Annotated in this window: 198 protein-coding genes, 2 tRNA genes and 4 pseudogenes (2 of these 204 running past the window's edge); 70 read left to right on the top strand and 134 right to left on the bottom strand. The window is 59.8% G+C overall.

Translation table 11 applies throughout. The annotated features are described in order from the left end of the window. The 8 genes from AC6IZO_RS16660 to AC6IZO_RS16625 form a co-directional block, all read right to left on the bottom strand. On the bottom strand, positions 1 to 3,129 hold the 5' portion of the coding sequence (locus tag AC6IZO_RS16660) for a DNA polymerase III subunit alpha (RefSeq protein ID WP_497806658.1). The gene continues 75 nt to the left of window position 1, outside the view; the window shows 3,129 of its 3,204 coding nt (coding positions 1-3,129); the start codon lies at positions 3,127 to 3,129; its stop codon lies beyond the left edge, outside the window. An 8-nt stretch (positions 3,130 to 3,137) separates the two neighbouring features. Then, on the bottom strand, positions 3,138 to 4,739 hold the full coding sequence (locus AC6IZO_RS16655) for a DNA polymerase Y family protein (RefSeq protein ID WP_497806656.1): 1,602 nt from the start codon (positions 4,737 to 4,739) through the stop codon (positions 3,138 to 3,140). A 3-nt stretch (positions 4,740 to 4,742) separates the two neighbouring features. Beyond that, the gene (locus AC6IZO_RS16650) at positions 4,743 to 5,786 is read right to left on the bottom strand and encodes an ImuA'/RecA-like NTPase (protein ID WP_497806654.1); all 1,044 of its coding nucleotides are present in this window, start codon (positions 5,784 to 5,786) and stop codon (positions 4,743 to 4,745) included. A 327-nt stretch (positions 5,787 to 6,113) separates the two neighbouring features. Continuing rightward, on the bottom strand, positions 6,114 to 7,094 hold the full coding sequence (locus AC6IZO_RS16645) for a hypothetical protein (RefSeq protein ID WP_497806652.1): 981 nt from the start codon (positions 7,092 to 7,094) through the stop codon (positions 6,114 to 6,116). Position 7,095: 1 nt separating this feature from the next. Beyond that, positions 7,096 to 8,196: a hypothetical protein gene (locus AC6IZO_RS16640; RefSeq protein ID WP_497806650.1), complete on the bottom strand. Its 1,101-nt coding sequence runs from the start codon at positions 8,194 to 8,196 to the stop codon at positions 7,096 to 7,098. A gap of 78 nt (positions 8,197 to 8,274) precedes the next feature. After that, positions 8,275 to 10,554, bottom strand: a complete 2,280-nt coding sequence (locus tag AC6IZO_RS16635) for an nSTAND3 domain-containing NTPase (protein ID WP_497806648.1) — start codon at positions 10,552 to 10,554, stop codon at positions 8,275 to 8,277. A 490-nt stretch (positions 10,555 to 11,044) separates the two neighbouring features. After that, positions 11,045 to 11,500 carry a hypothetical protein gene (locus AC6IZO_RS16630; RefSeq protein WP_497806645.1) on the bottom strand — a complete coding sequence of 152 codons (456 nt, stop codon included), beginning with the start codon at positions 11,498 to 11,500 and terminating at the stop codon, positions 11,045 to 11,047. After that, the gene (locus tag AC6IZO_RS16625) at positions 11,466 to 12,014 is read right to left on the bottom strand and encodes a nucleotidyltransferase domain-containing protein (RefSeq protein ID WP_497806643.1); all 549 of its coding nucleotides are present in this window, start codon (positions 12,012 to 12,014) and stop codon (positions 11,466 to 11,468) included. The genes AC6IZO_RS16630 and AC6IZO_RS16625 overlap by 35 nt, the downstream gene beginning before the upstream one ends. A gap of 186 nt (positions 12,015 to 12,200) precedes the next feature. Between AC6IZO_RS16625 and AC6IZO_RS16620 the strand changes: the two genes are divergently transcribed. The 16 genes from AC6IZO_RS16620 to AC6IZO_RS16545 all read left to right on the top strand — a co-directional run bounded on the left by AC6IZO_RS16620 (position 12,201) and on the right by AC6IZO_RS16545 (position 26,580). Continuing rightward, a complete protein-coding gene (locus AC6IZO_RS16620; protein ID WP_497806641.1) occupies positions 12,201 to 12,626 on the top strand; it encodes a TrbC/VirB2 family protein in 426 nt (141 codons plus the stop codon). 36 nt (positions 12,627 to 12,662) lie between these two features. Continuing rightward, positions 12,663 to 12,971 (top strand): VirB3 family type IV secretion system protein, encoded by a 309-nt coding sequence (locus AC6IZO_RS16615; protein ID WP_497806639.1) that lies wholly within the window; start codon positions 12,663 to 12,665, stop codon positions 12,969 to 12,971. Beyond that, positions 12,958 to 15,426, top strand: coding sequence for a VirB4 family type IV secretion system protein (locus AC6IZO_RS16610; RefSeq protein ID WP_497806637.1), 2,469 nt, complete (start codon positions 12,958 to 12,960; stop codon positions 15,424 to 15,426). Before AC6IZO_RS16615 ends, AC6IZO_RS16610 begins: the two co-directional genes overlap by 14 nt. After that, the gene (locus AC6IZO_RS16605) at positions 15,423 to 16,175 is read left to right on the top strand and encodes a TrbG/VirB9 family P-type conjugative transfer protein (protein ID WP_497806635.1); all 753 of its coding nucleotides are present in this window, start codon (positions 15,423 to 15,425) and stop codon (positions 16,173 to 16,175) included. The genes AC6IZO_RS16610 and AC6IZO_RS16605 overlap by 4 nt, the downstream gene beginning before the upstream one ends. Before the next feature lie 2 nt (positions 16,176 to 16,177). Next, entirely contained in the window at positions 16,178 to 17,383 is a 1,206-nt protein-coding gene (locus AC6IZO_RS16600; RefSeq protein ID WP_497806633.1) for a TraB/TrbI/VirB10 family type IV secretion system protein, read from the top strand. A 184-nt stretch (positions 17,384 to 17,567) separates the two neighbouring features. Next, entirely contained in the window at positions 17,568 to 18,401 is an 834-nt protein-coding gene (locus tag AC6IZO_RS16595) for a hypothetical protein (protein WP_497806631.1), read from the top strand. A 4-nt stretch (positions 18,402 to 18,405) separates the two neighbouring features. Then, positions 18,406 to 19,227, top strand: coding sequence for a type IV secretion system protein (locus AC6IZO_RS16590; protein WP_497806629.1), 822 nt, complete (start codon positions 18,406 to 18,408; stop codon positions 19,225 to 19,227). A 6-nt stretch (positions 19,228 to 19,233) separates the two neighbouring features. Next, positions 19,234 to 19,911 (top strand): VirB8/TrbF family protein, encoded by a 678-nt coding sequence (locus AC6IZO_RS16585; RefSeq protein ID WP_497806627.1) that lies wholly within the window; start codon positions 19,234 to 19,236, stop codon positions 19,909 to 19,911. A 300-nt stretch (positions 19,912 to 20,211) separates the two neighbouring features. Beyond that, the gene (locus AC6IZO_RS16580; RefSeq protein WP_497806625.1) at positions 20,212 to 20,571 is read left to right on the top strand and encodes a single-stranded DNA-binding protein; all 360 of its coding nucleotides are present in this window, start codon (positions 20,212 to 20,214) and stop codon (positions 20,569 to 20,571) included. 87 nt (positions 20,572 to 20,658) lie between these two features. Next, positions 20,659 to 20,955, top strand: coding sequence for a hypothetical protein (locus AC6IZO_RS16575; protein ID WP_497806623.1), 297 nt, complete (start codon positions 20,659 to 20,661; stop codon positions 20,953 to 20,955). A gap of 67 nt (positions 20,956 to 21,022) precedes the next feature. After that, entirely contained in the window at positions 21,023 to 21,226 is a 204-nt protein-coding gene (locus AC6IZO_RS16570; RefSeq protein ID WP_497806621.1) for a hypothetical protein, read from the top strand. Then, positions 21,226 to 22,248: a hypothetical protein gene (locus AC6IZO_RS16565; RefSeq protein ID WP_497806619.1), complete on the top strand. Its 1,023-nt coding sequence runs from the start codon at positions 21,226 to 21,228 to the stop codon at positions 22,246 to 22,248. Before AC6IZO_RS16570 ends, AC6IZO_RS16565 begins: the two co-directional genes overlap by 1 nt. 2 nt (positions 22,249 to 22,250) lie before the next feature. Then, a complete protein-coding gene (locus tag AC6IZO_RS16560; RefSeq protein ID WP_497806617.1) occupies positions 22,251 to 23,174 on the top strand; it encodes a hypothetical protein in 924 nt (307 codons plus the stop codon). Between the two features lie 143 nt (positions 23,175 to 23,317). Continuing rightward, a complete protein-coding gene (locus AC6IZO_RS16555) occupies positions 23,318 to 23,632 on the top strand; it encodes a hypothetical protein (RefSeq protein WP_497806615.1) in 315 nt (104 codons plus the stop codon). 12 nt (positions 23,633 to 23,644) lie between these two features. Next, positions 23,645 to 25,681 (top strand): type IV secretory system conjugative DNA transfer family protein, encoded by a 2,037-nt coding sequence (locus AC6IZO_RS16550; RefSeq protein ID WP_497806613.1) that lies wholly within the window; start codon positions 23,645 to 23,647, stop codon positions 25,679 to 25,681. Next, positions 25,678 to 26,580: a TadA family conjugal transfer-associated ATPase gene (locus AC6IZO_RS16545; RefSeq protein WP_497806611.1), complete on the top strand. Its 903-nt coding sequence runs from the start codon at positions 25,678 to 25,680 to the stop codon at positions 26,578 to 26,580. The genes AC6IZO_RS16550 and AC6IZO_RS16545 overlap by 4 nt, the downstream gene beginning before the upstream one ends. Before the next feature lie 6 nt (positions 26,581 to 26,586). On the opposite strand, the gene AC6IZO_RS16540 is transcribed toward AC6IZO_RS16545, so the two are convergent. Beyond that, positions 26,587 to 26,832: a hypothetical protein gene (locus AC6IZO_RS16540; protein ID WP_497806609.1), complete on the bottom strand. Its 246-nt coding sequence runs from the start codon at positions 26,830 to 26,832 to the stop codon at positions 26,587 to 26,589. Between the two features lie 55 nt (positions 26,833 to 26,887). On the opposite strand from AC6IZO_RS16540, the gene AC6IZO_RS16535 reads away from it, so the two are divergent. Beyond that, positions 26,888 to 27,160, top strand: coding sequence for a helix-turn-helix domain-containing protein (locus AC6IZO_RS16535; protein WP_497806607.1), 273 nt, complete (start codon positions 26,888 to 26,890; stop codon positions 27,158 to 27,160). A 6-nt stretch (positions 27,161 to 27,166) separates the two neighbouring features. Here the strand turns inward: AC6IZO_RS16535 and AC6IZO_RS16530 are convergent, their stop codons facing one another. The 5 genes from AC6IZO_RS16530 to AC6IZO_RS16510 form a co-directional block, all read right to left on the bottom strand. Further along, on the bottom strand, positions 27,167 to 28,072 hold the full coding sequence (locus tag AC6IZO_RS16530; RefSeq protein ID WP_497806605.1) for a LysR family transcriptional regulator: 906 nt from the start codon (positions 28,070 to 28,072) through the stop codon (positions 27,167 to 27,169). 366 nt (positions 28,073 to 28,438) lie between these two features. After that, on the bottom strand, positions 28,439 to 29,017 hold the full coding sequence (locus AC6IZO_RS16525) for an adenylyltransferase/cytidyltransferase family protein (RefSeq protein WP_497806603.1): 579 nt from the start codon (positions 29,015 to 29,017) through the stop codon (positions 28,439 to 28,441). A gap of 23 nt (positions 29,018 to 29,040) precedes the next feature. Further along, complete coding sequence (locus AC6IZO_RS16520; protein ID WP_497806601.1) at positions 29,041 to 29,637, bottom strand: hypothetical protein; 597 nt, start codon at positions 29,635 to 29,637, stop codon at positions 29,041 to 29,043. 36 nt (positions 29,638 to 29,673) lie between these two features. Then, a complete protein-coding gene (locus AC6IZO_RS16515) occupies positions 29,674 to 29,931 on the bottom strand; it encodes a Sec-independent protein translocase subunit TatA/TatB (protein WP_497806599.1) in 258 nt (85 codons plus the stop codon). A gap of 215 nt (positions 29,932 to 30,146) precedes the next feature. Next, positions 30,147 to 31,121, bottom strand: a complete 975-nt coding sequence (locus AC6IZO_RS16510) for a SphA family protein (protein ID WP_497806597.1) — start codon at positions 31,119 to 31,121, stop codon at positions 30,147 to 30,149. A gap of 348 nt (positions 31,122 to 31,469) precedes the next feature. Between AC6IZO_RS16510 and AC6IZO_RS16505 the strand changes: the two genes are divergently transcribed. The 8 genes and pseudogenes from AC6IZO_RS16505 to AC6IZO_RS16470 all read left to right on the top strand — a co-directional run. Beyond that, positions 31,470 to 33,137, top strand: coding sequence for a sigma 54-interacting transcriptional regulator (locus tag AC6IZO_RS16505; RefSeq protein ID WP_497806595.1), 1,668 nt, complete (start codon positions 31,470 to 31,472; stop codon positions 33,135 to 33,137). A 413-nt stretch (positions 33,138 to 33,550) separates the two neighbouring features. Then, positions 33,551 to 35,311 (top strand): FAD-dependent oxidoreductase, encoded by a 1,761-nt coding sequence (locus AC6IZO_RS16500; protein WP_497806593.1) that lies wholly within the window; start codon positions 33,551 to 33,553, stop codon positions 35,309 to 35,311. A gap of 95 nt (positions 35,312 to 35,406) precedes the next feature. Beyond that, positions 35,407 to 35,967 (top strand): cytochrome c3 family protein, encoded by a 561-nt coding sequence (locus AC6IZO_RS16495; RefSeq protein ID WP_497806591.1) that lies wholly within the window; start codon positions 35,407 to 35,409, stop codon positions 35,965 to 35,967. A 299-nt stretch (positions 35,968 to 36,266) separates the two neighbouring features. Beyond that, positions 36,267 to 37,943, top strand: a complete 1,677-nt coding sequence (locus tag AC6IZO_RS16490) for a sigma 54-interacting transcriptional regulator (protein WP_497806589.1) — start codon at positions 36,267 to 36,269, stop codon at positions 37,941 to 37,943. A gap of 242 nt (positions 37,944 to 38,185) precedes the next feature. Then, positions 38,186 to 39,169, top strand: coding sequence for a SphA family protein (locus tag AC6IZO_RS16485; protein WP_497806587.1), 984 nt, complete (start codon positions 38,186 to 38,188; stop codon positions 39,167 to 39,169). A 57-nt stretch (positions 39,170 to 39,226) separates the two neighbouring features. Continuing rightward, entirely contained in the window at positions 39,227 to 40,843 is a 1,617-nt protein-coding gene (locus tag AC6IZO_RS16480; protein ID WP_497806585.1) for an FAD-dependent oxidoreductase, read from the top strand. A 128-nt stretch (positions 40,844 to 40,971) separates the two neighbouring features. Further along, the gene (locus AC6IZO_RS16475) at positions 40,972 to 41,352 is read left to right on the top strand and encodes a cytochrome c3 family protein (protein WP_497806583.1); all 381 of its coding nucleotides are present in this window, start codon (positions 40,972 to 40,974) and stop codon (positions 41,350 to 41,352) included. 568 nt (positions 41,353 to 41,920) lie between these two features. Beyond that, positions 41,921 to 42,346, top strand: a pseudogene (locus tag AC6IZO_RS16470) (transposase); the annotation flags it as partial. 89 nt (positions 42,347 to 42,435) lie between these two features. On the opposite strand, the gene AC6IZO_RS16465 reads toward AC6IZO_RS16470, so the two are convergent. From AC6IZO_RS16465 to AC6IZO_RS16420, 10 genes are all read right to left on the bottom strand, one after another. Then, complete coding sequence (locus tag AC6IZO_RS16465) at positions 42,436 to 44,577, bottom strand: sigma 54-interacting transcriptional regulator (protein WP_497806581.1); 2,142 nt, start codon at positions 44,575 to 44,577, stop codon at positions 42,436 to 42,438. 590 nt (positions 44,578 to 45,167) lie between these two features. Beyond that, a complete protein-coding gene (locus AC6IZO_RS16460) occupies positions 45,168 to 45,848 on the bottom strand; it encodes a TorD/DmsD family molecular chaperone (protein ID WP_497806579.1) in 681 nt (226 codons plus the stop codon). A gap of 71 nt (positions 45,849 to 45,919) precedes the next feature. Continuing rightward, complete coding sequence (locus AC6IZO_RS16455) at positions 45,920 to 46,330, bottom strand: DmsC/YnfH family molybdoenzyme membrane anchor subunit (protein WP_497806577.1); 411 nt, start codon at positions 46,328 to 46,330, stop codon at positions 45,920 to 45,922. A 17-nt stretch (positions 46,331 to 46,347) separates the two neighbouring features. Continuing rightward, positions 46,348 to 46,950, bottom strand: a complete 603-nt coding sequence (locus tag AC6IZO_RS16450) for a 4Fe-4S dicluster domain-containing protein (RefSeq protein WP_497806575.1) — start codon at positions 46,948 to 46,950, stop codon at positions 46,348 to 46,350. A 2-nt stretch (positions 46,951 to 46,952) separates the two neighbouring features. Beyond that, entirely contained in the window at positions 46,953 to 49,733 is a 2,781-nt protein-coding gene (locus AC6IZO_RS16445) for a molybdopterin-dependent oxidoreductase (protein ID WP_497806573.1), read from the bottom strand. A gap of 56 nt (positions 49,734 to 49,789) precedes the next feature. After that, the gene (locus AC6IZO_RS16440; RefSeq protein WP_497806571.1) at positions 49,790 to 50,344 is read right to left on the bottom strand and encodes a hypothetical protein; all 555 of its coding nucleotides are present in this window, start codon (positions 50,342 to 50,344) and stop codon (positions 49,790 to 49,792) included. Positions 50,345 to 50,824: 480 nt separating this feature from the next. Beyond that, positions 50,825 to 51,394 (bottom strand): cytochrome c3 family protein, encoded by a 570-nt coding sequence (locus AC6IZO_RS16435; RefSeq protein WP_497806569.1) that lies wholly within the window; start codon positions 51,392 to 51,394, stop codon positions 50,825 to 50,827. Between the two features lie 85 nt (positions 51,395 to 51,479). Next, positions 51,480 to 53,318 carry an FAD-dependent oxidoreductase gene (locus AC6IZO_RS16430; RefSeq protein WP_497806567.1) on the bottom strand — a complete coding sequence of 613 codons (1,839 nt, stop codon included), beginning with the start codon at positions 53,316 to 53,318 and terminating at the stop codon, positions 51,480 to 51,482. Positions 53,319 to 53,602: 284 nt separating this feature from the next. Next, on the bottom strand, positions 53,603 to 54,577 hold the full coding sequence (locus AC6IZO_RS16425; RefSeq protein WP_497806565.1) for a sigma-54 interaction domain-containing protein: 975 nt from the start codon (positions 54,575 to 54,577) through the stop codon (positions 53,603 to 53,605). 11 nt (positions 54,578 to 54,588) lie between these two features. Next, positions 54,589 to 55,278 (bottom strand): XylR N-terminal domain-containing protein, encoded by a 690-nt coding sequence (locus tag AC6IZO_RS16420; protein ID WP_497806563.1) that lies wholly within the window; start codon positions 55,276 to 55,278, stop codon positions 54,589 to 54,591. A 621-nt stretch (positions 55,279 to 55,899) separates the two neighbouring features. On the opposite strand from AC6IZO_RS16420, the gene AC6IZO_RS16415 reads away from it, so the two are divergent. Next, positions 55,900 to 56,844 (top strand): SphA family protein, encoded by a 945-nt coding sequence (locus tag AC6IZO_RS16415; protein WP_497809988.1) that lies wholly within the window; start codon positions 55,900 to 55,902, stop codon positions 56,842 to 56,844. A 140-nt stretch (positions 56,845 to 56,984) separates the two neighbouring features. Then, entirely contained in the window at positions 56,985 to 57,176 is a 192-nt protein-coding gene (locus AC6IZO_RS16410) for a Sec-independent protein translocase subunit TatA/TatB (RefSeq protein ID WP_497806561.1), read from the top strand. A gap of 70 nt (positions 57,177 to 57,246) precedes the next feature. Here AC6IZO_RS16410 and AC6IZO_RS16405 read toward each other — a convergent pair. The 4 genes and pseudogenes from AC6IZO_RS16405 to AC6IZO_RS16390 form a co-directional block, all read right to left on the bottom strand. After that, positions 57,247 to 58,026, bottom strand: a pseudogene (locus tag AC6IZO_RS16405) (integrase core domain-containing protein). A 375-nt stretch (positions 58,027 to 58,401) separates the two neighbouring features. Beyond that, positions 58,402 to 58,764: a cytochrome c3 family protein gene (locus tag AC6IZO_RS16400; protein ID WP_497806559.1), complete on the bottom strand. Its 363-nt coding sequence runs from the start codon at positions 58,762 to 58,764 to the stop codon at positions 58,402 to 58,404. Between the two features lie 197 nt (positions 58,765 to 58,961). Next, the gene (locus AC6IZO_RS16395) at positions 58,962 to 60,488 is read right to left on the bottom strand and encodes an FAD-dependent oxidoreductase (protein ID WP_497806557.1); all 1,527 of its coding nucleotides are present in this window, start codon (positions 60,486 to 60,488) and stop codon (positions 58,962 to 58,964) included. 313 nt (positions 60,489 to 60,801) lie between these two features. Further along, complete coding sequence (locus AC6IZO_RS16390) at positions 60,802 to 61,620, bottom strand: transporter (RefSeq protein WP_497806555.1); 819 nt, start codon at positions 61,618 to 61,620, stop codon at positions 60,802 to 60,804. A gap of 627 nt (positions 61,621 to 62,247) precedes the next feature. Here AC6IZO_RS16390 and AC6IZO_RS16385 point away from each other — a divergent pair. Further along, positions 62,248 to 63,138: a LysR family transcriptional regulator gene (locus AC6IZO_RS16385; protein WP_497806553.1), complete on the top strand. Its 891-nt coding sequence runs from the start codon at positions 62,248 to 62,250 to the stop codon at positions 63,136 to 63,138. Between the two features lie 111 nt (positions 63,139 to 63,249). On the opposite strand, the gene AC6IZO_RS16380 is transcribed toward AC6IZO_RS16385, so the two are convergent. The 3 genes from AC6IZO_RS16380 to AC6IZO_RS16370 form a co-directional block, all read right to left on the bottom strand. After that, positions 63,250 to 64,104, bottom strand: a complete 855-nt coding sequence (locus tag AC6IZO_RS16380; protein ID WP_497806551.1) for an SDR family oxidoreductase — start codon at positions 64,102 to 64,104, stop codon at positions 63,250 to 63,252. A 238-nt stretch (positions 64,105 to 64,342) separates the two neighbouring features. Then, positions 64,343 to 66,016 (bottom strand): FAD-dependent oxidoreductase, encoded by a 1,674-nt coding sequence (locus AC6IZO_RS16375; protein WP_497806549.1) that lies wholly within the window; start codon positions 66,014 to 66,016, stop codon positions 64,343 to 64,345. Between the two features lie 229 nt (positions 66,017 to 66,245). Continuing rightward, a complete protein-coding gene (locus AC6IZO_RS16370; protein ID WP_497806547.1) occupies positions 66,246 to 67,583 on the bottom strand; it encodes a protoporphyrinogen/coproporphyrinogen oxidase in 1,338 nt (445 codons plus the stop codon). A 1,518-nt stretch (positions 67,584 to 69,101) separates the two neighbouring features. Between AC6IZO_RS16370 and AC6IZO_RS16365 the strand changes: the two genes are divergently transcribed. Continuing rightward, on the top strand, positions 69,102 to 70,007 hold the full coding sequence (locus AC6IZO_RS16365) for a tyrosine-type recombinase/integrase (RefSeq protein WP_497806545.1): 906 nt from the start codon (positions 69,102 to 69,104) through the stop codon (positions 70,005 to 70,007). Between the two features lie 351 nt (positions 70,008 to 70,358). Here AC6IZO_RS16365 and AC6IZO_RS16360 read toward each other — a convergent pair whose 3' ends face one another. Continuing rightward, positions 70,359 to 71,435, bottom strand: a complete 1,077-nt coding sequence (locus AC6IZO_RS16360) for a hypothetical protein (RefSeq protein WP_497806543.1) — start codon at positions 71,433 to 71,435, stop codon at positions 70,359 to 70,361. Between the two features lie 476 nt (positions 71,436 to 71,911). Between AC6IZO_RS16360 and AC6IZO_RS16355 the strand changes: the two are divergent. Together AC6IZO_RS16355 and AC6IZO_RS16350 are read left to right on the top strand one after the other, a co-directional pair. Next, a pseudogene (locus tag AC6IZO_RS16355) lies at positions 71,912 to 72,376 on the top strand (integrase core domain-containing protein); the annotation flags it as partial. Positions 72,377 to 72,414: 38 nt separating this feature from the next. Further along, positions 72,415 to 73,531: pseudogene (locus AC6IZO_RS16350) on the top strand (IS3 family transposase). 186 nt (positions 73,532 to 73,717) lie between these two features. On the opposite strand, the gene AC6IZO_RS16345 reads toward AC6IZO_RS16350, so the two are convergent. Genes AC6IZO_RS16345 through AC6IZO_RS16335 form a run of 3 tightly spaced genes read right to left on the bottom strand, consistent with a single transcriptional unit; the run spans position 73,718 to position 80,017 of the window. Continuing rightward, complete coding sequence (locus AC6IZO_RS16345) at positions 73,718 to 74,314, bottom strand: hypothetical protein (RefSeq protein ID WP_497806541.1); 597 nt, start codon at positions 74,312 to 74,314, stop codon at positions 73,718 to 73,720. 4 nt (positions 74,315 to 74,318) lie between these two features. Further along, positions 74,319 to 79,220: an RHS repeat domain-containing protein gene (locus AC6IZO_RS16340; RefSeq protein ID WP_497806539.1), complete on the bottom strand. Its 4,902-nt coding sequence runs from the start codon at positions 79,218 to 79,220 to the stop codon at positions 74,319 to 74,321. Beyond that, a complete protein-coding gene (locus AC6IZO_RS16335; protein ID WP_497806537.1) occupies positions 79,217 to 80,017 on the bottom strand; it encodes a hypothetical protein in 801 nt (266 codons plus the stop codon). The genes AC6IZO_RS16340 and AC6IZO_RS16335 overlap by 4 nt, the downstream gene beginning before the upstream one ends. A gap of 351 nt (positions 80,018 to 80,368) precedes the next feature. Here AC6IZO_RS16335 and AC6IZO_RS16330 point away from each other — a divergent pair, with 351 nt between their 5' ends. Next, a complete protein-coding gene (locus tag AC6IZO_RS16330) occupies positions 80,369 to 80,893 on the top strand; it encodes a hypothetical protein (protein WP_497806535.1) in 525 nt (174 codons plus the stop codon). Between the two features lie 67 nt (positions 80,894 to 80,960). Here the strand turns inward: AC6IZO_RS16330 and AC6IZO_RS16325 are convergent, their stop codons facing one another. From AC6IZO_RS16325 to AC6IZO_RS16280, 10 genes are all read right to left on the bottom strand, one after another. Beyond that, positions 80,961 to 81,626: a hypothetical protein gene (locus tag AC6IZO_RS16325; protein WP_497806533.1), complete on the bottom strand. Its 666-nt coding sequence runs from the start codon at positions 81,624 to 81,626 to the stop codon at positions 80,961 to 80,963. Positions 81,627 to 81,727: 101 nt separating this feature from the next. Then, positions 81,728 to 82,936, bottom strand: a complete 1,209-nt coding sequence (locus AC6IZO_RS16320) for a hypothetical protein (RefSeq protein ID WP_497806531.1) — start codon at positions 82,934 to 82,936, stop codon at positions 81,728 to 81,730. Beyond that, complete coding sequence (locus AC6IZO_RS16315) at positions 82,933 to 83,226, bottom strand: hypothetical protein (protein WP_497806529.1); 294 nt, start codon at positions 83,224 to 83,226, stop codon at positions 82,933 to 82,935. Before AC6IZO_RS16315 ends, AC6IZO_RS16320 begins: the two co-directional genes overlap by 4 nt. 160 nt (positions 83,227 to 83,386) lie before the next feature. Then, the gene (locus AC6IZO_RS16310; RefSeq protein WP_497806527.1) at positions 83,387 to 83,605 is read right to left on the bottom strand and encodes a hypothetical protein; all 219 of its coding nucleotides are present in this window, start codon (positions 83,603 to 83,605) and stop codon (positions 83,387 to 83,389) included. After that, positions 83,602 to 83,778, bottom strand: a complete 177-nt coding sequence (locus AC6IZO_RS16305; protein WP_497806525.1) for a hypothetical protein — start codon at positions 83,776 to 83,778, stop codon at positions 83,602 to 83,604. Before AC6IZO_RS16305 ends, AC6IZO_RS16310 begins: the two co-directional genes overlap by 4 nt. Continuing rightward, on the bottom strand, positions 83,750 to 84,922 hold the full coding sequence (locus tag AC6IZO_RS16300) for a tyrosine-type recombinase/integrase (RefSeq protein ID WP_497806523.1): 1,173 nt from the start codon (positions 84,920 to 84,922) through the stop codon (positions 83,750 to 83,752). The genes AC6IZO_RS16305 and AC6IZO_RS16300 overlap by 29 nt, the downstream gene beginning before the upstream one ends. Before the next feature lie 373 nt (positions 84,923 to 85,295). After that, entirely contained in the window at positions 85,296 to 85,706 is a 411-nt protein-coding gene (locus AC6IZO_RS16295; protein ID WP_497806521.1) for a hypothetical protein, read from the bottom strand. After that, complete coding sequence (locus AC6IZO_RS16290; protein WP_497809986.1) at positions 85,703 to 86,464, bottom strand: replication-relaxation family protein; 762 nt, start codon at positions 86,462 to 86,464, stop codon at positions 85,703 to 85,705. Before AC6IZO_RS16290 ends, AC6IZO_RS16295 begins: the two co-directional genes overlap by 4 nt. Before the next feature lie 13 nt (positions 86,465 to 86,477). Beyond that, a complete protein-coding gene (locus tag AC6IZO_RS16285) occupies positions 86,478 to 87,851 on the bottom strand; it encodes a type IV secretory system conjugative DNA transfer family protein (protein WP_497806519.1) in 1,374 nt (457 codons plus the stop codon). A 173-nt stretch (positions 87,852 to 88,024) separates the two neighbouring features. Next, entirely contained in the window at positions 88,025 to 88,780 is a 756-nt protein-coding gene (locus AC6IZO_RS16280) for a DNA adenine methylase (protein ID WP_497806517.1), read from the bottom strand. A 303-nt stretch (positions 88,781 to 89,083) separates the two neighbouring features. Here AC6IZO_RS16280 and AC6IZO_RS16275 point away from each other — a divergent pair, with 303 nt between their 5' ends. Then, positions 89,084 to 89,350: a hypothetical protein gene (locus tag AC6IZO_RS16275; protein WP_497806515.1), complete on the top strand. Its 267-nt coding sequence runs from the start codon at positions 89,084 to 89,086 to the stop codon at positions 89,348 to 89,350. Between the two features lie 62 nt (positions 89,351 to 89,412). Here the strand turns inward: AC6IZO_RS16275 and AC6IZO_RS16270 are convergent, their stop codons facing one another. After that, positions 89,413 to 90,951 carry a recombinase family protein gene (locus AC6IZO_RS16270; protein ID WP_497806513.1) on the bottom strand — a complete coding sequence of 513 codons (1,539 nt, stop codon included), beginning with the start codon at positions 90,949 to 90,951 and terminating at the stop codon, positions 89,413 to 89,415. Between the two features lie 788 nt (positions 90,952 to 91,739). On the opposite strand from AC6IZO_RS16270, the gene AC6IZO_RS16265 reads away from it, so the two are divergent. Next, a complete protein-coding gene (locus AC6IZO_RS16265) occupies positions 91,740 to 92,273 on the top strand; it encodes a hypothetical protein (protein ID WP_497806511.1) in 534 nt (177 codons plus the stop codon). Positions 92,274 to 92,880: 607 nt separating this feature from the next. On the opposite strand, the gene AC6IZO_RS16260 is transcribed toward AC6IZO_RS16265, so the two are convergent. Then, entirely contained in the window at positions 92,881 to 94,038 is a 1,158-nt protein-coding gene (locus tag AC6IZO_RS16260) for a hypothetical protein (RefSeq protein WP_497806509.1), read from the bottom strand. A 541-nt stretch (positions 94,039 to 94,579) separates the two neighbouring features. On the opposite strand from AC6IZO_RS16260, the gene AC6IZO_RS16255 reads away from it, so the two are divergent. The 3 genes from AC6IZO_RS16255 (at position 94,580) to AC6IZO_RS16245 (ending at position 97,964) form a co-directional block, all read left to right on the top strand. After that, positions 94,580 to 95,131 carry a hypothetical protein gene (locus AC6IZO_RS16255; protein WP_497806507.1) on the top strand — a complete coding sequence of 184 codons (552 nt, stop codon included), beginning with the start codon at positions 94,580 to 94,582 and terminating at the stop codon, positions 95,129 to 95,131. A gap of 476 nt (positions 95,132 to 95,607) precedes the next feature. Next, entirely contained in the window at positions 95,608 to 97,071 is a 1,464-nt protein-coding gene (locus AC6IZO_RS16250; protein WP_497806505.1) for a hypothetical protein, read from the top strand. Beyond that, positions 97,071 to 97,964 carry a DNA adenine methylase gene (locus AC6IZO_RS16245; protein ID WP_497806502.1) on the top strand — a complete coding sequence of 298 codons (894 nt, stop codon included), beginning with the start codon at positions 97,071 to 97,073 and terminating at the stop codon, positions 97,962 to 97,964. Before AC6IZO_RS16250 ends, AC6IZO_RS16245 begins: the two co-directional genes overlap by 1 nt. A 491-nt stretch (positions 97,965 to 98,455) precedes the next feature. Here AC6IZO_RS16245 and AC6IZO_RS16240 read toward each other — a convergent pair. The 6 genes from AC6IZO_RS16240 to AC6IZO_RS16215 form a co-directional block, all read right to left on the bottom strand. After that, a tRNA-Pro gene (locus AC6IZO_RS16240) sits at positions 98,456 to 98,532 on the bottom strand. A gap of 617 nt (positions 98,533 to 99,149) precedes the next feature. After that, positions 99,150 to 101,276: a VWA domain-containing protein gene (locus AC6IZO_RS16235; RefSeq protein ID WP_497806500.1), complete on the bottom strand. Its 2,127-nt coding sequence runs from the start codon at positions 101,274 to 101,276 to the stop codon at positions 99,150 to 99,152. Between the two features lie 125 nt (positions 101,277 to 101,401). Further along, entirely contained in the window at positions 101,402 to 104,830 is a 3,429-nt protein-coding gene (locus tag AC6IZO_RS16230; protein ID WP_497806498.1) for an outer membrane beta-barrel protein, read from the bottom strand. Between the two features lie 17 nt (positions 104,831 to 104,847). After that, the gene (locus AC6IZO_RS16225) at positions 104,848 to 105,630 is read right to left on the bottom strand and encodes a DUF5666 domain-containing protein (protein WP_497806496.1); all 783 of its coding nucleotides are present in this window, start codon (positions 105,628 to 105,630) and stop codon (positions 104,848 to 104,850) included. Between the two features lie 332 nt (positions 105,631 to 105,962). Continuing rightward, on the bottom strand, positions 105,963 to 108,446 hold the full coding sequence (locus AC6IZO_RS16220) for a carboxypeptidase regulatory-like domain-containing protein (RefSeq protein ID WP_497806494.1): 2,484 nt from the start codon (positions 108,444 to 108,446) through the stop codon (positions 105,963 to 105,965). A 129-nt stretch (positions 108,447 to 108,575) separates the two neighbouring features. Further along, entirely contained in the window at positions 108,576 to 108,878 is a 303-nt protein-coding gene (locus AC6IZO_RS16215) for a hypothetical protein (protein WP_497806493.1), read from the bottom strand. A 166-nt stretch (positions 108,879 to 109,044) separates the two neighbouring features. Here AC6IZO_RS16215 and AC6IZO_RS16210 point away from each other — a divergent pair, with 166 nt between their 5' ends. From AC6IZO_RS16210 to sixA, 3 genes are all read left to right on the top strand, one after another. Next, a complete protein-coding gene (locus AC6IZO_RS16210) occupies positions 109,045 to 109,617 on the top strand; it encodes a class I SAM-dependent methyltransferase (protein ID WP_497806491.1) in 573 nt (190 codons plus the stop codon). A 175-nt stretch (positions 109,618 to 109,792) separates the two neighbouring features. Then, positions 109,793 to 111,949: a polyphosphate kinase 1 gene (ppk1, locus tag AC6IZO_RS16205; protein ID WP_497806489.1), complete on the top strand. Its 2,157-nt coding sequence runs from the start codon at positions 109,793 to 109,795 to the stop codon at positions 111,947 to 111,949. 15 nt (positions 111,950 to 111,964) lie between these two features. Next, positions 111,965 to 112,561 (top strand): phosphohistidine phosphatase SixA, encoded by a 597-nt coding sequence (sixA, locus tag AC6IZO_RS16200; protein WP_497806487.1) that lies wholly within the window; start codon positions 111,965 to 111,967, stop codon positions 112,559 to 112,561. 8 nt (positions 112,562 to 112,569) lie between these two features. On the opposite strand, the gene AC6IZO_RS16195 is transcribed toward sixA, so the two are convergent. From AC6IZO_RS16195 to buk, 12 genes are all read right to left on the bottom strand, one after another. After that, positions 112,570 to 113,934: a glycoside hydrolase family 1 protein gene (locus AC6IZO_RS16195; protein ID WP_497806485.1), complete on the bottom strand. Its 1,365-nt coding sequence runs from the start codon at positions 113,932 to 113,934 to the stop codon at positions 112,570 to 112,572. A gap of 117 nt (positions 113,935 to 114,051) precedes the next feature. Beyond that, on the bottom strand, positions 114,052 to 114,696 hold the full coding sequence (locus AC6IZO_RS16190; RefSeq protein ID WP_497806484.1) for a BON domain-containing protein: 645 nt from the start codon (positions 114,694 to 114,696) through the stop codon (positions 114,052 to 114,054). A 93-nt stretch (positions 114,697 to 114,789) separates the two neighbouring features. After that, on the bottom strand, positions 114,790 to 115,380 hold the full coding sequence (locus tag AC6IZO_RS16185; protein ID WP_497806482.1) for an anthranilate synthase component II: 591 nt from the start codon (positions 115,378 to 115,380) through the stop codon (positions 114,790 to 114,792). Continuing rightward, positions 115,361 to 116,887 carry an anthranilate synthase component I family protein gene (locus tag AC6IZO_RS16180; protein WP_497806480.1) on the bottom strand — a complete coding sequence of 509 codons (1,527 nt, stop codon included), beginning with the start codon at positions 116,885 to 116,887 and terminating at the stop codon, positions 115,361 to 115,363. Before AC6IZO_RS16180 ends, AC6IZO_RS16185 begins: the two co-directional genes overlap by 20 nt. After that, positions 116,884 to 117,933, bottom strand: a complete 1,050-nt coding sequence (aroF, locus tag AC6IZO_RS16175) for a 3-deoxy-7-phosphoheptulonate synthase (protein WP_497806478.1) — start codon at positions 117,931 to 117,933, stop codon at positions 116,884 to 116,886. Before aroF ends, AC6IZO_RS16180 begins: the two co-directional genes overlap by 4 nt. Positions 117,934 to 117,936: 3 nt before the next feature. After that, complete coding sequence (trpA, locus tag AC6IZO_RS16170) at positions 117,937 to 118,737, bottom strand: tryptophan synthase subunit alpha (protein ID WP_497806476.1); 801 nt, start codon at positions 118,735 to 118,737, stop codon at positions 117,937 to 117,939. Continuing rightward, positions 118,734 to 119,939: a tryptophan synthase subunit beta gene (trpB, locus tag AC6IZO_RS16165; RefSeq protein ID WP_497806474.1), complete on the bottom strand. Its 1,206-nt coding sequence runs from the start codon at positions 119,937 to 119,939 to the stop codon at positions 118,734 to 118,736. The genes trpA and trpB overlap by 4 nt, the downstream gene beginning before the upstream one ends. Beyond that, positions 119,936 to 120,580, bottom strand: a complete 645-nt coding sequence (locus AC6IZO_RS16160; RefSeq protein WP_497806472.1) for a phosphoribosylanthranilate isomerase — start codon at positions 120,578 to 120,580, stop codon at positions 119,936 to 119,938. The genes trpB and AC6IZO_RS16160 overlap by 4 nt, the downstream gene beginning before the upstream one ends. After that, complete coding sequence (trpC, locus tag AC6IZO_RS16155; protein WP_497806470.1) at positions 120,577 to 121,386, bottom strand: indole-3-glycerol phosphate synthase TrpC; 810 nt, start codon at positions 121,384 to 121,386, stop codon at positions 120,577 to 120,579. Before trpC ends, AC6IZO_RS16160 begins: the two co-directional genes overlap by 4 nt. Then, on the bottom strand, positions 121,383 to 122,462 hold the full coding sequence (gene trpD, locus AC6IZO_RS16150) for an anthranilate phosphoribosyltransferase (RefSeq protein WP_497806468.1): 1,080 nt from the start codon (positions 122,460 to 122,462) through the stop codon (positions 121,383 to 121,385). The genes trpC and trpD overlap by 4 nt, the downstream gene beginning before the upstream one ends. A gap of 218 nt (positions 122,463 to 122,680) precedes the next feature. Beyond that, the gene (locus AC6IZO_RS16145; protein WP_497806466.1) at positions 122,681 to 123,055 is read right to left on the bottom strand and encodes a c-type cytochrome; all 375 of its coding nucleotides are present in this window, start codon (positions 123,053 to 123,055) and stop codon (positions 122,681 to 122,683) included. Between the two features lie 99 nt (positions 123,056 to 123,154). After that, on the bottom strand, positions 123,155 to 124,249 hold the full coding sequence (gene buk / locus AC6IZO_RS16140; RefSeq protein ID WP_497806464.1) for a butyrate kinase: 1,095 nt from the start codon (positions 124,247 to 124,249) through the stop codon (positions 123,155 to 123,157). A gap of 402 nt (positions 124,250 to 124,651) precedes the next feature. Between buk and AC6IZO_RS16135 the strand changes: the two genes are divergently transcribed. Continuing rightward, positions 124,652 to 125,116 (top strand): MerR family transcriptional regulator, encoded by a 465-nt coding sequence (locus AC6IZO_RS16135; protein ID WP_497806462.1) that lies wholly within the window; start codon positions 124,652 to 124,654, stop codon positions 125,114 to 125,116. A 270-nt stretch (positions 125,117 to 125,386) separates the two neighbouring features. Here AC6IZO_RS16135 and phoU read toward each other — a convergent pair whose 3' ends face one another. From phoU to AC6IZO_RS16070, 13 genes are all read right to left on the bottom strand, one after another. Continuing rightward, positions 125,387 to 126,076 (bottom strand): phosphate signaling complex protein PhoU, encoded by a 690-nt coding sequence (gene phoU, locus AC6IZO_RS16130; protein WP_497806460.1) that lies wholly within the window; start codon positions 126,074 to 126,076, stop codon positions 125,387 to 125,389. Further along, positions 126,076 to 126,837 carry a phosphate ABC transporter ATP-binding protein PstB gene (gene pstB, locus AC6IZO_RS16125; protein WP_497806458.1) on the bottom strand — a complete coding sequence of 254 codons (762 nt, stop codon included), beginning with the start codon at positions 126,835 to 126,837 and terminating at the stop codon, positions 126,076 to 126,078. Before pstB ends, phoU begins: the two co-directional genes overlap by 1 nt. Positions 126,838 to 126,870: 33 nt before the next feature. Further along, positions 126,871 to 127,770 carry a phosphate ABC transporter permease PstA gene (gene pstA / locus AC6IZO_RS16120; protein ID WP_497806456.1) on the bottom strand — a complete coding sequence of 300 codons (900 nt, stop codon included), beginning with the start codon at positions 127,768 to 127,770 and terminating at the stop codon, positions 126,871 to 126,873. After that, the gene (pstC, locus tag AC6IZO_RS16115) at positions 127,763 to 128,788 is read right to left on the bottom strand and encodes a phosphate ABC transporter permease subunit PstC (RefSeq protein WP_497806454.1); all 1,026 of its coding nucleotides are present in this window, start codon (positions 128,786 to 128,788) and stop codon (positions 127,763 to 127,765) included. Before pstC ends, pstA begins: the two co-directional genes overlap by 8 nt. A 313-nt stretch (positions 128,789 to 129,101) precedes the next feature. After that, on the bottom strand, positions 129,102 to 130,781 hold the full coding sequence (locus AC6IZO_RS16110) for a putative porin (RefSeq protein ID WP_497806452.1): 1,680 nt from the start codon (positions 130,779 to 130,781) through the stop codon (positions 129,102 to 129,104). Between the two features lie 184 nt (positions 130,782 to 130,965). Beyond that, a complete protein-coding gene (gene pstS / locus AC6IZO_RS16105; RefSeq protein ID WP_497806450.1) occupies positions 130,966 to 131,967 on the bottom strand; it encodes a phosphate ABC transporter substrate-binding protein PstS in 1,002 nt (333 codons plus the stop codon). Positions 131,968 to 132,234: 267 nt separating this feature from the next. Continuing rightward, complete coding sequence (locus AC6IZO_RS16100) at positions 132,235 to 132,558, bottom strand: hypothetical protein (RefSeq protein ID WP_497806448.1); 324 nt, start codon at positions 132,556 to 132,558, stop codon at positions 132,235 to 132,237. A gap of 97 nt (positions 132,559 to 132,655) precedes the next feature. Then, positions 132,656 to 133,111, bottom strand: coding sequence for a CBS domain-containing protein (locus AC6IZO_RS16095; RefSeq protein WP_497806446.1), 456 nt, complete (start codon positions 133,109 to 133,111; stop codon positions 132,656 to 132,658). Between the two features lie 157 nt (positions 133,112 to 133,268). Next, a complete protein-coding gene (locus tag AC6IZO_RS16090) occupies positions 133,269 to 135,437 on the bottom strand; it encodes a tetratricopeptide repeat protein (protein WP_497806444.1) in 2,169 nt (722 codons plus the stop codon). A 134-nt stretch (positions 135,438 to 135,571) separates the two neighbouring features. Beyond that, entirely contained in the window at positions 135,572 to 136,840 is a 1,269-nt protein-coding gene (locus AC6IZO_RS16085; protein ID WP_497806442.1) for a UDP-glucose dehydrogenase family protein, read from the bottom strand. 287 nt (positions 136,841 to 137,127) lie between these two features. After that, the gene (locus AC6IZO_RS16080; protein WP_497806440.1) at positions 137,128 to 137,979 is read right to left on the bottom strand and encodes a DUF5694 domain-containing protein; all 852 of its coding nucleotides are present in this window, start codon (positions 137,977 to 137,979) and stop codon (positions 137,128 to 137,130) included. Positions 137,980 to 138,071: 92 nt separating this feature from the next. Then, positions 138,072 to 138,617 carry a 2'-5' RNA ligase family protein gene (locus AC6IZO_RS16075; protein ID WP_497806438.1) on the bottom strand — a complete coding sequence of 182 codons (546 nt, stop codon included), beginning with the start codon at positions 138,615 to 138,617 and terminating at the stop codon, positions 138,072 to 138,074. 163 nt (positions 138,618 to 138,780) lie between these two features. After that, entirely contained in the window at positions 138,781 to 139,911 is a 1,131-nt protein-coding gene (locus AC6IZO_RS16070) for a S53 family peptidase (protein ID WP_497806436.1), read from the bottom strand. 334 nt (positions 139,912 to 140,245) lie between these two features. Between AC6IZO_RS16070 and AC6IZO_RS16065 the strand changes: the two genes are divergently transcribed. Both AC6IZO_RS16065 and AC6IZO_RS16060 read left to right on the top strand, forming a co-directional pair. Next, complete coding sequence (locus AC6IZO_RS16065; RefSeq protein ID WP_497806434.1) at positions 140,246 to 142,183, top strand: CocE/NonD family hydrolase; 1,938 nt, start codon at positions 140,246 to 140,248, stop codon at positions 142,181 to 142,183. 108 nt (positions 142,184 to 142,291) lie between these two features. Next, entirely contained in the window at positions 142,292 to 142,978 is a 687-nt protein-coding gene (locus AC6IZO_RS16060; RefSeq protein WP_497806432.1) for a CatA-like O-acetyltransferase, read from the top strand. A 62-nt stretch (positions 142,979 to 143,040) separates the two neighbouring features. Here the strand turns inward: AC6IZO_RS16060 and AC6IZO_RS16055 are convergent, their stop codons facing one another. Continuing rightward, complete coding sequence (locus tag AC6IZO_RS16055) at positions 143,041 to 143,400, bottom strand: cupin domain-containing protein (RefSeq protein ID WP_497806430.1); 360 nt, start codon at positions 143,398 to 143,400, stop codon at positions 143,041 to 143,043. Positions 143,401 to 143,571: 171 nt separating this feature from the next. On the opposite strand from AC6IZO_RS16055, the gene AC6IZO_RS16050 reads away from it, so the two are divergent. From AC6IZO_RS16050 to metK, 3 genes are all read left to right on the top strand, one after another. Further along, a complete protein-coding gene (locus AC6IZO_RS16050; RefSeq protein ID WP_497806428.1) occupies positions 143,572 to 143,892 on the top strand; it encodes a hypothetical protein in 321 nt (106 codons plus the stop codon). Positions 143,893 to 143,914: 22 nt separating this feature from the next. Continuing rightward, complete coding sequence (locus AC6IZO_RS16045) at positions 143,915 to 144,967, top strand: alpha/beta fold hydrolase (RefSeq protein ID WP_497806426.1); 1,053 nt, start codon at positions 143,915 to 143,917, stop codon at positions 144,965 to 144,967. Between the two features lie 280 nt (positions 144,968 to 145,247). Then, a complete protein-coding gene (gene metK / locus AC6IZO_RS16040; RefSeq protein WP_497806424.1) occupies positions 145,248 to 146,402 on the top strand; it encodes a methionine adenosyltransferase in 1,155 nt (384 codons plus the stop codon). Positions 146,403 to 146,482: 80 nt separating this feature from the next. Here metK and AC6IZO_RS16035 read toward each other — a convergent pair whose 3' ends face one another. The 5 genes from AC6IZO_RS16035 to AC6IZO_RS16015 all read right to left on the bottom strand — a co-directional run bounded on the left by AC6IZO_RS16035 (position 146,483) and on the right by AC6IZO_RS16015 (position 156,366). Next, a complete protein-coding gene (locus AC6IZO_RS16035; protein ID WP_497806422.1) occupies positions 146,483 to 147,061 on the bottom strand; it encodes a TrmH family RNA methyltransferase in 579 nt (192 codons plus the stop codon). Positions 147,062 to 147,189: 128 nt separating this feature from the next. After that, entirely contained in the window at positions 147,190 to 148,689 is a 1,500-nt protein-coding gene (locus tag AC6IZO_RS16030; RefSeq protein ID WP_497806420.1) for an efflux transporter outer membrane subunit, read from the bottom strand. After that, positions 148,686 to 151,790, bottom strand: a complete 3,105-nt coding sequence (locus AC6IZO_RS16025) for an efflux RND transporter permease subunit (protein WP_497806418.1) — start codon at positions 151,788 to 151,790, stop codon at positions 148,686 to 148,688. Before AC6IZO_RS16025 ends, AC6IZO_RS16030 begins: the two co-directional genes overlap by 4 nt. Beyond that, a complete protein-coding gene (locus tag AC6IZO_RS16020; RefSeq protein ID WP_497806416.1) occupies positions 151,787 to 155,167 on the bottom strand; it encodes an efflux RND transporter permease subunit in 3,381 nt (1,126 codons plus the stop codon). The genes AC6IZO_RS16025 and AC6IZO_RS16020 overlap by 4 nt, the downstream gene beginning before the upstream one ends. Continuing rightward, the gene (locus AC6IZO_RS16015) at positions 155,164 to 156,366 is read right to left on the bottom strand and encodes an efflux RND transporter periplasmic adaptor subunit (protein ID WP_497806414.1); all 1,203 of its coding nucleotides are present in this window, start codon (positions 156,364 to 156,366) and stop codon (positions 155,164 to 155,166) included. Before AC6IZO_RS16015 ends, AC6IZO_RS16020 begins: the two co-directional genes overlap by 4 nt. A 1,957-nt stretch (positions 156,367 to 158,323) precedes the next feature. Here AC6IZO_RS16015 and AC6IZO_RS16010 point away from each other — a divergent pair. From AC6IZO_RS16010 to AC6IZO_RS15960, 11 genes are all read left to right on the top strand, one after another. Further along, a complete protein-coding gene (locus AC6IZO_RS16010) occupies positions 158,324 to 159,250 on the top strand; it encodes a SphA family protein (protein WP_497806412.1) in 927 nt (308 codons plus the stop codon). A gap of 68 nt (positions 159,251 to 159,318) precedes the next feature. Beyond that, positions 159,319 to 160,407 (top strand): 4Fe-4S binding protein, encoded by a 1,089-nt coding sequence (locus tag AC6IZO_RS16005; RefSeq protein WP_497806410.1) that lies wholly within the window; start codon positions 159,319 to 159,321, stop codon positions 160,405 to 160,407. Positions 160,408 to 160,645: 238 nt separating this feature from the next. Continuing rightward, positions 160,646 to 161,227, top strand: coding sequence for a hypothetical protein (locus AC6IZO_RS16000; protein WP_497806408.1), 582 nt, complete (start codon positions 160,646 to 160,648; stop codon positions 161,225 to 161,227). A 194-nt stretch (positions 161,228 to 161,421) separates the two neighbouring features. Then, positions 161,422 to 163,248, top strand: a complete 1,827-nt coding sequence (locus AC6IZO_RS15995) for an FAD-dependent oxidoreductase (protein WP_497806406.1) — start codon at positions 161,422 to 161,424, stop codon at positions 163,246 to 163,248. Continuing rightward, positions 163,241 to 163,720 (top strand): cytochrome c3 family protein, encoded by a 480-nt coding sequence (locus AC6IZO_RS15990; RefSeq protein ID WP_497806404.1) that lies wholly within the window; start codon positions 163,241 to 163,243, stop codon positions 163,718 to 163,720. Before AC6IZO_RS15995 ends, AC6IZO_RS15990 begins: the two co-directional genes overlap by 8 nt. Before the next feature lie 344 nt (positions 163,721 to 164,064). Further along, a complete protein-coding gene (locus AC6IZO_RS15985; RefSeq protein WP_497806402.1) occupies positions 164,065 to 164,430 on the top strand; it encodes a hypothetical protein in 366 nt (121 codons plus the stop codon). A gap of 69 nt (positions 164,431 to 164,499) precedes the next feature. Beyond that, a complete protein-coding gene (locus tag AC6IZO_RS15980; RefSeq protein ID WP_497806400.1) occupies positions 164,500 to 165,579 on the top strand; it encodes a 4Fe-4S dicluster domain-containing protein in 1,080 nt (359 codons plus the stop codon). Between the two features lie 63 nt (positions 165,580 to 165,642). Continuing rightward, complete coding sequence (gene hypA, locus AC6IZO_RS15975; RefSeq protein WP_497809984.1) at positions 165,643 to 166,017, top strand: hydrogenase maturation nickel metallochaperone HypA; 375 nt, start codon at positions 165,643 to 165,645, stop codon at positions 166,015 to 166,017. Next, the gene (hypB, locus tag AC6IZO_RS15970) at positions 166,014 to 166,709 is read left to right on the top strand and encodes a hydrogenase nickel incorporation protein HypB (RefSeq protein ID WP_497806398.1); all 696 of its coding nucleotides are present in this window, start codon (positions 166,014 to 166,016) and stop codon (positions 166,707 to 166,709) included. Before hypA ends, hypB begins: the two co-directional genes overlap by 4 nt. Before the next feature lie 222 nt (positions 166,710 to 166,931). Beyond that, a complete protein-coding gene (locus tag AC6IZO_RS15965; protein ID WP_497806396.1) occupies positions 166,932 to 168,113 on the top strand; it encodes a hypothetical protein in 1,182 nt (393 codons plus the stop codon). A 14-nt stretch (positions 168,114 to 168,127) separates the two neighbouring features. Then, entirely contained in the window at positions 168,128 to 168,904 is a 777-nt protein-coding gene (locus tag AC6IZO_RS15960) for a hypothetical protein (protein WP_497806395.1), read from the top strand. A gap of 80 nt (positions 168,905 to 168,984) precedes the next feature. Here AC6IZO_RS15960 and AC6IZO_RS15955 read toward each other — a convergent pair whose 3' ends face one another. The 11 genes from AC6IZO_RS15955 to dps form a co-directional block, all read right to left on the bottom strand. Then, complete coding sequence (locus AC6IZO_RS15955; RefSeq protein WP_497806393.1) at positions 168,985 to 169,824, bottom strand: DUF362 domain-containing protein; 840 nt, start codon at positions 169,822 to 169,824, stop codon at positions 168,985 to 168,987. Between the two features lie 113 nt (positions 169,825 to 169,937). Beyond that, positions 169,938 to 170,357: a cytochrome c3 family protein gene (locus tag AC6IZO_RS15950; RefSeq protein WP_497806391.1), complete on the bottom strand. Its 420-nt coding sequence runs from the start codon at positions 170,355 to 170,357 to the stop codon at positions 169,938 to 169,940. 28 nt (positions 170,358 to 170,385) lie between these two features. Next, positions 170,386 to 172,200 carry an FAD-dependent oxidoreductase gene (locus AC6IZO_RS15945; RefSeq protein WP_497806389.1) on the bottom strand — a complete coding sequence of 605 codons (1,815 nt, stop codon included), beginning with the start codon at positions 172,198 to 172,200 and terminating at the stop codon, positions 170,386 to 170,388. 42 nt (positions 172,201 to 172,242) lie between these two features. After that, a complete protein-coding gene (locus tag AC6IZO_RS15940) occupies positions 172,243 to 172,821 on the bottom strand; it encodes a hypothetical protein (RefSeq protein WP_497806387.1) in 579 nt (192 codons plus the stop codon). A 159-nt stretch (positions 172,822 to 172,980) separates the two neighbouring features. Next, entirely contained in the window at positions 172,981 to 175,686 is a 2,706-nt protein-coding gene (locus AC6IZO_RS15935) for a winged helix-turn-helix domain-containing protein (RefSeq protein ID WP_497806385.1), read from the bottom strand. A gap of 403 nt (positions 175,687 to 176,089) precedes the next feature. Continuing rightward, positions 176,090 to 176,166 (bottom strand) — tRNA-Pro (locus tag AC6IZO_RS15930). A gap of 271 nt (positions 176,167 to 176,437) precedes the next feature. After that, positions 176,438 to 177,250: a c(7)-type cytochrome triheme domain-containing protein gene (locus AC6IZO_RS15925; RefSeq protein ID WP_497806383.1), complete on the bottom strand. Its 813-nt coding sequence runs from the start codon at positions 177,248 to 177,250 to the stop codon at positions 176,438 to 176,440. 4 nt (positions 177,251 to 177,254) lie between these two features. Beyond that, positions 177,255 to 177,584, bottom strand: coding sequence for a hypothetical protein (locus AC6IZO_RS15920; protein WP_497806381.1), 330 nt, complete (start codon positions 177,582 to 177,584; stop codon positions 177,255 to 177,257). A gap of 12 nt (positions 177,585 to 177,596) precedes the next feature. Beyond that, complete coding sequence (locus AC6IZO_RS15915; RefSeq protein ID WP_497806379.1) at positions 177,597 to 178,334, bottom strand: c(7)-type cytochrome triheme domain-containing protein; 738 nt, start codon at positions 178,332 to 178,334, stop codon at positions 177,597 to 177,599. Between the two features lie 300 nt (positions 178,335 to 178,634). Further along, a complete protein-coding gene (locus AC6IZO_RS15910) occupies positions 178,635 to 180,128 on the bottom strand; it encodes a hypothetical protein (RefSeq protein WP_497806377.1) in 1,494 nt (497 codons plus the stop codon). 224 nt (positions 180,129 to 180,352) lie between these two features. Then, positions 180,353 to 180,853, bottom strand: a complete 501-nt coding sequence (gene dps / locus AC6IZO_RS15905) for a DNA starvation/stationary phase protection protein Dps (RefSeq protein ID WP_497806375.1) — start codon at positions 180,851 to 180,853, stop codon at positions 180,353 to 180,355. 229 nt (positions 180,854 to 181,082) lie between these two features. On the opposite strand from dps, the gene AC6IZO_RS15900 reads away from it, so the two are divergent. Then, complete coding sequence (locus tag AC6IZO_RS15900) at positions 181,083 to 182,072, top strand: histone deacetylase family protein (RefSeq protein ID WP_497806373.1); 990 nt, start codon at positions 181,083 to 181,085, stop codon at positions 182,070 to 182,072. A 283-nt stretch (positions 182,073 to 182,355) separates the two neighbouring features. Then, positions 182,356 to 183,732, top strand: a complete 1,377-nt coding sequence (gene ffh, locus AC6IZO_RS15895; protein WP_497806371.1) for a signal recognition particle protein — start codon at positions 182,356 to 182,358, stop codon at positions 183,730 to 183,732. A gap of 79 nt (positions 183,733 to 183,811) precedes the next feature. On the opposite strand, the gene AC6IZO_RS15890 is transcribed toward ffh, so the two are convergent. From AC6IZO_RS15890 to AC6IZO_RS15880, 3 genes are all read right to left on the bottom strand, one after another. Then, complete coding sequence (locus tag AC6IZO_RS15890) at positions 183,812 to 185,581, bottom strand: VWA domain-containing protein (protein WP_497806369.1); 1,770 nt, start codon at positions 185,579 to 185,581, stop codon at positions 183,812 to 183,814. Between the two features lie 301 nt (positions 185,582 to 185,882). Continuing rightward, complete coding sequence (locus AC6IZO_RS15885) at positions 185,883 to 186,917, bottom strand: site-2 protease family protein (RefSeq protein ID WP_497806367.1); 1,035 nt, start codon at positions 186,915 to 186,917, stop codon at positions 185,883 to 185,885. Between the two features lie 143 nt (positions 186,918 to 187,060). Then, on the bottom strand, positions 187,061 to 187,330 hold the full coding sequence (locus AC6IZO_RS15880) for an HU family DNA-binding protein (RefSeq protein WP_497806364.1): 270 nt from the start codon (positions 187,328 to 187,330) through the stop codon (positions 187,061 to 187,063). Positions 187,331 to 187,626: 296 nt separating this feature from the next. On the opposite strand from AC6IZO_RS15880, the gene AC6IZO_RS15875 reads away from it, so the two are divergent. The 4 genes from AC6IZO_RS15875 (at position 187,627) to AC6IZO_RS15860 (ending at position 191,591) form a co-directional block, all read left to right on the top strand. Beyond that, on the top strand, positions 187,627 to 189,114 hold the full coding sequence (locus AC6IZO_RS15875) for an ATP-binding protein (protein ID WP_497806362.1): 1,488 nt from the start codon (positions 187,627 to 187,629) through the stop codon (positions 189,112 to 189,114). After that, entirely contained in the window at positions 189,111 to 189,662 is a 552-nt protein-coding gene (gene dcd, locus AC6IZO_RS15870; protein ID WP_497806360.1) for a dCTP deaminase, read from the top strand. The genes AC6IZO_RS15875 and dcd overlap by 4 nt, the downstream gene beginning before the upstream one ends. 13 nt (positions 189,663 to 189,675) lie before the next feature. Beyond that, a complete protein-coding gene (locus AC6IZO_RS15865; protein ID WP_497806358.1) occupies positions 189,676 to 190,479 on the top strand; it encodes a class I SAM-dependent methyltransferase in 804 nt (267 codons plus the stop codon). A 98-nt stretch (positions 190,480 to 190,577) separates the two neighbouring features. Further along, on the top strand, positions 190,578 to 191,591 hold the full coding sequence (locus tag AC6IZO_RS15860) for an L-threonylcarbamoyladenylate synthase (protein WP_497806356.1): 1,014 nt from the start codon (positions 190,578 to 190,580) through the stop codon (positions 191,589 to 191,591). Between the two features lie 102 nt (positions 191,592 to 191,693). On the opposite strand, the gene AC6IZO_RS15855 is transcribed toward AC6IZO_RS15860, so the two are convergent. The 3 genes from AC6IZO_RS15855 to tmk form a co-directional block, all read right to left on the bottom strand. Further along, positions 191,694 to 192,104: an Hfq-like protein gene (locus tag AC6IZO_RS15855; RefSeq protein WP_497806354.1), complete on the bottom strand. Its 411-nt coding sequence runs from the start codon at positions 192,102 to 192,104 to the stop codon at positions 191,694 to 191,696. Positions 192,105 to 192,360: 256 nt separating this feature from the next. After that, a complete protein-coding gene (locus tag AC6IZO_RS15850; RefSeq protein ID WP_497806352.1) occupies positions 192,361 to 193,452 on the bottom strand; it encodes a DNA polymerase III subunit in 1,092 nt (363 codons plus the stop codon). A 2-nt stretch (positions 193,453 to 193,454) separates the two neighbouring features. After that, the gene (tmk, locus tag AC6IZO_RS15845; RefSeq protein ID WP_497806350.1) at positions 193,455 to 194,126 is read right to left on the bottom strand and encodes a dTMP kinase; all 672 of its coding nucleotides are present in this window, start codon (positions 194,124 to 194,126) and stop codon (positions 193,455 to 193,457) included. Between the two features lie 132 nt (positions 194,127 to 194,258). Here tmk and AC6IZO_RS15840 point away from each other — a divergent pair, with 132 nt between their 5' ends. Continuing rightward, positions 194,259 to 196,160 (top strand): M61 family metallopeptidase, encoded by a 1,902-nt coding sequence (locus tag AC6IZO_RS15840; RefSeq protein WP_497806348.1) that lies wholly within the window; start codon positions 194,259 to 194,261, stop codon positions 196,158 to 196,160. A gap of 73 nt (positions 196,161 to 196,233) precedes the next feature. Here the strand turns inward: AC6IZO_RS15840 and AC6IZO_RS15835 are convergent, their stop codons facing one another. The 7 genes from AC6IZO_RS15835 to rpsP form a co-directional block, all read right to left on the bottom strand. Continuing rightward, the gene (locus AC6IZO_RS15835; RefSeq protein ID WP_497806346.1) at positions 196,234 to 196,977 is read right to left on the bottom strand and encodes a PIG-L deacetylase family protein; all 744 of its coding nucleotides are present in this window, start codon (positions 196,975 to 196,977) and stop codon (positions 196,234 to 196,236) included. Between the two features lie 77 nt (positions 196,978 to 197,054). Further along, complete coding sequence (rnhB, locus tag AC6IZO_RS15830) at positions 197,055 to 197,780, bottom strand: ribonuclease HII (RefSeq protein WP_497806344.1); 726 nt, start codon at positions 197,778 to 197,780, stop codon at positions 197,055 to 197,057. Between the two features lie 303 nt (positions 197,781 to 198,083). Beyond that, entirely contained in the window at positions 198,084 to 198,443 is a 360-nt protein-coding gene (rplS, locus tag AC6IZO_RS15825) for a 50S ribosomal protein L19 (protein ID WP_497806342.1), read from the bottom strand. A 121-nt stretch (positions 198,444 to 198,564) separates the two neighbouring features. Next, positions 198,565 to 199,392 carry a tRNA (guanosine(37)-N1)-methyltransferase TrmD gene (trmD, locus tag AC6IZO_RS15820; protein WP_497806340.1) on the bottom strand — a complete coding sequence of 276 codons (828 nt, stop codon included), beginning with the start codon at positions 199,390 to 199,392 and terminating at the stop codon, positions 198,565 to 198,567. Positions 199,393 to 199,438: 46 nt separating this feature from the next. Then, positions 199,439 to 199,987 carry a ribosome maturation factor RimM gene (gene rimM / locus AC6IZO_RS15815; protein WP_497806339.1) on the bottom strand — a complete coding sequence of 183 codons (549 nt, stop codon included), beginning with the start codon at positions 199,985 to 199,987 and terminating at the stop codon, positions 199,439 to 199,441. Positions 199,988 to 199,993: 6 nt separating this feature from the next. Further along, positions 199,994 to 200,266, bottom strand: a complete 273-nt coding sequence (locus AC6IZO_RS15810) for a KH domain-containing protein (RefSeq protein WP_497806337.1) — start codon at positions 200,264 to 200,266, stop codon at positions 199,994 to 199,996. Positions 200,267 to 200,301: 35 nt separating this feature from the next. After that, complete coding sequence (gene rpsP / locus AC6IZO_RS15805; RefSeq protein WP_497809982.1) at positions 200,302 to 200,547, bottom strand: 30S ribosomal protein S16; 246 nt, start codon at positions 200,545 to 200,547, stop codon at positions 200,302 to 200,304. Positions 200,548 to 201,279: 732 nt separating this feature from the next. On the opposite strand from rpsP, the gene AC6IZO_RS15800 reads away from it, so the two are divergent. Then, the gene (locus AC6IZO_RS15800) at positions 201,280 to 201,771 is read left to right on the top strand and encodes a chemotaxis protein CheX (RefSeq protein WP_497806335.1); all 492 of its coding nucleotides are present in this window, start codon (positions 201,280 to 201,282) and stop codon (positions 201,769 to 201,771) included. A gap of 15 nt (positions 201,772 to 201,786) precedes the next feature. On the opposite strand, the gene AC6IZO_RS15795 is transcribed toward AC6IZO_RS15800, so the two are convergent. From AC6IZO_RS15795 to AC6IZO_RS15760, 8 genes are all read right to left on the bottom strand, one after another. After that, positions 201,787 to 202,314: an ATP-binding protein gene (locus AC6IZO_RS15795; RefSeq protein WP_497806333.1), complete on the bottom strand. Its 528-nt coding sequence runs from the start codon at positions 202,312 to 202,314 to the stop codon at positions 201,787 to 201,789. Positions 202,315 to 202,362: 48 nt separating this feature from the next. Continuing rightward, positions 202,363 to 204,813: a primosomal protein N' gene (priA, locus tag AC6IZO_RS15790; protein WP_497806331.1), complete on the bottom strand. Its 2,451-nt coding sequence runs from the start codon at positions 204,811 to 204,813 to the stop codon at positions 202,363 to 202,365. A gap of 2 nt (positions 204,814 to 204,815) precedes the next feature. Further along, complete coding sequence (locus AC6IZO_RS15785; protein ID WP_497806329.1) at positions 204,816 to 205,706, bottom strand: uracil-DNA glycosylase; 891 nt, start codon at positions 205,704 to 205,706, stop codon at positions 204,816 to 204,818. Then, the gene (coaBC, locus tag AC6IZO_RS15780) at positions 205,706 to 206,944 is read right to left on the bottom strand and encodes a bifunctional phosphopantothenoylcysteine decarboxylase/phosphopantothenate--cysteine ligase CoaBC (protein ID WP_497809980.1); all 1,239 of its coding nucleotides are present in this window, start codon (positions 206,942 to 206,944) and stop codon (positions 205,706 to 205,708) included. Before coaBC ends, AC6IZO_RS15785 begins: the two co-directional genes overlap by 1 nt. Before the next feature lie 68 nt (positions 206,945 to 207,012). Further along, positions 207,013 to 207,240: a DNA-directed RNA polymerase subunit omega gene (gene rpoZ / locus AC6IZO_RS15775; RefSeq protein ID WP_497806327.1), complete on the bottom strand. Its 228-nt coding sequence runs from the start codon at positions 207,238 to 207,240 to the stop codon at positions 207,013 to 207,015. A 27-nt stretch (positions 207,241 to 207,267) separates the two neighbouring features. Continuing rightward, on the bottom strand, positions 207,268 to 207,966 hold the full coding sequence (gmk, locus tag AC6IZO_RS15770; protein WP_497806325.1) for a guanylate kinase: 699 nt from the start codon (positions 207,964 to 207,966) through the stop codon (positions 207,268 to 207,270). Beyond that, positions 207,963 to 208,850, bottom strand: coding sequence for a YicC/YloC family endoribonuclease (locus tag AC6IZO_RS15765; protein WP_497806323.1), 888 nt, complete (start codon positions 208,848 to 208,850; stop codon positions 207,963 to 207,965). Before AC6IZO_RS15765 ends, gmk begins: the two co-directional genes overlap by 4 nt. After that, positions 208,850 to 210,718, bottom strand: coding sequence for an ABC transporter ATP-binding protein (locus AC6IZO_RS15760; protein ID WP_497806321.1), 1,869 nt, complete (start codon positions 210,716 to 210,718; stop codon positions 208,850 to 208,852). Before AC6IZO_RS15760 ends, AC6IZO_RS15765 begins: the two co-directional genes overlap by 1 nt. 300 nt (positions 210,719 to 211,018) lie before the next feature. Here AC6IZO_RS15760 and AC6IZO_RS15755 point away from each other — a divergent pair, with 300 nt between their 5' ends. Next, positions 211,019 to 212,743 carry a methyl-accepting chemotaxis protein gene (locus AC6IZO_RS15755; RefSeq protein ID WP_497806319.1) on the top strand — a complete coding sequence of 575 codons (1,725 nt, stop codon included), beginning with the start codon at positions 211,019 to 211,021 and terminating at the stop codon, positions 212,741 to 212,743. Between the two features lie 323 nt (positions 212,744 to 213,066). On the opposite strand, the gene rapZ is transcribed toward AC6IZO_RS15755, so the two are convergent. From rapZ to AC6IZO_RS15705, 10 genes are all read right to left on the bottom strand, one after another. Beyond that, the gene (rapZ, locus tag AC6IZO_RS15750; protein WP_497806317.1) at positions 213,067 to 213,993 is read right to left on the bottom strand and encodes an RNase adapter RapZ; all 927 of its coding nucleotides are present in this window, start codon (positions 213,991 to 213,993) and stop codon (positions 213,067 to 213,069) included. Positions 213,994 to 214,133: 140 nt separating this feature from the next. Then, entirely contained in the window at positions 214,134 to 214,724 is a 591-nt protein-coding gene (locus AC6IZO_RS15745) for an HPF/RaiA family ribosome-associated protein (protein WP_497806315.1), read from the bottom strand. Positions 214,725 to 215,118: 394 nt separating this feature from the next. Next, the gene (locus AC6IZO_RS15740) at positions 215,119 to 216,312 is read right to left on the bottom strand and encodes an acyltransferase family protein (RefSeq protein WP_497806313.1); all 1,194 of its coding nucleotides are present in this window, start codon (positions 216,310 to 216,312) and stop codon (positions 215,119 to 215,121) included. 33 nt (positions 216,313 to 216,345) lie between these two features. Then, positions 216,346 to 218,046 (bottom strand): RNA polymerase factor sigma-54, encoded by a 1,701-nt coding sequence (rpoN, locus tag AC6IZO_RS15735; RefSeq protein WP_497806311.1) that lies wholly within the window; start codon positions 218,044 to 218,046, stop codon positions 216,346 to 216,348. A gap of 163 nt (positions 218,047 to 218,209) precedes the next feature. Then, positions 218,210 to 218,938: an LPS export ABC transporter ATP-binding protein gene (lptB, locus tag AC6IZO_RS15730; protein WP_497806309.1), complete on the bottom strand. Its 729-nt coding sequence runs from the start codon at positions 218,936 to 218,938 to the stop codon at positions 218,210 to 218,212. 46 nt (positions 218,939 to 218,984) lie between these two features. Next, positions 218,985 to 221,240, bottom strand: coding sequence for an LPS export ABC transporter periplasmic protein LptC (gene lptC, locus AC6IZO_RS15725; RefSeq protein WP_497806307.1), 2,256 nt, complete (start codon positions 221,238 to 221,240; stop codon positions 218,985 to 218,987). A gap of 81 nt (positions 221,241 to 221,321) precedes the next feature. After that, complete coding sequence (locus AC6IZO_RS15720) at positions 221,322 to 221,906, bottom strand: RDD family protein (protein WP_497806306.1); 585 nt, start codon at positions 221,904 to 221,906, stop codon at positions 221,322 to 221,324. Positions 221,907 to 221,933: 27 nt separating this feature from the next. Then, complete coding sequence (locus tag AC6IZO_RS15715) at positions 221,934 to 222,458, bottom strand: RDD family protein (RefSeq protein ID WP_497806304.1); 525 nt, start codon at positions 222,456 to 222,458, stop codon at positions 221,934 to 221,936. 52 nt (positions 222,459 to 222,510) lie between these two features. Next, complete coding sequence (gene recJ / locus AC6IZO_RS15710) at positions 222,511 to 224,283, bottom strand: single-stranded-DNA-specific exonuclease RecJ (RefSeq protein WP_497806302.1); 1,773 nt, start codon at positions 224,281 to 224,283, stop codon at positions 222,511 to 222,513. Continuing rightward, complete coding sequence (locus AC6IZO_RS15705) at positions 224,283 to 224,747, bottom strand: hypothetical protein (protein ID WP_497806300.1); 465 nt, start codon at positions 224,745 to 224,747, stop codon at positions 224,283 to 224,285. The genes recJ and AC6IZO_RS15705 overlap by 1 nt, the downstream gene beginning before the upstream one ends. Positions 224,748 to 224,910: 163 nt before the next feature. On the opposite strand from AC6IZO_RS15705, the gene AC6IZO_RS15700 reads away from it, so the two are divergent. Both AC6IZO_RS15700 and AC6IZO_RS15695 read left to right on the top strand, forming a co-directional pair. Then, a complete protein-coding gene (locus AC6IZO_RS15700; protein ID WP_497806298.1) occupies positions 224,911 to 225,189 on the top strand; it encodes a DUF507 family protein in 279 nt (92 codons plus the stop codon). Then, positions 225,186 to 225,461: a DUF507 family protein gene (locus AC6IZO_RS15695; protein WP_497806296.1), complete on the top strand. Its 276-nt coding sequence runs from the start codon at positions 225,186 to 225,188 to the stop codon at positions 225,459 to 225,461. The genes AC6IZO_RS15700 and AC6IZO_RS15695 overlap by 4 nt, the downstream gene beginning before the upstream one ends. Positions 225,462 to 225,666: 205 nt before the next feature. Here AC6IZO_RS15695 and AC6IZO_RS15690 read toward each other — a convergent pair whose 3' ends face one another. The 8 genes from AC6IZO_RS15690 to AC6IZO_RS15655 form a co-directional block, all read right to left on the bottom strand. Next, positions 225,667 to 225,807: a hypothetical protein gene (locus tag AC6IZO_RS15690; RefSeq protein ID WP_497806294.1), complete on the bottom strand. Its 141-nt coding sequence runs from the start codon at positions 225,805 to 225,807 to the stop codon at positions 225,667 to 225,669. 975 nt (positions 225,808 to 226,782) lie between these two features. Next, complete coding sequence (locus AC6IZO_RS15685) at positions 226,783 to 227,100, bottom strand: hypothetical protein (RefSeq protein ID WP_497806292.1); 318 nt, start codon at positions 227,098 to 227,100, stop codon at positions 226,783 to 226,785. Beyond that, positions 227,093 to 227,284 (bottom strand): hypothetical protein, encoded by a 192-nt coding sequence (locus AC6IZO_RS15680; protein ID WP_497806290.1) that lies wholly within the window; start codon positions 227,282 to 227,284, stop codon positions 227,093 to 227,095. Before AC6IZO_RS15680 ends, AC6IZO_RS15685 begins: the two co-directional genes overlap by 8 nt. Next, the gene (locus AC6IZO_RS15675; RefSeq protein ID WP_497806288.1) at positions 227,281 to 227,484 is read right to left on the bottom strand and encodes a hypothetical protein; all 204 of its coding nucleotides are present in this window, start codon (positions 227,482 to 227,484) and stop codon (positions 227,281 to 227,283) included. The genes AC6IZO_RS15680 and AC6IZO_RS15675 overlap by 4 nt, the downstream gene beginning before the upstream one ends. Then, complete coding sequence (locus tag AC6IZO_RS15670) at positions 227,447 to 227,755, bottom strand: hypothetical protein (protein WP_497806286.1); 309 nt, start codon at positions 227,753 to 227,755, stop codon at positions 227,447 to 227,449. Before AC6IZO_RS15670 ends, AC6IZO_RS15675 begins: the two co-directional genes overlap by 38 nt. After that, positions 227,752 to 228,249, bottom strand: coding sequence for a tyrosine-type recombinase/integrase (locus tag AC6IZO_RS15665; RefSeq protein ID WP_497806284.1), 498 nt, complete (start codon positions 228,247 to 228,249; stop codon positions 227,752 to 227,754). Before AC6IZO_RS15665 ends, AC6IZO_RS15670 begins: the two co-directional genes overlap by 4 nt. A 191-nt stretch (positions 228,250 to 228,440) precedes the next feature. Beyond that, positions 228,441 to 228,713, bottom strand: a complete 273-nt coding sequence (locus AC6IZO_RS15660; RefSeq protein WP_497806282.1) for a hypothetical protein — start codon at positions 228,711 to 228,713, stop codon at positions 228,441 to 228,443. A gap of 304 nt (positions 228,714 to 229,017) precedes the next feature. Then, positions 229,018 to 229,500, bottom strand: a complete 483-nt coding sequence (locus AC6IZO_RS15655; protein WP_497806280.1) for an arsinothricin resistance N-acetyltransferase ArsN1 family B — start codon at positions 229,498 to 229,500, stop codon at positions 229,018 to 229,020. 56 nt (positions 229,501 to 229,556) lie between these two features. Here AC6IZO_RS15655 and queG point away from each other — a divergent pair, with 56 nt between their 5' ends. Together queG and AC6IZO_RS15645 are read left to right on the top strand one after the other, a co-directional pair. Then, a complete protein-coding gene (gene queG, locus AC6IZO_RS15650; RefSeq protein ID WP_497806278.1) occupies positions 229,557 to 230,621 on the top strand; it encodes a tRNA epoxyqueuosine(34) reductase QueG in 1,065 nt (354 codons plus the stop codon). Positions 230,622 to 230,655: 34 nt separating this feature from the next. Next, a protein-coding gene (locus AC6IZO_RS15645; protein WP_497806276.1) for a PilZ domain-containing protein crosses the window boundary here: on the top strand, positions 230,656 to 230,686 show its beginning. 323 nt of this gene lie beyond the right edge of the window; 31 of the gene's 354 nt are visible here — the first part of the coding sequence; its start codon is at positions 230,656 to 230,658; its stop codon lies off the right edge, out of view.

The raw sequence follows: 230,686 nt of genomic DNA, 5'->3' as shown, positions 1-230,686 counted from the left end.
GACGTTGTCCTGGTTCTGCAACTCACCTTCGAGCAGCAGGAACTTCTCATACACCACCGTTTGCTTGAACTGCTCATAAACCGCAGGCGTGAGGATGGCGTTGGCGATGCCGGTTTCATCCTCAAGGCTGAGGAAGACGAAGCCCTTGGCCGTGCCGGGGCGCTGGCGCGCGATCACCGCTCCAGCAATACGCGTGGAGCGTCCGTTGCGCAGCGCCGCAAGTTCTCCAGCGGCGGTGATACCCATGCGGCGCAGTTGCTCGCGATGGTAGGCCATGGGATGGCGTCCGACGGTGAGGCCGGTGCCGGAGTAGTCGGCGACCAGACGCTCTTCGAGCGACATTTGCAGCAGCGGCGACGACGCCTCCTGCTCCGGAAGATGTTCGAGCAGCGGCCCAGCGGGACGGCCCGCGTACTCCACCTGCCAAAGGGCGTCGCGGCGGTGCACCACATCGCCCAGCGAGTTGAGCGCGCCGATCTTCGCCAGCAACTCCAGGTCGCTCTTGTGCAACTCCGGCACGCGCAGGGCAAGCTCCTGAATGGAAGCGAATGGCAGCAACTCGCGCATGGCAACCATTGCCAGCGCAGCCTCCTGCCGCAAACCGCGCGCGTAGTTCAGCCCCAAGCGAAGTGCAAAACGATGCTCGCTAGCGGGCTCTGCCTCCAGCGTGCATGGCCAGCCGGAGTGCGCCACGTCGACGGGCAGTACACGCAGGCCGTGGCGCTGTGCGTCTTTCACAATGGTTGCCGCCGAGTAGAAGCCCATGGGCTGGTTGTTGAGCAGTGCCGAAGTGAAGGCCGCCAGGTAGTTGCACTTGAGGTAGGCGCTGGCATAGGCGATGAGCGCGAAGCTGGCGGCGTGTGACTCCGGGAAGCCGTAGAGCGCGAACGACGAGATGGACTGCACGATCTGGTCCTGCACTCCGGGCGCAATGCCGTTGGCAGTCATGCCGCGGCGCAGCTTGCCGTCAAGGTCCTTCATGCGCGCCATCGAGCGCCGCATCCCCACGGCGCGGCGTAGTTCTTCGGCCTCGCCGCCCGTGAAGTTGGCGACGATCATCGCCATGCGGATGAGCTGCTCCTGAAAGAGCGGGATGCCGAGCGTGCGCTTCAGCACCGGCTCCAGCAGCGGGTGATAGTAGGTCACCGGCTCGCGTCCGCTGCGGCGGCGCATGTAGGGCGTCATCATGTTGCCGACGATGGGGCCGGGGCGGATGATGGCCACCTGCACCACAAGGTCGTAAAAACAGCGCGGACAGTTGCGCGGCAGCGCCGCCATCTGCGCGCGGCTCTCCACCTGGAACATACCGACCGTGTCGGCCTTTTGCAATGCGCGATAGGTTGGCGGATCGTTTGGTGGAAGCTGCGCAAGGTCGAGAGGCACACCGTAGTGCGGCGGAATCGTGTCGAGGCACTCCTTAAGCACGGCCATCATGCCCAGCCCCAGCAGGTCCACCTTGATGATCTTCATGTCGGCGCAGTCTTCCTTGTCCCACTGGATGACCGTGCGCCCCGGCATGGACGCGGGCTCGATGGGCACAACTTCGTTCAGGCGTCCGCCGCAGATGACCATGCCGCCCGAGTGCTGCCCGAGATGGCGCGGCAGGTCTTCGATGCGCTGGCACAGCTCAATGTACTTTGCGATGCGGCGGTGCTGAATGTCGAAGCCCGCGTCGTGGAAGTTCCGCCCAAGCGTTTCCTCCTTGTCCTTCCACTCCCAGGCGTTCACCAGCCGCGTCAGGCGGGCGAGCGTTTCGCTGTCAAAGCCCAGCACCTTGCCCACGTCGCGCGCGGCCGAGCGTCCCCGATAGGTGATGACGTTGGCGGTCATGGCCGCGCCAAGCTCGCCATAGCGTTGGTACACGTATTGGATCGCCTGCTCGCGCTGCGTGCCGCTAGCAAGGTCGAGGTCGATGTCCGGCCACTCGCCACGCTCCTCGCTGAGAAAGCGCTCGAAGAGCAGATCCATGCCGACCGGGTCGATGGCCGTGATGCCGAGCGCGTAGCAGACAACGCTGTTGGCGGCCGAGCCGCGCCCCTGCACCAGAATGCCGTTGCGGCCGCAGAACTGCACGATGTCCCACACGATGAGGAAGTAGCCCGCAAGGCCGAGCTTCCGGATCAGCGTCAGTTCGCGCTGTGCCTGCTTCTGCGCGCGTGCGAACAGCTTGTCATCACGCTTGGGCAGGTAGCGGTTGCGGATGCCTTCTTCAGTGCGTTTCTCCAGAAACGACTGCATCGTTTCGCCCTCGCCGACCGGGTAGTCCGGAAAGCGATAGCCGAGGTCGTCCATGGCGTAGGTCAGCCGTGCGGAGAGTTCGGCGGTGTTGGCTACGGCCCGCGGCAGATCGCGAAACAACTGCTCCATCTCGCGCGCCGTGCGCAGGTGCCGCTCGGAGTTCACGCCGAGCAGGCGGCCTGCCGTCTCCAGCGTGCAATGGTTGCGGATGCAGGTGACAACGTCGCAGACTTCGCGCTCATAGGCCGTGGCGTAGCGCACGCCGTTGGTGGCCACGAGCGGCAGGTGCAGCGACTCCGCAATGCGCACCGCCGCCTGGTTGCGCGCCTCTTCCTCGCGCTCGTAGTGCCGCTGCAATTCTACGTAAACGTTGCGCGCGCCGAAGATGTGCGTGAGTTGTTCGATGGTGCGCAGGGCTTCTTCATACCCTTCGCGTGCCAGCGTCGAGGCCAGCGGACCTTCGTCGCCGCCGGTCAGGCACACAAGGCCCTCCGCGTGTTCCTCAACCTCGCGCAGCAGCGCCGCGCCCTCCACCTTGTGCGGCTCGCGCAGCTTCATCCGCGTAATGAGGCGTGAGAGATTGCGGTAGCCCTGTTGTGTCTCCGCCAGCAACGCCAGCCGCGCGGGTTCAACGGGCACGCGGTGCGGCAGATACGCGGGCGGACGCAGCCGCTCGCCGAGGTCGCGCACGGCAATCTCCGCGCCAATGTGCGCCCGCAGTCCGGCGCGTTTGGCCGCCATGTGGAAGCGTGGCGCGCCGTACAGGCCGTTGCGATCAAGCAGGGCCATCGCCGGAAACTGCAACTCGGCGGCGCGGGCCATCAGCAGCTCCGGCAGGGATGCCCCTTCCAGAAAACTGAAGGCCGAACGCGCATGAAGCTCAACGTACATCGCAACCTCTAGTCGTAGATGCCGATCAGGTACCAGCAACGCGCGCCGGGCTCGAAAGCCAGGCGCAGGCAGCGGCGCGGCTGCTCGCCCAGCACCACGTCCCACTCCTCGCGGCTCCACGAAGTTTGATGAACTCCAGCCGCAGGCGTTGGCGGGTACGCGGCAACCGATGCCGCTCCGGCCACAGGTGCCCACCACGCGCCGTCGGTACGCCATGGGCCGGAGGCGCAGAGAACGCGTAGACGACGGCCCTCGTAGTAGAGCGCTTCCGGCACCTGATTGCGCAGCTCCACGTGCATTGCACGCGGAGGCCGCAGTATACGCAGGGGCGCGCGCCGCGTCGCAGCCTGCTCGCAGTGAGGTGCGGCACTCGCCAATTGCATCTCGAAGACGCTCATGCGGAAGTCTTCCGGCGCGTGTGTGTCGAGCAACTCGGGCGCGCCCACGCGCTCCTCTCCCACCAGCTTGCGCAAGCGCGCCAGCAGAATCTCCATGCGCCCGGCCTCCGGTGACTGCGCGGCGAACAGTCCGTGTTGCGCCACCTGCGCGGGCCCGGGTTGGGCCGTCATGCGCAGGGCAATCACCGCCGCCTCCGGCGGATGCAGCTCCAAATCGAGTTGAATCAGCTTGAGCAGCGTCAGCCGTTCGCGCTCCGGCAGAGTAGGCCGCACAGTGCGGCGGTGCTCGCGCCGCGCACCACCTTCTCCTCGCTCCGTGCTTGGCCCGTCGAGCACCAGCACGGTCTCCACCTCGGCCAGCACCAGCGCGCGCTCGTCGGCGCGGCGTAACAGCGCTTCCAGCATCTGGCTGATGAGAAACAGCAGCGGCTCCAGCACCTCCACCGGATGCTCAAGCTCAATGCTCTCGGTGAGTGGCGCATCCGGCGGCGCTTCCTGTGGCACCAGCAGCGGCCGGTGTTCGCCGCGCGCCTGGCGTTGCAGCAGCACCCCGGGCTCGCCCATGCGAGCGGCCAGCGCCCGTGGTGGAAGCTCCGCCAACTGGCCCAGCGTGCGGATGCCCCACTCGGAAAGACTCTGCGCGTTCTCCGGCGCGGGCTCTAACACGGAGATCGGCAGTGGTGCCAGCGTTGCCGACTCGCTTCCTGCGGCAATCACCGTGATGCCCTCGCGGCCACGAGCAGCCAGCAGCGACACGGACGAGCGTTGCGAGCAGGCAATGCTGGCCAGGAGTTGCAGCTCCGCCATGCGCTGCGCAAGCTGCCGCGCAATCGCCTCCGGCGTGCCGAACAGCCGCTCGCTGCCCGCCAAGTCGAGCATCAGCGTGGCCCCGCATCGCGCTTCCTCCGGCGCAGCAATGGACTCCACGCGCGGCGAGAAACGCTGCGCGCACTGCATCAGTTCCACAAATGTTGTGTCTTCCCGCTGGCGGTCACGCCGCAGCAGTGTGAGTCCGAACGAGGCAGCCTGCACGCGGCTCATGCCCGGCTCCGCGCCCAGCCGCTGTGCCTGCGGCGAGAGTGAAAACACCGTCTCCAGCGGTGGCGCGCCGCTGAGAACGGCGATGGCCTGCCCATGCAGCGTGGTGCGGTGCGTGAGCGCCTGCGCGGCAAACTCGCGCAAATGCAGACAGAGATACAGCGGCTGCGGCATGGCTCATCCCAGCCTCACGGTGCGGCTGCTCCACTGCACGCTTGTGGAGGCCACAGACTTTTTGCCCGTGAAGTCCCGCGCACGGCTGCGCGCAACCTCCACACGGTAGCGCAGCCCGGTCAGCAGTTGCGGAGAGTGCTCGGCGGCCCTCTGCCACTGCGCTCCACCGGTGGCACAGCGCAGCGAAACCGCCGCGCAACTGTTCGCGCACGGCACCTGCGTAAGCAGCAGAAACAGCGTGCGCGCTTGTGCCGCTTGCAGGCGGAAGCGGTACCAGGTCGCCAGCGGTACGCGCCGCGCCTGCTCCGGCGGCACGTCGCCCATGTCGAGCACAATGGCGCGGAAGCCGCCGGCGGCCAGCAGCAGGTCAGTGGCACGCAACGCCTGGTCGAGCCGCGTCCACAGGCTCTTTCGTTCCGCGCGTGCGGGCTTCATCGGTTGTTGTGTTGTTTCACCGGCTGCAACCGGCGTGTAACTCACGCGCTCCAGCGACGGACGCGGAAGTGATTCCGAGCAGCGCGGCGTGTAGTCTTCGCGCGGTTCTCGCGTGGCGTGGAACAGCGTCTCCACCGCGCGGTCCAACCCCAGCACTTCCTGGCGCGGATGCCGCCATGCAAACGTCGTCGCCTTTGGCTTCTCCGGAGCTGGCACGGCCACAGGGAAGGGAGAGGACCCTGCGGCCGCAACAGCTTCACCGGTTTCCGCCTCGCCGGCGCGCACCCACAGCAAACGCCTCAGGTCCACACCCAGCGCCGACGCCGAGGCAGGGTTCAAAGCATCGGAGGCATCCACCCACGCGCAGCATCCATCCTGCGCGGTCACGCGGGACAGCGCGGAGAGCGCCAGCGTGGTGCGTCCTGAAGACGGCGCGCCCGAAAGCTCGCTGATCGCCCCCACGGGCAGTCCGCCACCAAGCGCGCCATCCACCTCCGGCACGCTACAAGCCAGCAGCTCCGGAGCATCCTGAACACGGGGCGAAAGCGCTGCCGGAAAGCGCACGGCGAGCGCCGATTCCAACTGCTTCCGAAGCTGCGCCGCGCTGCCCATATTCGCCTTTTGTTCGCCTAATCAAAATAGCGACCCACGGGCCGGTTGTCAAACCTAAACTCAGGTGCTTTATTTCTCTATGAGATGGGTGGGGGGGGGGGGACGATACTGATCGTACAGTCGCCATAGACATCCTTCTGGATGAGTGACTTGCCCTGAATGCAACAATTGAGAACCGAACTCTGAACACGGGCCAATTTGATGGGAGCTATTCCCAGCTTGCTGGTCAGATTCTTGCTTGGCTTGTTTTTTCGCCACTCGCTTGCGGATCTTCGCCTGTCGCACCTCATGGCTTGATGGCACGCCTAGGTAGTTGCCAGCACAGTCTCAGGCGCGCGCTGGCAACAGTGTAAGCAAGTCTCTCAGGTCAGTACACGTAGTGGTTCCATACTTTTCGGCAAGGCCCGTTTCTTGGATCGCCCTTTTCCAAAATCGCTCAACCACAATATAGTTGCAATACGGAATCGCCAGCGCAAGGTGGGCAACATCCCGGAGATCATTTGGATGGAGACGCTTCGTCCATTGACGATCGCGATACAAAGTGAGTTCGCAGTCTACGTCTAGCGACGGCACGCGGGCCCAGAAATCAGAGAGTCGGTCGATCCCGAGCGCGGCAAAGTCACCGAGAGTTTTGCCCATTTTATGCAAATCGGCTTGGATTTGTTCTTGATGCTCAATCGTATATCCCGCATGCTGTGCGCGGCGGTGCATGACAGTAGCATATGGCTGGCGAATACGCCGGAGTGTTTCAGCAGCGTCTATCCCTTGCGCGCCTATCTCAGAAATCCGCTCATTTTGATGCTGGCGGTTACTTTCAGTGTTTCTGGTTAGCAGATCAAAAAGCGCTCCGGGCTGGGCCGCCAACTGACTCAGACTCTGAAAGTCGAGATTTACAAGCACTTTTCGCAATGCTTCGCGGCCACTCGATCCTACGCCAAAGAAGAATCCCCGGCCGAAGGTATTTATCGGCCCTGCATTAGCGAAACCAAATGTGTGCGCCAATGCCTGTGAAATTTCGGCCAGAACGATATCTTGCCAGGCGGCAAAGAACCAGCCGCAAGAATACAGTTCAAAAACTTTTGCCAACCGCTCGCGACTCCCCCTCTCTCCTCTGCGCAAGTGTTCGATAAGGTGAATGGTGTTGAGTGGTAGCCTGACTTCGTCCTGTTCAACCCTTGTGAGGAGTTCTCTAGCGACGCCCCTATGATTCAGCTTGTGTGGCTTGCCCCAGAAATCTTGCGCAAGGTAGATCCAATGGTTCTGGTCGAGAAAAACGTAGATGGGTTTTGATTTGTCGTTGGATTGCAACTTAAGTCCTCGAAAGTACTTGCAACTCAAGAGCCGCAATCAAGTTAGATTTATGCTCTGCCAAATCCATCTGTGGATGTTTGATCGCTCGCGCCGGATCTTCACTGCAGGCGATTAACTTGGCGTAGTGCTCGTACGCGAAGCTGCCCAGCAGGTCACGCAGCTGTGATACGACGCTCCCTTCGCCAACTTCCGGACGATCCAAGAGACTCCGTGCCACGCTGCGCAAAGCATTGTCACACGAGCACAGCACGTACAAGCGCTTCTCGCGGTCTTGAGCTTTTACCCTCTGGAGCCACTCGGTGACATAAGTCAGGTCCCACGCGGCGTTCCGGAGCCCCCTCAGCGCCAAATCCCGCTCCGAACTCCGCAAGTGTTTTAGAATTCCTCTCGGAGCAGCGCGTGAGAAGCAGATGGCAGCGAATGCGATCGCCGGTGCGCTGAAGTACCAATTCTTGTACGCCCAATTTAGAAAGCGGACCATTCGCTGGTTCATCCGCCCGCCTTCCAGCTCGACTAATCCGATCTTCAGGATGAGGGGATAGACAAATGAATATAACCTGAGTCGCCCGCTTAGCGCTGCGAGGTCTAAACCGTGCGCTATGGGACTCAGCGGTGATAAAAGCTTGGAACTCCGACCGAGCGCAATTTCGACGAACGCAGGCGGATCATGGTTGTCAGCAGCACGGAAGAGCTCCAAATCATCACTGGCACGATTCATCGCTTGCGTGGCAACGCCCTCATATAGAGCAATATTAGGCTCAATCTCTATGCCCGCGCATTGCGCGAAGGCCAGAACGGCGGCAGGAACAACATGTTCTTTCGTCGCCACTGCGCCATTAGCAAGATCGACGATGCGCCCAAAGACATTTCGGTCGATCATCATCTGAACACGCGTGTCGTATACCACAGCCTGTTCATGGTATAGAGCAACTGAGTACTCATCTTCCCACGGAAACGACGTACTGAAAGGCGCAGCGTCACGCAGCATCTCCTCTAACTGCCGGAGGTCGGACAGGGAAATAGGGAGCTGCAGGAGAAGCATGCTATCGAGTTCTTCTTTGTTTGGCACCAAGCGCTCGTGCACTAAATGGGATTTCATTGCCGTGCTCCGAAACGTGCGAAAACCGCAAGATGACTGCGGTCAGATCCAGAACTCCATCAGGTTCATGCAGCTATTTCAGTCATCGACATCTTCGAAAATGCTTCTTTCGCTATGGATCTCGTCCACTGTTTGCACCTGCCCAAGCGTTCGTCTCTGCCTACTATCCCCATCGTCTGGCGAATGCTCCTCAATCCACTCACGAGCGCGCCCACTCTCCCTTTGAACTATTTTCATGGCTGCGGCGTCATTGCTAAAGAGCTTCTTTAAAGTCTCAAAAGAATCGAGAAGCGGCTGCATGTGATCTTCAGGGGATTCATCGGAACTACGGGTCCGTTGCAAAGAGTCGCGCACTTCATCGAGCCGTGGCAGGAGCTCCTCTCGGACGCTCTGCAACAATCCATCAAACTCACCATCTTCAAACAACCGCCGAATGTCAGCGTCCTCCAAAGCGTAAAGATCTTCGCCTTCTATCGCGTATTGGCTAACGGTACGAATGAATAGCTTCCTTTTCTTCTCCGGCAGAAGACCGAATTCGTGCAGGCGGATCGCCAAGTCTACTTCCGGCACTGCGTTCAGCAAAAGGCCTGGTTCAGACACGACCTTCAAAATATCCGGATTGTTCGTAACATAGAAAGAGAGAAAATCCTTCGAGCAGCGACGTGCCAGAAAACCTTGCAGGCTGCGCCTCACGCTCCATGCTGCCAGCCATTCCGCCTTGTACTTCGATGTCGTCGAAAAATCGCTTAGCCGCCGAAGCATAAGTGGAAACAGGCTTTTAGGAATTACAACAGCGTTCTCGATTCCGACATCACCGCAGGTGACCTGCCCGATCAGTTTTTCAGTTGTGCTGCCTTGGACGTAGATTCCCAGCAGCTCGGGATTCCGAACTAGCAGCGCAGCGTATGCATCGCCGATGGTCGGATGCTTAAATCGCCAAATGGACTCTCCCCTCGTATATGTGTGCTGTACAAGGCTACCGTTGAGCGCGTCAAGGGCCGTAACGCAACCGCCGAGATCACTGCCAAGCCGCTCAATCGCCTCAGTCTCCGACTTTTGAAGTTCGACAGGACTCTCCAGCGCGTCATCCCGCATGTAAATGAGGGCTAAGGCTGCCTTGCTATGGTTGTCAAGTCCTTGCAGGACTTCTTGCAGAAACTGCTCCCGTTTCTCTACAAACTGGCCAAGATGGTACTCGTCAATACTCAAGCCTGATGTGAAGAGCGGATCTGAGAGCCGTCTAGCCATTTCCGGAACGAAACGGCTGTTCGTGGCAACAGACTCCAAATATTGCTTAACCTCTGTCCGGAAAGCCGTCGGTTGCCGTCCGAGTTTGACGTGGTTGTAAAGTATGTGCCGCTTCTCGTCATCTGTGAGGTCGTGGACATCGATGACAACTTTGCTTTCTCGAAGTAGCGGGAATGCACCCTCCTTCAGGTCTTTTCGTGCCCGGTTGTAGATATAGTCGCGGGATGTCATCACAATTTTGTTCCCTTTCCGAAGCATCGTCCGGATTTGGGGCAGAATGTGGTTCCAGCCGTGGACCAAGTAGGCTTCGTACTGTGTCACACCGAAGGCATCATCGACCCAGAAGAACTGGGACGATTCTTCAGGATTCCAGTGGTCAACTACTTTCCCAGGATCGTCAAGCTTGAGAGTAGACGCGCCCCACTGATCGAGGGCCGCCATGGCCAACAATGAGGCTATTGTCGTTTTTCCGGCAGCGGGTTCTCCGATCAGCAGCACAAACCCATGCTTGTCGAGCGCTCTGGCAGCCTTGCGGTAGGCGCCGGTAACAACAATCTTTGAGAGATCTTCCCGGAGCGATGCGAGGAGCGCCCGGGCCTGAGAATATGCACGCTCATCAAGGATCTGGCTGAGATCACCGAGCCCGTACACGCGAGGCACCAACATCCGCAGCCGTTTGCTCTCGTGAATCTGCTCGGAGATCCAGGTTGCCCCAAAGATCAAAACATGCTTGACCCCCACTCCCAGGAAAAGGTCTTCGATCTCCTTGCTGCGCCTGCCAGACACTCCAGCATTCGTAAGCAAGACATAGCAATCGCACCGCCCCGCCTTGACGAGACGTGCAGCCTTGCCCACTTCGTCGCTCACATCAGAGGCACGGAGAGTATAGTTACCCTTACTGCTGAATTTGCACTGAATGACAAAACGCCCGCTGAGATTCTCATTCCCCTTTGAATTCCATCGTCCCGCGAAGGCGCCGTCTCTACCGCCGTCGTTCGAATCAAGGAACGATTCGACCGTTTGGCCGAGGATTTCTCGGGCGACTGTGAGGCATAGCTGTTGAAAACTGTGCCAGCCAAGCTTGTGCAACTCATACATTGCATTGTCCATTGCATTTCCGAGTAGCTCGTCCTAGCGTAGGACATGAGTGCGGCGGGGGCAAGCTTCACATCAGCTTTTGCTACGAAGCACTAAAGTTATTGGCATGCCCGCCAATGGCGGGTGACACGGCGATGCCTATGCAGCTCTCTTTCTCCGATACAACCAAGCCGAAAACATCCATTCTGGCTAGCTTCGCGTATCCTTCCACTTCAGACTGCCGCCGGTGTACGCCGCTACACGGCTCGGACGGGAGCTTCGGATAGCGCCGGTTTCGTGCCAAACAGAACCCCGCTTTGGCACTCATCGCGCCCCACTCGCACCCTGCCATCCTCCGGAGTTCTCCGTTCCGTCCCTTCCATCGTTCCGTTTGTATTTGTCCGCTATCGCGGATGTGAAGAACAAGGACAGCCGGCAACGGCAAAATGTCGATCAATGACAAATCGCCGAGTCACTCTCCGACAAGGATTGCTCCCCTGAAGTCGGCATGCATTCAGGAAACTCATCTCTTTTCAGGTCGTTTTGATTCAACCCTAGCCACGGGTGTTCCGTGAAGCCTCATGCGGATGTCTTCGGCGACCGTTGGCAGATACGCTTCCGCTGCCCGAACGGCCTCTTCCGCCTCCACTTCACCGATGAGCGCGATGTCGTAAAAGGCGTCGTTGCGCTTGCGGCGCATCCGGTCGAAGAGGTCGAAGGTGGGCGCAAGCGTTGGATCAAGGTGTTTCTGGGCGAACTCAAGAATGGCGATGTGATGGCCGAGCTGCACTCGTGGACGCTGCCCGTAGCTTAACATCAGGGCCAGCGATGCCTTTATGACGGCTTGATAGGCTGTCTGGTAGGAGGTTTCTTCATCAATCGCGAGGTTCTTCCGAGCCGCAACAGCCTTCTTTTCTGCATCGGCCAGGAATTGATTGACTTGCTTAGGATCGATCTTTTGTTTCTTGGTCGTCGCCATTCTGAATCAATCCAATCCGCTTGCCGCTCCAAATATCGGTAACAAAGGGGTCGCGCCGGGCGAGCCGCCGTTTCAACTCACCGGAAGTGAAGACAGTGTAGCTGACTTCTCGGTGCAACACCTTCTCGGCTTTGCGAACCTCGCGCGAGAGTAGCGCCTGGTCGGGCTGACCCACGATCAGCAGGTCGATATCGCTGGCAGCGTCTGCCTCGCCTTTGGCGAAGGAGCCGAAAATCCACGCCGAACTAATTCCGCTAACCGGCTCAAGCGCCCGCTTGAGGGTAGGCTCAATGCCCACCGAGCCCTGAAGCAGAGCAAAGACCGGCTTCAGGAAAGGATAGGCCCGGTTGATGCTGTAGTAGAGCTGCCGCCCCTCTGTCTCCGCCTGCAAAAAGCCATCGTGCGCCAACCGAGCCAGCTCTCGGGAGAGGTTGGTTGAGTCCACATCAAGGGCGACAGCAAGTTGACGTACATAGACTCGCGCCTCCCGGTTCATATAGAAGAACGTCAGCACCTTGCGCCGTAGCTCGGAACGAAGAGATAGCATCGCAGTAGTAGTATACTGCAAATGCAGTAAATAATTACTGCAAAACTCCATCGAGCCAACCGGCGTTACTCAGCGCAGCCCAGTTCCGCCCTCGGGGTAATCTCCCTGTCCCCTTTCTGCTCGCTACCCCATGGTGCAACTAGCGGTTAGCTGATGGCTGGAAAGTTCGTCTTTTTGACGGAAGAACTTTCCGTCGGACGACCACAAATCCCTTCTATCTTCGCCTCTGAAATTCCTCCGGGGCGTTGCCTCGGAAATTCCACACCGAGGTGCAAGATGTTCGTTCGATTCAAGCCAACTTGGCCGTGCCTGCGCAGGCTAACCCTTCCCCCACTCGTTCTTTTGGCCTCACTCCCTCTGCACGCCCAGAGCGACCCCTGGGAAAACGCGGTCAACGTCTTGAAGACGGCCTTCACAGGAACTATCGCCACAGGACTGAGCTTGGTGGCCATCGTCGTCGGCGGACTGATGTTCGCCTACGGCGAGGGGCAGTCGAAGCGGATGCTGGCCGGAATTGTCTTCGGCGTCGGCATGGCCATCGGCGCGGTGAACTTCATGTCCTGGCTCTTTCCCACGTAGCGAGCACACACAACGACACACGCGGAGGAGGCGGCGATGGCGGCGGGCGCGTCACGAGTGAACAAGGTCTACAAGACGATGAACCGCCCTCTGACCATCCTGGGGGCGGAGCGAAGGTTGTTCTTCGTCGCCCTCATCTCAGGCGGGGCGGTCTTCTCGGTGATGCACTCGCTAGTGGGCGGCATTGGGCTGTTTGTCGTCGGGGTGATCGTCGCCCGCATTGCCACCAAGCACGATGTGGAGATTCTTCGCGTGCTGTTCAACTCCGGCAAGTTCCGACGCCGCTACGACCCGATGAAGCCGGGACTGGCAAAGATCACGGTGAGACGCAATGTTCAGAACTAGCAACATCACGAAGGACTGGAAAGAGGCTGGCTCGTTCGCCGCCCAGATCAACCTCTTCGGCTTCTGGGACGAACATACGTTTCTGACCAAATCAGGCGACCTCGGCTGCGCACTGCGGATCGGCGGCGTCGATTACGAAAGCCTCGACCATTCCGGACGTGACTATGCCGTCAAGCGTCTGGAGGCAGCGTTCCGATCGCTGGATGAGACTACGCGGCTCTACCAGATCCTGTTCAAGCGCAACTATCCGGAAATCCAGCACGCCAGCTATGACAACCCACTCGTGCGGGCGACGGTCGAGCAGCGCGCGGCCTTCCTCCAGTCGAAATCCGAGCGGCTGTATTCGATTGAGATTTTCTGGGTGGTGATGATTGATGGCAACTACGCCAGGAGCGGCGTGCTGCATGCGCTGGCGCAGCTCCCCAAAAAGCCCTTGGCATCGCTCGGCGAGTTACATGCGCTGTTTTCGAGCGGACAGGAGAGAACACTCATTTATGAGCAGATCGAACGTGACCGCGAGCGGCTGCGACAAAAGGTACAGAGCTTGAGTGGGCAGCTTAGCGACCTCACCGAGGTCGAGCTGCTAGGGGCGGAGGAGACCTTCCGGCTTGTCCGGCGTCTCGTGAACCTCCGCCCCGCCAAAATCCAATCGGCGCCACTCGTGGGCGCGCGCCATCTTGACTGGCAGGTCTGCGATTCGGAGCTGGAAGCGCACTGCGGCTACCTGCAACTCGATGACGACTACGTGCGCGTTCTGACCTTGAAGGAACTACCCGCCGAGACCCGGCCGCTGCTGCTGGCCGGTCTGCTCGACGTACCAGCGAACTTCCATGTGGTCACCGAGTGGCACCCCGTGGACAACGAACGGGCGCGCAAAGAGATTGCCGCGCGCCGCCGGCATCACCATAACTCGAAGACCAGCTTCGTATCGAATCTCCAAGATAAGCAAAACGTTGGGCCGCATGACGAGCTGGTCGACGACTCGAAGGAGGCGGCGATTGCCGAGCTGGGCAGCGCGCTGACGGCGCTGGGCATGGAGGGCAAGAATTTCGGCGAGTTCACACTCTCCGTAGTCATCTACCACCAGGAGCGTGCCAAGGTCGATCAGGCAGTGGCCGAATTTCAGAAGCTCTTCACCCAGAACGACGGGCTTCTATATGAAGAACGCTACAACCTGCTTAATGCGTTCTTTGCCACCGTGCCCGGCAACCGGCAGTTCAATCTGCGCAAGCAGTGGGCGCTGAACTCGAACTACGCCGACCTGAGCTTCCTGTTCACCCTGGAAACGGGACGGCGATGGAACGACCATCTGGAGCGGGAGTACCTGGCGGTGCTGGAATCGACACACGGCACGCCCTACTACCTGAATCTTCATTCCGGCGACGTGGCGCACACGCTCTTACTTGGCGCTACAGGCAGCGGCAAGAGCTTCACCCTGTCGTTCCTTTTGCAGTCGCTGCAGAAGTACGAGCCTCTGACCTTCATCTTCGACCTTGGCGGGAGCTACGAGGCGTTGACACGGGTCTTCGGCGGTAGCTACCTGAACGTCGGCCTGAAGAACCCGGGCTTTTCGATCAACCCGTTTTCGCTCGACCCGACGCCAGAGAACCTGAACTTTCTCTTTCTGTTTCTTCGGGTGTTGATCGAAGGCGGAGGCCGTTACGAGCTGACGACGGCCGACGAGAAGACCCTGTTCACGGCCATCGAGCGCGTCTACAAGCTGCCGCGTGAGATTCGGACGCTGACGAACTTCGCTTCGATCCTTGGCCCACTTGGTGAGCGGTTGCACCGCTGGACCGAGGCCGGTCAGTTCGGGCACCTCTTCGACAACGTTGAGGACACGCTCTCCTTTGCGCGCTTCCAGACCTTCAACTTCGATGGCTGGTCGGAGTATCCAGACGTGCTGGAGCCTCTGCTCTTCTATGTCCTGCAGAGGGCATCGTCGGAGATCGAACGCGCGGAGAACACCCGCACCTTCAAGGCCTTTGTGATCGACGAGGCGTGGATCTTCCTCAAGAACAAGACGATTCGCGATTGGATCACCCGGGCAGAGAAGACCTGGCGTAAGAAGAATGCCGCGATGATCCTGGCCACACAGTCGCTGGTCGAGCTGGCAGCTTCGGACATGTTGAACATCGTCAACGAGTCCTGCCCGACGCGGATTTTCCTCGCCAATCCCAATATCGACCGCCGGCTGTACAGCGAGGTCTTCCAGCTCAACGACACGCAGATGGAGCTGCTGGAGTCACTGGTCCCGAAGCGCGAGCTTTTGATCATGCAGCCGGGTGTGACGAAGAAGCTGGTCCTTGAGGTCGATGCCCTGACCTACTGGATTGCCACCAACAACGCAAAGGACAACCTGCGCAAGCAGGAGTATTTCGCCAAATACGGCGCGGAGCAGGGACTGTTGCGCCTGGCCCAGGACTATCCCAACCCAACGAAAGGTGACCAATGAAGAACCACGTGATTCTCTCGCTTACGCTGCTGCTCGCCACCGCGGGCAGCTTCGCCCAACAGAGCGCACGCATCGTGAAGTACCACACCAACGACATCGTCGCGGTGAAGGCGAAGATGCGCTACACAACGCTCATCCAGCTTCCACCGACGGAGAAGATTCTGGAAGTCGCGAGCGGCGACAAGGACTTCTGGATCGTTGACACCGTTGGTAGCTACTGCTTTCTCCATCCGGCGAAGGCGGGCATTCATTCGAACCTCAACCTGATTACCGACAAGGGCTCGGTTTACTCCTTCACCCTGGACGAAGTGGAATCGACTGAACCCGACCTGAAGGTCGTCATCGAGCCCTCGGACGAATCTTCTCTAGCTGTGGCAACTGGGGCGCCGAAGCTCGTGCCTGCCGGTGAAGTGGAAGCCTCCCGCTCACAGGCGCAGATGGCGCAAAGCCGCGCCACGCAGGCGGTCGAGCGATTCCGCTCGGAGTATCCCACGCGCGGGCTGAAGTTCGATTACGCCTTCCGCAACGAGAAGCCGTTTGAGGTGTCAGCGATTTATCACGACGACCGCTTCACCTACATCAAGTCCACGGCCACGGAGAAATTCTCTGTCTATGAGGTGAAGGACGGCAAGCCTGACCTCATCAGCTTTCAGTTGAAGTACGGCACGTACATCCTGCCCACGGTAGTCGATCACGGATATCTGGAGATCGGCAAGCATCGTCTGGAGTTTCATCGGAAGGGAGAGTAGCAATGCCGAACCAGGAAGAGAAACAACCAACCGAAGTGCAGGACGAGACACCGGCATCTGCGCCTTCCACGGTCCGTGACCGTCGCGTGCAGCCCGAGGGGGCTTTACCCAAGCAGGCACAGGGATACGTCATCGCCGGACTCGCCGTGCTGATCCTGCTGGCGGTGATGTTCTCGAAGAACCATCAGAAGCCAGCAACGAAAGAGGCACCGGCAGCGCCTGTGGCTGTGTCGGACGCAGCCAACCAGCGCAAGATTCGTGAGTTGGAGCAGGACCTCAACGCCCACCAGCGCCAGGTGCAGCAGGCGCAGAAGAATGCCGCAACTTCCGCTCCCACGAGCGCTGTATCGCAACAGTCGCCAGCGCCTGTCGCAGCACAACTGCAACCGGTGGCAACGGCGGAGCACCAGCGCGACCTGGTGGCGGACGCCGAGCGCGAGATTGCCTTCAAAGCACGCTTTGCCTCTAACCTGATCGGCCCGAACAGTGCCGCAGACCGTCCGTCTGCGGTATCGGCGGAACACTCCGGGGCCACTGAAACACGAACTGCCAATGCATTGCAATCAGCCCAGGCGGCTTCGACTGCCGCTCCGGAGGTCAACGTCAATGCCGCTCACGGCCAGCCCTACGTGGTCTTTGAGGGCACGACCATCGACACCGTGTTGGCGAACCGGCTGGATGGCGAGTTCGCCGGGCCGGTCAAGGTCATGGTCACCAATCCCGTATACAGCCGGGACCGGCAGCATGTGCTGATCCCCGAGGGCTCGTTCATCCTTGGCGACGTGCAGAAGGTCTCCGGCCTGGGCCAGAAGCGGCTGGCCGTGACCTTCCATCGTCTGCTGATGCCTGACGGCTACTCGGTCGATCTCGACCAGTTCCACGGTCTCGATCAGATCGGTGACTCCGGGCTTAAAGACAAGGTCAACAACCACTATCTTCAGATCTTCGGCATCTCCATCGCTCTTGGCGTGATTGCCGGGGCTGCCGAGAACACAAACAGCAACGCTGGCTACAACGAGTCCGGCAGCGAAGCCTATAAGTCCGGCGTGGCGTCGAGCCTGTCGCAGTCAAGTGCCAACGTCCTTAACCGCTTCATCAACATTCCACCCACGATCACGATTCGCGAGGGGCACCGCGTCAAGGTATACATCACCCAGGACATGCTCCTGCCGGCCTACGAGAACCATGCGGTTCCGGGTGATATCTGATGGCCCGCATTCTCCTGCTGCTCATCGCCTGCCTGTTGCTCGTAGGCTGTAGTGCTCCGCCCCCGGCGCCGAAGCCCTCTGCGGCCCACCCGCAGGTGAATGGCGAGCAGCGACTGCGTGATTCGCTCGCGCACACATCCCATTCGAAACACAAACGCTAGAAATCGCGAAAGGAGCATGAACGATGAACTACCGGAAGATTTGCTGCCTCATTTTCCTCGCGGCGGTCATGACCGCCAGCCAGAGTTCCTTTGCGCAGTGGGCGGTCTTCGATTCCACTAACTACGCCAACGCCGTCAAGGAATTCAAACAACTTCAGCAGATGTACACCACGGCCACCCAGACGCGTGACCAGATCATCAGCGCCTACAATCTGGCCTATCAGATGTCGCGGATGCCGCAGAATCTCGCGGCCCGTTACAAATCCACCTTCTCGCAGTGGACGACGCTATCGGCTCCGAACAGCTACGGTACGACCTCAGCGTGGGTCAATGCCCTGAACATCGGCGGCTCGTCTTCGGCCTCTGCGGCCTATAACAGCTCCATTGTGCAGTTGCTGAAGTACCCGGCCGGCAGCTACAGCTCGCTCGATTCCTCGACGCAGGCAACGATTGCCAACCAGTACGCCACCTCGGAGCTGGCGCAGGGAACGACCACGAGTACGCTTTCCACCTTGGGCTCGATTCGCTCAAACTCGCAGGCATTCTCGCTGAAACTCTCGAATCTTGAGGCGGACACTTATTCGACCGACTCTGCTCAACAGACCTCGAACGCCCTGCTCGGCAAGATCAACTCGGCAACGTTGCTGCAGATTCATTCGCAGCAGGACACCAACCAGATCCTTGCCGCCTCGGTGCAGCAGCAGCTTGTGGTGCAAAAGCAGCAGATCGATGCCCAGAACCGGGCCATCAACAACGCGATCTACTTCCAGCAGAACTTCCCGGCGCTCACGCAGAAGACGGCAACCGGAGTGAGCGATTCGGTGCACTCCATCTCGCTCAGCATCAACGGAAGGTGACGAGATGGGACAGAATCCATTCACCTATCTCGCGCAAGCGATTTCGCAGCTGCTTGCGACGAACAGCGCGGCCATCGAGTCCACGGGACTAAACATGTTCCGTGGGTTCGCGGTCATCCTGATCGTCTGGCTTGGCGTGAAGTCGGCATTGTCCGCCAGCCAGGGACACGGTGGCGGCTTCCACTTCGTCAAGTTCGCCGACCTGCTGCTGGTGATCTCCTTCGGGCTGGGAATGCTGACTTATTATTCGTCGGCGATTCCCGGCACCAGCTACAGCTTCAGCGACCTGATCACCCAGGAGGCGCTGCATCTGTCGGCGCAGATCGAGTCGAACCAGACGCAGGCGATTGCCGATGCCATCACCAGCGCCGAAGAACAGCTCGGCTCGCCGCCGGGTATATTCAGCTTCCACGAGGAGCTGACCTTTCTGGTGGTTACCCTGACGTTGGCCGCGACCCAGGCCGTAGCGTTTGCGGTTGTCGCCTACGGGTATGTGGCCGCGGCCGTCTGCGTTCTGCTGGGACCGATCTTCATTCCGTTCTTCATCGTGCCCAAACTCGACTTCCTCTTCTGGGGATGGCTGAAGGCCTTTCTCGGTTTCAGCTTCTATCAGGTCGTGGCTTCGGCCTTCATCTTCATCTTCTCGAAGGTGCTGCTCGCGATGCTCGCGGTGATCGGTCCGATCACTCTCTCGAACGCCTTCACGCTGCTGCCGGCGCTGTTTGTGACGCTCGCGGTCTGCGTCTTTGGCCTTCTCAAGATTCCCGAGCTGACGGCGTCGATCTTCGGCGGCCGCTCCGGCTCCTGGGTGAGTCCATTGGGGTAAATACATATGACACATGAACCACTGCCCGCTACCGAAGCTGCTCACAAATTTCTCGAACTCTACGCCGAGCCCGTGGTGACGAACACCTATCTGAAGGTTGCAATCCTGGTGCTGGCCATCGTCGCCCTGGTCTCGCTCTTCCTGCTCTTCCGCGCCCAGACGGCGGCGACGCATCTCAAGCCACTCGTTGTCTCGATTTCGGACGCCGGACGCGGCGAGGTCATGAACTACGCCGACTTCTCAAAAGTCCCGGTCGAGCGGGTCAGCAAATACTATCTTGCCCGCTGGGCGAGCCTCTACTACGCGCGGAATCACTCGACGCTACATCGAGATTTCTCCGAGTCGCTGAGCTTCTTCTCCAATGAATTGCAGTCGGCGACCTTGTCGCGGGTCAACAAGGCGAAGACGCTCGAAAGCTTCCTGCTCGATCCCGGCACGGCAAACGTGGACATCGAGATCAAGGCCGTCGTGCTGGAGGATACGCGGCAGGCTCCGTACCGTGCCCACGTTGAATTCGAGAAGGTCTTCCACTCACCCGGCGACCAGGAGGAGCAGCGCCGTGAGCGCTGGACGGCAAACATCGTCTACGCCTTCCGCGACGAGGTGCCCAACCAGATGTTGCTCACCAATCCGCTTGGTCTCGTTATCAGCTATGTCCACGAGGACCAGGCTTTCGGGAACTGACGATGAACGCCGCTGTGGAGTCTGGACTGCTCTTTGCTGTGCACTTGGCCCGGATATTTCGAAATGACGGTGCCATTCCTCCAGCTTGTGTCCTGTCACTCTCTCGGTCACCCGCTCGGTGCTCAACCTGCGCCCGGCGTCGGCGGGTCTTCGGTTTTCCGGACTCCTCCCCCACGGCATGGCGCGGGTCCCCGCTCCAGTAAACCTGCCCCTTGCCTTGGGAGCAGGGCACACTTCGCTCGCTTCGCGCAATGGGTGTCCCGAGTGAGATTCGGGCCAAACCAAACGGAGGAAAAGATCATGGCACTCTACGAAAACAACATCCAGCTCAAGGGCTTCGTCGGCAAAGACGCCCAGACCAAGCCAACCGCCAACGGCAACACCTTCGCCGTATTCTCGCTGGCCACCCAGTCGAGCTACTACGACAAGCAGAACGAAGATTGGGTCTCGACCACCGAGTGGCACCACATCGTTGCCTTCGGAAAAGTGGCCGAGTTCGCCAAGCCGCTCCTGAAGGGCGACTACGTCGAGGTCACCGGCGAACTGCGCAGCTCGGAGTACGAATCCGATGGTAAGAAGCTCCGCCGCTGGGAAGTCCGCGCCGACGTGGTCCACAAGCTCGAACATCCGGTTCCGCCGGCGGCCGAATCCGCCGCCTAACCCGCTCACCCTCTCGTTGCGGAGAGCCCAGGCTCTCCGCCATTTGCTTTGACATTGGTCGCGCTCGTTACGGAAGGAGAATGCCGGATGCTCGCCAACGCCGTCTTCGTCGCCACGCTGATCTTCCTCGCCCTGATCGTCTGGCTCAGCGGTGAGTTGCGCTTCCTTACCCCATGGCGCCCGTTGATCTTCCACAGCTACCTGAAGGCCATCGCCATCTACTGCGCGATGCTCTTCGCCAACATCCTCGGTGTCGCCATCTGGATCGAACGCAAGTTCTTCCTCCGCGACACCGGCCGCAAACTCAAACACCTTGACCAGGAGATACACAGTGGACACTCGGAGCTCTCAGAAGAGATCACCGCGCGATTCGGAAAAGACTAAAGCCGACTCATCGGAAACGCAGGTCCCTAAGCGGCCCAGGCCCCGAAGCGAAGACGAAGAGCCTTACATGGACTACTCCATGGACCATGTTGCGCGCGTGCGCCGGGCTCGCGAGGCAGCGCAGCGTCAGATGGAGTCTTTCGGCGACGCCTCCGAGTACGACATCACGATTATCCATGGAGAACTCAAGCCAGAGCCGCCCGTTCCGCCGACGCAGCCAGCACTCGACTTTGAAGATGGCGGTTCAGATCAGCACGAGGAGAAAGACTGATGCGGCTCGAAATCCCCGACGAAATTCCGCGGCGGCGAACCTCCGAGGACCGCCGTCCGTCGCCGCCACCGGAGCCATCACCGATCGAGCAGCGCCTGGACCAGTTGGCAGAGATGAGGGCCAACCGGCGCGTGCTCAACCTGCCACGTCCGCCGAAAGATCGGGAGCGCACTCCGCAGCCTGTGCGCGATGCCCGTGAACCGGATCGCTGGCACGACCAAGCGCAGCCGGTGGAGCGCCGCGAGCGGCGCAACCTGATTCCGCCGCAGGAGATTGGTTTGTCACTACGCCCAGAAGAGGTCCGGTCGCTTGCCGACATCGGACGCTTTCGCGTTGTCGCCACAAGCGACCTAGCCGAGAGAGTCTATGGCGGGGAGCATTCCCGGCTTCAGCGCGATCTTCGATTTCTTGCGCAGCGCGGGTTGGTTGAAGTCAACACCGTCAACGGCCGCCGTGATGGCCGTGGAGGGCGGGTTGAGCGGATTGAGGTCGTCACGTTGACCAGAGAGGGGCTGCAAGTCGCGCAGCACACCGCAGGGCTGCCGCAGGATCAAAAGCTCTACTCCGGGCTGGTCAAGCCGCGAGAGGTCGAACATGATGCACAGATTTACCGCGCGTGGCAAAAGGAAATCGAGCGTATTAAGCACAAGGGCGGCGTGAATCTCCGGGTGAAGCTCGACTTTGAACTGAAGTCCGAAGTGCAGAAGGCGATCTACGCCGCTCGCCGCGCAGAGCCAGAACGTGAAATGGGCGAGATCAAACAAGAGGTCGCCCAGCGCTTCGATCTCCCGTTTGTGAATGATGGTATTCAGATCCCCGACGCCCGCATTGAGTACGACCTCGCCCAGGGCGGTGGTGGCCACGAGGACATCGAAGTCCTGACCGCCGCCTACCGCCCTGGCCATCTCCGTGCTAAGGCCCAGGCAGGATTTCGCGTCTACGCCTCGGCCGCCGACCGCGCCTCGCTCACCGCGAAGTTTGAAGACGACCACCGCTTGATGGAAGCAATCTTGGAGCTTTGACCATGGCCACCAATCCCGTTCTCGCTCTTCAATCGTTCGGCTACACCGAACGCGAGGCTCCGTTTCTCTACCTTGTGGCCGCGCACTCCGGCTACTTCCTCCGCCGCCACTTCGACTACTTCATCGACCGCCGGCGGGGAGCCATCGCCCAGCACTTTCTGGAGAAGGCGCGCCATCTGGGACACGTCGAGGTACTCGACTACGGCGATTCCCGGTACGTGTATCACCTCTTCGCCAAGCCAATCTACCGGCTCATCGGCAATGCCGACTCGCAGAATCGACGCAGGAAGGGCGATGGCGTGATTCGCGCCCGGCTGATCACGCTCGACTATGTTCTGGAGAACGAGAACAACCGGTTCTTCGTCACGGAGAAGGAACGGATCGACTTCCTTGCCAGCGAGCGCCGTGTGCCGCGGGATTTCTTTACCGACCGGAATGGCCGGCTGCTCGCAACGCTCGCTAACGTTCCGATCTCAATTGCCGACCGGGCGGTTCCATCCACCACGCCTATCCGTTTTCTCTTTGCCGATGAAGCGCTGCTGACCATCGAACGTTTTCGGCGATTTCTCTCGGAGTCGTCACGCTTGCTGCGCGTCCTCGACAGCTTTGAGGTGATCTATGCGTCGAACTCTCAACACAACTTTCAACTGGCCAAGGAAGAATTCTGGAAGCGTTTCGGAACTGTTCCGGCTGAGGCGCAGCGGATGTTGGGCGACAACTGGCGGCACGATTTGCGCGAAGCTGCGACCCGTCATGCGCCTGTCCATGCGAAATTCACTACGCTGTTTCTCAAATACAGCTATCCACCCATCCGGCGTAAAGAACAGCCCTCTCCAAGGGGTGTTCGACAGCCGGGGCTAGTCAAAGGACCGCAAATTAAGCAAAACCAAACATATGTGCCAGGGGTAGGGCCAGATGTGGGGTAGGGCGTGGGCGGGAGCGACCCTGTTCCGCTGGAACTACCGCGCGGACGGGACCGCGCTGGTCGCTCCCGCCCACGTTCGGTGGTTGTTCCGGGCGGTATCCGAAATAGATGCGGGGCAGATTCACCGATGGATAGGAGAAGACGATGAAGGGATTAAGGATTGAGCACGGCGCCAGCAGAGTCAAGCGTGCGAAACTGCAAACCTATATCGACCAGAGCGTTGCCGACGACATTGCGCTGATGGCCGAGTGGACCAACAACGAGCAGAGCTACATCGTGAATGAACTACTGCGCTTTGCACTCGTTCAGTCACAAGAGTTTCAGCAATTAAAGGAACAACGAGGCCCGCTGGATGTTGCTCGCAAGCAGGAAGAAGCCAAGCAGACTCCTCGACCTGGCGTGGCTGCTGCGAAGGACACCGGGAAAGATTCACAGAGTTCTCCCACCAGCAGGTTGTGACGAGGAAGCACCATGCGACTTAGGGAATCCATCGCGCACATCACCGGAAGGGTCATCGAGTATCGCCTTCTGCTGTCTTTTGGATTGAGTGCGGCCTGCGGAATCGTCCTGGAGAGCCTGTACCCATTGCAGGAGAATGAACCACTCCTGCGTCTTCTTGCTGCAGAACGCCCCGTAATCCATTACGGAATCGTGTGGAGCTACAGCCTGTTCCTGTACACGACTCCGTTTCTGGTTCTCTCCATCCTGTTCTCACTGGCATACGTTCATCTGTATGGCTCCGGAAATATCCAGGCCGCTGGAACCCTGCCCCAACTCTCCGATCCAAGAAATAGAGAGGACTTGGAATTCGTCGTAGGTGAGGTTCACAACCGGCTGAACCTGAATCCGTCACCATTGCCCTCCTGGCTCACCATCCCGGAACACGGCCTGTACACCGGGATTTGTGTCATCGGCGCCATTGGATCGGGCAAAACCCAGGCCCTGATGCTCCCGGCGATGCGGCAGCTCTTCGCCTATCGCGCCAGCGATGCCGAACGGAAACTGTCAGGTGTGGTTTTGGAAGTAAAAGGTGACCTCTGTCGCCAGGTACAACGAATCCTTGAGGACTGTGAGCGCGATGAGGACTATGTCGAGGTCTCACTTCATGGTCCCGTTCGTTACAACCCGTTGCAAAGCGGTGCCGATGCCTACGCACTGGCCTTTAACATCTCATCAGTGATCGTCGCCATCTGGGGAAAGGGCAAGGAGCCCTTCTGGCAACAGTCGTACACCGATCTTGTACGCTATGCGATCATGCTCCACCGCGTCCGTGACGGATACGTTACGATGCTCGATTTGTTCCGTACCGTCATTAGTTCCGGAACTTTGGAGCAGATGCTGATCGAGGCCGGCCGCAGATACACCTCTATATCTTTTCTGGGGCTGTCGAAGGAAGCTTTCCTCCGCTTCGAATCTATCCTTCGGCCCTACCACTTCGCTTGGTACGACCAGCAGCAGCAATTCGTCGCGCGCTGGTCAGAAGAGTTGGAAGATGCAATCCGTCGCCAGACCACGGCAGATGCATCCTTATATATAAGGAAGAGTGGCATTCCCTCAAAACGCCAAGCGTGGAAAAGCGTCAACTACTGGTACTGGGAGCACTGGAAGTTCTTTCGCTCCGAGACCAAGACCTCGATCATCCAAGGCGTAGCGATCTTCCTGTCACTGTTCGAAACGGATCCCGATGTACGCCGCGTTTTCTGTCCGCCGAGAGAACTCTACGAAGGCAAAGCGGTGCCGGATGATCCAAGCGGAACTGCGCTGCCGCCGTTTGCCGAGCTAATCGAGTCTGGCAAAGTGGTTGGGTTGAACTTTCCGGCTGCGCTGAATCCAGCATTGGCCAAGATCATCGGGACGCTGATGAAGGTGGATTATCAGCGGGCGGTGATGCTGCGAATCCCCCAGATGGATGAGCATCCAGAGCGACATTTTCGTCCGACGCTGTTTCTCTGCGATGAATACCAGAACTTTGCCACCGTTGGCGGCGACACTCCGACCGGTGACGAGCGCTTCCTTTCTCTTTCGCGCCAGCCACGGTGCATTCCTCTGGTGGCCACCCAGAGCATCTCCAGCCTCAAGGACGCGCTGCCGAACGAAGGTGTGAAAACTCTGTTGCAGGCTTTCCGGACCAAGATCTTTCTCAGCACGACCGATCCCGACACAGCCCGTTATGCGTCGGAGCTATGCGGCAAGGCGGACAAGACCCGTGTCAGCTACACCGTGTCTGAATCCGGATCGAATGCCAATGTTGGCTGGCTCAGCGGCCGGACTTCGGCCAGCCGGGGCACGGTCTCTGCCTCCAAGCAGTACCAACAGCACCGCGAACCGCTCTTTGACGAGAATGCTTTCTTCGAACTGAAGAATGCCCAGGCCGTCGTCGTTGCTTTTGATGGCGTCACGCCTCTTCCGCCGACCTACTGCTATCTGAAGCCGGACTTCCTGCCTAGGACCATGAGCTGGTTTGAGCAGGAACGGATCGGCTTCGATCCAAGGAGGATCACTAAATGAGCTACGAGATCATCATTCCTTTTCTAAAGCCGATTGCGCATCTTCTCGAATCGGCGACGGTCTCTGAGATCATGGTGAACCCGGACTCTTCGGTATGGAGCGAGGAGAACGGACAGATTCAGCTTATGTCGGGTATTCAGTTCGAGGATGGTGCACTGTTGACGGGCTTGGAGGTCATCGCCAACCGTTTTGGCAAGAAGCTCGACGCCGACTCGCCGATCCTGAACCTTCGCCTGCCGGACGGGAGCCGACTGGCCGCCATGATCCCGCCGGTGGTCAACCCACGCCCCTTGGTAACGATTCGCAAATTTACCTCTCGCGGTTTCCAGATGCAGGATCTGGTCGAACGAGAAATGTTGACTGAGAAACAGGCAGGTCAACTCAGCCAAGCCGTGCGCGAAGGGCAGAACATCTTGATTGCCGGCGGGACCGGCAGCGGAAAGACCACACTATTGAACGTCCTGGCAGACGCCATCCCGGAAGAAGAACGCATCCTGATCATTGAAGACACTGCGGAGCTTCACATCCGAAAGCCCCATGTCATTTCCGCCGAATCGCAAACAGATACGCATCGCAGCCAGGTGTCGTTTGAGGACCTGCTGAAGGCCGTTCTGCGCCACCGGCCTGACCGGATCATTGTCGGGGAGGTTCGAGGCCAGGAAGCTCGGACTCTATTGGACGCTACCAATACCGGTCACCGTGGAATGTTGGCGACGATCCACGCGAGTAGCGCAGAAGAAGCCATTCATCGATTGGCAACGCTCGCGCTGCGCAGCAGTCCGGGCCTTTCGTTGGAAACAATCGAAGATGATGTTCGCCGCGGGCTCGATCTGGTCGCCTACATCCATCGTCAGCAGGGTCAACGCAGAGTTCAACAAATATTAGGCTTACTAAACTAGCCCTAGCTAGGCAGGCTCAGAAGCGTCGGACGAAACATTATCTCCACGTTCGCACAGGACTTGCAGGGCACCGCCTTGATTCGCACAAAGCTTGCCAGAAATCGAGGCGGATACCTCCATGCAAATCGAAAGCACGGTCTCATCCGTAAAACGTAAGAGAATTTCACGACCTCTATGGGCATCATCAAAGACTAAGACCTCTTCAATACACTTGCCCTTTGCTTCTGGAAAATCGAAAGTAGGTTGCTTCACGCCACCTCCATGGCCCCTATTAGGGGATTTGCAAGAATACACCGAAACTGTGTAGGTGCGAAAGCGTTTCCAAGCCGAGACCCGCCGTTCCCGACGAGCACACACGGCGGAGTTGCAGGATATCTATGATGGTATCGTGCAGAAGCTGATTTCGGCGAGAACAGATGCGGGCTTGACGCAAAGAGAGGTTTCGGCCCGGATTGGGAGAGCGCATTCGTTTCTCTCGAAGTGTGAAACTGGTGAGCGTAGAATCGACGTTCTGGAGCTCCTTCAGCTTGCGGAACTCTACAAAAAGCCGTTGCACTACTTCCTCCCTGGCTGCGATTGATACTAACTATCGGGTCGGCATCTGAATTCTCTCCTTCATCAATGACACAAAGTTCTGGATCAGAAGATGCTGGCTATCTTCATGGAAGATAATTCCGCTCTTGCGCGTTAGAATCTTTGAAGAAAGCGGTTTTGAGATAATGTTGTGGTTTCTTGACGCGACAGAACGCGCAAGGAAGCAAACCCCAACATGCTGCTCGACCAGGCACATCGCTTCGCCGATCGTGTACGCGTCGCTAACTACATTTAGATCAATGCCGAATCCATGGTAGAACTCTTCGATCTCCTCATGAAGTGCGGGTACCTCATTTCGGCTCACAGCGATCACGGCGGTACCGTCCAAGTCGTTGGGTCGAATTTCGGCCTGCGTCGTCAATGGGTGTCCTTGCGTGAGGCATAGCACCAATGGTTCTTCCAGTAGCTTAATGACTGTCAACCCAGAGCACACTGGTGGCAGCAGAGAGACGCCTGCGTGCAACGTATGATTTGCGACGGATCTGGCAATCTGGTGATCGAGACCGCTGATCTGGACCAATGAGATTCCAGGAATATCCTCGTTGTCTAATCGGGCCAGCACTGAGAGCAGTCTAGGAGGAAGATGTGTCGAGCGGCCGATTCTAAGCCGCTTCTCATCAAAGCCTCTGGCAGCCTCGACCATCTCTTCCGCGACAAGAGCCTGTTCCAACGCTCGCTGCGCTTCGGTGATGTAGATCCGTCCGTGTTCAGTCGGAACCAGCCTGGCATCGAATCGATGAAACAGCTTCGTCTGCAACTCCCGTTCAGCCTTCGCCAAACGTTTCATTACTGCACTTGGCCCGAGATTCAAGAGTTGGCCAGCCTTGATAAAGTCGCCGGTTTCCGCCAGTGTGACAATCGCCAGCATTCCTTCCATATCCACGTGCGGATAACGCATACCCCCTCCTTCGAATGCAGCTCGATTCCTGGACTAGACCAGCTGCACAGTCAAAAAAGCCGTGGAGGAGAAAGAGAATAGCGGCTTCTGAACTACTCGGGTTTGACGATTCCAAGTCGTACTTGCCTTGCGCTCACATTTCTGCTCTTCTGTCGAAGCTTAGTGCCTTCCGGATTTGGGTACCTGTCTGTATAGTTCTCACCTAGGTGGCCACGCAGTGACCCTGCTCCGATCAGGACAACACTATGCAAACCGGCAGACCGCACTCTGTATTGCGCCGCAACGCATGAACTATACAATCGCCAATGAAGAATGGGGATGCATCACTTCGTGCAAAATCAACATTCCATTCTGGCCTTCGGCGTTTCATTGAGCTTCAGTATTATCGGCGCGCGATAGGCCTCGCCTTGCGGTTTTGTAGTCATGAACTCCTCGAAGGGCTCGAATCCAGGAGCTGGATACAACATGGTTATCCACACAAACAGGGGCATGAACGCGCACATGGAAGCCGTATTCCTTGCCGAATTCTGCTAGTTGTGTGCATCCGGCTTCTGCCAGTCGGCCAAAGCGAAAATCGCAGCCTGTGTGAATTGCGACGATGTGCAGTTTCTTTACGAGGATTTTCCTTACGAATTCCTCGGCTGACATTGCAGCCAATTCGCATGTAAAAGGCAGCACGATCACCGCATCCACTCCCAATTGTCCAAGTCGTTCAAGCCGTTCGGGAAGACTGGTGAGCAGCCGAAGCGGCCTCTCCGGGTGAAAGAATGATTGAGGATGAGGATCAAACGTCAAGATGGCAGACGTTGCGTCCAGTTCCTGGGCTGTCCTGCGCAATGCCTGAATGATGCTTTGATGACCGATGTGTACACCATCAAACTTGCCGACACTCAGCGCAGCTCGAATGGTTGGCGGAATTTCATTCAGCCCATGATATACGTGCACAAGAATCACTCCATAACCGTTTGTCAGGCCCTGTGTCCCCGTCCCAGAAGGTCAATTCGACGCGCCGTGAACCATCCGCGGATCTCCTCCACATTCACAATGCGGAGGGGGCTGCAGGAGAAACCCTCGACGACATTCAGCCAGTCCAGGGTTGAGTCTTTTGGTGCTACTTCGCAAAAGAAGACCGACGGTGGAATTCCTGCCAGCACAGAGAGCGCAAGCGCCCACTGCGTTGGTTTGGCCTGCTGAGGTGCGACTGCAAGCTTCTCGGTAATGGGTACAACTGGGATTTCTCCTGTCTCCATGGAAGTCCCTTTGGGTTGTTGGCATCGCGATTTCCCAAAACATGTTCCAAGCGAGAATTCGCCCTGTAAGGACGGGGCCAGTTGAACGGCGCTCATCTCCTTGCAAGTTGTTAGCAGGCATAACAGCCCCATCGCCGCATGAGCCATCGCGCGCAATGTTGGTGCTGAAACGCGCTCTTCGGGCACGGCAATGTAAGTTCGCAGCCGACCCTCCCGTTGATCGCAGATGAGAATCGGACGGCCGCCGCGAAAGTCCTCCAGAACTTCTTGAAACAGATCGATCAACACCTGGTACGCAGCTTGCGTTGCAGACACCTTTCACTCCTCATGGATCGTCATGGCGCGTTTCTGTTAAGCCTGTGGACTCTCCCCACGCTGTTCTTCGGTGGAAGGGGATGGAGAACTGGGCGAAGCACCCGGCAAACTCGAACCCTGCTTGGGAGGTTCTCGTTCCGCTGCGGCGGCCAACCCACCCATGCTCCTCTTGAATTCGCGAATGCCGTCGCCAAGCCCGCGCCCCAGTTCAGGGAGCTTCCTGGGGCCAAAGAAGATCAGTGCGATGAGTGCGATCACCAGCAAATGCATTGGTTGGAACAGACCTTCAAACATTGCGTTAACTCTCCTCGGAATGACTCTCTTGATGAATAGAATTCGCCGGAGGGAGGAGCGCCTGCAGAACACATCCTGCAGAGGTGCAACGTGCCCTTGCCTCGATTCGGAAGCCGACTACACATCCCCACACAACTCCAGGCCCATGTGCTGGTAGCCGTCACCAGTTTCCTGACGGCTACCAGCACTGCGTCCAATGAAGCGCTCCGTCTCTCCTACTGCTGCGGCGGAGGTGGAGCCTGATGGCCGCCGAGCGTCTTCAGAACGCGGAACGTGAAGTGCGTTCCCTGCGCCCGGTTCTGTGCTCCGCTTTCGATATAGGCATTGGCAAAGAACCATAGGCCCTTGCCGCCGATCTGCACGCCGGGGCCGGAGCCGAAGACGCGCTCGCGTGAATCTGCCAGGCTGGCGCCATTGATCTTGTGGTCGGTGATCTGTTGAATGGCGTAGCCGTTGAAGCCCACGCGGATGCCCTTTGCAACTTCGTACGACGCCGCGTAGTTCTCGTGGAAGGCCTGACCGGGCTGCATGCTGCTGAAGCCGTAGCCAACGAACGGATCGCTGTTCTTGCCATTCCACAGGTAGTGAATGCGCGAGCTGACCTCCAGCTTCGTCGAGTGCTTCATGGGGTAAAAGGTGAAGGCGTACCACGGGTTCACGGCAAACAGGTGATTGCTCGGATTTGCGATTTGATATTTGCTGTATTTCCCGGTAGGCACTACAAGGTCAACCGTCATGCGGTGCGCAAACAAGCGGCCACCGGCGATTGGGCGCGGCGTCCAGACAAGCATAAAAGGCGAGATCGTCAGGTCGCCGAGACCGCGGTTGTGCACGTCGCCGGTCTGCGGAGTCTTCAGCGCCACATCCACAAATGGCAGCAGAACCTCACCACCGTAGAACCCGCCAAGTAGCTTATGGTTGGAGTAGAAGCACGCGTGCTGGAGCAGGACGGTTGTGGTCAGATCGTTGGTTCCGGCGTTCTTGTTGCCGTTGGCGTCTTTGCTCTCGCTGGCGTACGCATAGTTGGTGTACTGCTCAAACGCCCACCCTGGCCCTGCGGCACCATCTTCAAAGCTCGTGGTACCGGTATTGGAAACGGGAAGCGAAACCTGCGCAAACATTGATGGGACGATCAGCAGGGCGCTCATGCAAAGTGCGAACAGAAATACTTTCTTGCAATTGCGAATCATGAATGAATCCTCGTTAGATTAGGAACTGCACCCGGCCCTATTTCGGGTCGTGTTTCTTCTTGCAGGTTCGAAACCAATCGCGAGGGAGATCCCTCCGGCCAAAAGAATCAATACGTTGCGATATCAGGTAATGAGGGACGAGCCCTCGCGGATTGCAGTCCTGCAATGGCGCACCGCAAATTTGCAAAGCTCTTGCACGGGGGTGGTCGTAATCGTTGGGACAAAGCAATTTCGTCAGCGAATTTCAAATGCACGGTGGAGCAATTGCCTTGTTTTCGGCGCTTCAACATGCGAAGCTGCAAGTCGCAATCCATGTGAGACGATTGCGCTGAAAGGCAGGAAACGTGCATGCGAAAAGAGGATATGAATCTTTTCAGCTTGCTTGAATTTCACCCGGGAGTCGGCAAAATCTTCTGCGAGGACGAGCGCATGATGCTGTTTACCGCGTCCTCGGTTGGCGCATTACAGAAGCTGCTGCTCGATCGCTTTGGTATTGACGAGACAAGAAAGATTCTCAGCAGGTTCGGATATTCTCATGGCTTTCATTGTTGCCTTACTGCAGAACAACTCTTCGGGAAGAAGCACACCGGCGAGATCGCTGTCCGGTTTCATGAAATCGTTGGTTCAGGCAAGTACGTAAACACAACGGCCACAGAGCCGCCAGGATTCAAGTACCTTACAGACTATGTTGGCTCGGCAGAGGTCGAACAATACCTCGCCAACTTTGGAAGAAGCGATATCCCTGTGTGCTGGTGGGCGGCTGGCTTCGCCAGCGGATACTGCACTGCACATTTTGAAACGGAGACTTATCACAAGGAACGCCGCTGTGCGGCTCAAGGGTGTTTCCACTGCGAAGTGGAGGCCCGTGAAGCATCTCAATGGGGCGACGAACTCGCGGGACTTCGCCAGATCTATGGCTTTACCAGCTCGGAGGATGTTGAGCGATACCGCCGGCAGCAGTGTGCGTTGCACCAGCAGTGGCACCTGGACAGGAAACAGCGTCTTCAGATGGCGCGTCAAACCTCCAACGATGAGTGGCTTTCGGTTCGAGAATCATTGGTTCAAATCACAGAAGCTCACAACTTCATCGTCCGCGAAGAACCCATGTGGGAGGCGCTTGAGCATGCGGTGGCTGTAGCAAAGCTCGATACCCCGGTGCTCATCCACGGAGAAACCGGTACCGGGAAGGAGTTCGTCGCCAACCTGATTCACAACCAGAGCGCACGGGCCATTCACCCGCTGGTTTCCATTAACTGCGCCGCACTGACAGAATCGCTGCTCGAATCGGAACTCTTTGGCCACGTCAAAGGAGCGTTCACTGGCGCCGTCTCGGATAAACCCGGGCTCTTCGAGATTGCCTCGAATAGCACCTTGTTTCTTGACGAGATTGGCGACATGCCTGTCAGCGTCCAAGCCAAGCTGTTGCGGGTTCTCGAAAACGGAGAACTGCGGCGGGTGGGCAGCACGCAGACAATCCAGGTGCATCCCCGTATTCTTGCCGCCACCCATCATGATCTGCAGACTCTTGTGGCGAAGAACGAGTTTCGGGCTGATCTATATTTCCGTCTGAACTCTCTGACAATTGAGCTTCAGCCGCTGCGGCTCCGTCGCGACAGTATTCCGGCCATGGCGCAATCGTTTCTCACGAACATTGCGCGGAAGTTCAACAAGCAAATCGAGTCGATTTCGCCGGAAGCAATGAGCGCACTGGTCCGGTACCGGTGGCCGGGCAACGTTCGCGAATTGAAGCACGCAATTGAACGCGCTGTGGTGGTGGCGCATGGCTCCATGCTGGCACTCACAGATCTTCCGCCCGAAGTTGCCAGCCCAGCTCCGCCAGAGGAAGTGCCCCAGACCGGCGGCCATCGCCAGCACATCAGTTTGAAAGAGGGAGAGCGCTCCGTAATTGTCGAGGCTCTTGCCGCGCACTCCGGCAACCGCACCGCAACAGCAAGGGCCCTGAATATTGATATTTCTACCCTCTGGCGCAAGATGCGGCGCTACGGTCTCCTTTGAGCTGCTGCTGATCTTCCACTCAAACACGCTCTTATCCTGTCGCACGAATGAAGACCGCTCAATGGGCGGTCTTCGCTCGTTGCGGCGGGCTACTGCTCAAGCAGGCTTTCCCCTCGGCAGGCTTGCAAGTACTTGTAGTTTTGCACGTGCGTTTCTGCAAACATCATTGCCATCTGCATTGGTTCCTGTCCGTAAGTTCTTGATTCTCTGAGCGACACAATCCGCAACATCACGGCAACAAAACTGCTTTTAGCGCGGGCGTGCGTTTGGTGTCTCAGCTCCCAGTGCTTTCACTGCATCGACCTCTGGTCCGCTCAGAGACACCAGACGCCACGCAACGCAGTTGTTCCTAATTGTCATGATTCCAACGCTCGGCCGGGCGTTCCCGGCGGGCGATATCTCGAGGAGACTTCATGTCTGAACAGACGAAAAATGAGGCGACGAAGGTGAAGCTGTCGCGGCGCGACATGCTGAAGGGCACGGGCGCAGCACTTGCCGCCGGTGCACTCGCCACTCCGACGCTGCTCTCGGCGACGTCCAAGGAAACACCCAAGGCGCCCACTTCCGGCGTGCCGCTGCATGAACAGGTGTGGGACTTTGAAAAGATGCCGGCTCCGGTGCCGGAGTCCCAGATCAAAGAGACGCTTGAGACCGAAATCCTCATTGTGGGTACGGGGGCTTCAGGGATGCCCTGCATTGCCGCGGCCCTGGAGACCGGTGCCAAGGTGATTGCGATCGAAAAGCTTCCCAAGCTGAAGTATGACCCGTCACGTCCCGACCTTTCGCGCGCCATCGGAGCATGGTTTGGATTTGCCGGTGGACGCCTGTACGAAAAGCGCGGCGTCAAGTTGAACCTCGGAGAGCTTGCCGCAGCGCAGGCCCATTCCACCTTGTGGCGTTGCGATCAGCGCCAGATCAACAAGATCATCAAGTACGGTCCCAAAGTGGCCGACTGGTGGCTGGACATTCTGGAGGAACAGGGCATCGATCCGGAGACCATTCCGATCGAAACTCACCCCGAGATGAATCTGGACAAGCCGCGCCCCGGGATGCACGTGAACTGGCAGCCCACTGGACTCATCATTCCCGCGGGACGCGCCGAGCATGCATTCGAGAAGCACATCAACGACAACGGCTTCGAGATCACCTACGACACTGCCGCGAAGTACCTGATCAAGGAAGGCAATCGCATTACCGGCGTTATCGCCAAGAACCCCAAGGGCTACGTAAAGATCAAGGCCAGCAAGGGCGTGATCATCTGTACCGGCGGCTTTGAGGGCAACAATGAGATGCTCAAGAAATACTTGCCGGAATACGGCGAGATTCGCGAGGTCTACGGCAAGAAGACCAACACGGGCGATGGATTCCAGATGATGAAATGGGCCGGCGCCCGCATGGATCCGTGGCCTCTCTGTCCGATGACGTGGGACGGAATGAACCCCGAGGCGCTCAAACTCGGCTATGACTTCATCGGCGTGGCGCGTCAGGCGTGGTTGTACGTCAATGCCTTCGGCCAGAGATTTATGAACGAGGACGCCACGTTTGCAGCAGTCGGCAAGTCCATGTACATGCAGCCCCGCTCCATGATGTGGACCATCTTCGACGAAAAGTGGCGTGACGACGACGTTCTGGAAAAGATGGCCGGAACCGTGTGCCGTCGCATGACCACCCGCCGCATTCCGTTTGTTCTCCCCTTCAACACCAAGGAAGCCAACGAGAAGCTGATCGCTGCCGGAATTATCCTCAAGGGCAACACGCTGGAAGAACTGGCCGCGAAGATGAACCAGGAGGGTCCGCAGCTTGGCATCGGCAATGAGCTTGATGTCGCAGCTTTCAAGGCCACGGTGCAGCGGTACAACGAATTGGCCCGGAAGGGCGCGGACGAAGACTTCTACAAGGACCCGCAGAAGTTCTTCGCCTTGGACAAGCCGCCTTACTACGCGGTGCGCACCACGGTGGGCATCCTTGTGGCGCAGGGCGGCGCTCTGGTGAATGACAACTTCCAGGTTGTCGACCCGAAGGGGCACGTCATCCCCGGTCTCTACGCCTGCGGCAACGTGGCGGGAGGCTTCAACAGCTTCGAATTCGACATGATTGCCGACATCGGAAGCTTGGGCCGTGGCTGCATTTCCGGATATCTGGCGGCCAAGCACGCTGCCGGAGTCAAGGTATAGCGTCATCTTCCTGAAGCAAACTTCCATGGCGGTGGAGACGTGCCCCCAATGTCCCACCGCCCCTTTCCATCTTTTGCCGTTAGGAAACGAAGATCATGCGTAATCGCGTTGCTACCTATCTCATGGCTGGAGTGCTCGCGGCACTGGGCCAGAGCACTGTTGCTCTTGCCGCGCCACATCCAGCACAAACGGCTGCCGGAGCGGACTCAGCCGCCAATTGTTCCAGTTGTCATCCCAAGTATGTGCAGTCGATGAAAGACGACACGCTCATGGCGAGCAAGCACGCCAAGGCTGGTGTCGGAGACTGCTCCAGTTGTCATGATGACGATGCGTTCCGGAAAGCGCACGAGAGTCCTTCGCAGCCTCGAAGCATCATCCGAGCGAGACGATATCCCCAGGAATTCTGTCTGCGTTGCCACGGATCGCTCGAAGAACTGGCAAAGAAGACTGCGAACAGCAAGGCGTTAACCGATGTCAAAGGTCGTGTCATCAACCCACACGACCTGCCGAAGACGCCCGCACACAAGAAGGCCGGTGAGTGCGCGAATTGCCATCGTATGCACAAGAAACCGATGGAGCCAACCGAGTTCTGCTATGGCTGCCATCACAAGAAAGAATTTGCGTGCACGGAGTGCCACGCCGACAAGAAGAAATGATTCACCCTGCACCTGCACGTTACCGAACGACGTGCTCTTGGGATCGGAGGCCATCCGGTCCCGTTTTTTTCTGACTGCGCCAGCGCGACTATTCGACAAAGACCGAATCAAATCAGTCGATGCAGGACTGGACGCAGTTTTGAGAGCGCTGCTAGGGAGGATGTTGACGTTCCGCCTGGACCAGGGCGGCGGGGAATAGTCCTCGGACTTGAGGCGTACGGAGGAAGAAACAGCTAATTCTGCGAGAGGCGCTCGTGTGCAATATAATCGGCGCGGCACCATGCCAGACGGACACGTGTATGGAAAAGGACGAGCTGCAAATATTTAGCGTGCTTGAATTTCACCCCGAGCAGGGTGCTCTGTTTTGCCGTGACGAGCGGATGCTGGTGGTCAGCGCGCAGGCATTTGGCGCCCTGCAGCGGCAGTTACTGCGCTCGCTCGGCGTGGAAGCCACGCGACGCACGCTGCTCTCCTTCGGCTACCGCCAGGGCTTTTACCAGTACCTGGGCATTGAAGACCTGCTGGGCAAGCAGCACACCGGCAGCGTGGTGGGGCCGCGTCTGCCGGAGCTGATGGGCTTCCTCAAGGCCGAGCAGGTGCGCGTGACTGACGTTGCGAACCCTCCGTCCTTTCGCATTCAACTCTGCTACCGCAATTCGGTGGAGGCCGAGCAGTATCGCCAGCACACCGGACTGAGTGCCATTCCTGTCTGCTGGTGGTCCATCGGGTTTGCCAGCGGCTACTGCAGCGCGGCTTTTGGACGCGAAATTTACTTCCGCGAGAGCAGTTGCGCAGCCCAGGGACGAGACGTTTGCGACCTCACCGGGCAGGATGTTTTCCTCTGGGGAGACGACGCCGCGGCACTGCGCCAAGACTGCAGCATCGCGGATGAACGCGCCGCCCGTGAGCTTTGGACCACCCTGCGCGCCGAATACAGCGAAATGCGCAAGCAGCGCGAAACAGTGCTCTCCTCCATCTCACCGCAGGGCGCGAACGCGGAAGACCGGCTTCGTCAACGCATCTCCGAGGAGATCGAAGCGGAGGGCTTCATCGTTCGCGAGGCTCCAATGATGGACGCGCTCGAACAGGCCGCCAGCGTTGCGCGGCTCGACATGCCGGTGCTGGTGCAGGGCGAAACCGGCAGCGGCAAGGAGTTCGTCGTCTCGCTGATTCACAAGCAGAGCGCGCGCGCCTGCCAGCCGCTCATCTCCGTGAACTGCGCTGCACTGACGGAAACCCTGCTGGAAACTGAGTTGTTCGGACACGTGCGCGGCGCGTTCACTGGCGCTGTTTCCGACCGCCCCGGCCTTTTCGAACAGGCGGACGGCGGCACGCTGTTTCTCGACGAGATTGGCGAAATGCCTCTGCCTTTGCAGGCCAAGCTGCTGCGCGTGCTGGAGAATGGCGAAGTGCGCCGCATTGGCAGCACCCGCAGTATTCGCACGCATGTCCGGGTGCTGGCCGCAACTCATCGCAACCTGCGCGCCATGGTGGAGAGCGGTGCGTTCCGTCAAGATCTCTACTTCCGGCTGAACAGCTTTATTATCCACCTGCCTCCACTGCGCGAGCGCCGCGAGAGCATTCCCGCGCTTGTGCAGCACTTTCTTGCTGAGCTCGGTCGCAAGTCCGGCAAGCAGGTGCAGACCATCACGCCCGAGGTGATGACCCGCCTGCTCAACTACGCCTGGCCTGGAAATGTCCGCGAACTGAAGCACGCAATTGAGCGCGCGGCTCTGGTAGCTGCCGATGGCGTGATGCAACTCAAGGATCTGCCGCAGGAGATAGTCGCGGCCGAAGCGGCCATAGCAACGCCTCCGCCTCCGCAAGTTGGCTGCCTCAAGCTCGACCAGGGCGAGCGCTGGGTGATTGAGCACGCCTTGTCATTGCACGGCGGCAACCGCATGGCGACCGCCTCGGCACTCAACATCAGTGTCTCCACCTTGTGGCGGAAGATGCGCCGGTATCAACTGCTATAGAGCAACCGCTCTCGATTCCACTGCTGCACGCCCCGCTCTCTGCATTTCAGAGATGAAAAGTTGCATCGCAATTCTGCAATGCGGCTTTTGCAATCATGCACAGCCCGCCTGTAACTTGTTGATCTCATACATCGGCCTCGGCCGCGTCGGCATGGCGCGGCGCTTGCATTCCCCGTTGCGGTTCCGCAGGGCAGATGAAAGCTGCGGAGCCCAAATGCAAGTTCATCCGAGGATTAATTCTTATGATTCACGCTGGAAAGAAATGGACGCTGACGCTCGCGTCCGCACTGTTCATGCTGCTTGCATCGCCTGTCTTCGCGCAGGTGTCGCTGCCGGTTTCCAACACCGGCTCCACGAGCTTTGAAGACGGCACCGCAGGGCCTGGGCTGGCCCTTGAGCAGTACGTCAACTACGGCTACGCGGGTGAAATGAAGGACGCCAACGGCAGCAAGAATGCGGGCACCAACAAGCAGACAACCACCGTGCTTCTTGAGCATGTTGCTTATTACTCCACCCACAAGGTGCTGGGCGGCTTCTACGGAGCAGAGTTTCTGCTGCCGTTCGTAGATGTGGATGTGAACCTGGCCACGGCCGGGGACAACCACAACCGCGGCATGGGTGACCTGACCATCGCGCCGTTCATGCTCGTCTGGACACCGCGTCCGATCGCCGGTGGCCGCCTCTTCGCGCATCGCTTCACCGCCGACGTCGTGTTGCCCACGGGCAAGTACAGCAAGTACCAGATGGTGAACCCGAGCAACCACGTTGTCAGCTTTAACCCGTGGTACGCCTTCACCTTTTACCCCATGAAGCACTCGACGAAGCTGGAAGTCAGCTCGCGCATACACTACCTATGGAACGGCAAGAATGATGATCCGTTCGTCGGCTACGGCTTCAGCAGCATGCAGCCCGGCCAGGCCTTCCACGAAAACTACGCGGCATCGTATGAAGTCGCAAAGGGCATCCGCGTGGGCTTCAACGGATACGCCATTCAGCAGATCACCGATCACAAGATCAACGGCGTCAGCCTGGCGGATTCGCGCGAGCGCATCTTCGGCTCCGGCCCCGGCGTGCAGATTGGCGGCAAGGGCCTGTGGTTCTACGCCAACGCGTATTTCGAGACGGGCGCGCAGAACCGCGCGCAGGGAACGCACGTCAACTTCCGCATCCTAAAGACGCTGGGCGGCCATCAGGCTCCTCCGCCGCAACAGCCCGAGCGCCACTAACAGCACGCAGGCAGCAGTAGAGATTGATTCCAGGCATTCATACATTTGGAGAACGTAATGAAGAAAGTCACGAATGAAAATCGCCGCAATTTTTTGAAAGGTTCGTTGCTGGCCGGTGCAGGACTGGCCGCTGCCGGTGTCACAGCTGGCACCACGCAGAGCGCCTTTGCCGCCACCGCGAAGGGCACGGAAGGATGCAAGAGCTATTCGTTCGAGAATCCTCCGGCCCCGATTCCGGCTAGCGCCATCAAGGCCACCAAGTCAGCAGACGTGGTGGTGCTCGGCGCCGGTGTTGCCGGACTCAGCGCCGCCATCGCCGCCGCACAGAAGGGCGCCAAGGTCATCCTGCTGGAGAAGCGCAACACCTTTACCGCGCATGGCGGCTGGAACGGAGCCATTGGCGACCGTGCACACAAGGCCGCGGGCATCACCATTCCCAAGGACAAGGTGATGGCCGACCTGATGCGCTTTGGCGCCTATCACCCGAACGCCAGCCTGCATCGCCTCTGGGCCGACGAGAGCGGACGCGTGATGGACAACATCCTCGACATCGCCGACGCCGCTGGCATCAAGTACAAGGTCGACACCGATATCAAGGAACACTGGCCGTACACGGAGTTTCCGCTGGCGGTCAACTTCTTCCCCGCCATGCAGTTCACACTCGGCCAGATGCTGGAGAAGAAGTGCCAGGCGCTCGGCGTGAAACTGCTGTACGAGACGCCTGCCGTGCAGCTCATCCGCAAAGACCGCAAGTCGAAGGTCACCGGCGTAATCGCCAAGGGCAAGGAAGGCTACGTGCGCGTTGACGCTGCAAAGGGCGTCATTGTTTGCACCGGCTGCTACGGCAGCAACCGCGAGATGCAGGAGAAGTATTCGCCGCGCGTGTTGAAGACCATCAACAATCAGTACTCCGAGGGCAGCAACACCGGTGACGGAATCCTGATGGGCATGTGGGTCGGCGGCGCCAAGCAGGAGACCGATTGCCCCATGCTGTGGGACGGCATGATCCCCGGCCACGGCATCTTCGTCGACATTGCACGCCAGCCCTTCCTGAACGTGAACCTGTTGGGCGAGCGCTACGCCAACGAGGATGCGCCTTTCGGCTACACGGCCAACGCCGACAATGCGCAGCCGCAGAGCCTGAAGTGGACCGTGTGGGACGCCAAGTGGGACGCGGACAAGGAAAAGCTGCACGGCACCGTCTGCGAGAACATGCACATCCCCGTCTTCTGGAACAGCAAGAGCTACGACATGTGGAAGTCGAAGGGCGTCATCATTGAAGCGGACACCATCGAGGAGCTTGGCAAAAAGATGGGAGTGCCCGTTGAGGCATTCGTCGCCAGCGTGAAGCGCTACAACGAACTGGCGGCCAAGGGTGTGGATGAAGACTTCGGCAAGGATGCCGAAAAGCTCACCTCCATCGTGAAGGCTCCGTTCGGCGCTGCCAAGGTTGGCACCGGCATCCTGGTCACGCTGGACGGCCTGCGCATCAACACCAAACTGCAGGTGCTCGACACGGAGAGCAAGCCGATCGAGGGCCTGTACGCAGCGGGCAACGCTTCGGGCGACTTCTTCGCGAACGACTACCCGATCACCTGCCAGGGCGTCAGCCACGGACGCGCCCTCACCTTTGGCTGGCTTGCCGGTGAACGGCTGGCCACGATGAAGGCCTAACCGGCGCGTGTAATCACTCGCTGCATGCCGGCCCGTACCGCAGTTGCCATCCCCCTTTCAGGCAGCTGCGGTGCACCGGTGGCTCACGCATCGACGTGGGCTTCCTATCTATGAGGTTGAAGAGACGTATGTTGAACCGCAATCATCCACTGCTGCACGCCGTTGCTCGGAGATCAGCGCAACTCCTCTGCGGAGCCGCACTGCTGCTGGCTTCTACTGCGGCATTGGCGGACCAACCCGCGAAGAAGCCGCTACTCGCCGACACTCACAAGGCCGCCGGCATTGATTGCCTGCAGTGCCACAAGGAAAAGCCCGGAACACCGGTCGAAACGGCAACGTGTAAGAGTTGCCACCCCGGCGTTGAAAAGGGCGAGAAGACCAAGGGCGGCCTGCCCAATCCGCACGACGCGCACATGCCCTTTCCCGACTGCGCGCAGTGCCACCACCTTCACAAAGCGTCGGAGAACCAGTGCGACGCCTGCCACAGCTTCGGCTTCAAGATCCCCTAGCCTCGGACCGTTCGCGACTCCGGAGGACTGATCGGCCTCGATATTCCTGATCCAGTTGAAATGTCAGTCTTCGACCAAATCTGACCCGTGAGGGAAGGATATCTAGATGAAAAAGAAGTGCTTCAGTGTGGAGCAGATGATCGGGGTATTGAAGCAGCCTCAGGCCGGGGGCAGTTGGCCCGGAAGGCCGGAATCAGTGAACAGATGTTCTACGGTGGGAAGGCAAAGTCTGCCGATTTGGAAGTGGGACAGATCCGCCTGATGGCGCAGATACAGGAAGAGCACTCGCGGCTGAAGCATGGTTGCCGAGTTAACGCTGGACAAGGCAATGCTTCAGGATGTGCTCTCAATAAATGGTAAAGCCTTCGTGGCGTGAACCGATGGTGGCGCGTTTCGTGGGAAGCTTCCGAATGAGTGAATGGCGTGCCTGCTGTGTGCTATGTGTGCCAAGAGCGACCTACCGCTATCGAAGCTGCCTCGATCCACGGACTGAGTTGCGGATACAGTGTCGCCAGAGGAAGCTCGATACCCAACAGAGGACACAGTCGATAGGCAATGGGTTTGAGAGGCACCGAAGAAGAGGAGTCGTGCGGAGTTTCTTGAAGAGGTGAAGCTGGTGGTGCCGTAGGCGGAACTGGTGGCGCTCGTCGAGCCGCACTATCCCAAGGCCGGCAGCGGGAGGCCCCCGGTTGGGCTGGAGCGGATGCGACGGATTTACTTCTGGCAGCAGTGTTTCAACCTGAGTGACCCGGTGGAGCAAGAGGTGCTGCACGATTCGCCGCTGGTGCGCGAGTTCGTGGATATCGACCTGTGCCGCGAACCGGTACCAGACGAAATCACGGGGTGCACGTTCCGCCGTCTGCTGGAAGCGAACAGCCTCGGCACGGAAGAGGCCTCCTGCAGCATCCCACCATTCAAAGGCCAAGAAGCGCCTCCGCAAACCCACTCGGCTTATTCTGCAGTCAACTCGCCAGCTTGTTCAGAGTCTCCGTAGGCAATTGCTGGTGCAATCGCCTGGCGAGGGCGATGAGAGCAGGCTCCTCAGGTTGGCAGCTTCCACGAGCGAATCACGGTTCGGGGCTTCTATGCCATGTCTTTCTTGGAGATTCCCAAGCGGCGCATCACCGAATGCAATGTGGTTCGTTTCATGCCGAGACGGGTTGCCGCTCCGCGCGGTCCTGCGATAACCCAGTTTGAATCGTGCAGCGCTCGGAGGATCTGTGCGCGTTCGGCAGCTTCAATTCCAGCGCGCGCTGTTTCCAGAAGGTTCTGGGGCCTACGTGGAGCAGGCTCGGGAGAGATTGCTGGCACCGAGGGATTCTTCATCGACATTGCTCCTCCCGGAAGAGCTAGGACATGGCCTTCGGTCAGGATAACGGCGCGCTCAATAAAATTCTCCAACTCGCGGACATTTCCCAGCCACTGCGCGCGGCACAGCATGTCCATCGTCTCGTCCGGAATGTGATCAATTTCCCGCCGCATGACCCTCGAGAACTTCTGAACAAAATGCTGCACGAGAAGTGGAATATCCTCCGGCCGCTCTCGCAATGGCGGAACCGTAATTGGAAAAACGTTTAAGCGGTAATAAAGGTCGCTTCTGAATTCGTGCTCTGCAATCATCGCTTCAAGGTTTTGATTTGTTGCCGCGATAATTCGGACGTCAACCTTAATGGCACGGTTTCCGCCGACGCGTTCAAACTCACGCTCCTGGAGCGCTCGCAACAATTTGGGTTGCAGTTCAAACGGGATTTCGCCAATTTCGTCCAAGAACAACGTGCCTTGGTGTGCCAATTCGAAGCGACCGATCTTCTGCGCGATCGCCCCGGTGAATGCACCTTTTTCATGACCAAACAGGTCGCTCTCAAGCAACCCGGTGGGAATTGCGGCGCAGTTTACCTTGATCAAGGGGCGGGCGTTGCGATAGCTCAGGCTGTGAATTGCGCGCGCAATGAGTTCCTTCCCGGTTCCCGTTTCCCCCAGGATCAGGACGGAGGAATCCAATCCCGCAACAAGTTTCACTTGTTCGAGCACGCTCTTCAAGGCTCGACTCTCGCCAATGATCGCTTCGAAATTGTGAACTGAGCGAATTTCTTCTTCCAGGTATCGAGACTCGCGCGCCAAGCGGTCGCGCAACTGGAGGATTTCCTGGTATGAGCAGGTATTGTCGATTGAAGTCGAGACCTGCGCCGCAACTTCCGTCAAGATTCGAACGATGGGATCGGTAAAGGCCTCTGAATCAGGATGCCCGATATTTAGCACCCCAAACACTCGCCCGCGCGCAGCAAGCGGCAATGAGCAGACTGCGCCGATCTCTCCACACCGTTCATCCCATCCGAGCAGAGAGACTCCCCCCAGCCCCTGGTGCAACTCAGGCCCGCGAACGACAATCGCCTCTCCCGTCACGAACACCGGGCCGTACGGGACACGCTCAAGCGCCACGAGTTGCCCGACGCGATCATTGGCTGGAATACAAGCTGGATGCACTGCTGCTACTCGCGCCGAGTGCGTCACTTTTCCAGCGGATCTCTGCTCCTGCTGCACAATAAGGCTGCAGCAAGTACCTCCAGCTAACTGGTGAATGGGGGTAACCAGCCGCAGAAGCAGGTCGGGAAGCGTGCGTGCCGACACAGCAACATTGGTAGCGTCCAGCAAGACCCGGAGGCGTTCCTGGGAGGCAGTAGCGGCCTCGCAATGCAACGCATTGTCGATGGAAACTGCGATTTGCGACGCTACATGACGGATGAAGTCTGTATTCTCTTCGCTATAAGCGTTCGCTTTCGTGCTGAGAAACTCAATGACGCCGACACGGCGCACCGATGTGGTGAGCGGATGGATGCAACTTTGGACAATGTGCTGTGCATCGCGCAGCGCCGCAACTTTTGGAAAGCGTCTCCTAAAGTCCTTAATCTCGATGATCAGCGGCTGTTGGTTCTTCCATACCCAGCCTCCGGGACCATCGTCGATCGAAAACCGGTTCGGATCGCTGCCTTCCGGCGCTGAAACCAAGGGTACATAAGCGCATGTCAACGGGCGGCATACCCGAACATGGCTGGTCAATTCATCAAATATGAGCACTTCCAGTTCATCAAAATCGACCAGCGAGCGCAGCAACCGCGAGAGCGCTTCAAGCAAAGAGGCGACATCGCGATGCTGCGCGATCGCCTGTGAAATTTCCGACAAGGCTCGATACTTGTCGAATGTTCCGTCTATGGCTTTCACGGTCATGGCATCACTCGGTGTGAATTTAACACGTCAGCCAAATTGTGAAAGCATTGATTTCCACTCCGAACATAGACTTCTCCACTTTCCAGAGGCCCTCGACAACCGCTGACGCCGCTTTAGCAGCTCAACAGGGATGCACTACGGATCACAGGTGCCGCAAATAGGTATATGAACAGCATTCGGCGGGCATGAGTCTCGTATTTCATCTGCCGAGTCAGCATGCGAAAGCTTCTGTTCCGTCTTATGCAGCACGCCGCTCTGTAGTCCGCATGCTCAATGCCAAACCTCGCCGCGCGACTCATTGCACGGGACGTTGCAGAAGTGCTATTTCTTTTGATTTTTCGCGAGCCGTTTGGAACCGATGCGACGAATTTGCACACGACTTCTTTGATCTCGTCACAAGTGACTTAAAGATCGTCATTTACGATTTGCGGAGTGTTTACCAAGACAAAGCCAAGGCCCTTTTCAAGGCCTTGGCTTCCTGTTCAGTGTCGGCAATGGCAATGTTCAGGTACGAGTCCGGAGAACGAGCCGAGAACCGTCCGATTCTTGGGCAGCATTTGTCGGAACAATCGTCCTGCCCGCGTTGTCCTTCAGTGGCGGGTGATCTCTTCCATCAAGTCGCAATTCACCTGCCGGTCAAGCACGAGAAAGCCGTGGGTGACCTTTGCAAGGCCACAGTAGAATCCCGCACGCGCATACTTGACCATGTCCTCGGCAAATCTCGGGAACCAGTTCAATAGGTGCTTGTCCAGAAACTCTTGCTGCTTTTGAAGATCTTGAAGTGCTTCCGCCAGGTTGTCTGTATTTAGGTGCTCCACGAGCTTCAGGTTCAGGTGCAGCATGAACTCCAGTTCGAGTGCGATATGGTCTTCCGGTTCGTTGAAGTTGTGCGTCCCCAGTTCTTCCGACCGGTACAGAGCCAGAACCTGATCGCGAGCATCCTGCATAATGAGGCGCTTTGAGCTCGTATAGACAGATTCGTATGGGTAGGCAGCGCCGTTGGAATTGTTTCCAGAACCGATGAATGTCCGGGCATATTCAATCGCAAGATTCAACAGCGTGTTGTCATCACTGTGGGCCAGGCATTGCTCCCAGATGCCATAGCCTTCTGTGATCTCCGAAGACTCGATGTCCTGGACAAAGCACAACTGCTTCAGGTAGTCCAGCGTCTCTTCGTCAACTTCGGTGCGAAAGAGCCTCGCCAATAATCCGTAGGTATTTGTGCGGTTCGCCACCAGCTCTGCGGCGGAAATGGAGGATGTAGTTTCCACAACTGCTCCTAAGAACTCCTTCGGGGAGAAGTTTTCACTCTTCTCTCCGAAGGGAAATTTGACCCACGAGATCAGCCGATCACGACTTCTCCCGAAAGCCAGACGTATGCCAGCTGTACTGTTGCCAACAGCAGCACCATACCGGCCAGTACGGCAACAGCGGAGAGGATCTTGCCAGGTCTTTGCTTTCTCGCAGACCTCACAAGAACCACGATCATGGCGATGGATACGGCGAACAGGACATCCAGTTCGCGGCTGAGTACGGAATTAAGATTTCCGAGCGCACCAAAGATTCGCTCCGGATGGCCAAGGTAAAGGGCGCCGGCAAGAATGCCGGCACCCAGTAATATGGGAGCCACGACTGCTCCCTTGAGTTGAATCGAGCTTTTTTTCTCCATCCACATCACTCCTCCCAGAAGGGCAAACAACATGCCGCTCAGGCAGGTGAAGAAGAGGAAGAAAAAGCCCCATGGCAGTTCCATTTCCGTCAGAGCCTCCGTTACGACTTCTGAAAGTCTGTCTTGCCGCCGCGCCACGCCGCCTTCCGCAGGATGTACCGGAAGGTTGGCCGGTTGCCTTCGTCGGGCAGAGCATGTGCGGAGGCGGCTGCGGAAGCCAGCTTCTTGGAAACCGCACTGTTGGGGTCATCCAAGTCGCCAAAGACTTTCGCACGGCCCTGACATCCGGAAACACATTGCGGTTCCTTGTGCTGCGAGACCAGTTGCTCACACAGTGTGCATTTCTCAACAACCTTGGTTTCTTCGTTGAGGAAACGCACGCCATACGGACAGGACTTCAGGCACAGCTTGCAGCCGATGCACTTTGCCTTGTCAATCTGCACCGTTCCATCGGCATGCTTTTGGGATGCCCCCGTGGGGCACACCTTGACGCATGGAGGGTTCTTGCAGTGTTGGCACTGCACCGGGAGGAAGTACATCTCCACCGCCGGGAATTTTGCCCCCGCATGCTTCGGATTCGGACCAACACGCAAGATCTTGGTGTAGTACGAACCAATCTCCACGTTGTTTTCCATCTTGCATGCCACCGTGCATGCAAGGCAGCCAACGCAACGATTGAGGTCGGTAACAATTCCGAGCTGCATGGCTACGCCCTCCCTTCATGAACAGGCTTCCACTTCTTCAGTCGCTTATCCTGGGAGGTCAGAATGATTCCTTCCGGTGCACCCTCCTTGGCCTTGTAGACCTTCACCGGGTATCCGCGCAGGTGGCTGGAACCACAGATTGGGTCTTGCGCGTGTGGATTGACCAGTTGGTTGATTGCCGAGTACTTGAAGCCGTGCTCAGGCGCTGGCATCTCCGGGAACCACCATGTGTGCTCGCAATTGATGACGTTGGGAGCGATGCCGTCGTAGAGGTCGACCGTCTGACGAACGCGCCCCCACGGCGACTCAATCCAAATCCACTCACCCTGCTTGAACCCATACTTCGCAGCAGTCTCTGGATTGATTTCGACCTTCGGCACCGGCCACAACTCGCGGCACCACGGCAACTGCCGGTGCTCGGAGTGAAAGTACACAGGGATGCGGCGTCCGGTGATCATCGTGAGCGGATACTGCTTCATCAGATCCGGCGTTGAGACCGGTCCCTGCGGTGGCTCTTGGAATGCCGGCAGTTCCTGGTGCTTTCCGGGCAGGTAGGTCTCCAGAACCGTGGACCAGATTTCGGTCTTCATGGTCGGCGTCGAGAAGCCGGGCTTGCCGTCACCGGGCAGCAGGAAGAACGCTGGCGGCTGACGAAGGTGTCCCGTTTCGTAGCGTCGATATGTACCCCACGCATCCGGGAACCACTTCTTGACATCCATCCAGCCTTCCTTCTGGAACTTGGCCTTGTATTGTTTCCAATTCATTTTTGTGCCAGCGACGCAGAAGTCGAGCATGCCCTCGGTGGTGTGCGGGAACGGGCCACCCTTCGGAAGGAACTCCTCTCCAAACTCTTTGAAGAGCAGGTTCACAAACTCAACGTCCGACTTCGCTTCGGCCAGAGGCTCGATGCATTTGCAGGTGGCGCCCATGCCGCCGCTTCCACCCTGCGATTGACGAGGCGAATCCAGCTCCAGCCAATGGCAGGCTGGAAGGATGATGTCTGCCAGCTCCGACGTTGGATGATGCCAGAGGTCGATGTCCATGAAGAACTCGAGCTTCTTCAGTCCTTCCCATGCAACGGTAGTGTTGCCCTGCGACAGGAAATCGCCGGACTGGCAAATGGCCGCCTTTGCCGGATACGGCCTTCCTGTATGCACGGCATCCCACACGCTCGCGCAATCCGCCCACCACTGCCACCACTTCAGCAGGGGGAACCGCTCTGAGCCGAGCACTCTGGAGAAATCAGGTTTCGGAAGGGAGGGGCAGAAGTTGCCCGGCGAAGCATCCACCGCACCCAAGGTCGGGCCACGGTTTCCTGCCGGCGTGTCATACGCGCCAATCAACGCGACCAGGACTGTGATGGCTCGGATGTTCTGCGTCGAATTCGCCGACTGCTCCGTGCCAAGCAGGTACTGAATGCCGCCATTCGGATAACGAGGATCAAGGCGCGTGGCCCAGACCTTTGCCGCCTGTTCGATCTTCGCGGCCGGTACGCCGGTGATCCTCTCGGCTTTGGCCGGAGCATACTCAGCGGCTCGGGATGCCAGCAGCTGAAACACGGGCGTGACTTTCGACATGCGCCCATCCTTCAACTTCACCGTGTATTCGCCAAAGAGCGCCGGATCGATCTTCGGGTTGAATTTCGTGGGTTCCGGCAGGAAGCCTCCGGCGACATGGCTCCCCTTAGTCGGGCGCTTGAACGTTTCGCCTTCCCACAGTCCCGTACCGGCATCGAAGTAGGTGAGTCGATTCGCGAGCTTATCCCACACCATGAACTTCTTGGGATCACCCCCGTGCTGCACATCGCTCTGCTTCAGAAGCCGGGTCTTGAGCTGATACTTGAGGTTCCAGTTCCCACACTCATAGCCGGAGGGTTCGATATCGTGGCAATAGAGGAATGGTCCATTCGTCCAGCGCTTGCAGAACAGCTCGTCATAGAGCTTGTGCCGGATGATAACCTCCATCCACGACAGGGCGAGTGCAGCGTCGGTGCCCGGCCGCAACGGAAGCCACAGGTCGGACTCTTTGCCAGCATTGGAGAGGCGCGGATTCACGTTGATGTAGTGCTTCGCCTCGGAGTAGGCGTCGACGGTAGTTCTGCAACTGTCGTCGTAGTTGGAAATTTCCGGTGATCCACCCCACTGTACGTAAACCTTCGGGCGGTCCACCGTCGACATCCAGCTTCCTGCAAACGTATGCGTCAACTGGGACCCCAGCCAACGTGGCCCTTTGCAAATCTGAAGACCGACCATCTGGTTAGGAGTCTTCAGCAACTGGCCTAGTGCGTTGTAGGGTGCCATGCTCCATACGCGGCTGGTGCCGCACATGGTGAACACCGACTCGTTGCCGTACTTTGCCTGAACCTCCTGAATCTTGTGCTTGGTGGTACGCAGGGCTTCATCCCACGAAATCCGCACCCAACCAGGGTCCTGGCCCTTGGGATGCGTGCGTTTCATCGGATATTTGAGCCTGTCAGGGTGGTACGCAGCCTGCAACGAGGACATGCTTTTCGTACAGCAATTGCCTCGGCTCGTGAAGCAGGATTCGTCGCCTTCGATTTTGATGGCTCGTCCGTCCTTCACTGTTACCCAAACGCCGCACTCCATCTTTCCGCATCCGCGGCATGAGCTTCGAACCCGCTGAAGCTGCCCCGCATCCGCAGGAACTGGAGTGTGCGTGAGGGCTGCTGCCATCGCGCGCGTGGACTTGCTTAGCGCGGCGACTGCCCCCGTCACCGCAGATGCGGTGAGAAAGCTTCGCCGTGTAAGTGAAATCTCCTTCATATGATTCCGCTCCTAGGAACGTAATGATCAACATCGGGCAATGCCCGAACTTGCTACTACAAAAGCTCTCTTGATAAATCCGTGGTCTGCCACTTCCCCTTCCACTCCAAAGCGCCCGCTTCCTCCAGATCGCCAATGAGCGATTCCGGATAGAGCCTGGGGCTGACGAGTGCAGGGTCCCCTTCAAGGTGTTTTTCGATTTCCGAGCGTGTACGGGGAGCAAGGCAAAAGATCAGCATGCGACGATAGCTGTCTGCATACTGCGGGCGCTCCGCCATCAGCTGCGAAATTCGCTTGAGCGGGCTGGATGATTCCAGAACGCAGCATCCAGCGCTTGAAGTAACCCAAAACTCATGGTTGGGCGCACTCTCTTCTATCTCGGCTGGCACGAGCGCTCCGGCATCCTTCAACCACTGGAAAATCGTCCCGGGCAATTGCATGGCAACCTGCCCACGCAGAGAATCAGCAATTGCTTTCTCGATTGCTTCGGGCGCCTGCGGCTCTTTGCAGAGAACCAAAGTACGAAAGATCGGAAGCTGCAAACTGCTGGTCGTCTTCATCAACTGCTCGATGTTCTCTACCTCAGTGGGCGTGGTCGTGGATGTCGGCATTGCCGGATACTCCTTTGATGGTTTCTGCGTGACCCGCCGGACCGCCAACGTGCATGGCGGCCCGGCGGGTCACATTGCGCTAATGCATTCGCAGGACCAAATGAATGGCGAGCGATGGTGTTTTGCGCTACCAATAAACCTCTTTGAATTCAACGAGGTTGTGTGAGAGGGATGAGGGCGATACGCGAGAGGAACTTTAAAATCGGAAGATTTGATTCGACCCGAACCCAATGTGACGAGAACTGCGACACATTTCAATTAAGCGAGGGAACAGAGGAAGTAGCGAGAACGGCGATTGCAGAAATCAGGATGAAAAGGCGCAAGGCGGTCCACAGATTGCGTCGGCTCGCCTTGCGAATAGTTGCCAGTACTACATCTGGAAAGTCCTCATGAAGAAGCATTTCAAAAATTAGTACGGCTTCACATTGACTGTGCTTTCGCTATCATGCATTCCAGAAATTGCAGGTGCCATGCGCAGGCTTACTTCTTCTCGCTGTGGCACTCCTGGCATGCGAACTCTCTCTTGTGGTGACAGCCAAAGCAGTAGTTCAAAGCATCAACCGGAGTTTTATGCATTCGGTGGCAGTTGGCGCAATCGCCAGCTTTGGCATGCGCCGGAGTCCTGGGCAGGTCGTGAGGGTTGATCGTGCGTCCCTTCACGTCAGTGAGCACCTTGCTGTTCGCCGTCTTTTTCGCAAGCTCCTCCAGTGTTCCGTGGCACCGTAGACAGAATTCCTTTGGATATCTGCGCGCCTTCATCATGGGAACCGGGCCTGTAACAGAGGCATGGCTCTGCTTCAGCGATGTTTCTTCGTGGCAACTGGTACACCGATCCGTACCGGCCTTCACGTGGGTACTGATGAGCAGCTTATCGTTCTTCATCGACTGCACGTACTTGGCATGGCAGGTTGAGCAATCCGACGAGGGGCTCCAATTTGAACTACTCTGGGATGCCGCGTTATTACTTTGTCCGAGCGGCGCAGGGTTCGCACTGTTGCCATACGGCGCCAGCACAAGCAGAGAGGCAACCACCAACACGGCGGAAATCATGACCGTTCTATTCATTTAAATAGTCCTGAGCAATGAATGGCGTGGCAAGGGCCTGCCGCATCGGAGGCCCCTGCCGGAACGCGGGTTACCCCTTGCAAGCGGTGAAGATCTGGCTGAGCGGGAAGGGTGTCACGTCAGGCAGCTTTGCACCTGCGGCGTGCTTGGCGGCAATGTATCCACTGACGCAGGCACGCCCCAGGCTTCCGAAATCAGCGTCCATGCTGTATTCGAACTGGTTGAATCCGCCAGCAACATTGCCGCAGGCGTAGAGACCGGAGATCACATGACCTTCCTTGTCGAGCACCTGGAAGTTGTCATTGACCAGCGGCCCCGCTTGGACGACAAGCAATCCGACGCAGGTTCTGCAAGCGTAGAATGGCGGCTTCTTCAACGTAATCATCAGAGACGGATCCTTGCCGAAGTCCTCGTCATTCCCCCCTCGGCAGAGCTGGTTATAGCGATCGAACGAGGCCTTGATTGTCTCAACGCTCGTATCGTTCCCGATGCCCAGCGCCGGCCCCTCGCTCACCATCTTTGCAGCCAGTTCTTCGATGGTATTGGCCTTGAGAATCACGCCGGCCTCGATCATCTTCTCCGTGTTGGCCTTCGTGTTCATGGGGAGAATGAAGGGCAGCTTGCGGGTCGTCATTCTGCGGCAGACGGTTCCGCCGAGATGCTCCAGAACATCATCGTCACGCCACTGCTCATCGAAGATCGTCCACATCATGCTATGTGGCTGCATGTACATGGAGTGGCCAATGCTACTGAAGGGTGCTTCTTCATCCATGAAACGCAGACCATTCGCATTGAGGTAGAGCCAGGGCTGGCGCGCAATGCCAACGTAGTCCAGCTTCAGCTTCGCGATACACTCCGGACTCATGCCGTCCCATGTCATGGAACAGTGGGGCCAGGGATCCATGCGGGCACCAGCCCACTGCGCCATCAGGTAGCCGTCGCCGGTGTTGCTCTGCTTGCCAACAACAACCTTGTACGCCTTCGATTCCGGCATGTACTTCTTGATCATCTCCTTGTTGCCCTCGTAACCTCCGGTGCAAAGGATGACTGCCTTGTTCGCCTTGACTTTGATGTAACCCTTCGGGCTCTTTGCGATCACTCCCGTGATCCGTCCGTTCTCCTTAATCAACTGCTTCACCGGAGTGTTGTAGGTGATCTGGAAGCCGTTGTCATTCAGGTGGCGCTCCAGGGCTTGTTCCGCACGGCCTGCAGGAACCACATGCCCCATGGGATGCCAGTAGACACTCTGGCCGGGGCGCGGCGGAGGCATCGTTGGCAGAACCTGCTGGCGTTTCTCCGCATGGACCTCGATGGGAATCGTGTTGGGATCAATTCCCTGCTCTTCCATGATGTCGAGCCACCAGTTCGCAACGTGCTCGCCATACAACGCGACCTTATTGATCTGGCGCTGATCACATCTCCACAGGGATGCCCTCACTTTCGCCCCAATAATGGCCTGCTTGTCGAGAGGAATGTGGCGCTGGGTGTAGAGCCTGCTGCCTACGAAGCCATACCACGCGCCGATCGCCCGGGAGCGGTCAGGACGCTCTTGCGTTGGAGTGGCTTCCTCCTTGGACAGCTTCTCCAGGGCGATGACTTTCGCTCCCGTCTCCAGCGCAGCGGCAATGCACGGCATACCGGAGGCACCGGTTCCAATCACCACGATATCCGCAACTTGTGTTTCGGTAATCTTGGAATCAGGGATGGGGGCGGGCTGTTTCTCGAAGTCCCACACCTGGTCTTCCAACGGAACCCCGGAAGTTCCGGAATGTGGCTCCGGCTTCACCGAAGCAGCAAGAGGAACAGCGCTGGCGAGAGCGCCTGCGGCGAGTGCCGCGCCAGTCCCCAACAAAACCTCACGTCGGGAGATCTGGCCCTGTTTCTTGTCTTTCTTGTTGTCGTTCGACATTGAATCTCCTTCGATCCTCACCGCGTTAGCCCAGAAAGCATGGATGACCTATGAATCTGAAGAACACACGCTCGAGATCACTCCGAAAATGATGCCGCGCTGATGAGGCGTCGGCGGGTGGCGCTAACGCGAATCAGATGGTGATTGAGCGTGCGAGGAGGTTCAATGCAAACGAGTGGCCAACCTTGAAGGACCGCGATATGGGAAGAAACACGGCCCTTCGGGCATTTGGAGGAGACAAAACCTTCGAGTGTTGCAATTCTGCAATTGCGCGGATGCAACGCCTATTCGGACAAACCGAGACGACACATTTTCCGCCACAGCGTCGACGTATGAATCTTGAGGGCTTTTGCAGTCTCCGTGCGATTTCCGCCGTGCGCTTTTAATGCTGCGAGAATCACCTGCCGCTCGCCATCTTCCAGACTGCCGCACTCATCCGCAGAAAGCTTCTTTGATGCGCTGCCGCCTCGGGATATCTTCATGACAGCAGGAGGAAGGTCTGACAATTCGATCACTGTACCGGCGGCAACAATGATGGCGCTCTCGATGGCATGCTTCAGTTCACGTACGTTGCCGGGCCACGAGTGGTTGATCAGGCGCGACATGGCTTTCGGAGAAACCGTCTTGATGTGCTTGCCAAGTTTCCGGCATGCCTGCTCCACGAACTTCTGGACTAGGGGCGGAATGCTGTCGCGCCGCTCGCGCAGGGGCGGCAAGTCGATGACAAATGAATTCAATCGGAAGTATAAATCCGGTCGAAACTCCCCCTTGGCCGCCATTGCTTCCAGGTCCTTATTGGTCGCAGCGAGAATGCGCGGACTCACTCGGATTGTCTGTGTACTGCCGACGCGGCGCACTTCACCATTCTCGAGAACGCGCAGCAATTTTGCCTGGAGGTTTAGCGGCATCTCCCCGATCTCGTCGAGGAACAGAGTGCCTTGCGAAGCAGCCTCAAACAGCCCCGGGCGGTCAGAAACAGCGCCAGTAAAAGCGCCCCGTACATGACCAAACAACTCTGACTCCAGAAGCGTATCGGTCACCGCGGCACAATTGATGGAGAGCAGAGGGCGGCGGCTCCGCGCGCTCTGGCTGTGTATGAGGTTGACGATAAGCTCCTTTCCTGTCCCCGTCTCACCATGTACGAGAACCGGCATATCCAGCCGCGCGACTGCCATCGCGCGCTCCAGCGCCAACCACATCGCTTTTTCTCGAATCACGAAACCGTTCGCTTCAGCAATCTTCTCCAGTTTGCTGTGCACAGACCGGCCATCTATTTCCAGCCCACCGGAGCTGGTCGTCGCGCGAGCCTGAGCCCGGTCAACATGCCATTTGTGATGCAGTTGACATTGCTGCATCCGGAACTGCTCTGCGGCCTCACCATCAGAAAAACCAAACAAGAACGGAACTCAGAAACCTCGTCTCCCCACAACGCGGCGTCATTGCCCAGAAATTCGCAGACCGCCTCGCCCTGTGCCAGGCAACGGGTCTCTTTGACATACACTTCCGCGCCGAAGTGCGCGCTGCAATAGCCGCTAGCAAACCCCGTTGCCCACCAGCAAACAGGAATGTCCGCATGGCCTATGTTCGCCAGGTACTCTCCTGCCTCCGCCGAGTCGCGCAAATCCGCCTCGAAGTGATACTTCGAAGGAGGCTCTGTTCCTTTGATATTTTCGTACTTTCCGAATCCGACGACTTCATGATAGCGAACAGCAGTTGCGATTCTGTGGGCCTTACCAAACAACTGCTCGGCAGTCAGGCAACTATGAAATCCATGACGATAACCGAAGCGGCTGATGATCTTCTTCGCTTCACGTGCTCCAAATTGCCGAATCAGAATCTCCTGCAATGCGCCAAATGAGGAAGACGTAAAGACAAGCATCCTTTCGTCTTCGCAATAGATCTTTCCTTCACCGAGATGAAATTCAAGGAGCTTTAGCAGGTGATAATCTTCTTCTTGCATTCTTTCCTCTTCGTTGTCTCTTTATTCATGTGTTGCCATCCTGCTGTCCCCCCCCAAGGAGGAGAGACTAGTCGTGACTTCCCTCCTGTGCAACTGGTCGAAGCCCGCGAATGCCTCCATGATTTTCAGGCGCCCATCAGGACCGTGCCCCGGCGCTATTGATTAGCGTCGAAGAGCTGCTTGTCGCACTCCACCCGCGCCAATCGACCTCGTTGCACTTCTGCAATGCGCCATGCAACGAGCGCGTCACTTTTGACTCAGCAGCAGACTCCGAATTCTATGACTTCGTCAGCTTCTCCAATTCTTTACATCGCAACCATCACGCAGTTGCAGCGTCCTGAGCTTGTATCAACATCCGCGCTTCTCTTGCATTCCACGCGGCAATGCTCGGACTGCGCGTTGCATATCTGCATCATTGCAATAGAAGGGCCACACTCCCACCCGTCGCAGAATCATCTTCTCCCCCCTCGGTCAAGCCGGCAGATCTCGCTACGTTCAATGGCCGCTGAATTGCAATTAGCAGGAATCAGCTCGTGCAGAAACGTCAAACGCTGCACGGCATATTGCTCGTTTCATCGAGGAAGAGCTTTCATGAGTGAACAAGTGAGAAGGTTGAGGTTGATGGTGGTATGCGCCGCGATGCTGATGCTGGCAGTGCCGGTGTTTGCACAGGTATCCCTGCCGGTAGGCAACGCTGGCAATACCAGCTTTGAAGATGGCACCGCTGGTCCCGGTTGGGCTTTGGAGCAGTACACCAGCGTCGGCTACTCAGGGCAGATGAAGGATGCCAACGGCAGCAAGGACGCCGGCACCAATCAACTATCCACTACGGTGCTGCTCCAGCATTTTGCCTATTACTCCAATCACAAACTGTTCGGAGCCTTTTACGGGGGCGAAGTCCTGCTGCCCTACGTAGACGTCGCCCTCAACACGCCGGCGGCGGGTGACAACCACAACCGCGGTCTCGGCGACTTGACGGTTTCGCCGCTTATGCTGCTCTGGATGCCGAAGCCGGTTGCTGGCGGGCGGCTGTTCTCCCACCGCATGACCGTCGATCTCGTGCTCCCCACGGGTAAGTACAGCAAGTATCAGGTTGTAAATCCGAGCAACCACCTGTTTGCCGTGAACCCGTGGTATGCGTTCAGCTTTTACCCGATGAAGCACTCCACCAAGCTGGAGTTCAGCTCGCGCATCCACTACCTATGGAACGGCAAGAATGACGATCCGTTCGTTGGATATGGCTTCGCCAGCATGCAGCCCGGTCAGGCCTTCCATGAGAACTACGCGGCATCGTATGAAGTTGTCAAGGGCATCCGCGTGGGCTTCAATGGCTACGCCATCCAGCAGATCACTGATCACAAGATCAACGGCGTGAGTCTGGCCGACTCGCGCGAGCGCGTCTTCGGCTCTGGCCCCGGCGTTCAGATTGGCGGCAAGGGCCTCTGGTTCTACGCCAACGCCTATCTCGAAAGTGGAGCCCAGAACCGCGCTCAGGGAACGCACTTCACATTCCGCATTCTGAAGACGCTTGGGGGCCCCCAAGCTCCGCCACCTCCGCAGCAGTAGGGATAAGGGGCGATTCATCGGATGTAGAGCTGGCCGCCACCATGAAACTGGTGGCGGCTACCAGCTCTTGAGCTTGAAGCTATACGGGGCGGTGTAGTTGGCTTCCGAATCGGGGAAAGAGCACGTCGTGATTCTGCAGCATGAACCTGCAGGTACTCCTTCCTCCGACAAATCATATTCAGCAAGAGAGTCATCCGAGGAGAGTTAATGCGATGTTTGAAGGTCTGTTCCAACCAATGCACTTGCTGGTGATCGTCCTCATCGCACTGATCTTCTTTGGCCCTAGAAAGCTCCCTGAACTGGGGCCTGTCCGGTCTTTTGTACCAGTTTGATTGTTAGTGTAGAGCAGCGGAGAAAAGCCTAGTTTTTCTGTGCCAGCGTCAGAGTTAGTCTTCGGCGGGTTTATGTGGCAGAGAGAGCGCGGCTAGACGCGCTCTCTCTGGCGAACTCGCTAGGCGTCCGGTCACAAATAGATGCGTGAGGACGACTCTCATTGTATTCCCGTCTCCAGGATTCAATTAGCTGCTGTGCCTCCTTGAGGTCCATGAACCAATGGGTATTCAGACACTCAGTCCGGAAGGTTCCGTTGAAGCCTTCTACGAATGCGTTGTCAGTAGGCTTACCCGGCGTGGAAAAGTCGATCTTCGCTCCGTTCCGATACGCCCACAGGTCCATCGCCTGACCGGTGAACTCACTCCCGTTGTCGCAGAACAGCACTTTCGGCACGCCGCGATCCTGCTTTATCCATAGCGCACTCTTGCCTGAGCGGTCTCGCGGATGCGCATCCGCAACTCAGTCCACGGATTGAGGCAGCTTCGATAGCGGTAGGTCGCTCGTGGCACACACAGCACACGGCAGGCGTGCCGCTCACTTACCTGGAAGCTTCCCACTAAACGCTCTACCAAAGGTCCGCGCCGCGAAGGCTACACCATTTTTTTGAAAGCACATCCTGCGACATCGTCTTGTCCAACGTCAGCTCGGCGACCAGTTGCTTCAGCCGCGAATTCTCCTCCTGCAGTTGTGCCATCTGGCGGACCTGGTCCACCTCGAGGCCGGCATACTTCGACTTCCAGCGGTAGAACGTCTGTTCACTGATCCCCGCCTTCCGGATCACCTCCGCCCCACCTGTGCCTGCTTCAACACACGGATCATCTGCTCCACGCTGAACCGCTTCTTCTTCACTAGCCAATCCTCCACCTTCTCAGGCTCGGTTCTGGCCGAAGACTAACATTGCAACTGGATCAAGAATAGCGAGGCCGATCAGATCCATGGCCATACCTCCTGCAGGCCCAGAACTCACGATGCTGAATTCTCTTCTCGCTAAGGCGGGAAGTGTGAATTGTGTTGTCTTCGATTGAAGCCTAGACCGCGACCGGCAGCGCTTGCTCCCGACCGCGGTCCGCGTCGTGTAAACAGCGTCCGTGCATTGGTGAACCCGATGCCGTGCAACACTGCACATTTCCGTGGTGCCGAAAACAGCATGTGCACCATGGCTCCAATATTCCTGCACCTGCGCAAAGCCCGGGCATCCTGGCACGAATGCCATCGGGAACACCGCTACGGCTTTTGGGACTTTGTAAAACTGATGTCTTGATGGCACTGAGTACACAGAATTGTGTCTTTTTCGTGCTCATGGTGGCAGTCGTTGCAAGCGAGATCGCCGGAAGCGGTGATGTGATTCTTATGCGGATTAGGCTTCATGCCCGCTGTGCGTTCCGCTACCGCATTCAGCGTGCCATGGCATGTTGCACAACCATCCGTGGGCACTGACGTTTTTGGGGCTGAAGTATGACATGTGCTGCACTGGAGGCCCGCTTCCTTATGACGTGCCCTGTTCGGCTTCGCTTCGGAGTGTGCAGCGATTGCCAGTCCCCCGAGAAGCACCACGACAGTACATTGCAACGCCAATCGCCTGAGCATTCGGCTTGTTCCTCTTATTCCCTTCCCGCAGCGTGACCACACACTGCGGCTGATCACAGGAAGATGACCGCCGCAGTGGTGGGTGAGTTCTTTTATCCCGCACTCTGGACTACATCCACGGCGTCGACCTGCCCCCGTGGGCCTGCAGTCCCTCTCCGTAGGCGTGAACCTGGAGATTGTTCGAGCACCGGCGGGGCTTACTTCGTGAGAGCCGCCTTTGCGGCGTCCGCGCCAGCAAGCCGGCCAGAAGTGCAAGCGGAACTGATGGCGAATCCAGAGGTCATCACGTTGTAGGTGTCGCCATACAGGCCACCGATATCGGTTCCGACGATGTACAAGCCAGGAATTGGGTGCTCATCCTTGTCGACGGCTTGCCAATTTGAATTCACTTTTATTCCGCCGTATGAAGTCAGATGCGCGCTTTGAATGCGCAGTGCGTAATAGCGCTTGCCATCAACCGGACGCAGGAGCGCCGGGTCTTTGCCGAATTGATCATCATGCTTTTTGGCAACAAAACCGTTGTAGAGGTCCACCGTCTGCCGCAGGCGAGCGGAATCCACCTTCATGCCCTTCGCAAGTTCTTCGATGGAACTGCCTGAAACAACGGCGGGCGATTGTGCTGCCAACCTGGCATCGAGCTCTGCCTGAAGTTTGTCGAGCTTGGTTCCCGGCGGATAGTACGCACCTACTCCAAGGTCGATGCCCTCGGATTCATAGGCGTGCACCGTTGCATCATCGAATAGCACCCAGGCGGCACCGTGTCGCTGACGGAACAACTCGTTTACGCCGACCGTGAATCGACGCATCGCATCTTCGTTGAAGAATCGCTCGCCTGAATCGTTCACGGTCAGCAAGCCGTTTAGCGTGATCGGAAAGAGTACGTTCATGGGCGGGATCTTGGGGTCGGGAATGATTGGTGTTCCCATCAGTCCCCAGTATTGGTCTTTAGCAGCGCCAGCCGCCTCCGCCATATTGATTCCGTCGCCCGTCTTATGCATCGGCACCAAAGGAATCGTCTGTACTGGATCGAATGAGGTGTATTTGCGGATCATCTCCGGACTATTGGGAAATCCACCGGTGGCGAGAATGACGCTCTTCGCGCGGATTATCACCTTGTTCTTGCGAGCGTCCACAGCTTCCACACCTGCCACTCTGCCGTTCTCAACAATCAACTTCACCGCAGGCGTGGAGACGAGCACCGTGACGCCCAGTTCCTTCGCGCGTCGTGAAAGCACACTGACTAACACTTGGCCGTGCTTCAGTTCTCCCTGAGGTTTGAAGACATGCCACACGGGACGCTCGATCGTGCTCATGGCAACAACATCGAACTGTATGCCGAATGACTGCAGCCACTCAATTGTGTTCGACGATTCATCAATTGCGCGCCGGACAGCAGCGGCATTGGCCGTCCAGTGATTGAAATCCATTGCTTCGCGGAATGCCTCGTCGGAACTGATCGAGATGCCTTTCTCCGCCTGAAGTTTCGTGCCAACTGCGTAGAGTCCCTCCGTGAAGGAACTTGCGCCGCCGAGATATGCCTCTTTTTCAAGGAGCACGACCTTTGCTCCGTGTTGCCCTGCTGAAACTGCCGCGGAGAGGCCGCCACCACCTGAACCAACCACAACCAGATCGGTATCCAAGGACTTGGTCTGCGCCTGGATATCAGAGAAGATTCCGAACACGGCGAGTAGAAGAACTGCCGCAACACGCCCGGCCACTACCATTCGATTATTGCCTCCGGCTCTCCCTGGGATTCCTCGGGAGAGATATCGTGAGATGCCGGACATGATGGTAGGGCGCTGGAATACCAAAGAGAAATACTATCTTTTGTCATGATTGATCGATGCAATCAATCAATTGAGCGCGGCACGTGTGTTCCGTTGTCTTGCTCAAAGCAGTCTTCGGCTGTTGCAGGTGAATGGCATCTTGGGCGTGTTGCAATGCGCCACGCGCAGAGACTGCCGGCAGCGCATAGCAATACGAAGGCCGTGCTTGTTTAGCACGGCCCAAGACAGAGTGTCTTTGTTTCGAGTTGATTTACATTTGGTGCATTGGCGGAAGCTTGGGCGGACGCAGCACCTTCACGAGTTTGAAGTTGTAGTTGTTTCCCATGGGGAAGGACTGCCCGCCCACATCGCGCATCCAGATAAAGTCAATATCGATCCCGGCCTTCGGGTAATGCTTCTGCACCTCAGCTCCAACGCCGAAGCCACGAGGCCGGATATGAGAATCCCAGGGAAGATCCGATCCATGTGATTCCGTAAACATCCAGTGCCCGTACCCCACGGCTCCGACGGTAAACGGATATGCGAACCGGAAAGCCGACGGTCCCTTGTTGATGTCCTTGCCCAGACCGGCTTCCCAATGATCCTCGTGTCCGAGGGTGTAATGAAGGCCGCTATTGTGTTCGTGATGGAACTCCACGTGATTGAGCGCGGAGAAGCGTACCGAACGATCCTTTGTCAGGTAGGCAGTTCCTCCAAAGTTGATCATGGTCGTCCAGAAACCAGCGCCGAGGTTGAGCATCTTATTTTTGTCGTACGAATGAAGACTGAGCTGCTCGCCCACGGACACGGTCTCTTCGAATCGCTTCTGCCGCCAGGTAAGGGCCAACGGGATCGCAATCGGATCGAACGGTCCGTGCACGGTCTGCGTCGCTCCATTGGGAAGGGTCAGCGTTTCGGTGGCGAACGGCGCGGCAATGGCTCCGAATCCATACTCGCCGCCCATCAGCTTCTTGGTGGTTCGCCACATCAGCGTAACCATTTCCGGCTGAATCTCGGCGTGCCAGCCCGGAACCTCATTGCCGCAGTTCGTCCGGATGTGATTCTTCGGCTCATATCCAGAAACAAACATGACGGCAATGGTTCCAGGAGGAGGCGTCGACCCCGCATCGAGTCCGAAGGGACCTTCGGGATACGACGGACTGGGAACGCCAATCTGACAGACCTGCGCCTGGGCAATAGCTCCGCACACCAAAACAGATAAGAGCATGAACGTACAAAGCAAAGACTTCACTTTCATCGTATTTCCTTTCATTCGTACAACCCGGCCCTCACCTCGGATGGTTCTGCTCCTGAGCAAATCGCTTCAGAGAACTGGTTCATGAAGCGCCATTCGGAAGCGTGCTTGGCTGTGCCAGCCACCCGTTTTGAGGGTGCCTTTCAGCAGGTGGCCTGCTCGCCTCGCATCATCTGGTCAGCGCCGGCGGCTTGGAGAATCTATGAGACCGCGAATCTGGTTCTACTTCACACTTCGCAACGCGTTCATTTGCTGTGCCTCGCAGCAATCATTACGCTGGCGCCCGCGTCACTTTCTTTGGCACGGAGGCGCTCAGCACAGACGGATAATGCCTCGGAGGCTCCCGGAATGAGGCGGTCGCAAAATGCCGAATCCGATGGTAGGGGGAATTCAGGAGTAATGAGAAATACTGTTTTTTTGATTCATTGATCGATAGAATAAATAACTTGATCGGAGGCAGCGATGATTGAATTGCGGCACTTAAGATACTTTGTGGCCCTGGCTCGCGAACTGCATTTCGGCCGGGCCGCCAGTGTCCTGCACATTGAACAACCCGCCCTCAGCCATAATCTTCGGCAGCTTGAAAGCGAATTGGGCGTCCGTCTCCTTGTCCGCAATACGCGCAATGTCGAATTGTCGGAAGCCGGACGCGCGTACCTTCACGAGGCCGTCCGTCTGATGAAGCAGATGGATGATGCAACCAGCGCAGCGCAGAGAGCCGCCATGGGAGAGACTGGCCAACTCATTTTCGGCTACGACAACAGCCTTGTCCTGAGCCGCCTTCCGCGCGCCATCAAGCAGTTCCGCCAGCGCTTTCCGGAGGTCGAACTGGTCCCCCGCGAACAGTTTCCCGACCAGCTTCTGGAGCAGGTATTGAGCGGCGAGCTCGACGTGATCTACACCTGCGGTATGCGGCGACATCCCCAACTTGAGTCGGTGACGCTGGAACGTCCGCGATGGTATTGCGCGTTGAACAAGGATCATCCGCTGGCCGCGAAGAAGACGATACGGTGGAGCGACCTGAAGGATGAGCAGATTGCGCTGCCGCCCTACTCAAACATGTGGGGACTTCATGAATCTCTTCTGGATTTGTGCCGCGAAGCAGGGTTCCTTCCGCGCGCGCCGTTCTTCGCCTTTGGCGTGCTCGCAATCTTTGCGCTCGTGAGCGCGAACCTCTGCGTGAGTTTCATTTTCGACACGGGCGGAATAATGAAGATTCCGGAGATCGTGTTCCGTCCGTTGCTGCCGGCGCGAAGTCTGCAATTGCAGATGTGCTGGCGCAAAGGATCGCTTAGCCACGCGGCAAAGAATTTTGTGGACTACTGTGCGAAGAGTTGCCACTCGAAAGGATAGCCCGGGATGGCGTGTGTCCGGGCTGTATGGGTGACTCCTTGGATTTACACATACAGCCCGAATTACGCCCGTTCGTCCTGCGGCAGGGTTACTGAATCTTCAGACGCTGAATCAGGCTTTGAGCGCCATTGCAACCGCTACCGGCAACGGTGTTGTGTGCCGGCCAATCAGAGACGACAATTGGTGTCCATCGTCGAAGAGCGCGCCGTGGGAAGCCGCCGTATCGTAACTGGCTACGGCCTGGGCCATCGGCACAGGCAAACCAAACTGCGTAAGCATTCCGGCATACTCCTGCTCGGGCAGGTTTTTGTATTGCACTTTGCGGGCCTGGCGTGAGATTTCTTCGGCGAGTTCGGTCAACGTGTAGGCTTCGTCACCCGCCAGTTCATACACCTTGCCTTCGTGTCCGGAAGACGTGAGAACCGTCACTACGGCCTCGGCATAGTCTTCCCGTGTGGCCAAGGAGAGCTTCGCATCTCCGGCGCATCCGAGAAGCATGCCCGTGCGCACTGCGGCGTGGACATTCGAAGTGTAGTTCTCCGTGTACCAGCCATTTCGCAGGATTGTGAAAGGGATTCCGGATCTCCGCAGCAACTCTTCCGTGGCCGCGTGTTCATCAGCCAGACTGGTCAGAACGGAGGTATCCGCATGCAGCATGCTGGTGTAGACGATTCTTTTCACATCGCTCTTCCGCGCCGCATCAATCACATTGCGGTGTTGCAACGTGCGCCTGCCAACCGCGCTGGAGGAAATCAATACAAGCGTGTCGACACCCACAAGGGCGCGGCTCAACGTCTCGCGAACATCGTAATCCGCTTCGCGGAGTTCAACGGGAAACCCCGCGCCTTTTTCCGGAGAGCGCAGAAGACCAACGATATTCTCACCAGGAGCTTCTGCTTTGAGTTTTGAGACGACAAGATGTCCGAGGTGCCCTGCGGCTCCAGTAATTGCAATTGTCACTTTCATTCCTCAACTTTCCACCGCACACAAGTGCGGCCATGCCCCCGAGCCGGGAAACGCCCTCTTTGACCGTAGAGAACCAGCTTCCGCCGGCACCCTCCTGTGTGACTGAAATTCAGTTGGCGGGAGAGGCGCTCGCCCGCCAACCTCTGTGCGCAAGTTCTGCACCAGTTGGCTGTTCTACGCCATGGGCCGGTGCAATTGGATCACGCGCAGTCTTACAGAACGTCGAGCGGTCTTCCTGCTACCTCGAACGCATCATGTGCAGGACTGCGTGCCTCGCAAACGTGATGGTCTTACCCGAGGCAACGCCCACAACCAGCTCCGGATAGTAGTTCGTACCGAAGAAGCCACCTGCGACGTCCCCGGTTGCGTAAAGGCCCGCAATCACAGAGCCCTTCGAATCCAGCACCTGCATATCGGTGTTGATGTGAAGTCCGTCCGTGGTGTGCATCATCCAACCCGCATTGGTGACGCCGTAAAACGGCGGAGTCTCCAGCGCGATGAGATCCTTTGCGGGCTTTCCAAAGTCCTCGTCGACGCCGACCTTCGCCATCTGGTTGTAACGCTCGACAGTGGCTTTGAACTGGCCGACTGGCAGCTTCAGCTTCTTGGCCAGCCCCTCAAGGGAGTTCGCCTTCTGGATATAACCCGTCATCGCGCCCCGGGCCAGGAGCACGCGATTGATCATCTTCCCGATGCCTTCGTAGGTCTTCGGCTTGGTCGGGCTAGGATTCTGACGGCAGCAACCAACAAGGCGGAAGCTTTCAATGTTCTCCCAGTACTTCGAGTCCCAGATGACATTGCAGACGTGGTTCTTTTCGTACTGCAGCGGATAGATGATGACGTCATACGGAACCGCCTCGTTCAGGAAGCGGTTGCCATCCATGTTGACTTTGAGGAACGGCTGACTGCCCATATGGAATGCGTCCATGGGGCCAAGCGTCGGGCCAAGGCGACGGAACGGCGGGCCTGCCTTTCCACCGGGCTTCACCATGCCGCGATCAAAGAGACCGGCGGTGCCGTAGGGAGCCTTCTCGCCTCCCGCCCAGATGGCGGCCTTAAGACCGTCGCCAGTATTTCCGCGCTGTCCGTAGTACAAGCTGGTCACGGCCGAGGCCTGAGGATTGAGCTTCGCAAACAGCGCATGATCGTCTGAGTAGCCACCGGTGCAAAGGAGCACGCCGCGGCTCGCTTCGATCCGAAGGTAGCTGCCATCCTTCTTCCGCGCAATCGCGCCAACGACCTTGTTCCCCTGCTTCAGGAATTTCACAAGTGGCGTATTGAAGCGGAACTCCACTCCGTAGCTCTTGGCCTTCTTCACCAGCCATGGTTCAATGACGCCGACTCCGCCGTGGACGTGTCCCTTCGGCCCACCCTTGAGAAGCGGCACGATGAACTTGGTGTGTGTGGGAAAGATCTTGAACTGTCCGTGGTAGCCGTCGCCGATGTCGGTTTCCGCCACGTGCTTGATGCCATACTCCGAAAGTTCGTCGGCGAGAACGTCAATGGCCTGGCCACTTTCCTTCACCCACAGCCGGATCAGTTGCTCGTCAACCGGATTCGCATTCGCAATCAGTCGCCTGTCGACATCGGAGTACTGGGACGGATAGTGGAGCAGTTCCTGCACCAGTTCTTCCTTGTTGATCTGTCCCTTGATGCCGGCTGCCTTCTGGGGCCGTGAATCCACAACTCCGTTGTAGGTTTTGTAATAGCCGACCTTTGAGTTCTTCTCGATGACGAGCGTTTTCGCGCGCTCCCGGCCCGCATAGATGGCCGCAGTCATGCCGCCGGTTCCGGCGCCGATGATCAGTATCTCCGTGCAGATCCGCTCCGTAATAGCCGACTCCGGAATCCGTGGCTCCGTGCCGTACCAAGGGCTGTTGGAGCCTGCACTCGCCTGTTGTTTGCTTTCCATAACAATCTCCTATTCAATCTTTCGTTTCCGGCGTTGCACTGCAGCAACCCGGCCCGGCACGCCCCTGAAGACCAGCGACAGAGCGTCCGTCCAAATTGAGGAACCCCGCGCTTGCTTGCCACACACATCCAATGGAGCATCTCGATCTCTCCACCCGGTTTGCGAGAGGAACAATGGCAGGAGCGTCCTTTTGCAAACCGGGGAAGAGTGTTCGAGGGGATGGACCAAGCTAGAGCGTCTCGCGCAGTCCCATGACGCACTCCGCCGCTCTGCGGCCGGAGTTCAGCGCACTCTCACAGGAACCGGTGTACAGATACTCGCCGGCGAGATAGAGCCCCTTGACGTCCTGGTAATGGCGCTCACGCAGCTTCTTCATGGCTGTCGCAGCCCCGGCTTCCATGGTGTAGATGGCATCGTCCATCTTGATGGTGTGCGCGAAGAGATATTCCTTCGGCAGTTCCGGGAAGAACTGGCGGAACTCCGTTGCGGAGACGTTGGCAATCTCTTCCTGACTCGCGTTCCAGTACTTGTCGCGGCCCGGGCCGTAGTAGAACAGCGACACGCATTCCTTGCCCGGAGGCAGCGCGGCGCTACCAAAGCGGGAGTTGAACAGAAGGCCGCAGAATGGCGTGCCCGTGCGGCGCGGGAACATGCCGCCCATCATCTTTTCCGATAGAACCGTGTCGTAGAAGAGCATGGAATGCATGAAGCCGCAGTAGTCGACCCTGGCAAAGGCGGCTTTCTGCGCATCGCTCATGCCAGGAATAAGCCCAAGCACTTTGTCGCCCTGCGTGGCGCAGATCACCGCCTCGGCCTCGTAGAATCCCTTATCTGTGACCACGCCGGTCACGCGGCCATTGACGATCTTGATCTCCTTCACCGGAGTGTCGGCCACAATCGCGTCGCCCAGGTACTTGATCATCTGCGTGGCCAGGTCGCCGACACCGTACTTCAGAACTTCGCACTCGCCGCCCATCACCGACTTCATGACCATGGCGCCGTAGGCGATGCCGAACCGCTTCGGGTTGTCCTGAATCAGCGTGGAAACAATCGGCTGGACGAAGTTCTCCAGAACCTCTTCTCCGAAGTTCTTCCGCACAAAGTCCTCAAAGTTGCCGCCGTCATCTCCATCCAGATCACCGAGCCAATCCGTACACCCCTCGTACATTCCGTCGGTCACTTTGCTGACCCACTCGAAGAGTTTTGCCAGGTTCGGCCCCATGCTCTGCGCATAGGCACCGGCTCGCGCAAGCTCGACAGGATCATTCGGATCAGGCTTGGAGGTGACCCACCCATCCTTGTAGTAGACCCGCATCAGGCTCATATCGACCGTCATGAACTGATCGGCGATTCCAAGCTCACTGGCAAGCTGATGGGCAACCTTATATGTGGGCACGAAGAGCTGGGTTGCAATGTTGATGGAGAACCCATCCTTTTGATACATCTTCAGACGTCCGCCCGGATTTTTGTCTCGATCCAGCAGGGTGACGTCGTAGCCATTCTTCTTCAGCGTGTACGCAGCCGATAACCCCGAAGAACCGCCTCCGACAACTATGACTTTCTTCATGAGAGATGCCTCTCTTTTCTAGAATTGCAGACATGTAGCATTTCTGGTGAAGTCGGAAGCCGTCCCGCGCACGCAGGACGCGGCGTAGCAGGCGCAGTTCCCGATTCACGAGGGCAATGGTAGTTGTCGCGACACGACGAAGAGAAATACCGTTTATTTGACCTATTGATCAAAAAAATCAATCAGTTGTTAGAGCCAACTCGCTGCTTTATGCGAATTTGTCACGTCAGGAGGCGGCCTTTTTCCGGATCGAGAAGCGGGAGCTTCGAACGAATTATCGCGTTCTATTTGGGAGTGGATTGTGGTATCGCAAAACAGAGGAACCGCGAGCGAACAAAAACAGATGACACCCTCTCTTTAGAACGCTCGCATTGAACGACTGGGAGGAGAAAATACCTCAACGTGCCGATACACGTCAGTCCTATGACCAGACTGGGCACGTATACCAGAAGGCTGCGAAAGCGGCTGGAATCGGAGATATGGGAACGCACAGCCTCCGACACACTCGCCCTTTCTGGCCGGATTCGGTGGAGCGCCCGTGGGCGTCCAGCAGAAGCTCATGCGGCACGCCGATATCAGAATGACGATGAATGTCTACGGTGAAGCAGCAACAGATGAGATGCCGGAAGCGCACAGCAAAATAGTTGGCCTAGCTCTAAACGGAGCGCAAGGCAAGCTGAGTTGCTTAGAAGACGATAAGCGCTAAAGGAATTTGACGCTTCCTGAATGTTTAGATTTGCTTTGGTTACAAATCCTTAGCTATTTTCCCCAGCCAGCTAAATGCCTCGAAACATGAACATCCTCAAAAGTATCTTCTGCCGTGCGGCACTCCCCGGAATCCCTAGCGACAACCTGCCCTTTGAAGAACGACTTTCCAAATTCCAGAAAATCTTTCCGAAGGTATGCCCTCCCCTGCGATTACGCTCTTCCTCCTGACGCGGGTTCCCCGAACCCGTCAGTCGAGGACCAATGCATTCTCAGGCTTTCCGATCGCCACCCGAATCTGTTGATGCGGACCGCATTGGGCAATTCTCTCTTGTTCCCGAGAAAGCGCTTGTAACACCCATCTCTCAGACCTGTGGTGCGCCAAAAGAAGAAAGCTCGCCCCACTTGCAAGGCGCGATAGATTCAGCTAATTTCCGAAATGCGACACCAGTGAAGCGGAGAGGAAAGTCAATGTCCCGCAGAACTGGACAGGCAGGCCACATTGAAAGGAGTGGGAATTGGTGGGTCGTCCGGTGGTGGATGGATTTGCCAGGGCAATACAAGAGGGCTCTCAAGCGAGCGAGAATCTGCCCGTTATCAGGGCCAGGCAGTCTATCGACTTCCGAGCGCAAACGGCGCGCCCGTGACATCATCGCCAAGAGCGGTGCTGATACGGTCGAATACTTTAACAAAGTGGTGGAGCAGGATACCGCACCTACGTTCCAAGAAGGGGCTGCACGCTGGCTTGAGCACATGCGAACGAGGAAACGGAGTCCGGTGGCGCCCAGTACACTAGACGATTGGGATCGCGTCTTGCAGAAGTGGCTGAATCCGCATCTCGGAAACTTGCCGCTCAGCGAAGTGAACAACGGAGCTTTGAAACAGCTTGTTTCCAGGATGTGCGAAGCGGGATTAGCGGCCAAGACCATTAACACCTACGCGGGTGTCGTAAAGATGGTTGTGGCCTCTGCGGTGGACGAAAACGGGGAGGAGATCTATCCCCGGAAGTGGAATCACGAGTTCATCGACATGCCCGTAGTAGAGAAAAACAAGCAGAACACCCCCTGCTTCTCGTCTGAGGTGATGACAGGGCTTGCAGGGTGGAAGAAACCGCGGGAGCGTATGCTCTTTATCTTGTGCGCTGCGGCGGGTCTGCGGATTGGGGAAGCACTTGGCATCGAAATCGACAAGCACATCTCCTCGGATTTCTCTGCTCTCCGCATCCGGCAGAAGGCACGACACTGCAAGATCGAACAGCAGCTCAAGACGGCGAGCGCACTCCGAGATGTGGACATTGCCCCGGCGATTTCTGCGTTGCTGAAAGCATTCATTGGCGAGCGCAAGTCCGGTTTCCTGTTCTCATCGCGGAACGGCAAACCAATCGGGTCGTCAAATGTTGTCCGTCGTCATCTGCACCCGGCTTTGAAAGCGTTGGGATACGTCAATCCGCATACCGGAACGCACAAGGCAGGCAGTCACGCATTCCGGCGATTCCGCAACACGTACCTCCGAAACCGCACCGCCTGCCCAGAGGGGCTGTACAAGTACTGGATGGGGCATGCTGGAGAGACAATGAGCGACCTCTACGACAAGATCAAAGAGGACGTTGCATTCCGGAAGGAGTGGGCTGAAAAGTGCGGGTTTGGTTTTGAACTGCCTTCAGTTGTACCGATGATACCGAAAAAGCGGTCAAAATCAAGAGCGGCGAGGGCTGCGTAAGTTATTGAAGAGATGAGAGAAAGAATGGTCGGGGAGAGAGGATTTGAACCTCCGACCCCCTGGTCCCGAACCGCATTCAGCCATTTCTGCTAAGCCTCCTGGATTCAGCACCTTCCATCGCATTCATTCCGAACAAGATGTGTTGAAGCGTGTTGGGCCCTATTGAAGTCTACTGAGCTTGAATGCTCTGACCGACACGATTTCATCTACATCGAAGTCTCACTGCCGTGCATCGACCAGATGCATAAGCGCTGATTGAAATCAGCACTTCGATCAATATTGCCGCGCTGACTTCCCATTAGAAATCCGGTTCAATGAGTGATTCGGCGACAATGCGCTCACCGATGAACATCAGCCGTTCTGAAGAAATTCTTCCATGATCTGGAAGGATAGCTGGATATTGGGCTCCTCGGGCTTCAGGAGAGGAACCATATTTTCGTCAAACAGTACTTGCGTATCTTTGAGCTGATCGTCTGGAAATATCAGACAAACGATATCGTGCTCCTGGAAAAACGCGCGATGTTTTTTCATCTCCTTGGCGAAATTATCCGCAGCCATTTTGTTTATTGCCGCTTGGGTTAGGCCGCCGATCTTTTTCAGGTAGCCATGTGTCGACCACGGTGACAACTCAAATCCGGTCTTGTCAAGCGTGTACGGGTTGATGATCAAAAAGTCGAGCCTGTAAATGTGTTTCTTCATTGGCCCCGCATATCGAAACTCAGGAATAAGCAACGGAATTTTCTCAGGCTGCGGGGACTTCTTGACAAAGTCACAATAATGACCGGCGACGTTGTATTCGTACGGAGATCCAGAGTTCCTGACCAACGTGTCCTGAAAGAAGAGTAGATATTGATCTATATCAGAAAACTGGAATATCTTATCTTTTCCTGGGATCACGAGCCCGGTTTCCATAACGTGCCCTATAGACCAATAGCGCTGCTTAAATGCTCTGATTTCGCTCTTGTCGTTTTCCCATTGGTCGTTGCGAAATCTTGGGCTCACTAAGAGACCATAATTCGCATGTTCTTGGCCAATCCAGACTTCAGCCGCTTCCACAAGCGGTCGGTTCTTTGAGAGTTCATCGAAATGTTTCAGATATGAGCGTTCGAGAAACAACAGTGTGTATTCCCGAAATTTCTTATGCTTCTTCAAGGCATCCCAAAGCCAGACAACTGATGCGCCATCGCGTGCCCGTGCAGCTTTCTTCAGGCCAGCAAGCCACCGATTCACAAACTGGTCCTGACTATGGACCACATCATTCTTGAGGTCGAAAAACTCGTCGTTCTTGCTCCCTAGGGTTGCATTCAACGACTTCTCGTCTCGTTCTCCGGTTTCTGCAAGAACCTCTGGAAGCAGCTCTCGCAATCTTCCCTTGTAGGTGTCGATGATTCGGTTTCTTGCCGTCTTGTTTGGGTCCCGCTTAGCCACCGCGACAGCCTCCGAAGGCATTGAATGCATGGAAGTTGGTCTAATGTTAGCACGACGAGATGAGTGCCATCCTGAAATGGAAATAACAGGGCTTAGCACTCATTGAGAATGGCCTCTCAATCAATCTGTTGGGACGTAGAAACGCCCTTGCGTTGCGTGCCGGTGACAATACACTTTTGCTGCCGCAAACCCAATCCCCTGATGTCGCCCCAGGTAGCCTACCTGCCAGGCTCAGCCGTTAAGCAATCTAAAAATAATGAGTGCAGGAGGTTCCCAAAGCCCTGCACCGGACTGTAGATGAAATTGTGGCTAAGAAAGCCACCAAGGACTATAGTGGCAGACATCTCCCTCTTGTAACCATCTATTTCTAAAGAATGAATCTTGGGGGAGGGGAAGAATCTGCTCCCGAACCGCATTCAGGCGTTTTCGAGAAGCTGCCTGGATTCAGCAAGCTCCATCACACTCATTCCGAACAAGATGTGTTCACGCGAGAAAGCTTGGCCATCGAAGTCGGACAGAAGCTAAGAGGTGATGATGTGGTGCGAACGCTGACTTAGCTACGTGCAAAGCAAGGCGCGCCGAAGGTTCTGTTCTGCGACAAAGGCTCGGAGTTGACGAGTCAGGCGATGGGTCTATGGGCGTATCACAACGAAGTGCGGATCGACTTCTCGTGACCAAGGAGGCCGACCAACAATGCATTCGTTGAATCGTTCAATGGGACGCTTGGGACCGAGTGTCTCGATGCCCACTCGTTCGGGTCTCTCGCCCAGGCAAAGCAGATCATCGAGGGTTGACGACGCGAATACAATGAGAGCCGCCCTCACCGATCTCTCGGGGAGAGGACATCACTCGAGTTCGCAAAGCAGATCGCGGCTAGCCGCGATCTGCTTTTCCCAACAACTTGGTGGGCTCCCCGAAAGTTAATACACGTTGAGAGTTAGTTTTCGGCAGAATCTCTGGATAAAGGGGAGAGTGCCGAATGAAGAGGAAGCGGTTCTCTGTGGAGCAGATTGTGGCCGTGCTTAAGCAACTGGAGGTGGGGGTTCCTGTTGCGGAGCTGATCCGCCAGGTGGGGATCAGCGAACAGACTTTGTACCGCTGGAAGAAGCAGTATAAGGGGCTGGAGACGGACCAGATTCGGTTGTGCAAACAGCTACAGGAAGAGAACGCCAGGCTGAAGCGACTGGTGGCGGAGCTGACGCTGGACAAGACGATGCTCCAGGATGTCCTGGCAAAAAAACTGTGACGCCCTCGCGGCGCCGCCCGGTGGTGCGGTATCTGAATACGACCTACCGGGTGAGCGAGCGGCGTGCCTGCCGTGTGACGCGTGTTCCGGTATCGACCTATCGCTACGTCAGCATGCTGGAGCCGCGGACTGCCCTGCGAGAGCGGTTGCGGGAGATCGCGCAGACGCGAGTTCGCTATGGCTACCGTAAGATCCGAATCCTGCTGAACCGCGAAGGCTGGAAGGTCGGCAAAAAGCTGGTGTACCGGCTCTATAGCGAAGAAGGCCTTGCGCTGCGTCATAGGCCACGAAAGCGGCGGCGGACGGCTCTTCAACGACGGGAGCGCTTCCGTCCAAGCGGCATCAATCAGGCGTGGGCTCTCGACTTCGTGGCTGACCAACTGGCTGACGGCCGGCGCTTCCGGGCGCTGACCATAGTGGATGTGTTCACGCGAGAGAGCCTGGCCATCGAGGTTGGGCAGAAGCTAAAAGGCGAAGATGTGGTGCGAACACTGGCTCGGTTGCGCGCAAAGCGAGGCGCACCAAAGGTGCTGTTCTGCAACAACGGCTCGGAGTTCACGAGTCAGGCAATGGACCTCTGGGCGTACCATAACGAAGTGCGGATCGACTTCTCGCGGCCGGGGAAGCCAACCGACAACGCGTTCGTCGAATCGTTCAACGGAACACTGCGGGCTGAATATCTCGATATTCACTGGTTCGGGACTCTGGCCGAAGCAAAGCAGCTCATCGAGGGTTGGCGCCGCGAGTACAATGAGAGCCGTCCTCACCCATCTCTCGGAGGAGGACACCATACGAGTTCGTCAGGCAGATCGCGGCTAGCCGCGATCTGCCTGACCTAGCAACCTGCTGAAGACTAACTCTGGACCTGTAGCTGAAAACGGGGGACCGCTCAGCGGTCAGTTAAATTGTAAACTCACCGTGCGGAGAATGGGGCAGGTCACAACATGTAATAGCTTTCGAGGAGCCTATCACTCCCATCGCACACAGCCCCAAATAAGCTCCCCAGATCACTTCTGAGAGGTTGTGTCTCATATTTCTATTCGTTCTTCGAGAGCGATATCCATACCACCTTCCCATCACGAATTCCGAACTCTGCAATTCTAACGTCATGGGAAGCCACTTGATAAACCAGCACCTTGTCGCCCAGTTCTGGCCTTTTCACATTTGTGTAGTGATTGTTCACTCGATCCCCATGAATCACCCATCGATACTTTGTTCCGTCTATACGCTCTTCCCTCGATGGGGTGCCGTATGCTTTGCGGACTTCATCGACACTGCTTGAAAGCCCAATCCCCTTTTCCGTTTTCCATTCGGTCAAATCATCTAATGTATCCTGTACAGTTTGCTGGAGGCAATTTCTAAAATTGCTCAGAGTTACTGTGCCTGCGATTCTTGAATCATAGGCGGCAACCATACGTGTAAGGGTAAGAAAGCCCCTCTGTTTGGACTGGTAGCAGAAAACATCCCCCTTTATTGATGCCGGTCGACCTAGGCGATCAAACAAAGCATCCATCGAAACATCCTTGTCGATACGTACGGGGCCAAGGACGTTGGGCCCTGAGTATTTTTGCGCCTCGACACTTCCTACCAGAAGAACCAGACTCGTAACCAATGAAGTCAGTAGCTTCCACATATACCTACTCCCTCGAATACGGAATTGCAGCATCAGGATTTTGTCGCCGGAAGGCCGTAATGGCTCTACCTAGATTCTGGATATCCTCGTTCTGACCACGGGTGCAGCCCATCGTAGCCCTCCATCCCTGTCTTGGAGCAAATGGATCTGATAGCCCGCTGCCTCCACCGTGAATAGCTCTTCCGCGAGTATCACCCGTATCGATAAATGCACCAGCAGGTCCATACGCAGCCTCTCCAGCGTGTCTATCGCTCACACCATAGATATTGTGCGTTTTGTAAGGGTCATTTGCCCCCGCCTTCGCCCTGCTATCAACAACGTTTCGCGTCTCAATCTTTGTCTCTGTCAATTTACCTTTCGAGTCCACCACCGTAAACGTTGTGGTCTGTCCCTTCATGTCGGTCTTCAACTGCGCCAATGGCTGCGTTGCTGGCGGTGCAAGCGTCTGCGGCAGGGATGGTGGCGCAGGGGGATTCCCCTTGATCTTGTTAAGGAACCAGTTGAGAGGGTCACTATCTTGATGCCCGTCTACATCTGTCAGTGTGGCAGGGCTATTCTTCACGTATGCGTACAGATTCAGCGACTGTGGATTGCCAAATTCGGCATACGGAACTGCGATCGCTTTTGCCGCCCAGTCAGGTGTCAAAAACCGGCTGGTACCGTTTTCGTAGAACCGTGCTCCGAAGTAGTCAAGCCCAGTTTCCGCGTCGCGTTCCTTGCCACTGAAAAGGTAGTGATTGTTTGCATCCGCATTCGAACTAGCAACGAGTTCTCCAAACGGAGCAAAGTCATAACTTGCAACGGCACTAGCCGTTGAATCCGTCTCAGCAGCGGTCGACCCCAGATGATCTGCAAAGTAAAAGCGGATTGCACCACTCGGCAAATCCCGTCGGGCAATTCGTTTGCTGTTAAAGAATACATACTCTGCCTTTGCTGTCCCGGCGGCATCTGTTTCTAACAGGGCGGAGCCTAATCCTCCTCCCCAATAGAGGGTACCACTGGATTTCTTCACGCGGTCGCCATCACCGTTGTAGGTATACGTCACACTTCCGGCTGTCAAGATCTGATTCTCGGCGTTGTAAGTAAACGCGTTCTGCGAATCCGTCAATTGATTCCCAGCCGCATCGTAGGTGAACGCGAGACGGTTCCGGTTTGAAGCCGTCCCTAGCTGAAGATACTCCCCGCCATAACCGCTCTGTGGTGTCTTGTTCGTCAGATTCCCCCATGCATCAATCGTGTACTTCACATCCGAGAGCGTGGAGTTCGGCGTCTTATACTCAGCAATTCGGTTGTAGGAATCGTATGAAAATACTTTCGAAAGCGTACTATTGGTGCTGTTTGTGATCCCAATTACATTCCCGTTGTTTACGCCACCGTTGTAGAAGTTGTACGAGAGGCTAAGAACCGTGCTTGATGGACTCGTAGCTGATATCGATGACGGCTGCAGCCGCGAGTTGTACGTCAGAATCGACGTTATCCCTGCAAAGGAACTCGCGTAACCGTTCACGTAGCTCGAAATACTCCCCGCTGGCGAGTAGCACGCACCGGCACCATCTGGCGAGGAACACACCTCCCCTGACGTAACGCCTGTGAGGTAATTGACGCCATTCCCGTTATCACGCACGGTCGCTGCGCGGCCATTCGAATCGTATGAATAGGCCAGTGTCGTTCCTGTTGGATACACGATACTCGTGGGTGCTCCGAGCAGGTTATATGCTGTTGTAAAATCTTTCGTCACAGAACCTATCGTGCGCCGTTCGGTCAGGACTCTACCGCGCGAATCAAAGCTCCACAGTGTCGTTCCTGATGCGTCAGCCATCCCAACGCGACGATGAATGTTATTGCCAGAGGAAAGCGCCGTTGCCGTATTGTAAGTGTACGTTATAGCGGTTTCGCCATTGGAATATGACTTTCCGAGTAAATTGTTTTCGGTATCGTACGAATAGCTAATCGTTATGCCACGGTCGTCCCGTTTCGTCAGTACGTTTCCGTTAGCATCATAGGTGTATTTCAGTACTCCCGACTCCGGGTTGTCTGCCTCTCTCAAGCGCGAAAGCGAGTCGTAATAGAACAAGCGAACGCGGTAGACATTGGAATCCGGAGAGTAAGTGCCAGGATTCGAACTGCTATTGAATCCTCCACTGAACGATGAACAGCCCGTCCCCGACGACGCCGTGCCATGCTGTTCAACGCACACAAGATCACCCCGTCCGTTGTACGCATAGTCGGTCTCAAGCGCTGGAGAATTATTCGCCAGTGTTGGATTTTCAATCACCTGCGTAAGCCAGCCGAGCGCATTCGTCGTGGTCTTCTTCGACACCCCCGCTTGATCAATGGTCGTCGTCGTGTTCCCAGAGTAGATGTTCTGGACATAGTTCGAGCTGGGAGCTCCCGACCCGTTGAATATTGTATCCGGGAAAGTCTTCGCTATAGGCCGATCCAAAACATCGTAAAGAGTGCAGTTCAGCCCATACGTAGTGTCACTGGTACTCCGGTATGGATTTGACACGCACGCCTGGCGGCCTAGTGCGTCATAGGTTGTATCCGTATAAATGGTGCCCCTTGAGTCCGAGGTCTGCTGAGTTTGCTTTAGCCGACCGAGTCCGTCATACAGATTCACATCGACCTTAAAGCGCGTATCGATTTTCCGAGAAATGCTAACCGTCGGTGTATTCGGACAGGATGCCTCGCAATATGCAATATCCGTTTCACCCCGGCCCGAACCTTCAGATGGATACAGAATTTGTGTTACGCGATTAAGCGCATCATTGTATGCGTAGTTTGACACGCCTCCGTTCACATCGGTAAAGCTCGTCATCAAGCCGGTATTAAAGTCGTAAGTCGCGCTAACCATGTGCCCGAGTGGATCGATAGTACTCGTCGGATATGCTCCCTGGTATGTATCAGAATAACTATGCCTTGCGATCGCGATCCCATTTGCATCGTACTCCTCGTAGGGCATCCCGGTGGCGTAGTAGGTCTTCCGCGTCACCGTCGCTCCACCTGTGTTCAACCAGCGCGTTACGGAGGTGACGTTGCCGCGGTACGTGCTACTCGGAGGCGTCGTACGTCCCGCTGTCACCGAGCTCGGGGAAAGGGCTGATTCGTCGTAGCCGTATGTCGTTTTTGCGACTTGATTTCCTGAACCATCAAGGATTGTCTCCGTGTCAATTAGGCCCCAAAAACCGTACGGGCTGTAGTTCGCATTTGTCCACGCTTTATAGGTAATTTGCTTTTCCTGCAAGAGTGCGCCAGAACTTCCGTTCGCTCCATAATCGTAGGTTTTAATGTCTGTGGGGTACGGATACTTGCTTGTCTGGTTTGCAGGAGTCGTGATTTTGTATCCGGCATAGACATCCCACGGCGAGGGACCAATCGTCAACGGCAACCCATATTGATAGGTGACAAGTTCTGTTTGTCCTGATTCAAGACTTGTCTTTTCGCTGATCTTCCGTACCGATTCAGATACGCAGTCCCCTCCCCAAAATGGACTATCGCCTTCGTAGGCTGTGACAATTGTCTTCGCGGCTGAGTTGCTGCCATTCGGATAATAGTCAGTTTCTGTCTCATAGAACGAGCATCCTCCAGCAACCGAGCTAAATGCGTGATAAGTGCGATTCCCCAGCGGATCAGTGACGATGTTCGTAGAGGCTGGAGTCGTTGAGCCAAACACATAACCTGTCACCCCCGAGTTGTCGTAGTACCACGTATGCGCACCCGTTCCATCCCTGGAGTCTATAGTTCGTCGCTCAATCGCCCGTGTGACCTTTGTATAGGAGCTAGAATCCACCAACATTGGAATCGTGTGCCACTTGTATGAAATGGTTCCACCAGTTGGGAATATTATTTTTGTCAGATTTCCATAATTGATGGCCGATGAATCACCATCATCTCGATCTAGATATTCGAATTGCCAGTATGTACTATTTGGAAGCACGACGCTCTGCAACATCAATGTTGGCGACGGAGAGTTCACATTTCCATAAGAATCCCATGAGCCGCCGAATTGCTGTGGAGAGATATCTCCACTGTCATGAGGGAAATTCGTTTCGATTGGCACATTGGCATAACACAGCTTATACTGCACTTGCGTGTTGCCTTGCCCCGCTCCGCTAAATGTCTGCGCTTTAGAAACAGGGAAAATTCCATTTGGGCATCCTGATATATCGCTGACTGCGCCACTTGGAACCGCCCGGCCAAGCGTGTCAGAAGCGCTGGACTGTGTTGGGGGCGGATATCCGCCAGGGTTAACCCCAGGAACGCTATTCCCGTTACTGTCTAGGATGCCGGATGTAGCCCATCCTGTGGTGCCAGGGCTGAGGAAACGACTGCCTGCTTTATCTTGAATAATTGACGACGGATAGAGTAACGTATATCCTGTTCCGTCTAGCGTTTGCAGCATGGCCTGCTGGCCAGCCGGGGTAACTGCGACGTGCGTTGCTCCGTCTGGGGTATGTATCACAAATTTATATTGTTGTACATTGATCGAACAAGTATATGCATTGCAATTGGGATCCGAGCTTCTATAATACGTCTCGATAGGCTCCCACCACATTGCGTGCATTTCTCTCAGCGATGCACCTATATCGACGTTGTCATTTGCAAGCGCCCACTCGCTTGACATGATACTTCCAGACTCAGGATCGATGTCTACAACTACCTGGAAGTGTTTATCGTTGTACCCAATGAAATAGTCGAGATTGTTGCGACCTCTTTGTGGCACAGTCAAAAGTGGGATGTGAACGCTTAGACCACCGTTTTGGAGGTTTACAGTGTCAATTGCCCCTCCCTCATAAGACCCGTAGGGCTTAAGGCCATTTTCTAGCGCTGGTTCTGTTTGTGAATATGCAAACACCGAAAGCAGAACAATTACACCAAGTACCATGAGCAGGTGTTTCGAGGTCATTTTTCTGCTCCCTCGGAAAGGCTAAACTCGCTATCTGCAATGGCGGGGTTCACAATTACATCTTTTACTATCACTACTTCTTCCGGGTGCCCCTGCTGGCGACGCACAATCTTGTACGGAACTGCCATGCCATCAACGGCTCGATAATTATCAAATTCAAGACGCCTTTCCGGAAATCTAATTGCGACTCCCACTGTGGCGGCATGGTAGGTAACTGCCAAAGGAAGATAGGTCGCGGAATCGAATTCCCACTCAACGAGAGATGAATCTGCATTCATGTGGGATCTCCGATTGACGGTTCTTACGCGCACGATGCCGGGCAGACTAGAAGCGGCTATATCGATACTGAGTTCAGGATCTGCGATTGCTTTGGCGATTGCTACTGCAGGTAAGTGCAGCGGCGGCGTCTGTTCTGCCAATAGCCGCCTCACTGCTTTGATTCTTGGGGACAGGCTCTTTCCGCTGCTTTGAGGGTTACCATGCCCGCTGACATCAATTTGCACCCCGTTTGAGGTTGACCGCTCTCTTCTGAATTCATGATTGTTTTCGGCAAATGAATCCTTCCATACGAATGCGAAATTCGTGTCGCCACAAGTTGCGGTCCCGGAAACCGATGCTGTCGAGACGTTTCTCGCTACTCGTTCTCCGCCAACCGTTGCGAGCGCACGAGTGAGAATTGCAACTGCTCTAGCGTCGCGAATCGGAACAGTTAATCTGTCCGCGTAAGGAGAAACATCTTGTGCCACTAGTGAAGAGGCGGTAAGTGCGAGGGCCAAGAGCCCTCCTATCAGTTTCATCGCTCAGTTCCTTAACAACGCTACAAGAGATATGGTCGCCCGGAGAAGAACAGTTAATCAGGGCAACGAAGTCAAAAGCTTGACGTGCAATTGACGGAATCGTTCTAATGAATACAGGAGCTAAATGCAAATGAATTCTTTGCGCTACTGCGAAGCCTGATTAGTCTATCGCTTCGATAACCGACTGAAAGGAATAGCTCGCCTAGCCCAACTTAGCGGCGGCGTGTTGCTGAGTAGGCGAAATTTCATCGGCGATGAATTAATTTCGCTCTCATTCCTATTTTCAATGTTTGTAGATAGTCTGGGTTTGGTGCCGGTCTACGTGAGGCAACCTCTGGTCAATTTGCAAATATGGATACCTTGCTGGTCATCGCTATCCACGAGAATATGATGAATTCATTGTTGCGATTCTTCCTTGGAGCTTCGACATGTATTGTGTCTACATGCATTCTGACCGCTTTTGTGACTGTGCCGATCAGAATGCAGGGACATTCGCGGCAAAGCATTAAGGCGCGGGTGGCTTTCGTTGCCCGCGGCACGAGTACGTATAGCTCTTTTGCTGGGAATCAGACCGACTACTTGGTCATGATGAGCGACGGCAAGAAGGTGCTTAGTCCGGCAAAACTTTCCCACCGGCGCGCAACATACCGCCCGGCTCTTGGAGACAAGCTCCTACGCGCAAAGCGGCCTGTCACGTTGAGAATCCAACGTGTTCCGGAATGTGACACGCGATTTGAGAGCTTTGCCCTTGCCTGGCAGGGCGATGCGAACAACCGGGCAGTGCAGGTCCCTATCCTTGCGCCCATCGGTACGGCGCAAGTTCCGGTGATAGCGGCGGACACGGTCCTGCCTTGCTATATCCTTCAGGATAAATAGCGCGATCGATGCAGAAACACATGCAGATGCACTCCGTGACATGGGCAAACGATGGCGCGCACCAAGGTCAGTCGCGTGAGTTTGTTGGGCTGCTGGGTCGGTCTCTGTTTGATAAGGCCGTGATAATGTCAGACGCGGTCGACGCCTCTATTCCCTGCTCTGAGAAGTAGGCCTTCCAGAAGGCGGTGATCGCTTGCCTTCGCGCAGACGGCAAGTGGCGGAGATCGGTGCTGCGCATCGACACCAGCCGGACCGAGATCCCCGCAGGGAGCACATGCTTCGCTGCGAGCTCGCGTGCGTACGCCACGGCAGTGTTTTCTCTCGCCAAGCAAGGTGCGGTCATGAAGTCCACAGCTTGGTCATCCTCAATGAAGTCGCTCAGCACGACAAGCCGCTTTTCGCTCCCCGCTGCATCCTGCCCCAGTTCTTCTCCTGCGACGCGCAGAGTGCCGAGGATATCCGTCTTGATTGGCGGATGCACCGAGGCTGCGGCCTGCATCGCCTGAAGCTGCCGTTCGACCTCCGCGCGATAGCGTTTGCGGTCCTGGTCATAGGCCTCGCGATGTGCCGAAGGCTGGAAGCGAAGCATTCTTCCTGGCAGATCGGCCTCGGCGTCGCCCAGGATCGGGATGATTGTATAAAGGTCTCCTCTTTTCTCCTGACTGACCGCATGGGCAATCTCCCGAAATGCCGCGTCACGAGCACTGCGCTCAATGCTGGCGCTCACATCCATAAGGATCACCACATGTCGCGGTTGCGACCCGGACTCGTAGCGGCAGCCTAGCCCAAAGAAGCAACCCGCGACCAGTACATATATAAAGATGCGCCGCATATTCAGTTCTCCCCCTTCTTCGCCCGCACTGCGAGTCCCGGAGTGTCTTTCTTCTGGTGGAGTAGATTGAGAAACTGCGGCAGTTCAGGCTGGGCATCATCGACCAGTGAGGATTCGACGAAGCGCACTCGCTCGAGGCCATAGAAGACGGCCGGGGACGGGTGGATTCGTTCGTGGCGGAAATAGAGAGAAGCTGCAAGATACGCTGCTCCCGGCAGCAGGAAGCTGAACGGGGACAGGGCGAAGAGCCACCAGGAAACCACCAGCGTCAGCATCGCCGAAAGCATTGCTTTGACCTGCACCATCCAGGCAGGCACTTGCAACGCACCGTTCCTCAATCCGTGTTCGTGCTGATGGCAGTAGGAGGCGACGGCTGCGTCACGTTCCCGGCTTAGACGGTCGAGTTCGTTCTTGATCCATTCGGTTTCCGCTTCGAGCGCTTTCTTGGTATCCCGCAGCTCTCGCGAGTAGCGTTCTGCCCGCCGCTCGGCACACCGGTACTGATACCACTCGCGCAAGTGGTAGGCCGCATGCGTGAACGCACCGGCTGCGGCCAGCGGCGCTCCGAGGCTGATAAAGACGTAGAAGGCCGAGGCCAGCAAGGGATGGCCGCCGAGGAAGGCCGCCAGCGGGTTGTCATTGATGCGGGCGGCGAAGGCGACCTGATAGCCACGCAGGATTCCCCAAAGAACAAGGGCAACGGCGCCCAGCACGCCGAGGACGAGCCAGGTGATACGCCACGCGAGTGAGCGGCCTTGGCCTTCGAGCGACTCCCAGGCAAGATGCAACAGCACGCTGGCCAGAGAGACGAGCCCCAGCGCGCCAAGATACTGCAAGGCAGGCTCGGTAATGTCGAGCAGGTCAAGGCCTGGTGCGAGCAGGACGACCTCGGTCGCCAAGGCGGTAGTCCCCAGGCACAGGACGAACATCGGCATGACGACTTTCAGATCACTGGCGGCGATCCTCTGTTGCGCCTCACGCCACTCATCCTCGATAGCGGGACCAATATTGGTCAGGTGGTCAAACGCGGCTTCCAGACGTTTGCGCTTGGGGAGCGACTGCTGGCGGGCAGCGAGCCCTGCGGCATCGAACTGCGCCTGAATCTGTTTCGTCCCTTGTTCAGGACTGACGCCATGAGCTCCGTCGAAAAATCCCTGTTGCTCGTATTCGGTGGCGGGACGCTGTTCAAAATCGAAGATCGGTATCTTCATTGGTCATCTCCTCGCGTGGCTGCCCGGCGCGGTCGGTGAAACTGTCGCGCAAGGATCGCAACGACGAGTGCACCGATGACGAGCTTTTGCCACGGCGAGATGTTCCCCCATAGCTCGGCAAGAACGGTAACAGCTGAGATGCAAACCACCGCCAGGCCCACGAACGCAATGGCGTATCGAATGGCGTCCTTGGCTTCGATCAGGCGCAGGAGGACGCAGAGGCCAATGACGAGCAGGGCCATGGCCGCCAGCTCAAGTAATGTGTTTGACAGCCAGTGAATGGCTCTCATCGATTTCACCCCTTCGTTTTTCCAACAAAAAGGGAGCCTTCTTGCGAGGGCTCCCGTAGGTGTCAAAGAACAGATGAGGTGCTGAACGTGGCGTCGGTTCGCGATTCTCATCGGGCCGATTTGCCCGGCTCGATAGCACCCCTTGCCGTCAGCTTCCGATTTACGTTTCGAGAATCTTCTTCGCCTGGAGGAGTTTTGAGAGCGCGGCCTTTTCGGTGTCGAGTTCCCGCTGCATCTCGGCGACGCGCTTTTCCTGTTTGGCGATCTGGTCGAGCATGACGTCGATGGGCGATTTTGGTACCCACGGCTTGCGTGCTCCGTTGGTTGCGGTGGCAGGCTGAGGCTTGCCAATGGAATCGAGTTTCTTCTCGGGTGTCATGGGTTCTCCTTTTCTTTATTGCGGCTGTCCTTGTCCAGGCGCTCCTCCGACGCGGTGCCGAAGACATCTCGCAGCAGGAGCATCAAGCCTCTTAGCTGCGCAATCTGCGTTTCGGCTCCTTCGAGGGTTCCCAAGACGGACAACTCATTGCACGCGGCCAACTCGTTCGTCATTCCCTCGAACGAGTTCAGGAGCCGCCGATGGATCAAGCTGGCTTTCCGGAAGATTTCCTGCCGGATCGCCTCGGTTGTGGTTTGCGGGTTGTTCATGGGGTTGTGGCTCCTGTGAACGGTTTTGCGTGGATTGCTTCAGTTGTTCACGTTGCGCGGCAGTCCAGGCTTCGAGTTTCTGAATGGCCTCTCGCTTGGCATGCAGCTCGATGTGGGTGTAGATGGCGTTGATATCCTCGCCGCTGGAATGCCCCATCAGCGCCCGGCGTACCTCGGCCATGACTCCTGCTTCGAGCAATCGGGTGTTGAAGGTATGGCGAAGATCGTGGAAGCGGAAATAGCGAAGCACGGCGCGGCGGATGGCTCCCTTCCACGCGGTCTTGATCCGGTGGATCGGCTGGTTATCAAAGGTAAAGACCAGCCCTTCCGGCTTGCGGCGTCTTTCAAGATCGGCGTAGAGGCGTTCGGTGAGAGGAATCTCACGGCTCTCCCCTCCGGCGGTCTTCGAGTGGGTGACGTAGAGCAAGCGGCGGTTGAAGTCGATGTGCTCCCAGCGCTGGCTCAATATCTCGCCCCGGCGCATGCCGGTATCGAGTGCGGCGATTGCGATCTCGCGCAGGTGCGTGGCGGCCGCAGCCAGCAGTTTGTCTTCCTCGGCAACGCTGACAATGATGCGCGGCTTGCGCCGCTCTTCCGCCAGACGCAACCGGTTTAAGGGATTCGAGAGCAGGATTCCCTCATCCACTGCCCAGAAGAGCATGTGGCGAAGGGCCTCAAGGTCCCGGTTGATAGTTGTCTCCGACAGCTTCGGCTTCGCCTTGTGCCTCCAGGCGCGGTATTCCTTTACCCGGGACTTCGAGATGCGGCCGATTAGCGTCTCACCCCAGAAGGGCAGCAAGACCTTCAAGCGGTCATGATGGTAAGGGCGTGGTGAGCCATCGGCGAGGAAGCGCGCGGCAAGTTCCGCAAACGTCATCTCCGGCTTGGCTTCGGTCATCCCTAATCGCTGCAGGTTCAGCTCTTCCTTGAAGCGTTGCGCGATGGTCTCGGCGCGGCGGCGGTTCCCCGTGCCCGTCGAGCGGGCATGGCGTACGCCGTCAATCCAGTGATAGGCCCAGTAGACTTCGCCCCTCTTGAACAGGGTCACGACGGCTCACCTCCTTCCTTTGTGGACTTGGTTGTCAAGGATCCAGCGAACGACTTGGTTCCGGTAGAAGACCAACTTGCCGGTGTTGCCGATCCGGAAGTACGGCAACCCCGACGGCAGATACCGCTGCCGCACGGTCCAGACCGAGCAGCCCAGAAGCCGGGACACGGCGATGATCGTGAGCGGTTCTCCCAATGGGTCCTCGGGAAGGCGTGCCACTGTGCTCATGGCGCTCGCTCAATCCCTCGGGCAATGCTGCGGGCAGCACTGCCCGGGGTGGACCTTGGAAAAGCCCAACCCATGCTTGCGGTTGACGAAAGCCGCGAAACCGGACTTGCGTAGTTCCGCAACGCACCCGCTCCCCACCCTTCGATCAACGATCATCACGATGTGCCTCCCGCTTGATGGACCAGCGAACCAGCTTCCGAAACCACTGCGGCAACATCCCCCAGAGAACGATGAGCAACACGACAAGAATCCCCAACACGACCAATGCGTTCTGAACCTGAGGTGCCGAGAGCACTGCCTGAATGGTTACTAGCACGACATAGATCACGAGCAACCCGATGGTGACCCGCGCCAGGATCCCGAGCACGTGCCAGACGGGTGAGACCTTCGGTTGCGGCGTCGATAGCTCCCGGCTGCCGCACTTGGAACAGAACTCAGCGACGCGAGGGTTGACGTGCTTGCGCGGACAGAGCTTCACGTCGTAGGTGCGTCCGCAGAACTGGCAGTAAAGCGGCTCACCCGCCGTCATCCGTCCGCATTCGTAGCAGTACTTCATGGAAGTTCCTCGATGAATGGTTGTGGCGCATTCCCCGTGGGCCGATGCCAGATGGAGGCAAACATGCCCTGCGTACGGATGGCATCCAGGGTGGCAAACCAGAAGACCTTGCCGGTCACTTGCTGAACACGCTCACGCAGCGAGGCCAGCCGGCGCTCAGAGTTCATCAGGGCGAGCACGCGGAAGCGTTTCACTCCGAATCGTCGTTCACCGTCCCCAGAGACGGCGAGTTGGAGATACCGCTTGGTCTTCTCTTTCCACACTGTTTGGTTCTCGTTGCCTAAATCGACTTCGACGAACGACGCAAGCACGCCCTGCGGCGTTACGAGTTCGAAGTACCCATCGGGGATCAACTGGATACCCTGCGCCACTGGCTCACGGAAGGCGACCCAACGTAGGAACTGAACATTCCGCGCAGGAATCGCCCGGTACTTCAACGCGACGTACACCTCATTAATTGCTAACTGGTGCATGACACCGAAGTCTGCCGCCAAGGTCACATCCGACTTCCGGCGCATTCCCCTGTTCGGCACCCCTGCGAGCTGTGCTCCACGATCCGACAGCGTGTAGAGCGCCTTGCTGCCACTACGGCTGGTACCCAGGAAGAACCTGCGGAGCAATCCGGCGCGAGTCAGTAACAGCAGCCGCGCGTTTGCCCGCGTCGTCGATCCGAAACCGGCCACCAGCTTCGCCTGCTCGCGGTCGATCACGCGCATCACCGCCAGTTCTTCCAACAAGTGCCGGTCCCGTGCTTGCACGATCAATCCCCGTTTACTCCCAGTCATGGAGTACCTCCTCGGGCCGGTTGAGCAGTGCGGCCTGTCGGGCCGCGATGTCGCGTTCGATGTGGGCACGCACGCGGCTACGGGCATACCGTGCGCGGTTGACCAGATCTGTGAAATCGACCCTGGGCTCCTCGATGGTCGGCACTACGATCTCCGCCGCACGATCCGAAGAACTCTTCACGATGGCGTAACGGGCGGGCAAATTCTTCAGGCGTTCGGTGAGCGGCTTGCCGCCGTCGAGCATCTGCGCAGCCTGTGCGGCATCCGTGCTCGACAACTGGAAGAACACGTGCGTTCCTACCGAGAGAATCGCTGCGCGCATCTCCGTTGGGTACTGGTCGAGGAACTGGTTGGCCGCAACGAAGGCAACGCCAAACTTTCGCGCCTCGGAGAGCATGGTCTCGATGCCACTGTCGCTACCCACGAAGTTCTGCATCTCGTCGCAATAGACGGTGAACAGCGTCCGCTTCTCACGAGCGAAGACGGCACTGTTCACCCCGGCAAGTACCAGCCCACCGAGGGTCAGCGACTGCGCACCCAGCCTCCCCTTCTCCAGGTTGACGAGAACCCAGAAACCGGAGTCCATCGCCTCGCGCAGTGAGAACGTCGAGTGTTGCTGTCCGACGATGTGGCGGAAATGCGGATCGGCCGTGAAGGCAGAGGTCTTGTTGAGGATCGGCTCCCGCATCACGGCCTTCATCGCCTCGCTCAGCGGATTGAAGCGGAGCTCGAAGTACTGCCGGATCTCGGCATTCTCGAGCTTCTTCAGGCACACCGTACGGAACCCGTCTTCGGTCAATAGTGGCGCCAGTTCAAGTAAAGTCAGGCCATTGGCCGCCAGCAGATAGAGTGAGTTGCGGAGCAACTCATCGGTGCGGGCTCCAAAGTGGTCCAGTCCCCAGCGGCGGCGCAACAGGTCGGTTACCTCGGCCACACGGACGAAGTCATCGGCACCCTCCAAGGGATTCATGCCAACTGACAACTCCCTGTCGCCCGGCGATACCAGAATGAGTTTGTCCGACAGGTGCCGTCGTTCCCGGCGCTCCCGCGCGTTGATCGTGCGCAGCACGAACGGCGTCAGTTCGCCGTGAATGTCAATGACGAGAAACCCTCGGTCGGCACTGGCATCCTCCTGCAGCATGTGCCGCAATAGCGAGCTCTTGCCGCTGCCAGTCTTACCGAGCACTGCAATATGCATCGCACGACGCGTGCTCGGCAGCTCCAGTCGTCCGCGCGTCGCATGACCATCCACCACACGCGTCCCGAGACTCAGCGCACCACGTTCCTTCCGTGCTCCGCCTCCCCGTCCCTGCAACCGGTTCCAGAGCCCAACAATGAGTTGTTCGAAAAAGTCATACATGGCGAGGCATAGTGTCGATGAGCCTGCGTCAGGATCGGTAACGGGATGGCGGTTGAGAGCGAAAAGCCAGGTGCCCGAACGCGGTCGGGCACCTGGGACCACCACACTATTGTGAAAGGAGTCGACAGGTTGGACGATAGAGTCACCTTCACTTGGCGCTTCTTCGCCCTGCCTCAGTAGTTGGTGATCAAAACTTCCTTGAAGCGGCGGCCTACCGTCTTCTGCGCGGTGTAGGAGAGCTGCACGCCCTGAATATGAAACTTCCGGAAAATCGAGCGCACTTCAGCTACGTCGTTCAGCGAGAGCACAAACTTGCCGCGCACCGCGGCGAGGCGCTCGGCGAGCACGGCGAACTCCTCCGGTTCCAGGTTGTAGTGGTACAACTTGCGTCCGTAATAGGGCGGGTCCAGGTAGAACAGCGTCGTCGGACGGTCGTACCGCTTCAGCACCTCTTCATACGGAAGGCACTCAAGCTGGACCCGCGCCAATCGCTTGTGAGCATTTTCAATGAGCTGGGGAAGACGCTCTAGGTTGAAGCCCGGAGGCTGCACTACGTGCCAGTGGTAGTTGGGGCGGCAAACGAGGCTAGCAAACGCCTCCTTCAACAGGTAAAGATAGCGCGCTGCCCGTTGCACGTCGGTCAACGTCTTCGGATCGGTGGCCTTCAACAGTTCGAAAACCTTCCGCCCGATGACGATGAACCGGAAATAGCGCAACAGTTCCTCGTGGTGGTGCTGACAGACGCGGAAGAAGTTCACAATCTCCTCGTCTCTATCGTTCAACACCTCAACCCTGGTTGGCTCCTTATGGAAGAAGACCTGCGCGCCACCCGCAAACGGCTCCACGTACGTAGTGTGCTCCGGAAATATTGCAATGACCCGCTTCGCCAGCGACCTTTTACCGCCAATGTAGCTCAACGGACCAATCATCACTTCCAGAGACGAACGGCCTTGTGCAGTTTACCGCCACGGCCAAAGCCCAACCGCAGCGTGTCATAAGCCTAACCGGTTCGCAGAAGATTGGTAGACGGCTGATTCCGCTCGCGCGTGCGGAACGCAGACAAGGCACGCCGTCCCTACCGCACCTTTGACACGTATCCGCCGTCTTGCGCTTTCCGCCGTTCGGGATAGGCTGGAATGAGCACCTTCCACGTTCACTCCTTCCAGCATTAAGCCAGCACGTTTCCTTCTGATCGCACGAAGGAAGCTTCCCCGTGAGGGCAAGGAGATCCCATGTTTCCGCTAGGACAAATCGTCGCCACGCCCGGCGCACTTCGAGCGCTCCTGCAAAACCAGCAATCCCCTATGATCTTTCTTGCACGCCACCTTCATCACGATTGGGGAGAGCTCTGCAAGGAAGACAAGCAGGAGAATGACCGCGCCGTTCACGACGGGCTTCGCATCCTCTCCTGTTACAGACTCCACGACAATGCACGCATCTGGATCATCACTGAAGCTGATAGAAGCGCAACGACGATCCTGTTGCCGGAAGAATACTGAGGGCTAAGAGCCAGTCTCGGATTGCAGGCTGGCTCTTCAACTTAGAAGGCTTTCTCGATCATTCAACGCAGACCCAACGTCGGCGTTGTTTCAACACATTCTTGAATTCGTTGAATCAATACACCCATGGTTCGATAAGTCCCCCGAGTCGGTCTACCACTTGAAGAGTTTTCGCGTTCCGCCATCAAGCGAAACGGTATATGCAGCACTACACTTACGTTTTTGCTGCTTACCCTTAGGTTCGACAGCAGGATTTTCAACAGCTCACGCTTTCCGCCCAGATCCGCGCGTTCGTAAAGCAATGACGCCTCTCGCGCGAGTTCGACAGTTTTCTCGACCTCGGTGAGCGAATCACGTCCGTCACGGAGCGCCGCGATGCGCTGTCGTATCTCCGCCTCTTCCCACGTCAGCGTATGTTGCTTTTCGTCGAACAACTGTTTCTCGATGTTTCCGTCGAGAAGCAGGTCTGTCAGGTTGCTCTTCCGGACGCGGATTTGCTCGAGTTTGAGGTTCTCGCTCCGCAGCAGTTCATCCTGGTGCGCGACTGCGCTTTGACGCGCTGCGGCAATCCACTCGCGTAGGTACCGGATTTCGTTATCAGAAAGCCGGATTGCGCGTATGGCTGCCTGCACTGCATCTTCAATTGTTTCTTCTCGTATAGACGTCTTGGGGCATACAGGGGGCGTTTTGAATGGACGATTGTGGCACCGGTAGTACACGTGGCCTTTCTTGCGTTCGCCAATCAACGAATAGCCGCAACTGCCACAGTGAACGATCCGGCTATACAGAAAGGTGTGGTGCTTCGCCCTGTCCGCAGTCTTTCCTGCAAGCATTGCCTGGGCTCGCAAGAAACAATCTCGGGCTACGATAGGCAAATGGTTGCCAGCGTATTCTTGACCGTTTTTGCTGATCCGCATCACTCCGATGTAGAACGGATTCTTGAGAATCCGCGAGATGCCGTTGATGGAAACCCTTCCGCCGCGCTTGTTGCGCAAGCCGCGCTCCCACATAAATCCGGCCAGCGCTGGAAGGGCAAGTTCCCCTCCTGCATATCGCTGGAACAACTCGGTCACCAGCGGCGCCATCACCGGGTCCGGTAGTTTGGGCTTCGCGGCACCATGGTCCGTATAGCCGACAGGCGCTGCGAACGGATAGAATCCCTGCTTTAGCCGCCCGTAGATTCCCTTCTTGGCTTCCTCCCGGAGGTTCCTGCTGTAGTGGGCTGCGACGACTGCCTGAATGTCGGCAGAGAGACGCCCGGATACTGTGGCGAGATCAACACTTTCGTTAGCAAAGTGGATCTGCACTCCAGCGTCCGAGAGTTTGCTGATATCAGCCCAATCCTCCAAATTGCGTGCGCTGCGGTCGATCTTGTGGATCACCACACCCTGCGCAGCTCCGATCCGAAGCAGCTTCAGCATCAGTGTGAACGCCGGACGCCCTTGCTTCGCCGCAGTCTCCTTCTCCTCGAACCATCGGATGATGGACAGATCTCGTGACTTTGCATAGCGGAGAATCGCATCCCGTTGCTCAGCGAGTGAAACACCCTTCTCCCCCTGCTTGACCGTCGAAACACGGGTATATGCAAATACCTTACCCATGTTCGTTCGGTGTATTTTCCAAAGAACTACTCGACCTTTCTTTCATCATAGGGGGGAGGTTATTCTTGTCAATCGAATCGGCGATGCGCAGGACGCATGTAAAGTACCGCTGCAGGATTTCCCGGGCCTCCGCCAGTTCGTCGTCGGTACAGTTGGGGTAAAGATCCTTGAAATCCTGCTCCATTGGGCAGACCTTACAGCGCTCGGAATCCCCTCTCAAGACGCACCATTCCGCCCGAGCGAATTGAGTCGGCAGAAACCTCTAGGCCATTGGCGTAGATTCTCGACACGTCGCGCACACGAAATCCCCAAGGCACCTTGCGAATCACGTTGAATTCAATGGCTTGGCATCAATGGCATGCCCTGGCCGCCCCTAAACATCCCTCTTATGCAGAATCAGCCGCCTTGCCGGATTCTCTTACGTTGGTACGCTTTCAGGAGAAAGGTCGAAATAGTGCTTGCGGCCTATCGATGAACTCGTCGAAGCCCCATAACCTTCTCCACTTTGCACGACGCCGCACCGGACTCAACCAGCTTGAGCTTGCCCAGCTCCTCGGGTTGAAAACGGATTCTCCATTGCGCAGTTACGAAGTTGCGCACCGCCTTCCGCCACTCGCCGTGGCAATTGCGTACTCAATCGTGTTCCGTACTCCGATTGGCGAACTATTTCCCGAAGCCCATCGGCAGATCAGCGAGGCCGTTGAACGGCGCGTCCGAGCTCTATACGAAGCTCTGTCGCAAACCAGCGCACGGGACCCGCGCGGTGCGACCGTAGCAAAGATACTGTTATGGATGAATCAGCGAAACAGCTAATGCTGAAAGACAGCTCGCCTCAGCGATTACTCGGCATTGACATTCAGGGGCGAGGATTCGCATACATCACGCTGGAAGCCATGACGGTTCTGGACTACGGCAATCGAAGATGCAGCGGGATCAACCGTGCAGCGCTGGCTGCGAAGCGTTTTAGAAAAATTGCCCGCTCTACACAGCCAACACTTGTGATTCTTCGGAACGCTGCCCAGCGCGGGACCACCGATAACGCAAATGCCGTCCGGCAGTGCATCCTGGCGGAGTGCCACACGCAAGGCATTCGGGTAGCGGTCATGCCGGAGACATCCGTCAATCGATATTTCGCCGGGCATGGAGCACAAAGCCAGAGGGAGATGATTTTGACAATTTCAAAGATGCTCCCAAGTTTGGAATGGGCGGTGCCGCCAGAACGCAAGGCATGGCAAAGCGAACATCCGAGAGTCGCCATCTTCGAGGCCGCCGCCTCTGTGCTCAGCTATCTTGATCGCCGTTACCCCGTTCGGCTCTCATAAGAGAATGCCCTCGTCGGCCTCCGGTAACGTAGCCAGAATACGGGCCGTTACTCGAAGGAGGCCGACGAGGGCATTTCAAACGTTGTCACCTGAAATGGCGACTCGAGGTTTCCAGCTACGCCACCGGCGCTGGAGCGTTCGCCTTCCCTGCAGAGGCTGACTTCTTTACCTTCTTCTTTGCAGGCTTCACCCCTGACTTAGCCTTCGCCCTGACCGCTGCCCAGCGCCTCTTCGCAGCTTCCGCAATTCGCTTGCGTCCTTCCGCGCTCAGGTGCCGTGCTCCGCCAGCCCTTGGTGCCTTGCCCGATCCGCTCCCGAGCTGCTCCAGAGCTGCAATAGCTTTATCAAGGCGCTCACGCTCTGCGCGCAGCGCCGACAGCATCTTTGGGATTTCCATAACCCTCCTGACCTGGCGTTCGGGAGAATTACCTCCACAGGCAGGAACGCCAAGTGCTTCGCTCAACAACAAATATCACTTTTAGTATCTCAGATCGCTGCCCGGGATATATAGAAATGTATTAAGTACTCTTTCCCGTGGAGACTTATCTGGAACCAGGTACTACCTGGGCCACAATGTGAAGTGATCAGGCGGCACAGCCGTGGTTCTCTACTTCTCGCGCCACGGGTCATCACGCCAGCCAATCGTCTGCTGCTGCCATCCTGATTCAGGAGTCCATACATCGAGAATCAATGCGCGGTCACGTTCCGGGCAGGCACTCCAGGGGTGGTTAATCCGACCTTCCCGCTCCAATGCTTCGTGGCGGAACTCATGATTTCCGCTTGGAAAGACATACTTAGGTTCAAGCTCCTGCGTAAAGTGATACAAAAAGAAACTGCCGTCTCCCCCGGTTTCAATTTCGACGATGACATCATCCGCGTACGAGCGAAGGTTGAGGGCCACTCCGCAGAGACGATCGCGGGCAGCCACAAGTTCCGTGCGTGGAAACAGGATGTACTTAATGGGGTATCCTGCGGGTTGGTTTTCGTATCGATACCGGCGACGACCTCCGGGTGGCGAACAGCACGCCACACCATCAGCATCAATGATCGCTACAAACGCCTGACTGAATCCATAATTTTCTCCGCAGAGTACCAGCCAACGGCCCTTACTTGTATAAATGAGACGGAGCTTCTCAATAAATCCGGCATTTGCGAACTGGACGGACGGCTTCCCCTCCGCATTGATCCGCAGAATGCACCCCGCCCATCCAGCTTCGTGCAGCAGCGATGTCCAAATTGTGCATTCGCCCAGTGAGTCATCCACCACAACATGGCTGAACGCCCATGCCTTTTCAAATACCCTGCCTCCCCGATCCACCAATGGCGAGTCCGCCTCAAGGCTCCAGAGCAACTCTCCTGTGGCAGAGAAGCAATACATCCTTCCGGCCAGGGCGGGTGCCTCGAACCGGACGGTTACCAAGACTCCCAGCACATCTTGTCCGGGGAGTCTCAGCCGTTGAACACGCCAACCGTCTTGATGTTCTCTTTGAATTGGGGCGGGAAGTGGATAGCTCCACAAAACCTTGTCAGATATCCCGAACGCTACAAGACGATTTCCTTCATACACCACTCGCTCCAGTGCCCCCTGCAACCAAAGGTCAAGCGAGCTTTTTCGCGCCAGCACCGGAGCTTTCGTGTCGCTTGGTCCCCTGCCCGGGCGCAGGGTTGGCAAGTTATCCAACTCCTCCCAGCGCCGCGCCGTCTTCTGGGAGACCTTAAGGTATTCCGCTATCTCTTTCCAGCCATTCAACAGATCGTCGTCCATTGAGATGTCCCAATATGTCCCTTGAGCACCGTTACGACCGTATGCAGTATAGAAGCCCCAGGGTAGTGCTCGAACACTACCCTGGGCCCGCTCACGCGGGGGTATTCACCTACCAAGGAGATGAACACCGTGCGCGCGATCACTACGACTATCCGTAGTGCTACCGGGGTGGGGCCGAAGCCCACTCACGTTAGCACGCATCCTGCTGACTCGCAAGACGTTGGCACACCCCACACGCGCATCCTCCTGCTTGATCCAGATCCCGCGCACCGCGAAAGTACCGCGCGCTCCCTGGCCTTCCATGGGTACAAAGTCACTGCCTGCCCCAGTGCCGAAGCCGCCGTTGCTGAGATCCGGAGCAATCAGTTCGAGATACTCATCATGGTGAGCTTGAAGGCATGGGAGTGGCGGTCCCATCTTGCGCCTGTTCGACGGGCGCTTCAGGAACACGGCAGCGAACCACAGATCATGATTCTGGCACGCGTTTATCGAGGACCACAGGAACGTCTGGAGGCGGAGCGCTGCGGGCTCCGGTATATCTATGAGCGCTGAACCACACATCTCTGCGTTGATAGAAGAACTCGAGTACATAGCCGCTGAGCGCCGGGACCGTTTGGCGCGGGGACCGCTCTTCCGCATTGTGCATCGTTTTCATGTCCCAGAGTTGGGTTGCGCCCCGGGAGAAGAGGTTGGGCTGATCGCGCTCGTCTATCGCGGGCAGGACTTTCCTCTGCCGCTCTCTACTACGCAGCGCATTCTGTTTGACTACCTTGCGCGCCACACCCACTTTCCGCAAAGCGCCGTGCAGATCGCCGCGGGAATCCGAAACGAACCATTTTATTGCTACCACGGCGACAACGCGGGGCCAGACGACAGCCAGAAGCGATGCGTCCCGCGCTCCTCTATCAAAGTCCACATCAGCCGTTTGCGAATTGCCATCGCCCGCGCCGTCCACGAAGTGGGCCTTCGCGCGGAGTCTTGCTCTGTGATGCGTTCCGAGAGGACGGAAAGTAACCAAGTGGCCTATCGCCTCGCGGCGACATTCCAGTGGGTGCATGTCGATCTCAACGCACAATTTGCAGGGGGCGAATGACGGAAGAATCGCGCACGGGAGTACCAGGCAACGCAGTAGGCCCCCTAGCTTGAGACCAGGAGGCCGAGTTCAGCTTTGAAATATCAGGCGCTTTGCTTTCAGCCGAATGCCTTCGACTGTCTGGTCTCCCTGCATTCGCGATGTAGACGAAATTGTGGCGGTCACCACAGCGACGCTGTTCGACGGCTTTTGCGCACTCGCTAGGCAGGAACTGCGGTTGGCTGCCAGTAGCATTCCGGGAGCGAACACCCCATGCGCGCTGCAAAACACCTCAGCCGACCTCGTGACAGTCAACCGTGATTGCTCAGACGCATACTGTTCTCCTGCATTCGCATGTTGGTCAGGGTATTGCGAGATTATTTTCAAGCGAACAAACAGCGAACACCAACAAATTATCTCCCTCTATTCAGCAACTCTGAGTGCTAGGATTCCGGAGTCCCCCAAATTCGTTTTCTTGAATTGCTAACGGAGCAATCATGATCGACTATTCTGGCTGGCGCTCGTCCCGCATAGCGGTGCCAAAACTGTCTCTTGACTCTAAGAACCCACGGCTACCCTACTTGGATACTGGCAAAGAACCAACCTCGCGCGAGATCCTTGCCGAGTTGTTAGCGTATGAAAAAGTGTATGACTTGGCAAAATCAATCGCGGACGTTGGATATTTTCCAAACGAGCGCCTGATCGCAGTCAAAGAGAAAGCTGATTTGGTCGTCATTGAAGGCAATAGACGTCTGGCCGCACTCAAACTCATCCTTAGCCCTCAGTCAGCTCCAGATGCATACGTTTCAAAATTCAGCGTATTGCAAGGGAAAGTAGAACTCGGTGCGCTCAAGAATGTTGAGATCACTACAGCTCCTTCTCGCGAAGACGCCGCCCCGATGATCATTCGCCGTCATACACAACCTGGCGTTAATAGTTGGAAGACAAACCAGCAAGCTAAGTACTATCGCACACTGATGGAGAATCAGAGCGATTCCGAAGTCGAAAGGATCTCCAAGCTGTACGGGATAGACAAATCCCAACTGAGGAGAGATCTCCGTATAGACACGATGTACCAGCTCGCCTGCAACATTGATATGCCGAAAGAAGTTCGTACTGCGGTCACAGATGTTCGAAAATTTAATTATTCAACATTTGAAAGGTTATTCGCAAGCAAGCCTGTTACTGAGACGCTGGGATTTAGATTTGATGAGGCAGGAGGAATTGTAGGCAATATAGATCCTAAGGAATTCAAGAAAGGATTCACCAGAATTCTTAGTGACATCATAAGGGGCACGATCGATACGCGCTCATTGAATTCGACGGAAGATATCACTAATTATCTGGGAAGGCTAGGAAAAGACAGGCCCAACACTTCACTGAAGGGAACCTTCACAAGCTCTACTCTTAGCGGGCGGGAATCGAACGTTAAAGCATCTGTGATCTCACGTGCAAAGACCACCTCGCCGCAGAGAGTCAGTCCATCCATTATTCCTTCTGGCATAAAGTGCGAAGTCTCTAATCTTCGCATTCGCGAAGTGTTTAAGGAACTCAGGCAGACCAAGATTGCGACACATCCATGCACATCAGGGGTAATGCTTCGCGTGTTGTTTGAACTTCTTGTTGCAAATTACCTTATCAAGTCCGGCAAAATAGACGCGATGCTAGCCGGCGGCAAATATAAAGATAAGAAAGACGATTGGCTTCCAACTCTAAGCCAAATGCTGCGAGAGCTACTCAACGATAAAGACTTCAAGCTAGATCGACATGCGAAACGCAATCTTGAGAAAATCGTCAACGACGACAAGCACATCTTTTCAATAGATCGCGTTGACCAGTACCTGCACAACCTGTATGCGGATCCCACTGAACGAGAGCTTCGGGGAGATTGGAACATGATCGAACCTGTCATATTGAAGCTACTTGTCGATCCAGAACAGACAATTCCGGCGGGCAAGTAATGATATCTACAAGTCCGTTACGTTATCCCGGAGGGAAGCAGGTTCTTTCAAAACTGCTTGCAAGACTGATCGAGTTAAACTGCGGTGCAAGATGCGTGTACACTGAACCATTCGCTGGTGGCGCAGGAGCAGCTCTGTCGCTCTTATTCTCGGAGCACGTTTACAGTCTTATTCTCAATGATGCTGATCGGGCCATATATTCTTTTTGGCGCTCGGTACTTAATCAAACAGATGAGCTCATGAAGCTCGTTAATGATACGCCGATCACGGTAGATGAATGGGAACGACAGAAAGCAATCTACAAAAGAGCTTCGCGATCCTCATCGATCGCCAAGCTTGGGTTTGCTGCATTTTATCTTAACCGCTGTAACCGTTCGGGCATCATTGGTAACGGAGGGATCATAGGCGGACGAAGTCAAACTGGCACGTGGAAGATCGACGCTAGGTTCACGCGTAAAACACTATTGAAGCGGATCGAGCGAATTGCTCTCTATCGTGACAGGATTCAGATCTTCAATCTGGACGCAATTGAGTTCTTGAAGGAACAGGTGGCTAAAGACCCAGATCTCGCACGTCGATCTTTTGTCTATCTAGATCCGCCATACTACGATAAGGGCAGCAAGCTATACCTAAACTATTACAGATCAGATGACCACGCCTTTCTGGCCGAGTATGTAAAGAAGCAAAGCTCGTTTAGGTGGGTCATGACATACGACAACGTAAAGGAAATACGAGAACTGTACAAAGGTATGAAGCAGGTCAGCTTCAGTCTTTCTTATAGCGCGAGTACTAGAAAGAGTGGAAGTGAGCTGCTTATCGCTCCGAAAAACGTCGTACTCCCAATAGATTGTTCCAGGTCAATTCCCGTATCTTATCTCAAAATCGCTCAATAGGCAGAAGCATGGCAATATGCTCAAAATCGAACTCTTCACAACGGGGATGAAATAGAAGGAGTCGTGGAGCCTCTATCGCTACTGATCACCTTACGCTCAGGTGCGAGTTCTTGCTTAGCGCCCCTGAACGCAGGGCGCGACGAGAGACATGTTTTCTTTGGACGAATGTCTTCACTCGGGCAGATCAGTTGCGCGCATTGATGGCTGTCGCTTCGGATGCTTTGGCACGGCATGAACACGGCCCAACAAATCGTTCATGATTCACCTCAGTATGCGTTGCCGGATTGCCTTGGCTCCGTCCCCTCAGCAATCTCTGGAATTCAGCCTCGATCTTTCGAGATGCAACTAGAGCAAGGAAAATTGGCCGGAATTCAGCGCGGGAGGACACAAAAGTATTTTGCTTGTGGAGCTGAAAGGATTTTACCGCCTACAAAATCATCTACAGGCAAATTTCGGCGGGTTTGAAAAGAATTGTATCTTATTGAAAATAATGGTCGGGGAGAGAGGATTTGAACCTCCGACCCCCTGGTCCCGAACCAGGTGCTCTACCAGGCTGAGCCACTCCCCGACACACGGTGGGCGCGGTGAAGACCGCGTACAAAAAGAATTATAGCAGAGCCAACACGCGTTTGCCGAACCAGGCCAACAAGAGCTGTGAATTTCTTCTCCCGGCGCAATATTCATGCGGGTCTCCGATTGCACTTGCCCCCTTGCAAGCAGCTTGCGCCTGGCAGGGATGCGGCGGAACGAGCACGTGACGGCGCGAAACCAACTGGTCGCCTCCTTGCGCATACCGACATTGCAATCGGCAGCTTCACTGCAGAATGCCCCGCACGCCGACATTCTCCATCACGGTCTGGAGGTGCGCAGGCATTCCCGCTCTCTAACTTCTCGCGGGCGAGAGAACCGTCGTACAGAACTCAGGCGTGAACAAGCATCAGAGCCAGCGCAGCGATGCTCAACTCATGCGGGTTGCCGGCGGGACCAACGCGCGGCGCACGCATGGCCGTCGCCACATTCGATGCGGATACGCGGAGCAACCCTATCCACTTGACGATTTTGAAATTTTCCGCTGATCCGTCGATTGCGGGACGATTCCGCTCGCATCTCCGAAGAGCATTGCAGACTGCGAACGCCCGCCGGAGAGGTGGGCATTCTGATTGGAACCATTACGTTGTCCGCGGCCTAGCTGGCAGGCGCAGCCGACGCAGGTTGTGGCGCGGGCGTTGCCGGAACCACTGCAGGCTTCGCGGCGGGCGCTGTCTCCACTGGCGGACGCACGAGGATTGGCAGGCGCGGAAAGGCGAATGTGCCTGCTGCATCATCGATCAGGCTGACCTGCACGGTGTACCAGCCGGGCTTCAACTCGTTGAGTGGCACCTCAAACTGGAAGGCCGCAGCCTTGCGATCCGGCGCGCTGAGTGTGGTGGCCTCCACCGGCTTGGTCTCGTAGGCCTTCACCTTGCCGCGGAAGAACTGGATGCTGGTGAGGACGCGGATTTCCTGCTTCGGCGCCTTGGCTTCCTTCGCGTCCTTTGTCTCTCCAGCCTTTGGCTTCGCCGGGTCGTAGAGTTCGTAGTAGAGCAGCATGGGCTTGTCCGTGGTGAAGACGTGCGCCACGTTCGGCACAATCTCCTCGCCATTGGCCACCAGCGGACTGCTCGTCCTGCGCTTTGCCGCCTGCGCCTTCTGGCTGGAGAGCACGACGGTGCTCATGCGGAAGGGCTGCTTGTGCATGTCCGGCACAACAATGTCGGTCTCAAACGAGCCGGTGCGGCCGTTCTGGTTCTCGCGCACCACAAACTTCAGGTGATAGGTACCGGCCGGAAGGGTGAAGCCGGTGTTGTACTGCACGTTGCGGCTGCGCACCTGCTGCGCGCCTTCTACATTCAGCTTCACGGTTTCGCGCGCTTCGCCCACGGGGATCTTCGTCTTCTGCTCGCGCACCAGTCCGGCAAAATCGAGCGTGGCCTTGTCCTTATCGCTGGAGCTGTTGAACGGAATGGCCGAACCCGGCACCACCACGCTGACCGGGATGAAATAGCGGTCGCTGGAAACGCGGAAGATTTCCGATGCCAGATACACCGGCAGATCCGTGGTCGGCAGCTCGCTCATCAACTCCTCGGTGAGCTGCATTTCGCGGTCTTCCTTCGCCATGTGATGGAAGTCGCGCGGGCCGTAATATCCGCGGCGATAGTCGAGCTTCGCATCGGTGCGGTTCAGCTTGACGGTGATGCGGCGGTAGCGTCCGTCGCGCATGGCGTTTGTGCTGCGGTAGCCGATCAGGTAATAGGTCTCGCTGTCGGCCTGAACCTTGTCGTAGGCTTTGGTGAAATCGTTGGTGTCAAGGAAGGCCTTGCCGCCGGTGTCATTCGCGATGGTGACCAACGTCTCCTGGCTGGAGAAGTTGGAGTCAAGCTGGTCCTGCACGGCCTGTCCGCTGTAAGCGCCCTGCCCCTGCATGCTGCCGCTGGTGGCGTCTCCGCCCGGAGGCAGCGCCTGCAGGCCACGCGAATCGACCGGATAGATGGCCATGTTGGCCTTGACCGAGGCGTTGATGGCCGCGCGCAACTGCGCCTGGTTTTCCGTGCCGGTACGCGTCATGCCGCCGCTGAAGTAGAGCACACTCTTCTTCTGCTCCACGCCAGCGAGACTTTGCGCCAGCGAGGTCAGCGCCTGAAGACGGCGGTCGGTGTTGAAGGTGTTGTACTCAGTGTCATCTGAAGTGTAGGTGCCGCCGGTATCGGCGGTGCCATCACTGGAGCCAGTGGTGCCGTTGGTGAGACCAGCGCCTTCAATGCCCTGTATCGCGTCGAGCGCAGCCGCCAGTTTCTTTTTGTCGGTGGTGAAGTCCTGCTTGACGGAGAGCGACGTGTCGAAGGTGACAATCGAGACGAGGTCCCCGGCGGTCATCTGCTTATCCAGAAATTTGCGCGCGCTCGTGGCAGCGCGCTCCAGCTCGTCGGTCTCCATCGCGCTGGTGTCAAACATCAGAACGATCAGGCGACGGTCACGAATCTTATTGGTGGGCTTGGTGGTCGTGGTCAGCAGCGCCACTTCAAGCGGCGCGCCCTGCGCCTCCGCCTGATCGGGACCGGCCTTGGAATACTGCGCCACATCCTGCACGTCAAAGCTGAGCAGAGTTTGCGCCTTGCCGTCTTCGAGCACGGTGAAGTCTGACTTCTTCAACCCGCGCACGGGCCTGCCGTTCTTGTCGCGGACAGTCACGTTCACCAGCACCAGCTCAGACTCACCCTTGATGGTGAACTGCGCTTCGGGCGGCGGGCCCTGCATGTCCGGCGGAGGCCCCATGGGTTCCTGGGCAAGCAGCGCACAAGGCGCGAGCAAGGCTGCGAATGCGGCCTGCCCCATCAGCCGCCGCCAGGTTTTCCAAGAACCACAAAGCATCCCAAACTCCATTGCCGCGTGCGCCGTCATCAGAAGCGGAAGCGCGACGAAACCGTAATCTTGCGCATGGAACTCACGCCCGTCACCTGTCCAAAGGTCTGCGAGTTCACCGTGGTGTCGATGTTCGACCAGTTGGCATGGTTGAAGATGTTGTTGGCATCAATGCGCAGCTCAAGTCCACGCGTTTCTTTCACCACAATATTCTTCATCAAACTCATGTTGAACATGATGCTGCCGGGGCCGATGATCGTGTTGCGTCCGGCGTTGCCATAGGTGCCGGAGGCGGGTGACGAGAACGCCGCGGTGTTGAAGAACTGCGCCAGCGTGCGATGGACGATTGAAATCGATTCGCCGTTGTAGTTGGCGCGCAGGCTGCCGTTGCTGCCGCTGTTCACTTCGCTCGTGCTTCCGCTGACCTTTGCGGTGAACGGCGTGCCCGAAGCGATCGTGGTTGAGCCGGACACGGTCCAGTCGCCAAAGACGCGCTGCATCCAGCCTTCATCGGCCAGCCAGTGCTTGCCGGTGCCGAACGGCAGTTCATACATCCAGTCGCCGCTGAACTTGTGGCGCTGGTCAAAGCTCGAGAGGCTGCGCTCTGCGCGCAGGTCCTTATCGTTCTGCGCCACCGTAACCGAGCCGTTGCCAATGGACGATGCGTTGTCAATCGACTTGGAGAACGTATAGGTACCGCCCACGGAGACGCCCTTCGCCATGCGCTTGCGCAACCGCACGCTCATGCCGTGCATGATGGAGAAGCCCTGCGAGGTCTCCCAGTTGTAGGCTTCGGCGTTCTCGTCAATGTAGCCGGTGGCGGTGCGGTTGGGCTGGCGCATCATGTCGAGCGCGGTGCCCTTGCTGCCGGTGTAACCCACGTTCAACAGCAGCGAGCGCGTCAGCTCGCGCTGCACATTCAGGTTCCACATCTGCACGTAGCCGAGGCGATAGTTCGGGTCCACACCGTAGGTGTTGGTCAGCACCGAGCTTGAAACCGGAGTGGTGAGCGCGCCCGCCAACGTCAGCAGCGAATTCTCTGTCGCAGTCAGCGTCTGCGCCACCGCATAGGGCGGTTGCACGGCCAGGTTGCGCGCTACCGAGCGGTACTGGCCCAGATTGTAGTTGATGCCGTATCCGGCGCGGATGACCGTCTTGTCTCCCAACGGCTTCCACGCCAGACCAATGCGCGGCGCAAAGTTCCAATGCTGCGGATTCACCAGCGAGCGGCTCGCGCCGTTCTGCCCCGCATAAACCGCAGTCACCGACGTGAAGTCCGACGACGGGTTCAGATTCACCAAGCGATTGCTGTCTTCCGTAAAGGGCGAAATGTACTCATAGCGCAGGCCAACGTTCATGGTGAAGTTGCCGCGTGCGCGCCAGTCGTCCTGCACGAAGAGGTCGAAGCCGTGGTTCGTCAGGTGGTCGGTGGCGGAGTTGTAGTTGATCTTTGCGCTCTGCGCGTAGCCCAGAAGAAAGTCGGCGAAATCCCAGCCCGTGCCGCTGATGGCATTGCCGCCTGTGTCCTTCTGCGACGTGGCAAAGCCCGTGAAGGTGAACGAGCCGCGCGGGTTGCTGCTGTTGTGCAACAGGGTGGTCATGCGCCGCCAGTCTCCGCCGAAACGGATGCTGTGCTTGCCGCGCACCAGGCTCAGGGTCTCACTCATGTTGAGTGCCTGGTCGTTCTGCTTGCTCGGCGTAATGTCACTGAGGCCGAGGTATTGCGCAAAGGTGATGGCCGGCACGCCCCAATCGGCGGCATTGCTGGAGCCGCCGGCAATGCCGAGCGCGGATTCAATGTCTGAGACGCCGGCAAAAAGGTTGTGGGTCTCGTTGCGGTTGCGGTTCCAGCTCACGCGGAAGTTACTGCTCAGCTTGCGGCTGCCCGCCGACCATCCGCCGCTCAGGTTCAAACCGTTCGAGTGCGAGATGCCGCGTAGCGCGTCAATGGCGGTCGCCGAGTGTCCATCGCCATTCGTGTAGTTGAAGGCGACGTTGACGTTGTTGTGCACGCGGTTGCGTCCGCCGCCCATCCCCGGAGGCCCCGGCATGGCCGAGCCCTTGAAGTTGTGCGTCAGGCGCGCGGAGATGTTGTCACTCGCGCTGTCGGTGTTTCCCGAGTAGTGATAGTTCTGCGCGCTGCTGCTCGTCACGTTCGGCGTCGGAATGAACCGGCTGAGTAACTGCATCTGCGGGCTGTTTGCATCGAGCATGTTGCCGATGTCGCAGTTGGTCAGCGCCGCATTGGTCAGTGGATTGTAGAGCTTCACCGCTTGGCCCTTGCTGGTACCGCTGGTGTAGAGCGTATTGCAGAAGTTGCCCGAGCGCTCGGCCAGCGTCGGCACCGTGGCGTCGCCGGAATAGGGCGTTGCCGAACGGCTGCCCATGTAATTCAAGAAGTAAGATGTCTTGCCACCGTCGTCGTAAACGTGCGGAATCTTCAGCGTGCCGCCGATACTGGCTCCGAAGCGGTTTGACGAGTAGTCGGTCTTTCGCTGCGCCGAGGAAGAAGTCAGCGCGTAGGGTGCGGCGTCCAGCGCGGAGTTGCCTGCCGTGTAGGTGACCATGCCATGCGGCTGGTTCACGTTGAACCTGCGCAGAATACGCATGGAACCGGGGCCGCCCATCATCATGGGACCACCACCGCCGCCTCCAGGTCCACCTCCCCCCGGACCGCCACCACCGGGTCCTCCGCCGCCGGGGGCGCCACCTTCACCACCGCCCTGGAAGCCAATGCCCTCCGGCAGTTGTCCGGAGGCCCGCATCTCTTCCAGCCGGTCGCGAAAATCCTCCAGGCTGTTCAGCCCGAAGTCGCGCGTCTGCCCGGCCTGACCGCTTACGCTCACTGCCGCATTGGCGGCGTCGGCGGAATTCGCCAGCGCCGGCATGCCAGCCAGCGGCGTGTCACCACCGGAAACTTCCGTGCCGTTGGCGTCGCTGTTCGCGGTCAGCTTCTGGGTGGAGCGGGTGCGGCCGCCGGAAGATGCCACCACGCTTGCGAGCAGGCTGGCCGTGTCAGTGGCATTGTTGGTGTCTGTCGTTTTTGGCACACGCGAGAGCAGAACCAATTCAAAATCTGACTTGGACTGCGAAGCCTCCGGCGTCAGGACCACCTCGGCGGTCTGCGTGTTGAACGCGGGAAACTCCGCGCGCAGCACCCACTTGCCGCGTCCGGGCAGCACCAGTCGGTAGCTGCCATCCACATCCGTGGAGCTGATGACCTTGCGACCGGTGAGTGAATGTGCGGCCGTGATGCTGACGCCGGGCAGAGGCGTTTTGCCGTTCCTGACCGTGCCGTGTATGACGTATTCAACCGCCTGCGGCGCCACGCTGACAGCAACTGCCTGCGATGGCACAGAAGGCACGGCCGCTGGAGTGCTATTCTGCGCCGCCAGCGGACCGTTGAATGCAATGAGCACGGCTCCGGCTACAACCGGCAAAAGCGTGCTGCCCGAAAAACGAAACATCGCCAACTCCTGAACCGTTAAACCGTGGGACCTTGCCCGCCCGTCGGCGGCTGCTGTGCGCCTCCCTCGGGAGGTTGCGCGCCATCAGGAGGAGGCCCACCCGGGCCGGCGTGTCCGCCAGGGCCTTGGCCGGGACGCGCCGGCATCCTGCGCAGTTCGGTCGGCACAAAAACGTTGTTCTTCAAGGCGCCGCGGCCGCCCACATGGTCGCCCACCTTGAAGTCGGCAAGCGTGATGCTCTCCTGCCCGCGTCCGGCGCGGAACGAGGTGCTGTCGTCCACTTCGATCACCTGCTCCACGTTGTCCATGCGCTTGATGGTCAGCTTGGTGCCGTCGATCTTGGTGATTTCGCCCATGATGAACGTCTTGCCCATGTCGGCCATGTTCGGGCGCTCGCCCATCATGCCCTGTCCGCCCGGACCACCGGGACCGCCCGTACGCGAGCCGACCATCTTGGCCGTCCAGACGCCGTCCTTGTCCTTTTCACCACCCACAAATACGGTGTCCCCAACTTTGAAGTCAGCAAGCTTGGCTTCCGCGCGGTCTTTGCGGAATTTGGTCTCGGCTGTGACTTTCACTTTGGCGGTATCACCATGGAAGGTCTTGACGGTGATGATGCCGTCCTTGATTTCAGTGATGGTACCGGCCACGCCGGGAGGCATGCGATGCTCGCCCTGCATGCCGGGGCCACCCTGTCCGCCACCCATAGGCGGCCCCTGCGGGTCGTCCGGCTGGGCGAACGCGGCGAGGGTGAACAGGGCCACGAACGCGGCGACGAATAACTTGCGCTGCAATTTCATATAGATTCCTCTGCGTGAGAACTCACTCGACTTCGGCTACGAATTTATTCTCATGCAGCATAGACGCACCTGCGCAGCGGAACTTCCTTAAGAATCGTAACGAAGTACGTACGTGCATGTTACAGAGACCGAGAGTGGCTGAAACCGCGGAGCTTGCGGCTGCCACGTTCCCTGAAAGTGCCGGAGCCGAACTGCGGCTACGCAAAAGAAAGAGGGCAGGAGATTTCTCCCACCCTTCGCCGTGCAGTGTTGCAAAGTCATCCACTGAAGATCGTGAAGAAGGCCCCTGTGCAGCCGCCACGGCTGTTCGCAGAGGCCATCCACGACTCTCGTTAGAAGTGGAAGCCGATCTCTCCGGTCACGCTGCGGGGAGCCAGAAAATGCGTGCCGCTGAAGGTCGACATGAAGTTATAGAGCGCGGCTTCGTTGGTCAGGTTCGCCACTGTCAATCGCAAACTCACCTTGCGGTGGTCGCCGCCGAACAGGTTGTCGGTGCCGATGGCGGCATCGAAGGTGTTGCGCGGCGCAATGCGTGACGGGCTCTTGTCGGCATTCACCACCGAGGGCACACGGATGCGCGTCGCAGCCAGCCCTGCCGAACACGCGGTGATCGGCGAACCGGGTGTGGCGTACACCGAGCCGCAGTGCAGGCCGATTTGTGCCTGCTGATCACCGGTGAAGCCGAGCATGTCGGTAAGGCTATTGACCGAGCCTGCGACCTGACCGCTCTCATACGACCACGTGAAGCCGAGCCACGGCAGGCGCTTGCCCGGCTGCCATTGCACGTGCGCGGTCTGTTCAAAGGCCTGGTCGTGATCGATGCGGAAAACGCTGTCATCCACCGGCGAGTTGAACAGGATTCCGCCCAGCTCCGGCCCGAAGAACCGCGCACGGGTATGCCCCATCACGCTGTAGGCGCTGATGCCGTGAATGGTCGGCATGGTCAGGCGCACGGAGACACCGTCAATTTTGGACTTGCGCCACTGGATGGGGAATGCCAGCGGCGTGTTGAACAGCACATCGAAATCATAGTCATCGTGCGTGAACTTCCAGAAGTAACTGGCGTCCACCTGGAGATACCTGCCGAGAGTCTGCTGCACGCCGGTCTCGAAGTGATCACGCACGGCGGGCGTAAGCGGCTTCTCTCCGAACGCACCGGCATCGCCCGCCAGCCCGCCTGCGCCGGTGGAGCTGCTGAGCACGAGGTTCTCGTTGTAAGGCGAGAGCATGAAGCGGCCATAGGAAGCACGCAGCACGCTCTTGGTCTTCGGCACAAGGTATGACGCGCCCAGGCGCGGCTGGAACTGGTAGCGGCTGCTGAGGCCGTTGTAATTGTCTCCGCGCAGACCAAGCGAGAGCGTCACGTTCTTCAGCTTGATGGAGTCCTGCAGGTAGGCGGCTTCCTGCTTGATATCCGCCGTGCCGCGGAACTGGAACAGCGAGCCGCCGTTGGCGATGTTGTAGGGCGCCAGCGACTCATCCGTGTTCGTGGGATCGGTAATGCCGAGTTGGAAGAACTCCGACAGGAAGGTGTGCTGGAATTGCACGCCGGCCTTGATGTTGTGGATGCCCTTGGAGTAGGAGTAGTCGGCCTTGAAGCCCGCGTTGGTCAGGCGGCGGCGCTGCGCCAGGGAAGCATCCTGGTCATCAAGCAGGTTGGCGCTCGGATAGTAGTTCACGCGATCCTGCCGCGCATAGGCGTTCACGGTCAGCAGCGAATGGTTGTTGATCTGGTGCGTGTAACCCGGCGCAACGTTCCAACTGTACTGCTGTTGGCGCTGATCCTGCCCCATCGCCTGCTGGTCGTACTGGTTCGGCGTCTGGAACCAGCTGCGTGCGAGCGAAACATTCAGGTGGAGCGAATCGCGGTCGTTGAGCTGGTAATCAACACGGTCGAAGAAGCTCTCGGCGTTGCCACGGTCATGCAGCGGATGGAATTCAGGCGAGTCGAGGAAACGGCCGCTGCGCAGACCATCAATGGCCAGGAAGTTGCCGTACTTGCTGGAGCCCTTACTCAAATTCAAAGACGTGCTGGCCGAGCCGAACGTGCCGTAGGAGAAGCTCAACTCGCCACGTAGCGGCGCCACACCAAGACCGCTCTTGGTGTTGGTGCGGACCACGAGGCTGGCCTTGTCGCCGAACTCGGCCGGAGCCACGCCGCTGATGGCCTCCATTGAATCGATGGTGTTCATCGAGATTTGGTTGCTGAAGGCGCGGCTCTGCTGGTCGGTGATGGGCTGGTTGTCAATGACGAACGACGTGTCGGCGTGCTCGCCCTGCGGGTGGAACATGCCGTTGGAATCGGCCGCCACGCCCGGCGCCGACTGCGCAATCACGGAACTCAGGGCGGTGCTGCTGGTCGCAATGGGCAACTTGTCGAGCAGCCCGGAATCAATATCGGTGTGCGCGGTGGGCGTGCTCTCCACGGCAATTTCATTGCTGCTGCCGGCGTCCACGTTCACCACCGTCTGGCTGGTGGCAACCTCCAGGGTCAGGTTCACCGTCACCGGCACACTGGAATGAACATCAATGTTGCGGTCCGAATTCTTGAACCCCACGACGCTGACGCGCACATGGTAGGCGCCGAAGGCCAGGCTGGTGATGCTGTATGCGCCCTGCGCGTTGGTGTTTACGGCGGACTTATAGCCGGTGATGGCGTTGCTCACCTCGACCCTGGCATCGGGCACCACGGCGCCGCTCGCATCTTGAACCACACCTTGAAGGGTGGTGGTGCTGCCCACGCTCTGCGGGTCCGCCGCGGCCAGTGCCGCCGAAAGCCAGAGCAGAATGGTCAACCCTGTCGTTAGAAACTTCATGGACTAATCTCCAAATTCATCCGGCCGCCATGCACGGAATATCAATCGATGCGCGACCGGCTCTGCTATGAGTGCTGTTGTATGAAAATGACTCTTTGATTCGCCGCTGGGAACGCGGCTGCCATTGCACTAACAGGATGGAGGAGCCCGGGAGGGAGCATGAGGATGCGTGGGACTGCCAACCTCACGCGAATCTGAGGCCTGCAACAGTTGCACCACCACCGGATGCCAGTCCAGCGCCGGCGCCGCATCCATCTCCACCACGGCCGAGGCCACGCGGCAGACCGCGCACTCGTCCATGGTGTTGTTCTGGAGATCGGTAACGTACGAGGTGGTGTGGCCAAGACACGGCGGAAAGCCATGCAGCGTCGGGTGCACCAGCAGGTGCACGAACAGCAGCAGCGCAATGCAGACTTTCGTGGTGTTCTTCATGCAAGACCCAATAACATTAAGTATGCAGCGGACGCCGAAAGGTTGCAAAATCTCGCAACCACGCCCGGCACGTGTGACTCTGTATCATCATGCGAGATACCGGGAGCTTTTCCGCGGATCACAACTGTTTCCGCCCTGGCAATCGTCGCGTATCATGGAAACTGTCATGCTTGAAGAACAGATCAAATGGGATGCGCGGTACAGCGAAAACCCCGCCGACTGGAACGAACCGGAAAACACGCTGCCGGAGTTGTACACCAAATTCGTAGCTCCGCACTTTCCCCGCCCTACGCGCGCCATTGATTACGCCGGTGGCGCCGGCCGCAACTCGCTGTGGCTTGCACAACAGGGCTGGCAGATGACGCTCATCGATGTCTCGACCGTGGCGCTTTCGCTCGCACAGCAGCGCTTTGCCAAAGCCGGGCTTACGCTGGAAACGCAGCAGGTAAACCTGGACACCTACGAACCTCCGACGGAAGCCTTCGACCTCGCGCTGGTTATCTACTTCATGCGCCGCCCGCTGTTTCCAAAGATCGCCGCCTCGCTGCGTCCAGGCGGATTCCTTATTTATAAGACGCACACCGCCATGGAAGGTCCCGGCAACGAACGCCATTACCTGATGGGCCCGGGCGAACTGCGCACGGCATTCCCGCAACTGGAAGTGCTCGACTACCAGGAATTCCCCGGCAAGCGCGGTCTTATCTCTCAACTGGTGGCGCGCCGCCCGCTGCACCGCTGACGTTCTGTTCGGCGGCGCAGTGCCCGCGCCGCCCGCTCATCCTCTCGACATATCCCTCGCCAAGCTGCGGACTCCGGAAGCTCCTTCCCTCACGACTCCATTCCGTTGCTATAATCTCCGGGCCGCATGTTTATTGGGCGTTGTAACACTCCTTTAACAATTGCTCGTCATTCCCATGGCTACCCGCACGCTCGAAAATCCGGACTACTACCTGAACCGAAGCCTCTCGTGGCTCAGCTTCAACCGTCGCGTGCTGGAGGAAGCAGAGGACTCCAGCAATCCACTGCTGGAGCGCGTGAAATTTCTGGCGATCACCGCCAGCAACCTTGATGAGTTCTTCGAAGTCCGCATTGCAAGCCTGCTGCAGCGCATTGAAGACGGCCACACCGAACCCGGCCCCGACGGGTTGACGCCGCTCGAGGAAAGCCACCTGGTGGCGGACGCCGTGCACAAGTTCGTGCACCAGCAATACGAGTGCTGGAATGAACAACTGCGTCCCGCACTGGCCGAGGAGGGCATTCACGTCCGTTCGCTGGCGGAGCTTGACGACACGGCGCGCGATTTTGTCGACGACTATTGCCTGCGCGAGCTGGACCCGCTGCTGACGCCGGTCACCGTCGACCCGGCGCACCCGTTTCCCCGCGTCATCAACAAAGCCTTATGCCAGGCGTTGCTGCTGCGCCGCCGGCGCCGCAACGCGCAGATCTACATGGGCGTGGTGACCGTGCCGCGCGTGCTGCCGCGGCTGGTGCGCCTGCCCGAAGAAGAGGGCGCGTATAGCTGCATTGCACTGGCCGACCTGGTGGCCATGCATGCCGCGCGCATGTACCGCGGTTACGAGATTCTCTCCGAGGGCGCGTTCCGCATCACGCGCAACAGCAACCTCTATTTGCAGGATGAGGAATCGCGCAGCGTGCTGGAGAGCGTCCGCACGGAACTGCACAACCGGCGCAAAGGCGACGCCGTGCGCCTGGAGATTGACGCCGAAGCGGGCAGCGAAATTGTTACGCGCCTGCGCGCGGTCTTCGATCTCGACGAGTGGCAGGTCTTCCCCACGCCCGGCCCGGTCAACCTGTCGCGACTGCTGCACCTATATGGCGAGGTCAATCGCCCGGAGTTGAAGTTCAAGCCGTTCATCGCCCGCGAGTGGACACTGCCGAAGGGCTGCGATGACGTGTTTGCCGCCGTGCGCCAGAAGGACGTGCTGCTGCACCATCCGTATGACTCCTACAACGGCGTGGTCAGCTTTATTGAGAGCGCGGCCAAGGACCCGCGCGTGCTCTCCATCAAGCAGACACTCTACCGCACGAATTCCGACTCCCCCATTGTGCAGGCCCTGATGGAGGCTGCCGCCACCAAGGAAGTCACGGTCGTCGTGGAAGTGAAAGCGCGCTTTGACGAAGCCTCCAACATCAAGTGGGCGCGCGAAATGGAAGATGCCGGCGTGCAGGTCTTTCACGGGCTGGTCGGCCTGAAGACGCACTGCAAGCTCGCGCTGGTGGCGCGCAAAGACCCTGACGGCGTCATGCGGCGCTACCTGCACCTCGGCACCGGCAACTACAATCCCTCGACCGCGCAGTTCTACACAGACCTGAGCCTGCTGACGGCGAACCCCGCGCTGACCGAAGCGGCGCACAAGGTTTTCAACTATCTGACGGCCTACGCCGAGCAGCCGAATTACGATCCGCTGCTGGTTGCACCCGTCGGCCTGGCCGAGCACACCATCAACTTGATTGCACGTGAGGCTGAGAACGCGCGCACCGGACGCCCCGCACGCATCATCGCCAAGGTGAATTCGCTGCTCGACAAGAACGTGGTGCAGGCGCTCTATCGCGCTTCACAGGCGGGCGTTGAAATCGATTTGATCGTCCGCGGCATCTGCTCGCTCAATCCCGGAGTGCGCGGCATCAGCAACCGCATACGCGTGCGCAGCATTGTCGGACGCTTCCTTGAGCATAGCCGCATCTATTACTTTGAGAACGCCGGCGAGCCGGAGCTATACCTTGGCAGCGCCGACTGGATGCCCCGCAATCTTTACGAACGCGTCGAAGTCGTCTTCCCAGTACTCAACCCGCTGCTGCGCGAGCGCGTCACGAAGGAGATACTGGCGGCGCAACTCGCGGACAACGTGAAGGCGCGCCTGCTCACACGTGGCGGCAACTATATGCGGCCGCCGCTGAAGCATGCAGCGCCGTTCAACTCGCAGGAGTTCCTCATTGACGTTGCCGAGGGGCGCAAGGACGCAACATCAATTCCCGAACACGCCCCGGCGCGTTCCCGTCGAGCCACAACTCCGCGTCCACGCAGGCCGAGAACGCGGCGCAGCGAATAGGAATCAGGAACCGTCATGATCGTCTTCATTCTTCGCCATGCCAACGCCGGACAAAAGCGGTTGAACCCCAAGGTGGACGACAAGCGCCCGCTCGACGCCGAAGGCATTGAGCAGAGCCGCTACATTGGGCGTCTGCTTTCGGCAATGGATGTGCACGTTGACCTGATCGTGAGCAGTCCGCTCAAGCGCTCCACGCAGACCGCCGCGCTCGTGGGCAATGAAATTGGCTATGAGGGACGTCTGGTGGTCGACAACGCCATGAAGCCGACGGCAACCTTCCAGCAGTTTGAGTCTCTGCTGCGCACCTGCTCCAAGCTCGAAGCAATCATGGTGGTCGGGCACAACCCGAACATGGCGCGTTTCCTGTCGCTGTTGGTGACGCGCGGCGCGAGCGAACGCGCCATCGAGATGAAGAAGGGCACGGTTGCGCGCGTGGACGTGAACGCCAAACGCGCCATCCTGAACTGGATGATCACGCCAAAGATCGCCAAGGCCTACTACCTGTCGATTCCCGGCAACAAGCCGCTGGAAAAATCCTCGGCTCCGAAGGAACCACTGCCCGTGGCACGCCGCGTGGCCAAGCCTGCGCGCAAAACGGCTCCAAAGCGGTAGCCCCTGAATTAGCGCGCGCCGCGCCGCCTCAGCAACGGCAATCGCGGCGTCATAATGGCCGGCGATGGCGGCTCAGCGTAACGCTCCATCTGCTCCTTGCTCAATCCATTCTGCGCAATGATGCTGCGGTAGAGTTCGGCGCTGGGCCGGGCGCGCCGCTCCTGCGTGCGAGGATCGAGTTCATACAGCCCGAAGCGCAACGTCCACCCCTGCGACCACTCGAAGTTGTCGACGATGCTCCAGTGGAAGTATCCGCGCACATCGTACCCCTCGTGCCACAATTCATAAAGATGCCGCACGGTGTTGACCATCACCCACGGGCGTATGCGGTCGGTGCGATCCGGCACGCCATTCTCCAGTACTACCATCGGCCGCCGCAGTGCCGCGTAGGTGTGCACCGCCATCTTCACCACCTCGGGACAGGCCTCTCCATAGGGATACTCGATGCCGCGGTCTCCCTGCGGAACATCCTGCGGCACGAACAGCCCGCCCGGCCCGTAGTACTTGCCGAACGGCAGGTTGATGCGCACGTGCAGCCGGTTATAGACGTTCAGCCCGATGAAGTCGACCGCGCCCTTCGCGTCCGGGGCTTCCACCTTCGGCAGCCACCACATCTCGGGCAGCGCGCCGTCGCGCAGAAAGTAGAGCGTGGAGAGGTTGTAAAGCTCGTGATAGACGCGCGCCAGCCAGCGGTCGAACGGACTGTGCGAGGCAGGCTTGAAGTGTATGTAATTGACGGCCAGGCCCACGCGCGCATCCTGCTGCGAGCGGTGCAGGCGCTCGTAGGCCAGAGCATGCGCCTCGTGGAGGCCCATCAGCGTGAGCATGGTCGCGCGCATGTCCAGCCGGCGGCCTGGCGGAAATTCTCCGAACAGGTAACCGAAAGCCGTGAAGACGTTGGGTTCGTTGAATGTGACCCAGTCGGTGCAGAGATCGCCGAATTGCTCCTGCACCTGCGCGGCAAAGCGTGCAAACAGGCGCGGCCCGCTGTGGTGCGTAAAGGCTCCGAGCTCTTCAAACCACTGCGGATGCGTGAAGTGATGCAGCGTGATGAGCGGACGCATGCCGCGTGAGCGGATAGCGCGCAGCAGCGCCCGGTAGCGCTCCATGGCCACGCGGTCCCACTCGCCCTGTCGAGGCTCCAGGCGGCTCCACTCCACAGAGACACGCAAGGCATTTACGCCAAGCGCGGCGCAGCGGTCCAGGTCGCTCTCACCGTCACGCCACCAATTGCATGCTGCGCCGCAGCGGTCGCGTGAGCGCACGCCGCCCGTCTGCTCCCAGTGGTGCCACTGGTTGAGCGTGTTGCCGCCTTCAAACTGGTGTGCCGCCGTGGAGATGCCCCACAGCCAGCCTTCCGGAAACGTGAGCATGATTCGGCCGCCGCGCGTGGTGTCCGCAGAGTAGCAGCCCGCTCCGCGCGCGGCAACCGCACAGACACAGAAGGCGCAGAGCCTGTGCCCCGCGCCTTCCTCAAAACGGCTGTTTCCCTATTTCTTCTTCTTTTCCGGCTGCGCCACAATCAGCTCGTTCTTCACTTCAAAAACCCCGGGCACGGTGTTGGCGCGGATGCCCGCCGCGTCCTTGTCCGCCTGCGTGTCCACCACGCCCTCCAGCTTTACATGACCGGCGTTGACGATGATGTGCAGGCTGGGCGCAGCTTCCCACGAGTAGCGCGAAAGGCCGCCAAAACTGAAGATGCTGCGCGCCACCGCCCGGCGAATGCGTATGTCACTCTGGAAGTTCGGCATTACGTTGATGTGGTTGACCACCGCGGTCACGCCTTCCACCTGCTTCGCCGCGTTCTCCGCGTCAGACTTCATCCACGGCTCGCGCACGTCGCCGTAAAGCTCCACGGTCGTGCCCTTCACCCGGAACATTAGGTAGTCCCAGATGCTGTAGCGCGGCATCATCACAAGCTCATGCCGAACTTCGCGCGCAATGCGCTCGGTCTCACTCGCAGGCTTGGGCAACTTGCCGTAGGAGACCAGCGCCGGAATCAGCGGCGTCTCTTCCGGGCCGGTGCCGCGCACGGCAGGCGCGGGTGCCTGCGCCATCGCCTGCGACGACAGCATGATCATTCCGCTCACCGCAAGCAGGGTGAGCAACAGCAAGGATTTGAATGTCTTTCTCATCTGTTCACCCCCGTGAAATCTAAAGATCATTCCTGCCGCATAGACGGCTGAGACGGCACGAAGGTGAGCGCCGCCCGCAGCTATTTACATCGCTTAAGGCTTCACCGACGCGCTCTCCTGGCACCGCTGCCAGAAGTTGCCAAGCATCTTCATCCCCTGCGGCGTCAGCACGGATTCGGGATGGAACTGCACTCCCTCCACGTCGAGTGTGCGGTGCCGCACTCCCATAATGATGCCCTCTTCGGTCTCCGCCGTAATCTCCAGCTCCTGTGGGCAGCTCGCGCGTTCAATCACCAGCGAGTGGTATCGCCCGACCTCGACCGGCTGCGGCAGTCCGGCAAAGACGCCGCGGCCGTCGTGATGCACGCGGTAGCACTTGCCGTGCACCGGCTTGGGCGCGCGCACAATGCGTCCGCCAAAGGCCTCGCCAATGGACTGATGCCCCAGGCAGACGCCGAGGATGGGCAGCTTGCCCGCCAGCTCGCGAATAGCCGCCAGCGACACGCCCGCCCCCTTTGGCTCGCCCGGGCCGGGGGAAATCACCAAGCCGCTGTAGCCGCCGCACGCGATCTCCTCAACCGTGATGGCGTCATTACGCGCCACGCACGGCTCCGCGCCCAGTTCGCCCAGGAACTGCACGAGGTTATAGGTAAACGAGTCGTAGTTATCGATCACCAGCAGCATGGCCGCCTCCTGCCTGTTCTTCACCGGCCACGGCCAGTGCCACCGCGCGGCGCAGCGCCTGCGATTTGTTCACCGTCTCCTCCCATTCTTTCGCCGGGTCGGAGTCATACACAATGCCCGCGCCAGCCTGCACGCACACCGAATCCTTCTTCACTTCCATGGTGCGTATGGCAATGCACGAATCGAGGTTGCCGGTGTAGTCGGCGTAGAGCACGCAGCCGCTATAGACGTTGCGCGGCCCGCGCTCCAGTTCGGCAATGGCCTGCATGGCGCGGATCTTCGGCGCGCCGGAAACCGTGCCCGCCGGGAAGCACGCCGCCAGCGCATCGAAGCGGTCGAGCCCCTTGCGCAGTGTCGCGGAAAGCTCCGTCACCAGGTGCTGCACGTGCGAATACTTCTCCACCGTCATCAACTTCTGCACCTTCACTGAGCCGTACTCGGAGACCCTGCCGAGATCGTTGCGTCCAAGATCCACGAGCATCATGTGTTCGGAGCGCTCCTTCTCATCTGCCAACAGTTCGCAGGCGAGCTGCTCATCTTCTGCGCCAGTTGCGCCGCGTGTGCGCGTGCCGGCAATCGGCCGGTAACTCAGCTCGCCGCGCCGCGAGCGCACCAGCATCTCCGGCGAAGCGCCCACCAGCGCCTCATCGCCCAAGCCAAGCAGGAACATATAGGGGGACGGATTGGTCATGCGCAACGCGCGGTAGAGAGCCACCGGCGTGGTGCGCGCATGGGTCTCAAAGCGCTGCGAGAGGACAATTTGGTAGCACTCTCCGGCGGCGATCAACTCCTTCGCTTCTTCAACCGCGTGCTCAAATTCCGGACGCGTGAAGTTGGAGCTGAACTCAATCTCACGCGAGGTTTCCGCCGCGGGATCGGCCAGAGGAAGCTCGACCGCTTCACTCAGGCGTTTGACCACGCTGCGGTTCTTCTCCACTGCCTGCTCGTAGGCCGTGCGCAGCTTTCCTTGGTCGCCCTGCGCCTCTTCCGGAAACACGAGCGTGCGCACTTGTATCTGCTGGCGCGCGTGGTCAAAGGCCAGCACCGTGCGGAAGATCAGGAACACCGCGTCATCGCCTTCGGCAGGAATGACCTTGACCGCAGGCTCAAACCATTGCGCCGCCGCATAGCCAAGGTAGCCGACGCAGCCGCCCGCCATCGGCGCATCATGCTCGCCAACGGCCAGGTCGCGGTTGGCAAATTCGCGCCGCAGATACTCAACCGCGTTGCAGTTCTCTTCATGCACGGTACCGGCAATCTCCACCGTGCACTGCGCGCCGCGCCCGCGGACCACAGCATGCGGCTCCGCGCCCAGGAAGCTGTACCGCGCCAGGTGCTCGCCGCCCTCCACGGACTCCAGCAGGAAGGAATAGCGCGAGCCGTTCTTGACGCGCAGATAGGCCGAGAGCGGTGTCAGCAGGTCTGCGGCAACGGTGTGCGACACCGCCACCACCGAGGCTCTCTGCGCGCGCTTTTCGAACTCCTCAAAGTTCTTCGGACCGATCACGCGTGCACCTCCGCGCGCTTCGACTGCGCGACAGTGCGTCCCACCACTTCGGCAATCTTGCGTACCTCGTCCACCAGCGTGTCGAGTTGATCGGGGTAGAGCGACTGCGGCCCGTCGGAGAGCGCTTCATCCGGGTTGTTGTGAACCTCGATGATGAGGCCATCGGCGCCCACGGCTACAGCGGCGCGCGCCAGCGGCGTCACCTTGTGGCGCTTGCCGGTGCCGTGGCTCGGGTCTACGAGGATGGGCAGATGGCTCAACCGCTGCACGGCCGGCACCACGCTCAGGTCAAGCGTGTTGCGCGTATGATCGGCAAAGGTACGCACGCCGCGCTCGCACAGAATCACGTCGTAATTGCCTTCGCTCATCACGTATTCGGCGGCCATCAGGAACTCCTCGAGCGTGGCCGAAAGTCCGCGTTTCAGCAGCACCGGCTTGCGTGTGCGTCCGGCGGCTTTCAACAGCGAGAAGTTCTGCATGTTGCGCGCGCCAAGCTGGATGCAGTCGGCGTACTGCGCCACCAGCTCCAGCGAATGTTCGTCAACGGCCTCGGTCACCACCAGCAGCCCGAACTTCTCGCGTGCCTCCGCCAGCAGCTGCAGCCCTTCCTCACCCATACCCTGAAACGCATACGGCGAGGTGCGCGGCTTGAATGCTCCCCCGCGCAGAAAGCGCGCTCTTGTGCGTGCTACGCGCTCGGCCACGGCAAATAGCTGGTCACGGCTTTCCACCGCGCACGGTCCGGCCATGATGGCCACCTCGCGCCCGCCAACCGTTGCGTCGGAGCCCGCAAACTTCACCACCGTGTTCTCTGGCTTCGCTTCACGGCTCACCAGCTTGTAGGGCTTGGACACTGGGATGGCCTCAGCCACGCCCGGTATCTCCTCAAATGTTGACGGTTCCAGCGCGCCCTTGTTGCCGGTAATGCCGATAGCTGTGCGCTGCGCGCCAGGAACGGTGTGCGCCCGCAGGCCGAGCTTTTCCACGCGCCGGCAGACTTCGCTCACCTGCTCCGGTGATGCATCCGCTTTCATCAATATCAGCATCGCTTACTTCTCCTTTGCGGCAACCGACTGCGTAAAACCGCTCACAAATTCCTTCACCTTCGCGGGTGCCTTGCGGCCTTCGGCCTCGATGATGCGCACGATGGCCGAGCCGACCACAACGGCATCCGCGAACTGCCATGCCTGGTGCGCTTGCTCCGGAGTCGATATGCCGAAGCCGATCGCCACCGGCAGCTTGCTCACCTGCCGTATGCGTTGCACCAAACCTTCCACGTCATTTGAAAGCTGTTTGCGCGCACCGGTAACTCCAGCGACCGAGATGGTGTAGAGAAAGCCGGTCGCGTGCTGACCAATGTGCTGCAAGCGCGCATCGCTTGTGGTGGGCGCCACCAAGTTGATGAGGTCCACATCATGCTCGCGCAGCATCGCCGCCAGCGGCTCAGCGGTATCCGCCGTCAGGTCCGTGATGAGCACGCCCGCAATACCCAATGAGTTCGCCTCGGCCGCCAACTTTTCCAGCCCGTATTGCAGCAACGGATTCAGGTAGCTGAACAGCACCATGGGAACACCCGTCTTCTTCCATGCGCGTTGCGCAACTTCCAGCACCTGCGCGAGCGTGGTGCCATGATGCAGCGCGCGGTCGCATGCCGCCTGGATCACCGGCCCGTCCGCCATCGGGTCGCTGAACGGCACACCCAGTTCGATGACCGACGCGCCAGCCTCGGCAAGCGCCACCAGAATTTCGTACGTCGTCTCCAGGTCCGGATCGCCCGCCGTGATGTACGGAATGAATCCCTTGCGCCCTTCGGCCTTCAGCGCGTCAAACACCTTCGTCAGTTCGCTCATTGCTGTTTCGCCTCCAGGCATTTCGCCACGGAATCCACGTCCTTATCACCACGTCCGGAAAGATTGACGATGATCAATGCTGTTTTCGGAAGCTCGCGCGCCAGCCGTATGGCATGCGCCACCGCGTGCGACGATTCAAGAGCCGGAATGATGCCCTCCTTGAGCGAGAGCATCTGGAAAGCCTCCAACGCCTCCGCATCATTCGCAGAGGTGTACTCCGCGCGCCCGATCTCGCGCAGGAACGCGTGCTCCGGACCGACTGCCGCGTAATCCAACCCGGCTGAAATCGAATGTGTGCTCGCAATCTGGCCGCCCTCATCCTGCAGCACGTAGCTGTACGTGCCTTGCAGCACGCCGGGGCGTCCACCGGAAAAGCGCGCGGCATGCTTGCCCAGCGCGCTGCCCACGCCGCCGGCTTCCACGCCGATCAACCTCACTGACTTGTCCGGCACAAAGGCCGTGAAGATGCCGATGGCGTTGGAACCGCCGCCGACACAGGCGACCACCGCATCCGGCAGGCGGCCTTCCTGCTTCAACACCTGCGCGCGCGCCTCGTCGCCAATGACGCGCTGGAACTCGCGCACCATCGTTGGATACGGATGCGGCCCGAGCGCGCTGCCCAGCAGGTAATAGGTGTCATTCACGTTCGTGACCCAGTCGCGCAGCGCCTCGTTGATGGCGTCCTTCAATGTCTTGGAGCCGGTCTCGACCGCGCGAACTTCCGCGCCCATCAACCGCATGCGGAAGACGTTGAGTGCCTGCCGTTTCATGTCCTCCGAACCCATGTAGACCACGCACTCCAGGCCGAAGCGCGCGCACACCGTAGCGGTGGCCACGCCGTGCTGGCCCGCGCCGGTTTCGGCAATGATGCGGCGCTTACCCATGCGGCGCGCCAACAGCACCTGGCCCAGCGCGTTGTTGATCTTGTGCGAACCGGTGTGCGAGAGGTCTTCGCGCTTGAGATAAATGCGCGCCCCGCCCAAGTGCTTCGTCAGTGACTCCGCGTAGTACAGCGGCGTCGGGCGTCCGGAAAAGTTCGCCAGCAGATCCTGCAACTCCGCCTGAAACGCTGCGTCTTTCCGCGCCTTGGCAAAGGCCTCGGTCAACTCTTCCAGCGGAGCCATCAATGTCTCGGCCACGAACCGGCCGCCGTAGGTGCCGAAGAATCCATCTTCGGCCGTGGTGTTCCAAAGCTGCTTCATTCCAACCTCTTCCCTGCGGCACGCGCCGCCAGCAGAAACTCCTGAACTTTGTTGTGGTCTTTCATTCCGGGCGCAGTCTCAACACCGCTGCACACATCCACGCCATCGGGATGCACCGCATCAATCGCCGCAGACACGTTCTGCGGGCTCAGTCCCCCGGCGAGATAGAAAGGCACGCGCCCCGCAAGATGCTCGCGCACACCCCGCAGCAGGCTCCAGTCGAACGTTTGCCCGCTGCCACCGCGCAGCACGCTTGGCGTGTCGAACAGGAACGCCGCAGCCTGGTAGGCATCCAGCACGCGAAAATTAAATTCCTCATCCACGTGAAAGACCTTCCACACCGCAAATTCCCGCGCCAGTTCCGCGCAAAGCTCCGGCGACTCCGAACCCGCAAGCTGCACGGCATTCAACTTTGCTTCGCGCGCGATGGCCGCGATGTCCTGGGCGCTGCGGTCAACAAAGATGCCCACGCGCTCCACCTCATCCGGAAGCGCGGCGCAGATGGCCGCCACCGCAGAAGCCTGCATAAAGCGCGGGCTGGGCGGATGAAAAATGAAACCCACTGCGTCAGCGCCGTTACGCACCGCACATTCGGCATCGGCAAAGCTGGTGTTGCCGCAAATCTTCACGCGCAGCTTCATGCCTGTGCCTCCGTCGCATCTTCGGCGCGGACTGAACGCAATTCGCGCAGCATCCGGACGGGGTCTTCCGCGAGCATTAGCGTCTCGCCGATGAGGAACCCGCGATACCCCGCACCGCGCAGGTGCCGTATATCGTCTGTCGTGCGAATACCGCTTTCGCTGATGAGCACTGCATCCTTCGGCGCCAGCTCGGCCAGCCGCATCGAGGTTTCCAGCGTCACTGCCAGCGTCTGCAGGTTGCGGTTGTTCACGCCGATGAGGCGGGCGCCCGCGTGCGCTGCACGCTGCAGCTCCTCTTCACTGTGGACTTCGACCAGCGCGTCCAGCCCCACGCGTTCGCACTCTCCGAGAAGCGTCGCCAGTTCGTCATCGCTCAAGCCAGCCACAATCAGCAGCGCCGCCGACGCTCCGGCCAGCACCGCCTCATGCAGTTGATAGCTGTCGACGGTGAAATCCTTGCGCAGCAGCGAAAGTTCGACCGCCGCATGCACGGCACGCAGATCGTCGAGCGAGCCGCTGAAGTACTTCGGCTCGGTGAGCACGCTCATCGCCGCCGCACCCGCTTGTTCGTAGAGCCTTGCAACCTCGACCGGCTGTGCACCGGCGCGGATGGCGCCCGCCGAGGGCGAGCTGCGTTTGAACTCCGCAATGATGTTGATGCCGTCGGCACTCAGCGCGGCGTGCATGCGTCCGGCCTGCGCTTTCGCGGCAAGAGCGCGTGCAGCGAGCTCCGCGCGTGCCTCCGACGTTACCGCCTGCATCTCGGCACGCTTTTCGTCCATCACCTTCAGTAGGAATCCGCTCATGCCTGCACTCCTGCCAAACTCAGCGAGCGCAGCGCTTCGAGCTTTGCCAACGCCCTGCCGGAGTCCAGGCTCTCCTTCGCTCGCTCTGCACATTCCAGCAGCGGCGCAGCGGTGCGGACGTGCAGCGCGGCGGCGGCATTCATCAGCACCAGATCGCGCGCAGCATCGCGACGCTCCCCGGCCAGCACGCTGCGGATGATGGCCGCGTTCTGCGTGGCATCGCCGCCGCGCAGGGCCGAGCAATCCTGGCACTTCAACCCGAAGTCTTCGGGTGCAACTTCGCGCTCGTTGAGTTTTCCATGGTCCACTTCCACGACGGTGGTCGGGCCGTCGAGCGTGATCTCGTCAAGGCCGTCGTGTCCGCGCACCACCCACGCGCGCTCCACGCCGAGTGCTGCCAACGCACCGGCCATGGCCTTCATGTACGGCGCAGCGCTCACGCCCATGATGCGGTACGGCGCAAGGCACGGATTCACCAGAGGTCCCACAAGGTTGAACGTGGTTCGTACGCCCAGTTCGCGGCGCACCGGAGCCACACGGGCCAGCGCCGGATGGTAAAGAGGAGCAAAGAGGAAGCAGATGCCGATTTCGTCCAGCGCGTGCTCGGCGCGTGTGGCGTCGCCGTTGCCTGGCTTGGCCAGTTGCACGCCCAGCGCCTGCAACACGTCGGCGGAACCTGACCGGCTGCTGGCGGCGCGGTTGCCATGCTTGGCCACAGCGCAACCGGCTCCGGCGATCACAAACGCCGCAGCGGTGGAGACGTTGAAGGTCTTGGCCGCGCTTGCGCCGGTTCCGGCGGTGTCAATGGCGGGCTGCGCGCTGTGTACGTGCACCATGCGTGCCACCAGCGCGTCGGCCACGCCGCTCAACTCCTCGGCGCGCTCGCCCTTGGCGGCCAGCGCAACCAACACGGCGGCAATCAGCGTGTCGGTGGTCTCCGGAGCCAGCAGCGCGGAGGTCATCTCAGCCGCTTCACTGCGGGAAAGGTCCTGGCGCGCGCTCAGGCGGCGCAGGTATTCACGTAATACGGATGCAGGTTCACCACGATGTGCGATGTCCACGGACTCTTGTGCCATTGCAGAAATCCCATGCTCACGGATATGCCGTGAGAAGCTATTCAGTTTTGTTTAATTGAAATGCGTAAACGAAACGTGCCGCGTTACAGGCACACGACGGTCGTGGACCACCATCGGCGGGACCATCGGTGAGCGGAAATGGAAGGAGTGTTGCTCACGGGTTGAGTGTAGCATTGCCCACCGCACCATCACAAGCGGGAAACAAAAATCTCCTGCGGCTAGCGCAGCGTGACCAGGAACGCGGCAATATCCCGCGAATCCTTTTCATTCACATTCATCGATGGCATCGAGGTGCCCGGCTTCAGCGAAGACGGCGACTGAATCCAGCGCACAAGGTTCTGCGGCGTGTTTGCAACCCGGCCGCCGGCGATAGTCTTTGCGCTGCCCACATGCGCCAGCGAAGGCCCTGTAACATCCCCCGTATTGCTGACGCCGGGAATGCTGTGGCACGCCGTGCAGCCGTATTGCGCGAGCACGGCGCGTCCCGCCTTCGGGTTGCCACCCGTTTCACGCACCAGGGTGGAAGTGAGCGTGCAACCCAGCGTCAAAGAAAACAGAATGAGAGCCGCAACCGTAAGAGTCCGAGTGTTCATGATGATGTGTTAGCAGTGTACTGCGGGATTGCACGCACAAACCAGCCTTCCGGGCGACCGGGCGTTCGCAACGGCTCGAGTTCCTCCGAAACAGATCTGCTACGCCAGTGCCTGCTCCGCCTGGTAACTGCGCGCCGGCTCCTCACAGCGAAGCACGCGCAAGGCGCCTTCGGCCAGCGCACGCAATTCGTCTTCTCCCGGGTACACCGCCACTGGCGCCAGGAATTGCACGCGCGCCGCAATGTGCTGCACCAGCCGGGCCGAGTGCGCCATGCCGCCGGTGAGCACCACCGCATCAAGGTTGCCGCCCAGCACGGTCGCCATCGCGCCGATGTCCTTAGCGATCTGGTAGGCCATCGCCTCAAAGACGAGTGCGGCCTTGCGGTCGCCGGCGTCGATGCGGCGCTCCACCTCCATCAGGTCGCTGGTGCCGAGGTAGGCTTTGAGGCCGCCTTCCACGGCCAGCGCGCGCTCCAGCTCTTTATCCGTCATGCCGCTGGTAAAGCACAGTTCGATGAGCTGGAGCACAGGCACTGTCCCCGCGCGGAGCGCGCTGAACGAACCTTCTTCGCGCGAATTCGTTGCGTCCACCATGCGCCCGTCGCGATGCGCACTCACTGTGTTTCCGCTGCCAATGTGCGCCACCACCAGGCGCAACTCCGCATAAGGCCGATGCTGGTCGCGGGCAAAGCGCTTGGCCGTGGCCTTGGTGTTGAGCGCGTGCGACAGGCAGACACGATCGGTCAGAGGCGTCCCAGAGAACCTCGCCACATCCTCCCACTCGTCGACGGAAACCGGATCAACAATGTAGGCTGGGCAGTGCGCGTGCGCCGCGATTGCAGCCGCCAGAGGCGCGCCAAGGTTGGACGCATGGTCACCACGCGCGGCATGCGCCAGATCCTCAATCATCGCATCGCTCACCTCGTAGGTTCCGCTGGGCAGTGAACGGAGCAGGCCTCCGCGGCCAACAACAGCGTCAAAACGCTGCAGGTCAAAACCGGAAATCTCAAGCTCGCACTCAATGAGGGCACGGCGGAAGTCGAACTGTTCCACCATCGGGCGCCCACGATATGGCGCCAGCACGTCGTCGCTGTGGCGCAGCGTGCGCTCCATGAGAGGCTCCAGGTTGTCGAAGACAGCGAATTTCGTGGAGGTGGCTCCCGGGTTGAGTGCGAGGATGCGGAACTTCTCCATGACGCGCTCCTAGGTGGAGACAATGGCCCGATTCGCAGGCACGCCGGAGAATGCCCCAGTCGGGGGTAACTGCGCTGTGCCGTACGTCACTGTGCAACGGAATGAAGGCACAGGGTTCCATTCGGGGAATTTTCACCGTAGCAATTTGCAACACCTTTTGCCCCCTTCCCGGAGTTTCAGGTTGCGGCATATCACCCCTCGGGTGGGGCATTTGGCTTCTTTCTCGGCCTCCTGCTCCAGATAGCCCGCATTTCTTAGAGTGTTCTAAGTTATTCATTCATAAGATGTAGCAAGATACCTTCCGGAGTTTTCCAGTTTTGGCCCCCCAGATGCGAATACCACCACCGAGGCTGTGTGTTTTCCGGGTTTCAACCCGGCTGGAAGTAGGTTGAAAAAGAAAATATGCAAACTGCGGATTCCGCAAAGATAAAGATCGGTGCTGTTGCCAGTCACTTCAATGTATCGGTGGATCTGCTCCGGCTTTACGAACGAGAGGGCTTGCTGATTCCAATCAAGTCCCCCAAGGGCACGCGGTATTTCACTGAGCAGGATTACGTCTGGATTTCAACTCTGTTGCGGTTGGTGCGCGAGGCGCGGCTGAATTTTGCCGGCATTCGTCACTTGCTCGCGCTGCTTCCCTGTTGGGAGATCAACGGGTGCAGCACGGATAGCAAGACGCACTGCCCGAACGCACAGGGAGCCACGGAACCCTGCTGGGTGAAGAAGCAATGCTGCAATCCTCGCGATTGCTACAGCTGCCCGGTGTACCGCTCCGCCAGCGCATGCCAGAACCTGAAGTCTCTGCTGCTGCCGCTGAACGAAACGGAAAGGCCGAAGTCACTGTTACAGGTTGTGGCGCGCGCGTAGGCCAGAGTCACGGAAGGTGTATCCGTTAAAGCGGTGACTGCGACGGATGCACAAGTTCCGGATCTGCCCCAGCGCTGCCCGGTCGTGCACACGTTGCCCACTGCACAGGAGAGGCAATGTGCGCACGGTCTTCACGCCTGCGTGTGCGCCCCCACCGCGCGTCGGCACTAGCCGGAGATTTCTCCGCTCAAGGTCTGTCTTCATTCGTACGAACGAAAGGCCCACCCGCCATGCGGATGGGCCTTCGTATCACTGATCACATCCAACGTATTACTGCGCGTGGGTCTCCGCGTCCGGCTGCCCCAGCGCCGCGCCGTGGCGCACGTCCGCGCCCTTCACCCAGAAGATGACATCCTCGGCGATGTTGGTGGCGTGGTCGGCCACACGCTCCAGGTTGCGCGTAATCAGCAGCGCTTCCAGGTACTGCTGCGTGTGCTCAGGCTTCTCCTTCATGGCCTTCACCAGCACCACGAAAGCATCATCCTTCATGCGGTCCACAATGTTGTCCATCTCCAGCACGGCCTGCGCCACGTCGGCCTTGGCCGAAAGGAATGACTCCAGCGCGCGCCGCACCATGGCGGAAACCGTGGCGCTCATGCGTGGAATATCGACCGGTATATCGGCCTCCTCCGAGTGGATCAGCGTCAGCGCGCGCTGCGCGATGTTGACCGCCTGATCGCCCACGCGCTCCAAGTCGCCGTTGATCTTGAGCACGGCGAGGATGAAGCGTAGATCGGTGGCCATGGGCTGCTGCATGGCAAGAATGTCCACTGCTTGCTCGTCGATGGCACGCTCCAGCGCGTTGATGGATTTCTCGCGCTCGAATACCTGCTCGGCCATCTTGGCGTCGCGCTTCTCGTACACCTCGCTGGCGAACTCGATGGCGCTCTCCGCCTGCCCGCCCATTTCGAGCAACCGCTGCTTCAGGTCGTCGAGTTCCTGCTGAAATCTGCTGCGCATTATCCAAACCTGCCTGTGATGTAGTCTTCGGTCCGCTTGTCGGCGGGCGTGGTGAAAATCTTCTGCGTCTTGTCGAACTCGATCAGCTTGCCCATCAGGAAGAAGCCGGTGGTATCGGCAACGCGCGCGGCCTGCTGCATGTTGTGCGTCACGATGACGACTGTGTACTGCTCCTTGAGCTGGAAGACGAGTTCTTCGATCTTGCCGGTGGAGATCGGGTCCAGGGCTGAGGCCGGTTCATCCATCAGCAGGATGTCAGGCTCCACGGCCAACGCGCGAGCGATGCACAGGCGCTGCTGCTGTCCGCCGGAGAGGCTCGCGCCGGACTTCTTCTTCAGCACGTCCTTCACTTCGTGCCAGAGCGCAGCCATCGTCAGCGAGTGCTCCACCACCTCATCCAATTCGCGGCGGTTGCGGTAGCCGTTCAGCTTCAACCCGGCGGCCACGTTGTCATAGATCGACATGGTCGGAAACGGATTTGGCTTCTGGAAGACCATGCCGATGCGGCGGCGGACATCGACTGCGGCGGTCGACTTGCCGTAGACATCGAGGTCGCCGACTTTGACTTCCCCGTCGACACGCGCGTCGGCGATGGTCTCATGCATGCGGTTCAAGCAGCGGACGAACGTGCTCTTGCCGCAGCCCGAGGGACCGATGATGGCCGTCACCTGGTTCGGGGCAACGTCCATGTTGATTTCCTGCAGAACCTGCGCCTTGCCGAACCAGGCGTTCAGACTCCGGACTTCAATTCCAAGACCCATGATGGATCGGGCTCCTTGTCAAAAAACCTTTGGTTACGCGCTGTGCCGCATCTGTCCGCGGCTGGCGACAATGCGCACGGCGGTCACGGCGGTGACGATCAACAGAATCAGAACCAGCGCGCCGGCCCACGCCTGCCGGTGCCAGTCGTCATAGGGCGAGATGGCGTAGGTGTAAATCTGCAGCGGCAGCGCCGCCGAAGGCTGCGTCAGAATGTCGGTGCCCTTCAGGTTCCAGAACTGGTTGCCGAAGGCGGTGAACATCAGCGGGGCGGTCTCGCCTGCCACGCGGGCAAACGCCAGCATGACGCCGGTGATGATGCCGCTGGCGGCGGTGCGCACGGAGATGGACAGCGTGCTGCGCCAGTGAGGAATTCCCAGACCCAGCGCGGCTTCACGCACGTTGTTCGGCACCATCTGGAGCATCTCTTCGGTCGTGCGCGCCACGGTCGGCACCATCATGATGCCAAGCGCGATGCCGCCGGAAAGCGCGGAGAAGTGCCCCTGCCGCACCACCACGAGCGAGTAAACGGCGATGCCGACCACGATCGAGGGCACGCCATTGAGCACGTCGGCAGTGAAGCGCACCAGCTGCGCATACTTGTTGCGCCCGAACTCAGAGAGGTAGATGCCCGAGCCAATGCCGAGCGGGATGCCGATCAAACTGGCGATGCCGAGGATGACGGCCGAGCCGACGATGGCGTTTGCCATGCCTCCGCCTGCTTCGCCCGGAGGCGCTGGCGTCTTCGTCAGGAAGTCAATGTTGATGGCGCCCACACCCTTGTAGACGAGGTAGACGAAGATGGCCACCAGCGGCACCAGCACGATAAGGGAGGCGGCCGCAGCCGAACCCACCATCGCCCAGTTCACAATGCGGCGAAACCAGCTGATGGTGCGGGTCTTTCTGGAAACTTGAACTTTCTCTTGCTTAGACATGCTGCCTCGAGGCGCCGCGCGTGATGCTCCAGACGAGCAGGCGGGCCATCGCATTCACAATCAACGTTACGAGCAGCAGCGCCAGGCCGATCTCGACCAGCGCGCTCAAGTAGAGGTCTCCGGTGGCTTCGCTGAACTCGTTGGCGATCACCGATGCCATGGTGTAGCCGGGTGCGAACAACGATTTTGCAATCTCCGGGCGGTTGCCGATGACCATGGTGACGGCCATCGTCTCGCCAAGTGCACGGCCCAGGCCGAGAATGATGCCGCCCAGAATACCGACGCGCGCATTGCGCAGCACCGCCATGCGGATCATCTCCCAGCGCGTTGAACCCAGCGCCAGAACAGCTTCGCGCTGATGCTGCGGCACCACGCTCAGCACCTCGCGCGTAATCGACGAGATGATGGGGACGATCATGATGGCGAGGATGACGGCGGCGGCCAGCATGCCGATCCCGAACGGCGGGCCGTCAAACAGCCCCGTCCAGCCGAACGACTTGGCCAGCCACGGCTGCACATACTTGCGCAGTAGCGGGCACAACACAAAGATCGCCCACAGGCCGTAGATGACGCTCGGAATCGCGGCCAGCAACTCCACCAGAAACGAGATGATGCCGCGTAACCACTTGGGGCAGATTTCGGTGACGAAGACCGCCACGCCAACCGCGAGCGGAACCGCCAGAATCAGCGCGACGAACGACGAGACCAGCGTGCCATAGAGAAATGGCAGCGCGCCGAAGTCGCCCGAGACCGGGTCCCACGCCTGCCCGGTAAAGAACTTCCAGCCGAACTGGGCGATGGACAGGCGAGAGCGGATCCAGAGCTCGTAGACGAACAAAGCCAGCACCGCAATGACACTCAACGAACAGGCAAGCATCACATAGCGGAAGCCGAACTCGGTTGCGCGGGTAAAGAAACCGACACGCGCCGGAAGGCGGCGCACACTCGAACGAAGTTTTACGGACCGGCGTTCGTTCGGATCACTGTTGGGCCGCTCCACGAGCGGCGGTACGGCCAACGGCCGTGCTAACCCAAGCGATGGGTTTTGGCTGCTTGTGCTCACGCTCGCAACATAACAAACCAATATGAATGCATGATGAATTTTGCCTGGAAAGTGGATGTCATTGCAGCGGAAGGAGTTACATGAATTACTCTGCACCGCCACTGGTGCGGATGTTAAAGACGTAGCAGGAAGGGTTCCAAAAGATTACGAGCCAGCGCAACCGGTTGGTCACGCTGGCCCGAGACAGCCCTTGCAGGTTTGCGCGGGCTGGAGGAAAACCTTGTTGAACAGGAGGCCGGTATTCGAGCCAGCCTCCCGCGTTTGCGAACTAGAAGCTGTAGATGACGTCGAGCTGACCGCGATACAGGTTCGTATTCTTGGTGAACGAGGTCGGGGTCAAGTTGAAGTCCAGGTAGTGGCCGATCCACTGCGTGTAACCGAGCGTGGTGTTGTGGGCCACTCGATAGTTGAAGTAGATCTTGTGGTTCAGCGCGTTGGTCGGCTGGAACTGATCGCTCTCGGCAAAGGAGGCCATGACGGCATCCTGCTCGGCGCGGATGAACGAGTAACCGAGCTGCCAATCGCCCTTGTTCTTCTGCTGGCCAATGCTGGCGTCGACAACGATCAGGCTGTCGCGCTTCTTGGTGGCTGCCGTCTTCGCCGACGTGGTGAAGAAGCTGACGCCGCCATTGTTGGCCGTGGCGCTCAGGTTCTTTTCATACTCGAACAGTACGTTGATCGGCAGGTTCGCCTTGTTGGTCTTGATCGTATTGTTCAGGATCACGTCGGAGTAAAGGAAGTCAGAGCAGAAGGCCGCCGCGGTGGCACCGTACTGCACCTTGTTGGTGATGCAGTTCGTCATGCCATTCGGGGCAAAGCCGGTAGCACCAACCTTGAAGCCGCCGTAGTAATTCGGCGTGCCGCCGTTGTTGGCCGTGGTGGCCGAGCCATTCACGGTGAAGTTCGGGGTGATGAAGTCAAAGATGCTGTACGACGGGGTCATGGTCCAGCGCGACCCCAGCTGCAACTTGGCCTGTGCGCCTCCACCGATCGCCCAGCTTTCGTCGCGATTCTTACCTACGGCCTGCGTGTTCAGCTCGTTCAGGAACAACTGCGCGGCAAACACCGTGATGTTCTTGACCACGGAGTTCTTCAGGTCCACCGAGTAACGCTCGTTGAAGCCGTCCGGATTGATATCCGGGTCGAAGGTCTGATTCGTCTTCTGCCAGTTGAAGGCCCACTTGCCGCCCGTGATCGACAGGCCCTTCACGGCGTGCGGAGCCCAGGTGACATAGCCGCGGTCGATGTTCAACGGCTTGCGGATCATCGAGTCGCCCAGGGTCTGGTTCGGTGAAGTCGGATCATTGGCCGCACCGGTGGCGATGGCAAATCCGCCGACGAAGTCCTGATTCAGCTTGCCGTCGATGGCAAAGCGAACGCGGACGCGCGGGCGATTGCGTTCAAAATCGTTGTTGGCGGTGTTGGCAGGGTCGTTCTTTGCCTGGGTGAAATTCTCATAGCGGACGCGAACATCGCCCGACATGCGGAAGCGTCCCAGCAGGCCTTCCAACGCGGCCGTGCGCTTCTGTTCGTCCTGCGTCTGCACGGCGGAGTTGGTCAGCGTGGTCTTCACGTCGGCAACGTCAGCCTGCAAACGCTCAACCTTGGGAGCCTGTTCTTCGGCCAGCGCGGTGCTCTTGGCCTGCGCGTCGTTGGCGGCCTTTTCGGCATCAGCCAGCTTGGTCTGCGTGGTCTTCAGCTCCTGGCTGTTCTGCTGAAGCTGCTGGTCGAGCTTCTGGTTCTGCTGCTTCAGGGTCTCCAACTGCGCCTGCTGCGCAGCCAGAGCATCCTTCAACTCTTTAAGTTCCTGCTGGGTCACGCCTTTGGCGGCAACAGCCTTCTTCTTCGCGGGAGCCTTGGCGGCCTCCTCACCGGAAGGAAGCGGCTGCGCCGCGCACACGGCGCTCAGTGCCAGCACGGCAATGGCTTGACGGAAGGTAGCTTTCATTGCGATTTCTCTCTCCAACAACTTGAAATTAGGTTTGCGGCTTCGTGGAGCCGCGCGATCAATGTCTTGAATTCCCTTTTTGCGTACCGTTTTGCCCGCGTACTGCTTGCTTTTTGGCGCAAAAAGGCCCCCTGGTGTCCCCGAAGGGGCCTTTTGCGCGAGACTGCTTTCCTGTTTGTCCTGCTTACTTAAGGGTCTTGATGGTTGCCAGCACCTTCTGCGCCACCTCGTGCGGCAGCGGAGCGTAGGTGAGCTGGTTGGTCATTTTCTGGCCTTCGGTCACTTCCCACTCAAGGAACTCGCGGATGACCTTGCCCTTGGCGGCATCACGAGACTGCGCCGGAATCAGCAGCCAGGTGAAGCTGGAGAGCGGATAGGCGTTCTTGCCGTCGGCGTTGGTGATGGAGACGCGATAATCAGCGGGCATCTTCACGCCGGCCGCGGCAGCCGTGGTGCTTTCCAGCGAGGCCTTGATGAACACGCCAGCCTTGTTGCGAACTTCACCGAAAGGAATCTTGTTCTGTACGGCGTAGATCAGCTCAACGTAGCCGATGGAGCCTTCGATCATGCGGATCTGTCCGGCGACGCCCTCGTTGCCCTTGCCGCCGAGACCGACCGGCCACTTCACGCTGGTGTTGGCGCCCACGCTCGACTTCCACTCACCGCTGACCTTGGAGAGGTAGTCGGTGAAGATGAAGGTGGTGCCGCTGCCGTCAGAACGGTGCACGACGACGATCGACTGGTTCGGGAACTTAACGCCGGGGTTCACCTTGGCGATGCGCGGGTCAGCCCAGTTGTTGATCTTGCCCAGGAAGATTTCCGCCAACAGTTCCGGCGTGAACTTCAGGTCGGAGCGAACACCCGGCACGTTGTAGGCCGGAACCACGGCGCCCAGCACAGTCGGAATGTGCACAACCTTGAAGTGAGTAGCGGCCATCTGTTCGTTGGTCATCGGCATGTCGCTGGCACCGAAGTCCACGGTGCCGGCCTGCAGCTGCTTGATGCCGCCGCCGGAACCGATCGGCTGGTAGTTGATCTGCACGCTGCCGGTCTTGTGGTGGTATTCGCTGAACCACTTGGAATACATCGGATAGGGGAAGGTTGCACCGGCGGCGTTGATGGTTTGCGCCGAAGCCAGCACGGAAAATGCAACCAGACACACGAGAACTTTGATCAAGCGAGACACTTAGTCTTTTCCTCCAGGCGCTCTGCCTGACTTGAGTGTGCGTTCGTTTTGTTACAGCTTCGTTACACATCCGTGAATTAAGGGTGAAGATGCAAACCCCGCGCTGAGAGTAGCTTGCGTCGGGAGCACACCGCGAAAGTGGCGGCGTGGCGCGGCCAGCAAGCGCCGATGAGTCAAGCGCGTACGGACAACCGCGTGCTACGAATGTGGCGAGGATGGCGAAAAATGGATGGGAGCGAAAAGACGGATTACGGATTGCCGCCAAGCTCAGGCGTAGTAGTTCACCATCACACCGTTGAGCGGGGAGAGCGCTTGCCAGGAGACATACTGCGCGATGGCCGCGCGTGCGCCGTCCACCAGCGAGGACAGCGATGGCAGATAGACCGACGAGGCACTGGAATAAGGATCGTAGGAGTCGTCGCGGAAGCTGCCGCTGAAGGCATCGCCACGATTCTGCCCCACCGGGCGGACCGAACACCACCAGTCATTCTGCGGTGTTACCACCGGCAGAGAGACTGGCGAAAGCACTATGCTGCGTTCTCGCCTCGGTACCGGCTGCGTCACTCCAACGATGGTGAGGCTCGTACTCATGCTGGTTTCTTCGGCAAACCAGCCGGGAGCTTTAGGGGACGCGCTCCGCCGTCCGAGCCGGCGTTGAGCTTTCTTCGCGCCAGTTCACGCGCAACGGCTAGCCGGGCGTACCGGCAATGTAGGCTTCCAGTTGGCGAATTGTCTCCTGCTGCGCCTTCAGCATCCAGTTCACCAGGTCGCCAATGGAGATCATCGCCGTCGGAACCTCATGCTGGAGCACGGGGAGATGGCGTACACGCTGAGTGGTGATGATCTGCATGCACTCGGCAACCGTGTGCTCCGGCGTCACGAAGATCACCGGCGCTGTCATCACCTCGGAGACCGGCGTCTCGCGCGACATGCGGCCCATCAGCACCAGCTTGCGGGCGTAATCGCGCTCGCTGAAGATGCCCACCAGGCGCTCCTTCTCCAGCACTGCCAGCGCGCCGATGTCGTGCTCGGACATCAACGACAGCGCATCATAAACAGTCTGTGTAGGGCTGATCGAATGCAACCCCGGCTTCTTGGCGCTCAACAGCATGCGCACCGTGTCATTCCATTGCATAGCGGCCATCCTCACATGGCATTCCTCTGCTTGGGTCGCGCATATTATCCCCAAAGCTGACCCAATGCAAGCACCAAGACCGCCGGAAATGGCATGGAAATTCCTGAATGGAATCTCATTCCGCAGAATAGTGAGACGAGTGAAACGGAGGCGAGGAAAGCAGAAGCTATTGCGGACGATTTCCGCCGGAGACACGTTGTGTAGCTTCGGCCCGCAGCTGCGCCAGGCGCCCAAGGAAGCCCGCGCCAAGCGGCGCCGCCTCCCCCGTAAAGGGCTGGTCGTGTTCCGCCTGATTCAGCCACTGCAGCGCCTGTTGCGCATTGCCCAGGCGCAGTTCAGCCTCCGCCAGCGAAAGCTGCAGCCGGTAGGCGTGAGGCGCGCGGTCCAATGCGGGACGCAGAACTGCAGCGGCATCAGCATAACGGGCTTCCTCCAAGTAGAGGTCGCTGAGCGCACCGGCGTTCGCTTCATTGCCGTCCAGCTCAAAGGCGCGCCGGAATTCCGCCTCTGCCCTCGAATCCTGCTGCATGTACTGAAGCGCCAGGCCCTTGAGGTAGTGCACTTCGCTGCCGCCTGCATCGACTTCTTCCGCCAGCGCCAGATGCGTGAGCGCTTCCTGATTCCGCCCGAGCACGATCAAGATGGCCGCAGCGTTCATGTGGTAGTGGAAACGTTCGGCGCGCGTCCGCCAGCTCTCGCCTTGCGGAGCCCGGTCAAATGTGACGCTGCCGCAGCGCAGACGCAGCGCCTCCGTCTGCGGTGTGGAGCGGACGAAGACCGCCGCCGAGGTGTCCAGCCAGACCGGCACCCACTCACGGCTGCTGCAGAATCGGTCCAGATTGCTGAGCGTGCTGCCGGCAATGCGATCCGTGGAGACCATGATCAGGTTGATATTGTCTTTCTCAATCTCACGACGCCAGAGTGGCGAATCCAGCGGCTCGGCCCCCAATTGCATGGAACGGAAAAACGCCTCAACGCCATAGGGCACGGAGCGTCCGTCGATATAAACCGGGTAATGGAACTGCAGCCGGAACGCTAGGTAGTTGCCGAGGTTGAAATCGTTATACAAGTTGGGCACAAACTGGCGGGAGAGGACAAACTCGGCCGCCTGCTCCGGGTACCACGACGCCGCGCCTGTGCCGAACAGCGTCTTTAGCTGCGGATTGCGCATGTAATAGCGGTTGGTTACCAGGTCGGAGGTGCGCACCACGAACAACGTGCAGAGCAGCAACGCAACCACGGGCAACACTGGGCGGCGCAACCACGGCTGCCGCACTGCGCTCAAGCATTCGGAGAACAACGGGCCGCACAGCGTCACAACCAGAATGGCGAACAACGCCTGAAAACGCATGGCATGCACGACCGCTACGGCGGCGGCCGCCAGCAGTACGGCCGTGCCAAAACGGCGCTTGCCGCACGCCAGCAGCACCCCGGCGACGGCGGCCAGCAACAGCCACCAGATGCCACTTTCCGGATTGCGAATATCAACCATCCGGCGCAGCGAATCCGCGTTGAGTGTCAGCCCGGCCCACTCGGTGATCCAGCGCTGATGAACACTCTGGATGGCTCCCTGCCGTTGCAGCGCCACGTACAGACCGGTTCCCCAAGGGTTCACCAAGGTGGCGGCCACAGAGGCAGCCAGCCAGGGCGCGGAGCGGCGCACGCGCTGCCATGCCTGTTGGCGCTCCGCGGGCTGTGCAACGGCATCTCCCAGTTCGCACACGACGTAGGCAGCGCACAAGCCCAGCCCCGCGATGAAGCCGAGATGCAGGTTCACCCACAACAGCATGGTCAAAGGCAGCAGCCACAAACGCACGGGCTTTCCCGCACGATGGTCCCAGAGCAGGCGCAGCAGAAGCGCGAACAGAACGCAGGTGAACATGTCCGCGCGTGGGCTGGTGCGGTCCGCCACCGCCGGAACCGCCAGCAACGCCAGAGCAGCGGTAGCCGCATTCTTCCGGAGCAGCAGCACGACCGTGCAGACACCTGCGGCGGCACCCATCCACGAAAGCAGCGTCCAGCCGCCCACGGCCTGCACGCCGTAGAGAATCACCGAGGAAAGTGGCGGATAAATCCATTGGCTTCCGCGGGCGGTATAGGAGAGCACGTCTGCGGTGGGCACTGCGTGGTGCAGCACCATCCAGCGCCCCATTGCGAGCTGCCAGCCCAGGTCCAAGTCGGCCACGGTGTGCAGCCCCGCAAACAACGCATACAGCACCCCTGCGGTCCAGAGCAGCGACGCCATCGGCGACGCGCCTTTCAGAACGGCGGGCAGCGGCAGGTTGGAACCGGCAGGCAGAATGCGCTTCGCGGCAGAGGCTGGCATGACACTCATGGTTGTATCAAAAATCGCGGCCAACGGCATCCGCCGGCCCGCGGCTCGCCAGAACGCCAGTTTCGTGAGGCTTTCAGCGCGCACAAAAAGGGGCGGAGCCGAAGCCCCGCCCGTGGAGAGTCAGAGGAGTTTCCCTATGCGCGGCCGATCCCAAAGTAGTGGAAGCCCATCTGCCGCAGCTGTTCGCTGTCGAGCAGGTTCTTGGTGTCAACAATGATGGGGGTACGCAGCAGTTCACGCACGCGTCCGAAGTCCAGGTTGCGGAACTCCGGCCAGCCGGTGCCTACCACCATGGCATCGACGCCTTCCAGCGCCTCGTATGGCGAGTGGCAGAACTGCACCGTGTGCTGTAGCTCGCGCTCGGCGGCGTCCATGGCAAACGGGTCATAGACGCGCACGTGCGCGCCCTGCATAGTGAGTTCGCGCGCCAGGGCCACGGCGGCCGAGCCAGCAATCGAGCTGGTGTGCGGCTTGAAGGCCAGCCCCAGCATGCCCACCTGCTTGTCGGCAATGGGGCTGATGACCGTGTTGATCTTGCGCAGGATGCTGTCGGTGAGTGAGTGGTTGACGTCGCGCGCAGCTTCAAGAATGCGTAGCGAAATACCATTCTCACTTGCCAGCGAGGCGAGCGCATCCACGTCGCGTTCCACAAAGCTGCCGCCCATGCGCACGCCCGGCTGCAGGCAGCGCGGCGCAATGCGCTTGTCCAAGCCCATGGCAAGCGCCAGATCGACGGCGTCGGCGTTCACCTTCTCGCACAGCGTGGCAACTTCATTAATAAAGGAGATCTTGGTGGCCACGAATGCCGTGGCGGCTTCGCGCGCCAGCTCCGCTGTCTCATAGCTGGTGACAATGACCGGAATGCCGCGCATGACCAGCGGCCGGTAAATGATCTTCAGCGTGGCCACGGCCAGCGAATCGCGGGTACCGAGCAGCAGACGGTCCGGCCAGTTGAAGTCCTCAACCGCACAGCCGTCCGTGAGTTGTAACGGATGCGAGACGAGCGATTGCATGCAGCCGGACTGGCGCATGTTGGCCAGCGCGCGCGCGGCGGTGCCGACCGGCACCGGCGTGCAGAGCACCAGCACTGTCTCCGGCCCGGCGGACTGGGCAATGCGCGTCACCAATTCTTCGGTGTTCCAGTGCTCGTCCTGGGCAATAAAGACGACATGGCTGCGCTTCACCTGCGCCTCCACCTCGGTGGAGTAGAACAGGCGCGCGGCGCGCACGTTGCGGCGCACAATTTCGTCCAGGTTCTTTTCGTAGAAGTTCAGGTTGCCCTGCGCACGGTCGAGGATTGTCTCGGTGGCAAAATCGCAACAGGTCACCGGAGTACCCATGTCCGCCAGGCAGGCGGAAACCACCGTGCCCAGATATCCGGCCCCAAATACCGTCACTTGCATAACGCACCTCGAATGGCAAACGTACTGCCCGACCTGGCTCAGGAGGAGCTCCGGCGACTGCGGGTGCCTGCCGGAGAAGGGCGACGGCAGATCTGTTTCGCCCTGTGTAACTCCGTTATCGCGCAGCGGATGGCCATAAACAAGATGAAGAACGGCCATGTACCGGGTCCATGTACTACTGCGGCGCACACCAAGGTGTACGCCAGCCCAATAGGTTGGACACATCACCCCGGCTCTGCTGCGGCACGATTCTAGCCTGAATTGGGCGTTTGACGAGGCGCTGGTACCTAAGGTGTCACCACAAATTCATCGAGGGTATGCAATTTCAGCGTCGGATCGTTCTGCACAAAATTGCGCAATAGCTGCAGGTGCCCCGCTCCGTAGATCACCAGCACGCGGTCGCCCGGCTGGAGTACGCCGAGAAGGCTGGTGTGGATAAGGGCATTTCGTTCATACCACTTGGTGAGCAGGCGAGCGCCAGCGGGGTCATCATCATTGCCAAAATGCATGGCGCGGGCGTAGAAAGCACCGCTCACGCGCACCTGCTCAGCGCTGTTCATGCGGCGCAGCATCTCAAGCACGGTATGCGTCTTCAGGAATTCGTTCTCTTCGCTCACGAGTTCGCCAGTCTGTTTCAGCAGAACGTCCCATTCGGCCTGGCGGCCGTTGGCTTTGGCCCAGTTCTGCACGGACGGAAACGGGAAGTCCCATTGAGTATCGATGGCGCAGAGCTTCTTCAGGCCAAGCTTCTTGCCCAGCCGGAAACCAATCTGCTGGCGCTCGTCGCGGGTGAGTTCACGCTTGTCCGCCAGGTATTCGCCATAGATCGCATCGAGTCGGCTGGCATTCTCAAGGCCCCATTCGAGCGCAATCTTGTTCGGGCGGAAGCGTTCGATTGCCGCGGCGACCTGCTCGATTTCCGCCTGCCGCTTCGGCGCCAGAACGTCATCGGCCTGCATATTGAAGACGTCCTGCCCGGGGTTATCCATGTGGTAGGTGCCGAGGATGAGAACCTCCGCCTGGGGTGCGGGGAGGTTGGGATCAAGGTGTTTGGCGGGAGCACTCTGCGCCAGGCAGAAGTGGCTGAACAGAAAGGTTACAACAAGGCTGGCTGCGATACGGCGGGCAGGGTTCGGCATTGGTTCTCATCCTCCACGCCAGCAGATACGGAGGCGCGGTACGACGAGTTCCTGAAAAATGCCAATGAACTAACGCAAAGAACGCAGCGCGGCTATTTCAATACACCGCCGAGCGTGACCGGGTAGAGGTCGCTCCACTGGTGGTCGCGGCCGCGCACGAAGGTTAGCTCTTTCACGCAGACCTTGCGCGAGCCCTGGAACTGCGCCCAGCGTTCGCGGGAGATCTCAAAGACCTCCTTGGCGCGCGCCACGTCGCTGACCTTGGCAATGGTCAGGTGCGGCATAAAGGGCAGTGGCTCGGCATAGAGAAGGCCATCGCGATTCAGCAGGTCATGCAGTTCGCGCAGCTTGTAGGCGGCGTGCGCCACGCGGATAAAGACCGTGGGCGTGGTGGGGACAAAGGTCTCCACGTCGCCAAGCTCAATCTCAAACGGAACGACTTCGGCGCAGCAGCGCTCCAGCATCTCCTGTGCACGCGGCTCAGGCCCGCACAACGGACGCGGCGGCAGAATGCTCAGATGAGCAGGAAGGTGCGCGTGCTCCGGATGGAGTTCGGCCCGAAGGTTCTCGACGAATTCACCCAACGCGCTGCGGATGTAGGCCACCAGCGCGTATTGTTGCGGCAAGCAATCAGTCATGACAAACGCCCAATTATTATAAGCCGCCTTTGCCCATTCCATTCACGGCAAACTGCAAATCCAGATTCCGGACTGGAGTAGATGATTATGATTCCATTCCGGGATGCAAAGCAAAAGCCCCGTCACGAGGACGGGGCTTGCCGTTAGGGTTGAGGCGTTTGCGTCAGAACGCGCTGGTGCCAACCGGCGTGCCAAGCCCGGTGGGACCGTCATAGCCGGTGAGGCCGGTGCAGAGGTAGATGCCGCCGCAACTGCCGTTGCTGCCGCTGGTGACGTCAAACAGATTGGTGGAGTTGGAGTACGGGAACGAGCCGTAAACCGTATTGGTGGTGTTGCCGGCCAGCGCGTACACCGAAGCAATCAGCGGCGCAGCCAGGCTGGTGCCGCCCACGGTAAACCACCCAGATTGCCCTTGGTAGCGAACGCTGTCATAGACCGAGACGCCGGTGTTCGGGTCGGCTACGGCCGAAACGTCGGCCACCGTGCGCTTGCTGCAACCGGTATCGGTTTGCCAGCTCGGCTTGGTTTCATACGCGCTGCAACCGCTGCCTGCACCGCTCCAGGCGGTCTCGCTGGAACGCGTGTAGCTCGAAGTCAGCTTCAGGGTGGTGCCGCCGACGGCGGTCACATACGGAGAAGCCGCCGGGTATTGCACGCCGTAGCCGCTGTCTCCGGAGGAGACGGTGATGGGCACGCCGGGCACGTTGAAGTAGGAGTCGTAGGCGGTCTCGCCGGAGCTCTCGCTGCCGCCCCACGAGCAGGAGACCACCGCAGCATTCTTGGTGGCGTAGCTGACGGCGGTCATCAGGTCGGAGTAGTTGGCGGAGTTGGCCTCGACGAGCAGGATCTTGCAATTCGGGCAGACGGCGTGAACAGTCTCCACGTCCAGCGCAATCTCCAGCGACCATCCGGCGTTGTTCGTCGGGTAACTCGTGCCGCCGGTTTGGTTCACCTTCTTGAAGCAGCCGTTTGCTGTGGTGCAGGAAGGCAGCCCGTAATAGGTGCTGTACGTCGCCAGATCCTTCTCAATGTTCGGATCGTTGTAGGCATCGACGATGGCGACGGTGACAGGGTTGGTGGCCGACGCGGGAAGGTTGTACGCGGTGCGGATCTGCACCGGGCTGTAACCGGTCGGGCTGCTGCTCGCAAAGGGCGTCGCCTTCTGATCGGTGATCACGTGCGCGTGACAGCGCGCAGAACCCGGATCGGCGGGTCCCGGACAAACTTCCTTGTGGGAAGCGGCAAACATCGCACTCGACAACAACAGAACAACGGCGAAGATTTTTGAAGTCATCCTCGGTGGTAGCTCCTTGCAATTTGTAGAGTTGTGTTTCCCCAAAAACAAAGTGAGGCAGTATCCCCTGATCTATTTGCGGGGTCAACGGTATTGAAAAAATTTATCGGGCACGCGGGGCTTGTTTATGAGTTGCGTGGCAAAATGGCACATTTTCGCCACGTTTGTGGAATTTTCAGCGTGAATCTACAGTCACTCGCACTACTTCCCGCTGTCTCTGAATGAAACACGAAACTGGCACGAACGCGGGATTCCACTACAATGAGCCAACGGCTTGGGCCCGAACGTGGTGGTTCCGCCCTCTGCATTCCAAACCTGCTTAACGGAGTAAAGAATGGCTTCTTTGCGGAAGCGGCTATGTGTATTGGCCGCGGTGCTGGCGTATTCCTCTTTCCTTCTCTCCCAGACGGCATACTCGGTGCCCGACATTCCGGAGAAGTTCCACGCGCCGAAGGACAGCTTCAACTACGAGAAGCGCGAAGCGATGATCCCCATGCGCGACGGCGTGAAGCTCTATACGGTCATCGTGGTGCCGAAGGGCGCAAAGAAGCTGCCCATGATCATGACGCGCACGCCGTACGACGCAAAAGGCCGCGCCGAGCGCGCGCTTTCTCCGAACATGGCGGCCGCGCTGCCCGAAGGCGATGAGGTGTTTGTCCGCAACGGCGAGTACATCCGCGTCTTCCAGGATGTGCGCGGCAAGTACGGCTCCGAGGGCGACTACTACATGACGCGTCCGCTGCGCGGACCGCTGAACCCCGGCACCACGGACAACTCCACCGACGCGTGGGACACCATCGACTGGCTGGTGAAGAACGTGCCCGAGTCGAACGGCAAGGTCGGCATGCTGGGCAGCTCGTACGAAGGCTTCACGGTCGTTATGGCCTTGGTGAATCCGCACCCGGCGCTGAAGGTGGCTGCACCGATGAGCCCGATGGTCGATGGATGGATGGGCGATGACTGGTTCCACTACGGCGCCTACCGCCAGACCAACGACGACTACCTCTACCACCAGACGATCAAGCATGGACGCGGCTCGGCCATTCCTCGCCAGACCTACGACGATTACGAAAACTTCCTTCGCGCCGGTTCGGCTGGAGACTTTGGAAAAGTCGCAGGGCTGGAGCAGCTCGCCTTCTGGCGAAAGATGATCGAGCACCCGGCCTATGACGAATTCTGGGAGGGGCAGGCGCTCGACCGCGTGATGGCCAAGCAACCGCTGAAGGTTCCGACCATGTGGATTCAGGGCCTGTGGGACCAGGAAGACATGTGGGGCGCAATTCACAGCTGGGAGTCCGTGGAGCCGAAGGACACGACGAACACCATGAACTACCTGGTTATGGGTCCGTGGCGCCACAGCCAGGTGAACTACGACGCTGCCTCGCTTGGCCCGATGAACTGGCGCGGCGATACCGCCGGTGAGTTCCGCGCCGAAGTGCTGAAGCCATTCTTCGACCAGTATCTGAAGGACGGCGCGCCTAAGGCGAACACGCCGCCGGTCTTTATCTACAATACGGGTGAAAATCACTGGGACCGCTTGGAGCATTGGCCGCTGGCCTGCGAGAACGGTTGCGCCGAAAAGTCGAAGGCGCTCTACCTGACCGCGAACGGCGGACTCTCATTCACTGCACCGTCGGAGAAGAACCTTGCTGCGGCCTCGGCGTTCGATGAGTACGTTTCCGACCCGGCAAAGCCTGTGCCCTATCTGCCGCGCCCGATCACTTTCAACGATCACAAGGCATGGCAGACGTGGCTGCTCAGCGACCAGCGCTCGGTGGACAATCGCCCCGACGTTGTCACTTACGTTTCTCCGGTGCTGACCGAACCGCTGCGCATCAGCGGCGCGCCCATTGTCAACCTGGTGGCCTCCACCACGGGCACCGATAGCGACTGGGTGGTGAAGCTCATCGACGTTTACTCGGACGCAGTGGGGAGCCAGCCTGAGATGGGCGGCTATGAACTGCCGATCGCCATGGACATCTTCCGCGGACGCTACCGCGAGAGCTTCTCCACGCCGAAGGCGATTGAACCGAACAAGCCGCTGGCGTACAAGTTCCGTCTGCCCACCGCCAACCACGTCTTCCAGCCCGGACACCGCGTCATGATTCAGGTGCAGTCGAGCTGGTTCCCGCTGTACGACCGCAATCCGCAGACCTTTGTGCCCAACATCTTCAAGGCGCAGCCGAAGGACTACGTGAAGGCCACCCAGCGCATCTACCACGCCGACGGCGAAGCCAGCTTTATTGAACTGCCGGTGGCGAGCACGAAGTAGAACCTTCAGTCGACGTGAAAAAGAAAGCCCCACTCCACGGAGTGGGGCTTTCTTCTGCTCACAACGATACGCGTGTCGAGAGGCCGACGTGCCGCGCATTAGAATGGAATGCAATCAACAGGGAGGAATTACACCGTGAGCGTGCAGGGCGAAGGAATCACCGAAGTTTTAGCGAGACAGAAAGTCGACCAGGCGACATGGCCGCGACGCGCGCAATTCGAATTCTTCCGCAAGTTTGAAGAACCGTACTGGGGCACCTGCGTGAACGTGGAGTGCACGCGTGCGTTCCGCGCTGCCAAGCAGAACGGCTTCTCCGTCTTCCTCACCTTTCTGCACCGCTCGCTGGCCGCAGCGCAGCAGGTGGAGGCCTTCCGGTATCGACTGGAAGGGGATGACGTCTACCTCTACGAGAGAATCGATGGCGGCTCCACGGTGGACCGCAGCGATGGCACCTTCGGCTTCGGGCACTTCCGCTACCACGCCGATCTCAACGAGTTCATGGCCAATGCCGTGAAGGTTGTGGAGCGCGTCCGCGCCTCGCGGGAGCTGACGCGCACCGGCGCACCGAACGTAATCCGCTATACGTCGCTGCCGTGGGTTGACTTCACTTCCCTTTCGCACGCGCACTCCACCTCCATGCCGGACAGTTGCCCGCGCATCTCCTGGGGAAAGATCACGGAGAAAGATGGCAGGAAGTCGATGCCGGTAGCCATACACGTCCACCACGCGCTGGTGGATGGCCGCCACGTTGGGCAATACGTTGAGGCGTTCCAGAAATTGCTGCTCGCCGAGTAGGCGCCAGCGCCGGAACACATCAGCGCTCCAGCGCATCCGGTTCAGCAACCGCACAGCTTGCGCTAACGAACCTTTGTGACCAGGTAGACGAGCGTGCCAGAGACTTGGCGAATCCAGTGTGGAGTGTTGGGTGGCACCACAAGGATGTCTCCCTTGGAGAGCATGCGCACATCGCCGCCGGTGATGGCCGTGCCACGCACTTCGTCGGGCGCGGTCTCATAGGCGGAGAACAGCTCGCCGCCGCTGACGAAGGCCGCCGAGCCGTCAAGCACATAGAAAATGTCGGTATCGCGACGATGAAGCTCGGGCGTGGACGGGGAGCTGCGGTTGACGGCCGCCACCGAATAGTTGCCCAGGCCACGCGGCACCAGCGGCCCGCCCTTGGCCAGAACGCGGTTCACCTCATCGGAATCTAAATGCATCACATCCATGAGTGCCTCACTCCAATAGGAAACGTCTCACTGAATTGTGCGCCTCCCCGGGGTGTATGCCAACCGCCACGTGCAATGGCGCAGAATCCGATGGCCTTCAGGCGGATTGCCGAAGCGCCTCGGCAGTGAGCACCGCACTTGGGGAACAGTCACAGGATCACCATGGATGTTGAGCGCGTAATCGCCGAGATCGAAGCCTTGGAGCACTTGTGCGCGTTGCCGGACCCGCGCTGGCCACAGCAGCTATGCGGCCTTCGCGGGCGGGCGCGCGTGCGCACCGAGCGCCGCCTGCTGGAACGAATGTGGCGACTCGAAGCGCCTGACTCGACATCAGGCAACGGCCGGAGCGAAGTACTCCGCGCGCCGCTGCTGAGCCGCGAGGCAGGCTTTGCCGACACGGTGTGGATCCGCCACATGCGCCGCATCGCCTCGCCCGGGAAGCGCCTGGACGAAATGGGCGGCTCGTGCAGCGCGCCGCAGTGAACGCGCATCTAACCTAGGCGTTATGAAGTTCACGAAAGCAGTCTTCTTTCTTCTGCTGCTCGCCGCGCTGCCGCTGGCGTCCCAGGCCCAATCTGCGCCCGTTGCCACCAGCGCTCTGGCTTCTGCTGAGCCCACCTATGGGCCGCGGCTCGAAGGCTTCGATTATCCGTGGCCGGTGCACATCTACCGCTTCCGCTCGCAGCAGCAGGAGTTGAAGATGGCCTACCTCGACGTGCAGCCTGAGCATGCAAACGGGCAGGTGGCGGTGCTGCTGCACGGCAAGAACTTCTGCGCCGCAACGTGGGAGGGCACGATTACGGCGCTCACCGGTGCGGGCTATCGCGTGATCGCCCCCGACCAGATCGGCTTCTGCAAGTCGAGCAAGCCGCAGCGCTACCAGTTCAGCTTCCAGCAACTGGCGGCGAACACACACGGGCTGCTGGCGTCGCTCGGCGTCACGCGCGCCACGCTCGTCACCCATTCCACGGGCGGCATGCTGGGCGTGCGCTACTCGCTGCTGTATCCGACCGAGGTGGAGCGGCTAGTGCTGGTGAACCCCATCGGCCTTGAGGACTGGAAAGCGCGCGGCGTGCCGTCCATCGGCGTGGATGGCTGGTATGAACGCGAGTTGAAGACCTCCGCCGAGCGCATACGCAATTACGAGCGCGGCACGTACTACGCAAACACATGGGAGCCTGCCTACGAGAAGTGGGTGCAGATGCTGGCGGGCATGAATCGCGGTGCGGGGCGCGAGCAGGTGGCGTGGGATTCGGCGCTGCTCTACGACATGATTTACACGCAACCGGTCATCTACGAATTCCGCGACGTACGCGTGCCGGTGCTGCTGATGATCGGCGACAAGGACAACACGGCCATCGGCAAGGACCTTGCGTCGCCGGAGGTGCGCGCCACGCTCGGCAACTATCCCAAGCTGGCAAAGGAAGCAGTTGCACTCTTCCCGCATGCGAAGCTAATTGAGTTCCCCAACTACGGACACGCGCCGCAGATACAGGCACCGGAGGAGTTTCACAAGGCACTACTGAAGGAAATGGCCGCAACCGAGAGCATGCCGTAACGTCCACAGGTGGAGCGTGGCCTCAGCCGCCGCGCTCATGGCCGTGCGCTTGACAGCACGCTCCGCTTGAGTAAACTGGAGGGGACATCAGGAGAGACTCAACCGGAAGGTTGAGTACGGCAACCGAGCAGGGGACGCTACGGTGCCAGCGGCATGGAGAACATGCCGGATGAGCGGAATCAATTCCGAAAGAGAAGGTCTCCCGAAGCAATCCGCCTGATGTCCTGGGCGGATATTGTTTTGAACTCCTGATGCATGCGAAGAAAAGGAGCATGCGTCAATGAGCAACACCGCAACACAGACCACTTACGAAACCACCCTCAACACCAAAACCGAATACACCTTCACCTCCGAGTCTGTCTCCGAAGGACACCCGGATAAAGTCTGCGACTACATCGCCGACTCGATTCTCGATGCGCACCTTGCGGCCGATACACACGCACGCGTTGCCTGCGAAGTGCTCTGCAAGGCCAACAACGTGGTACTGGCCGGTGAAATCACCTCCAGCGCCAAGGTCGACCACGAGGCCATTGCGCGCAAGGCCATCCGCGAGATCGGCTACACCGATCCGGCGGAAGACTTCAACGCCGACGGCGTGAACGTACAGGTGTTTCTGACGCAGCAGGCGCCGGAGATTTCACAGGGCGTGACCGCCACCAGCAACGCCGAGGGCGAGCAGGGCGCGGGCGACCAGGGCATCATGTTCGGCTACGCCACCGACGAAACCGACGTGCTGATGCCACTGCCCATCTACCTTGCGCACAAACTCACGCACGGCCTTACCGCGGACCGCAAGCAGGGCGGCGTGGCGTGGCTGCGGCCGGACGCAAAGTCGCAGGTCTCCGTGCTCTACAAGAATGGCGAACCGGTGCGCGTCACCGACGTACTGGTCTCGACGCAGCACGCCGAGGGTTACCCGCAGAAGGAGATCCTCTCCTACGTGCGCGAGCAGCTTGCGCCACGCGTGCTGGGCGAGTGGTTCAACAAGGAAATTCGCTTTGCGGTGAATCCGACGGGCAGCTTCGCACACGGCGGACCCACCACCGACTGCGGCGTCACCGGCCGCAAGATCATCGTGGACACCTACGGTGGCGCGGCTCGTCACGGCGGCGGTGCGTTCAGCGGCAAGGACCCGTCGAAGGTCGACCGCAGCGCGGCCTACTACGGACGCTACGTTGCACGTCAGCTTGTGAAGCAGGGCCTGGCAAAGAAGGCGGAGATTCAGGTGGCCTACGCCATTGGCGTGGCCAAGCCGGTCTCAACCAAGGTGGATACCTTCGGCACCGGTGATGAAAACGCGTGCAAGGAGTTTGTGGCCAAGTTCGACTTCCGTCCGGCGGCCATCATCGAGCAGCTCAACCTGCTGCGCCCGATCTACCGCAGCACTACCAACTACGGACACTTTGGACGCCCGGGTCTGAGCTGGGAAGCCTAAGTCACGACGGTTCGCCAGTCATCGGGGCCGCACTCGCAAACGGGTGCGGCCTTTCCATCTCATCGACTGTTGCAGAGCGCCTAGCGCGCGGCTTCCATCTGCGCGCGGTACTTGCGCAGCAGTTCGTACAGCACCACGCCACCGGCGGTGGCCACGTTGAGCGATCCCTTGTGACCAAGCATCGGAATGCGGACGCGCGTGCTTGCCATTTGCAGCAACTCAGAGCGCACACCATCCACCTCGTGTCCGAAGATGACGCAGAGCGGAAAACGCGGCTGCCACTCGAACAGGTCGATGGAGTCGTCGCCGGTTTCAATCGCAACCAGTTCGAATCCGCTGCGTTGCAAACCTTCCGCCATGTGCACAGCCTCCCAGTCGTGCTCCCACGGCACCGTCTCCTCGGCGCCCAGCGCGGTCTTGGTAATCGCCTTCTTGGGCGGGTGCGCGGTAATGCCGCAAAGGCAGAGCTTCTCAAGGTTCACACCGTCGGCGGCGCGAAAGAACGCGCCCACGTTGTACATGCTGCGCACATTGTCGAGCAGCACGGCAACCGGCAGCCGCGCGTTGGCCGTTGCCTCCGCCTGCAAGGATTGCTCTTCGGCTCGGCCCGTCGCGTTTGTCTGTACTGCTTGATCGGGGATCATCTTCTGGTCACTCATCTTCGGTCCCTCTCAGTGTACTCAGACATTGCACGCCGCTGCATCACGGACGGCTCTTTGCAGAACTTGCGCAAAAGGAATGGGCCCGGCAGCGCCGGACCCATGATGAGATCGCCTGTTTCGATTGATTACTTCTTCGCAACGTCCTTTTCGCTTGGCAGCGCGCTGCTGTCCCACCCGCCGCCAAGGGCCGTAATCAACTGCACGGTTGAGGTCATCTGACTGGTGTGCAGCTGCGTCAGGGTCAACTGGTTGCTCAGCAGGCTGGTCTGCGCCGAGAGCACATTGAGGTAGGAATCCAGGCCGCTCTTGTAGCGGTCATTGGCAATTGCCTCATAGCGAGCCGAAGCATCCACCGCCAGCTTTTCGCGCTCGATCTGCTCGGCGAGGCGGCGGCTGGAAACCAGGTAATCCTCCACCTCCTTGAAGGCGTTCAGCACCGTCTGGCGGTAGGCCGCAACGTCCGCGTTGTACTGCGCTTCGTAGCGCTGCACGTTCGCCTTGCGTCCGCCAAAATCAAGCAGCGTCTGCGAAACAGTGGCCCCCAGTGACCAGAAACGTGCCGGCCAGCTCACCACGTCGGCCAGTGCCGAGCTTGCGGTGCCGCCGCTTCCGGAGAGCGTGATTGTTGGGTAGAAAGCGGCCTTGGCCACGCCGACCGTGGCATTGGCTTCCGCCATGGTGCGCTCGGCGGCGGCGATATCCGGGCGGCGTTCCAGCAATTGCGATGGAAGCCCGGTCGGCACCGCAGGCACAACCACGACCAACGGCTTGACCGGCAGCGAAAACGTGCCCGCCGGCTCGCCGATGAGCAGCGCGATGGCGTGCTCATACTGCGCGCGCGTGGTACCCACGGCCACCGCATTGGCTTCGGCGGTGCGCAATGTGGTTTCCGCCGAAACAACATCCTGCTGCGAATCAATGCCAAGCTCGAAGAGGCTCCGGGTCAGCTCCAAAGATTTCTTATACCGCTCAATCGTCTGATCGTAGATCTGCTGCTGCGCATCCTGGCCACGAAGCTCGAAGTAGTACTCCGCCAGGCTTGCCTGCTCGCTCAGTGTCTCGTTCGCCAGATTGGCCGCGCTGATCTGTGCCGCTGCCGAATCCGCCTTGACCGCGTTGCGTACGCTGCCAAACAGGTCGGTCTCCCAGGAGACCGACGCAGGCAGTTCATACGATGAAGACGACTTGGTGGAGCTGGCCCGGCCGCCATCCGAGCCGCTCACCGACGGTGAGATGCTCACCGTGGGAAACAGCGAGGACCGGACGTTGCGCACCACTGCGCGCGCCGCCATGTAGTTCTCGAAATACTGCTTGATGTTCTGGTTGTTGATCGTCAGGCGCTCTTCCAAGGCGTTGAGTTCTGGATCCTGAAAGGCCTCCCACCATTTGCCGCGCGGCAGCGTATCGCCCGGCGCGGCCTGCTTCCATCCGCCCGCCGCGGCCAACTGATTGCCGGGCTGGTTCTCTTTGTACTCCGGCGGCGTTGGCACGGAAGGACGCGAGTACTGCGGGCTGACGTGGCATCCGGCAGTGGCAATCAACAAGGCGGCGGCCAGGCTGCCGCTCCCGATGCGGCGCAGCGCCGCGGAAGAAACAATGGCACAGTGGAGTCGTTCGAACATCATAGGGCCTCCAAGGGACGAGCGGCGGCCTGTGACTGGCTCCGCTTTCCGGAAAAACGCAGATGGATGCGATCAAGTACGAGATAGACGACCGGCGTGGTGTAGAGCGTCAGCACCTGGCTGACAACCAATCCGCCGAGAATTGTGTAGCCCAGTGGACGGCGCAGTTCCGCGCCAATGGCGTGCCCGAATGCCAGCGGTACGGCGCCGAAGAAGGCCGCGGCACTGGTCATCAGAATGGGGCGGAAACGCATCACGCAGGCCTGGAAGATGGCCTCGGCGGGCGGCAGATTCTGCTCGCGCTCCAGTTGCAGCGCAAAGTCAATCATCATGATGGCGTTCTTCTTGACGATGCCGATCAGCAGGATGATGCCGATGATCGAGATGACGTTCAGATCGCAATCGAACAGAATAAGCGTGATCACGGCGCCAAGCGATGCCGACGGCAACGTCGTCAGAATCGTGATCGGATGCATAAAGCTCTCATAGAGGATTCCGAGCACGATGTAGACGGCAAATATGGCGGTCGCAATCAGTATCGGCTCGCTGGAGAGCGAATCCTGATACTGCTGTGCGGTGCCGCTGAATGTGCCGTGAACCGTATTCGGCAGTTGCAGACGGTTTTCGACGGCGTGAATTTCCTGAGTGGCCTTGCTGAGCAAAACACCGGGTGCAAGGTTGAAGGAGATTGTCGCCGAAGGATACTGCCCCGTGTGGTTGACCGAAAGCGGCCCGGTACGGGCACGCTCTGTAGCCAGCACGCTCAGCGGCACGGCACCGTCGCCGTTCTGTACGAAGGTAGAGCGCAGCGTGTCCGGGCTCTGCGTGAAGCGCGACTGCGCCTCCAGCACCACGTGGTACTGGTTTAGCGTTTTGTAGATGGTGGAGACCTGCGCCTCCGAGAACGAGTAGTTCAACGCGTTATCCAGGTCGCTGGCGGTCAGCCCCAGCCGCGCCGCGGTGGCACGGTCGTAGGTCAGGTAGGTTTGCAATCCACCTGCCTGCATGTCGCTGTTCACGTCGGTAATTGTTGAGAGCTTCTTCATCGCCAGCGTCAGCTTCGGCATCCAGGTCTTCAACTCCGCGGAGGAGTCTGCCTGAATCGTGTACTGATACTGCGAGTTCGATGACCGCCCGCCGATGCGCAGGTCCTGCGCGGCCATCAGGAAGGTTTGTGCTTCCTTGATCTGGCCCAGCTTCGGGCGCAGGCGGTTGACGATATCCGTGGCGCTCGCCTTGCGCTGCTCCAGCGGCTTCAGGGCGATGAACATGAAACCGCTGTTCGACGAGCCGCGGCCTCCGGTGAAGGCGACAACATTCTCCACGCCGGGGTCCTGTTTGACGATGGTGACGGCCCGCTGCACTGCGGCGTTCATCATGGTGAAAGACGCGTCCTGCGGCCCCATCAGGCCGCCCATGATGGCGCCCGTGTCCTGCTGCGGGAAGAAACCCTTGGGAATGCGCACCAGGTACACGATGTTCAGCGCCATGGTGAAGAAGAACAGAACCAGCACGAGCGCCGCGTGCTCCTGCAGCACCCAGCGAAGACTGTGCCGGTAGCCGTTGAGCAACCCGTTGAACATCGCTTCGGTGACGCGATAGAGACGTCCGTGCGTTTCGTCTTTCTGGCGGCGCAGCAGCAGCGAGCACAGCATTGGCGTGGTGGTCAGCGAGAGCACCATCGAGATGAGGATAGCCACCGAGAGCGTTACCGCAAATTCGCGGAACAGCTTGCCGACGATGCCGCCCATCATCAGGATGGGGATGAAGACGGCTACCAGCGACATGGTGATGGAAAAGACCGTGAAGCCGATTTCGCGCGCGCCCTGCAGCGCCGCGTCTTTCGGCGCCAGCCCCATCTCGAGGTTGCGCGTGATGTTCTCCATCACCACGATCGCATCATCGATGACGAAGCCGGTCGAGATCGTCATGGCCATCAGCGAGAGGTTATCCAGCGAATAGCCAAGCAGGTACATGGCGGCAAAGGTTCCGATCAGCGAGATCGGCACGGCGATGCCGGGGATGATGGTGGCGCGCCAGTCGCGCAGGAAGAAGAAGACCACCAGCACCACAAGCAGCACGGAGATCATCATCGTCCGTTCCACGTCATGCAGCGAGGCGCGAATGGTGGTGGTGCGGTCCAGCGTCAGGTTCAGGTCGATGCCCGCCGGAATGGAGGCACGCAGCGCGGGCAACTCGGCCTTGATGCGATCCACGGTCTCGATGATGTTCGAGCCGGGCTGCTTGAAGACGATCATATCGACCGAGGGCCTGCCGTTCATGTATCCGGCGGAGCGTGCGCTCTCGGTGGCATCCACAACTTCGGCCACATCCTGCAGATGGATGGCCGAGCCGTTCTTGGTGGCGATGACGAGCGGGCGGTAGTCAGTGGCTTTGGAAAGCTGGTCATCGACCGTGATGTAGCTGATGGTCTGCCCGTCGCTGATACTGCCCACCGGAGAATGCGCGTTCTGCGCCTTCAGGAAGGTGGCAACCTCGGCGAGGTTGATGCCGTAGTGCTGCAGGCGCAGCGGATCGATCTCCACGCGCACGGCCGGCAGCGACGCGCCGCCAATGTTCACCTGCCCGACGCCCGGAATCTGCGCCAGCCTCTGCTGCAGCACGTTGGAGGCCTGGTCGTAGCGGGCGCCCACGCCGTAGGCCTTCGAGGTCACGCTGAGAATCGCAATCGGCGCATCCGCCGAGTTCATCTTGCGATAGGTCGGGTTCGACGGAAGGTTGGTCGGCAGATAGCTGCGTGCCGCATTGATGGCGGCCTGCACGTCACGCGCCGCAGCGTTGATGTTCCGGCTCAAGTCGAACTGGATCGAGATGCTCACGGAGCCGGTGGAGCTCTGCGAGGTCATCTCCTTTACGCCGGCAATGTGCCCAAGCTGGCGTTCCAGCGGTGTGGCCACCGAGGAAGCCATGACGTCCGGATTGGCGCCGGGCAAACTCGCGCTAACGTAGATGGTCGGTGAATCCACCTGCGGCAGCGGCGAAACCGGCAGCACGCTATAGGCGATGCCGCCGGCGATGGCAATCGCCGCTGTCAGCAGAATGGTGGCAATGGGCCGCCGGATGGCGGGAGCTGACAGGTTCATCGCTCGCTCTCCGGCGCCAGCTCCATCTGTGTGTTGCCCGCTTCGCCGCGGAAGCGCTGCGCCACGCGGTCAAACCACAGGTAGATGACCGGCGTGGTGTAGAGCGTGAGCACCTGGCTCAACAGCAGGCCGCCCACCATGGCAATGCCCAGCGGACGACGCAGCTCGGAACCGATGCCCTGCCCCAGCGCCAGCGGCAGGCCGCCAAACAGCGCGGCCAGCGTGGTCATCATAATGGGGCGGAAGCGCAGCAGGCTGGCCTGGAAGATCGCATCCTCGGCCTTCATCTGCTGCTCGCGCTCGGCACTGAGCGCGAAGTCGACAATCATGATGCCGTTCTTCTTCACAATGCCGATCAGCAGCACAATGCCGATGATGCCTACAATGCCGAGATCCTGTCCGCACACCCACAGCGCGAGCAGCGCGCCCACGCCCGCGGATGGCAGCGTCGAGAGGATCGTCAGCGGATGGATGAAGCTCTCATACAGCACGCCGAGCACGATGTAGACCGTCAACAGCGCGGCCAGCACCAGCAACCCTTCGTTCGAGAGCGAGTTGGTGAACGAGGCCGCCGTGCCCTGGTACTTGGTCTGCACGTTGATGGGCGCGTGCACCTCCGCCACCGCTTTATTGATCGCCTCCACCGCCTGGCTGAGGTGTACGCCCGGCGCCAGGTTGAATGAGATGGTGACAACCGGGAACTGTCCCTGACGGTTGACGCTCAGCGGCACCGTCGCTTTCTGCATGCTGGTGAACGCCGAGAGCGGCACCGACAGCGCCGTGCCCGAGCTGGACGAACTGCTGCTCGAACTGGAGCCTGATCCGGAACCGGACGACAACGTGCTGCTCGTGGTCTTCAGCGTGCTGCTGCTTGAGCTCGCGCTGGAAAGCGATGACGTGCTCGCGGCAGTGCTGACCGAAGATGCACTCGACGATGACGACAGCGCGGAGGTGGGCGAACTACTGCTCACCCCGCTCGTCGAAGACGCCGTTAACAGCGAACTGCCTGAAGAGGACGAACCCGAGCTGCTGCTTGACGACGAAGACGAACCGGACGCCTGCACGTAGATATCCTGCAGCCGCGAGGGATCGCGCTGATACTCCGGCGCCGTCTCCAGAATCACGTGGTAGAGGTTGGTCTGCGTGTAAATGGTCGAAATCTGCCGCTGACCAAAGCCATCGTAGAGCGTGGCGTCGATGGTCTGCGGGGTGATTCCCATGCGCGAGGCCGTCTGCCGGTCAATGTGGATGGCGATGGCGTTGCCGTTCGGCATCTGGTCGGTGGCCACGTCTTCCAGTTGCGGCAGCGTCTTCAGCTTGGCCACGATCTTCGCGGTCCATGCCTGCAATTCCGCCTCATCGGTGTCCTGCACCGTGTATTGGAACTGCGTGCGGCTGACGCGGTCTTCCACGGTCAGGTCCTGCACCGGCTGCAGGTAGGCCTGAATGCCGGTGACCTTTGCCATCTTTGTGCGCAGCCGCCGCATCACCGTCATTGCACCGTCGCGTTGCGCCAGCGGCTTCAAGTTGATCTGCATGCGTCCGCTGTTGAGCGTGGTGTTGGTGCCATCCACGCCGATGAACGACGACAGCGACTCGACGGCGGGATCGGCCAGTGCGATGCGCGCCAGCGCCTGCTGACGCTGCGACATGGCATCAAAGCTGGTCGCTTCCGGCGCCTGCGTAACAACCTGCAGAATGCCTGTGTCCTGCGTCGGGAAGAAGCCCTTCGGGATGAAGTAGTACAGAGCGACAGTGCCGACAATGGTGGCCAGCGCAACCATCAGCACCGCGCGCTGATGCCCCAACACCCAGCGCAGCGAACGTCCATAGCCCGCGATGGTGCGCTCAAAGACCGACTCCGACCAGCGGTAGAAACGCGACTGCTCCTGCTCGGAGCTGTGCCGCAGTAGACGCGAGGACATCATCGGCGTCAGCGTCAGCGAGACCACGGCGGAGATCAGGATGGTCACCGCCAGGGTGACGGCAAACTCGCGGAACAGCCGGCCCGTGATGTCGCCCATGAACAGCAGCGGAATCAGCACGGCAATGAGCGAGATGGTGAGCGAGAGGATGGTGAAGCCGATCTCTCCGGCGCCCTTCAGCGCGGCTTCCAGCGGCGCCATGCCCTCTTCCAGATACCGGCTGATGTTTTCGATCATCACGATGGCGTCGTCGACGACGAAGCCGGTGGCGATGGTGAAGGCCATCAATGTCAGGTTGTTCAGGCTATAGCCAAGCGCGTACATGGCGGCAAACGTGCCCACCAGCGAGAGCGGCACGGCCACGGAGGGAATGATGGTGGCGCGCAGGTTGCGCAGAAACACAAAGATGACCATGACCACCAGCGCAATGGTCAGGCCCAACTCAAACTCAACGTCCTCGACAGAGGCGCGCACAGTCACGGTGCGGTCAGTCAGCACTTTGACCTGGACCGAGGCGGGCAGCGTGTTCTCCAACTGCGGCAGCAACGCCTTGACCGAATCGACCACCTTGATGGTGTTGGCGTTTGACTGGCGCTGAATATTCACCAGCACGGCCGGGGTCGAGCTCGCCCACGCGGCCAGCCTCTCGTTCTCCACGCTGTCCACAACATTGGCCACATCGCTCATCAGGACCGGTGAGCCGTTCCGGTAGGCGATGACAAGGTTGCGGTATTCGTCGGCGGAAGCCAACTGGTCGTTGGCGTCAATGGTGTGCGCCTGCTGCGGGCCGTTCAGCGTGCCCTTGGCACCGTTGACGCTGGCTGCGGTGACAGCCGTGCGGATGCTCTCCAGTGAAAGCCCGTGCGCGGCGAGCGCGGCCGGGTTCGCCTGAATGCGCACGGCAGGCTTCTGCCCGCCCTGGATCGTAACCAGACCCACGCCGTTCAACTGCGAAATCTTCGGTGCCAGCCGTGTGTCCGCCAGATCCTGCACGCGAGAGAGCGGCAGCGACTTCGAGGTCAGCGCGAGCGTCAGCACCGGCGCGTCCGCCGGGTTCGTCTTGCTGTAAACCGGAGGCGTTGGCAGGTCTGACGGCAGATAGCTGTTGGCGGCATTGATGGCGGCCTGCACTTCCTGTTCGGCCACGTCAATATCCACGCTCAGGCTGAACTGCATCACGATGACAGAGGCTCCGCCGGAGGAGTTCGACGTCATCTGCGTCAGGCCCTGAATCTGCCCGAGCTGCTTTTCCAGCGGCGCCGTCACGGTCGAGGCCATCACGTCCGAGCTCGCGCCCGGATACAGCGTCTGCACCTGGATCGTCGGGTAGTTCACTTCCGGCAGCGCGGAGATTGGCAACTGAAGGTATGCCACCGCGCCCACCAGCAGCACGGCCACCATCAGCAGGATGGTGGCGACAGGGCGGCGAATGAATGGCTCGGAAATACTCATCGTGCCTGCTTCCCTGCGCCGTTTGCGTTGGCCAAGGTGACCTTCGCGCCGTCCTGTATGCGGTCAAAGTTGCTGGTCACCACCGTGTCGCCAGAGGAGAGCCCCTGCACCGCGCTCTGGCTCTGCGCAGAGTACTGCACGTTGATGTTGAGCAGCTCCACCGTCTTGTCCGCCTTTACGCGGTAGACGAAAGCCTGCTGGCCGTTGTACTGCACCGCCACGGTCGGCACCAGCAGCACGTTCTCCAGCTGCTTCAACTGCAAGCGCGCGTTCACAAACTCATTGGGAAACAGCTTGCCGTCCTTGTTCGTGAAGGTGGCGCGCAGCTTTACCGTGCCGGTGGTGGTGTCCACCTGGTTGTCCAGCCCGAGCAGCTTGCCGCTGGCGAGCTGGTTGGTGCCGCTACGGTCAAACAGGTCTACGGTCAGCGGAGTCTTGCCGGTCATCTGCTCCTGCACGGCGGCGATGCGGTCCTCCGGCAGCGCAAACACCACGGTGATCGGGTCAATCTGCGTGATGACCGCAATGGTGCTCGACGAGCCGGAGAAGATCGTGTTGCCCGGATCCACCAGCCGCAGGCCTATGCGCCCGGAGATCGGCGCCACGATGGTGCAGTACTCAAGCTGCACCTTGTAATACTGAATCGAGGCTTCGTCGTTCTGCACCGTGCCCTCGTACTGACGCACGGAAGCTTCCTGATCGGCCACCGTCTGCTGTGCAATGGCGTTGCGCTGCAACGCGTCCTGGTAGCGCTTCAGGTTCACGCGCGCCTGCTCCAGCGCGGCCTTGTCGCGCACCAGCGAGCCTTGGGCCTGCGCCAGTTGCGCCCGCGTCGGACGCGGATCAATCTGCGCCAGCACCTGTCCCTTGTTGACGAACTGTCCCTCACGGTAGTTCACCGAGAGCACGCGCCCGCTCACCTGGCTGTAGACGTTGACCGTGTGCTCCGGCGTAACCGTGCCGAGCGCATCCACTGAAATCGGCATGGTGCCGAGCTTTGCCGCAGCCGCGTTCACCATGGTGGCGCTGCCCGCTCCACCCGGCGCGGGGCCGAAGCCCGCCGCAGTGCTCTTCGTCTTGTGCAGCAGAGGCAGCAGCAAAGCGCCGCCAACTGCGGCCACAATCAATACCGCCATCCACCGCCGGTTTCCCTTCCTGGCGGTCCCCTCATTGTTCAGTTGCGCGTGCGCTTCATTCATTTGCGAAGTTTCCTCATGAGATCAATTCCCTGTTTTGCCCGGTTCATCAGAATGGCAGGCTGCGAACACAGTCCCTTATTCCAATAGACAGGATGAGGGCGAAAGTGGCGGTTTAAGATTTGTAAAAGCAGCTCAAGGTGTGCAGAAACATGCAATTCAGGCCGTTTATACGAGGATTTTGGGAACCCTGAGGGCCGTGGACCAGTGCATCCAGCAGGGACGTGCCGCAAGCTGCAGACGTTGTGGGACGCTACGAAGTGAGGATGGCCGTCCTTAGCAGACGATTTTAGAACTCTCCTGCGGGCTGTAGAACCAGCGGCATAGACATTCAACTCCCCCGGACAACGAACAGAACGTTGTCCGGGCCACCCGCTCCCAAAACACAAGCGGCAGGCCGCCTCAAGGCAACCTGCCGACAGACACCTATACTGCAAGCCTTCGCCACCGCCCTCTCGCTGCGCGAGAAGGATAGGGCACCCGCTTACTTACTCGACGAAAAGGGTGCACCACTCGCCAAGCCTCGTCGTACAGCCATCTGAACTCGTCATAGCTATACTCGGTCTCGGCGATACCTCTCTAGAAAAGGCAATGTCACACTGACGATCAGCACCGAAAATAGCATTCCGTTCAGCAATGCCATCCAGAGCGTCATTGGAGGAAGCAGGCAGAAGAGGAACATCCAAGTGCTCTCTCCCGGTACCTTCGGCGAAGATTGGACATGAAGAAATACCGACGGAGCTAGCATGGAGACAGGCCCGAGAATATATATCCTGGCCAAAACCCACCTCCATCTAGGCAGGTGCTTGGTAACTATCCAACTTGCCACGCCAAGCAAAGTTACTCCCGCGAGGGGAACAGCATTCAGTGTCCAAAGATTCGACTTCTGATTGAGGGCGGCATTAACAACGATGGCAGGAAGCCAGAACGAAAGCCCACCCATTGCAATCCAATACAGCCTGTTCTTCATCACACCCCCATCAGATCAAAATATTCCCGGCGGGTGGCGCACCCTTTCTCTGGGCATGGTTCTCGAATGCCATACCCTCTCGCGAAGCGAGAGGGGGGAGTGTTGACTTCACGCACACCAAAGCCCCCCCCCATCCGCTCTCTTCGCCTCGCCATCCACTCCGAGTCGATCTCAACTACTCGATCAATCCCTCGCATAGTATCGAAGGCTGGCAGGGCGGCTCTGCTTGCGGCTCGATATCTCTCCCCCGCGCGCCATGCTAGTCCACGAAGCATCGTCACAGCGTAGTGCAACAGCAATTTCAATGCGAATGAATTGTGGATGGAATTGATGGGAAAAATGCGCAAAACACGGGCAGATTTGAGCTGCCGCCCCTTTAGTTCCTAGTGGTCAATCTGAGTCCAGCTAGCGGCCAACCGATCGCCAGCAAGAAAACTCGTCGGGCAGAGATCTCTAGGCCGCGCCGGTTGCAAAGTCCCGATAATCCCCCCCAGCACACCCGGTTCGACACCCATGATCTGCCTCGATTGTCTCGGTGCCGAGTTGACGACCGCAGTCAGTGCTCGATCGATAGGCGTTTTTCGTTGCGCAACAGTTTTCGACGCCTCTTCATAGCAGAAACCAACCACAGAACCCGCCCGCCTCACATTTAAGCACCTGCTCAGAAATCAAGCCCATTCAGGAAGTACGCTCCAGGCAACACTGTGCGGTCTTCCGCGGACAGGCTCCCATACATATCTGTTTTTCATGCGCAAATGGGATTACACGAATCATCCCGAGGAGATGCCAGACAGACAGGGCACAAAAACTCCATCACTGTTCCAAAGTATGGGACGGATTTTTCACAGTACTGCAACCATGGCCACGCACGACTTTCGAGACGTGTGGTGAACCAAGAGAGAACGCAGTGCGAGGGCGATGCTCCGTGTTGCGCTCGTGATAGTTCGTCCCCTTGGGTATGCGGACTTCAAACATACGAAGGACATTTCGATGAAGAAGCAGTTTGTTCTCGCAGTAATACTCATTCTCCTGGGCCTGTCGCAACTAGCGGCCGCCCAGACGACAGGCATTGGCCAAGCTGGGTACGTTTACGGGTTGGGAGCTGAAGGCTTCTATGCTCCAACCGTTCCTGCCCCGGGTTTCTATATCAAGGACTACAACTTCTACCAGTCGGCAACCACGCTCAAGAACAACTCCGGGAAGGATGTTCCGCTTGGTCTGGATGCTGGTGTCTTTGCGGTGCTGCCCCGTTTTATCTACGTTCCGAACAAGAAGCTGGTCGGAGGTTCAAACTTCCTCGTCTCGTTGACCACCGGCGCGGCCAGCGTGAACCTGAAGGAGACAGCAGTCGGTTACAGCACGCACGGCACCCACCTGATCGATCCCATCGTTTCCGTGGCACTGGGCTGGCACAAGAAGAACATGGATATCGTTCTGGGCAGCGACAACCACATTCCCGTGGGCGCCGCCGGCAGCGCTGACAAGGCGGGCAATGACGAGTGGACGGTGATCCCCTCCTTCGGCATTACCTACTACCTTGACAAGAACCACAAGTCGAACTTCTTCGTGCTGCCCCGCTATGAAATTCACTCCTCCAAGCGCCACTCCGACGTGCGCATGGGCGATGACTTCCACATTGAATACGGCTTCGCACACTCCATTCACCCCCGCGTCCAGGTTGGCCCCGTGGGTTACGCCGAATGGAAGGTGACGCGCGACAGCGGAAACGACATCACCTGGGACCGCACCGTGAAGAACAAGGTGTTTGGCATCGGCCCCGAAGTAATCATCTTCCTGCCGAACGGCGTCATCGCCCAGATGCGCGGCATCGCAGAATTTGGCGCAACCGGCCAGATGCAGAAGAACTCTGTGCACTTTGACCTGACCAAGCGCTTCGATTTCGGTCCAAAGAAATAGTTGTCCTCCCAGCCGAAACGGTGCCCGCGATGGGCACCGTTTTCGTGCTCGCGACAGGAGATTTCGTGATGCCTGAAACTGTTTATGATCAGCTCAGTAAGCGGCTGGATAACCTCGGCGTCGGATATCCGAAGATGGAGTCCGGCGTGGAATACACCTTGTTGAAGTACTTCTTCAGCGAGGAAGAGGCCAGCTACGTGGTCGACATGGAGGACAAGTATGAGACGCCCGCCGAGTTCGCTGCCCGCACGAAGCACGAAGCCGGACGTTCAGAAATCATCCTCGAATGCCTCGCCAAGAAAGGCTTGATCTTCCGTCAGCACCGGGATGGCGTTGTGCGTTATCGCCCCATCCCCGTCGCCCACGGAATGTATGAGTTCAACGTCAACAACTTGAATATGAAGTGGATGCCGGACTTCTTCCAGCATGTGCTGAACGGTCTGGTTCACAATGTGTTTTCCACCACCACCCCGTTTTTCCGCATTGTTCCGGTGAACAAAGACGTCACGGCCGATTCCAAGCTTCTGCAGTATGACGATGCCGCAGGCATGATCCGCAACGCACGCATTGTGGCGGTGGCCGACTGCGTTTGCCGCAAGGTGGGCGCGGCGATGGGCAACCCTTGTAAGAACAGCCTGGAACGCTGTTTGACGCTGAATGATGCCGCAGATTACTACATTGAAAATGGAACCGGCCGCCAGATCAGTGTTGATGAAGCTGTCAAGATCGTGGAAGAGAGCATCAAGGACGGCCTGTATCTGCAGGTCATCAATTCCAAGCAGGCGGAAGTCATCTGCGCATGCTGCAAGTGCCACTGCGGCGAGTTGGGAATGATGAACCTGGCCGGAGTGGATGCAATCGGCCGCAAACTCGTCAGCAACTACGTCTGTTCCCCCGATCGCAGCAAGTGCGACGGAAGCTGTTCGGACATCTGCGTCGGCGCCTGCGCTGTCTCCGGTTGGACGAAGACCGAAGCCGGCGAATTGCGCTTCTCCGGCAAGAACTGCGTTGGCTGCGGACAGTGCGTGCGCCAGTGCCCGAAGCACGCCCTGAAACTGATTGCCAAGGCCCCGTCCAACATCTTTGAGCCTGCGCCCGACATGTGGGACGGATACACAGACATCGCAAACTATCGGCGCTCGCACCCCAAGGCGTAGCGGCTCTACAAAGCGGTCAATCACACCCGGCCGGGAGCAGACTTCAAGGACTGCTCCCGGCCGGGTTCCTTCCGAAGAGACGCCCATGCCGCAGCGGCAGCCGGTTCGCCTGCGCCGGAGTTGCACCGCGAAGTTGTGCCTATTTCCCTCCTTAAGAATGGCCTTCTGCCTTCCCCGGCAGCACATACTCGGCACATGTGACGATGCTGTTCCGCATCGTCGGGAGCAGCTTCTGCACATGACCACGATTGACCAGCCCCGGCCCGCATGGACGACGAAGATCCCGTTGGCGGGCCGTCATCTCAGAATGATCGGCTACGACGGTTGCGATCAGTCGCGCATGCATCTCGCGTTTGTCACGCCGCGCACCGGCAGCGGGGCCATGCCGACGCGCTTGTGGATTGTGCCGGGAGCCTCGTGCCTTTGCCTGGCCTCATGCCTGGGGCTTGAGTCCTCGATGCAGCTCGCCGAGGAGTTCCAACGCTTCCTCCGCACCGATAATGCCGCGCTTGTCGCACTCGACGAACGGCCTCAGAATCTGGGCCAATTGATGATGGGAATGTCGCCACGACATGAGCAACGCCCCTGCAGCCGAGCTTGCGAGCGCAGCGCCGACGGACAAAATGGATGCAGCATCCGCCGAATTCTTGCCAGCCTTGAAGTGACGGATGTGATTCTCGAATACCCTCGCCTGCCCAGGAAGGGACGGCTTCCCTGGCCGCTCGCAGCTTTCTCCGGCGAATCGTGCCGTGAGCAGGCCAGCCATGCGTCGGAGATTTTTTATTCCGAATCGCGCGGCGAACGGATCTTCCCGCAATAACCCAACCACTGAGTTTGCCATTCCAAAGTAGGGCGCGCTGAATTCTGCGGACTGCCACGATACTTGCGCGGTTGACTGCTCTACTTCGTGCTGCAGGCTTGAAGTGCGCGACGATACACTGTCAATCGTCCATGCTCTGGCAGGCAGGTTCCAGGGGCCTGTTGTGGGCGTGCCTTTATTTCAGGAGAACTAATGTGAATTTTAAGAAAGACAAGCAATCGTCCCGGCGATCATTCCTGAAGGTTTCCGCCTTGGGACTCGGCGGTGCGGCCGTAGCGGGAATCGCCGCCTCCGCAGGCACCCCACGGGCAGAAGCGCATGAGCATGGAGATTCCGGCAACACCAATAGTGCCGGAGTCATGTCGAATCCGATCTCACCCCTGCCCATCCCTGACAATTGGGGTGCCAGCGCAGACGTCATTATCGTCGGTGCTGGTGGCTCTGGCCTGACGGCGGCTGTCACTGCGGCGCAGGCGGGCGTCAAGGTCATTGTTCTTGAGAAGAATGTCTTTGCCGGCGGCGACGCTTCGCAGGCCATGCTGTTCGGCGGCTTCGTTCCCAGCAAGTGGATGAAGAGCCTCGGCATGTGGGGCGATCAGTTGGACGACCCACAGCTTACGGCCAAGCGCATTGTCGGCCTCAGCGCGACGACCGTCTATGGCCTCGCCGACCCGAAGAATCCGAAACTCGGCGTGCCGATTGCCGCCATTGCTCCCAGCCTCGGCATCGCCGCCATGGGCATCCATGATTTCTTTGACAACCTTTACACGCCCACGGCGATTGCCGGACGCGATGCCAGCCTGATCCGCCGGATCCTTGAAGCACAGGCAGAGACCATCGACTGGTTGCAGAGCGATATGGGCGTGCAGTTCTCCCGCAAGCCCGTCGCCGGCCTGCCGATCCCCGGCCTCATGCACTGCCCCATCGACGCCAGGCACCCGGAAGAAGATTGGGAGTACTGGGACCCACACAACGCGCGCGGATTCACCGAGCCTCTTTACGACAAGGCACTGGAACTCGGCGTGACCTTCTACCTGGGGACGCCGGTGACGGGCTTGGTCTGCAACTCGGAGCCTCGTGTGGTGGGAGTTCGCGGCACGGTTGAGAACGGTTCGCACGTTTACGTGCAGGGCAAGGCCGTGCTGCTGACCACCGGCGGCTTTGCTGCGAACCGCGACATGCTCTACAAGTACGCACCCAAGGACCGCGTGGAGTCGGCCCGCTGCTGGAGTCTGCCCAGCGCCACCGGCGATGGCATCCGCATGGCCCAGGCACTCGGCGCCAAGCTGAACATGATGAACGAGATTGAAATGTGGGACGGTGGAGCTCTGCGCGACCACGGTACGCACGGCGTGTACTCGGCTCCGAACCAACTGGTACGACAGAAATCGCTGACCGTGAACAACAAGGGCAAGCGCTTCTTCTGCGAAAGCCAATATGCAGGCTACTACTTCAGCTACCAGGCGTCGCAGACCATCGCACAACCCAACCACGAATCGGCCACATTGTTCGACGCCAACTGCATCAAGCGTGAGGACCTCATCAAGAAGTTCAAGGGCTGGATCTGCGAGTATCCGTGCAAGTGGTTCGACAGCGACTTTGAAAAGTACCTTGCTGAAGGCGTCATTCTGAAGTCCGACACCATCGAAGGCATTGCCAAGCTGCTGGGCTATCCAGTGGACAACTTGGTGGCGTCCGTGAAGCGCTATAACGAGCTTTGCGAGAAGGGCTATGACGAAGACTTCTTCAAGCAGAAGGAATTCATGCATCCGATCAAGACGCCGCCTTTCTACGCGGTCAAGCAGGTGGGCGGCAGTTGCTTCAACACCTGGGGTGGCATGGTCGTGGACGGCAACTTCCGTGTGATGGATGAGAAGCTTGATCCGATTCGCGGGCTATATGCGGCGGGAGAAAACGTTGCCGGCGGCGCGGGAATTTCCTGCGTGCTGCCCGCCGGGCGGCTCGCGGCAAAAGCCATGGTTGGCGATGTGCTGAGCAAGGAGGGCAAAAAGAATGCGTAACCAACTCCATCATTGCTCCGCACTGATAACGTGCGTCATGCTTTCGCTGCTGTTGTGTGGCGGCATGGCCTGCAAGTCAAAGAAGACGGAAGAACCCACGAAGCCCGCAGTGGCCAGCAAGCCTCTTTCGCCCGAACTCTTCGTTGTGACGGCTGCACCGGGCACGATCAAGCCGGGCGCAATGCCGTCGCTCGATAAGCACGCAAAGCTAGGTGTAGGTTGCGTACAGTGCCACGGCGTTGATGCACCGGACCGTGCGCCCGACTCCAACAAGGCATGCATCGGCTGCCACGATTTGCAGAAACTGATTCAGGCCACCGCGAAGTATGACGATGGCAAACACAAATCGCAGAACCCGCATAATTCGCACATGCACGGCGTCTCGTGCCTTGTCTGCCATAGAAATCACTCGGACTCCGTCCTCTACTGCGACAAGTGCCACATCCCAAAATTCGGATGGAAGGTACCGTAGTTTCTTCCGGCTGGAGGAGGACGCCACAGGCACCTCCTCCAGCATGCTCTCAGCAGATTCTCTTCCTTCTTCTTTCCAACTCTTCCGCTCCCGCGCAAATGCCTTTCCGACCCCGCGCCCTCTGAATCTCCATTCAGCGAACACCGGCTGAGCAAGTCTTCGTTAGAGCCTTTGCGAAAATCTGACCGGCCATCCCAAAGTACGGTGCGAAGCACGCCCGCTACTGCAAAGATGCTCGCGGTGTAAAGACCTGCTCTCCGCACATGCCGTGCGCGAAGCACCTCGAACGCCGGTACCACGGTTCGTATCCCAGATTGTTAGCGCTCGGTTCCAAAGGGTTGCGAATGAAGATGTTGTTCATATTCTTTGCATTAGTTCTCATCATTGGCCTGCGGCCGGCAGCATCGGCGCAGGCTGGGCACGTTGGTCAGGCAATCACGCTCTATCGTCCTGGCATTGAGCTTTCTTCTCTGAACCGCAACGGATGCGCTCCCCTGCTCGACCTTGCAGACGTCTGCATCCCCGCCGATTTTTGCAAGCTTCGTCAGAGCTTTTGTGGTGCAACGGAGATTTCCGCGTTTGGAACCGGCGCGGATGTCTTTGCGAAACGTTCACCTCAGGCGGCCCTGTGCGCACCCTATGGCAAAATTGGAATGCGGCAACAGAAAAGCGGTTTTGAAGGACATTTGGCCAACGGATTCGCAGGATAATTTGCCGAGCGGAGCCCCGGCGTCACCGAGAATCGGCACCCGGGTCAGATCCGCAAAGAGAGATTGGAAATGGCTGAAGAAATCTACGCACAATTGCGCAAGAAGCTGGACAACCTAGGTGTTGGCTACCCCGCCACGGATTCGGGTGTCGAATACAGCATGCTGAAGTACATGTTCAACGAAGAACAGGCCTCCTACTTCGTGAGCATGGATGACACGTACGAATCCGCCGAGCAGTTCGCTGCGCGCACCAACCGCGAGTCCGCGCATGCCGCCGAGGTGCTGGAGCAGATGGTGAAGCACGGCACCGTGTTCCGCCTGCGTGAGGGTGGAGTTGCCAAGTACCGTCCAGTGCCGGTGGCTCACGGCCTGTTTGAATTCAACGTCAACGATCTGTCGCCCGCCTGGGTACCGGATTTCTTCAAGCACATTGGCAGCGGTCTTGCCACCAGCGTCTTCAACAACACGGAGCCGTTCTTCCGCGTCATCCCCGCCCGCAAGGACTTGGTCGTCGACTCCGCCGTGAAGCCCTATGACGACGTTACGGAACTGATCAACAAGAACACCATCTTCGCCGTTGCCGAGTGCATCTGCCGCGCGGTAGGTAAGATGGCCGGCAATCCCTGCAAGCACAACGCGGAGCGCTGCCTCATGCTCGGCGATTTCGCGAAGTTCTACATCGAAGAGAAGATGGGCCGCGAGATCACGAAAGACGAGGCCCTGAAGCTGGTTGCGGAAGGCGCGAAGGAAGGTCTGTTCATCCAGGTCATTAACTCCAAGAACGCCGAGTGCATCTGCTCCTGCTGCAAGTGTCACTGCGGCGAGTTCGCGATGGTGAACCTGGCCGGCGTGGATGCCGTGGCCCGTCCGTTCCTGAGCAACTACGTTTGCACGCGCGACAAGAGCAAGTGCGATGAATCGTGCAGCGAGATCTGCACCGGCGCCTGCGGTGTTGCCGCCTGGTCCGTCACCGATGGCAAGCTCACCTTCAGCGGCAAGGCGTGCGTGGGCTGCGGCCAGTGCGTCCTCCAGTGCCCGTCCAAGGCGCTGCAGCTTATCCCGAAGGCGACGATGTTCGAGCCTGCCGAAAACGTCTTTGACGGTTACACGAAGCAGGCCGCATACCGTCAGAACGGCTCGTCAAAGTAAAGGCACTCTCAGGGCAGGCCCCGGGGATGATCTGGATCGTCAAGAGACACCTCATCCCCGGTCCTGCGCAGAGAACGGGAGGCTGTTATCCACGAACTATCCGTTACCAAAGACATCCTGGAGACGGTGCTGCAGATTGCTGAGGACAACGGGGCACAGCGGATCGCGCGAATCACATTGACCATCGGCGAAATGCGCGACATTATTCCGGACCTCATGCAGCGCTACTTCCATTACGTTGCCGAAGGCACTCTAGCAGAGAGAGCCGAGTTGCACATCGACCAGGTGCCACTCTCCTTCCGCTGCAAGGCCTGCGCCCTCGTGTTCTCAGCGGACATTCGTTCCAAGCAGGCGATTCAATGCCCCGGCTGCGGCGGCCAGCATTCCGAGGTTGCAACCGGGCGGGAATTCCGCATTGAAGGGATCGACATACAATGACGTCGGAAATTCGCTACATCGATTTAAAGCAGAGAATTCTTTCCAAGAACAAGGACCTGGCACAGAAGGTGCGCTCGGAATTGACTTCCGAAAACGTATTCCTTGTGAACGTCATGGCTTCGCCTGGCTCAGGCAAAACCAGCCTGATCCTCGAAACCATCCGCCGCCTGGGCACGGAGAGCCACATCGCGGTGATTGAGGGTGATATTGAGTCGCAGGTTGACTCCGAGAAGATCGCCGCGCAGGGCGTACCCGCGGTGCAGTTGCGCACCGGTGGCTCCTGCCATCTCGACGCTGCGATGATTGGCGAGGCTCTGGCTGAGATGGACCTGAAGAAGCTGGACATGATCTTTGTCGAGAACATCGGCAACCTCGTCTGCCCGGCCTCGTTCGACATTGGCGCCGCCAAACGCGTCATGATCCTGAGCGTCCCTGAAGGCGACGACAAAATCCTGAAGTATCCCATGATGTTCTCCGTAGTCGACGCACTGATCATCAACAAGATCGACTACCTTTCGCTGTCGAACTTCGACGTGAAGGCCCTGAAGGAACGCATGGAGCAGATGAATCCATCGGCTGCGGTGTTTGAAGTCTCCTGCCGTACCGGCGAGGGTGTCGACGCTTGGTGTGATTGGCTGCGCGAGCAGAAGCGGCAAGCTGCCACCACAGCGCGCGAAGCCGTAGAGCAATGAAGTGGGTTTATGAACCCTTGCAGCAAGATATCCGGCGTGCTTCTGCACGCCGTTTCTTTTGCGAAAAATGCTCCGTAAGGCTCGCCTGGCGCTGAGAGAATATAGTCACTCCTCCCGACTTTAGTCCGGTGCGGGTAGGGCGGCTTCGGACCATGATGAGACGATTCAAAAGCCTGCATGGAGGTTTCCAGATCCGTGCCGGCACATTCATCAAGGAATGTTATGCACACCAATACGATTATTGTTGGCGGAGGCAGCGCGGCTATGTCCTGCGCGCTCCGCCTGAAAGAAGCGGGAGAAGAATTCACACTGCTGACGGATGTGCTCGGCGGCCGCATCTGCTACTCCGAGGAGGAGCAGGTGAACTTCGGCGCGTACTTCGTGATGGCAAACTACGAATTCGCAAAGCGTCTGGTGACCAAGCGCACCTGGATCAACCCGTTCAGCGTCACCTTCCACAACAGTGACACCGAGCGCTTCAACACCATCAGCTGGCACTCGGTAAAACGCCTGCCGCAGTTGCTCAAGTTCTACTGGGCCATGCGCACCTTCATCGGTCATTACGTCGAGTACAAAAAGCGCTGCCAGACCATGACGCAGCGCGACGCCATGGCGGCCGACAAGTACATCGAAGACCTCTTCTACAAGCCTGCATCGGAGTTCATCCGCGAGAAGAATTTTGAGAAGGCCGCACACGATTACATCTCCAAGTTCTCCTACGCCTGCACCGGCGTCGACATGGAGAACATTACGGCCCTCGACATGATGAACTGCTGCATGGGGCTGGCCATGCCCATCCACCGCTTCAGCTTCGACCGCGCCGGCATGGAGCGCCGTCTCGACAATCGCGTCGTGTACGGAACCGTGGTCTCGCTCGAGCGCCAGGGCGAACAGTTCGTACTCACCACCGCCGACGGCAAGGAATACACAGCGCGCAACGTGGTCCTGGCCACGCCCGCCATTGTCACGTCCCAGTTGCTCAAGCTGAAGGGATCGCTCCGCCAGACCTGCAAGCTCTACGTTTACCATGTCTCCGGCAAGCTGCGCCCGCAGTACGCGAAGAAGGAGATGAACGTCTTCCCGTTCGTCTCGAAAATCATCTTCACCGCTCTGATGGACGACGGCAGCTACCTGGTCTACACCCGCGAAAAGGACGAGAGGCTGCTCGAGCTTGTGTGCAGCGAGTACAAGCTGATCGGCTACAAGGGATGGGACAAGGCTATGTATGTCTACGGCCGTGCCTACGTGGAGCAACAGTATGGCGAGCGGCTTTACGTCGCAGGCGATCACAATGGACTTGGCCTGGAGCCGACGGCAATCTCCGGCGTGTACGCAGCGAATCAGATCATCGCGCACAGCAGTTCGAAGAACACACAAGCATCCATTCCGGTTGCGGCATCGTAGTCCTAGGAGCTTTCATGAGTTCGGAATTCACCTCCCCAAATCCGCAGCTCTCCGGCATGCGCCGCTGTCTGCGCGGCATCTTCAGCGCAAAAGGCCTGGCAATTCTTGCGGTCCTCATCGTAGCCGTCTTCTGTCTATATGATTTCGTGCTGATGCCGAAGCTTAACACCTGGGGCGCAACGCCGCAGGAAGTGGCGATGGCACTGCCGGGAGATTCCTACGTTCCCGGCGAGCCGTACTGGCAAATGACCGTCGCGACCACCGTTAACGCAGCTCCGGAGAAGATCTTCCCTTACCTTCTGCAAGCCGGACAGGACAAGGCTGGCTTTTACAGCTTTGACTGGCTGGAGCGGATGATTGGCTTTGGCATCCACAACAGCTACACCATCAATCCGCAGTGGCAGAACACGAAGGCCGGCGATTTCTGCACCTTCACGCAACAGGGCATGGGAATGCGGATCGTCTCCATCACCCCGAACCGCAACCTGCTGATGGTCACCAACGGACTCGACCGCAGCCACCCGCTGCCGCAGGGCAAATGGGAGCTGCTCTGGACGCCCGTGTTCGATCCGGCCAAGGGCAATTACGTCGCGTGGAACTGGGACTTCAACCTGTTTCCGCAACCCGACGGCAGCACGCGCGTGATTGTGCGTTGCAGGCATAGTTCGCAAGGCAATGCGATAACGAGATTTGCTTTTAAGAATGCCTGGGCGCTTCCCTCCGACATCATGGACATTGAGATGCTCCGCCGTCTGAAGGCTCTCGCCGAAGGAACTTACCCGCTACACTAATGCCTCGCTCACAACAGAAGGCCTGGCCGGGATCACCGGTCAGGCCCTTTTTAGTGCAGGCAGGAATTGTTGCTTGATTCTTAGTCTAGCTTGGCCAGCGAGGAGAACTCGCCGACGGTCTTCTCCACATAGTTGGGATCGCTGATCTTTGCTTCCACCGCGCCGTTTGGGCAGGTGCGTGCGCATCGGCCGCAACCGCGGCAGCGGTCAGAGTGCTTTGCCTTGCCGTCCACAACCTCGATGGCGCGGAAATAGCAAGTCTTCACGCAGGCACCGCATCCCTTGCACTTGTCTTCACGCACCTTCACCGTAAGTCCGGAGAGCTTGGGATAAATGGGCGCGACCAGTTCTTCCGGCGCGTGTCGGTAGTAGCTCATGAAGCAGCAGCAACTGCAGCAGAAGCAAATGCCAAGCAACGTCTTGTGATCTGGTACAAGAAAGGCGTAGTTATCCACGCGATAGCGGCCCACAGTAGGCGTCAGTCCGTCGGCCAGCGCACGGTCAACATGCTCCAGCGCTTCTTCCATGGTGACGCGCCGCGTAAACCCCGGCGTTACATCAAACCCGGTCTGCCCCAGGAACAAGCAGCCGATATCGTGCGTGTGATTCTTGCAGTCGCGCCCATGACGGCACAGGCACTTATTAAGGACGTGGTGGTACTTCGATTGGCGGATCAACTCCCTTGCAATTTCCGGTGGAAGCACCGTCGCTCCCTCCGGCACGTCGACCTTCACGGGGAGATTTGTGAAGTGGTTGTTCACCGGACGCAGGAGTGGATGAAAGCGTCCGAGGAACGGAATGCGCGAGGCCTTCATGAACAACTCAAGTCCGTCGAGCAGCTTTTCCACTGCGCTGCTACGCGTGAACACCCAGGCCAGCAGCTTGTGCTTCGGCTTCATTGCGCGGGGCAGATCGGCCATGCTTTTCACGTTGAGTGGTGGTTCCGTTTCCCTTGTCATCGGTTCTGCCTTTGTTGCATCTGGAATGAAAAGAGGGAGGAGGCATATACCCCCTCCCGGTGTGAGGTAGTGCGTTAGGGAACCTTCCAGCCAAACTTCGGAATGTGGCACTGGTCGCAGGCCAGCACCGAGGCCGAGTGGTTGTGGTGGCAGACTAGGCACGAGGCGCCGTGCAGATGCGAGTCGTGCGGGTTCTGCGACTTGTGCTTCACGTCGTCATACTTTAGCGTGGCCTGCACCAGCTTGGCCTGCTGGTGGCACTCCAGGCACGGCTTGTTGGACGTAGGCGCGGAGGTTGGAGCCGCTGTTCCATGGCACTTCTCGCAGCTCACGCCGTGCGCCGCGTGCTTGTCCATCGAAGGAAAAGTTGTGGCTTCCTGAGCGGTGCCCGGCGCATCGGTCACGATGAACGCGGGTTCCGAACGCGGCGTGGGAGCCGTGTGCTGCTTTGCAGGCTCGTTGGCGTTGCGGCAGCCAGCCGCAACCAAGGTCATTAACAATGCGAGGAAAATGCAGCTTTGCTTACGCATGCTTGGCCTCCCCGTCACCGTTGACAGCCTTCATGATCGCTCGACCGGCGAGCCGTCCGCCCGGAAAGACGAAGGCGAGGCTGGCTCCACCGGCTACGTTTTCGCCGGTGGCGTACAAGCCCTCGATCGGGTCATTCTTCGCATCCATCACGCGGAACGACTCATCGACCACCAGCCCGCCCCAGGTGTTGAAGCAGCTGCCGCCGATTTGTTTTACTGCGTAGAAAGGCGCCGTCTTGATGGGGTGCAGATATTGCGCCTGCTTGAAGAAGTCCGGATCGTACTTGGCCTCGCAGTGCTCGTTATAGCGCTTCACGGTCGCTGCCAGTTCTTCGGGCGGATACCCGAGCTTCCGCGCCAGCTCTTCAATTGTGTCCGCCTTCAGGATGACGCCTTGCGCCAGATACTTCTCGAAGTCATCGTCAAACCAGTTGCACGGATACTCACACACCCACGGACTGAATTTCTTGATAATGTCTTCGCGTTTGATGCAATTGGCGTCAAACAGCGTGGCGGACTCGTGGTTCGGCTGTGCAATCGTCTGCGCCGACTGGTAGCTGAAGTAGTAGCCACGGTACTCGGACTCGTTGAAGAAGCGACGTCCCCGGTTGTTCACCGTCAGCGACTTCTGGCGAACCAACTGGTTCGGCGCCGCATAAACACCATGCGTTCCATGATCGCGCAGTGCGCCGCCGTCCCAGATCTCGATTTCCTGCATCATGTTCGTGCGTGCTCCAAGACCCTGCGCCATGCGGATGCCATCCCCCGTGGCCCATGGTCCGCTCCAGGTGCGCACAGCTTCGGCGCGATCCTTTGAGCAGTAGCGGAACAGCATGTCGGAGTTGGCCGCGAAGCCGCCGGTGGTGAGCAGCGTGGCCGTCCCTTTTACAAACACGTCCTTGCCGTGATGAGAGCCACGCACGCCAAGCACGCGCTTCTTGCCATCGACGACCAACGCCGTCACGGGCGTCTCCAGGTAGAAGGTCACGCCGAGTTCGAGCGCACGGTTATAGAGCGGCTCGGTAAAACCGCGGCCGTTGTGCGGGTCCCAGTACTCCCAGTCTTCTTCAGGATGCTTGGCGTCAATGGGGCAATGCATGATGCCAGGGATGGGCAGGCCCGCCACTTGTCTGGTGGAGAATTGCACGTCCATCTTTTCCTGGAACCAGTCGATGGTTGCCGCCTGCTCCTCCATGATGCGGCGCACATATGCGGCATCGCGGCCGCATATCGGCGTGGGCGTATAGACGTTGTTGAACGCGTCCTGGATGCCCATGTATTCGACGGCGACAGAAGGAGCCAGGGCACCCACGGGCAGTCCAAGCTTCGGATTGTTCTTGTCTGCCAAGCCGTAGACGGTTGTCGCGCTCAGGCCGTTGATGCGCTTTTCGATCAGCTTCGGGTCATCGAGTTCCTTGCCCCAAAGACCGAGGCTTTTGAGCCACTTACTCGGAACAAACCCTTCAAACAACATGGCGATGGAGGAATCACCGCCACAGAAACAATTCTTTTCAAGGACGATGACCTTTGCGCCACTCTCGGCGGCGGTGACCGCAGCGGCCAGGCCGGCCCCGCCGCCGCCAATCACAACCAGATCGGCTTCGGCAGACCACTTTGCCGGCGCAGAAATCGGCGCGATGGGATTGGCGTTGGCCCCGGACGGCGTTGACGCCGCGACCGCCTCTGCCTGCGGCCCGCTGGAACCTTCCGCACCCGCGACGGCAACCGTAGCAGCAGCTCCCAGCCCCAGTGCCGAAACCTTTAGAAAGCTTCGGCGGGTGGAGTTCTTGGATTCTTTGTTGCTCAAGACAAATCTCCTTGTCGAAATCAGCAGCTTCTCAATGGCGAATCAGCGCGCGTCTTCCGGAATGGAAACGCGTCTGGTCGCCATCAGCGCGCAAACGCCGCCCAGAATGGCGGCCGCAAGCTGGACCTTGGGAGCACTGGGAAGCGAGAGCACCTCGAGCGAAACGAGATCGCTCGACATCTGGTTCGCAACAATCAGCGTGGCTGCAATCATTGCCAACGGAACCAGCATGGCCAGCACATAGCCAGCAATGCCGCACCAGCGGGAGGCTTTGGCATGGCTCAACGCCGCCAACACCAGGTGCAGAAGCAGCAGGGCCAAGGCAGTGATGGCGGCACACTCCAGCACCACCAGCGCCACGGCGCCAATGCGCAGTAACGCCGCAGTGGAGTTGCCCGTCGACTCATTCATCATCTTGTTGAGCCACGGGGCATAGAGCGCGGTCAGGTTGCGGACGTAGCGGGTGATTTCGAAGAGATTGCCGCCCACATAGCTGCTGACGACAGGAACCGTAATAACCTTTGCAAACGTTGTATAGAAAATGACAGCCGTAAAAATAGAGCTGCCCAGCAGCGGAACTGCGGAAGCAATGCTTCTATTCTGAGAATCGGGTTGGACCATGATGCATGGACTCCGTGCGATGAACTTGCACGCTTATGCTGGCTGCCAGCGCGTCAGATTGCCCCATACTTTTGAACAGCCGAGGCAAGATTCTCCGAAGGAAGTGCCACTGACAGCAAAAGGCGCCAGTGTGGCCGAGCGGAACGCTGCACGCCGGACTTAGATCAGTTTGAGCGTGCGCACCTTTGCCGTGGCGGCGGAACGGTTACGAACCTCAAGCTTGGAGTAAATGTTTGAGAAATGCCATTTGACGGTTGTGAGCGCCACGGAAGTCCGCTCCGCAATTTGTTGGTTGGAAAGTCCCGCATCAGCCAGACGCAGCAGTTCCAGTTCCCGTGCGGTGAGTGAACCGGACGTAAGTTCGTCCTCGCTCGTGGAAGGCTCTGGAGCAACCGTCTTTCCCAGGCAGCGCCCACCGCAAATACGCAGGAACAACGCCCGTTCGTCGTTGTCGACGAATCCCCAATCCTTTTCCTTAAACTGCGCAATGATGGTACGAAGCGCGTCGAGCCGCACAAAAAATGGATGAACGATGCCGCGTTTGGCCGCCAGCCGGATGGCCCGGTGGAGGTGACGCAACGCATGCGGCAGATTCTCCAGCCGGAACGAGAGCACTGCGAGTGCAATTTCCAGTTCCACGGCAACAGCGCGACGCTTGTTCTTCTCTGCCGCTGTCAGCAGCCCTTCTGACAGCAAAATGGCCTGCCGGTTCATGCCCTGCGCAATGAGATATTCCAGACGCGTCATGCTGACGAGTTCCTGCACATATGCCGATGGCATCTGCGCTGATTGCGGGGTTATTCCCAGATTCAACCCGGCCAATTCCGCCTGCAAGCAGGCTTCATCGATCCGCTGCATACGCAGGAGCCGCCGAATCAGGTAGCAGTGCGAAACGATGTTCATCGGAGGAGGATACGCGTCGATGAGGCGACCGATGTTTGCCGGCGAGAGTGGACTTGCCTCCGTTCCATCCCAGAGTTCCAGTGCCGCCTCCACGCCATGGAAGGTTGTTTCATTGATGGCGTGTGACGGCAGATGCGCCAGTCCCGCTTCCAGGTACTTCTGCGCATCCTCCCTTTGTCCCAGCTGGAGCAGACAGTCGGCCAGCAGCATGTGAATGATAGAGACGTTGTAGGCGGTCTCCCCCAGCGAATCAACGGCTTTCCGCAGCGCTCCGGTCAGTGTTTCCCGGCAATGCAAGTACTCGCCCTCAAAGAAATCGATCTGCGCCTGGAGGATGGAGACCCACGAGGCACCGTAGTCGCTGTTGGCCGAAATGATGCCCGCCTGAGCCGTGCTCAGAGCTCCGCGTGCCGTCTTGAAATCGAAATTTACCGTGGCATTCAGCGCTACCGAACAGGCCACCGTTGCGATGCTGATGTCATTCTGCGCCGTGCTGTTTTCCAACCAGGCTACAGCTTTCCGTGCCGCATCGCCGGTGCGATCCTGGAACAAGTCAATCAGGATGCGCAATTCCTCGAAGCGGCGGCGCAAACGAAGCTGCTTGGATCGCGTTGCGATGGGAATCTGCTCGCCGTCTGGATGCTCCCACACCTTTTCCGACTGACGAAATGCCGCGTCATGTTGGCGCGTAAACAGCAGTGCCCACAGATACCAGTACTCGGACTCCGGCGTGAGTTCCGCGCCAATAGCCTTGGCCTGTTCCACCCAACGGATGTAGGAGACCAGTTCCCCCTTCTGCCCCACCCAGTAGGGAGCAATATTGTGGATGATCTGTGCAGCCGTCTCAGGACATTGGCTGGCAAGAGCATACTCGACTGATTCGGCCGTGCTGGCCCGGCGGCGAGCCCAGTCCACCGCCCGCTTCAGAACCGTGGCGATCGACTCCGGCTCCAATTCGCGCTCTGCTTCGAAAGTCAGGAATTCGCGCACCAGCGGGTGAATTTCGAATCGGCGTCCATTGCGGTCCAGCGGAGTAAGGTAGCAGTTCTCCCGGTAGAGTCTGTCAATCATGCGGCTCGACGTGGGATCTTTCAGCGCGTATCGGCAAAGCTCCACGGTGAGGGGGCGAAACCAGGAGACGGACAACAGGAAACGCCTCAGGCTCGGCTCAAGACGCGAAAGGAATTGCGACCGCAAAAACGAAACAATCGACCTGTCCCGGCCCGAAAACTGGGAGAGGAACAAGTGCGATTCCTTCTGCTCGTCCCAGGCCGACGCCAGCAGACAAACCGCCATGGGCCATCCCAAGGTTCGGGATTCTACTTGTTGCAGTTCGGAGGCCAGCAAACCGCGGCGGCAACGCTCCCGGAAGACTCCCGCGATATCTTCTGCCGTAAAGCGCAAATCCTCGCTTCTCAGGTAGAGCAGGCGACCTTCAAGTATGTGCCGGGCACCATCGGTCTCAATCCGGCATGAGGTGGTGATCCAGATACGTCCGTTCGTAGCGTGCGAAATAATCTGGTCAAGGAATCGCCCGAGCGCTGCGTCGCGGCAATGCTCAAGGTTATCGATGAACACCTCACATCCATAGGTGGAGAGCAGAGACGCAACCAGTCGCCCGTAACTTTCCTTGCGGTTCGCAGCATTGAGTTTGGGAAGCTCGATTTCCGGATGAGCCCGCGAACAAGCCCGGAACAGCAGTCCGACCAGTTGCTCCAAGGTGGTGTCGGAATCATCAAGGGAAACCCAAAGTGGCTTCTTGCCTTGAGCATCGCAATCCAGGTACACCGCCTGCAGAAGCAGGGTCTTGCCGTACCCAACGGGCGCTTCAATCCCCACCATACGAAAGTTGGGTGCAAGGTTCTTTAGCCGGTTGAGGAGTTGCGTGGCGTAGGGAGCTAGGGCTGTAGGCCGCGGTACGAATTTTCCATAATCGTCCGCGCTCTGAATTGGTGCTGCCATGAACCTTCCTCCGGCTGCTTCAATGGAGCAAGTATGGCATGGCGACCCTCGCCCCATCCCACACTTTAGTACAGTCAGGTTCTCTCAAGACAGTCTGCGCATCAGGCCATGAACGACGCCCCTGTTGCCCGAAAAATGGAGTGTGCCCCGCTGGGCGGAATAGTCCCGAACTACTTGCAGACAGGGATTAACTGGGGAAACAGATTGGATTGCTGGCGATACGCATTGAACCTGCCGAAATCGCGTATTGCCTTCAATTATAGGGAATTGGGACGCGCCCCCAAGCTCCGGGGATACTCGCGAGCTTCCTCGCCGTTCAAGGCTGAAAATCCACGCCGTCTACCAAATCATCTACAGTGAATTTCTTGAGGAATTCTAGAGGCTTGTACCTTAATGAAATTAATGGTCGGGGCGACTGGATTCGAACCAGCGACCCCCTGCGCCCAAGGCAGGTGCGCTACCAGGCTGCGCTACGCCCCGACTCCGTTTTGATTATACGTGATTGGGCGTTCTCGTGCCGGGAGGCGCTGCTGCGGGCGAACACCCCGTCTGCAGCGTGGCTCATGACCTGGCACTGTGAGCACGGAATTGGGCACACCGGTTCGCGTCCACGGGAACCGCGCCATGCAGGCAGTCTCATTACACGGGGAATCCCTGAGTGCGGATGGATCGGGGCGGCGGAATGTGACTCTGCCCACGACTGGTTGCCGTAAAGAGTTGCGGCCCGCGTTTCTGGCGCGGGCCGTGAGTCTCACATGCCCGGAACCCAGCCCGGGCCATCCACCCAATTCGGCGCACGGTCATGGCACTGGTTGCAGGCGTTCATCGGGAACGCCACCTTGCCGTGGCAGGCGCCGCAGTAACGTCCCCGCGTGTTCTGATACATGTTGAAGTGCGTTTCGCCGTTGCGCTTGGTGGGGAATATTTCCGGGTGGCAGAGTTCGCAGCCGTTCCACACCGTGTGCAGTTCGTGCGAGAAGCGCACGTCGCGCACCCATTTCAGTTTGGTGGTAATGCCGAAATCCTTGCGCGCCTCAATGGCTCCGCGGCGCACGGAAACACCCTCAAGGAAATCGGTCAGCTTCACTTTGCCGAGCTTCTCGGCGGCCATCCAATCCACTCCGTACTCACCCTTGGGCAGGCTGGCGGTCCAATGCGCGTAGGTGTATTTACGCGCGCCCTTCTTTGCCGAGTGGCAGCGCCCACAGCGTTCGCTGCTCTCCGGCTTGCCGCCCGGCTCGCAGGAAGCGAAAATGACCTTGCCGTTGAACTGCCGCTTGCCGTCATGGCAGGCTCCGCAGTGGAAGCCCTGATGGTTGGTCTGCGCCGAAACGCCGGTGGCGTTCGCCTGCATGGCAAAGCCCAGGTCAACATGGCAAAGCCGGCAGGTGAACATGCTGCGGTGCAGCCAATGGTCAAACGCAACGCCATTCTGCGGGGTGTTTCCACCACCGAGCAGCACCCGTCCGTATGCGTCCGGCGATGGCACGGCCTTCAGGTAAGCCTGAGCTGCGGCCTGCGTGCCAAGCCCAAGCCCCGCATACAGCAGTACAGCAATAACCACGGCGCTATTGAGCCGGATTTTTCTTGGTTTCCAGCACATAAACAAACAGCCCCCTGCATTGCTCCAAACGGCGCGTGTAGACCTTGCGCCTCGTCTCGTCGAGCTTCGGCATCTGTTTGGCGAGCCCGTCGCAGCGCTCCACCAGCTTCTGAAGGTCGTCCTTGGAGAGCAGCATGGCGTCCTGCGTCTGGCTGCAAACCGAGTCGAACTCATGCAGGATGGCCTTCTGCTCCTCTGTCGGAGGCTGCGGCTCGTCGGTCTTCTGCGCCCACGCAACTGCGGCAAACAGCCACAGGCACGCCAGCAGACACACGAGCTTCATCGCGTGTTTCATGGCAACCTCCGGCTACTGCTGCACGGGTTTGGTGTGGCAACGCTGGCAGTCCGTGGTGGGGAAGGCCACCGTGCTGTGGCAGGCCCCGCAGGAGCGCCCTTCAAAAATGTCGACCATGCTGTACTTCGACATGCCCTTCTTCACGCCAAAGAAGATCTCCGGATGGCACAGCTCGCAGCCGTTCCACACCGTGTGCTTCTTGTGCGAGAAGATGATGTCGGGCATCGACTCCAGCTTCGGGTTCAGTGCAAAGTCCTTCTGCACGGCAAGGTTTCCGCGCTTGATGGAGATGCCCTCAACAAAATCTGCGGGGTGGATCAAGCCGGTTTCTTCCGACTTCTCCCAGTCAATACCGTTCCCGAAACGCTCCCTGGGCAGCGGCGCGGTAAAGCGGGCAAAGTCATAATCACTCTTCACCGCCTTGCCGTAGGAGTGGCAGCGGTCGCAACGCTGGGCGTCGGCCTGAGAGTTGCGCGCGCCGCAGGCGGCAAATACCGCCTTGTTATCCACCATGGTCTTGCCGTTGTGGCAGCTGCCGCAGTAGTAGCCGCGCATGTTGTCCGCCTGCTTGATGCCGGTTCCATTGGTCTTCATGGCGAAGCCGATATCGACATGGCAGACGCGGCAGGTGAATTTCGAACGATGAATCCAGTGCTCGAAGACCACGGGCGGAAGTTCGCCCTGTCCCTGCGTGGTAGAGCCGATCAGGACACGGCCGTACTCATAGGGCAGAGGACGGCGCTTTTTCATTCCAGTTTGGGCTGCGAGAGGACTACAGATTAGAACAATCAGCGAGAGCGCCAAAAGCACTTTGCACTTCATCGGGCACCTCCTTGGGTGGCCTCGTGAACCGCTTGGCGTGGCTGTTGTATGCGTGGCGCAGCAGTGGCTGCGCTGGAGGCACGCAGCAGCAATCGAACTTCTGCTCATTCCCGGCCAGGCTCGTTCTTTGTGTTGCAACAACGTCAATGGAGATTAGGCCGCAAAGTGCCAGACACAGCGGTGACCGGAGTCACTTCGGGAGGTGATACAAAGAGCAGTTTGTCCAGATTACGAGGCGGAAGCGAGCACATGCTGGCGGAAGGCGGACGCACAGGCATCGCTCTGACGGCGTTGCGCCTCAAAGCCCGGAAGCTCGCGCACGGACTTCAGCAGAGGATCGCTGACCAGCAGGGGAGAAGCGCAATCGCCACGCTGTTGCGCGCGCTGCACTTCAAACAGGCTTGCCTCCGGCTGCCCGGTGTAGCCAAACACGCGCGCCCGCAGCAGGTGCTCATCGGCGGTGAGCGGACGCTGCGCATCAGCCTGGCAGGCCATGGTCAGCCGTGCCAACGTCTCCTGCGGAGCCTTCTTCAGATACGCGGCCAGCAAGGTGGCTTCACAGGAACTCTTCACCTTGTCGAGCCGTGTCAGCGCCGCCTCGCGGTTGCCCTCATCGAGCGCGATGAAGACGTGCCGCCAGGAGGAATAGCCGGTGCCGAGATCGACGTGGGTGAAGCGTTCGGCCTGCACCTTCTGCCCAAGCATCTCGTAAGCCAGCGAACAGGAGCGCAGGCGGAACTCGCGGGGATCGAGGTGCAGGGCGATGTCGCAGTCGCGCGAGGCTTCATGCAGCATGCCGCCGTGGCGCAGCACATCCGCCCGCAGCAGGTGTGCATAGCTGCTGCCTGGACGGAGTTTGACCAGCCGTTGCGCCAGATCGTACGCGTCATTCAGGTGATTGCGATCAACACTCAGCTTGACCTGCGCTTCCAGTGCCGCAGAAAAACCGCCATCAAGCGAGAGTGCGTGCGCCAGAGCGGTCGCGGCCTGTGCGAGTTTGGCGTCGGCCACATTCGTGTCACCTTGGAGGGCGTCGATGCGCAACCGCTCCCCAAGAGCCAGCCACGCCGGAGCCAGCGAGGCGTCCAGCTCGGTTGAACGCTGCAGCATGGCAATGGCCTCGCGATTGAGTCCACCGGAGTATGGCATGGCCGCGCTGCGCAGGTAGAGATCGTAGGCTTGTTCGCTGGGCGCCACCAGCGTCATGGCCACGCTGTTGAGAGGCATGCCCATCGCGGAGGCCAGTTCGGGCAGCACCTGCTTGGCCAGCGCGGCGCGCACCTCCAGATTCGATTCCAGTGAGGTTGTGAACTCCTGCCGCAGCTTCTCCTTGCGCGTGTCAGGATCAATGAGCGCCAGTTCAACCTTCAAATTGGTGCCGCTGCGCACAACGCGCCCGGTGATCAGGTAGGTGGCATGCAGGTCGCGCGCCGTCCGCGCGTAGTCCAGTTTTTCAATCGGATAATTGCGGCTGTTGCTGAAGGGGCGCACGGCCAGGTTGGTCTCGCGCGCAAGGCCCAGGGCAATTTCGTCCGGCACCGCCCAGCAAAGGTACTGCTGTGCGCGGTCCTGCCCGCTGTAGTCAAATGTCAGCAAGGCGACGCTGGTCTGCACGCCGCTGGCAGGTGTGGGCTTCTGCAGACGCAGGTTCCACCACAGCACCCCAAGCGCCACAAGCATAACCACCAGCGCCACAAGCCACCAGGGACACAACCGTCGCATGGGCCTCTTTCGGACCGGCTGGGATTGCCCTGCTGTGGCGGATGATTGTGATGGAGCGGATTCCTGCAAGCGTGTCCTCGCACGGCTCCTGGAACGGCAGGAGCCAGCCTTCCACTGCGCCCTTCAGTGTACCCTCCCGCGACGCGCATGGTAAGTGGGCAGGCGTCGTGCAAAATGGAAACGGCAGCCGCGAGGGCTGCCGAAGTCCTGTCTTCCCGCTGGAGTTATTTCACCAGATGCGACTCCACGAACCACAGGTCCTTGTCCAGTTCGCGCGAGATGCCGGTGAACAGATCAGCCGTGTCCTTGTCGCCGAGGCGGTCGGCTTCGTCAATGGCTTCACGGACGGTGTTGGCATGGTGCGCCAGATTGTGCGTCAGGGCCTTCAGGTGCTCTTCGCCGCTGACGGCATCCACCTTGTACTCGGGCAGCCCGGAGTCTTTGGCCGCCTGACGGACGGTGCCGTTGGCCACGCCGCCGAGTGCGCCGATGCGCTCGGCAATTTCATCGCTCTGCTCCACGATGTGTCCGTTGATCTGGTCAAAGAGCAGGTGCAACTGGTAGAACTGAGGGCCGCGCACGTTCCAGTGCGCGAACTTCACCTGGCTGGCCAGGTCGAGCGAGTCAAACAGGCGGGCATTCAACAGCGCAATCAATGCGCCACGGTGTTCTTCGTTGAGTTCAATGCTGGACGGATGCTGACGGGAAGCTACAGTCTTTGTCATCTCAAAATCTCCTTCACCACCCTGCCCTTCGGCTCCGGGCGGCTACACTGGAATAGATGTGCGGCAGCATGGACGGATTCAAAATGAATAAAAATTATTAAAGTAAAAATATTCTCCAACTCATGCCTTCCTGCGTTCTTCCCTTGCCGCTGCAAAGCCACGGCATGCCGGACGGCCTGCAGATTTTCGCCGCCTCCGCCACAATCCCCAGTACACTCAACTCACGCGCATGCTTCCCTTTCGCCTGTTCTACGACGAGCGGTACCGGCTGCCCATCGGCACGCACATCTTCCATGCCGACAAGTATTCGCGCGTCTACGAGCGGCTGCTGGCAATGGACAAGGCCACGCGCGAGGATTTTCTCTCCGCTCCGCCCGCGCGCGATGAAGATGTGCTGCTGGTGCACACGCCCATGTGGGTGGACAAGCTGCGCAAGGGCCTGTTGAGCGTCCGCGAAGAGCTTGAGCTGGAAGTCCCCTACAGCCCGGAGCTGGTTACGGCCTTCTGGGGCGTGGCGGGCATGAGCGCCACGGCCGCCGAATACGCGCTGCAGGACGGTTGCGCCGTGCACATTGGCGGCGGCTTCCACCACGCTTTTGCCGACCATGGCGAGGGCTTCTGCGTCATCAATGACGTGGCCATCGCCATCCGCGTGATGCAGCGCAAGGGCCGCATCGTGCGCGCCATGGTCATTGACACCGACGTGCACCAGGGCAACGGCACGGCCGCCATCTTCGGCACCGGCGAGCCTGAGCCCTTCCCCAAGCCGTCGTGGTCGGCGGCACTCACCATGCCGCGCAAACCGGCCAGCCTCAAGAGCAGCGAGGTGCGCGACGTCTTCACCGTCTCCATCCATCAGGAGAGCAACTACCCGGCGTGGAAGCCCGCCTCGTCGATCGACGTGAACCTGCCGGATGGCACCCACGACGCTGAGTATCTGGAATGGCTGCGCACGGCGCTCGACCGCGCGCGCGAACGCTTTGAGCCGGAGTTGATCTGCTACGTTGCCGGAGCCGACCCCTACGCACACGATCAGCTTGGCGGGCTGGCGCTGACCTTTGAGGGATTGAAGGAGCGCGACGTCATGGTCTACGAGTTTGCCCGCGACCTCGGCTGCCCCATCATGGCCACCTTCGCTGGCGGCTACGCCGAGCAGCTCGACGATACCGTCGCCATCCACACCAACACGGTGCTCGCCGCCATCGAGGCCTTCGGATAGGACGTATGCCCCTCAGCGCCGGGGGCAAGCTGCATGCTATGCCATTCACAAATGCGTCATCCTGAGGAGAGAAGCGACGAAGGATCTGCTGTTCGCCATCGCTCCCGATTGCCGCTATCTTGACCATGCACTACGTAAACAGCAGATCCTTCGCTACGCTCAGGATGACGCCTCGCACAGGGCGACATTTCTCCAATTCGCACAACCTGTTCTGCCCACCACGGACTCCATGCGCCCCCAATTCCCCGCCTTCCCCTGTTAAAATGTTCCTTGGACTGCCGATATGTTTGAGAACCTTACAGAGAAACTTCAGCGGACATTTAAGAACCTTCGCGGCCAGGGCAAACTGACCGAAGAGAACATGAACGAGGTGCTGCGCGAAATTCGCGTGGCCCTGCTCGAAGCCGACGTCAACTTCAAGGTCGTGGGCACTTTCCTTGAGGCCGTAAAGGTCAAGGCGCTCGGCACCGAAGTGATGACGGCGCTCTCGCCCGCCGAGCAGGTCGTCAAGATCGTCCGCGATGAACTGGTGGCCATTCTCGGCACCGACACGGCGAAGCTGAAGTTCGCCTCGCAGCCGCCTACCATCGTGCTGATGGCCGGTCTGCAGGGCGCCGGCAAAACCACCACCAGCGGCAAGCTGGCTGCGTGGTTGAAGAAGGGCGGACACCGCCCCATGCTGGTCTCCGTCGACGTCTACCGCCCGGCTGCGCGCGAACAGTTGAAGATTGTGGCGCAGGGCGTGGGCGCGCACATTTACGAAGGCTCAAACGTTGAGAGCAACACCGCCTGCGTTGAGCGGCTGGCCAAGGAAGCGCGCCGCGAGGCCGTCAACAACGGCTGCGACGTGCTCATCGTTGATACCGCAGGCCGCCTGCACATTGACGAGCAGTTGATGGACGAGATGCAGTCGCTGAAGAAGCTGCTCTCGCCGCAGGAAATCCTCTACGTGGCCGACGCCATGACCGGCCAGGACGCGGTGAACTCCGCCAAGGAGTTCCACGACAAGCTGACGCTGACTGGCGTGGTGCTGACCAAGATGGACGGCGACGCCCGTGGCGGCGCGGCACTCTCCATCCGCAACGTCACCGGCCAGCCCATCAAGTTCCTCGGCATCAGTGAAAAACCGGACGGCCTTGAGCCGTTCCACCCGGACCGCATCGTCGGCCGCATTCTCGGCATGGGCGACATCATGTCGCTCATCGAAAAGGCCGAAGAACGGCTCGACAAGAAGAAGTCCGAGGAGTTCGCGCAGAAGGCACTCAGCGGCGGCGGCTTCTCGCTCGAAGATTTCCGCGATCAGCTTCGTCAGGTGCGCAAGCTCGGCTCGCTGCAGTCGATTGTGAAGATGCTGCCTTCGGTAGGCCCCTTCAGCGGCATGCAGAAGGCCGCCGACAAGGTGGACGAGAAGGAAATCACGCGCGTGGAGGCCATCATCAACTCCATGACCGGTTACGAGCGCGAACATCACGACGTCATCAACGGTTCGCGCCGCAAGCGCATTGCGCGCGGCTCCGGCACCAGCGTGCAGGAGGTCAACCAGCTCCTGAAGCAGTATGCCCAGATGCGCAAGATGTTCAAGGACATGGGCAAGCCGAGCTTCGCACGCAAGATGGCCGGAATGGGCAACATGATGGGTGGCGGCCGCTTCGGCCGCTAGCACCAGGCAGAAGACTTCATTCCAGAAGACACAAAAGGCCCGCACGCAGCGGGCCTTTTCCTTTTCACTGACATGACTGTTACTTGCTTTGTGGTTGCGGGGTGCTCTTCTGAGGCGTCACCACCGGCGCTTCCGGCTTTTCGTCCTGCACGGTATCGCCCTCCAGCCAGTAGCCGGCGCGAGCGGCAATCATGGCGCCGCCGCCTTCGCGCACATAGACCTCGAGCTTGTGCGGGCCAGCCGTGGGTTGCAGTGGCTGGAAGCTGAGCTGATAGCGATTGTGTGCGTGGTTGGCCAGCAATCCCAAGGCTTCGTCCAGTCCCTTCGGGTCGTCAAACAGCACATACTCGCCGCCGGTCAGGTTGGCGATTGCCTGCGGCGTGTTGCTGCGCGCTTCTTCGGAAGCTTTATGAATCAGCCCCACCAGCGACTGCATTGCGCCCGCTGCCAGCGCACCGCCTCCGCCCGGAGGTCCACCCGGATGACCACCGCCACCGCCCGGGCCACCACCGGGTCCGCCACCGCTGCCACCTGCGCCACCCCCTGGAGGCGCACCGCCGCCAGCCATGGGACCACCGCCACCACTAATGCCTCCCACTGCGGCGTTCACGTTCAGCTTCACCGGACCCAGCGAAACCTCCGTGCCAAGTCCGCCGGGTACGATGCCAACGGGACCGCCGGGCGCATTCTTGTCATCCGGCGATTCACCGCCGAGCGGCTTCACACCCGTTGTTCCCTTGCCCGCATCGGCTGCCATCGGCGTCTCGTCCGGGTGGGCCTTCATGGCCTCCACCGAAGGCAGCGACTCCTGCGCGCCTGCCGTCTGCGGATTCATGAACATGTTTCCGCCACCCTGCGTTCCGCCAATCTGCGACGTGCTGGTGGTGGCGCGTCCGTTGAGCGGGCCGCCGCCCATACCGCCCGGCCCCATCATGCCAATCTGCTGAGACATGATGGCTGCGCGGATCAGCGGACCGAAGACGCGCGCAATCCCCTTCAACTGCTCCGTGTCACTCTCCGTGAAGGCGATCATGTAGACCTCCACGTTGCCCGCGACCAACTTGTGCGCCACGTCTTCAATCACGCGCGGATCGCTGTCATCCACGTGGTCGCTGATGACGACGAGCACCTTGCGGCGGCTCTCCGGTACTCGCTGCAACAGGCTGAGCGAATACTGCACGGCGTTGATGATCAGCCCCTCGCCATTGCCCGGAGGCAGGCGGTCAAGCGACGAGATGATGCGGTTGATCTCAGGCGTGAAGTTCTGGCGCAGGCGCACCGTGCTGTCAAAACTCACCAGTGCCATCTCACTGCCGTGGTCTGCCAGAAACGTTTCCAGCATCAGCCCGATGCCGTGCAACGCGCTGCGGCACTTGCCCGGCTGGCGCGTAAATTCGTTGGCGCCGCGCAGCATGGCGCAACCACTGCCGAGCACGGCCGGCGCGCGTCCGCCGGTCTGCACCGTGACCACGATCGACACCGGCTTGGCACCGAACATGTCATCCATGTGCACGCTCTGCTCCTGCCCGTTGTCGAGGATGACGAAATCCTTCGTCTTCAGTCCGTAGATGACGTTGCCCTTGCTATCGGTCACCAGCGTCGGCACCAGCACCAGGTGCGACTGCGAACGGATGGTGGTAATCGGCTCGCCCGCTACACCTGAGGCGGAGGCCTTGCTCCGCGTCTTCTGCGACTCCGCTGAAGCAGCCGTGGCAGCGGCGTTATTGGCCGCCTGCGCCAGCGTTGCCACTGGAGAAAGCAGGGCTGCGAACACCAGAAGCCCGGCACTCGCCTTCACACCAAATTGCCGCGCAAACCGGCGCGCGACTTCATACGTTGTCAAACGCACTAAACCCATCAAAGGCAACTCACAAGAGAGAATGGTTTTGCTGGCGCGTGGAGGGCACGCACCAGTTCACACAACGGCACTCACAGGTTCGACGCAGCAATCATGCGGCGGTAAACGCGCGGAAAGCAGTGCACGCGGGCTTTTACAAAAGCTTACATTCTGCGGAGCTGCGGAAGATGCGCGGAGGGCGCGACGCAATACTTCGCAATAGAACTTCACTCGCACGCAACATTACTGCCGCAGAAGCCATTCGTCTCACGACTGAAACTTGCAATGCGTTGCGCACGAAATGGAGGACGGCTTAGGGCTGTGTGAGCTGGCTCCAGATGGAGCTTTGCGTGAAGGGATCGGGGATCAGCGTGAGAGCCAGCATGACCACCGCGAACAATGCCAGCCAGCGCCGCTTGGCGTCGATGGGAGGCCACGAGGGCACGTCGGGATGGCGCACGCCGGTGACGCCCACCATCACGGCCCAGAGCAGCCAGCTTGCGCTGCACCACATGGCCATCGGCAGCAGCACGCAGATGGTCGTCAAGGTGACCCAGCGGTGCGCCTTCGGCCACACGGCGTAGACTATGTGACCGCCGTCAAGCTGTCCGCCCGGCAGCAGATTCAGCGAGGTGGCAAACATGCCGACCCACGCGGCAATGGCCACCGGATGGTAGTACACCTGTTCCAGCCCCGGCGCCTGAGGGTGCAGCACACGCCACAACAGATGAAACAGCAACGGTGCGCCGAACTGATTGGCCGTATCCTGCGGCACACCCACCCAGCGCGAGTGCGCCAGCCCCCAGATGCTGACCGGCACGGCCGCCACAAAGCCCGCAATCGGCCCGGCAATGCCAATGTCGAACAGCTCGCTGCGATTGTTGATCCAGCCGCGAATGCGGATGAAGGCCCCGAGGGTTCCGATGAACGTGGGCGCGGGAATGAAGAATGGCAGCGTGGCCGGAATGCGATAGTGCACGCAATAGAGGTAGTGCCCCATCTCGTGCGCCAGCAGAATACCCATTAAACAGAGCGCGAACGGCACGCCCAGCCAGATCAGGCGCGGCTCGGCCAGCAGCCATTGCGGGTAGAGGATGGGCAGCACGTCTGCATCGAGCTGGAAGGCCGGCAGATTGTGCAGAAAGTTGTACTGCATGCGCGCGCCCACCACCAGCGTGGTGCAGAAGGTCAGCACCAGCAGCAGCAGGTTGATCCACGCCACCCAGCGCGGCGAGGCCGGCGGTTGCGGCTCCCACTCGTAGGCAATCGGCTTCGGCGCGGGTGCCTCGGCAGGCGCATCTGGCGCAGCTTCGGGCCCCGGCGTAACTGGCGGCGTCATCTCGTCCATTCCAGCTTCATTCTAAATGCAGCGGCAGAGCGAGTGCGCGCTCTGTGGCGCAAACTCTTTCCATGTAATCCAGCGACGCCAACGCAAAAGCCCCGCGCGCGGCGGGGCTTGCTCAAAACTCGAAACTTGATACTTGCAGTTTGCTAGTCGATCGACTGCAGTTCCTTGCCGGGCTTGAAGCGGACGGCCTTTCCCGGAGGAATGTTGACTTCGGCGCCGGTGCGCGGGTTGCGGCCAATGCCGGTCTTTCGCGGACGCACGTTGAAGACGCCGAAACCGCGCAGTTCAATGCGGTCGCCCTTGGCCAGGGCCTTCTTCATGCTCTCGAAAACGGTTTCCACGGCGCGCTCGGCTTTGGTCTTGGTCACGCCGGTCTTGTTCACCACTTCGTTGATGATGTCCAACTTGATCAAGCGCTACTCCCCTTTCTCTCCCGCTCCGCACGGGGGCGCGAGCCGCGTTGCATGGTCCCGCTAAAGCACTGATGCTAGATGAGATACAGACCAATGTCAATGAAAGTTCCCGATTGGGGTGTGCCAAGCTGGGTACCGGCTGAAACTGGAACCGAGTCCCGCCCCGGTAATGCTCGGCGTGCCTCCGCCGGCCACGGCCTTCTGCCGACTCGCCACCGGCTGGGGCTTTCAGTAGAATGCGGACGCAATCCAAAGCTGCTCAAACTGAGATGCCAACGCTCCGCCACAATCCGTGGATGAGGAATCTCGTGTTGCCGGTTGCCGCCGTATTGCTGGCGCAGGCCGCGCGCGAACTGGTGCGCTGGCTCATTGGCGACCCGTTGCCACTGTTCTTCACGCTCTTCCCCGTCACGGCGGCGGTGGCCTTTGTGGGCTTGTGGCCGGGGCTGATCACCACGCTGCTCGGCTGCCTGCTGGTCTTCGGATGGAACATTCCCACCGAACCACTTCTGCGCGCCGTCTCCCTGGGGCACCACGCGGCCACCGTCGGCTTCAATGTGCTGTTCTCGCTGGGCATCTGCTGGTTTGCCGAGCGCTACCGGCACCATCGTGAAAAGGCCATGCTCTATGACCGCGAGCAGCAGCATCGGCTGAGCCAGAAGGCCCTGCGGCGCTACGAGCTGTTTTCGCGCTTCGGCACCGACATCATCTTCTTCCTCGACGCGCCAACCGCACGCATTCTCGACGCCAACCAGGCCGCCCTCGACGCTTACGGCTACAGCCGCGAAGAACTGCTGCAACTGAGCGTCTATGACATACGCTCCGCCGACGCACACTCACAGGCCCGCGAGCAGATGCAGACCGCGCGCTCCGGCGGCATTCTGTTCCAGACCACGCACCGCCGCAAAGATGGCAGCATGTTTCCCGTCGAAGTCAGCTCGCGCGGCGTTGACGTGGAAGGCGAGCACCTGCTGGTCAGCATCATTCGCGACATCAGCGAGCGCAAGCGTACCGAACAGGCGCTCATCCGCAGTGAGAAGCTCGCGGCCGTTGGGCGTGTCGTCGCCGCCGTGGCTCATGAGGTCAACAATCCACTGGAGGCCGTCACCAACGCCATTTACCTGGCGCAGACCAGCCTGAACGAACCGGAACAGATGCGGCGCTATTTGCGCATCGCCGATGAGGAGTTGCGCCGCACCGCGCACGTCACGCGCCAGGTGCTCGGCTTCTACCGCGAGGACACCGTTCCCCGCATGGTTTCCGTGCAACAGGTGCTGGCCTCGGCCATCGACCTGCTCGCCAGCAAGATTCGCTCGCGCAAAGCGCAGATCCACGTGCGCTGCCGCGATGGCGCTGACGCCCTCATCGTTGATGGAGATCTCCGCCAGATATTCTCAAACCTGCTGGTCAACAGCCTGGACGCCCTTGAGGTTGGCGGCACCATCCGCGTACACATTGCGCGCGTCTGGTGTGAACGGCTGCAAGCCGAGTGCATCCGCACGACGGTGGGAGATGATGGCAGCGGCATTGCGCCCGAGCACCGCTCCCATCTGTTCGAGCCGCTGTTCACTACCAAGGACTCCACCGGCACCGGGCTGGGCCTGTGGGTAAGCCGCCAGATTGTGGAGAAGTACGGCGGCATCATCCGCGTGCGCTCCAGATGCGGTGCGCAGCACGGAACCGCCGTCAGCTTCCTGCTGCCACGGCAGCCAAAGCCCGTGGAGCAGGCCGCCGCGATGGTAAACTCAATGTCATTCCATAGCATGAGGACGCCGACAGAATGATCAAGAGCGACCGTTGGATTCGACGCATGGCCGAAGAGTTCGGCATGATCAGCCCCTTCTCCGAAAAGCAGGTCCGCGAGGGAGTCATCTCCTATGGCCTCTCGTCATATGGCTATGACCTGCGCGTCGCCGACGAGTTCAAGATCTTCACCAACGTGAACTCGGCGATCGTCGACCCCAAGCATTTTGACGAGCGCTCGTTCGTCTCACTGCAGTCGGATGTGTGCATTGTGCCGCCGAATTCGTTCGCGCTGGCGCGCTCGGTGGAGTACTTCAAGATTCCGCGCGACGTGCTGACCATCTGCGTCGGCAAGTCGACCTACGCGCGTTGCGGCATCATCGTCAACGTCACGCCCTTTGAACCCGAGTGGGAAGGCTTCGTCACCCTCGAGATCAGCAACACCACGCCGCTGCCCGCCAAGGTCTACGCCAACGAGGGACTCTGCCAGATCCTGTTCTTCCAGTCCGACGAGCCTTGCGAAACCAGCTACGCCGACAAACACGGCAAGTACCAGAACCAGAAGGGCATCGTGCTTCCAAAGCTGTAAGCGCAGCCATTCCATGTCCGGCCCTCAAAACCCGACGTTGTTCGGTGGCGCTGCCTCGTTCTACTCGCGCTACCGGCCAGAGTACCCGGAGTTCGTCTTTGAGACGATCATGAAGAGCTTCGGCCTCGGCGCGGCGACCTCGGTGCTCGATCTCGGCTGTGGTCCGGGCAAGGTTGCGCTGCGCCTCGCGGCCAAAGGCGTGCCGATCTTCGCCGTCGATCCCGACCTCGAAATGCTTGCCGAAGGCATGCGGTGCGAGCAGCGGGCCGGAGCCAGCGGCATCCGCTGGATGCTGGGCAAGGATGAGACGCTGCCAGATTTGAAGCTGCCCCCGCTGACACTGTGCACCATGGGCGCCAGCTTCCACTGGATGGACCGCGAGCCGCTGCTGCGCACGCTCGACCGGCTGATTCTGCCAAAGGGCGGCGTGGCGGTCATGGGCCTTGGCGGTGGCGCCGTCTGGACAGACAATCCGGCTCCGTGGGCGCGCGTGGTGAAAGAGGTGGTCACCGGCTTCCTCGGTCCGGAGCGCCGCGCCGGAGACGGCGTTTACAACGCCTCGCGCGAACCGCACCAGACCGTGCTGGAACGCTCTCCGTTCTGCCATGTTGAGGCGCAAAACTATGTAGTGGAGCGCGAGTTCAGCGTGGAGCAGATTGTTGGCCGCCAGCTCAGCAGTTCGTATTCCTGTCCTGCGCAGTTTGGCGAGCGCGTGGAGCAATTCCGCCGCGAACTGACCGCACGCCTGCTGGAACTTGAGCCTTCCGGACTCCTCAAGGTCGAGCTGAAGGGCGAGCTGCTTCTCGCCCGCCGCTGACACTCGGGCCACGCTCAATTCACACAGGCCGCGCTTCGCGGGTTCACGACCATTTCACATCCATCGCCATCTCGTTTACCCTAGAGCCACGGGCAGAGATGACTTTACGGCTGACCATCACGGAAGGCGACGAGCGCGCCATTGAGCAGGCAGCGGAGATCATCCGCGCGGGCGGGCTGGTGGCCTTCCCCACGGAGACCGTCTACGGCCTGGGTGCGGACGCCACCAACGAAGAAGCAGTCAAGCGCATCTTCGCCGCCAAGGACCGTCCCCACTGGGATCCGCTCATCTGCCACGCCTCCGACCTGGCCATGCTGCGCGCCAACGCCGCCGAGTGGCCCGACGAGGCGGAGCAGTTGGCCGAGGCCTTCATGCCCGGCCCCATCACGCTGCTGCTGCCCAAGGGCGGCCAGATTTCTCCGCTCTGCACCGCCGGACGCCCCAAGGTGGGCCTGCGTATTCCGTCGCATCCGGTGGCACGCCGCTTCATCGCTCTCGCAGGGTTGCCCATTGCCGCGCCCAGCGCCAACCGCTTTGGACACACCAGCCCGACGACGGCCGAGCATGTGCTCGCCGATCTCGACGGCCGCATTGACGCGATTCTCGACGGCGGCCCCGCGCTCGTCGGCGTGGAGAGCACGGTGATCGATCCGTTTCCACCGCCCACCATCTTCCGTCCGGGCGGCCTGAGCCGCGAGCAGATTGAATCCGTTCTGGGCCCTGTGCGCCTGGCGCAACGCCCCATCCTCGACAACCAGCCGCCGGAGGCACTCGAATCTCCCGGGCTGGGATTGCGGCACTATGCGCCGCACGCGCGGCTGGTGCTGGTGGAAGACCCTGAGAAGTTTGAGTTCGCGCTACGCCACGAGGGTCGCGACAAGAAGTTGGCTGTGCTGCTGCCCGCCGGTTGGGAGCTGCCACATGGCGTGAAGGCAACGGTCTTCGAGTGGGGTCCGATGCAGGACTCCGAGGTGCTGGCGCGTCGTCTCTATCATGGTCTGCGCTCGCTCGACGACCTCGGCGTGGACGTTATCGTGGCACCTCTCCCATCACCGACCGGCTTGGGCTTGGCCATCCGCGACCGCCTGCTCAAGGCCTCCTGGAAGAAGTAGCGTTCCACGCGAAAAACAAGTTCCCCGCAGCACCCTCTGAGCAACAGCAAAGCGCCCCGCGGGGCGCTTTCTCGTCAGGCAAAAACTCTTCGGAAACGGCGGCTACTTTTCTTCTTCCTTGTAGATGTACTTGATGCCTGCCTTGTAGATAAGCAGGTTGCCGCCGGTGGCGCGCGTCAGCTTGATGCAGGTGCGGTCGTACCACTCGATGACGCCGTGCAGTTCCTCGCCATCCAGGGTGACGACGACCATCGGCGTTTTGCTCTGCATCTGCTTCTGGTAATAGAAATTTTCGGCATGTGTCTGCTCGGGCGGAGCCACCTTCTTGGCCTGCGGCGCAGCTCCCGGGCGCGACTCCGCACTGCTGGTCCGGGGAGATTGCGGGCGGCGCTCCGCGCCCTCTCCATTGCGCACTTCATTGCGCAGAGAAGGGCGGATCAGCTTCCGGTTGCCGAAGCTCTCCTGGTCCGTGGCGCGCCCGACAGCCGTCGAGTCGGGTCCATTCTTCATCATGTCGTCTTCCTGCCTTGGTTCAAGCTCCGCACCCAAGCGGCTCCGCACACACGAACCGCACACACGCTGCCGTTCGCCTGGAAAATCCGCTGAAGTTCAGGAAACTCTCGGGTGGTGGATATTTGAACTCACCCTACCACACGCCCCTGTGCCTGACAATGACGCCGAACACTGGTCCGTGAGATTTCACTGGGAATGACGTAGCATCCAACACTTATCGGGGAGAATGAGGCCAGATTCAGCGCGTTCCGATGGGCTAGACTTCCAGCGCGGCGGAGAACGAATCCAGCGAGAGCGAACGCAGCAGGTTGCGGCGCATTCCGGCCTGCACCTCGCCCAGACGGTCGGCGGCCGCGCGCAACCACTCGAACGGCACTGCGTGCGCCATGCGCGACAGTTCCTGCTCAATGTCCGTGTTGTGCACCAACTCGGTGGCGCCCGATTGCATATAGAGCAAATCCTCCAGCAGCAGGTAGAGCGTGACAATCAGCGCGTCGGTCTTTTCCTTGCCCTCGCCGCCGGCGCGGTAGCCTTCGGTGGCTTTGAACAGCGTTGAGTGGTCGGCCGAGCCGAGCGCGCTGTTGAGCAACACCAACGCGTCATGGCGGGCGTTCAAATAGGCGGTCAGGTCAAAGGTGCGCGCGCGGCCCACGGCACCGGCGCTCAGCCGGGCCACCAGCTTGCGCTGTGCGGCGTTCCACTCCACGCGGTTCGAGAGCAGCTTCTCCACCTCGTCCGCGGGCAGTGGGGAAAGATTCAAGGTGATGCAGCGCGAGCGGATGGTCGGCAGCAGCGCCGAGGAATTTTCCGCCAGCAACATCAGCGTTGCGAACTCCGGCGGCTCCTCCAGAACCTTCAGCAGCGCGTTCGCCGCTTCCTTGATGAAGTTCGATTCCGGAAAGATATAGAACTTCTGGCGGCCTTCACCCGGCTTGTAATAGATGGTGGAGGTGACGTGGCGCACCTGATCCACCTTCACCAGCATCTGCGGCGGGTCGGGCGGAATCACGAGCACTTCAGGATGACTCTGCACGAAGATGCGCGTCTCGCGCTTATCGGCGTCGCGCAGATTCTCGCGGGCCTCCACGGCCTCGGCAAAACGCTGATCAAGCTCATCCGATTGCGCGATGCGCGTGCAGTTGGAGCAGTGCCCGCAGAAATCAGGCAGACCGTCGACCTCGGGGCGCTCCAGGCAGTTGACGGCCTTCGCCACCATCTGCGCCAGAGTATATTTGCCGCTGCCGCGCGCGCCCGTCAGGATGATGCCGTGGGGCAGGTGGTCGCGCGCGATCATCTCGCGCACGCGGCGCACCGTCTCGGCATTTCCGTGGAATGCGGCGAAACCCACCGTCAGTCTCCCTGCGCCAGGTGGAAGCGTTCGCACACGGCATTCAATACATCAGGGTGCACCACTTCGTGCGGACGCCGCGCGTCAATCATCACCACGCGCTCGTGGTCACGTTCGGCAATCCGGCGGTAGGTCTGGTGCACGCGCTCGAAGAAGACGCGGTTTTCCTGCTCAAAGCGGTTTTCGTCGGCGGTATCCGCGTTGCGCTGATTGCGGCGCCGGGCCCGTGCCACGCTGGCCGCGGAGTCGGAGTCGAGCAGGATTGTCAGGTCCGGCTGCATGCCTTCGCACAAGACGCGATGCAGGGTCAGCACGGCCTCCGAACCGAGTTGCCGTCCGCCGCCCTGGTAGGCCTCGGAGGAATCCGTAAAGCGGTCGCAGAGCACCCAGGTGCCCTCCGCCAGCGCCGGGCGGATCACTTCCGCCAACTGTTGTGCGCGGCTGGCAAACATTAGCGCCAGCTCCGTCAGGGGAGCAAGCCCCTGCGTGCGAGAATCCAGCAGCACGGCGCGAACGCGCTCGCCAATGGCGGTGCCGCCGGGTTCGCGTGTGGTCAAAACTTTCAAACCCTGGGCGCGAAGCACCTCCGCCAGCCGCTCAAGGTGCGTGCTCTTGCCGCAGCCGTCGAGTCCTTCGAAGGTGATAAAGCGTCCGCGTTGCTGACCATTGCTCACGACCAAATTCTACCAAAGCGGGAACCTGCGGGTTTTGTGGCGCGTAGAAGTGGATTATCATCACAGCAACGTCGTTCACCGGCCAGGTTCACCCTTGCGCCTCAGGCCACCAAGTCCATTCCAGGAGATGTCATGCAGCGTTTGCGTTTCGCCGCTCTGCCTTTGCTATTTCTATTGCTGATCTCCACGGCCTTCGCGGAGAAGAAGCCCGCGCCGGCCGCGCAGCCTCCGGTCATCACCCTTGCGGTGGATGCCACCGAGGCGCCGCGCAAGGTGTTCCACGCCAAAATGCAGATTCCGGCCAAGGCTGGCGACCTCGTGCTCTATTACCCAAAGTGGATTCCCGGCGAGCACGCGCCCACCGGCCCGGTTGCCGATGCTGCCGGTGTTCACTTCACCGCCAACGGCCAGCCGCTGCGCTGGCATCGCGACACGCTCGACATGTGGACCTTCCACGTTGATGTGCCCGAGGGTGTGAGCGAAGTGGAAGCCTCGCTCGACTACCTCAGCCCGGTCAGCCAGCCCGGCTTCAGCTCCGGCTCCTCTGCCACCGACAAGATGGCCGTGCTGAGCTGGAACTGGGTGGTGCTCTACCCGAAGGGTTGGACGAGCGACCAGGTGCAGGTGAAGGCGAGCCTGAAGCTTCCGCAGGGCTGGAACTACGGCACTGCGCTGCCGCAGAGCGCGAGCAACGACGGCGCACCGGAGTTCGCCGCCGCCTCGCTCACGACGCTGGTGGATTCGCCGGTCATCATGGGCCGCTTCCTGAAGAAAGTGGCGTTGCTGCCCGGCACCAAGCCGGAGCATGAGATGGACATCGCCGCCGACAGCGCTTCCGCCCTGGCCATGACTGCCGAACAGCAGAAGAAGTTCGACAACCTCGTGGCGGAAAGCGGCATTCTCTACGGTGCGCGCCACTACCGCGACTATCACTTTCTGCTCTCGCTCAGCGACAATGTGGCGCACTTCGGGCTTGAGCACCACGAGAGCAACGACAGCCGCATCAGCGAGAACTTTCTGACCGACCCGAGCATGTGGACGCTGGGCGCGACTCTGCTGCCGCATGAGTTCACACACTCATGGAACGGCAAGTATCGCCGCCCCGCTGACCTGGCCACGCCCGAATACCAGACGCCGATGCAGGACGACCTGCTCTGGGTCTATGAGGGCCTGACCGAATACTTCGGCTACGTGCTCACCGGCCGCTCAGGCTTCTGGACGCCGGAACAGTGGCGCGACCAGTTCGCCAACCTTGCCATGACCTACAGCTACCGCTCGGGCCGCAACTGGCGTCCGCTGGAAGACACCGCCACCGGCGCGCAATTGCTCTACAGCGCCGGACGCGGCTTCAGCAACTATCGCCGCGGCGTGGACTACTACGACGAGGGCGCGCTGGTCTGGCTGGAGGCCGACACCATCATCCGCCAGCAGACAAACAACGCGAAGTCGATGGATGACTTCGCGCACCTGTTCCACGGCGGCCAGAATACGGCCCCGATGGTGAAGACCTACACCTTCGACGAGGTGGTGAACACGATGAATCAGGTGGCGCCTTACGACTGGCGCGCGTTCTTCACCGAGCGCGTCAAGAACCTGGCGCCGAAGGCCCCGCTGAACGGCCTCTCCAATGGCGGCTGGAAGCTGGTCTACACCGCCGAGCCAAACTCGATGATGAAGCTCGACGAGCAGGTGGGCAAGATGGTGGACGCCACCGCCTCCGTGGGCCTGGTGTTGAGCGCCGAGGACGGACGCGTGGGTGACGCCATTGAGGGCGGGCTGGCCTCCAAGACCGGCATCGGCCCAGGCATGCACATTGTCGCCGTCAATGGCCGCAAGTTCTCGCCGGAGATCTTCAACGCCGCACTGGTGGATGCAACGAAGAGCAAGGAACCTATCCAGTTCATCGTGGAAAACACCGACTACTACCGCACCGTGGCGCTCGACTACCACGACGGCCCGCGCTATCCGCACCTGGTGCGTGATGACTCGAAGCCCGACTACATCGGCGACATCATCCACGCCAAGGCCAAGTAAACGCACTTCGCTTCATCCATGCAAACGAGAGAGGCCGCCATGCAGGCGGCCTCTTCCCTTCTACAGAAAACTTCTATTCATCCACCACGCCCTCAAACAAATCCGTTTCAAACTTCGCGTCCTGAATCTGCGCGGTGGCCGCCAGGTGATACAGCTCATACGGCCCGCGCGGCAGCACAAAGTTCTCAAAGGTCGCGAACAGCGGGCTCTGCGTGGTGTGCTGGCGGAAGGCCTCGATCTTGCGGCGCAGCTTATCTTCGCCAATCTCAATGCGCGCGGAGACCGGCGCGAGCGAAACCGGCGGGCGCCCCTCCATGTGGAAGTTCGCCGTCGAGTAGTAGAGCTTCTGCACCTGCCAGGTCTTCATGCCTTCGGCAATCTGCTTGGCGTAGCGGCGCACGCGCGGCGCGGCCTGCACTGCGGCGCTGGTAAACAGGCTCGCCATGCCGTGGTCGGTGTGCCCGGTCACCGAGCCATCGGAGCCGAAGGTGACCACCACCTGCGGACGAAAGCGGCGGATGCGTTCCGTCAGCGTCCCCACCACCGAGTAGAAGTCCTCGCGATCCAGCCCGGCGTCGTGATAGTTCAGCACCTCGCCCGTGGAGTTGAGCATCTGGCAGGCACGCGCAAACTCCCCGCGGCGCAGCGCGGCTAGTTCATCGTCACTGCCAGCCTCGCCCCGGTGCGAAGCGGCGCGGCCTTCCGTGAGGCAGATGATGTGTGTCTGAATGCCGCGCTCGTGCGCGAGCAGCAGCGTGCCGCCAAAGCTGCTGGCCTCGTCGTCCGGATGCGCGGTAACGCAAAGTAGTCGTAGCATGATCTCCTCGGTACAGACTCTTCTACTGGTATGGATGCGCGATGTGCGCTGGCGATGCGCCTCGCGTGCCGTGTGCCTCAGGCCTCTTCCATGCCTTCGCCAAACAGCTCGCCCTGCGCGCTGCCGACCGGCGCAAAGCTCCGCCGGTGCTGCGGCGTGGGCCCGTAAAGCCGCAAGCCTTCCAGATGACGCGGCGTGCCGTAGCCCATGTTGTGGATGAGGTCGTAGTGCGGATAGCTCTCGTGCATGGCGCGGATCAGCGCGTCGCGCTCCACCTTGGCAAGAATGCTGGCGGCGGCAATCGACGCCGAAAGAGCGTCGCCATGAATCAGGGGAGTCTGTGCAATCGCGCAGTCGATCCGCTCGGCATCCACCAGCAGGTGGCATGGGCGCAGCTTCAACGACTCCACCGCCTGCTTCATCGCCAGCCGCGAAGCCTGCTTGATGTTGATGGTGTCGATGACCTCGACCTCCACGCGCGCCACCGCCCAGCACAACGCGTGCTCATGAATGCGCCCATACAAGTCTTCGCGCTCGGCCCGCGTGAGCTTCTTGGAGTCGTCCAGCCCGCGAATGCGGTAGCCGGGGTCGAGCACGCAGGCGGCGGCCACCACCGGCCCGAACAGACATCCGCGCCCCACTTCATCCACGCCCGCAATGTACTGCGCCCCCGCGGCCAGCAGCTCGCGCTCATAGCGCGTGGTGCACTTCAGCTTCGGCGCACCGGAGCGGCCGGCGGCCTTGCCTCGCGCAGAGCGAGTGCCGGGTTCAGCCTCATACTTATGGGAGGAGCGTGCGGTCACGATAGGCCTAGGGTCGCACCCGTGGCGGCGGGATGCAAGCGGGTTTCACGTGCCGCGCTCGCAAGCCAGTCGCGCCAGACACAATGCGGTGAACCTCTCGCGGCACGCTGTGGAAATTCTGTTTCGCAGACATGGCAACGCCCCAGCGCGCGTTCACGCACTGGGGCGAGCGGAGCCTATGACTCACATCGCGAATGGTTCAGGTGCCGCGGGCTTGCGCCGGATGTTGGCGTCAGCCTGGGCCAGCACCGACGGTGCTCCCTAGAGAGCACGCCAATGCGAAACCGCCGTCAGACGCCCGGCTTACTTCGCGCGGGTGTCGAGTTCCTTCAAACGGGCGGCCTTGCCACGCAGCGCGCGCAGGTAATACAGCTTGGCGCGGCGAACCTTGGCCGAACGGATGACTTCAATCTTGTCGATGACGCGCGTTCCCAGCGGGAAGATGCGCTCGACGCCCATGCCGAAGCTCATCTTGCGAACGGTGAAGCTCGGCTGCGCGCCGTTGGCCTTCTTGATCACGAGGCCTTCGAACGCCTGCAGGCGTTCCTTGTCGCCTTCCTTGATCTTCACCTGCACGCGGACGGTGTCGCCCGGGACGAAGTTCGGAAGGTCGGTGCGCTGCGCCTTGGCCAGCAGCTTGGCGATGATCGGCGATGTAGACATGACTGTTTTCCTTTTCCTGCGGACTGCCCGGCGCGGCCGGCCATCCTGAAAAATCGCAGTGTCAAACCCGGGTATGCTCTGTGCGCGTCAACATCACGGCGCATACCCCGCGCGCCACTGCTTATATCTTGTTCGCGGAGCGGATCTCCCGGACCAGCTCCTCGTCTTCCTTGCTGAGCGCCGCCTTCGCCAGAAGGTCCGGCCGGTTCCTCAGCGTTTTTTCCAGCGCGCGGCGTCGCCGCCAGCGCCGAATCTCATCATGGTTCCCGTTCATCAGCACTTCGGGAACCGGCCACCCGCGAAACTCCGCGGGCCGCGTGTAATGCGGGTAGTCGAGCAACCCGCCGGTGGAGCAGGTGGAATCCGGCTCCAGCCGTCCGCGCTCGTCATAGCGCGGCGAGGCCTTGATGGCGCTGAAGCTTTCGCTCTTTGACGAAGCCTCATTGCCCAGTGCCCCCGGCAGCAGGCGCGTGACGCAATCAATGATCAGCGCCGCACCCAGCTCGCCCCCGCTCATCACAAAGTCCCCGACTGAAACCTCACGGTCGCAGAGGAACTCCGTAACTCGCTCATCCACTCCCTCGTAGCGCCCGCACAGCAGCACCACGCGATCCAGCTCGCTCAACTCGGCAGCCATCGCTTGGTCGAACTTGCGGCCCTGTGCGCTCATCACCAGCACCGACTCGCGCGCCTCGCCCGTGATGCGCTGCTCGCGTGGAGCAACCTGCATCCCAGCCAAGCAATCGAAGATCGGCTCCGGCTTGAGCACCATGCCCTCGCCGCCGCCAAACGGACGATCGTCCACCGTGCGGTGGCGGTCATGCGTGAACGACCGGAGGTCGTGGATTCCGATGTCAATGATCCCGGCCTCGCGCGCCCGGCGCACAATGCCGTAATCCAGAGGCCCTTGGAAGAAATCCGGAAAAATCGTGATGATCTCGAACTTCATTCCGGGTTCCTCTGCAGCACGGCCAAAGCCGCGCCCCCTGCAAACTTCACTTCTCCGGCTCGTCCATTTCCAGCAGCCCTTCGGGCAACTGCATTTCCAGCCGTTTGGCCGCCGTATCAAGCTTCACGACGAAGTGCTTGACGAACGGCACCAGAAACTCTTTCTTGCCCTGCCGCACCACCATCAACGGTGCTTCGCCGGCGCTGAAGTCGACATCGGCAACCTGGCCGATCTCGCCATACTCACGTCCGCCGCTCGTGGCCGTCACCACGCAACCTTGCAGGTCGCTGATGTAGACCTCGTCGTCGGTGAGTGAAGCACGCTGGCTGGCCGGGATGCGAAGCTCGGCACCGACAAGCGGTTCTGCTTCCTCGATGGAGTCGACGCCCTTGAACTTGAAGACCAGCCGCTCTTTGTGCGGCCAGTAGTCTTCCACCTCAAGCTCGCGGGTACCGGACTTCTCCTGCCAGGCAAGCAGCCTGCGCCGTTCGGCGAACAGCTCGGGGAAATCCGTAAACAGGTCGGCCGCGACTTCGCCGTGGCGTCCCTGCGTCTTGGCCACCCGTGCGAGGGTGACGAACGCGTCTTCACTCATGCGTGACTACTCTTCGCCGTCCTCGTCGTCTTCGTCTTCTTCGAGGATGTCGAGCGAGCAGGTGGCGTCGTTCTTCTCCGCCGCTGCCGTCAGCACGTTGCGCAGAGCACGCGCGGTGCGGCCATTACGGCCGATCACGCGTCCAAGGTCGTCGTCGGCGACGCGAAGCTCAAGCTCCACGTCGCGGTCGTCGCCATAGGCGTCTACCGTCACATCTTCTGGATGTTCGACCAGGGCCTTGGCCAGTAATTCAGCCAGACCCGTCAAATCAGCAGGCATGTTGGCTCCCGTACTTGCGCAGCGTCCGCTTCGAACTAGGCAGCAGCCGTCGGCTCCGCGGCCTTGGCATACAGACGGCTCACGGTCGGCGACAACTTGGCGCCCTTGCTCACCCAATACTCCACGCGCTCGCGCTTGAAGTCGACGGTGGCCGGGTTGGTGCGCGGATTGTAAAGGCCCACAACCTCGACGGAGCGACCGTCGCGTGCGCGTTCCTTCTCAATCACAACAATGCGATAAATGGGCTGTTTGCGCGCTCCACGGCGCGACAAGCGAATCATCAACACGGAAATCGATTCCTTTCCTTCTCGAGCTGATACACGATTTACGCGCCTTGTCCGGCTGCTTCCCGGTGGCACCTTCCGCGTACCCGCTTCATCCTGAACCACACAGATTGCCACGCTCCCGGCCTCGGCCGTCCGCCCGGCAATCCTGAAAACCTGCTGCGAAAACCGCAGCATCGCACCCTTCCGGCGGATGAACCGCTGGAAGCCCCTTGAACCACGCCATCTCAGTCTTGTGAACTGAACGTGGAGCACCCGGTATGCCTGCCGCTCACGCGGGCAAGCTCCAAGTCCCCGGCAGGCAATGCCCGCAAAAGAACTTCCGGTGGAGCCAGTGCGGAAAACCAACAGGAGATCCGGAACGATACCGCCCCGGCAAACACTGGTGGCAAACCGTTATTATTGCGTAAGTTGCGCCCGTTGACAAGCACAGCAACGCACCCCGGCCGCGCTTGTTTCCGCCGTGAAGCCGAAACAAGTTCGCCAAGGATTTGAAAGCAAAAAACTTAGCGGGAACCCCGCTTCCAGCCAGAAATTCCATCGGCACAGCCACAGAGCCGCGCCTAGGCCCGGAAACAGAAAATTACTATCCCAGCTTTCTCAGTGTACCAGCTTTGCGGCGGCCTCGGCACGCTTCGCCGCTAATGTTGCAATTCGTTTGCGACGATATTCCCACTACGCGGCACCGCGAACCAAAGCGGCCGCCATCTGCGAACGCGCGAGCACAGCATGGAGATTACGCAAAGCCCCGCAAAAGCGGTCAAGGGCCTCGGAGAGTGGATGGAACTGCTCCGCCAGGGTGCCTGTGAAGTTTTCGAGACCATGATCGGCGGCACCCGGCTGGCCGTCGACGAAGAGGCCGAGCCGATGACAAGCAGCGGTGTGGCGGCCATGGTCGGCTATGCCGGTCCGTTGACCGGAGTCTTCGTCATCCGATGTAGTGAGAACGCCGCGGCCGTGATCGCCTCGCGCATGCTGGGCCTGCCCGTGGAAGAAGCGGCGAAGGAAATGTGGGACGCCATGGGCGAGGTCTGCAACATGGTTGCCGGCAACTTCAAATCAAAGCTCGGCGAGGCAGGTGAAAAGACCATGCTCTCCGTGCCGACCGTGGTGGCGGGCAAGGCCTTCAAGCTGCGTTCGCTGGCCAACGGCATCACCCTGGAGGCGCTCATGCGCTTCGACGACGAGGTGATCTCCTTCCGCCTAGAACTTCACGGATAACACTCAGCTCAATTTTCAGAATTTGCGCATGTGGATTTCGCTGCCACCGCGGCGGAAACGGACTTCGTCCATCAGGTGGTTGATGAGGTAGATGCCGCGTCCATGCGACTCATGCAGATGCTTCGGCCTGGTTGGGTCAGGCACTTGATGCGGATCAAAGCCCGGGCCGGGGTCGCGCACCACAATGCAGACGCTCCTGCCGCGCTCGATGCTCACCGAGCATTGCACGTACTTGCGCGGGTCTCCCTGGCAGCCGTGAATGATGGCATTGGCCAGGGCTTCACGCAGGGCGGTCTCGATCTCCAGCTCGCGCCCGGGGAAGGTCTTCTCCACCAGCGCGAGCACCGAATCCACCAGCGGCGAAACCGACTCGGCCCGCGCAGGAATGGTGATGTCCATCTTCAGCAGCAGCGGATCGGACAGACGTGCAGCCGGCTTCTTCTTCGCCACGGCCTTCCGCGCAGGGCGTCCGCCCATGGCGGCGCGCTGGGTCACCCGCTGGTTCCGCGCGGACTTCTTCGCCGGCTGTTTCTTCGAGGCCATCCTCGGGCCCTTTCGCGGCAATCGCCGCATTTCCCGCCTCAATTCTATTTACATCAGCGAGAGCGCGTCCACATCCACCACCACGGCCGTGCGCGGAACCTTCTGCTCCACGGCGTGGGCAATCATCGCCCGCAGCAGCGTGTTCATCTTCTCGCGGCTGGCAGACTTCAGCACAAAGTGGAAGCGATAATCCTTCTTCAGCCGTATGACCGGCGCGGGCGCGGGGCCAAGCACGCGGATGCCCTCATGCCGCGTCTGCTCGAACCAGCGTCCGATGAGACCTGCCCAGCGCATGGCTTCCTCCTGCTTATCACTCCGCACCAGCACGTTGGCCAGCGCGGTGAAAGGAGGGTAATGCATCCAGCTGCGAAATTTCAGCTCTTTTTCCGCAAAGCCGTGGAAGTCCTGCGCGGCGGCAAACTGCACGGCGTAATGGTCGGGGAACATCGTCTGCACAATGACCTTGCCCGGTACGTCGCCGCGTCCGGCGCGGCCCGCCACCTGGGTCAGCAGTTGGAAGACGCGCTCGGCGGCACGGAAATCCGGCAGGTTGAGCGCGCCGTCTCCGTTGACCACTCCGACCAGCGTGACGCCGTGCACGTCGTGGCCCTTGGCGATCATCTGCGTGCCCACCATCAGGTCGATCTCCCCCTCGGCAAACGAAGTCAGCATCTCCTCGAAGTCGGCATGCCCGCGCACAGTGTCGCGGTCCATGCGGCCCACGCGCGCCGTTGGGAACGATGCGTGCATCATGTCCTCGAGCTTCTCCGAGCCGGTGCCAAGGAACTGCACGTACTCGCTGCCGCACTTGGGGCAGCGCTTCGGAATCGGCTGCTTGTAGCCGCAGTAATGGCACACCAGGCGGTGCTCGCGCTTGTGATAGGTGAGCGCCACGGCGCAATCGCGGCATTCAATGGTGTCGCCGCAGGCGCGGCACATCACCCACGAGGAATAGCCCCGGCGGTTGAGCAGCACCATGGCCTGCTCGCCGCGCTCCAGCCGCTCCTGCACGGCCTCCACCAGCTTGCGCGAGAGCACAGGCTCCTTGCCGGTGTCGCGGAACTCCTCGCGCATGTCAATCAACTCCACCTCCGGCAGCGGGCGCTTCTGCACGCGCTCCGGCAGCGAGATGAGGTTGTACTTGCCGCGCTGCGCGTTGTGCCAGCTCTCCAGTGAGGGCGTTGCCGATCCGAGCACCACGGTTGCGCCCAACGCGCGGGCGCGCACGGCTGCCACGTCGCGCGCATGATAGCGTGGCGTCTCTTCCTGCTTGTAACTGTGGTCGTGCTCCTCATCCACGATGATGAGCGCCAGCTCGTGCACCGGGGCGAAGATGGCCGAGCGCGTACCGACGGCGATGCGTGCCTCTCCGCGACGCAATCGGTGCCACTGCTCGGCGCGCTCGCGGTCGCTGAGTGAGGAATGCAGGATGGCGATGTCGTTGCCAAAGACGCCGTGCAGATCGGCCGCTACGCCCGGCGTCAAGCCAATCTCCGGCACCAGCAGAATGGCGCCGCGGCCGGCCTTGAGCACCGCCTGCATTGCTGCCAGGTAAACGGCGGTCTTGCCGGAGCCGGTGACGCCATGCAGCAGGTGCACGCCGAACTTGCGCGAGTTTACCGAGGCGTCAATGATGCGCAGCGCCGCTTTCTGCGCGGGCGTGAAGATGAATTCCAGCGTGGTGCGCGGCTTCATCATCGGCACCGCCTGCTCGGCCTGCTCTTCCACAATCTCCACCGCGCCGCGCTTGACGAGCGTTGCCAGCGAACTGGCGGAGACCTGTTTGCGAACTTCTCCGAAAGGCACTCGGCGATGCGCCAGCACGTGCAACACCTCCTGCTGGCGGGCGTTCAGCTTGCCATGCTCGGCGTCATCTACCAGTTGCGCGTAGCGCACAATGCGCCGCGCGTCGCGCGCGCCGGAGAGATCAATGCGCTCGATCCACTTGCGTGAAGTCAGCGTGCGCAGCAGCTCGCGCGTGGCGCCCGTCGCGGCCCGCAGAGACTCTTCACGCACGGCGTCGTGGTCCGCCAGGTACTCCAGCAGCGCCATCGCCGCGCTCTCCAGCTCCTTGCCCAGCGAGGACGTGCTGTAGAGTTCATCCGCGCCACGGTCGGTGATGCGCCAGCCATACGACTGCTTGAACTCCGCCTGCAACGGCAGCATCACGCGCAGCACTTCGCCGATGGGCGCAAGGTAGTAGCCAGCAATCCAGTCGCCGAGCGCGAGCAACTGTTCGTCCAGCACAGGCTCACGGTCGAGCACCTGTGCCACAGGCTTCACCTTGTAATCCGGCGTCTGATTGTGCAGGCGCGTGACCACACCCGAGAGCTTGTTATTGCGAAATGGAACAATCACGCGCCCGCCGACGACGGGAGCCGCGCCGTGAATCGCGTAGGTAAACGTCGATTCCAGCGGCACGGGCAGCGCGACTTCACAGTAGGCGAAGCCCTCCAGCTCCGCCTCCGACTGCGAAGGAAACAGCGTGGGCGCGCGCATGGCTACTGCCCGTCAGGAGACTTGGAGGCGGGCATCGGCAGGCCGAGGAAGCGCATCACCATCTGAAGGTCCTTCCACGTCTCCTTCTTCTGGCGCGGGTCACGCAGCAGGTATGCCGGGTGGTAGGTGACGGCGAGCTGCGCGCTGTAATTCGGGTCGTACTCTGGCAGCGTGCGCGAAACCACCGGGCTGAAGTCGTACATGCGTCCGCGCAGGTTCGCCATCGTGTCATTGATGCCGAGCAGCGTTTTGGCCGCGACCGCGCCGAGCGCCACAATCGCCTTCGGACGCACCACGGCAATCTGCCGCATCAGGAATGGCGAGCAGATGGCGCACTCATCGGGCAGCGGCGTGCGGTTCTGCGGCGGACGGCACTTGACCACGTTGCCAATGTAAACGTCCTCGCGGCGCAGCCCCATGCCGTTCTGAATCATGTTGTTCAGCAACTGTCCGGCGCGGCCCACGAATGGCTCGCCCTGCTGGTCCTCATCGGCGCCCGGGCCTTCACCCACAAACATCAGTTCGGCGTGCGGATTGCCCACGCCAAAGACGATCTGCTTGCGTCCCTGCGCGTGCAGCGGACAGCGCGTGCAGTCACCAAGGTCTTCGCGAATCACGCGTAACGCGGCGGCAGGGTCTGCAACGGGCACACGCGGAACTTCAATCTCCGGCGTGGCAATAGCAATCTCGGAAGCAGCGGGTTCCAAGGTCATCGCTTCCGCAGCGGCCTCAGCCTCGGGCGCGCTGGCGAATTCGGCAGCCGCAATCGGCGGCTCGGCTTCTTCGCTCTCGCTCACCGCCTGGCGGTAAAAGTCGTAGATGCCAAGCTCGCGGTAATAGCGAATGCGTTCGGCGGCGGCCTGTCGTGTTGCGGGGTTCAGTGTGCGCGCCATCAGGCCTTCGTCGCCTCCGTGGCTTGCGTGCGCAGCGCACTCACCGCGTCCAGAATGCGCGCGGCCATCTCCTGCTTCGTCATCTCGGGAATCTCAATCATCCTGTTGTTCATCACAATGGTGCCGGCGTTGCGGTCGGAGCCGAAGCCCAGACCCGCGCGCGAAACATCGTTGACCACAATCGCGTCAACCTTCTTGGCCGCCAGCTTCTTGCGCGCGTTCTCCATCACGTGTTCGGTCTCGGCGGCAAAGCCGATGAGTACCTGCTTCGGCAGACGGCGCGCACCCAACTCGGCCAGAATATCCGTCGTCGGTTCCAGATCCAGTTGCAAGGCACCCACGCGCTTGATCTTCTGCTCCGCCGTCTGCTTCGGGCGGTAATCGGCAACGGCGGCGGTCATGATGACCACATCCGCCTCGGCCGCGTGGTTCATCACGGCATCGCGCATCTGCGCGGCGGTCTCCACCGGCACAAACTCCGCCGCGTTGGGCGGCGTCAGCGCCGTAGGCCCGCTGACGAGCACCACGCGCGCGCCGCGGCGAATCGCGGCCTCGGCCAGCGCGTAGCCCATCTTTCCGCTGGAGCGGTTGCCGATGTAGCGCACCGGATCAATCGGCTCCTGCGTGGGACCGGCAGTGATCAGCACCGTCTGTCCACTCAGTTCCTGCGAAACGCCCAGCCGCTCGAGCGTCGCCGCGGCAATCTCCGCTGGCTCGGCCAGCCTGCCCTGCCCCACCATGCCGCAGGCCAAGTAGCCTGTGCCCGGCTCAACAATGGTGACGCCGCGCTGGCGCAGAATGGCCAGGTTCGCCTGCGTGGCCTCATGCTGCCACATGTTCACGTTCATCGCCGGAGCCACAATCACCGGCGCCTTCGTCGCCAGGTAGAGCGTGGTGAGAAAGTCGCTGGCGATGCCCTGCGCAAACTTGGCGAGCACGTCGGCCGTGGCCGGAACCACCAGCAACGCGTCCGCCCACTGCGCCACGCTGATGTGCTCCACCGCCGAATCCAGGTTCGGCGTGCTGCGCTCGTCCTCGAACATGGAGGTGATGACCTTGTGCCCGGAGAGCGCGGCAAACGTCAGCGGGCGCACGAATTCCTGCGCGGCGGCTGTCATCACCACCTGCACCTGCACGCCGCGATCCTGCAACAGGCGCAACACTTCGGCCGCTTTGTAGGCGGCGATTCCGCCGCTGACTCCAAGGGCTATGTTCATCTCACAATTGTCCTGCGGAATGTTTCCAGGCGTATTGGATGCGCGAAACCGGCCGGCGCATCACCGGCCGGTCCGCACCGCTGAATCTATTATTCTTCGCCGTGTTCCGGCTCTTCCTGGGCAGTGGCGGCGGGAGCGGCAGCGCCGGGCTCGGGGATGAACCAGCCGACCTTGTCGGCCTTCACTTCCTGCTCCGCCACGCGGCACGCCTTCTTGCTGGCTGTATCCACCAGCGGTTTGGCCCCGGATTGCAGTTGACGAGCGCGCCTGGCGGCAACCAGGATGAACCGATAATTGCTGTCGAATTCGTGCTTCATCTCCATCACGCGTCCTCCCCCGAAGAATTAGTGTTGCTTGACCGGCTCTCCGAACGTCGCCAGAATGCGCTCCACCACGCCGCTGGCCTCAACATTCTTGCGGAGGCAGGGCTCGGCCAGCTTGAGGATAGCCTCGTCCGGCTCCTGCATCTGTGCGCGCAGCAGCACCGAGCGGGCAATGGCAACCAGCTGGCTGACGGCGTCATGCAGCCTGTCGTTCACCAGAATGTAGTCGTATTCCCGGTAGTTTGCAATCTCCTTGGAGGCAGCCTGCAGGCGGCGCTGAATCTCGTCCAGATCCACCTTGCCTTCCTGCTCGCTACGCCATAGAAGGCGCTTCTCCAGCACCTCCCTCGAGGGCGGCAGGATGAAGATGCTCACGGCATCTGCGACCTCCGCGCGAACCTGGCGGGCGCCCGCCACATCAATATCGAGCAGGAGGTGGTGCTCCTGCTTGCGCGCATCCTCAAGGTACCGGCGATCGCTTCCGTAGCGATTCTTCACGAAGACATCGGCAAACTCCAGGAAGTCCCCCGCCTGGGCCTTGCGCTCAAACTCCTCGCGCGTGATGAAGTGGTACTCTCGCCCGTTCTCTTCGTTTCCACGCGGTGAGCGCGTGGTGTAGCTGACGGAAAAATCAATATTCGGGACGACGCTACGCAGTTCCTTGACCAGCGTCGATTTGCCCGAACCGGATGGCGCGGAGATGATGAATACCTGTGTCATTCGATGTTCTGAACCTGCTCGCGTGATTTTTCAATGCCAGCCTTGAGCGCCAGCCCCAGTTCGGTAATGCGCAGGGCGTCGCCCGTGACACCGCCGGTCTTGGAGAGCATGGTGTTGGCCTCGCGGTTCATTTCCTGCAGCAGGAAGTCGAGCTTCTTGCCCGCCTCCTGCCCTTCTTCGAGCAGCCCGCGGAAATGCTCGATGTGCGTCTTCATGCGCACGATCTCTTCGTGTATGTCGCTGCGCTCGGCGAGCAGCGCGGCCTCCTGCAGCACCCGGTCGGGATCGGCCTGCGTGCCCAGCAGTTCCTGCAGGCGAAGCTGAATCTTCTCGGCGTAGGCGCGCGAGACATCGGCGCGGTGCTGCTCAATCTCGCAGGTGGCCTTCTCCTGATCGTCAACCTGTGCGAGCAATGCGCGCTTCAACTCCGCACCTTCGCGGGCGCGCATCTCATTCAGCTTTTCAATGGCTTCGGCGGCGGCAGCCAGCAGCGCGGCCTCAGCGGCTTCGCCGTCCTCCAACTCGCCGGAGTTCGACAGCGCGCCGTTCAGGCGGAAGGCGGCGTTCAGGTCCGGCTCGCCACTCAGGCCAAGCTCCTTGGCCATGGCGCGGAAGGCGTTGACGTAGCCGCCCACCAGTTCGCGGTTCACGGAAAGCGCGGCGCTCGGCCCGGCTTCCAGCGCCAGCGTCAGCTCAATGTGCCCACGGCTCAGCTTCTCCTTGAACAGACGGCGGAGCTTCTGCTCCAGCAGGTCGGAGTTGGCCGGCAGGCGGAGGTGTAGATCGAGGAAACGGTGGTTGACCGACTTGAGCGAAAGCGTAAAGGCGGTGTTGCCCACCTGCCCTTTCACCTGCGCAAATCCGGTCATGGAGCGGAGTGTCATCAGTCTTTGGCTCCTTGCGTGGGGATGTGGAGGCCGTGCGGTGCACTGGGCGGCTCCAGATCCACAAACTGCATATCGTAAAGTCTGCGGTACGGCCCCAGGCGGCTGATCAGCTCGTCGTGGGTGCCGGCATCCGCAATGCGTCCGCGCTCCAGCACCAGAATGCGTGTGGCGCGGCGGACGGTGGAGAGCCGGTGCGCGATGACAAACACGGTGCGGTTCTCCATCAGGTTTTCGAGGGCGGTCTGCACCAGCCGCTCGCTTTCGGTATCGAGTGCCGACGTCGCCTCATCCAGAATCAGGATGGGCGAATTCTTCAGGATGGCGCGGGCGATGGAGAGCCGCTGGCGTTCACCGCCAGAGAGACGGAAGCCGCGCTCGCCAATCACCGTGCTGTAGCCCTGCGGCATGCGCTGGATGAAGTCATGCGCCAAGGCGGCCTTGGCGGCTGCCTCCACCTGCTGTTGCGAAAGCCCCGGCTGGCCGTAGGCGATGTTGTTGCGCACCGTGTCATTGAAGAGCACGGTCTCCTGCGTAACGATGCCGATCTGCGCGCGCAGCGAATTCAGCGAGACATCGCGCACATCGTAGCCATCAATCTGGATGCGTCCGCCGGTAACGTCGAAGAAGCGCGGAATCAGGTGCACCAGCGTGCTTTTGCCGCTGCCGCTGGAGCCGACGATGGCAACGACTTCGCCCGCCTTGGCCTCCAGGTTGATGTCCTTGAGCACCAGCGGCGCGTTCGCCTCGTCGTGATAGCTGAACTCCACGTGCTCAAAACGCACACCCTCATGAAACGGCGGCAGCTTGCGCGCCAGCGGCTTCTCCCGCACCTCGTCCACAAAATCCATAAACTTGAAGACCGAGTCGGAGGCCGCCAGCGATTGCTGGAAGGCGTTATAGAAGCCCGCGAACTTGCGGACCGGATCGTAGAGTCGGAAGGTGGCGAAGATGAAGGCGACGAACATGCCTTCGGTCATCTGCGCGTGATTGATGCGGTCGCGGCCCACCAGCAGCAGCAGGCAGATGGCCACCGAGCCGAGCACGTCCATCAGCGGCGACGTGACAGCCTGCGCACTCACCGAGCGCAGGTTGGCCCTGAAGAGCTTGCGCGCCGCACCCTTGAAGCGCAGCACCTCAAACAGTTCCATACCGAAGGCCTTGACGATGCGGTTGCCCGTGATCGTCTCGTGCAGGATGTTCTGAATTTCCGCCAGCTTGTCGAGGCCGGTGCGGGTGGTTTTGCGCACTGTGCGACCCACGCGACGTGCCGATGCCAGGATGACCGGCACAAACACCAGCAGCACCCACGCCAGTTGCTTGCCGGTAAAGACGACAACGCAGACGAGAAATACGAGGGTAAAGAACTGCTGCAGGAACTCGGCCAGCACGGCAGTCAGCGCCGTCTGAATGCGCTCCACGTCATTGATGACGGCCGAAACCAGCGTGCCCGTCGGATGCTTCTGGAAGAAGGCGGCGGAGCGGCGCATCAACGAGCTATAGAGGTCGTTGCGCATGTCCGTGATCAGCCCGAAGCCGGCGTAGTTGACCAGGTAGGTGCCCACGTAATCGCACACGCCCTTGATCAACGTGGACATGATCAGCGCGTAGGCCACGATGGTCCACGCATTGTGGAAGTGGCTGGGCACGAACTGTTGCAGGTAGAGCGTCTTGCCGGTCAGCGGAATGGTGAACAGCGCAATGTTGTCCGACTGCGACTCGGGTTTGAGCACACGGTCGAAGATTGGGCGGAACAGCAGCAGGCGGAACGCTTCCAGTGCGCCCACGGTGGCCATCAGCATCACCGAGGTGATCAGTTGCAGCCAATAAGGACGCACGTACCAGAGCAGCCGGATCAGGCGGCGCATGAGCCACCTCGATGCGCGGGCGGGGGAATCAGAGCAGCGGGCTGGAAATCAGAGCGCAAGCGTTGATTTTACTGGAGATGGCGGGCAAAAGACAGTGTGCGTCTGCAGGCCGGGGTTCCCGGCACAATCTACCGGAATTTTCCGCAAAACTTCCTCTCTTTTGCAGGAATTCCCAGACTGCAACTCGCCGTTAAAAATCCATGCCGGGGCCGGAGACGATGTGGAGAAAACTTCGTCCGGAGTCGATAGGCGAGTTGTAGTCCTGCTGCGGCCTCGCGGCCTCTGCGAAGGAGCACGCTCGTGAACCTGTTGAAGAATCTCCGGATCGGCCAGAAACTGGCCCTCGGTTTTGGCCTTATCCTTGTCGGCGCTCTGGTGCTGGGCCTCAGCGCCGTCCGGCAGTTGAACCAGATCAACACAAATATGGATGTGGTGCTGACCAACTCCATGCCCTGCATTCGGGCACTAGGCGAGATGCGCTACCAGTTGAGCTACCTGCGACGCACAGAACTGAATGCCCTGAGTTCGCAGTCCGGCGAAGATCTGCGCAAGTATATTGACCGCTTTGACAGTGCGCAGGAGGCCTACAAAAAGCAGCAGGCCGTCTACGAACCAATGATCAGCGCCGACGATGAGCGCGAGCTGTACAAGCAGCTCTCCGACGCCATGCAGACCTACCTGGCTTCCGCGCACAAGGGGCTGACGCTCTTGCAGCAGGGGAGCCATGACGGCGCCCGCGAAGTAATTGCCAAGCAGAACGCGGAGCTTTGCCAGCGCGCCACAGACCTGCTCAACAAGGATATGGAGGTTAATGACGGGCAGGCGAAACAGGCGGCCACAGCGGCTTCCTCTGCTCATAGCCGCTCAGTCACCGTCATCTTCAGTGTGCTGGCCCTGATGCTCGGCTGCGGCATGGTGATGGCCTGGATGGTGACGCGCTCCATTACCGGCGTGCTGCACAACACGCGCGACCTGCTGGGCAGCCTCGAACAGGGCGATCTCACCGCTTCGCTTACCGTCGAGGGACGCGATGAGCTGGCCGAGATGGGCCACTCGTTGAACAGCACCATTCAGAGTCTGCGCGAAATTCTCTCCGGGGTTGCCGGCAACGCCAGCCAGCTCGCCGCCGCCAGCGAAGAAATCAGCGCCAACGCCGGGCAGGCCACGGAAAGCGCGCAGCGGCAGTCGGACCAGGCGACGCAGGTGGCCGCCGCCATGCAGGAAATGGCAGCAACCGTGATACAGGTTTCCGGCAACTCCCGCCAGGCTTCGGAGGCCGCGCACAATGCGGCTGAAACTGCGCGCGAAGGCGGCAAGGTGGTGCAGGAGGCTGTCTCCACCATGCACGCCATTGCCGACTCCACACGCGCGGTGGCCTCGCAGATCACCGAACTGGGCAAGAGTTCGGAAAAGATCGGCACCATCGCCGCCGTCATTGACGACATTGCTGATCAGACCAATCTGTTGGCGCTGAACGCCGCCATTGAGGCCGCCCGCGCCGGAGAACAGGGCCGCGGTTTCGCCGTGGTCGCCGACGAGGTTCGCAAGCTCGCAGAGCGCACCACCGCCGCCACAAAGGAAATTGCCGGCATGATTCAGGGCATACAGACCGAGGCCCGTAGCGCCGTGCAGGCGATGGAAGGCAGTACCCGTGAAGTCGAGCGCGGACTGTCCAAAACCGAAGGCTCCGGCGAATCATTGGAGAAGATCATCAGCATGGCCAACAAGGTGGGCGACATGGTGACGCAGATTGCCACGGCCGCCACCGAGCAGGAGGCCACCACTGAGCAGGTCAACCAGAGCATCACGGCCATCGCTTCCATGTCCACCTCCGCGTCGGAGGCCGCTGAACAGACCGCCAAGGCCTGCGCAGACCTCTCCAGCCTGGCAGGCGATCTGCAGAATGTGATTCAGCGATTCAAACTTGGCGAGCAGGCGCGTGGTGGCAGCGCAGGTGCGCTGCACGGTTCCGGGCGCTCGCTGCAGCAGTGGTCACCGGGCACCTATTCACAGCATGTGCAGTAGAAACTGGAATTGCTCTTTGACGAGAAAGAGGCCTGCGGCGCAGGCCTCTTTCCTTTGTGTATTGAAAGCGTCCCCGTCTGCACCGCGCCTGGTCATCAGTGGTGGTGATGGATTCTCGGCCGGGCCTGCATCCACAGCGGGCCATAGTGAATTGCCATGCACTCATGGCAGCGCAGAGGACGCCGCAGCAGAAGAAGCATCAGCAAGGCGCGCAGAGACCTGTGGCCGGAATAGTGAATCCGCGAAGAACCACACTTGGGACAGACCGGCTTGGTGATGTAGGACACGGTCCTTCTCCTGAAGGCACTTTGGGAAGACACACCCTAGCGGGGCGCGTCGCGATGCTCGCACTTGACGCGGTAGCCTGCCTTGGCCAGCATCTTCTTCACCTCTTCCGCGATGAAGACCGAGCGGTGCTGCCCGCCGGTACAGCCAAAGGCAATCGTCAAATAGCTCTTGCCCTCATCCACGTAGTGCGGCAGCAGGTAGATCAGCAGGTCGGAAACACGCTTGATGAACTCCTGCGTCTGCGGGAACGAACGGATGTACTTGGCCACCTTCGGATGGCGGCCAGTATACGGGCGGAATTCGGGGACAAAGTGCGGATTCGGCAGGAAGCGCACGTCGAACACAAGGTCCGCATCTTCGGGCACTCCATTCTTGAAGCCGAAGCTGATGGTGGAGACCAGCAGCTTCTTCGAGCGCGGCGCGTCTTTCTGGAAGTAGTCGAGAATGTGGTCGCGCAGCTCGTGCACGTTGAACTTGGTGGTATCGAATTCGATGTCAGCGATGTTGCGGATGGGTTCCAGCAGCCGCCGCTCGTTGTTGATCGACTTTTCGACCGTATTGGCGCGGCCCAGCGGATGCGGGCGACGCGTCTCACTGAAGCGGCGCACCAGCACGCTGTTGCTGGCCTCCAGAAACAGCAGCGTCACTTCCAGCCGCTTGCGCAGGGCGGCAATGATCTTCGGCAACTGGTCAAGGTTGCTGCCCTCTCGGATGTCGACCACCATGGCCCCATCGCGCGGCTCGGCGGCACCGGCAATCAGCTCGCCGAAGCTCGGAATCAGCTCCACCGGCAGGTTGTCCACGCAGTAATAGCCCATGTCCTCGAATACCTTGAGGGCCGAGATTTTCCCCGAACCGCTCAGGCCGGTAATCATCACCAGCTTGGGACGCGGAGAGTGGGATGGATTCTGGGGAGCGGACTTGGCGGCGTGACGTTTCTTCGAGCTTGTGCGTGACACCATGGGGTAACTCTACATGACAACGGCGGTGCGGGAAAAGATGCGAGCCCCGCCACGGCAATCAAAGGTGAAACAGCAAATGCCTCGGAAAGGCAGAGCGGGCGCCCGTGGACGCCCGCCCCGTCGCTTGCAATGCGTGAGTGCTATGGGACCTCGATCAACTCCAGTTTGCCGTCCTTGCGGCGATGCAGCACCTTGGCCTGGTTCTTCGTATCGCGGAAGACAAGCAGGCCACGGTCGCGGAACTCGCATTCCTTGACCGCCTCCTCAATGGTCATCGGACGCAGCGCCACGCAGTCATCGCTCTTGACCAGGTGCGCCTCCGTCACTTTTTGCGTATGCGGAAATTTGTGCACGACAACCGGCACGGCGGTGGCGGCAGTGGCTCCCACCGCAATGCTGGCTTCGATTTCAGGCGCCTCGCGCTTCCAGTCCGGCTTTTTGTCGCGCTTGGTGTCGCGACGCCGTCCGTTGGTCTTCAGCGCCTGCTTCTCGATGTGCTCCAGCGCCTCGTAAACCGCGCTCAGCATGTCGCTGCCTTCGCCAACGCCCACCAACAGATTGTTGCGCCGGCTCACGGAAACTTCCGCCTTACGGCGTTGCTTTTCCGCCGTCAGAATGATCTTGCTCTTGAATTCTCCGAGGATTTTGGCGAGTTTCTCCAGACCCGCTTCGATGTCCTTCTTGAGGGACGTGCTGATGGCAAACTGCCTACCCGTGTATTCCACGATCATGGATCCCCTCCTCATGCGGTTCCGGCGAGCCACAGCCGGAACACTTGAAACACACCGGGCGAACTGGCCTTCCAGCGGCCTCCACGCCGCCGGAACTCCGGCCCGCCAGGACCGAACCGCCGCGTAAGCTTGCGCGCGACGCCCACCCCGGGGAGCCCCATGCCGCCAGCCCCGAAAATAGAGGTGGGCTGATCGTTATACCACTCGGCGGGCCTTCGGGCTAGTACAGTCATAGACAATCGTCCGCGATCCCCGGTTGCAGATTCCCTTTCAGAAATCCGTGGAAAAATCCGGGCTTCTGCGCCGTCTTATCCAGCAGGAAGAGAATTGGAAGAAACGCCACGCAGGAAGCATGGCAGCGCGATCATTGCGGCAGTGCTGCGACCGCCCGGTGCTAGGCGGCACCGTCCGGAAGGCCGCACGCAGTAGTCATCGCCAGGGAACGGTCCCGGTACCAGCTAACCAGCCGCTTCCGCAGAGGCTCCTCCAGCAGGCGATGGGACAGGATGCTGACCGCGCAGAGAGCAATGAGATAGCCCCCCAGCATCAGTGCATTCTGCCCCGCGTGCCGGGCTGCTCCCATCTGCAGGCCGAACTGCTGCAGCAGCAGGGTGAACCACGAGTGCACCGGCTCCTGAAGGATGTAGACCCCGTAACTGGCCTCACCCAGAAGCACCATCCAAGGCGTGGCGAAGACGCGCGTCAGCCAGCTTCGTGACATGGCCAGCCCGGCGATCACGGCGGCGAAGCCCGGGTCGGCAATGCCTGCATAGCGAAGCACCAGCGGAATTCGCCCGTTCAGCAGCAGAAGAACTGCCGTAAACGCCAGGCCGAAGATCAACAGCCACCGGCCGCACCGTTGGACCTCGTCTTCGGTGTGCGTCTTCCGGAAGCTGCGTTCCCAGCGTCCGGCAAGAATTCCGATCGCGAATTCCGGCAGGCGAAAGAGCGGAGTGAAGACAACAATGTTGAAGGCATTGCTTCGGCTCTCTCCCGCTCCGTCCAGCCCCTGCCACGCCAGGAAGAGCGGGCCAGCCATCATCAGCGCCCAGGCCAGCAGCCACGCAAGCCCAACCCTTCGGCCGGGGACTCTCCGAACCAGCCACACGGCTGCCACCGGAAACAGCAGATAGAAGAATGCCTCGACGCTGACCGACCAGGAGGGAAAGTTCCAGCGCCAATGCAGGATTCCGCTCCACGCCTGCAGTAGCGTGACGTGCGCCAGCAGGCTGACTGCGAAATTGAACGCCTGGCTGATTCTGCGATCCGAATGCCACACAAACCATGCCAGCAACGGAAAATCCAGGAGCAGGGCGAGAGCGTACGCCGGATAGATGCGGGCAAAGCGCGCGACCCAGAAGCGCCGCGCATCCAGCACCCGATTTTCATCGCGCAGATAAACGTGATGCAGGATGTAGCCGGAGAGGACGAAGAACAGCCCTACTCCCATGAAGCCGTTCTGCACCGCGCTCGGCACGTAGGCACCCGGCAGGGATGATGACCAGAAGTGGTAGAGCACCACGAGGATTGCCGCCACAAACCGCATGCCAGTGAGAGAGTCAATACGTCCGGCTTGTGCTTCCGGCATGCAGAATTCCTCGGGAATGAACTCCTGCGCCAGCTAATTGCGGACGCGGCGCTGGTGCGTGGAGGGGATTTTCATGTCCTCGCGGTACTTGGCCACGGTGCGGCGGGTCACCTGGATGCCCTGCGATTGCAGGATGCGGGTGATCTGCTCGTCGGTAAGCGGGCGCGTCGGGTCCTCTTCTTCGATCAGCTTTTTGACCCGGCGCTTGAGGATCAGCAGCGAGGTGCCGCCGCCCTCCGGGCCGTTGACGCTTTCGCTGAAGAAGTAGCGCAGCTCAAAGACGCCCTGCGGCGTATGCACGTACTTGTTGGCCACGGCGCGGCTGACGGTCGAAGGATGCACGCCGATCTCCTCGGCCACTTCCTTGATCATCATCGGCTTCAACTGGTCGATGCCCTGATCGAGGAAGTCGCGCTGGCGGGCAATGATCGACAGGCAGACCTTAAGGATGGTCTGCTTGCGCTGCTCAATGTTCTTGATGAGCTGGATGGCGGACTTGTAGCGCTCCTTGACGTAGTTGCGCACGTCCTTTTCGGCGGCATCGCGCACCAGCAGCTTTTTGTAAGTCGGGTTCAGGCGGAGCTGCGGCATGTCGTCATCGTTCATGATGACCAGGTACTCGTCGCCCTGTTTGATGAAGGCAACGTCCGGCTCAATCAGCCGCGTGTCCGACTTGTTGTAGCGCAGCCCCGGCTTGGGGTCGAGCGTCTTGATGAGCGTCACCGCCTCATTGACGTGCTCGACGGTGATGCCTTCGGCCTTGGCAATTTCCTTGATCTGCTTGTTCTGGAGCAGCCCCAGATGCTTGTTGACGACCTTGATGGCGTCTTCGGCAATCTCGGGGAAGTTCGGCTCGCCGCCGCGCTCCTCGTGCTGCTGCAACAGGTAATGGAGCTGGGCCAGCAGGCACTCACGCAGGTCGTGCGACGCCACGCCCACCGGGTCCATGTTACGAACCAGGTCGATGGCCTCATGCAGGGCGTCCCGGCCAAACAGCGCCCGGCAGGGCTTCTCCGGCTTGGGCACCAGGCAGGGGCGGACCGTCGCCGTCTGCGATGTCACGGCCTCGGCTGCCACCACCGTCTCCGGGGAGGCTGCGCCGTTGCCGCCATTGGCTTCCGGAGCTGAAATCCTGGCCTGTTCGGCCTCGGCGGCTGCCACTTCCTTGGGATCGATCGGAATCCGGGGCTTGCCGTCCCAGGCCGCCTGCTCCAGCAACTCTTCGTCGGTCGCCAGCAGGTAGCCGTCTTCTTCCAGGTTGCCGATCACCAACTCCGCCGCCGCCCGGACGTCATCCTTCAAATGGATGGCGCCCAACTGCCACATCAGGTGGTCGGTCAGGGTCGTCGGTTTCGACAGAAAGTTCTCAAATGACGGTTTTTCGACGTTTTCGAGGTCTGCGCCGCTGCGGTAGCCGGGGTCCAGGTACTCCTGGAAGAACGATCCAAAGTCGATTTCTTCGAACGGGTCGCGCTCTTCGGGAGTAGGGGCCTCAGGCTCGTCCGTGGGGGTGCTTTCGCGTTCGCGCTGCTCCTCGCGGGCGGCTACTTCATCCAAGGTAGGTACGGTGTCAATGTACTCATCCAGAACCGGGTTCTCGACCAGCTCTTCGTTGATCATGTCCTTGAGTTCTAACTTGTTCAACGCCAGGACACTGACCATTTGCACGAGGCCAGGAGTGAGGATCTGCTTTTGCGCGACCTTCAGGTTCAGTCTGGGTTGCAGTAAGACCATGGACACCGTTCAGTACAGATGAATTCTTACATCACGCATGATTTTACCCCGGTTTTTGTCCTCTGAACGGGATAACGGCATGAAAAATGCAAGAGTAGACTTATTGCCCTGAATTCCGACACTTAGCAAACAGAGATTGCGCAACTGATACGAACTGGCTGGGCTACAGAAGCGTAAAGCTCTCGCCGAGGTACACACGCTTGACTTCCGGGTCACTGCCAAGCTGTTCGGGCGTGCCGGTGCGGAAGATGCGTCCCTCATTGATGATGTAAGCGCGGTCGGTGACCGAGAGGGTCTCGCGGACGTTGTGGTCGGTGATGAGGATGCCGATGCCGCTCTGCTTCAGGTTGCCAATGATCTTCTGCAGGTCGAGCACGGCAATCGGGTCGATGCCGCTAAAGGGCTCGTCGAGGAGGATAAAGGTGGGGTTGATGGCCAGACAGCGGGCAATCTCCACCCTGCGGCGCTCGCCGCCGGAGAGAGCGTAACCCCGGTTCTTGCGGATGTGCCCCAGGCCAAGCTGGTCGATCAGCGACTCCAGCCGGGTTCGGCGCTCCTGCCAGGTGATGGGCTGGGTCTCCAGCACGGCCAGAATGTTCTCTTCCACCGTGAGCTTGCGGAAGACCGAGGCCTCCTGCGGCAGGTAGCTGATGCCATAATTGCGTGCCCGCAGGTACATGGGGACATTGGTGATGTCCTCCTTGTCGGCGCGGACCACGCCGGAGTCGGGCGGCACCAAGCCGACAATCATGTAGAAACTGGTGGTTTTGCCGGCGCCGTTCGGGCCAAGCAGGCCGACAACTTCTCCGCGCGAAACGTGCAGGGAGACGCCGTTGACCACGCGACGGCCGCGATAGGCCTTGCCGAGTTCTTCCACCGAAAGTGTCTGCATGTGCTCTGAACGGGCGGGACTGGCCTGCCTCGCTATCCCTTCTATTCTAGCGGTTTACGCGTGCCCGCGTCACCGTGCGCGAGGTCCCTTCGCCGGCCACGACCACCCTATCATCGCGACTATAGAAGGTCAACGCGTCGCCCCGCAGCGTGCCGTGCTCGGGGTCCACCAGCGTTGGCGGACCGCCGGTGAGCACGAACGCCCCATCGGCGGCGGTATACACCAGCCGGTCTCCGGTGGCGTGGCGGTCGCTCTGCTGAATCACGATCTGCTGCTGCGCAATGATCTGGTCAAGCTGGCTGGGGCCGCTCTGCGCCTTCTGTCCGGCGGCGTGCAGCAGCACCTCGGCCCGTTGCGCCGTCATGTTCATGTCGCTGCCCCGGGCGCGAACCCCGCCGGTGTAGACCGCGCGACGGGTGGAATCCACGTAGGTCAACCGCGCCGCTGAAACCACCATGGTGTTCGTTTTGTTCTTCTTGTCCACCTGCACAAAAACGCTCGTAACGGGCTTGGCGGGCGAGCCTTCCGCCGAGAGCGCGCGATGCTGGCGGTCAAACTCGATGGTCGGGGCCTCCACGGCGTTGGCCGCCTGCCAGAGGCGGGCGCCGCCCGTGTAGCGCGCAATGCCGGTCAATCGTTGAACGCTCACTGCGCTTGAGGTGACGTGCACCGGGTCGGCGGTGGCCAACAGAGCGCCGCCGGGCTCCTGCCGCAGTTCGCTGTAGGTGGTCTTGACCGAGCCCTGCGCGAAGGCGTCGCCACTGGTGCGATTGACGCGGATGCTCTCGGCGGTAATGGTCATGCCGCCATCGACAAGGCGCGGAGCACCGGTCATGGTCAACGTGTCGTCGTCCGGAGAGTAGCGCGCGCGACCAGCCTGGGCACGGCGTCCGCCAAGTTCCTTGGCGCTGGCCGACGGCTCAAAGTAATTCACCGAGCCTTCCTGCAGCACATCACTGAGTCCGCCGCCGGGAGCAAAGCGTGCCAGCAGCGTGCGGCTGGTGGAGGTACGGTCGGGCTTGCCCGGCATGTGCGAAACCACTTTGGCATCCGGCTCGCCGCGAAGCTGCGAGATGCGTCCGGATTCGTCGAACTCGGCATGGAAGCGTGCGGCGGTGATCACCGTATGCTCACCGGCGTTCTGCACGGAGTTGAGCGTGATGGTGCCGGGGCCCCCGGTGTCGCCGGTCGTAAGCTGCTTGCCGTCCTTGACGTTGAGCGCGAGTGCGCCGGTCTGGATCTCGACCTTCTGCGCGTTGCGCGCTCCGGCCTGCGGTGCCTGCCACAAGTGCACATCATCGAGCACATCGACGCGCGCCAGGCGGCTGCCCCCGGCCATTTCGAGCTTGAGCCGCTGCGAGTGTCCAGTAATGGCGTCTTTGGCGCGGCCGGTGAACTGCACCCCGCCGCTGAAGAGCACCGAGCGCAACACGTTGCCATCGCCCATCTCAAGGTTGGCGCGCGGTGCGCGGATGGCCAGGCTGTTCGGGCCGCTCTCGGTCACCTGCACGTCGCCGCTGCCGGTAATGCCCCGCACGTCATTCTCGTCGCTGAGATCAATTTCTACGCGGCTGGCGGTCAGCGTGCGGTCGGGCTGCTCCAGGCGCGCATTATCAAGCACCACCTGGCGCGGCTCCTTGGTGATGCGTCCGTGCATCGCCACCAGCTTCGAGGGCGTCTGCTGCACGCCGGTGGTCAGTTCCACTTCCTTCTCAAGCGTGAGCTGGTTGGTCTTGGAATCGTAGGTGGCGCCGTGGGCGCGGCCGCTGGCCTGCGGCACACGGAATTCAATCACACCATCGGTGTGCGCAATGCCCGATTTCTGGTTGAAGACCAGTCCGTTGGTGCGCAGGTGGATGGGGTTCTTCAATTCCTGAGGAGGCTGGTTCACATTGGGCTGCGCGCCCTGCGCGTTGCCCTGCAGGTCAATGTGGACGTCGCCGACGGCGGTCACCGTACCGGCCTGCGGGTCGTACTCAAAATCGTTGCCGTAAATCTGATCGAAGCGCTTGGAATCGCGCCCGTAGACGATGATGTTTACATCTTTCAGCGACGCCTTGCTGCCCTGCGTGCGCTGCACCACCTTGTTGGCGTGGATGGTAAACAGCGTGCGCCCGCCTTCGCTCTTGGAGAAGGTGAAGCCGTTGGAGCTTTGCTGCACATCGGCATCGAGCTTGGGCGGCAGTTCGCCGGCCCGGCGGTGCTGTTCCAGCTTGGCCGCCCCATAGAAGCCGGCCACCACCAGCACGGTGAGAATCCCGAGCGTGGCAAACCAGAAACGCAAACGCTGAACCGTGGCCATCGTTCCCTATTCTACAGGGTCGCAGGGCGGGCTTTGCGGAGACAGACGGGCATTTCAAAACGCATGGCGCGTTTCGGAACTTTACTGCCGCGTCCGCCACACAAGCGTGCCCGCCATCATGTCATGCAGCGCCTGTTTGCGCTCGGTAAAACCGGCCATCATGTAGCCAATACAGAGCGTGAGAGCCGAAACATACTTGCCGAAGTGGCGTCCGGTGGCGCGCAGGAAGTCGATGCGCTGGCCGTCAAGGTCGGTGACCTTCAGCCCCAGGACCATCTTGCCCACGCTCGCCTGCAGGCTGGAGCTTTCCATCAACGCAAAATAGAGCCACTGCAACACGGCCGAAATCAGAACGAAATGAAGCAGCGTGGGCAGCATCGCAAAACCGTTGCCATGGAAACCGGGCTGCGCGAGATTGTGCCGCAACGCCCGCGTGAACGGATAGCGCACCACCGCCAGCACAAGGCCGTCGATCAGCAGCGCCACCGCTCGCAGCCAGAACCCTGCATATCCAATAGGCGCGAGCGTGGGCATCGTCTGAGAGCTTGCGCGGGCGGGCTGACGCGCGCCGCAGTTGGCGCAGACCGGCGCCTCGGGCGGCATGGCGCTGCCACAGTTGAAACACCACACACTGCCAGGAGGATTCATTGGCGGAATGGCGGACACGGCTTCCCTCCTGAGTTCATCGCCGGTTCACTCCTGGACCACGCGTGTACCGGCCATGCGGTCATGCAGCGTGCGGCGCTTGGGATCAAACAAACAGACGGCGAAACCACTCATCAGCAGAAATGCGGAAAGAAACTTGGTGGCGTGGCGTGTGAGGGCTGTGCCAGCGGTAATGGGGACGCCGCTCTCCGTTACCACGCGAATGCGGAACAACCGCTTGCCCGGCGTGGCGCCGCGCCGCGTCACCATCTTCAGGGCTTCCACAATCAGGCCGGAGGCCAGCCACGTGCAGAAGATGAGAATGCCGATGAGCCAGCGCGCCGTGAACTCATCCAGTCCAATGTCGTCATGCACGGCTTCCATCAGCCACATCAGCGGCAGTGAGACTACGAAGGTCAGCGCCGTGCCCAGCAGAAGGTCCACCAGTTGTGCGGCAGCGCGACGCAGCACGCTGGCTGGGCGCAACTCGCGAACCACGGGCGCCGGTGGTGTCTCTTCGCTCACCTCGGGTTGTGTCTCCCCCACCACTGTTTGCATGTTGCGCAGAAGCATACGTTTCCGGCCAGTGGAACGCAACGGCCATTCGCGGCCCGGATTTCGCGCGCTAATTTCCGGACGGAGTGGTGGGACGGAAATCGCGCAACACGAGCTGCAACTGCCCGGCGACTTCGTTCCAGTTGTTGCGCTCCACGCGGAAAGCAACGTCGAGCCGCTCGCCGCCTGCCAGCGGAGTCTTTTGCAGGCGCTCTGCCATGCGCCAGCCCAGCGCATCAATCAAGCGCGTGTAAGGCGCGTTGGCTCCGGCTTCGGGGGTGCGCTTGAGCCGCAGCTTCAGGTGCTTCTCCTTCAGGATGCGCGGCTCACCGGCAGTCTCCACCGCGCGCGCGACAAACACCGGCTCGGGGTTGGCGTTGCCGAATGGCTCCATCTGAGAAAGCTGCTCCCAGAAGACGGGCGTCAACTCTTCCAGCGGCAGTTCGGCATCGAATTCGAGCGTTGGCGTCAGGTCGGCTCCGGCCAAGTGCTCGCGCGCATATTCCACAATGCGCCGACGCGCCTCAGGCAAGAACTCGGTCTTCATGGCGAAGCCAACAGCAGCGGCGTGTCCGCCGTGGCGCAGGAAGAGGTCCGCACTGGTTTCAATGGCATTCAGCAGGTGGAAGCCCGGGATGGAGCGTCCCGAACCGTGCGCCTCGTCGCCATCAATGGAGACCACCAGCGCCGGACGGTTGGTGCGCTCCACCACACGCGAGGCGCAGATACCGATAACGCCGCGATGCCAGCCTTCTCCGCTGACGATGACGCACGGCGCGGTGCGCAGCTTCGGGTCCTCGTCGAGCTGGTGGTTGATGGCCTCGGTGATGCGTGCTTCCTCGGCCTGCCGCTCGGTGTTGAGCCGGTTCAGGCGCTCGGCGATCTCGGCGGCCTTGGCCGTATCGCGCACCGTGAACAGCTCCACCACGTCGCGAGCCACGTTCATGCGCCCGGCGGCATTCATGCGCGGAGCAATGCGGAAGGCCACCTCGGTCGCGGTAAGCCCGCGCCCCTGGTTCAACTCGGAGACCGCCAGCAGCGCCTTCAGCCCCGGGTTGCGCGGATCGCTCAAGGCCTCCAGACCCAAACGGGCAAAGACGCGATTTTCATTCAGCAAGGGAACGGAATCCGCGACAGTGGCGATGGCCACAATCTTCAGGAACGATGGCACGGCGCGCTCACGCCCGGCACGCTCCAGCAGCGCCTGCGCCAGCTTGAAGGCCACGCCCGCGCCGCACAAACCCTTGCTCGGATAGTTGCATGCCGGATCGTTCGGATTGAGCACGGCCAGCGCGTCAGGCAGCCCCTGCGCGGCGGTCAGGTGGTGGTCGGTCACAATCAGGTCCACGCCAACGCGCTTGGCGGTCTCAGCCTCGGTAAAGGCGCGTATGCCGGTGTCGACGCTGATGATGAGGCGCACGCCGTTGGCGGCCGCGCGCTCAATCACGTCATCGCGCATGCCATAGCCTTCCAGCAGACGATGCGGCACGTGGAAATCGCAGACACCACCGAGCAATTCAATGGCGGTCTTCAGGATGACGGTCGCCATGGTGCCATCCACGTCGTAGTCGCCGTAAATGAGCACCGGCTCCTTGCGCGCAATCGCCGCCTCAAGCCGCTCGACGGCTTCCTTCATCCCGCGCATCAGGTAGGGCGAGTGCAGGTCTTCAAACTTGGGGTTCAGGAAGGCTCGGGCGGTCTCCGGCTCGGCCATGCCGCGCTTAACAAGCAAACCGGCCACCACAGGCGCGAGTTTCAGCTCTTCCGCCAGACGGAGGCGCGCGGTTTCAAATTCAACGTGGGAAAGGGCGAGACGAGGCTCGCGCGGTTGCCAGCGCGCCATCAGTGCTCGTCGTCCAAGTCGGACTCATCGAAGGTGATGCCTTGGAATTCATCGGCCTGATCGAGCAGCCGCTGATAGCGCTCGTACCACTCGCAGGAGGTTTCGCAGAGGAACATGACGCCCTGATAGGGGAATCCGAGCTGTATATTGCCGGTCTTGCCCAAGTAGCTGCGCAGCCAGCGAGCGTCCTCGATGTCATCCTCGTCCGGATAATTCATGCGCTCCAGGCGGCGGATGAGGTAGTCGAGGTCCGGACGCAGCAGCGTGACTGAGTTTACGGTGAGGAACGGCGCGCCGCTCGCCTTCGCAAGCTCCACAAAGTCCTTCCAGCCGTCGGCCTTATCGCCACCCTCCCAGAGGACGCTGCTCATCTCGTCCGGCACGTAGCCGTGGAAGCGCTTCATTCCCTGGCCTTCGATGAAGGCCGTCATGTCGTCCAGCAGGGTGCTCAAATCGTCATTCATGGCAGAATCCGTGTCCAAAGCCTGCGCAGCGGCCTTCCGGCGCCTCTGCGGGGCCACGGGCGGACACCATCATACTCCGAACGTGGCCACCGGAGCCGGGGATGAGACGGAGGCTTTCCCTGTGTTAAACTAAGTTGTTTCCGCACTCGGATTTAGGGCACTTATGCTGCTTTCGAAAGAATACGTGGGCTACCTGGCCCGGCAAATCGTCAAGCGTTTGGAAGAGAAGAAATACGTTCACACGCAGAACGAGCCTGCTGTCGTGGAGCGCGTCAACACTGCCCTGCTCGATGAACTCACCATGGAAGACCGCATCAACGAGGAAGTCCGCGTCATCCTTGAGGCGTACTCGGAGGAGATGCGCAAGACCGGCGCCGAGTACCACGAGATGTTCAAGAAGGTGAAGAACGAACTGGTTCGCAAGTACAAGGCGGTGCTATGAGACTCAGCCGCGATAAAGTCAACAAACTCGCCAGCCTCACCACCGAAATGTTGGCCAAGCAGACGGATGTGGAATTTCTGGAGCCTTACGACGACGTCCGCCAGATGCTGCGCGCCATCCTGGAAGACCTGCTGAACGACGAAGAGAAACTCGACAAGGCCGCCCGCCAGATGATCGAATCCCAGCGCCGCATCATCACCGAGGGCACGCCCGAGTGGGACATCCTTTACAAGAAGTATTACAACGACCTCGTCCGAAAGCTCGGAATCTAGCTAAGTCGTTTGCGGTGAACGCTCGGATGGACGCAGTTTACGCAGGTGTCCACGTGGTGTCCACTGAAATGTCACTTTGAAATCGGTTTGGTGTCCACCAAGGACACCACGAAGGCCCGGTGCGCGAGCGCCGGGCCTTTGCTATTGCTGGGAGAAATGGGGGCATGGCGAGAGGGAAACAGGGGGGTGGGGGTGCAGCGCCCCACTACGTGGGGCGCTGCATGGCGGTGAGGCCGCCCCCGGCGGCGGCGACGGCGGCACGGGCCGCGTGCAGGGTGGCGTGCTGCGAGGCCGGGGCGTGGGCGAGGGCCTGCGAGAGTGCGCGGTAGGCTTGCCGCAGGTGCAACAAGGCGGATTGGGCGGGTGTTGCGATGGCTGGCGCGGTGGACATGGCGGAACCCCCGTGGGCTGGTTGCCCGGCGATGGTGGAGCGAGCGGGCGGCGACTCAAGGCCGCGCGCAGCGCGCCGCGTGAGCGGGCGGAGCGAAGCGGAGAGCCTTGACCGCCGCCGGACAATGGCCGGACGCCGGGCAGCGGGGACGTGAGGCGCAGGCGAAGGCGTAGGCGGGGTGGCCCGGAGCGGAAGTCAAGGGGGAGCGGCCCGCCGTTGGCGCGGAGCCAGCGGCAAACCGCTGGCGAAGCTGCGAACGGCGTGGCCCGCCGCAGCGCAGCGGAGGCGGCTGGCGCAGCCAGCGCGGAGGACATGGAGCGAAGGGCCAGCGCGCCAGAGCCGGAGCCTCACAGGGGCGCGGGCGGCGGCGTGAGGTTGCTTTTGGGGTTGGGTTTCGTGCCCTCCGCGATGGTCTTCCAGAAGGCGGTGGCGCTGGCCCGGCAGGGGGCGGTTGCCCCGCTGGGCAACCCCGCAGCGTTGGCTTGCAAGGCGCAGCCGCCGCAAACAACGCGAGGGGCGCGGCGGGAGGCCGGGCACGTAGAGCGACGAGCGCGGGGGTGCCCGGAGGGCACGCGAGGAGCGATGCCCGGCCCGGGGCGCGCCGCAATCAGAATCAGCGCGAGGCGGGGCACGGCGACTGACGCGAGCGAAGCGAGTGGCGGGAGACGTGCGACAAGGCCGCCGAGCCACCTTGCGAGATTTGTTCCGGGCTGCGATGCCGTGCTGGAGATTCGACCGAGCGAAGCGAAGGAGCGGCGCGAAGCGTGGAGGCTGTGGGCGAGTGAATCTGTGCGGCTGGCCCCGGCTTGCCGTGGGCGTGGCGTTCGCCGGGTGCTACCCGGTTGCTCCGGAGCCAACAGCACGGCCCCCGGCAAGTCGCCCTGTACCACTCGCCGGGAGCCTAGCAGGCCACAACTGCGCGCCAGTGTATCACTCGCGCGCGGGAGTGGGCGGCTTGCGCGGCGGCTCGGCCGTTGCCACGCTGGGCATTGGCTTGGCCTCCGCGTTGCCGGTGGTGACCCAGCCGAGCGTGGCACCGTGGCCGTAGCGGAGCGACATGCGCGCCTTGCGGATTGCGCTGGTTTCGTCCGTGGCGTTGGGCACGGTGACCTCGACTGAGGCGGTGTCATTCCAGAGGCGCACGCGCCACGACTGCACGGGCGCTGCGGCCGGAGCCGTGGCGGAAGTGCTCGGGCCGACCTGGGGGCTTGGTTCGTGGGTTGCTACTGGAGCGTTGGTCTTACGCATGTTCGTTCCTCCGTGGGATGGCGTCGGCCATGCTGCACCAACGCAGATTGTGGGGTGGCTCCGTGAGGGCGGAGCGTGCCCGGTTGACGGCCTCGGTGGCGTCGGCGGCGAGCACGCAGAGCGTGGCGGTGCGCGCCGTCTGGTCTTGGTAGAAAGTGACCTCCCACCAGTGGCGGCCGGTCATGGGTGCTTGCTCCGCACGGTGCGCCGCGCCGGGCGTGCGAGCGCAGCGAGCACGCGGCGCAGGCGCGCCATGCACACGGCACGATCACGCAGCAGGGCGGCGTGCTCGCGGCTGGTGTGGGGTGCCTTCAACTCGGCGCGGATGCAGCGCAGAGTTGCAAGTTCATCGTGCAGAGCTTCGCGTTGCTCTTGCCTTGGCATGTGGCGTGCCTCCGATGGCCGACAGGGCCAGTTGCAGCGCATACAGCGCTTTCGAGTAGTTGGTGGCGATGTGCTTCTCCGGCATGGCGAGCAGGGCGTTGCCGATGGAGCACGCGGCGTGAGCAATCCACTCGCGAGTGATGACCTCGGGCACGGTTAGGCCGATGAGCACCTGACTAAGCTTGGTCATTCCGTCGAGTGGTGCGACGGTGACGTTTGTCCCCGGGACGTAGGGCTTGACCTTGCGCGGGCCAGTGATTGGGCGGGTCATGGCTGGCCCGCCTTGGCCGCGAGCACGGCTTCGATGGTTTCCTGTTCGACGGCTTTAACGCGGCTCTCGAGGTACTTGAATGTGACCGCGATGTTGTCGTGGCCGAGCAGGGATTGCACCACGTGCAGGTCGCGGGTGACCTCGTAGGTGTTGACCGCCATCGTGCGGCGGAGGTCGTGGAGGCGGAAGCCGTGGACGTCAGCCTTCGCCGCAAGTTCGGCGAGTTGGCGTCGCAGTGCGCCGTAGCCGAGTGACCGCCCCGCAACGCGGCAGACGAACGGCCCGGCGCCAACTGGTACGCGGCTGAGTTCGTCGGCCAGCCGCTTCGACGCGGCGACGGCGATGCTCTTGCCGTGCTTGGTGCGCGTGACGATTTGGCGTTCCGTTGCGCTCCAGTGCTGGTCGCTTATCTGCATCGCGGTCTTGGCGCGGAGGGCCGTGTCGTGACACAGCAGCAAGAGCAGCCGCAGGTGTGGCGGTGCGAGGGCGAGCATTCGATTCAGCGCGTCGCGGGGCACGGTGGTTGTGCGCGCCGCTGGAGTTGGCACGCGGGGCACCCACTGCCCCAAGCCCTTTGGTGCGCCGAATGCCTCCAGCTTGCGGAGTAGCCGACGCATTGAGTGACCGAAGGTGTAGCGGGTTTGCGGTGCCCACTGGCGCACCTCCGTGCGCGAGCAGATGTTGGTTACGTCTTGCGGCGTGAGTTCGCGGGCGGTTTTGTGGCCCGCTTCCGCGATGAGGTCACGCGCCGCGACGTAGGCTGCGCGTGCTTGGCCGCCGTTGGTCGAGCGGGCTTCGGCGCGGAGAAGGCGGGCGAGAGGTTCTTCCGCACCGGTGCTTTTTTTGCGCGCTCAGATTCGGCACGCGATTGCATGAGGTCTTGAAATTCGGCGGCGGCTTCTTCGCTGATGAAGGCTTTGCGGTGGCGCTTTCCGCTGGCGTCGCGCCAGTCGGCCATGTACTTGTTGCACCGTTTCTGCATGGTGTCCTCTGGAGATCGGCACAAATTGCCGGATTTCCGGGGGTTCACCGCGCCTTGGATATTACAACGACCTCGTCAAGAAGCTGGGCATTTAGTAGGACCGAATTGACCGGAGAGACATGCAACCCGCCGCGAGGCGGGTTTTGTTTTGTGCGATGGGTCGAACAACGACACAGAAAAGCGAGGTGTCCAGTGCGCAGACACTATTCTGTTCCTGAGGTGTCCGCTGTGGACACCTCTTTCCAGTCGCCATGAATTGGAGCAGTGGGGCGGCAGTCGATTACAACATTCGCTGCCAGAAGCCGAAATCCACCCAGCGGTCGAACTTGCGGCCGACTTCACGCATCTCGGCCACCTTCGCAAAACCGACCTTCTCATGCAGCGCAATGCTCGCCGGGTTGGGCAACGCGATGCCGCCGATGGCCGTGTGGAAGCCGCGTATGCGCAGCTCATCCATCAGCGCCATGTAGAGCCGCGTGCCAATGCCGTGTCCGCGCGCTTCGGGCGCCAGATAAATAGTGGTCTCCACCGTGTGGTCATAGGCGGCGCGGGTGCGCCAGCGCGAGGCATAGGCATAGCCCACCACTTTGCCTTCGCTCTCATAGACCAGCCACGGATAATGCGTGGTGATGCTCTGGATGCGCTTGGCCATTTCCTTGGCGCTCACCGCTGCTTCCTCGAAGCTCACAGTGGTTTCCAGTACGAAGGGGTTGTAGATGGCGACGATGACAGCGGCGTCTTCCGGCTTCACGCGTCGGATCATGGCGGCTCCTTCGAGAGAGTGTAGACCGGAAGCCGCCGGGTGATAATAGGCAAACCGTGGATGCGCTGCGAAAAATCGCGTTGGACGCCGCCCGCGCCGAGGGCTTCGACCTGGCGGGCATTGCCCCGGCTGCACCGCTGGCCGAGTTGGCAGCCTTCCCCGCGTGGATTGCTGACGGCTTCCACGGCGAGATGGCCTACCTGGCCAAGCGCAATGAGCACGGCGACCTGAAGCGGGCGGCGCTGGCCAACGCCGCGCCGTGGGCGAAGTCCGTGGTGGTCTGCGCCATCAACTACAACAGCGCGCAGCCGTATTCGACGGCCTGCACCGACCCTGCTCATGGATGGATCTCACGCTACGCGTGGGCGGCGCGCGATTACCACGACGAGGTTCTTGAACGCCTGCGCCGCGCCGAGGCCCGCATCGCGGAAGCCGCAGTGGCCGCCGGTCAATCCGCGCCGCGCACATGGTGCTACGTCGACACCGGCCCGGTGGTGGAGCGGGTGCTGGCGCTGCACGCCGGCATTGGCTGGATTGGCAAGAACGCCTGCCTCATCAACCAGCAGCTTGGTTCGTGGCTGTTTCTCGGCGTTATTCTCACCTCGCTGGAGCTGGAGCCATCCGTGCCCGCGCCCGACCGTTGCGGGAGCTGCACGCGCTGTCTCGACGCCTGCCCGACCGAAGCCTTTACCGCGCCGCGCACGCTCGATGCCCGCCGCTGCATCTCCTACCTGACGATTGAGAAGCGAGGCCCACTGCCCGAGGAGTTGCGCGAGAAGATGGGCCGCCACCTGTTTGGCTGCGACATTTGCCAGGACGTTTGCCCGTGGAACCGCCGCGCACCGGCTTCTGCGGCACCCGAGTTTGCGCCGCGTGCCGAACTTGTCAATCCCTCGCTGGAGTGGATTTCCGGTATGAATGAGGACGAATTCCGGCGGGTCTTCCGCGGCTCGCCCATCAAGCGGACACGGCTCGCAGGCCTGTTGCGCAACGCCTGCGTGGCCATGGGCAACAGCGGAGACCAGCGGTTCATTCCGCGTCTGCGCGAGCTGTGCGTGCATCCGGATAAGGTGGTTGCCGGGCACGCGCGCTGGGCGCTGGCGAAGCTGGAAAAGCTCTGAATCCGTCCGCCACACGCGGGCGTCTGAGGAACCTATGAAGCAGGATCTGTTCGCCAACCGGATGT

The organism is Oryzophilus luti, from assembly GCF_059726245.1.
The sequence above is the reverse complement of the archived record's forward strand: the minus strand, read 5'-3'. Positions and strand labels throughout refer to the sequence as shown.

What these genes read in the sequence shown, in the direction of transcription:
- AC6IZO_RS16370 (WP_497806547.1), bottom strand. Translation starts at nt 67,583, where the DNA reads ATGAAGAAAGTCATAGTTGTCGGAGGCGGTTCTTCGGGGTTATCGGCT.
- AC6IZO_RS15985 (WP_497806402.1), top strand. Translation starts at nt 164,065, where the DNA reads ATGAAGATGTTGTTCATATTCTTTGCATTAGTTCTCATCATTGGCCTG.
- AC6IZO_RS16395 (WP_497806557.1), bottom strand. Translation starts at nt 60,488, where the DNA reads ATGGTAGTGGCCGGGCGTGTTGCGGCAGTTCTTCTACTCGCCGTGTTC.
- AC6IZO_RS16250 (WP_497806505.1), top strand. Translation starts at nt 95,608, where the DNA reads ATGATCGACTATTCTGGCTGGCGCTCGTCCCGCATAGCGGTGCCAAAA.
- AC6IZO_RS15935 (WP_497806385.1), bottom strand. Translation starts at nt 175,686, where the DNA reads ATGGCAGCACCAATTCAGAGCGCGGACGATTATGGAAAATTCGTACCG.
- AC6IZO_RS16320 (WP_497806531.1), bottom strand. Translation starts at nt 82,936, where the DNA reads ATGAAGATACCGATCTTCGATTTTGAACAGCGTCCCGCCACCGAATAC.
- AC6IZO_RS16070 (WP_497806436.1), bottom strand. Translation starts at nt 139,911, where the DNA reads ATGACTTCAAAAATCTTCGCCGTTGTTCTGTTGTTGTCGAGTGCGATG.
- AC6IZO_RS16260 (WP_497806509.1), bottom strand. Translation starts at nt 94,038, where the DNA reads ATGGACGACGATCTGTTGAATGGCTGGAAAGAGATAGCGGAATACCTT.
- AC6IZO_RS15795 (WP_497806333.1), bottom strand. Translation starts at nt 202,314, where the DNA reads ATGGCCTCGAAGAAACAGCCGGCGAAGAAGTCCGCGCGGAACCAGCGG.
- AC6IZO_RS15955 (WP_497806393.1), bottom strand. Translation starts at nt 169,824, where the DNA reads ATGGCCGATCTGCCCCGCGCAATGAAGCCGAAGCACAAGCTGCTGGCC.
- AC6IZO_RS16650 (WP_497806654.1), bottom strand. Translation starts at nt 5,786, where the DNA reads ATGGGCAGCGCGGCGCAGCTTCGGAAGCAGTTGGAATCGGCGCTCGCC.
- AC6IZO_RS16390 (WP_497806555.1), bottom strand. Translation starts at nt 61,620, where the DNA reads ATGTTTGTTTCTGGATATGAGCCGAAGAATCACATCCGGACGAACTGC.
- AC6IZO_RS16325 (WP_497806533.1), bottom strand. Translation starts at nt 81,626, where the DNA reads ATGGATGTGAGCGCCAGCATTGAGCGCAGTGCTCGTGACGCGGCATTT.
- AC6IZO_RS16315 (WP_497806529.1), bottom strand. Translation starts at nt 83,226, where the DNA reads ATGAGAGCCATTCACTGGCTGTCAAACACATTACTTGAGCTGGCGGCC.
- AC6IZO_RS16475 (WP_497806583.1), top strand. Translation starts at nt 40,972, where the DNA reads ATGTTGAACCGCAATCATCCACTGCTGCACGCCGTTGCTCGGAGATCA.
- AC6IZO_RS16235 (WP_497806500.1), bottom strand. Translation starts at nt 101,276, where the DNA reads ATGGGGCCTCCGCCGGACATGCAGGGCCCGCCGCCCGAAGCGCAGTTC.
- AC6IZO_RS16220 (WP_497806494.1), bottom strand. Translation starts at nt 108,446, where the DNA reads ATGAAGTTTCTAACGACAGGGTTGACCATTCTGCTCTGGCTTTCGGCG.
- AC6IZO_RS16485 (WP_497806587.1), top strand. Translation starts at nt 38,186, where the DNA reads ATGATTCACGCTGGAAAGAAATGGACGCTGACGCTCGCGTCCGCACTG.
- AC6IZO_RS15785 (WP_497806329.1), bottom strand. Translation starts at nt 205,706, where the DNA reads ATGGCGCGCACACTGAACCCCGCAACACGACAGGCCGCCGCCGAACGC.
- trmD (WP_497806340.1), bottom strand. Translation starts at nt 199,392, where the DNA reads ATGAAGTTCGAGATCATCACGATTTTTCCGGATTTCTTCCAAGGGCCT.
- AC6IZO_RS15800 (WP_497806335.1), top strand. Translation starts at nt 201,280, where the DNA reads ATGGAGATTACGCAAAGCCCCGCAAAAGCGGTCAAGGGCCTCGGAGAG.
- AC6IZO_RS15675 (WP_497806288.1), bottom strand. Translation starts at nt 227,484, where the DNA reads ATGCCAAGGCAAGAGCAACGCGAAGCTCTGCACGATGAACTTGCAACT.
- AC6IZO_RS15660 (WP_497806282.1), bottom strand. Translation starts at nt 228,713, where the DNA reads ATGGCCGACTGGCGCGACGCCAGCGGAAAGCGCCACCGCAAAGCCTTC.
- AC6IZO_RS16440 (WP_497806571.1), bottom strand. Translation starts at nt 50,344, where the DNA reads ATGCCGACATCCACGACCACGCCCACTGAGGTAGAGAACATCGAGCAG.
- AC6IZO_RS16515 (WP_497806599.1), bottom strand. Translation starts at nt 29,931, where the DNA reads ATGTTTGAAGGTCTGTTCCAACCAATGCATTTGCTGGTGATCGCACTC.
- AC6IZO_RS16285 (WP_497806519.1), bottom strand. Translation starts at nt 87,851, where the DNA reads ATGTATGACTTTTTCGAACAACTCATTGTTGGGCTCTGGAACCGGTTG.
- AC6IZO_RS16375 (WP_497806549.1), bottom strand. Translation starts at nt 66,016, where the DNA reads ATGGAAAGCAAACAACAGGCGAGTGCAGGCTCCAACAGCCCTTGGTAC.
- AC6IZO_RS16025 (WP_497806418.1), bottom strand. Translation starts at nt 151,790, where the DNA reads ATGAACCTGTCAGCTCCCGCCATCCGGCGGCCCATTGCCACCATTCTG.
- AC6IZO_RS16615 (WP_497806639.1), top strand. Translation starts at nt 12,663, where the DNA reads ATGGCGGCGGGCGCGTCACGAGTGAACAAGGTCTACAAGACGATGAAC.
- AC6IZO_RS16015 (WP_497806414.1), bottom strand. Translation starts at nt 156,366, where the DNA reads ATGAATGAAGCGCACGCGCAACTGAACAATGAGGGGACCGCCAGGAAG.
- phoU (WP_497806460.1), bottom strand. Translation starts at nt 126,076, where the DNA reads ATGCGCAGCAGATTTCAGCAGGAACTCGACGACCTGAAGCAGCGGTTG.
- trpD (WP_497806468.1), bottom strand. Translation starts at nt 122,462, where the DNA reads ATGGCACAAGAGTCCGTGGACATCGCACATCGTGGTGAACCTGCATCC.
- AC6IZO_RS16415 (WP_497809988.1), top strand. Translation starts at nt 55,900, where the DNA reads ATGGTGGTATGCGCCGCGATGCTGATGCTGGCAGTGCCGGTGTTTGCA.
- AC6IZO_RS16310 (WP_497806527.1), bottom strand. Translation starts at nt 83,605, where the DNA reads ATGACACCCGAGAAGAAACTCGATTCCATTGGCAAGCCTCAGCCTGCC.
- AC6IZO_RS16465 (WP_497806581.1), bottom strand. Translation starts at nt 44,577, where the DNA reads ATGACCGTGAAAGCCATAGACGGAACATTCGACAAGTATCGAGCCTTG.
- AC6IZO_RS16270 (WP_497806513.1), bottom strand. Translation starts at nt 90,951, where the DNA reads ATGGGTAAGGTATTTGCATATACCCGTGTTTCGACGGTCAAGCAGGGG.
- AC6IZO_RS15950 (WP_497806391.1), bottom strand. Translation starts at nt 170,357, where the DNA reads ATGACCTTGGTTGCGGCTGGCTGCCGCAACGCCAACGAGCCTGCAAAG.
- ffh (WP_497806371.1), top strand. Translation starts at nt 182,356, where the DNA reads ATGTTTGAGAACCTTACAGAGAAACTTCAGCGGACATTTAAGAACCTT.
- AC6IZO_RS16100 (WP_497806448.1), bottom strand. Translation starts at nt 132,558, where the DNA reads ATGAGTACGAGCCTCACCATCGTTGGAGTGACGCAGCCGGTACCGAGG.
- buk (WP_497806464.1), bottom strand. Translation starts at nt 124,249, where the DNA reads ATGGAGAAGTTCCGCATCCTCGCACTCAACCCGGGAGCCACCTCCACG.
- AC6IZO_RS16210 (WP_497806491.1), top strand. Translation starts at nt 109,045, where the DNA reads ATGCTTGAAGAACAGATCAAATGGGATGCGCGGTACAGCGAAAACCCC.
- rimM (WP_497806339.1), bottom strand. Translation starts at nt 199,987, where the DNA reads ATGAGTGAAGACGCGTTCGTCACCCTCGCACGGGTGGCCAAGACGCAG.
- AC6IZO_RS15990 (WP_497806404.1), top strand. Translation starts at nt 163,241, where the DNA reads ATGCGTAACCAACTCCATCATTGCTCCGCACTGATAACGTGCGTCATG.
- gmk (WP_497806325.1), bottom strand. Translation starts at nt 207,966, where the DNA reads ATGACACAGGTATTCATCATCTCCGCGCCATCCGGTTCGGGCAAATCG.
- AC6IZO_RS16640 (WP_497806650.1), bottom strand. Translation starts at nt 8,196, where the DNA reads ATGAAATCCCATTTAGTGCACGAGCGCTTGGTGCCAAACAAAGAAGAA.
- AC6IZO_RS16080 (WP_497806440.1), bottom strand. Translation starts at nt 137,979, where the DNA reads ATGCCGAACCCTGCCCGCCGTATCGCAGCCAGCCTTGTTGTAACCTTT.
- pstA (WP_497806456.1), bottom strand. Translation starts at nt 127,770, where the DNA reads ATGTCTAAGCAAGAGAAAGTTCAAGTTTCCAGAAAGACCCGCACCATC.
- aroF (WP_497806478.1), bottom strand. Translation starts at nt 117,933, where the DNA reads ATGCTGATATTGATGAAAGCGGATGCATCACCGGAGCAGGTGAGCGAA.
- AC6IZO_RS16195 (WP_497806485.1), bottom strand. Translation starts at nt 113,934, where the DNA reads ATGCTCACGTTTCCGGAAGGCTGGCTGTGGGGCATCTCCACGGCGGCA.
- AC6IZO_RS16455 (WP_497806577.1), bottom strand. Translation starts at nt 46,330, where the DNA reads ATGGAACTGCCATGGGGCTTTTTCTTCCTCTTCTTCACCTGCCTGAGC.
- AC6IZO_RS16295 (WP_497806521.1), bottom strand. Translation starts at nt 85,706, where the DNA reads ATGAAGTACTGCTACGAATGCGGACGGATGACGGCGGGTGAGCCGCTT.
- ppk1 (WP_497806489.1), top strand. Translation starts at nt 109,793, where the DNA reads ATGGCTACCCGCACGCTCGAAAATCCGGACTACTACCTGAACCGAAGC.
- AC6IZO_RS16585 (WP_497806627.1), top strand. Translation starts at nt 19,234, where the DNA reads ATGACACATGAACCACTGCCCGCTACCGAAGCTGCTCACAAATTTCTC.
- AC6IZO_RS15960 (WP_497806395.1), top strand. Translation starts at nt 168,128, where the DNA reads ATGAGTTCGGAATTCACCTCCCCAAATCCGCAGCTCTCCGGCATGCGC.
- lptC (WP_497806307.1), bottom strand. Translation starts at nt 221,240, where the DNA reads ATGGCCACGGTTCAGCGTTTGCGTTTCTGGTTTGCCACGCTCGGGATT.
- AC6IZO_RS16530 (WP_497806605.1), bottom strand. Translation starts at nt 28,072, where the DNA reads ATGCGTTATCCGCACGTGGATATGGAAGGAATGCTGGCGATTGTCACA.
- AC6IZO_RS16345 (WP_497806541.1), bottom strand. Translation starts at nt 74,314, where the DNA reads ATGTGGAAGCTACTGACTTCATTGGTTACGAGTCTGGTTCTTCTGGTA.
- AC6IZO_RS15875 (WP_497806362.1), top strand. Translation starts at nt 187,627, where the DNA reads ATGAGGAATCTCGTGTTGCCGGTTGCCGCCGTATTGCTGGCGCAGGCC.
- AC6IZO_RS15865 (WP_497806358.1), top strand. Translation starts at nt 189,676, where the DNA reads ATGTCCGGCCCTCAAAACCCGACGTTGTTCGGTGGCGCTGCCTCGTTC.
- AC6IZO_RS15885 (WP_497806367.1), bottom strand. Translation starts at nt 186,917, where the DNA reads ATGGACGAGATGACGCCGCCAGTTACGCCGGGGCCCGAAGCTGCGCCA.
- priA (WP_497806331.1), bottom strand. Translation starts at nt 204,813, where the DNA reads ATGCGCGCGCCCACGCTGTTTCCTTCGCAGTCGGAGGCGGAGCTGGAG.
- dcd (WP_497806360.1), top strand. Translation starts at nt 189,111, where the DNA reads ATGATCAAGAGCGACCGTTGGATTCGACGCATGGCCGAAGAGTTCGGC.
- AC6IZO_RS16495 (WP_497806591.1), top strand. Translation starts at nt 35,407, where the DNA reads ATGCGTAATCGCGTTGCTACCTATCTCATGGCTGGAGTGCTCGCGGCA.
- AC6IZO_RS16085 (WP_497806442.1), bottom strand. Translation starts at nt 136,840, where the DNA reads ATGCAAGTGACGGTATTTGGGGCCGGATATCTGGGCACGGTGGTTTCC.
- AC6IZO_RS16230 (WP_497806498.1), bottom strand. Translation starts at nt 104,830, where the DNA reads ATGTTTCGTTTTTCGGGCAGCACGCTTTTGCCGGTTGTAGCCGGAGCC.
- AC6IZO_RS16510 (WP_497806597.1), bottom strand. Translation starts at nt 31,121, where the DNA reads ATGATTCGCAATTGCAAGAAAGTATTTCTGTTCGCACTTTGCATGAGC.
- AC6IZO_RS15760 (WP_497806321.1), bottom strand. Translation starts at nt 210,718, where the DNA reads ATGCGCCGCCTGATCCGGCTGCTCTGGTACGTGCGTCCTTATTGGCTG.
- AC6IZO_RS15685 (WP_497806292.1), bottom strand. Translation starts at nt 227,100, where the DNA reads ATGCGTAAGACCAACGCTCCAGTAGCAACCCACGAACCAAGCCCCCAG.
- AC6IZO_RS16020 (WP_497806416.1), bottom strand. Translation starts at nt 155,167, where the DNA reads ATGAGTATTTCCGAGCCATTCATTCGCCGCCCTGTCGCCACCATCCTG.
- AC6IZO_RS16400 (WP_497806559.1), bottom strand. Translation starts at nt 58,764, where the DNA reads ATGCTCAGGCGATTGGCGTTGCAATGTACTGTCGTGGTGCTTCTCGGG.
- AC6IZO_RS16550 (WP_497806613.1), top strand. Translation starts at nt 23,645, where the DNA reads ATGCGACTTAGGGAATCCATCGCGCACATCACCGGAAGGGTCATCGAG.
- AC6IZO_RS16635 (WP_497806648.1), bottom strand. Translation starts at nt 10,554, where the DNA reads ATGGACAATGCAATGTATGAGTTGCACAAGCTTGGCTGGCACAGTTTT.
- AC6IZO_RS16580 (WP_497806625.1), top strand. Translation starts at nt 20,212, where the DNA reads ATGGCACTCTACGAAAACAACATCCAGCTCAAGGGCTTCGTCGGCAAA.
- rapZ (WP_497806317.1), bottom strand. Translation starts at nt 213,993, where the DNA reads ATGGTGTCACGCACAAGCTCGAAGAAACGTCACGCCGCCAAGTCCGCT.
- hypB (WP_497806398.1), top strand. Translation starts at nt 166,014, where the DNA reads ATGACGTCGGAAATTCGCTACATCGATTTAAAGCAGAGAATTCTTTCC.
- AC6IZO_RS16010 (WP_497806412.1), top strand. Translation starts at nt 158,324, where the DNA reads ATGAAGAAGCAGTTTGTTCTCGCAGTAATACTCATTCTCCTGGGCCTG.
- AC6IZO_RS15940 (WP_497806387.1), bottom strand. Translation starts at nt 172,821, where the DNA reads ATGGTCCAACCCGATTCTCAGAATAGAAGCATTGCTTCCGCAGTTCCG.
- AC6IZO_RS16145 (WP_497806466.1), bottom strand. Translation starts at nt 123,055, where the DNA reads ATGAACACTCGGACTCTTACGGTTGCGGCTCTCATTCTGTTTTCTTTG.
- AC6IZO_RS15965 (WP_497806396.1), top strand. Translation starts at nt 166,932, where the DNA reads ATGCACACCAATACGATTATTGTTGGCGGAGGCAGCGCGGCTATGTCC.
- AC6IZO_RS15910 (WP_497806377.1), bottom strand. Translation starts at nt 180,128, where the DNA reads ATGCGACGGTTGTGTCCCTGGTGGCTTGTGGCGCTGGTGGTTATGCTT.
- AC6IZO_RS16430 (WP_497806567.1), bottom strand. Translation starts at nt 53,318, where the DNA reads ATGTCGAACGACAACAAGAAAGACAAGAAACAGGGCCAGATCTCCCGA.
- AC6IZO_RS15745 (WP_497806315.1), bottom strand. Translation starts at nt 214,724, where the DNA reads ATGATCGTGGAATACACGGGTAGGCAGTTTGCCATCAGCACGTCCCTC.
- AC6IZO_RS16570 (WP_497806621.1), top strand. Translation starts at nt 21,023, where the DNA reads ATGGACTACTCCATGGACCATGTTGCGCGCGTGCGCCGGGCTCGCGAG.
- AC6IZO_RS16225 (WP_497806496.1), bottom strand. Translation starts at nt 105,630, where the DNA reads ATGAAATTGCAGCGCAAGTTATTCGTCGCCGCGTTCGTGGCCCTGTTC.
- AC6IZO_RS16000 (WP_497806408.1), top strand. Translation starts at nt 160,646, where the DNA reads ATGACCACGATTGACCAGCCCCGGCCCGCATGGACGACGAAGATCCCG.
- AC6IZO_RS15705 (WP_497806300.1), bottom strand. Translation starts at nt 224,747, where the DNA reads ATGAATGACGATTTGAGCACCCTGCTGGACGACATGACGGCCTTCATC.
- AC6IZO_RS16190 (WP_497806484.1), bottom strand. Translation starts at nt 114,696, where the DNA reads ATGAGAAAGACATTCAAATCCTTGCTGTTGCTCACCCTGCTTGCGGTG.
- AC6IZO_RS16095 (WP_497806446.1), bottom strand. Translation starts at nt 133,111, where the DNA reads ATGGCCGCTATGCAATGGAATGACACGGTGCGCATGCTGTTGAGCGCC.
- AC6IZO_RS15700 (WP_497806298.1), top strand. Translation starts at nt 224,911, where the DNA reads ATGCTGCTTTCGAAAGAATACGTGGGCTACCTGGCCCGGCAAATCGTC.
- AC6IZO_RS16435 (WP_497806569.1), bottom strand. Translation starts at nt 51,394, where the DNA reads ATGATTTCCGCCGTGTTGGTGGTTGCCTCTCTGCTTGTGCTGGCGCCG.
- metK (WP_497806424.1), top strand. Translation starts at nt 145,248, where the DNA reads ATGAGCAACACCGCAACACAGACCACTTACGAAACCACCCTCAACACC.
- AC6IZO_RS16545 (WP_497806611.1), top strand. Translation starts at nt 25,678, where the DNA reads ATGAGCTACGAGATCATCATTCCTTTTCTAAAGCCGATTGCGCATCTT.
- AC6IZO_RS16490 (WP_497806589.1), top strand. Translation starts at nt 36,267, where the DNA reads ATGGAAAAGGACGAGCTGCAAATATTTAGCGTGCTTGAATTTCACCCC.
- AC6IZO_RS16575 (WP_497806623.1), top strand. Translation starts at nt 20,659, where the DNA reads ATGCTCGCCAACGCCGTCTTCGTCGCCACGCTGATCTTCCTCGCCCTG.
- AC6IZO_RS16030 (WP_497806420.1), bottom strand. Translation starts at nt 148,689, where the DNA reads ATGATGTTCGAACGACTCCACTGTGCCATTGTTTCTTCCGCGGCGCTG.
- AC6IZO_RS15860 (WP_497806356.1), top strand. Translation starts at nt 190,578, where the DNA reads ATGACTTTACGGCTGACCATCACGGAAGGCGACGAGCGCGCCATTGAG.
- AC6IZO_RS16380 (WP_497806551.1), bottom strand. Translation starts at nt 64,104, where the DNA reads ATGAAAGTGACAATTGCAATTACTGGAGCCGCAGGGCACCTCGGACAT.
- AC6IZO_RS15665 (WP_497806284.1), bottom strand. Translation starts at nt 228,249, where the DNA reads ATGCTCGCCCTCGCACCGCCACACCTGCGGCTGCTCTTGCTGCTGTGT.
- AC6IZO_RS15765 (WP_497806323.1), bottom strand. Translation starts at nt 208,850, where the DNA reads ATGACACTCCGCTCCATGACCGGATTTGCGCAGGTGAAAGGGCAGGTG.
- AC6IZO_RS15920 (WP_497806381.1), bottom strand. Translation starts at nt 177,584, where the DNA reads ATGAAACACGCGATGAAGCTCGTGTGTCTGCTGGCGTGCCTGTGGCTG.
- AC6IZO_RS15855 (WP_497806354.1), bottom strand. Translation starts at nt 192,104, where the DNA reads ATGATGAAGAATGGACCCGACTCGACGGCTGTCGGGCGCGCCACGGAC.
- AC6IZO_RS16385 (WP_497806553.1), top strand. Translation starts at nt 62,248, where the DNA reads ATGATTGAATTGCGGCACTTAAGATACTTTGTGGCCCTGGCTCGCGAA.
- trpB (WP_497806474.1), bottom strand. Translation starts at nt 119,939, where the DNA reads ATGAAGCAGCTTTGGAACACCACGGCCGAAGATGGATTCTTCGGCACC.
- AC6IZO_RS16630 (WP_497806645.1), bottom strand. Translation starts at nt 11,500, where the DNA reads ATGGCGACGACCAAGAAACAAAAGATCGATCCTAAGCAAGTCAATCAA.
- lptB (WP_497806309.1), bottom strand. Translation starts at nt 218,938, where the DNA reads ATGCAGACACTTTCGGTGGAAGAACTCGGCAAGGCCTATCGCGGCCGT.
- recJ (WP_497806302.1), bottom strand. Translation starts at nt 224,283, where the DNA reads ATGGCGCGCTGGCAACCGCGCGAGCCTCGTCTCGCCCTTTCCCACGTT.
- AC6IZO_RS16330 (WP_497806535.1), top strand. Translation starts at nt 80,369, where the DNA reads ATGGATACCTTGCTGGTCATCGCTATCCACGAGAATATGATGAATTCA.
- pstB (WP_497806458.1), bottom strand. Translation starts at nt 126,837, where the DNA reads ATGGGTCTTGGAATTGAAGTCCGGAGTCTGAACGCCTGGTTCGGCAAG.
- AC6IZO_RS16075 (WP_497806438.1), bottom strand. Translation starts at nt 138,617, where the DNA reads ATGACTGATTGCTTGCCGCAACAATACGCGCTGGTGGCCTACATCCGC.
- AC6IZO_RS16335 (WP_497806537.1), bottom strand. Translation starts at nt 80,017, where the DNA reads ATGAAACTGATAGGAGGGCTCTTGGCCCTCGCACTTACCGCCTCTTCA.
- AC6IZO_RS16065 (WP_497806434.1), top strand. Translation starts at nt 140,246, where the DNA reads ATGGCTTCTTTGCGGAAGCGGCTATGTGTATTGGCCGCGGTGCTGGCG.
- AC6IZO_RS16110 (WP_497806452.1), bottom strand. Translation starts at nt 130,781, where the DNA reads ATGAAAGCTACCTTCCGTCAAGCCATTGCCGTGCTGGCACTGAGCGCC.
- AC6IZO_RS16590 (WP_497806629.1), top strand. Translation starts at nt 18,406, where the DNA reads ATGGGACAGAATCCATTCACCTATCTCGCGCAAGCGATTTCGCAGCTG.
- AC6IZO_RS16620 (WP_497806641.1), top strand. Translation starts at nt 12,201, where the DNA reads ATGGCTGGAAAGTTCGTCTTTTTGACGGAAGAACTTTCCGTCGGACGA.
- AC6IZO_RS16450 (WP_497806575.1), bottom strand. Translation starts at nt 46,950, where the DNA reads ATGCAGCTCGGAATTGTTACCGACCTCAATCGTTGCGTTGGCTGCCTT.
- AC6IZO_RS16600 (WP_497806633.1), top strand. Translation starts at nt 16,178, where the DNA reads ATGCCGAACCAGGAAGAGAAACAACCAACCGAAGTGCAGGACGAGACA.
- AC6IZO_RS15840 (WP_497806348.1), top strand. Translation starts at nt 194,259, where the DNA reads ATGCAGCGTTTGCGTTTCGCCGCTCTGCCTTTGCTATTTCTATTGCTG.
- AC6IZO_RS16185 (WP_497806482.1), bottom strand. Translation starts at nt 115,380, where the DNA reads ATGCTGCTGGTGATCGATAACTACGACTCGTTTACCTATAACCTCGTG.
- AC6IZO_RS16595 (WP_497806631.1), top strand. Translation starts at nt 17,568, where the DNA reads ATGAACTACCGGAAGATTTGCTGCCTCATTTTCCTCGCGGCGGTCATG.
- AC6IZO_RS15670 (WP_497806286.1), bottom strand. Translation starts at nt 227,755, where the DNA reads ATGACCCGCCCAATCACTGGCCCGCGCAAGGTCAAGCCCTACGTCCCG.
- sixA (WP_497806487.1), top strand. Translation starts at nt 111,965, where the DNA reads ATGATCGTCTTCATTCTTCGCCATGCCAACGCCGGACAAAAGCGGTTG.
- AC6IZO_RS15740 (WP_497806313.1), bottom strand. Translation starts at nt 216,312, where the DNA reads ATGCCGGAAGCACAAGCCGGACGTATTGACTCTCTCACTGGCATGCGG.
- rpoZ (WP_497806327.1), bottom strand. Translation starts at nt 207,240, where the DNA reads ATGAAGCACGAATTCGACAGCAATTATCGGTTCATCCTGGTTGCCGCC.
- AC6IZO_RS16305 (WP_497806525.1), bottom strand. Translation starts at nt 83,778, where the DNA reads ATGACGAACGAGTTGGCCGCGTGCAATGAGTTGTCCGTCTTGGGAACC.
- AC6IZO_RS16055 (WP_497806430.1), bottom strand. Translation starts at nt 143,400, where the DNA reads ATGCATTTAGATTCCGATGAGGTGAACCGCGTTCTGGCCAAGGGCGGG.
- AC6IZO_RS16135 (WP_497806462.1), top strand. Translation starts at nt 124,652, where the DNA reads ATGCAAACTGCGGATTCCGCAAAGATAAAGATCGGTGCTGTTGCCAGT.
- AC6IZO_RS16655 (WP_497806656.1), bottom strand. Translation starts at nt 4,739, where the DNA reads ATGCCGCAGCCGCTGTATCTCTGTCTGCATTTGCGCGAGTTTGCCGCG.
- AC6IZO_RS16340 (WP_497806539.1), bottom strand. Translation starts at nt 79,220, where the DNA reads ATGACCTCGAAACACCTGCTCATGGTACTTGGTGTAATTGTTCTGCTT.
- AC6IZO_RS15915 (WP_497806379.1), bottom strand. Translation starts at nt 178,334, where the DNA reads ATGAAAAAGCGCCGTCCTCTGCCCTATGAGTACGGCCGTGTCCTGATC.
- AC6IZO_RS16160 (WP_497806472.1), bottom strand. Translation starts at nt 120,580, where the DNA reads ATGAAGCTGCGCGTGAAGATTTGCGGCAACACCAGCTTTGCCGATGCC.
- trpC (WP_497806470.1), bottom strand. Translation starts at nt 121,386, where the DNA reads ATGAGCGGATTCCTACTGAAGGTGATGGACGAAAAGCGTGCCGAGATG.
- AC6IZO_RS16050 (WP_497806428.1), top strand. Translation starts at nt 143,572, where the DNA reads ATGGATGTTGAGCGCGTAATCGCCGAGATCGAAGCCTTGGAGCACTTG.
- rpoN (WP_497806311.1), bottom strand. Translation starts at nt 218,046, where the DNA reads ATGGTCTTACTGCAACCCAGACTGAACCTGAAGGTCGCGCAAAAGCAG.
- AC6IZO_RS16605 (WP_497806635.1), top strand. Translation starts at nt 15,423, where the DNA reads ATGAAGAACCACGTGATTCTCTCGCTTACGCTGCTGCTCGCCACCGCG.
- AC6IZO_RS15810 (WP_497806337.1), bottom strand. Translation starts at nt 200,266, where the DNA reads ATGCCTGCTGATTTGACGGGTCTGGCTGAATTACTGGCCAAGGCCCTG.
- AC6IZO_RS16610 (WP_497806637.1), top strand. Translation starts at nt 12,958, where the DNA reads ATGTTCAGAACTAGCAACATCACGAAGGACTGGAAAGAGGCTGGCTCG.
- AC6IZO_RS16445 (WP_497806573.1), bottom strand. Translation starts at nt 49,733, where the DNA reads ATGAAGGAGATTTCACTTACACGGCGAAGCTTTCTCACCGCATCTGCG.
- AC6IZO_RS16565 (WP_497806619.1), top strand. Translation starts at nt 21,226, where the DNA reads ATGCGGCTCGAAATCCCCGACGAAATTCCGCGGCGGCGAACCTCCGAG.
- trpA (WP_497806476.1), bottom strand. Translation starts at nt 118,737, where the DNA reads ATGAGCGAACTGACGAAGGTGTTTGACGCGCTGAAGGCCGAAGGGCGC.
- AC6IZO_RS16280 (WP_497806517.1), bottom strand. Translation starts at nt 88,780, where the DNA reads ATGATTGGTCCGTTGAGCTACATTGGCGGTAAAAGGTCGCTGGCGAAG.
- AC6IZO_RS15900 (WP_497806373.1), top strand. Translation starts at nt 181,083, where the DNA reads ATGCTTCCCTTTCGCCTGTTCTACGACGAGCGGTACCGGCTGCCCATC.
- AC6IZO_RS16275 (WP_497806515.1), top strand. Translation starts at nt 89,084, where the DNA reads ATGTTTCCGCTAGGACAAATCGTCGCCACGCCCGGCGCACTTCGAGCG.
- AC6IZO_RS15680 (WP_497806290.1), bottom strand. Translation starts at nt 227,284, where the DNA reads ATGACCGGCCGCCACTGGTGGGAGGTCACTTTCTACCAAGACCAGACG.
- AC6IZO_RS16480 (WP_497806585.1), top strand. Translation starts at nt 39,227, where the DNA reads ATGAAGAAAGTCACGAATGAAAATCGCCGCAATTTTTTGAAAGGTTCG.
- AC6IZO_RS16555 (WP_497806615.1), top strand. Translation starts at nt 23,318, where the DNA reads ATGAAGGGATTAAGGATTGAGCACGGCGCCAGCAGAGTCAAGCGTGCG.
- AC6IZO_RS15655 (WP_497806280.1), bottom strand. Translation starts at nt 229,500, where the DNA reads ATGATCCGACGCGTGAAGCCGGAAGACGCCGCTGTCATCGTCGCCATC.
- AC6IZO_RS16035 (WP_497806422.1), bottom strand. Translation starts at nt 147,061, where the DNA reads ATGAGTGACCAGAAGATGATCCCCGATCAAGCAGTACAGACAAACGCG.
- AC6IZO_RS16060 (WP_497806432.1), top strand. Translation starts at nt 142,292, where the DNA reads ATGCAATCAACAGGGAGGAATTACACCGTGAGCGTGCAGGGCGAAGGA.
- AC6IZO_RS16420 (WP_497806563.1), bottom strand. Translation starts at nt 55,278, where the DNA reads ATGCAAGAAGAAGATTATCACCTGCTAAAGCTCCTTGAATTTCATCTC.
- AC6IZO_RS16090 (WP_497806444.1), bottom strand. Translation starts at nt 135,437, where the DNA reads ATGAGTGTCATGCCAGCCTCTGCCGCGAAGCGCATTCTGCCTGCCGGT.
- rpsP (WP_497809982.1), bottom strand. Translation starts at nt 200,547, where the DNA reads ATGATTCGCTTGTCGCGCCGTGGAGCGCGCAAACAGCCCATTTATCGC.
- AC6IZO_RS16560 (WP_497806617.1), top strand. Translation starts at nt 22,251, where the DNA reads ATGGCCACCAATCCCGTTCTCGCTCTTCAATCGTTCGGCTACACCGAA.
- AC6IZO_RS16255 (WP_497806507.1), top strand. Translation starts at nt 94,580, where the DNA reads ATGAGCGCTGAACCACACATCTCTGCGTTGATAGAAGAACTCGAGTAC.
- AC6IZO_RS15715 (WP_497806304.1), bottom strand. Translation starts at nt 222,458, where the DNA reads ATGCTTCTGCGCAACATGCAAACAGTGGTGGGGGAGACACAACCCGAG.
- AC6IZO_RS16410 (WP_497806561.1), top strand. Translation starts at nt 56,985, where the DNA reads ATGAACCTGCAGGTACTCCTTCCTCCGACAAATCATATTCAGCAAGAG.
- dps (WP_497806375.1), bottom strand. Translation starts at nt 180,853, where the DNA reads ATGACAAAGACTGTAGCTTCCCGTCAGCATCCGTCCAGCATTGAACTC.
- AC6IZO_RS15980 (WP_497806400.1), top strand. Translation starts at nt 164,500, where the DNA reads ATGGCTGAAGAAATCTACGCACAATTGCGCAAGAAGCTGGACAACCTA.
- AC6IZO_RS16045 (WP_497806426.1), top strand. Translation starts at nt 143,915, where the DNA reads ATGAAGTTCACGAAAGCAGTCTTCTTTCTTCTGCTGCTCGCCGCGCTG.
- AC6IZO_RS16245 (WP_497806502.1), top strand. Translation starts at nt 97,071, where the DNA reads ATGATATCTACAAGTCCGTTACGTTATCCCGGAGGGAAGCAGGTTCTT.
- AC6IZO_RS16005 (WP_497806410.1), top strand. Translation starts at nt 159,319, where the DNA reads ATGCCTGAAACTGTTTATGATCAGCTCAGTAAGCGGCTGGATAACCTC.
- rplS (WP_497806342.1), bottom strand. Translation starts at nt 198,443, where the DNA reads ATGTCTACATCGCCGATCATCGCCAAGCTGCTGGCCAAGGCGCAGCGC.
- AC6IZO_RS16505 (WP_497806595.1), top strand. Translation starts at nt 31,470, where the DNA reads ATGCGAAAAGAGGATATGAATCTTTTCAGCTTGCTTGAATTTCACCCG.
- AC6IZO_RS15835 (WP_497806346.1), bottom strand. Translation starts at nt 196,977, where the DNA reads ATGCTACGACTACTTTGCGTTACCGCGCATCCGGACGACGAGGCCAGC.
- AC6IZO_RS16500 (WP_497806593.1), top strand. Translation starts at nt 33,551, where the DNA reads ATGTCTGAACAGACGAAAAATGAGGCGACGAAGGTGAAGCTGTCGCGG.
- AC6IZO_RS16265 (WP_497806511.1), top strand. Translation starts at nt 91,740, where the DNA reads ATGGATGAATCAGCGAAACAGCTAATGCTGAAAGACAGCTCGCCTCAG.
- AC6IZO_RS15695 (WP_497806296.1), top strand. Translation starts at nt 225,186, where the DNA reads ATGAGACTCAGCCGCGATAAAGTCAACAAACTCGCCAGCCTCACCACC.
- AC6IZO_RS16215 (WP_497806493.1), bottom strand. Translation starts at nt 108,878, where the DNA reads ATGAAGAACACCACGAAAGTCTGCATTGCGCTGCTGCTGTTCGTGCAC.